212 protein-coding genes, 11 tRNA genes, 2 other RNA genes and 1 riboswitch (1 of these 226 only partly in view) are annotated in these 228,324 nt (G+C 64.3%); of the genes, 83 read left to right on the top strand and 142 right to left on the bottom strand.

Going from position 1 to position 228,324, the window contains the following annotated elements:
- Positions 1–89 precede the first annotated feature (89 nt).
- From ABIE56_RS06145 to gndA, 3 genes are all read right to left on the bottom strand, one after another.
- Positions 90–3,233 carry an efflux RND transporter permease subunit gene (locus tag ABIE56_RS06145; protein ID WP_429242952.1) on the bottom strand — a complete coding sequence of 1,048 codons (3,144 nt, stop codon included), beginning with the start codon at positions 3,231–3,233 and terminating at the stop codon, positions 90–92.
- A gap of 184 nt (positions 3,234–3,417) precedes the next feature.
- Complete coding sequence (gene gspD / locus ABIE56_RS06150) at positions 3,418–5,766, bottom strand: type II secretion system secretin GspD (protein WP_429242953.1); 2,349 nt, start codon at positions 5,764–5,766, stop codon at positions 3,418–3,420.
- A gap of 185 nt (positions 5,767–5,951) precedes the next feature.
- Positions 5,952–7,367 carry an NADP-dependent phosphogluconate dehydrogenase gene (gene gndA, locus ABIE56_RS06155; RefSeq protein ID WP_429242954.1) on the bottom strand — a complete coding sequence of 472 codons (1,416 nt, stop codon included), beginning with the start codon at positions 7,365–7,367 and terminating at the stop codon, positions 5,952–5,954.
- A gap of 204 nt (positions 7,368–7,571) precedes the next feature.
- On the opposite strand from gndA, the gene ABIE56_RS06160 reads away from it, so the two are divergent.
- The 4 genes from ABIE56_RS06160 to ykgO all read left to right on the top strand — a co-directional run bounded on the left by ABIE56_RS06160 (position 7,572) and on the right by ykgO (position 10,458).
- A complete protein-coding gene (locus tag ABIE56_RS06160) occupies positions 7,572–8,291 on the top strand; it encodes a CoA transferase subunit A (RefSeq protein WP_429242955.1) in 720 nt (239 codons plus the stop codon).
- 10 nt (positions 8,292–8,301) lie between these two features.
- Positions 8,302–8,937, top strand: a complete 636-nt coding sequence (locus tag ABIE56_RS06165) for a 3-oxoacid CoA-transferase subunit B (protein ID WP_429242956.1) — start codon at positions 8,302–8,304, stop codon at positions 8,935–8,937.
- 391 nt (positions 8,938–9,328) lie between these two features.
- On the top strand, positions 9,329–10,243 hold the full coding sequence (locus ABIE56_RS06170; protein WP_429242957.1) for a LysR substrate-binding domain-containing protein: 915 nt from the start codon (positions 9,329–9,331) through the stop codon (positions 10,241–10,243).
- Positions 10,244–10,332: 89 nt separating this feature from the next.
- Positions 10,333–10,458, top strand: coding sequence for a type B 50S ribosomal protein L36 (gene ykgO / locus ABIE56_RS06175; RefSeq protein WP_029213509.1), 126 nt, complete (start codon positions 10,333–10,335; stop codon positions 10,456–10,458).
- A 78-nt stretch (positions 10,459–10,536) separates the two neighbouring features.
- Here ykgO and ABIE56_RS06180 read toward each other — a convergent pair whose 3' ends face one another.
- The 6 genes from ABIE56_RS06180 to ABIE56_RS06205 all read right to left on the bottom strand — a co-directional run bounded on the left by ABIE56_RS06180 (position 10,537) and on the right by ABIE56_RS06205 (position 15,426).
- Positions 10,537–12,327 carry a tetratricopeptide repeat-containing diguanylate cyclase gene (locus tag ABIE56_RS06180; RefSeq protein ID WP_429242958.1) on the bottom strand — a complete coding sequence of 597 codons (1,791 nt, stop codon included), beginning with the start codon at positions 12,325–12,327 and terminating at the stop codon, positions 10,537–10,539.
- Positions 12,328–12,332: 5 nt separating this feature from the next.
- Positions 12,333–12,629 carry a hypothetical protein gene (locus ABIE56_RS06185; RefSeq protein WP_429242959.1) on the bottom strand — a complete coding sequence of 99 codons (297 nt, stop codon included), beginning with the start codon at positions 12,627–12,629 and terminating at the stop codon, positions 12,333–12,335.
- A 173-nt stretch (positions 12,630–12,802) separates the two neighbouring features.
- Positions 12,803–13,294, bottom strand: a complete 492-nt coding sequence (locus ABIE56_RS06190; protein ID WP_429242960.1) for an Ohr family peroxiredoxin — start codon at positions 13,292–13,294, stop codon at positions 12,803–12,805.
- A 13-nt stretch (positions 13,295–13,307) separates the two neighbouring features.
- Positions 13,308–14,075 (bottom strand): SDR family oxidoreductase, encoded by a 768-nt coding sequence (locus tag ABIE56_RS06195; RefSeq protein ID WP_429242961.1) that lies wholly within the window; start codon positions 14,073–14,075, stop codon positions 13,308–13,310.
- A gap of 77 nt (positions 14,076–14,152) precedes the next feature.
- Positions 14,153–15,160: a LysR substrate-binding domain-containing protein gene (locus tag ABIE56_RS06200; protein WP_429242962.1), complete on the bottom strand. Its 1,008-nt coding sequence runs from the start codon at positions 15,158–15,160 to the stop codon at positions 14,153–14,155.
- Positions 15,157–15,426, bottom strand: coding sequence for a sigma factor-like helix-turn-helix DNA-binding protein (locus tag ABIE56_RS06205; RefSeq protein ID WP_429242963.1), 270 nt, complete (start codon positions 15,424–15,426; stop codon positions 15,157–15,159). The genes ABIE56_RS06200 and ABIE56_RS06205 overlap by 4 nt, the downstream gene beginning before the upstream one ends.
- A gap of 164 nt (positions 15,427–15,590) precedes the next feature.
- Here ABIE56_RS06205 and ABIE56_RS06210 point away from each other — a divergent pair, with 164 nt between their 5' ends.
- From ABIE56_RS06210 to ABIE56_RS06250, 9 genes are all read left to right on the top strand, one after another.
- Positions 15,591–16,073 carry a carboxymuconolactone decarboxylase family protein gene (locus ABIE56_RS06210; RefSeq protein WP_429242964.1) on the top strand — a complete coding sequence of 161 codons (483 nt, stop codon included), beginning with the start codon at positions 15,591–15,593 and terminating at the stop codon, positions 16,071–16,073.
- 27 nt (positions 16,074–16,100) lie between these two features.
- Positions 16,101–16,532 (top strand): cupin domain-containing protein, encoded by a 432-nt coding sequence (locus ABIE56_RS06215; protein WP_429242965.1) that lies wholly within the window; start codon positions 16,101–16,103, stop codon positions 16,530–16,532.
- 86 nt (positions 16,533–16,618) lie between these two features.
- Positions 16,619–17,509, top strand: coding sequence for an RNA polymerase sigma-70 factor (locus ABIE56_RS06220; RefSeq protein ID WP_429242966.1), 891 nt, complete (start codon positions 16,619–16,621; stop codon positions 17,507–17,509).
- Positions 17,510–17,695: 186 nt separating this feature from the next.
- Positions 17,696–18,451, top strand: coding sequence for a PAS domain S-box protein (locus ABIE56_RS06225; protein ID WP_429242967.1), 756 nt, complete (start codon positions 17,696–17,698; stop codon positions 18,449–18,451).
- On the top strand, positions 18,448–18,885 hold the full coding sequence (locus ABIE56_RS06230; protein ID WP_429242968.1) for a hypothetical protein: 438 nt from the start codon (positions 18,448–18,450) through the stop codon (positions 18,883–18,885). The genes ABIE56_RS06225 and ABIE56_RS06230 overlap by 4 nt, the downstream gene beginning before the upstream one ends.
- Before the next feature lie 63 nt (positions 18,886–18,948).
- Positions 18,949–19,392, top strand: coding sequence for a hypothetical protein (locus ABIE56_RS06235; protein ID WP_429242969.1), 444 nt, complete (start codon positions 18,949–18,951; stop codon positions 19,390–19,392).
- On the top strand, positions 19,389–19,952 hold the full coding sequence (locus ABIE56_RS06240) for a GTP-binding protein (RefSeq protein WP_429242970.1): 564 nt from the start codon (positions 19,389–19,391) through the stop codon (positions 19,950–19,952). The genes ABIE56_RS06235 and ABIE56_RS06240 overlap by 4 nt, the downstream gene beginning before the upstream one ends.
- Positions 19,949–20,368 carry a roadblock/LC7 domain-containing protein gene (locus ABIE56_RS06245; protein ID WP_429242971.1) on the top strand — a complete coding sequence of 140 codons (420 nt, stop codon included), beginning with the start codon at positions 19,949–19,951 and terminating at the stop codon, positions 20,366–20,368. Before ABIE56_RS06240 ends, ABIE56_RS06245 begins: the two co-directional genes overlap by 4 nt.
- Before the next feature lie 51 nt (positions 20,369–20,419).
- Entirely contained in the window at positions 20,420–20,785 is a 366-nt protein-coding gene (locus ABIE56_RS06250) for a hypothetical protein (protein WP_429242972.1), read from the top strand.
- A gap of 107 nt (positions 20,786–20,892) precedes the next feature.
- On the opposite strand, the gene greA is transcribed toward ABIE56_RS06250, so the two are convergent.
- The 3 genes from greA to carA are packed head-to-tail and all read right to left on the bottom strand — an operon-like array spanning position 20,893 to position 25,790.
- Positions 20,893–21,375 carry a transcription elongation factor GreA gene (gene greA, locus ABIE56_RS06255; protein WP_429242973.1) on the bottom strand — a complete coding sequence of 161 codons (483 nt, stop codon included), beginning with the start codon at positions 21,373–21,375 and terminating at the stop codon, positions 20,893–20,895.
- Complete coding sequence (gene carB, locus ABIE56_RS06260; RefSeq protein WP_429242974.1) at positions 21,372–24,599, bottom strand: carbamoyl-phosphate synthase large subunit; 3,228 nt, start codon at positions 24,597–24,599, stop codon at positions 21,372–21,374. Before carB ends, greA begins: the two co-directional genes overlap by 4 nt.
- Positions 24,600–24,650: 51 nt before the next feature.
- Positions 24,651–25,790, bottom strand: coding sequence for a glutamine-hydrolyzing carbamoyl-phosphate synthase small subunit (carA, locus tag ABIE56_RS06265; protein WP_429242975.1), 1,140 nt, complete (start codon positions 25,788–25,790; stop codon positions 24,651–24,653).
- Between the two features lie 219 nt (positions 25,791–26,009).
- Here carA and ABIE56_RS06270 point away from each other — a divergent pair, with 219 nt between their 5' ends.
- On the top strand, positions 26,010–26,693 hold the full coding sequence (locus ABIE56_RS06270; RefSeq protein ID WP_429242976.1) for a 2OG-Fe(II) oxygenase: 684 nt from the start codon (positions 26,010–26,012) through the stop codon (positions 26,691–26,693).
- A gap of 98 nt (positions 26,694–26,791) precedes the next feature.
- On the opposite strand, the gene ABIE56_RS06275 is transcribed toward ABIE56_RS06270, so the two are convergent.
- The 6 genes from ABIE56_RS06275 to hrcA form a co-directional block, all read right to left on the bottom strand.
- On the bottom strand, positions 26,792–27,799 hold the full coding sequence (locus ABIE56_RS06275) for a sodium:calcium antiporter (protein ID WP_429242977.1): 1,008 nt from the start codon (positions 27,797–27,799) through the stop codon (positions 26,792–26,794).
- A 5-nt stretch (positions 27,800–27,804) separates the two neighbouring features.
- Positions 27,805–28,017: riboswitch (yybP-ykoY riboswitch) on the bottom strand.
- A gap of 33 nt (positions 28,018–28,050) precedes the next feature.
- The gene (gene dapB, locus ABIE56_RS06280) at positions 28,051–28,845 is read right to left on the bottom strand and encodes a 4-hydroxy-tetrahydrodipicolinate reductase (RefSeq protein ID WP_429242978.1); all 795 of its coding nucleotides are present in this window, start codon (positions 28,843–28,845) and stop codon (positions 28,051–28,053) included.
- Positions 28,842–29,969, bottom strand: a complete 1,128-nt coding sequence (gene dnaJ, locus ABIE56_RS06285; RefSeq protein WP_429242979.1) for a molecular chaperone DnaJ — start codon at positions 29,967–29,969, stop codon at positions 28,842–28,844. Before dnaJ ends, dapB begins: the two co-directional genes overlap by 4 nt.
- Positions 29,970–30,098: 129 nt before the next feature.
- Positions 30,099–32,024 carry a molecular chaperone DnaK gene (gene dnaK / locus ABIE56_RS06290; protein ID WP_429242980.1) on the bottom strand — a complete coding sequence of 642 codons (1,926 nt, stop codon included), beginning with the start codon at positions 32,022–32,024 and terminating at the stop codon, positions 30,099–30,101.
- Positions 32,025–32,154: 130 nt separating this feature from the next.
- On the bottom strand, positions 32,155–32,682 hold the full coding sequence (gene grpE, locus ABIE56_RS06295; protein ID WP_429242981.1) for a nucleotide exchange factor GrpE: 528 nt from the start codon (positions 32,680–32,682) through the stop codon (positions 32,155–32,157).
- Between the two features lie 82 nt (positions 32,683–32,764).
- Positions 32,765–33,823: a heat-inducible transcriptional repressor HrcA gene (gene hrcA, locus ABIE56_RS06300; RefSeq protein WP_429242982.1), complete on the bottom strand. Its 1,059-nt coding sequence runs from the start codon at positions 33,821–33,823 to the stop codon at positions 32,765–32,767.
- Between the two features lie 133 nt (positions 33,824–33,956).
- On the opposite strand from hrcA, the gene recN reads away from it, so the two are divergent.
- The gene (gene recN / locus ABIE56_RS06305; RefSeq protein WP_429242983.1) at positions 33,957–35,627 is read left to right on the top strand and encodes a DNA repair protein RecN; all 1,671 of its coding nucleotides are present in this window, start codon (positions 33,957–33,959) and stop codon (positions 35,625–35,627) included.
- A gap of 60 nt (positions 35,628–35,687) precedes the next feature.
- On the opposite strand, the gene ABIE56_RS06310 is transcribed toward recN, so the two are convergent.
- A complete protein-coding gene (locus ABIE56_RS06310) occupies positions 35,688–36,317 on the bottom strand; it encodes a response regulator (protein WP_429242984.1) in 630 nt (209 codons plus the stop codon).
- A gap of 90 nt (positions 36,318–36,407) precedes the next feature.
- Between ABIE56_RS06310 and ABIE56_RS06315 the strand changes: the two genes are divergently transcribed.
- A complete protein-coding gene (locus ABIE56_RS06315; protein WP_429242985.1) occupies positions 36,408–38,027 on the top strand; it encodes an MASE1 domain-containing sensor histidine kinase in 1,620 nt (539 codons plus the stop codon).
- Between the two features lie 273 nt (positions 38,028–38,300).
- On the opposite strand, the gene fur is transcribed toward ABIE56_RS06315, so the two are convergent.
- On the bottom strand, positions 38,301–38,717 hold the full coding sequence (fur, locus tag ABIE56_RS06320; protein WP_429242986.1) for a ferric iron uptake transcriptional regulator: 417 nt from the start codon (positions 38,715–38,717) through the stop codon (positions 38,301–38,303).
- Positions 38,718–38,792: 75 nt separating this feature from the next.
- Here fur and ABIE56_RS06325 point away from each other — a divergent pair, with 75 nt between their 5' ends.
- On the top strand, positions 38,793–39,263 hold the full coding sequence (locus ABIE56_RS06325) for an outer membrane protein assembly factor BamE (RefSeq protein WP_429242987.1): 471 nt from the start codon (positions 38,793–38,795) through the stop codon (positions 39,261–39,263).
- Between the two features lie 86 nt (positions 39,264–39,349).
- Here ABIE56_RS06325 and ABIE56_RS06330 read toward each other — a convergent pair whose 3' ends face one another.
- Together ABIE56_RS06330 and ABIE56_RS06335 are read right to left on the bottom strand one after the other, a co-directional pair.
- Positions 39,350–39,622, bottom strand: coding sequence for an RnfH family protein (locus ABIE56_RS06330; RefSeq protein WP_429242988.1), 273 nt, complete (start codon positions 39,620–39,622; stop codon positions 39,350–39,352).
- Positions 39,615–40,043 carry a type II toxin-antitoxin system RatA family toxin gene (locus ABIE56_RS06335; protein WP_429242989.1) on the bottom strand — a complete coding sequence of 143 codons (429 nt, stop codon included), beginning with the start codon at positions 40,041–40,043 and terminating at the stop codon, positions 39,615–39,617. The genes ABIE56_RS06330 and ABIE56_RS06335 overlap by 8 nt, the downstream gene beginning before the upstream one ends.
- Positions 40,044–40,124: 81 nt before the next feature.
- Between ABIE56_RS06335 and smpB the strand changes: the two genes are divergently transcribed.
- A complete protein-coding gene (gene smpB, locus ABIE56_RS06340; protein WP_247427668.1) occupies positions 40,125–40,625 on the top strand; it encodes an SsrA-binding protein SmpB in 501 nt (166 codons plus the stop codon).
- A gap of 96 nt (positions 40,626–40,721) precedes the next feature.
- Positions 40,722–41,114: a transfer-messenger RNA gene (ssrA, locus tag ABIE56_RS06345) on the top strand.
- 44 nt (positions 41,115–41,158) lie between these two features.
- Here the strand turns inward: ssrA and ABIE56_RS06350 are convergent.
- Positions 41,159–44,128, bottom strand: a complete 2,970-nt coding sequence (locus ABIE56_RS06350; RefSeq protein ID WP_429242990.1) for a sensor histidine kinase — start codon at positions 44,126–44,128, stop codon at positions 41,159–41,161.
- Positions 44,129–44,293: 165 nt separating this feature from the next.
- Positions 44,294–45,241: an alpha/beta hydrolase gene (locus ABIE56_RS06355; protein WP_429242991.1), complete on the bottom strand. Its 948-nt coding sequence runs from the start codon at positions 45,239–45,241 to the stop codon at positions 44,294–44,296.
- Positions 45,242–45,430: 189 nt separating this feature from the next.
- On the opposite strand from ABIE56_RS06355, the gene ABIE56_RS06360 reads away from it, so the two are divergent.
- From ABIE56_RS06360 to ABIE56_RS06370, 3 genes are read left to right on the top strand one after another with little or no spacing between them, the layout of a single operon-like run.
- Complete coding sequence (locus ABIE56_RS06360) at positions 45,431–46,150, top strand: helix-turn-helix transcriptional regulator (protein ID WP_429242992.1); 720 nt, start codon at positions 45,431–45,433, stop codon at positions 46,148–46,150.
- Between the two features lie 41 nt (positions 46,151–46,191).
- On the top strand, positions 46,192–46,683 hold the full coding sequence (locus ABIE56_RS06365) for a helix-turn-helix transcriptional regulator (protein WP_429242993.1): 492 nt from the start codon (positions 46,192–46,194) through the stop codon (positions 46,681–46,683).
- A 27-nt stretch (positions 46,684–46,710) separates the two neighbouring features.
- Positions 46,711–47,343: a response regulator transcription factor gene (locus tag ABIE56_RS06370; protein WP_429242994.1), complete on the top strand. Its 633-nt coding sequence runs from the start codon at positions 46,711–46,713 to the stop codon at positions 47,341–47,343.
- Positions 47,344–47,346: 3 nt separating this feature from the next.
- Here ABIE56_RS06370 and ABIE56_RS06375 read toward each other — a convergent pair whose 3' ends face one another.
- Positions 47,347–48,135 carry an SDR family oxidoreductase gene (locus tag ABIE56_RS06375; protein ID WP_429242995.1) on the bottom strand — a complete coding sequence of 263 codons (789 nt, stop codon included), beginning with the start codon at positions 48,133–48,135 and terminating at the stop codon, positions 47,347–47,349.
- Positions 48,136–48,370: 235 nt separating this feature from the next.
- On the opposite strand from ABIE56_RS06375, the gene ABIE56_RS06380 reads away from it, so the two are divergent.
- Positions 48,371–49,141 (top strand): alpha/beta fold hydrolase, encoded by a 771-nt coding sequence (locus tag ABIE56_RS06380; RefSeq protein ID WP_429242996.1) that lies wholly within the window; start codon positions 48,371–48,373, stop codon positions 49,139–49,141.
- A gap of 91 nt (positions 49,142–49,232) precedes the next feature.
- Here the strand turns inward: ABIE56_RS06380 and ABIE56_RS06385 are convergent, their stop codons facing one another.
- The 3 genes from ABIE56_RS06385 to ABIE56_RS06395 form a co-directional block, all read right to left on the bottom strand.
- The gene (locus tag ABIE56_RS06385) at positions 49,233–51,212 is read right to left on the bottom strand and encodes a carboxy terminal-processing peptidase (protein WP_429242997.1); all 1,980 of its coding nucleotides are present in this window, start codon (positions 51,210–51,212) and stop codon (positions 49,233–49,235) included.
- A gap of 261 nt (positions 51,213–51,473) precedes the next feature.
- Positions 51,474–52,676 carry a glycoside hydrolase family 27 protein gene (locus ABIE56_RS06390; RefSeq protein ID WP_429242998.1) on the bottom strand — a complete coding sequence of 401 codons (1,203 nt, stop codon included), beginning with the start codon at positions 52,674–52,676 and terminating at the stop codon, positions 51,474–51,476.
- A 42-nt stretch (positions 52,677–52,718) separates the two neighbouring features.
- Positions 52,719–55,631, bottom strand: coding sequence for a TonB-dependent receptor (locus ABIE56_RS06395; RefSeq protein ID WP_429242999.1), 2,913 nt, complete (start codon positions 55,629–55,631; stop codon positions 52,719–52,721).
- Positions 55,632–55,970: 339 nt separating this feature from the next.
- Here ABIE56_RS06395 and ABIE56_RS06400 point away from each other — a divergent pair, with 339 nt between their 5' ends.
- Together ABIE56_RS06400 and ABIE56_RS06405 are read left to right on the top strand one after the other, a co-directional pair.
- Positions 55,971–58,379, top strand: a complete 2,409-nt coding sequence (locus ABIE56_RS06400) for a glycosyl hydrolase family 95 catalytic domain-containing protein (RefSeq protein ID WP_429243186.1) — start codon at positions 55,971–55,973, stop codon at positions 58,377–58,379.
- 104 nt (positions 58,380–58,483) lie between these two features.
- Entirely contained in the window at positions 58,484–59,263 is a 780-nt protein-coding gene (locus tag ABIE56_RS06405; protein ID WP_429243000.1) for a hypothetical protein, read from the top strand.
- 10 nt (positions 59,264–59,273) lie between these two features.
- Here the strand turns inward: ABIE56_RS06405 and ABIE56_RS06410 are convergent, their stop codons facing one another.
- The 4 genes from ABIE56_RS06410 to ABIE56_RS06425 all read right to left on the bottom strand — a co-directional run bounded on the left by ABIE56_RS06410 (position 59,274) and on the right by ABIE56_RS06425 (position 62,241).
- Positions 59,274–60,851: an asparagine synthase-related protein gene (locus tag ABIE56_RS06410; RefSeq protein ID WP_429243001.1), complete on the bottom strand. Its 1,578-nt coding sequence runs from the start codon at positions 60,849–60,851 to the stop codon at positions 59,274–59,276.
- Between the two features lie 81 nt (positions 60,852–60,932).
- Entirely contained in the window at positions 60,933–61,097 is a 165-nt protein-coding gene (locus tag ABIE56_RS06415; protein WP_429243002.1) for a hypothetical protein, read from the bottom strand.
- 184 nt (positions 61,098–61,281) lie between these two features.
- Positions 61,282–61,632, bottom strand: coding sequence for a hypothetical protein (locus ABIE56_RS06420; protein WP_429243003.1), 351 nt, complete (start codon positions 61,630–61,632; stop codon positions 61,282–61,284).
- A gap of 234 nt (positions 61,633–61,866) precedes the next feature.
- Positions 61,867–62,241 (bottom strand): nuclear transport factor 2 family protein, encoded by a 375-nt coding sequence (locus ABIE56_RS06425; protein WP_429243004.1) that lies wholly within the window; start codon positions 62,239–62,241, stop codon positions 61,867–61,869.
- 210 nt (positions 62,242–62,451) lie between these two features.
- Between ABIE56_RS06425 and kdsA the strand changes: the two genes are divergently transcribed.
- Positions 62,452–63,297: a 3-deoxy-8-phosphooctulonate synthase gene (gene kdsA, locus ABIE56_RS06430; protein WP_429243005.1), complete on the top strand. Its 846-nt coding sequence runs from the start codon at positions 62,452–62,454 to the stop codon at positions 63,295–63,297.
- Positions 63,298–63,410: 113 nt separating this feature from the next.
- On the opposite strand, the gene ABIE56_RS06435 is transcribed toward kdsA, so the two are convergent.
- Together ABIE56_RS06435 and ABIE56_RS06440 are read right to left on the bottom strand one after the other, a co-directional pair.
- Entirely contained in the window at positions 63,411–63,875 is a 465-nt protein-coding gene (locus ABIE56_RS06435; RefSeq protein WP_429243006.1) for a hypothetical protein, read from the bottom strand.
- 120 nt (positions 63,876–63,995) lie between these two features.
- Positions 63,996–64,958: a quinone oxidoreductase family protein gene (locus ABIE56_RS06440; protein WP_429243007.1), complete on the bottom strand. Its 963-nt coding sequence runs from the start codon at positions 64,956–64,958 to the stop codon at positions 63,996–63,998.
- Positions 64,959–65,099: 141 nt separating this feature from the next.
- On the opposite strand from ABIE56_RS06440, the gene ABIE56_RS06445 reads away from it, so the two are divergent.
- The 4 genes from ABIE56_RS06445 (at position 65,100) to ABIE56_RS06460 (ending at position 70,111) form a co-directional block, all read left to right on the top strand.
- Positions 65,100–65,867: a MipA/OmpV family protein gene (locus ABIE56_RS06445; RefSeq protein ID WP_429243008.1), complete on the top strand. Its 768-nt coding sequence runs from the start codon at positions 65,100–65,102 to the stop codon at positions 65,865–65,867.
- A 179-nt stretch (positions 65,868–66,046) separates the two neighbouring features.
- Positions 66,047–66,646: a hypothetical protein gene (locus ABIE56_RS06450; protein ID WP_429243009.1), complete on the top strand. Its 600-nt coding sequence runs from the start codon at positions 66,047–66,049 to the stop codon at positions 66,644–66,646.
- A 71-nt stretch (positions 66,647–66,717) separates the two neighbouring features.
- Complete coding sequence (locus tag ABIE56_RS06455; RefSeq protein WP_429243010.1) at positions 66,718–67,122, top strand: hypothetical protein; 405 nt, start codon at positions 66,718–66,720, stop codon at positions 67,120–67,122.
- Positions 67,123–67,258: 136 nt separating this feature from the next.
- Positions 67,259–70,111 carry a glycoside hydrolase family 35 protein gene (locus ABIE56_RS06460; protein WP_429243011.1) on the top strand — a complete coding sequence of 951 codons (2,853 nt, stop codon included), beginning with the start codon at positions 67,259–67,261 and terminating at the stop codon, positions 70,109–70,111.
- A gap of 9 nt (positions 70,112–70,120) precedes the next feature.
- Here ABIE56_RS06460 and ABIE56_RS06465 read toward each other — a convergent pair whose 3' ends face one another.
- On the bottom strand, positions 70,121–71,227 hold the full coding sequence (locus tag ABIE56_RS06465) for an FUSC family protein (protein WP_429243012.1): 1,107 nt from the start codon (positions 71,225–71,227) through the stop codon (positions 70,121–70,123).
- A 223-nt stretch (positions 71,228–71,450) separates the two neighbouring features.
- Here ABIE56_RS06465 and ABIE56_RS06470 point away from each other — a divergent pair, with 223 nt between their 5' ends.
- Entirely contained in the window at positions 71,451–71,633 is a 183-nt protein-coding gene (locus ABIE56_RS06470; protein ID WP_429243013.1) for a hypothetical protein, read from the top strand.
- Here the strand turns inward: ABIE56_RS06470 and ABIE56_RS06475 are convergent.
- Positions 71,630–72,286 (bottom strand): hypothetical protein, encoded by a 657-nt coding sequence (locus ABIE56_RS06475; RefSeq protein ID WP_429243014.1) that lies wholly within the window; start codon positions 72,284–72,286, stop codon positions 71,630–71,632. The two genes, ABIE56_RS06470 and ABIE56_RS06475, sit on opposite strands and share 4 nt — an antisense overlap.
- Positions 72,287–72,493: 207 nt before the next feature.
- Between ABIE56_RS06475 and ABIE56_RS06480 the strand changes: the two genes are divergently transcribed.
- The gene (locus ABIE56_RS06480) at positions 72,494–72,853 is read left to right on the top strand and encodes a hypothetical protein (RefSeq protein ID WP_429243015.1); all 360 of its coding nucleotides are present in this window, start codon (positions 72,494–72,496) and stop codon (positions 72,851–72,853) included.
- Positions 72,854–72,857: 4 nt separating this feature from the next.
- Here ABIE56_RS06480 and ABIE56_RS06485 read toward each other — a convergent pair whose 3' ends face one another.
- Positions 72,858–74,456, bottom strand: coding sequence for a Na+/H+ antiporter (locus tag ABIE56_RS06485; protein WP_429243016.1), 1,599 nt, complete (start codon positions 74,454–74,456; stop codon positions 72,858–72,860).
- Positions 74,457–74,507: 51 nt separating this feature from the next.
- Between ABIE56_RS06485 and ABIE56_RS06490 the strand changes: the two genes are divergently transcribed.
- Positions 74,508–74,966, top strand: coding sequence for a heme-degrading domain-containing protein (locus tag ABIE56_RS06490; protein ID WP_429243017.1), 459 nt, complete (start codon positions 74,508–74,510; stop codon positions 74,964–74,966).
- A gap of 48 nt (positions 74,967–75,014) precedes the next feature.
- On the opposite strand, the gene ABIE56_RS06495 is transcribed toward ABIE56_RS06490, so the two are convergent.
- Positions 75,015–75,710, bottom strand: a complete 696-nt coding sequence (locus ABIE56_RS06495; RefSeq protein ID WP_429243018.1) for a hypothetical protein — start codon at positions 75,708–75,710, stop codon at positions 75,015–75,017.
- Positions 75,711–75,820: 110 nt separating this feature from the next.
- Between ABIE56_RS06495 and ABIE56_RS06500 the strand changes: the two genes are divergently transcribed.
- The gene (locus ABIE56_RS06500; RefSeq protein WP_429243019.1) at positions 75,821–76,039 is read left to right on the top strand and encodes a hypothetical protein; all 219 of its coding nucleotides are present in this window, start codon (positions 75,821–75,823) and stop codon (positions 76,037–76,039) included.
- A gap of 81 nt (positions 76,040–76,120) precedes the next feature.
- Positions 76,121–78,106: a CocE/NonD family hydrolase gene (locus ABIE56_RS06505; protein ID WP_429243020.1), complete on the top strand. Its 1,986-nt coding sequence runs from the start codon at positions 76,121–76,123 to the stop codon at positions 78,104–78,106.
- Positions 78,107–78,272: 166 nt separating this feature from the next.
- On the opposite strand, the gene ABIE56_RS06510 is transcribed toward ABIE56_RS06505, so the two are convergent.
- Together ABIE56_RS06510 and ABIE56_RS06515 are read right to left on the bottom strand one after the other, a co-directional pair.
- Positions 78,273–79,040 carry a LytR/AlgR family response regulator transcription factor gene (locus ABIE56_RS06510; protein ID WP_429243021.1) on the bottom strand — a complete coding sequence of 256 codons (768 nt, stop codon included), beginning with the start codon at positions 79,038–79,040 and terminating at the stop codon, positions 78,273–78,275.
- On the bottom strand, positions 79,033–80,280 hold the full coding sequence (locus tag ABIE56_RS06515; RefSeq protein WP_429243022.1) for a sensor histidine kinase: 1,248 nt from the start codon (positions 80,278–80,280) through the stop codon (positions 79,033–79,035). The genes ABIE56_RS06510 and ABIE56_RS06515 overlap by 8 nt, the downstream gene beginning before the upstream one ends.
- Positions 80,281–80,496: 216 nt before the next feature.
- Here ABIE56_RS06515 and ABIE56_RS06520 point away from each other — a divergent pair, with 216 nt between their 5' ends.
- Positions 80,497–80,829, top strand: coding sequence for a hypothetical protein (locus ABIE56_RS06520; protein ID WP_429243023.1), 333 nt, complete (start codon positions 80,497–80,499; stop codon positions 80,827–80,829).
- Positions 80,830–80,845: 16 nt separating this feature from the next.
- Here the strand turns inward: ABIE56_RS06520 and ABIE56_RS06525 are convergent, their stop codons facing one another.
- The 3 genes from ABIE56_RS06525 to ABIE56_RS06535 form a co-directional block, all read right to left on the bottom strand.
- A complete protein-coding gene (locus tag ABIE56_RS06525) occupies positions 80,846–81,790 on the bottom strand; it encodes an LD-carboxypeptidase (protein WP_429243024.1) in 945 nt (314 codons plus the stop codon).
- A 299-nt stretch (positions 81,791–82,089) separates the two neighbouring features.
- Entirely contained in the window at positions 82,090–83,064 is a 975-nt protein-coding gene (locus ABIE56_RS06530) for a helix-turn-helix domain-containing protein (protein WP_429243025.1), read from the bottom strand.
- A 233-nt stretch (positions 83,065–83,297) separates the two neighbouring features.
- Complete coding sequence (locus tag ABIE56_RS06535; RefSeq protein ID WP_429243026.1) at positions 83,298–84,689, bottom strand: Hsp70 family protein; 1,392 nt, start codon at positions 84,687–84,689, stop codon at positions 83,298–83,300.
- Positions 84,690–84,812: 123 nt separating this feature from the next.
- On the opposite strand from ABIE56_RS06535, the gene ABIE56_RS06540 reads away from it, so the two are divergent.
- Positions 84,813–86,543 (top strand): M28 family metallopeptidase, encoded by a 1,731-nt coding sequence (locus ABIE56_RS06540; protein WP_429243027.1) that lies wholly within the window; start codon positions 84,813–84,815, stop codon positions 86,541–86,543.
- A gap of 85 nt (positions 86,544–86,628) precedes the next feature.
- On the opposite strand, the gene ABIE56_RS06545 is transcribed toward ABIE56_RS06540, so the two are convergent.
- Entirely contained in the window at positions 86,629–88,068 is a 1,440-nt protein-coding gene (locus ABIE56_RS06545) for a porin (protein ID WP_429243028.1), read from the bottom strand.
- A 309-nt stretch (positions 88,069–88,377) separates the two neighbouring features.
- On the opposite strand from ABIE56_RS06545, the gene ABIE56_RS06550 reads away from it, so the two are divergent.
- The 8 genes from ABIE56_RS06550 to ABIE56_RS06585 all read left to right on the top strand — a co-directional run bounded on the left by ABIE56_RS06550 (position 88,378) and on the right by ABIE56_RS06585 (position 98,655).
- On the top strand, positions 88,378–90,645 hold the full coding sequence (locus ABIE56_RS06550; RefSeq protein WP_429243029.1) for a TonB-dependent receptor: 2,268 nt from the start codon (positions 88,378–88,380) through the stop codon (positions 90,643–90,645).
- Between the two features lie 356 nt (positions 90,646–91,001).
- Positions 91,002–91,196: a hypothetical protein gene (locus ABIE56_RS06555; RefSeq protein ID WP_429243030.1), complete on the top strand. Its 195-nt coding sequence runs from the start codon at positions 91,002–91,004 to the stop codon at positions 91,194–91,196.
- A 42-nt stretch (positions 91,197–91,238) separates the two neighbouring features.
- The gene (locus tag ABIE56_RS06560; RefSeq protein ID WP_429243031.1) at positions 91,239–91,574 is read left to right on the top strand and encodes a hypothetical protein; all 336 of its coding nucleotides are present in this window, start codon (positions 91,239–91,241) and stop codon (positions 91,572–91,574) included.
- A gap of 5 nt (positions 91,575–91,579) precedes the next feature.
- The gene (locus tag ABIE56_RS06565) at positions 91,580–91,954 is read left to right on the top strand and encodes a GntR family transcriptional regulator (RefSeq protein WP_429243032.1); all 375 of its coding nucleotides are present in this window, start codon (positions 91,580–91,582) and stop codon (positions 91,952–91,954) included.
- Positions 91,951–92,808 carry an ABC transporter ATP-binding protein gene (locus ABIE56_RS06570; RefSeq protein ID WP_247427761.1) on the top strand — a complete coding sequence of 286 codons (858 nt, stop codon included), beginning with the start codon at positions 91,951–91,953 and terminating at the stop codon, positions 92,806–92,808. The genes ABIE56_RS06565 and ABIE56_RS06570 overlap by 4 nt, the downstream gene beginning before the upstream one ends.
- The gene (locus ABIE56_RS06575; protein WP_429243033.1) at positions 92,805–93,773 is read left to right on the top strand and encodes a hypothetical protein; all 969 of its coding nucleotides are present in this window, start codon (positions 92,805–92,807) and stop codon (positions 93,771–93,773) included. The genes ABIE56_RS06570 and ABIE56_RS06575 overlap by 4 nt, the downstream gene beginning before the upstream one ends.
- A 64-nt stretch (positions 93,774–93,837) precedes the next feature.
- Positions 93,838–95,019, top strand: a complete 1,182-nt coding sequence (locus tag ABIE56_RS06580; protein ID WP_429243034.1) for a serine hydrolase domain-containing protein — start codon at positions 93,838–93,840, stop codon at positions 95,017–95,019.
- A gap of 117 nt (positions 95,020–95,136) precedes the next feature.
- Positions 95,137–98,655, top strand: a complete 3,519-nt coding sequence (locus ABIE56_RS06585; protein WP_429243035.1) for a patatin-like phospholipase family protein — start codon at positions 95,137–95,139, stop codon at positions 98,653–98,655.
- Positions 98,656–98,666: 11 nt separating this feature from the next.
- On the opposite strand, the gene ABIE56_RS06590 is transcribed toward ABIE56_RS06585, so the two are convergent.
- The gene (locus ABIE56_RS06590; protein ID WP_429243036.1) at positions 98,667–100,067 is read right to left on the bottom strand and encodes a class II fumarate hydratase; all 1,401 of its coding nucleotides are present in this window, start codon (positions 100,065–100,067) and stop codon (positions 98,667–98,669) included.
- Between the two features lie 210 nt (positions 100,068–100,277).
- Here ABIE56_RS06590 and purB point away from each other — a divergent pair, with 210 nt between their 5' ends.
- The 10 genes from purB (at position 100,278) to pilH (ending at position 112,660) form a co-directional block, all read left to right on the top strand.
- Complete coding sequence (purB, locus tag ABIE56_RS06595; protein ID WP_429243037.1) at positions 100,278–101,645, top strand: adenylosuccinate lyase; 1,368 nt, start codon at positions 100,278–100,280, stop codon at positions 101,643–101,645.
- A gap of 72 nt (positions 101,646–101,717) precedes the next feature.
- Positions 101,718–102,695 carry a hypothetical protein gene (locus ABIE56_RS06600; RefSeq protein ID WP_429243038.1) on the top strand — a complete coding sequence of 326 codons (978 nt, stop codon included), beginning with the start codon at positions 101,718–101,720 and terminating at the stop codon, positions 102,693–102,695.
- Between the two features lie 156 nt (positions 102,696–102,851).
- Positions 102,852–104,054 carry a JmjC domain-containing protein gene (locus ABIE56_RS06605; RefSeq protein WP_429243039.1) on the top strand — a complete coding sequence of 401 codons (1,203 nt, stop codon included), beginning with the start codon at positions 102,852–102,854 and terminating at the stop codon, positions 104,052–104,054.
- Positions 104,055–104,077: 23 nt separating this feature from the next.
- Positions 104,078–104,545, top strand: coding sequence for a hypothetical protein (locus ABIE56_RS06610; RefSeq protein WP_429243040.1), 468 nt, complete (start codon positions 104,078–104,080; stop codon positions 104,543–104,545).
- A 132-nt stretch (positions 104,546–104,677) separates the two neighbouring features.
- Positions 104,678–107,530, top strand: a complete 2,853-nt coding sequence (locus ABIE56_RS06615) for a 2-oxoglutarate dehydrogenase E1 component (protein ID WP_429243041.1) — start codon at positions 104,678–104,680, stop codon at positions 107,528–107,530.
- Between the two features lie 7 nt (positions 107,531–107,537).
- Positions 107,538–108,755: a 2-oxoglutarate dehydrogenase complex dihydrolipoyllysine-residue succinyltransferase gene (gene odhB / locus ABIE56_RS06620; protein ID WP_429243042.1), complete on the top strand. Its 1,218-nt coding sequence runs from the start codon at positions 107,538–107,540 to the stop codon at positions 108,753–108,755.
- A gap of 128 nt (positions 108,756–108,883) precedes the next feature.
- A complete protein-coding gene (lpdA, locus tag ABIE56_RS06625) occupies positions 108,884–110,311 on the top strand; it encodes a dihydrolipoyl dehydrogenase (protein WP_429243043.1) in 1,428 nt (475 codons plus the stop codon).
- 224 nt (positions 110,312–110,535) lie between these two features.
- Positions 110,536–111,126, top strand: a complete 591-nt coding sequence (locus tag ABIE56_RS06630; RefSeq protein WP_429243044.1) for a TIGR00730 family Rossman fold protein — start codon at positions 110,536–110,538, stop codon at positions 111,124–111,126.
- Positions 111,123–112,115, top strand: coding sequence for an acryloyl-CoA reductase (locus ABIE56_RS06635; protein ID WP_429243045.1), 993 nt, complete (start codon positions 111,123–111,125; stop codon positions 112,113–112,115). The genes ABIE56_RS06630 and ABIE56_RS06635 overlap by 4 nt, the downstream gene beginning before the upstream one ends.
- A gap of 179 nt (positions 112,116–112,294) precedes the next feature.
- A complete protein-coding gene (gene pilH / locus ABIE56_RS06640) occupies positions 112,295–112,660 on the top strand; it encodes a twitching motility response regulator PilH (protein ID WP_247427790.1) in 366 nt (121 codons plus the stop codon).
- Positions 112,661–112,819: 159 nt separating this feature from the next.
- On the opposite strand, the gene ABIE56_RS06645 is transcribed toward pilH, so the two are convergent.
- Together ABIE56_RS06645 and ABIE56_RS06650 are read right to left on the bottom strand one after the other, a co-directional pair.
- Positions 112,820–113,734 (bottom strand): DnaJ C-terminal domain-containing protein, encoded by a 915-nt coding sequence (locus tag ABIE56_RS06645; RefSeq protein ID WP_429243046.1) that lies wholly within the window; start codon positions 113,732–113,734, stop codon positions 112,820–112,822.
- Positions 113,735–113,827: 93 nt separating this feature from the next.
- Complete coding sequence (locus tag ABIE56_RS06650) at positions 113,828–114,280, bottom strand: Hsp20/alpha crystallin family protein (protein ID WP_429243047.1); 453 nt, start codon at positions 114,278–114,280, stop codon at positions 113,828–113,830.
- 202 nt (positions 114,281–114,482) lie between these two features.
- Between ABIE56_RS06650 and ABIE56_RS06655 the strand changes: the two genes are divergently transcribed.
- Positions 114,483–114,962, top strand: a complete 480-nt coding sequence (locus ABIE56_RS06655) for a peroxiredoxin (protein ID WP_429243048.1) — start codon at positions 114,483–114,485, stop codon at positions 114,960–114,962.
- On the opposite strand, the gene ABIE56_RS06660 is transcribed toward ABIE56_RS06655, so the two are convergent.
- Complete coding sequence (locus ABIE56_RS06660) at positions 114,959–115,834, bottom strand: LysR substrate-binding domain-containing protein (protein WP_429243049.1); 876 nt, start codon at positions 115,832–115,834, stop codon at positions 114,959–114,961. The two genes, ABIE56_RS06655 and ABIE56_RS06660, sit on opposite strands and share 4 nt — an antisense overlap.
- A 99-nt stretch (positions 115,835–115,933) precedes the next feature.
- Between ABIE56_RS06660 and ABIE56_RS06665 the strand changes: the two genes are divergently transcribed.
- Positions 115,934–116,443, top strand: coding sequence for a DUF4865 family protein (locus tag ABIE56_RS06665; protein WP_429243050.1), 510 nt, complete (start codon positions 115,934–115,936; stop codon positions 116,441–116,443).
- A 174-nt stretch (positions 116,444–116,617) separates the two neighbouring features.
- On the opposite strand, the gene gyrA is transcribed toward ABIE56_RS06665, so the two are convergent.
- From gyrA to rimP, 12 genes are all read right to left on the bottom strand, one after another.
- A complete protein-coding gene (gene gyrA, locus ABIE56_RS06670; RefSeq protein WP_429243051.1) occupies positions 116,618–119,272 on the bottom strand; it encodes a DNA gyrase subunit A in 2,655 nt (884 codons plus the stop codon).
- 160 nt (positions 119,273–119,432) lie between these two features.
- Positions 119,433–120,446 carry an S-methyl-5-thioribose-1-phosphate isomerase gene (gene mtnA / locus ABIE56_RS06675; RefSeq protein WP_429243052.1) on the bottom strand — a complete coding sequence of 338 codons (1,014 nt, stop codon included), beginning with the start codon at positions 120,444–120,446 and terminating at the stop codon, positions 119,433–119,435.
- Between the two features lie 124 nt (positions 120,447–120,570).
- The gene (locus ABIE56_RS06680) at positions 120,571–121,638 is read right to left on the bottom strand and encodes a class III poly(R)-hydroxyalkanoic acid synthase subunit PhaC (RefSeq protein WP_429243053.1); all 1,068 of its coding nucleotides are present in this window, start codon (positions 121,636–121,638) and stop codon (positions 120,571–120,573) included.
- A complete protein-coding gene (locus ABIE56_RS06685; protein ID WP_429243054.1) occupies positions 121,635–122,609 on the bottom strand; it encodes a poly(R)-hydroxyalkanoic acid synthase subunit PhaE in 975 nt (324 codons plus the stop codon). The genes ABIE56_RS06680 and ABIE56_RS06685 overlap by 4 nt, the downstream gene beginning before the upstream one ends.
- A 42-nt stretch (positions 122,610–122,651) precedes the next feature.
- A complete protein-coding gene (locus ABIE56_RS06690; protein ID WP_429243055.1) occupies positions 122,652–125,024 on the bottom strand; it encodes a glycoside hydrolase family 3 N-terminal domain-containing protein in 2,373 nt (790 codons plus the stop codon).
- Positions 125,025–125,174: 150 nt separating this feature from the next.
- The gene (gene pnp / locus ABIE56_RS06695; protein WP_429243056.1) at positions 125,175–127,280 is read right to left on the bottom strand and encodes a polyribonucleotide nucleotidyltransferase; all 2,106 of its coding nucleotides are present in this window, start codon (positions 127,278–127,280) and stop codon (positions 125,175–125,177) included.
- A gap of 30 nt (positions 127,281–127,310) precedes the next feature.
- Positions 127,311–127,580 (bottom strand): 30S ribosomal protein S15, encoded by a 270-nt coding sequence (gene rpsO / locus ABIE56_RS06700; RefSeq protein WP_139983545.1) that lies wholly within the window; start codon positions 127,578–127,580, stop codon positions 127,311–127,313.
- Positions 127,581–127,723: 143 nt separating this feature from the next.
- Complete coding sequence (gene truB, locus ABIE56_RS06705; protein WP_429243057.1) at positions 127,724–128,641, bottom strand: tRNA pseudouridine(55) synthase TruB; 918 nt, start codon at positions 128,639–128,641, stop codon at positions 127,724–127,726.
- A 112-nt stretch (positions 128,642–128,753) separates the two neighbouring features.
- Positions 128,754–129,125, bottom strand: coding sequence for a 30S ribosome-binding factor RbfA (rbfA, locus tag ABIE56_RS06710; RefSeq protein ID WP_429243058.1), 372 nt, complete (start codon positions 129,123–129,125; stop codon positions 128,754–128,756).
- A 60-nt stretch (positions 129,126–129,185) separates the two neighbouring features.
- A complete protein-coding gene (gene infB, locus ABIE56_RS06715) occupies positions 129,186–132,125 on the bottom strand; it encodes a translation initiation factor IF-2 (RefSeq protein WP_429243059.1) in 2,940 nt (979 codons plus the stop codon).
- A 130-nt stretch (positions 132,126–132,255) separates the two neighbouring features.
- Positions 132,256–133,764, bottom strand: coding sequence for a transcription termination factor NusA (gene nusA, locus ABIE56_RS06720; RefSeq protein ID WP_429243060.1), 1,509 nt, complete (start codon positions 133,762–133,764; stop codon positions 132,256–132,258).
- Between the two features lie 44 nt (positions 133,765–133,808).
- Positions 133,809–134,348 carry a ribosome maturation factor RimP gene (gene rimP, locus ABIE56_RS06725; RefSeq protein ID WP_429243187.1) on the bottom strand — a complete coding sequence of 180 codons (540 nt, stop codon included), beginning with the start codon at positions 134,346–134,348 and terminating at the stop codon, positions 133,809–133,811.
- A 381-nt stretch (positions 134,349–134,729) separates the two neighbouring features.
- Between rimP and ABIE56_RS06730 the strand changes: the two genes are divergently transcribed.
- Complete coding sequence (locus tag ABIE56_RS06730) at positions 134,730–135,938, top strand: GGDEF domain-containing protein (protein ID WP_429243061.1); 1,209 nt, start codon at positions 134,730–134,732, stop codon at positions 135,936–135,938.
- A gap of 16 nt (positions 135,939–135,954) precedes the next feature.
- Here the strand turns inward: ABIE56_RS06730 and ABIE56_RS06735 are convergent, their stop codons facing one another.
- The 6 genes from ABIE56_RS06735 to ABIE56_RS06760 form a co-directional block, all read right to left on the bottom strand.
- Positions 135,955–136,731, bottom strand: coding sequence for a prolyl oligopeptidase family serine peptidase (locus ABIE56_RS06735; protein ID WP_429243062.1), 777 nt, complete (start codon positions 136,729–136,731; stop codon positions 135,955–135,957).
- Positions 136,732–136,763: 32 nt separating this feature from the next.
- Positions 136,764–137,183 (bottom strand): GFA family protein, encoded by a 420-nt coding sequence (locus ABIE56_RS06740; protein ID WP_429243063.1) that lies wholly within the window; start codon positions 137,181–137,183, stop codon positions 136,764–136,766.
- A 52-nt stretch (positions 137,184–137,235) separates the two neighbouring features.
- The gene (locus tag ABIE56_RS06745) at positions 137,236–138,399 is read right to left on the bottom strand and encodes an AAA family ATPase (protein ID WP_429243064.1); all 1,164 of its coding nucleotides are present in this window, start codon (positions 138,397–138,399) and stop codon (positions 137,236–137,238) included.
- A gap of 89 nt (positions 138,400–138,488) precedes the next feature.
- Positions 138,489–139,481 carry a GlxA family transcriptional regulator gene (locus ABIE56_RS06750; RefSeq protein WP_429243065.1) on the bottom strand — a complete coding sequence of 331 codons (993 nt, stop codon included), beginning with the start codon at positions 139,479–139,481 and terminating at the stop codon, positions 138,489–138,491.
- Complete coding sequence (locus ABIE56_RS06755) at positions 139,481–140,041, bottom strand: isochorismatase family protein (protein WP_429243066.1); 561 nt, start codon at positions 140,039–140,041, stop codon at positions 139,481–139,483. Before ABIE56_RS06755 ends, ABIE56_RS06750 begins: the two co-directional genes overlap by 1 nt.
- A gap of 155 nt (positions 140,042–140,196) precedes the next feature.
- Positions 140,197–142,701, bottom strand: a complete 2,505-nt coding sequence (locus tag ABIE56_RS06760) for a protease pro-enzyme activation domain-containing protein (RefSeq protein ID WP_429243067.1) — start codon at positions 142,699–142,701, stop codon at positions 140,197–140,199.
- Between the two features lie 328 nt (positions 142,702–143,029).
- Here ABIE56_RS06760 and ABIE56_RS06765 point away from each other — a divergent pair, with 328 nt between their 5' ends.
- Both ABIE56_RS06765 and ABIE56_RS06770 read left to right on the top strand, forming a co-directional pair.
- The gene (locus ABIE56_RS06765; RefSeq protein ID WP_429243068.1) at positions 143,030–143,239 is read left to right on the top strand and encodes a serine hydrolase; all 210 of its coding nucleotides are present in this window, start codon (positions 143,030–143,032) and stop codon (positions 143,237–143,239) included.
- A 66-nt stretch (positions 143,240–143,305) separates the two neighbouring features.
- Positions 143,306–144,181: an AraC family transcriptional regulator gene (locus tag ABIE56_RS06770; protein WP_429243069.1), complete on the top strand. Its 876-nt coding sequence runs from the start codon at positions 143,306–143,308 to the stop codon at positions 144,179–144,181.
- On the opposite strand, the gene ABIE56_RS06775 is transcribed toward ABIE56_RS06770, so the two are convergent.
- The 33 genes from ABIE56_RS06775 to ABIE56_RS06935 form a co-directional block, all read right to left on the bottom strand.
- On the bottom strand, positions 144,103–145,023 hold the full coding sequence (locus ABIE56_RS06775; protein WP_429243070.1) for an AraC family transcriptional regulator: 921 nt from the start codon (positions 145,021–145,023) through the stop codon (positions 144,103–144,105). The two genes, ABIE56_RS06770 and ABIE56_RS06775, sit on opposite strands and share 79 nt — an antisense overlap.
- Before the next feature lie 98 nt (positions 145,024–145,121).
- Positions 145,122–146,360, bottom strand: a complete 1,239-nt coding sequence (locus ABIE56_RS06780; protein WP_429243071.1) for a hypothetical protein — start codon at positions 146,358–146,360, stop codon at positions 145,122–145,124.
- Positions 146,361–146,436: 76 nt separating this feature from the next.
- The gene (locus ABIE56_RS06785) at positions 146,437–147,960 is read right to left on the bottom strand and encodes a transglutaminase-like domain-containing protein (protein ID WP_429243072.1); all 1,524 of its coding nucleotides are present in this window, start codon (positions 147,958–147,960) and stop codon (positions 146,437–146,439) included.
- A gap of 103 nt (positions 147,961–148,063) precedes the next feature.
- Entirely contained in the window at positions 148,064–149,590 is a 1,527-nt protein-coding gene (locus ABIE56_RS06790; RefSeq protein ID WP_429243073.1) for a transglutaminase domain-containing protein, read from the bottom strand.
- A gap of 80 nt (positions 149,591–149,670) precedes the next feature.
- Entirely contained in the window at positions 149,671–150,075 is a 405-nt protein-coding gene (locus ABIE56_RS06795; protein ID WP_429243074.1) for a hypothetical protein, read from the bottom strand.
- 131 nt (positions 150,076–150,206) lie between these two features.
- Positions 150,207–150,283 (bottom strand) — tRNA-Met (locus ABIE56_RS06800).
- Between the two features lie 89 nt (positions 150,284–150,372).
- Entirely contained in the window at positions 150,373–151,833 is a 1,461-nt protein-coding gene (gene nuoN / locus ABIE56_RS06805) for an NADH-quinone oxidoreductase subunit NuoN (protein WP_429243075.1), read from the bottom strand.
- A gap of 14 nt (positions 151,834–151,847) precedes the next feature.
- Positions 151,848–153,359 (bottom strand): NADH-quinone oxidoreductase subunit M, encoded by a 1,512-nt coding sequence (locus ABIE56_RS06810; RefSeq protein ID WP_429243076.1) that lies wholly within the window; start codon positions 153,357–153,359, stop codon positions 151,848–151,850.
- A 14-nt stretch (positions 153,360–153,373) separates the two neighbouring features.
- Positions 153,374–155,437: an NADH-quinone oxidoreductase subunit L gene (gene nuoL, locus ABIE56_RS06815; protein WP_429243077.1), complete on the bottom strand. Its 2,064-nt coding sequence runs from the start codon at positions 155,435–155,437 to the stop codon at positions 153,374–153,376.
- Between the two features lie 4 nt (positions 155,438–155,441).
- Positions 155,442–155,747, bottom strand: coding sequence for an NADH-quinone oxidoreductase subunit NuoK (gene nuoK / locus ABIE56_RS06820; protein ID WP_247327437.1), 306 nt, complete (start codon positions 155,745–155,747; stop codon positions 155,442–155,444).
- Complete coding sequence (locus tag ABIE56_RS06825) at positions 155,744–156,406, bottom strand: NADH-quinone oxidoreductase subunit J (RefSeq protein WP_429243078.1); 663 nt, start codon at positions 156,404–156,406, stop codon at positions 155,744–155,746. Before ABIE56_RS06825 ends, nuoK begins: the two co-directional genes overlap by 4 nt.
- 17 nt (positions 156,407–156,423) lie before the next feature.
- Positions 156,424–156,915 (bottom strand): NADH-quinone oxidoreductase subunit NuoI, encoded by a 492-nt coding sequence (gene nuoI / locus ABIE56_RS06830; protein ID WP_139983578.1) that lies wholly within the window; start codon positions 156,913–156,915, stop codon positions 156,424–156,426.
- Positions 156,916–156,921: 6 nt separating this feature from the next.
- Positions 156,922–157,944: an NADH-quinone oxidoreductase subunit NuoH gene (gene nuoH, locus ABIE56_RS06835; protein ID WP_139983580.1), complete on the bottom strand. Its 1,023-nt coding sequence runs from the start codon at positions 157,942–157,944 to the stop codon at positions 156,922–156,924.
- A 3-nt stretch (positions 157,945–157,947) separates the two neighbouring features.
- Positions 157,948–160,263: an NADH-quinone oxidoreductase subunit NuoG gene (nuoG, locus tag ABIE56_RS06840; RefSeq protein ID WP_429243079.1), complete on the bottom strand. Its 2,316-nt coding sequence runs from the start codon at positions 160,261–160,263 to the stop codon at positions 157,948–157,950.
- A complete protein-coding gene (gene nuoF, locus ABIE56_RS06845; protein WP_429243080.1) occupies positions 160,260–161,603 on the bottom strand; it encodes an NADH-quinone oxidoreductase subunit NuoF in 1,344 nt (447 codons plus the stop codon). The genes nuoG and nuoF overlap by 4 nt, the downstream gene beginning before the upstream one ends.
- 10 nt (positions 161,604–161,613) lie before the next feature.
- Complete coding sequence (gene nuoE / locus ABIE56_RS06850) at positions 161,614–162,141, bottom strand: NADH-quinone oxidoreductase subunit NuoE (RefSeq protein ID WP_429243081.1); 528 nt, start codon at positions 162,139–162,141, stop codon at positions 161,614–161,616.
- Positions 162,142–162,162: 21 nt separating this feature from the next.
- Entirely contained in the window at positions 162,163–163,392 is a 1,230-nt protein-coding gene (locus ABIE56_RS06855; protein ID WP_429243188.1) for an NADH-quinone oxidoreductase subunit D, read from the bottom strand.
- A 27-nt stretch (positions 163,393–163,419) separates the two neighbouring features.
- Positions 163,420–164,148: an NADH-quinone oxidoreductase subunit C gene (locus ABIE56_RS06860; protein WP_429243082.1), complete on the bottom strand. Its 729-nt coding sequence runs from the start codon at positions 164,146–164,148 to the stop codon at positions 163,420–163,422.
- Between the two features lie 13 nt (positions 164,149–164,161).
- A complete protein-coding gene (locus tag ABIE56_RS06865; RefSeq protein WP_139983592.1) occupies positions 164,162–164,716 on the bottom strand; it encodes a NuoB/complex I 20 kDa subunit family protein in 555 nt (184 codons plus the stop codon).
- The gene (locus ABIE56_RS06870) at positions 164,707–165,063 is read right to left on the bottom strand and encodes an NADH-quinone oxidoreductase subunit A (RefSeq protein ID WP_429243083.1); all 357 of its coding nucleotides are present in this window, start codon (positions 165,061–165,063) and stop codon (positions 164,707–164,709) included. Before ABIE56_RS06870 ends, ABIE56_RS06865 begins: the two co-directional genes overlap by 10 nt.
- A 270-nt stretch (positions 165,064–165,333) precedes the next feature.
- On the bottom strand, positions 165,334–165,693 hold the full coding sequence (locus tag ABIE56_RS06875; RefSeq protein ID WP_247427884.1) for a PilZ domain-containing protein: 360 nt from the start codon (positions 165,691–165,693) through the stop codon (positions 165,334–165,336).
- A gap of 37 nt (positions 165,694–165,730) precedes the next feature.
- Positions 165,731–166,693 carry a PIG-L deacetylase family protein gene (locus ABIE56_RS06880; RefSeq protein WP_429243084.1) on the bottom strand — a complete coding sequence of 321 codons (963 nt, stop codon included), beginning with the start codon at positions 166,691–166,693 and terminating at the stop codon, positions 165,731–165,733.
- A gap of 57 nt (positions 166,694–166,750) precedes the next feature.
- A complete protein-coding gene (holB, locus tag ABIE56_RS06885; RefSeq protein WP_429243085.1) occupies positions 166,751–167,686 on the bottom strand; it encodes a DNA polymerase III subunit delta' in 936 nt (311 codons plus the stop codon).
- Positions 167,683–168,327, bottom strand: coding sequence for a dTMP kinase (tmk, locus tag ABIE56_RS06890; protein WP_429243086.1), 645 nt, complete (start codon positions 168,325–168,327; stop codon positions 167,683–167,685). Before tmk ends, holB begins: the two co-directional genes overlap by 4 nt.
- Positions 168,324–169,352, bottom strand: a complete 1,029-nt coding sequence (gene mltG / locus ABIE56_RS06895) for an endolytic transglycosylase MltG (protein WP_429243087.1) — start codon at positions 169,350–169,352, stop codon at positions 168,324–168,326. The genes tmk and mltG overlap by 4 nt, the downstream gene beginning before the upstream one ends.
- Positions 169,349–170,185, bottom strand: a complete 837-nt coding sequence (gene pabC, locus ABIE56_RS06900; protein ID WP_429243088.1) for an aminodeoxychorismate lyase — start codon at positions 170,183–170,185, stop codon at positions 169,349–169,351. The genes mltG and pabC overlap by 4 nt, the downstream gene beginning before the upstream one ends.
- Positions 170,182–171,528: an aminodeoxychorismate synthase component I gene (locus tag ABIE56_RS06905; RefSeq protein WP_429243089.1), complete on the bottom strand. Its 1,347-nt coding sequence runs from the start codon at positions 171,526–171,528 to the stop codon at positions 170,182–170,184. Before ABIE56_RS06905 ends, pabC begins: the two co-directional genes overlap by 4 nt.
- Positions 171,529–171,535: 7 nt before the next feature.
- A complete protein-coding gene (gene fabF / locus ABIE56_RS06910) occupies positions 171,536–172,825 on the bottom strand; it encodes a beta-ketoacyl-ACP synthase II (RefSeq protein WP_429243090.1) in 1,290 nt (429 codons plus the stop codon).
- Positions 172,826–172,974: 149 nt separating this feature from the next.
- Complete coding sequence (acpP, locus tag ABIE56_RS06915; protein WP_429243091.1) at positions 172,975–173,214, bottom strand: acyl carrier protein; 240 nt, start codon at positions 173,212–173,214, stop codon at positions 172,975–172,977.
- A 164-nt stretch (positions 173,215–173,378) separates the two neighbouring features.
- Entirely contained in the window at positions 173,379–174,122 is a 744-nt protein-coding gene (gene fabG, locus ABIE56_RS06920) for a 3-oxoacyl-ACP reductase FabG (protein WP_429243092.1), read from the bottom strand.
- 30 nt (positions 174,123–174,152) lie between these two features.
- Positions 174,153–175,094 (bottom strand): ACP S-malonyltransferase, encoded by a 942-nt coding sequence (gene fabD / locus ABIE56_RS06925; RefSeq protein WP_429243093.1) that lies wholly within the window; start codon positions 175,092–175,094, stop codon positions 174,153–174,155.
- Between the two features lie 154 nt (positions 175,095–175,248).
- A complete protein-coding gene (gene rpmF / locus ABIE56_RS06930) occupies positions 175,249–175,443 on the bottom strand; it encodes a 50S ribosomal protein L32 (protein ID WP_139983614.1) in 195 nt (64 codons plus the stop codon).
- Positions 175,444–175,461: 18 nt separating this feature from the next.
- A complete protein-coding gene (locus tag ABIE56_RS06935; RefSeq protein ID WP_429243094.1) occupies positions 175,462–175,983 on the bottom strand; it encodes a YceD family protein in 522 nt (173 codons plus the stop codon).
- Positions 175,984–176,139: 156 nt separating this feature from the next.
- On the opposite strand from ABIE56_RS06935, the gene ABIE56_RS06940 reads away from it, so the two are divergent.
- The gene (locus ABIE56_RS06940) at positions 176,140–176,586 is read left to right on the top strand and encodes a hypothetical protein (protein ID WP_429243095.1); all 447 of its coding nucleotides are present in this window, start codon (positions 176,140–176,142) and stop codon (positions 176,584–176,586) included.
- 3 nt (positions 176,587–176,589) lie between these two features.
- Positions 176,590–177,171: a Maf family protein gene (locus tag ABIE56_RS06945; protein WP_429243096.1), complete on the top strand. Its 582-nt coding sequence runs from the start codon at positions 176,590–176,592 to the stop codon at positions 177,169–177,171.
- Here the strand turns inward: ABIE56_RS06945 and ABIE56_RS06950 are convergent.
- The gene (locus ABIE56_RS06950) at positions 177,168–178,649 is read right to left on the bottom strand and encodes a glycosyltransferase family 39 protein (protein ID WP_429243097.1); all 1,482 of its coding nucleotides are present in this window, start codon (positions 178,647–178,649) and stop codon (positions 177,168–177,170) included. The genes ABIE56_RS06945 and ABIE56_RS06950 overlap by 4 nt on opposite strands.
- A 140-nt stretch (positions 178,650–178,789) precedes the next feature.
- Here ABIE56_RS06950 and ABIE56_RS06955 point away from each other — a divergent pair, with 140 nt between their 5' ends.
- The 4 genes from ABIE56_RS06955 to ABIE56_RS06970 are packed head-to-tail and all read left to right on the top strand — an operon-like array spanning position 178,790 to position 183,329.
- The gene (locus tag ABIE56_RS06955; RefSeq protein WP_429243098.1) at positions 178,790–179,731 is read left to right on the top strand and encodes an AAA family ATPase; all 942 of its coding nucleotides are present in this window, start codon (positions 178,790–178,792) and stop codon (positions 179,729–179,731) included.
- On the top strand, positions 179,731–180,687 hold the full coding sequence (locus tag ABIE56_RS06960) for a DUF58 domain-containing protein (RefSeq protein ID WP_429243099.1): 957 nt from the start codon (positions 179,731–179,733) through the stop codon (positions 180,685–180,687). The genes ABIE56_RS06955 and ABIE56_RS06960 overlap by 1 nt, the downstream gene beginning before the upstream one ends.
- A complete protein-coding gene (locus ABIE56_RS06965) occupies positions 180,684–182,681 on the top strand; it encodes a transglutaminase TgpA family protein (RefSeq protein WP_429243100.1) in 1,998 nt (665 codons plus the stop codon). The genes ABIE56_RS06960 and ABIE56_RS06965 overlap by 4 nt, the downstream gene beginning before the upstream one ends.
- A gap of 42 nt (positions 182,682–182,723) precedes the next feature.
- Complete coding sequence (locus ABIE56_RS06970) at positions 182,724–183,329, top strand: Slp family lipoprotein (protein ID WP_429243101.1); 606 nt, start codon at positions 182,724–182,726, stop codon at positions 183,327–183,329.
- 56 nt (positions 183,330–183,385) lie between these two features.
- Here the strand turns inward: ABIE56_RS06970 and ABIE56_RS06975 are convergent, their stop codons facing one another.
- The 8 genes from ABIE56_RS06975 to ABIE56_RS07010 form a co-directional block, all read right to left on the bottom strand.
- A complete protein-coding gene (locus ABIE56_RS06975) occupies positions 183,386–183,730 on the bottom strand; it encodes a histidine triad nucleotide-binding protein (protein ID WP_429243102.1) in 345 nt (114 codons plus the stop codon).
- A 19-nt stretch (positions 183,731–183,749) separates the two neighbouring features.
- Positions 183,750–184,352 (bottom strand): recombination mediator RecR, encoded by a 603-nt coding sequence (recR, locus tag ABIE56_RS06980; RefSeq protein WP_429243103.1) that lies wholly within the window; start codon positions 184,350–184,352, stop codon positions 183,750–183,752.
- 17 nt (positions 184,353–184,369) lie between these two features.
- Positions 184,370–184,693: a YbaB/EbfC family nucleoid-associated protein gene (locus ABIE56_RS06985; protein WP_247427932.1), complete on the bottom strand. Its 324-nt coding sequence runs from the start codon at positions 184,691–184,693 to the stop codon at positions 184,370–184,372.
- Positions 184,690–186,348, bottom strand: a complete 1,659-nt coding sequence (dnaX, locus tag ABIE56_RS06990; RefSeq protein WP_429243104.1) for a DNA polymerase III subunit gamma/tau — start codon at positions 186,346–186,348, stop codon at positions 184,690–184,692. The genes ABIE56_RS06985 and dnaX overlap by 4 nt, the downstream gene beginning before the upstream one ends.
- Before the next feature lie 77 nt (positions 186,349–186,425).
- Positions 186,426–186,522: signal recognition particle sRNA small type (gene ffs / locus ABIE56_RS06995), an RNA gene on the bottom strand.
- 24 nt (positions 186,523–186,546) lie between these two features.
- Positions 186,547–186,637, bottom strand: a tRNA-Ser gene (locus ABIE56_RS07000).
- 113 nt (positions 186,638–186,750) lie between these two features.
- Positions 186,751–187,509, bottom strand: a complete 759-nt coding sequence (locus tag ABIE56_RS07005) for an MBL fold metallo-hydrolase (RefSeq protein WP_429243105.1) — start codon at positions 187,507–187,509, stop codon at positions 186,751–186,753.
- Positions 187,506–188,231: a 3-deoxy-D-manno-octulosonic acid kinase gene (locus tag ABIE56_RS07010; protein WP_429243106.1), complete on the bottom strand. Its 726-nt coding sequence runs from the start codon at positions 188,229–188,231 to the stop codon at positions 187,506–187,508. The genes ABIE56_RS07005 and ABIE56_RS07010 overlap by 4 nt, the downstream gene beginning before the upstream one ends.
- Before the next feature lie 45 nt (positions 188,232–188,276).
- Between ABIE56_RS07010 and ABIE56_RS07015 the strand changes: the two genes are divergently transcribed.
- Complete coding sequence (locus ABIE56_RS07015; RefSeq protein WP_429243107.1) at positions 188,277–189,353, top strand: glycosyltransferase family 9 protein; 1,077 nt, start codon at positions 188,277–188,279, stop codon at positions 189,351–189,353.
- On the opposite strand, the gene ABIE56_RS07020 is transcribed toward ABIE56_RS07015, so the two are convergent.
- Together ABIE56_RS07020 and ABIE56_RS07025 are read right to left on the bottom strand one after the other, a co-directional pair.
- On the bottom strand, positions 189,354–189,761 hold the full coding sequence (locus tag ABIE56_RS07020; protein ID WP_429243108.1) for a DUF6165 family protein: 408 nt from the start codon (positions 189,759–189,761) through the stop codon (positions 189,354–189,356).
- Positions 189,762–189,846: 85 nt separating this feature from the next.
- On the bottom strand, positions 189,847–191,154 hold the full coding sequence (locus ABIE56_RS07025) for an Nramp family divalent metal transporter (protein ID WP_429243109.1): 1,308 nt from the start codon (positions 191,152–191,154) through the stop codon (positions 189,847–189,849).
- A gap of 126 nt (positions 191,155–191,280) precedes the next feature.
- On the opposite strand from ABIE56_RS07025, the gene ABIE56_RS07030 reads away from it, so the two are divergent.
- Positions 191,281–191,688 carry a hypothetical protein gene (locus ABIE56_RS07030; RefSeq protein ID WP_429243110.1) on the top strand — a complete coding sequence of 136 codons (408 nt, stop codon included), beginning with the start codon at positions 191,281–191,283 and terminating at the stop codon, positions 191,686–191,688.
- A gap of 1 nt (position 191,689) precedes the next feature.
- Here ABIE56_RS07030 and ABIE56_RS07035 read toward each other — a convergent pair whose 3' ends face one another.
- The gene (locus tag ABIE56_RS07035) at positions 191,690–192,355 is read right to left on the bottom strand and encodes a class I SAM-dependent methyltransferase (protein ID WP_429243111.1); all 666 of its coding nucleotides are present in this window, start codon (positions 192,353–192,355) and stop codon (positions 191,690–191,692) included.
- 180 nt (positions 192,356–192,535) lie between these two features.
- On the opposite strand from ABIE56_RS07035, the gene ABIE56_RS07040 reads away from it, so the two are divergent.
- The 5 genes from ABIE56_RS07040 to ABIE56_RS07060 all read left to right on the top strand — a co-directional run bounded on the left by ABIE56_RS07040 (position 192,536) and on the right by ABIE56_RS07060 (position 195,507).
- Entirely contained in the window at positions 192,536–192,778 is a 243-nt protein-coding gene (locus ABIE56_RS07040) for a hypothetical protein (RefSeq protein WP_247427956.1), read from the top strand.
- Positions 192,779–192,923: 145 nt separating this feature from the next.
- On the top strand, positions 192,924–193,622 hold the full coding sequence (locus tag ABIE56_RS07045; protein ID WP_429243112.1) for a hypothetical protein: 699 nt from the start codon (positions 192,924–192,926) through the stop codon (positions 193,620–193,622).
- Positions 193,623–193,726: 104 nt separating this feature from the next.
- On the top strand, positions 193,727–194,407 hold the full coding sequence (locus tag ABIE56_RS07050; protein ID WP_429243113.1) for an MgtC/SapB family protein: 681 nt from the start codon (positions 193,727–193,729) through the stop codon (positions 194,405–194,407).
- Positions 194,408–194,427: 20 nt separating this feature from the next.
- A complete protein-coding gene (locus ABIE56_RS07055) occupies positions 194,428–194,946 on the top strand; it encodes a GNAT family N-acetyltransferase (RefSeq protein ID WP_429243114.1) in 519 nt (172 codons plus the stop codon).
- Between the two features lie 201 nt (positions 194,947–195,147).
- Positions 195,148–195,507 carry a hypothetical protein gene (locus ABIE56_RS07060; RefSeq protein WP_429243115.1) on the top strand — a complete coding sequence of 120 codons (360 nt, stop codon included), beginning with the start codon at positions 195,148–195,150 and terminating at the stop codon, positions 195,505–195,507.
- A 194-nt stretch (positions 195,508–195,701) separates the two neighbouring features.
- Here ABIE56_RS07060 and ABIE56_RS07065 read toward each other — a convergent pair.
- Positions 195,702–195,791: transfer RNA gene (locus tag ABIE56_RS07065), tRNA-Ser, on the bottom strand.
- 145 nt (positions 195,792–195,936) lie between these two features.
- On the opposite strand from ABIE56_RS07065, the gene ABIE56_RS07070 reads away from it, so the two are divergent.
- Positions 195,937–196,644, top strand: a complete 708-nt coding sequence (locus ABIE56_RS07070) for a PP2C family protein-serine/threonine phosphatase (protein ID WP_429243116.1) — start codon at positions 195,937–195,939, stop codon at positions 196,642–196,644.
- 106 nt (positions 196,645–196,750) lie between these two features.
- On the opposite strand, the gene dnaQ is transcribed toward ABIE56_RS07070, so the two are convergent.
- The 3 genes from dnaQ to ABIE56_RS07085 are packed head-to-tail and all read right to left on the bottom strand — an operon-like array spanning position 196,751 to position 198,431.
- Entirely contained in the window at positions 196,751–197,476 is a 726-nt protein-coding gene (dnaQ, locus tag ABIE56_RS07075; RefSeq protein ID WP_429243117.1) for a DNA polymerase III subunit epsilon, read from the bottom strand.
- Entirely contained in the window at positions 197,473–197,928 is a 456-nt protein-coding gene (gene rnhA / locus ABIE56_RS07080) for a ribonuclease HI (protein WP_429243118.1), read from the bottom strand. Before rnhA ends, dnaQ begins: the two co-directional genes overlap by 4 nt.
- Before the next feature lie 8 nt (positions 197,929–197,936).
- Positions 197,937–198,431 carry a methyltransferase domain-containing protein gene (locus ABIE56_RS07085; protein WP_429243119.1) on the bottom strand — a complete coding sequence of 165 codons (495 nt, stop codon included), beginning with the start codon at positions 198,429–198,431 and terminating at the stop codon, positions 197,937–197,939.
- 366 nt (positions 198,432–198,797) lie between these two features.
- Here ABIE56_RS07085 and gloB point away from each other — a divergent pair, with 366 nt between their 5' ends.
- Together gloB and ABIE56_RS07095 are read left to right on the top strand one after the other, a co-directional pair.
- Positions 198,798–199,565, top strand: coding sequence for a hydroxyacylglutathione hydrolase (gloB, locus tag ABIE56_RS07090; protein WP_429243120.1), 768 nt, complete (start codon positions 198,798–198,800; stop codon positions 199,563–199,565).
- The gene (locus ABIE56_RS07095; protein ID WP_429243121.1) at positions 199,562–200,836 is read left to right on the top strand and encodes a LysM peptidoglycan-binding domain-containing protein; all 1,275 of its coding nucleotides are present in this window, start codon (positions 199,562–199,564) and stop codon (positions 200,834–200,836) included. The genes gloB and ABIE56_RS07095 overlap by 4 nt, the downstream gene beginning before the upstream one ends.
- Positions 200,837–200,923: 87 nt before the next feature.
- Here ABIE56_RS07095 and fabV read toward each other — a convergent pair whose 3' ends face one another.
- From fabV to soxR, 10 genes are all read right to left on the bottom strand, one after another.
- A complete protein-coding gene (gene fabV, locus ABIE56_RS07100) occupies positions 200,924–202,147 on the bottom strand; it encodes an enoyl-ACP reductase FabV (protein WP_429243122.1) in 1,224 nt (407 codons plus the stop codon).
- 125 nt (positions 202,148–202,272) lie between these two features.
- Positions 202,273–204,183 (bottom strand): SurA N-terminal domain-containing protein, encoded by a 1,911-nt coding sequence (locus ABIE56_RS07105; RefSeq protein ID WP_429243123.1) that lies wholly within the window; start codon positions 204,181–204,183, stop codon positions 202,273–202,275.
- 86 nt (positions 204,184–204,269) lie between these two features.
- Positions 204,270–204,346, bottom strand: a tRNA-Asp gene (locus ABIE56_RS07110).
- Positions 204,347–204,355: 9 nt separating this feature from the next.
- Positions 204,356–204,430 (bottom strand) — tRNA-Val (locus ABIE56_RS07115).
- 17 nt (positions 204,431–204,447) lie between these two features.
- Positions 204,448–204,720 (bottom strand): HU family DNA-binding protein, encoded by a 273-nt coding sequence (locus ABIE56_RS07120; RefSeq protein WP_036112061.1) that lies wholly within the window; start codon positions 204,718–204,720, stop codon positions 204,448–204,450.
- Positions 204,721–205,052: 332 nt separating this feature from the next.
- Positions 205,053–207,563 carry an endopeptidase La gene (gene lon / locus ABIE56_RS07125; protein WP_429243124.1) on the bottom strand — a complete coding sequence of 837 codons (2,511 nt, stop codon included), beginning with the start codon at positions 207,561–207,563 and terminating at the stop codon, positions 205,053–205,055.
- A 172-nt stretch (positions 207,564–207,735) separates the two neighbouring features.
- Positions 207,736–209,025: an ATP-dependent Clp protease ATP-binding subunit ClpX gene (gene clpX / locus ABIE56_RS07130; RefSeq protein ID WP_429243125.1), complete on the bottom strand. Its 1,290-nt coding sequence runs from the start codon at positions 209,023–209,025 to the stop codon at positions 207,736–207,738.
- A 103-nt stretch (positions 209,026–209,128) separates the two neighbouring features.
- Positions 209,129–209,755 (bottom strand): ATP-dependent Clp endopeptidase proteolytic subunit ClpP, encoded by a 627-nt coding sequence (gene clpP / locus ABIE56_RS07135; protein ID WP_425492858.1) that lies wholly within the window; start codon positions 209,753–209,755, stop codon positions 209,129–209,131.
- Between the two features lie 55 nt (positions 209,756–209,810).
- Positions 209,811–211,103, bottom strand: coding sequence for a trigger factor (gene tig / locus ABIE56_RS07140; protein ID WP_429243126.1), 1,293 nt, complete (start codon positions 211,101–211,103; stop codon positions 209,811–209,813).
- A 174-nt stretch (positions 211,104–211,277) separates the two neighbouring features.
- Complete coding sequence (soxR, locus tag ABIE56_RS07145) at positions 211,278–211,712, bottom strand: redox-sensitive transcriptional activator SoxR (RefSeq protein ID WP_429243127.1); 435 nt, start codon at positions 211,710–211,712, stop codon at positions 211,278–211,280.
- Between the two features lie 91 nt (positions 211,713–211,803).
- On the opposite strand from soxR, the gene ABIE56_RS07150 reads away from it, so the two are divergent.
- The 3 genes from ABIE56_RS07150 to ABIE56_RS07160 all read left to right on the top strand — a co-directional run bounded on the left by ABIE56_RS07150 (position 211,804) and on the right by ABIE56_RS07160 (position 213,927).
- Positions 211,804–213,195: an MFS transporter gene (locus tag ABIE56_RS07150; protein ID WP_429243128.1), complete on the top strand. Its 1,392-nt coding sequence runs from the start codon at positions 211,804–211,806 to the stop codon at positions 213,193–213,195.
- 115 nt (positions 213,196–213,310) lie between these two features.
- Positions 213,311–213,529, top strand: a complete 219-nt coding sequence (locus ABIE56_RS07155) for a hypothetical protein (protein ID WP_429243129.1) — start codon at positions 213,311–213,313, stop codon at positions 213,527–213,529.
- A gap of 107 nt (positions 213,530–213,636) precedes the next feature.
- Positions 213,637–213,927: a hypothetical protein gene (locus ABIE56_RS07160; protein ID WP_429243130.1), complete on the top strand. Its 291-nt coding sequence runs from the start codon at positions 213,637–213,639 to the stop codon at positions 213,925–213,927.
- A 243-nt stretch (positions 213,928–214,170) separates the two neighbouring features.
- Here the strand turns inward: ABIE56_RS07160 and ABIE56_RS07165 are convergent, their stop codons facing one another.
- The 10 genes from ABIE56_RS07165 to rlmE form a co-directional block, all read right to left on the bottom strand.
- A complete protein-coding gene (locus ABIE56_RS07165; protein ID WP_429243131.1) occupies positions 214,171–214,335 on the bottom strand; it encodes a hypothetical protein in 165 nt (54 codons plus the stop codon).
- Between the two features lie 194 nt (positions 214,336–214,529).
- Positions 214,530–214,614: transfer RNA gene (locus ABIE56_RS07170), tRNA-Leu, on the bottom strand.
- 116 nt (positions 214,615–214,730) lie between these two features.
- A complete protein-coding gene (locus ABIE56_RS07175; protein WP_429243132.1) occupies positions 214,731–216,380 on the bottom strand; it encodes a phosphoethanolamine transferase in 1,650 nt (549 codons plus the stop codon).
- Positions 216,381–216,472: 92 nt separating this feature from the next.
- Positions 216,473–216,548, bottom strand: a tRNA-Lys gene (locus ABIE56_RS07180).
- 30 nt (positions 216,549–216,578) lie between these two features.
- Positions 216,579–216,655 (bottom strand) — tRNA-His (locus ABIE56_RS07185).
- 13 nt (positions 216,656–216,668) lie between these two features.
- Positions 216,669–216,745 (bottom strand) — tRNA-Arg (locus ABIE56_RS07190).
- 24 nt (positions 216,746–216,769) lie between these two features.
- A tRNA-Pro gene (locus ABIE56_RS07195) sits at positions 216,770–216,846 on the bottom strand.
- 136 nt (positions 216,847–216,982) lie between these two features.
- A tRNA-Arg gene (locus ABIE56_RS07200) sits at positions 216,983–217,059 on the bottom strand.
- Between the two features lie 226 nt (positions 217,060–217,285).
- Positions 217,286–219,220, bottom strand: coding sequence for an ATP-dependent zinc metalloprotease FtsH (gene ftsH / locus ABIE56_RS07205; protein ID WP_429243133.1), 1,935 nt, complete (start codon positions 219,218–219,220; stop codon positions 217,286–217,288).
- The gene (rlmE, locus tag ABIE56_RS07210; protein WP_429243134.1) at positions 219,217–219,867 is read right to left on the bottom strand and encodes a 23S rRNA (uridine(2552)-2'-O)-methyltransferase RlmE; all 651 of its coding nucleotides are present in this window, start codon (positions 219,865–219,867) and stop codon (positions 219,217–219,219) included. Before rlmE ends, ftsH begins: the two co-directional genes overlap by 4 nt.
- A gap of 88 nt (positions 219,868–219,955) precedes the next feature.
- Between rlmE and yhbY the strand changes: the two genes are divergently transcribed.
- From yhbY to panE, 3 genes are read left to right on the top strand one after another with little or no spacing between them, the layout of a single operon-like run.
- The gene (gene yhbY / locus ABIE56_RS07215; RefSeq protein ID WP_247428011.1) at positions 219,956–220,252 is read left to right on the top strand and encodes a ribosome assembly RNA-binding protein YhbY; all 297 of its coding nucleotides are present in this window, start codon (positions 219,956–219,958) and stop codon (positions 220,250–220,252) included.
- Positions 220,253–220,258: 6 nt separating this feature from the next.
- Positions 220,259–220,639 (top strand): Mth938-like domain-containing protein, encoded by a 381-nt coding sequence (locus ABIE56_RS07220; RefSeq protein WP_429243135.1) that lies wholly within the window; start codon positions 220,259–220,261, stop codon positions 220,637–220,639.
- A 5-nt stretch (positions 220,640–220,644) separates the two neighbouring features.
- A complete protein-coding gene (gene panE, locus ABIE56_RS07225) occupies positions 220,645–221,580 on the top strand; it encodes a 2-dehydropantoate 2-reductase (RefSeq protein ID WP_429243136.1) in 936 nt (311 codons plus the stop codon).
- Positions 221,581–221,670: 90 nt separating this feature from the next.
- Here panE and ABIE56_RS07230 read toward each other — a convergent pair whose 3' ends face one another.
- The 4 genes from ABIE56_RS07230 to surE are packed head-to-tail and all read right to left on the bottom strand — an operon-like array spanning position 221,671 to position 224,837.
- Positions 221,671–222,708 carry a peptidoglycan DD-metalloendopeptidase family protein gene (locus ABIE56_RS07230; protein WP_429243137.1) on the bottom strand — a complete coding sequence of 346 codons (1,038 nt, stop codon included), beginning with the start codon at positions 222,706–222,708 and terminating at the stop codon, positions 221,671–221,673.
- A gap of 23 nt (positions 222,709–222,731) precedes the next feature.
- Positions 222,732–223,340 carry a YqaA family protein gene (locus tag ABIE56_RS07235; protein ID WP_429243138.1) on the bottom strand — a complete coding sequence of 203 codons (609 nt, stop codon included), beginning with the start codon at positions 223,338–223,340 and terminating at the stop codon, positions 222,732–222,734.
- Positions 223,341–223,369: 29 nt separating this feature from the next.
- Positions 223,370–224,005, bottom strand: a complete 636-nt coding sequence (locus tag ABIE56_RS07240; protein WP_429243189.1) for a protein-L-isoaspartate(D-aspartate) O-methyltransferase — start codon at positions 224,003–224,005, stop codon at positions 223,370–223,372.
- A 49-nt stretch (positions 224,006–224,054) separates the two neighbouring features.
- On the bottom strand, positions 224,055–224,837 hold the full coding sequence (gene surE / locus ABIE56_RS07245; RefSeq protein WP_429243139.1) for a 5'/3'-nucleotidase SurE: 783 nt from the start codon (positions 224,835–224,837) through the stop codon (positions 224,055–224,057).
- 116 nt (positions 224,838–224,953) lie between these two features.
- Between surE and ABIE56_RS07250 the strand changes: the two genes are divergently transcribed.
- On the top strand, positions 224,954–225,496 hold the full coding sequence (locus ABIE56_RS07250) for a Smr/MutS family protein (protein WP_429243140.1): 543 nt from the start codon (positions 224,954–224,956) through the stop codon (positions 225,494–225,496).
- A gap of 112 nt (positions 225,497–225,608) precedes the next feature.
- On the opposite strand, the gene truD is transcribed toward ABIE56_RS07250, so the two are convergent.
- The 3 genes in view from truD to ispF are tightly spaced (at most 12 nt apart) and all read right to left on the bottom strand, a layout consistent with a single transcriptional unit that may run on beyond the window.
- Entirely contained in the window at positions 225,609–226,625 is a 1,017-nt protein-coding gene (gene truD / locus ABIE56_RS07255) for a tRNA pseudouridine(13) synthase TruD (protein WP_429243141.1), read from the bottom strand.
- Between the two features lie 12 nt (positions 226,626–226,637).
- Positions 226,638–228,065 carry a magnesium transporter gene (gene mgtE / locus ABIE56_RS07260; RefSeq protein WP_429243142.1) on the bottom strand — a complete coding sequence of 476 codons (1,428 nt, stop codon included), beginning with the start codon at positions 228,063–228,065 and terminating at the stop codon, positions 226,638–226,640.
- On the bottom strand, positions 228,062–228,324 hold the 3' portion of the coding sequence (gene ispF, locus ABIE56_RS07265) for a 2-C-methyl-D-erythritol 2,4-cyclodiphosphate synthase (RefSeq protein ID WP_429243143.1). Its footprint extends 214 nt past the window's final position; 263 of the gene's 477 nt are visible here — the last part of the coding sequence; the start codon falls outside the window, past its right edge; the stop codon is at positions 228,062–228,064. The genes mgtE and ispF overlap by 4 nt, the downstream gene beginning before the upstream one ends.

The following is a 228,324-nucleotide window of genomic DNA, read 5'->3' on the forward strand; positions in this document are numbered from 1 at the left end:
CGGGGGCCAAATTCCAAATAAATTTCAACGTTTGTTTTTCTTCCCCCGGGGGGGGGGGGGGGGGCGCGCCCCCCCCCCCCCCCCCGCTCCTACAGGGAAGCAGACGCCGAATGCTGCCGCTTCCTCAGCCTGCGTTCCTGACGAACCGCCCTCTTCTCCCGTCGATCATGCTGCCAAAGGTAAATGGCCGGCGTACTCAGCAACGTAAGCAACTGCGACACCAGCAACCCGCCCAGGATGGCGATGCCCAACGGCACGCGCATTTCGGAGCCCACGCCAAAGCCGATCGCCAACGGCAGCGCGGCGCCCATGGCGGCGAGCGTGGTCATGGTGATGGGCCTGAACCGCACCAGCGCGGCCTCCCGGATCGCATCGATCGGCGACATACCCCGCTCGCGCTCAGCCACCAAGGCGAAGTCCACCATCATGATGGCGTTCTTCTTCACGATGCCGATAAGCATCAGCACGGCGATGACCGACATGAGGGTTAGCGGCGTCTGCGTGACGAACATCGCCAGGTACGCACCCATACCCGCAGCCGGCAAGGTGGAAAGAATGGTCAACGGGTGGATGAGGCTCTCGTAGAGGATGCCCAGCAGCACGTACATGATGACGATCACAGCGACGAGCATCAGGACCGCGCCCACCACGGCCTCGATCAGCTTCTGGTTGGAGCCGGAGTAGTCGTTCTGCACGCCGGGCGGTAGCCGGCTGTGATCGACCAGATTATCGACGATGCGCAGGCCCTCTACCTGGCTCACCCCGGGCGCGAGGTTGTAGCTGATCGTTGATGATTCCAGTTGGTTGTAATGGCTGATGCCCGTGGGCGTGATCGATGAAGCGATCCTCGCCACGGCGGACAGCGGCAGCATGGTCCCCCGGTCGCTACGAAGGTACGTGTTCAACAGCGTGCCTGGTTGCAGCGAGGTTGCCCCGGATGCTGTCAATACGACCTTATAGGTATTGGTATCCGAATAGATGTTCGCGATCTGGCGCTGGCCGAACGCGCTGTACAGCGCCTCGTCCACGGCGGCCATGCTCACGCCAAGCCGCGCCGCCGTATCGCGATCGACCGTGATGGCCTGCTCATGGCCGATGGCATCGAAGCTGGTACCCACATCGCGCAGCTGCGGCACGACACGCAGGCGCCGGGCCAGGGCCAGGGTCGTGTCCTGCAGGCTGAGGCCGGAGGAACTGGTGAGCTGCAACTGATACTGGGCGCCGCCAGAGCGCGCATCACCGCTGCCCCCGAAGAACTGCACGGGCGACATGACGACCGTGGCATCTGAGAGGTTCTCGTAGCGCTCCGCAAGCCGCCTGATCACCGCCCCCACGGACGCACGGCGCTCGCCGGGGGGCTTCAGGTCGAGGTAGAGCGAAGCGGTGCTTCCCACCGCCCCGCCTTGCCCGCTCCCGCCACCGAGGATGGCCGTGACATCGGCGACATCCGGGTCCGCCAGCGCCGTTTCGGCCACGGCGCGCGTACGCTCTGCCAGGCGCTCCGGCGATATGTTGGCGTCGGCGCGAATTGTCGCCTGCAGCATGCCGAGGTCTTCATCGGGCATGACGCCGCCACCGGCTGTTTTGGCTACGGCCACGGCAAGGGCGACCGTAAGGACGATCAGCAGTACCGGTTGCCAACGCATGATCTGACGATGGCGCATGGCCCAGCCCAGCATGCGCTCGTAGTGCTGCAGCACACGCTCGTCCCAGCGCTCCATGGCACTCGCCCAGCGCGGAGCGACGCCAGGTGCCTGATGCTGCAGGTAACGCCCGCACAGCGCGGGCGTTATGGTGAGCGACACGACCGCGCTAACGACGATCGCCACCACGAGGGTGACCGAAAACTCGTGGACCAGCGAGACGAACATGTTGTTGCCGAACACCATGGGCGCGAACACGGCGATCAGCGAAAGCGTGATCGACACCACGGTGAAGCCGATCTCCCGCGTTCCCAGCAGCGCTGCCTCCAGGGGGGGCATACCACGTTCCATATGCCGCACGATATTCTCGATCACGACAATCGCATCGTCGACAACGAAGCCGATAGCGAGCACGAGCGCCACCAGCGACAGGGTGTTGAGCGAGTACCCCAGCACCCACATCGCCACGAACGCGCCAGCGAGCGATAGCGGAACGCTGGCCATGGCGATCAAGGTGGGCCCTGGCCGGCGCAGGAACAGCAGCATCACCCCGGCAACCATCAGCACACTGATGCCAAGCGTTACTTCGACTTCGTGCAAGGCGGTCTTGGTCGATTGGGTCAGGTCGAAGATGGGCGTGATGCGTGCATCCGCCGGCAACAGCCCACGGAGTTCAGGCAGGCGCGCACGAATGGCCTCGGCGGTTGCCACGGCATTGGCTTCAGCGCGTTTGCTCACCTGAAGCACGACACTACGCTGGCCGTTGAACCAGGCCTGTTGGTAGATGTCCTCCTGCCCGCTGCTGATGGACGCCACGTCGGCCAGTCGCACGGGCGTGCCGTTGCGTACCGCGACGATCAGCTGGGCGAACGCGGCCGGGTCACGCAGTGAATCATTCGCCAGCACAGTCATCTGTGAGGTCTTCGAGCCGATCGTGCCCAAGGCTGACGTCACGCTGGCCGCGATAAGTGCGTTGCTCACATCGTTCGCGGTGATGCCCTTGGCGGCAAGCGCCAACGTATCCAGCTCCACGCGCACCGCATGGGGCGAACCGCCGGAGACACTCACATTAGCGACCCCATCGATCTGTGCAATGGCGGGCTTCGCCAGGCTATCGGCAAGGTCGAACAGACGATCTGGCGGCACGCTGTCGGAACTGAGCGTAATCAGCAACACGGGGAGCTGTGACGTATCGAACTTGAAATACTGCGGTGGCGCGGGCATGCCCGGCGGAAGATCATTCGCGGCACTGTTGATGGCCATCTGCACGTCGCGCGCGGCCGCATCGGTATCCGTGCCGAATTCGAACAGTAGCTGCACCTGCGCCGAGCCCTGGTCGGCGATACCTGCCATCTGCTTGATACCCGGGATACGTCCCAGGTGGCGCTCGAGCGGCGCCATGACCGTATTGGCCATGGTATCGGCATTGGCACCCGGCACCTGCGCGAACACCACGACCGCCGGGAATTCGACGGAAGGCAATGCCGCCACACCAAGCTGCAGATACGCCCATAACCCCGCGAGCACGAGGCCTATACCGAGCAACGATGCGCCAGCGGGGCGCCTGATCAACGGGCCAAAAACATTCATCGCTTCCCTGACGCACCCTGCAGTCCAGCCGTGCCAGACCTTATTACGATGCGATGACGGGGAAGCGTGCCATTGGTTGGCTGACCAATGGCACGGTGCCAATGGCCTTGTGCAGGAGCGCGCTGGCGCGCGGTGGGTGCTTGCGGGAAGACCCCATCGCGCGCAAGCGCGCTCCTACAAGAGCTTATTTCAGCGGGACGGTGATGGTGGGTTCGCTATTGCCCAGACGTGCGGTACCGGGCGCAGCCACGCCCGGCGAGCCGGGGCGGTATGGACGCAGCGATTCAAACTTCTGCTGGTACTCGTCGGTGACCTGTTTGGCTTCGTCGCCGTTGGTGATCACCTTCGGCGTGATCAGCACGATCAGCTCCGTGCGGTTCTTGCCGCGGGTGGTGCTGCCGAAAAGGCGCCCGAAGATGGGGATGCGGTTGAGGCCAGGTACGCCGGTATCGGTGGTGTTATCGATCTGGCGAATCAGACCGCCCAGGAGCACCGTCTGGCCGCTCTGCACGGCCACCTGCGTCGCCACCTCACGCTGCTGGATCGGGAAGTTGCCCGTCGTCGCATCCTTCTGCCCTGGCGCGCTCACCACCTGGTTGATGTTCATGTACACCAGGCCGCCCGGATTCACGCGCGGACGCACGTTGAGGATCACGCCGGTGTCCTTGTACTCCACCTGACCGATCGTATTGTCGGTATTGGCGTTGGTGTTGATGTAGGTCTGCTGGATCGGAATCTGGTCGCCGACCTGGATGTGCGCCTTCTGGTTGTTCAACACCACCAGCGACGGCGCCGAGAGCGTCTTCGTATTGCCGTTCTGTTCCATCGCATGCAGGGCGACAGCCAGGTTGTTATTCACGAAGGAGTAGAAGAAGGAATCGGTGGCAGGCGTGTAGACATTGCCGGCGTTGCCGATCGCCCACTGCTGCTTGTTTCCTGGCTGGCCTACCGAACCGTTGGTGCCGCCGACCAGGCCTTCCAGGTACCACTGCACGCCGAACTGGAAATCACCGGTGAGGTTCACTTCCAGGATGCGCGTTTCGATCTGCACCTGCAGCGGCACGGCATCGAGGCGCTTGATCGCCTGTTCGATCTCCGCCCACTGCGAGGGACGGCAGCGGATCATCAGCTGGTTGTTGGTATCGACACTCGTGATGCGCACGCCGTCGTCGGTGGTGATGCCACCGCTGTGCTGGCGGCGGCCGGAGGAATCGTCATCGCCAAAACCGCTACCGGACGACCCGCTACCGAAGGACGAGCCCGTGCCCGTGCCACTGGTGCCGCTGCTCGAAAGGCCGTTGTTGCTGGTGTTGAGGTAACCGGAATTCGTCGACGACGAGCTGTTACCGAACGAGCCCGTGGTGCTGCCCAGGCCAGAACCGCCCCGGTTGCCAAGATCGCTGTCACCACTGCTGCCAAGCGTGCCGGAGCTAAGCCCCGGGCCCACGCGGCCGCCGCGATCGCCGCCGCTGCCGCCGGAATCGCCACCGTAGATATCAGAAAGGTAATCGGCCAGGTCCGAGGCCTGCACGTTACGCACGTCGTACACGAACAGCTGCGGCTCATTGCCGCCACCGCGATCGATGCGATCGATCCAGCTCTTCACCTCTTCGAGGTACGTGGCGTTGGGGCTGATCACCACCAGCGAGTTGGTACGCTCGATAGGAATGAAGCGGAGCATGCCGGCCATGGGCGTGTTGCCCTTGTCGCCGAAGATCGAATCGAGCTTGGGCGTCAGGTCCTTCACTTCCGCGCGCTGCAGGCTGAACACGCCCACGGACATGCCGCGCAGCCAGTCCACGTCGAATGTCTTTACCGTGCGCGAGTAGTTATCGAGCTCGGTGGCCGTACCGGCCATGACGATGACGTTACGCGTCGGGTCCGCGAGCAACGTCGCATCGGCGCGCGCGAACGGCTTGATCAGCTTCTGCATCTCGGTCGCCGAGATGAAGTGCAGCGGGAACAGGCGCGCCTGCAGGCCGCCCGGCGGCGCCGTCGCGCCAATGCTCGGCACCACGTTGCCGGGCACGGCATCCTTGGACGGCATGACCACATAACGGCCATTGGTGCGGACCAGCGCATTACCGGTCCACGACAGCAAGGTTTCAAGAATAGGCAGCGCCTGTTCGGCAGTCACCGGCTGCGAGGTGGAGAACGAAACATTGCCCTGCACGCCCGGGACGATCGAATAGTTCTCGTGCAGCAGGTCGCCCAGGATGGCTTTCACCACCGACTCGACCGGCTGGTTTTCGAAATTGAAGGTAACCGTGCCCTGCCCCTCGGCGACGGGCTTCGGCTCGGCCAGGCCGACCGGCTTGACGAACTCGCCCGTACCCGTGGTGATCTGGGCGGGGGCAACCACGGCACTCTGCGGGCCCACCGGCGCCACGATGGTCGGCCGCGGGGCTGGCTTCTCGGTTCCCGCCAGGGCTTCTCGCTGCAGTGCGCCATCGTCTTTGGGTTGCGGTAGCGAGGTGCATCCGGCAAGCGCTACCGCCAGCGCCGTAACGCTGATCACGGGCTTTTTGAACATGGAACAACGTACTCCCTCGTTGGACTCAGTGGCCGTTACCCCTCGGGCGGCCGCCTCGTTAGAGGCCCAACTCTATAGGGAGGTTCCCTTCCAGCGCTAGCGTGTCATTGCAAAACTCGACTGGCGCACATTAACGACGCGCCGGAACGGGGCCCGGCGCGCCATGCGGGGCGATCCCTGCCCGTTCAGCCCGTGGCCCACTCCGCGTGGAAACTGCCTTTTTCGTCAATCCGCTCGAACGTGTGGGCACCAAAGAAATCGCGCTGCGCCTGAATGAGATTCGCGGGAAGTACATCGGCGCGGTAGCTATCGTAATAAGCGATGGCGGCGGAGAACCCCGGCACGGGTACGCCCACCCGTACCGCCTCGGCCACGACCTCGCGCAAGGCACCCTGGTAGCCCTGGACGATATCGCGGAAATACGGGTCGAGCAGGAGGTTCTTCAGCTTCGGATCGTGCTGGTACGCATCGGTGATCTTCTGCAGGAAACGCGCGCGGATAATGCAGCCAGCGCGGAAGATCTTGGCAATCTCACCGTAATGCAGGTCCCAGTGGTTCTCTTCCGATGCCGCGCGCAGCTGGGCGAAGCCCTGGGCATAGGAAATGAGCTTGCTCATATACAGCGCCTTGCGCACGGCCTCGATAAAGGCCTTGCGGTCGCCACTGAACTTGCCGGACTCGGGCCCCTTCAGCTGCTTGCTGGCTTCCACACGCTCGTCCTTCATGGAAGACAACACGCGGGCGAACACGGATTCGGTGATGAGGGTAAGCGGCACGCCCAGGTCGAGCGCACTCTGGCTGGTCCACTTGCCCGTACCCTTCTGCGCGGCGCGGTCCAGGATCACATCCACCAGCATCTTGCCGGTCTTTTCATCCTTGCGACGGAAAATCTTCGCAGTGATGTCGATCAGGAAGCTATCGAGTTCGCCCTTGTTCCATTCATCGTAGACATCGGCCAGTTCCTCGTTGGAAAGGCCGACCACGTGCTTGAGGACGGCGTAGCTCTCGGCGATGAGCTGCATATCGCCGTATTCGATGCCGTTGTGCACCATCTTGACGTAATGGCCCGCGCCATCGGGACCGATATAGGTCACGCAGGGTTCGCCATCAGGAGCTTTCGCCGCGATCTCAGTGAGAATCGGGGCCACCAGGTCGTAGGCATCACGTGGGCCGCCGGGCATGATCGAGGGGCCTTTCAGGGCACCTTCTTCGCCACCGGAAACCCCGGTACCAATGAAATGCAGGCCATCCTTCGCCAACTCCTCGCCGCGGCGCACGGTGTCCTTGTAATAGGTATTACCGCCATCGATCACGATATCGCCCTTGTCCAGCAGCGGGCGCAGCTCCTCGATCACGGCATCGGTGCCCTTGCCGGCCTGCACCATCAACAGGATCCGACGCGGCTTCTCCAGCGAATCGACGAACGCCTGCAGGGTATCGGTGGGAATGAGCTTCTTGCCTTTGCTCTCTTCCATCACCTCATCGGTTCGGGATTTGGTGCGGTTGTAAATGGATACCGCGTGACCGCGGCTTTCGATATTCCAGGCCAGGTTGCGGCCCATCACGGCCATGCCAATCACGCCAATCTTCTGCTTGCTCACGGGTTACTCCGACGAAGCCAACGGAAAGGGTTGAGGATACGTGCGGCGATGCCATCGCGATTGGCGAAATTCGCGCGGGATTCGCCGCATTGCAGCATCACTTCCCCCCAGCATGCCTAGGAAAACGGCGACGGAACGTGATGGCGGTCGGCTATCATGGCCGGCGAACCGGCGGCTGGCCCGCCATGAAGGAAACAGGTACGCATGAACCAGGTGACGTCGCACAAGCGCGACAAGCGTGTGGCCAATGCCCACGAGGCGCTGAAGGGTCTGGTGGCCGATGGGCAGATCATCGCCGTTGGCGGTTTCGGCCTTTGTGGCATCCCCGAGCTGCTGATCGAAGCCCTGCGGGATTCGGGCGTGAAGCAGCTCACTGCCGTGTCCAACAACGCCGGTATCGATGGCGTGGGCCTGGGCCTGCTGCTGGCCACCCGGCAGATCCGCAAGATGGTCTCGTCCTACGTGGGCGAGAACAAGGAATTCGAACGCCAGTTCCTGGCCGGCGAGCTCGAGGTGGAATTCACCCCGCAGGGCACCCTGGCGGAGAAGCTGCGCGCCGGCGGCGCTGGCATTCCGGCCTTCTTCACCCGTACGGGCTACGGCACCCAGGTGGCCGAAGGCAAGGAAACCCGCGAGTTCGATGGCCAGATGTACGTCATGGAGCGCTCCATCGTGGCCGACGTGGCCCTGGTGAAGGCGTGGAAGGCTGACCCGTCGGGCAACCTGGTCTTCCGCAAGACCGCGCGCAACTTCAACCCGATGGTCGCCACCGCCGGCAAGGTCTGCGTGGCCGAAGTGGAGATCATGGTGGAGGTGGGTGAGCTGGATCCCGACCAGATCCACACGCCGGGCATTTATGTTGATCGCATCGTGCACAACCCCGCGCCGTCCAAGCGCATTGAACAGCGCACCGTGCGCGCCTGAGGAGAACACCATGGCCTGGACCCGTGAACAGATGGCGCAGCGCGCCGCCAAGGAACTCTCCGACGGCGATTACGTGAACCTCGGCATTGGCTTGCCCACGCTGGTGGCCAACCACCTGCCCGATGGCGTGGATGTGTGGCTGCAATCCGAAAACGGCCTGCTCGGCATCGGCCCCTTCCCCACCGAGGATGAAGTGGACGCCGACCTGATCAACGCCGGTAAGCAGACCGTAACGGCGCGCCAGGGCGCGGCGTTTTTCTCCAGCGCGGATTCGTTCGCGATGATCCGCGGCGGCCATATCGATATCTCCATCCTTGGCGCCATGCAGGTTACCTGCGAGGGCGACATCGCCAACTGGATGGTGCCCGGCAAGATGGTGAAGGGCATGGGCGGCGCGATGGACCTGGTGGCCGGCGTGAAGCGCGTCGTGGTCGTCATGGAGCACACGGCCAAAGATGGCGGCCACAAGATCCTGAAAGAATGCACCCTGCCGCTCACCGGCAAGGGCGTGGTCGATCGCATCATTACCGAACTGGGCGTATTCGACGTTACGCCGGGCGGGCTGGAGCTGATTGAACTGGCGCCGGATGTGGATGTGGCAACGCTGCGCGACGCCACGGGCTGCGAATTCACCTCGAAGGTCTGAAGCGTCGCGCGCAAGCGCGCTCCTACAGGGTGGTGGCGCGCCACACGCCGCCGAGCGGCGGTGCAACACACGCCGCCGAGTGACGGCGCGCCGCATGGCGCCGTGGACTTGTAGGAGCGCGCTTGCGCGCGATACGGTCTTGCGGCAACGCAAAAGAAAAGCCCCGGACCTTGCGGACCGGGGCTTTGAGAAGAAAGTCGCTCCGCAGAGGGCGCCTCAGTGTGGGCCTCGGGGGGGAGGTAGGCCAAAACACCGGGTATAGCGCCAGTACGGAGCGAGGGCCACTACCGACCCAGGGGGAGGGGTTGGTGGTAGGGCGAGACAAATAATAGATTTCCTAGGAAATGTTCGCCAATATATCTTTCAGCGATCACTTATATGAAATACGACTATGTTTGACCTGCGCCAGCTGCGCTACTTCGTCGAAGTGGCGGAAACCCTGAGTTTCACCCAGGCCGCGCAGCGCCTGCACATTTCGCAACCACCTCTTTCCCAGCAAATACAGGCACTTGAGGCTGATCTTGGCGTGCGCCTGCTGGACCGTAACCGGCGCCGCGTGGCACTGACCGAGCCTGGCCGCATCTTCCTTATCGAAGCGAAGGCCATCCTCGCCCGTGCGGAAAGCGCCCGCACGGTGGTCGCCGAGGCGGCCGCCGGATTCACCGGCAACCTCCGGCTGGCCTATGCGCTCTCCATTTCTTTCCACCGGGCCCTGCCCGAGACACTGATCCGATTCTCCCACGCCGCCGCCGGCGTGAGCCTGCACCTGGTGGAGATGCCGACCAACGCCCAGTATGACGCCCTGCTCAGCGGCCAGATCGACGTGGGCCTGCTCCGCGCCCCGCCCGAGGGCGTGGCCAATGCGCGCCAGTTGAAGATGGAAGTGATCGACCAGGAACCGCTGGTGCTCGCCCTGCCCGCGGGCCACCGCCTGGCCAAGCAGCCCACGGTGACCATGGCCGACCTGGCGGGCGAGCGCTTCGTGGCGCCGCCCCGGGCGTACGCCGCCACACTGATCGATCGCCTCAACATGCTTGCCGGCAAGGCCAATTTCCGCCCGAACATCTACCAGGAGGCCCAGCAGATCCCTTCGCTACTGCCGCTGGTGGCCGCAGGGATGGGCGTGGCACTGGTGCCAGCATCGTTGCGTGCCGTCACCCTGGATAAGGTCGCCTTCGTGACGATTGACGACCCGGAGGCGTGGATGTTGCTCGCGGTGGGCTGGAGGGCCGACAATACGTCGCCCGTGCTGGAGATCTTCCTGCGCACGGTGCGCGAGGCCCGGGCGAAGCTGGGCCTTGGCTGAAACGCGAGTTGATTCCGGCGCTTGCGTTAAGCCGAGGGGATGGTTACAATCCCGTTTTTCCCGTATCTCATTTGTATCAGGAGCTGGCCGTGAAGGTGCTTTCTTCTTTGAAGTCCGCGAAGTCGCGTCACCGTGACTGCAAAGTCGTTCGCCGTCGCGGCAAGGTGTTCGTGATCTGCAAGTCGAACCCGCGTTTCAAGGCCCGTCAGCGCTAATTTCAGCCGCGATGGGTTCTACTTAAAAGGCCGCGCAAGCGGCCTTTTTTGTTGCCCAACGCCCGGAGAATGAGCCCGTTAGCCGGACGCAGCGACCGGATACGGGGAATCCGGGATATCCCCGCTATCGCCCATGAACACGCAATTGCGGCCCGAGCGCTTGGCGCGGTACAGCGCGCCATCCGCCACCACCAGCAGGCGGTGAAGCTCAAACCCACACTGCAACGTCGACGCCACGCCAAAGCTCGCCGTCACCAGCAACTCCGGCCGCGACGGCGTCGCCGATGTGGCCGAGATCGACAAACGCAGCTGCTCCGCACGCGCCCGCGCCTGCGCCGGGCTGCAGTCCGGCAACAACACCGCAAACTCCTCGCCACCCAGCCGGCCAAACACATCGCACGCATGCAGCGCACGGCGGCACACATCCACCGCACGCTTCAGCACCTCATCGCCCACTGAGTGGCCCCAGGTGTCGTTTACATTCTTGAAGTGATCCAGATCGAACAGGATCAGGCAGGCCCCGCGATCCGAACGTGCGCCATACGCCAGCACCCGTTCCGACTGCTCCACGAAATGCTCGCGGTTGCAGATGCCGGTCAGGCCATCGCGGCGCGCCATGCGCATGAAGCGCAATTGAGAGCGGCGCAGGCGCAACACCAGCGCCACGATGCCGACCAGGCACAGGCCGAGCACGAAGATGTACAGGCGCCCGGTTTCGACTTCTTTCTTATCCAGCGCGTTCGACAGTCGCAGGATCTCGTTCTTCTTGTTCAGCGCATCCACTTCCGCCTTGCGCGCCACCACCTGCTGGTCGACGATCTGGAAGGCGAGACTACGTGCACTGATGTCATCGAGATAAGCCTTGTCGGCGGCCATGTACTGCTCGTGGTAATTCAAAGCCGACTGGGCGTTGCCCTGGCGTTGTTCCACTTCGTACAGCACTTTGAAGCCCGTGCGCTTGGGATCGGTGAACTCATCGCGCACCGAACCGGCCACGGCGGAAAGCGCGTAACGGCGCGCGCTCGCCACGTCATCCATGGCCAGGTAAGCGCTGGCCAGCGTTGCATCGAACTCGGCAAGCAGGGTGGCGTAGCTGGTATCGCGCAGGTCGTCGCGATGGGGCTCCAGCAGCTCGATGGCAGTGCGCGGCTGGCCATGCCGCAGGTAGAACGAGCCAATATCCGCACGCATGGTGTCGGCGAACACGGTATCACCGGCCTTGTCGCACGACTCGATGGCGCGCTGGTACTCCGGATCGATGGATGCCAACCGCCCTGCTTCGCTACGGGCGCGCAGCAGGTGCTGCATGCCCTTGCACTCGGTTTCGCCCGCGGGCGGGTCATCCACCATTTGTTTCGCGTACGCTTCGGCCGCGTCGAACTGGCCCGCCGAGCTCAGCAGCTGGGATGCTTCGCCCAACGCGGCAAAGCGTGCCCGGCCATCGCGAATGGAGGGCAGCAGCTCCTGCATCTGGTTGAGGCGGCGGAACGCATCCTCGTACCGATGGGACACGCCCAAGAGGTTGATCAGCGTGGCCAGCGCCCGCACGCGCAACACCGCGTCGGGCGATGTATCGGCCACGCTCTCGAGCAGCCCCCGCGCTTTCTCGAAATCGCCTACCCAGGTGGCACGCCACCCTTCCAGGAAGGCCAGCTTAGCGGCGGAGGCACCATCCAGCTGCGCACGCATGGGCGCGACATCCTGCAGCAAATGGTTGAATCCATCGAAATCGGCATGTTTAACCTGGTCCGCGCGCTCAAGCATCTCGGCGGCCTGCGCGGGCGTCTTCGCGGCCTCCGCATGCGCGACAGCCATGCCGGCCAAGGGCACGGCCAGCAGGAACAAAGCATGGCGGGTCCAGCGTGTCACGGGCATCAATGTCCCTTCCGTGGCGGCGCATCAGGCGCCTTCTTCTTCAACGGGTCGTTGCCGTCCTCGTCATCGCCGTCATCCTCATCCGGCGCCTCCTCATCACCATCCGGGCCAGGCATCTGGGTGGCAATGAACTTCGCACCACCGAACAACGCGCGCAAGGTCTCCGCATCGCCGCCGGCCAGGGCCTCGCGCGTTGCTTCGTCGTCAATCCCCAGCGCCGTGAGCAGCGCTTCGCGATCGGCCGCGGGGCCACATCGCAGCGCCGCGTCCTGCCCGACGCGGGCGAGAAAGTCCATGACGTTTCCCATCGCACCTGTCCGTTGGGCTGGAGGCCTTGCCCCCGGCCCGCTTGGCTCGCCTCCCCTCGAGGCAAATCATGGCGCGATCATACCGCCACGGGCGGCGGTGCAGTAGTAGGCCACCCGGCCGGGCCCAAAGGGTCGAGACCAACATCACACCAGCGCGGTGGTCAGGGCTCGAGCGCCACCGTGCAATCGATGCCCTGGCGGGCCATCTTGGCGTACGGGCAGAGGCGCTCGGTGTAGCGCACCAGCTCCTCGGCCAACGCGCGGGCCACCCCGGGCAGGCGGATGCGCACATCAGCCACCAGGGTAAATTGCCCATCCACCGGATCGCGCCCGAACGTCACCCTGGCCTTCACGGCCGCATCGGGAATGGCGATCGCCGAACGCTCAGCAAGCAAGGTGAGTGCCCCGTGGAAGCACGCTGCGAAGCCGGCGGCAAACAGCTGCTCGGGGTTCGTGCCGCCGCCGGGTCCGCCCAGGGCTTGCGGGAGGCGTAACGCAATATCCAGTTCGCCATCGGAAGAACGCGCCACGCCCGACGCCCTGGCATGCGCGGCACTGCCACCGGTCACCGTGACGTCGGCCGTGTAGAGCGGCTGGAAGGCCTCGCCGTGGTAGCGATCCAGGAACGATACGTGCGGCGCCTTGGGCTCCATGGCGGGGTAGCCTTCAGGCTGCCGCGTGGGGACCGGATGCCTGGCTGGCCAGCCAGGCATCGAGGCTGATCTTGCCCAGGTGCGCACCCGGGCCCGGCAGTAGCGACTCCCAGCCAATCAGGCCGCCAAAGTACGGCGCAGCGGGGTCGCCGTGCACCTGCCGTGCGTCGCCCTTGGCACGCAGGTAGCGGCGCACCAGCTCATCCATCGGGAAGGCCTCGGGACCGGCGACCTCGGTGACGCCGTTCGCGGGGCTGGCCATGGCCGCATCGGCGACCGCGGCAGCGACCTCTTCGGCAGCGATGGGCTGGATGCCGCCGGTCGATACGGCGATGCTCGGGCCCTGCCCTGCCTCGTTGGCGATGCCGCCGGTGAACTCAAGGAATTGCGTGGCGCGAACGATGCTGTACAGCACGCCGGATTCGCGAATGATCCCCTCCTGCGCCTCCTTGGCGGCGAAGTACGCATTACCCGGTTTGCGATCGGTACCCACGATGGACAGCGCGACGTGGTGCTTCACACCCGCCCGACGCTCGGCCGCGGCGATGTTGCGCCCCGCCGTGCTGAAGAAATGCATGACATCATCCGCCGCGAACGATGGCGAGTTCGCCACATCCACCACGGTATCGACACCCGCCATGGCGGAATCCAGCCCTTCGCCCGTGAGCGTATTCACGCCGGTAGACGGCGCGGCGGCTATCGCCTCATGCCCGTGTTCGCGCAGGCGGGCGACCACCTTGCTGCCGATCAGGCCGGTACCGCCAATAACGAGGATCTTCATGGTCGTCTCCGAACTTAAAAGCTGTTGGGGCAAAGGCTAGGCCGGCGCCCGGGGTGCGGGTAGCCCCACGCGCGACCTCACCGTGTTGCCGCGGACTCACCAATACGGTTGTCGTCACCGCAGTCAAAATCCAGCGCACGGATGGCGGCGATCATGTAGTCGACGAAGACGCGGATCCGCGAGGGCATCTGCTGGCGGCTGAGGTAGCACACGTAGTGGCCGCGGTCCTCAGGCGCATGTTGCGGAAGACACGCCACGAGGCGACCCGACTTCAGGTGATCGCACACCTGATAGCCGGCCAGTTGGGCCAGGCCCTCCCCATCCAGCGCCGCCTGCAACACCAGGTCCGCATCGTTAAAGGACAGCATGGAGGCTGGGCGCACCTTCTTGTCCCGGCCATCCACGCGGAACTCCCAATCGAATGTGCGGCCATTCGCCAGTCGATAGCCCAGGCACTCGTGCGAGGCGATGTCATCCAGCGAACGTGGCGCAGGGTTTCGCGCCAGGTACCCCGGTGATGCGCAAAGAAACATACGCATGGGCACGATCTGCCGGGCGATCACCTGGCTATCCTCCATGCGGCCGTTGCGGAACGCGACATCCACATGATCGGTAATGAAATCGGCCGGGCGGTCATCCAGCAGCAACTCGACAGCGACATCGGGGTACGCGGCACGGAAGCCGTGAAGCAACGGCGCGACCACCTTGCGGCCGAAGCCCACCGCGGCGCTGATACGCAGCCGGCCGCGCGGTGGCCCCTCGCGCAGTTCGCGCATGTCCTCCAATGCCTGGGCAATCCGCTCAACGCCTGGCTGGCAGTTCTCGAAGAACAGCGAGCCTTCCGGCGTGAGCGATGTACTGCGCGTGGTGCGAGAAAACAGCCGCGCACCGACCTGTTGTTCGAGCTTCTGCACACTGCGGCTCACCGCGCTGCGACCGATGCCCAGGCGATCGGCGGCGCGCGCGAAGCTGCCTTCGTTCACCACGGCAATAAAGGCGATCACGCCGGCGTAACTGGCGGAGAAGCTCGACGTGAGTGCGTCGGCACCGACGCGGGCGGCTTGCGGAAAAGGCGTGACGTTCATGGGGTGTCTCCGTGGGCGCTGGCGTGCAGGGCACGCAGGCGCGATCGGGCATCGTCGATCAATTGGCGGCAGCTGGCGCCGTCACGACCGAGCAAGGTGGCAACTTCATCCATGGGTTTGCCGAGCACCTCGCTCAGCAGGAAGGCCAGCCGCGGCAGCGCCGGCAGCTGCTGCAGGGCGGCCTGGAACTCGTCCCACACGCGGTCGCAGCTCTCCCTGGTGTGCGGCTCGGCGATGCGCGGCGGGGCCATGTTTTGAGTGTCCATGCCTAACAGACGGCGCAGCCACCCGCGCTGTGACAGGGGCATTGGTGCGTTCCACGCAACACCGTGCGGACGGCGCCGTGGCTACCGCATCCCCGGTACGGCGCCTAGCTTGTAGGCATCCCGGATCCCCGGGCTTCCCTTCCCTACCGCGTGAGGTTCCACCGATGAGCAAGCGTCTTGATTACCAGCTGCAATCGCCCGAGTTCACGAAGAAGCTGGTCGAGCTTTCGATTGCACAACGCAAGGACAGCAGCATCGAGCCTGGCCTGAAGCACATGCTCGACCTGCGCGCTTCGCAGCTGAACGGCTGTGGCTTCTGCGTCGATATGCATGTCAAGGAAGCTATTGCCGGCGGCGAGCGCCAGCTGCGCTTGCACCACGTGGCGATCTGGCGTGAATCCGACCAGTTCACCCCGCGTGAGCGCGCGGCGCTGGCGTACACGGAAGCCCTGACCGAGCTGAAGCCGGAAGGTATTACGGACGAGCTTTACAAGACCGTACGCGAGCAGTTCTCCGAGAAGGAACTGTCGGACCTGACCTTCGCGATCATGACGATCAACGCGTGGAACCGGGTCAACGTGGCCTTCCACACGGTGCCCGGCTCACTGGACAAGGCTTATGGCCTCGACAAGGTCGCCGTCGGCTGATCGCCCAAACCACCAGAGGACGTGTCCATGAAAGCCATCTACACGATTGCCACGCTGGGTTTACTGGCGGCCTGTGGCGCCGCGCATGCCCACGGTGACGAGCACGCCGCGACCACGGTGCAGCCCAGGGTCACCCTGCTGAGCAACCACGACATGCCGGATGTGCCGGGCAAGGAAATCACCACGATCACGGTCGATTACCCGCCGGGGGTCGTCGAGCATGTGCACCACCACGATGCCAATGCCATTGTGTACGTGCTCGAAGGCAACATTATCGAAGGCGTACAGGGCCAGCCCGAGCAACACCTGAAGGCGGGCGACACCTTCTACGAAGGCCCGAACGACACCCACACCATCGGCCGCAATGCCAGCCAGACCGAGCCGGCCCGGTTCGTGGTCTTCATCGTCCACGACAAGGGCAAGCCGATCGTGCTGCCCGGCGCGAAAGACGGCCACTAGCCATTACGGTAAAAAACCGCAGGAACTTGCTGGACGGGGCATCGGGGGCGTGTCACAACTCGTGGGCCTGATCCGTCTGGAGAGACATGAGCGCCGCTACCGCCACCTTTACCGCCCTGCGCCCCCGGCTGCACGGCATTGCCTATCGCATGCTCGGCTCCGTGCCCGAAGCCGAGGATGTGGTGCAGGACGTGTGGCTGCGCTGGCACGGGGCGGATGCGGAGCGCATCGAGAACGCCGAGGCGTGGCTGGTGGCCGCCACCACCCGTCGCGCCATCGACCAACTCCGCGCGGCGCGCACGCGGCGCGAGCACTACGTGGGCATCTGGCTGCCCGAACCGGTGCTCACCGACGACAGCGCCACGCCCGAGGACCTGCAGGAGTTGGCCAGCGACGTGTCGGTGGCGTTCCTGGCCCTGCTGGAGCGCCTGGCGCCCGAAGCCCGCGCCGCGTTCCTGCTGCGCGAGGTATTCGACGAGGACTACCCCGAGATCGCCCATGTGTTGGGCAAAAGCGAAGCGGCCTGCCGCCAGTTGGTACACCGGGCCAAGGAGCAACTGCGCGATGAGCGGCCACGGTTCGAGGTAAACCGAGCATTGCACGCCCATCTTGTACAGCGCTTTGCCGGCGCGATGGCCAGTGGCGACTTCCGCTCCATGCGCGAGATCCTGGCGCCGGATGCCGTACTGATGGGCGACGGCGGCGGCTACGTGTCCAGCTTCCCCAAGCCGATGGAAGGCGGCGCGCGCATCGCGCAGTTGTTGTATGCGCCCAGTATCCGCAACGATCGCGACATGCGCGTGGAGGTCGCCAGCGTGAACGGCGAACTTGCCGTACTGCGCTACTTCGCAGGCGCCCTGGAGTCGGTGCAGACCTTCGCGACCGAAGATGGCCGCATCACGGCCATCCACGTGCAACGCAACCCGGAGAAACTGGCGCGGTTCGTGACCGGCCAAGCCGGATTCCGCCCCCTGTAGGAGCGCGCTCGCGCGCGACCCGGCGGCACCGCAAGCACCCATCCCGCGCAAGCCCCCGCCCATGTGGCCAAATCCCTGCGCTTCTGCCGAAAACATGCTCTGTGTCACATTTTTAGGCTACCATCTGCCGAAATTGCCTAAATCGTTCTAAATAGCGATCTTGCCCTCGCAGGGGATGGAGCAGGTATGGAATACCTCGATGCGGAGAACGCCCTTCTCCGTGAAGGATTGCGCGCGAGCCGCATCGGCCTCTGCATCGTGGATGCGCAGGGCCGCGTCGTTCAGACCGCCGGCGATTTCGCCGAGCGCATAGGCACCACCGACCGTGACCTGCTGGGTAGCAGCCTTCGCCTGCACTTGCCGAGCACCCTGCTGCTGCCTGGCCTGGCGGGCCTGCTGAACCCCGACAGTGGTGACATAGGTAGCGAAGGCCACCTGCGCGGCCAGGGCGGCGCGGACAAGATCCTACTGTTCCAGGCGCGCACCACCACGCTCGATGGCGCACGCTTCCGCATCATCACCGTGGTGGACCTGGATAACTTCGGCGCCACCCGCGGCCGCATGGGCGACCTGCAGGATACGTTGCAGGCCATTGCTGCGGGCGTGGTGCTGGTGGATGCACAGGCACCCGACCTGCCGATCACCTACGTTAACCGCCGTTTCGAGCAACTCACTGGTTACAGCGCCCGCGAGTGCGTTGGCCGCAACTGCCGGTTCCTGCAGGGCCCGGAAACGGACCCAGCTGCCGTCGAAGCGCTGCGCCGGGCCATATCGCTACGCCAGGCGACGCAGGTCGTGGTACGCAACTACCGCAAACATGGTGAGGCGTTCGATAACGAGCTATTCCTCTCGCCCATCTTCGACGTGGACGGCAACCTGCGCTGGCTGCTTGGCGTGGCGCGCGAGCGCCGCGAGCGCTCGCTTTCGCAGGCGGCCGCATGACGTCTGCGGCGGGGCGCCTTTCCGTGGCGTTCGCGCCCATGCCACTGGAGGATGCGTTGCTACTGCGCGCGGCCCTGCGCGCCGCGGGAGTGCGCTGGCGCACGGTGCCTGTGGAGCGCTGCGATGTGCTGCTGGGCACGGACCCGGCCGCCTTGCCACGCACGCCCAGCGATAAGGTGATTCGCATTGTCGCTGGGCCGCGCCGCGCGAGCGCGCCCGATATCCGTTTCCTCGATCGCTGGCCGCATACGGGCCAGCTCGCCGATACGATCGCGCAGGGCCAGCGGGCGGCGAACAGCCCGTTTGGCGACGTTGCGCGGGCCGCCGTCGAAACATCGCCCACCTCGGTCGATGCGTGGCTGGCACACGCAACCCATGCCGGCGCGACCGGCCAGCGCCTGCAGATCGATGGCACCGCCGGCCCGATCGCATAGATCGATGCCACGGCGAACGCGGGCTGGGTAGCCCCCGCGGTTGCGGCCGCCCTGCCCGCCGCCATGAGCGATGCAGCGCTGAGCGCACGCGCCACCGCGGGCGAGGTTCCGGCCGACGCCCTGCGCTGCTCCATGGCGCACGTGCTGTGGGCGATCGCACTGGGGCGCCCGTGGGCCGTCGATGAACTGAACCTCGAACGCCACCGCCGACTCCGCCTGAAACGCTGGCCAGACTTTGGTTCGCTCGAACGCCGCGATACGTTCCTGCGGGTTGCGTCGCAACTCATCCGCGAGCCGACCTCGCTGGATCACCTGCTGGCCGCGCACCCGGCCCGGCAGGCCGATGTGCTGGCCCTGCTCGCCGGCTGCCGCCTGTGCGGCTGGCTGGATGTGACCGAAACATTCGACAAGGACGCGCCAACCCGTCGCGACGCGCCCGCACGGGGGCCGCTGCATGCGGCCATGGGCAAGCTGCGCCGCGCGCTTGGCATGGGGAGCCACGGGTGAACCAACGCGACTACAAGATCGTTTTCCTTGGACCGATGGGTGCCGGCAAGACCACCGCCATCTCAGCGATCAGCACACGGCCGCCGGTGGCGACCGAAGTGCGCAACACCGACCTTGCCGCCCATGGCAAGGCCTCAACCACGGTGGCGCTCGATTACGGCGAAGTGGCGCTCGACGACGGCGGCACGCTGCGGCTTTACGGCGTACCCGGCCAGTCGCGCTTCTCCTTCATGTGGCCCATGGTCGGCAAAGGCGCGCTGGGCGCGGTACTGCTCGTGGATGCGACGCGCGCCGACTGCCTTAGTGGTATCGATCCGTTCCTTGATGCGTTCGACGGCCTGTTCCGGGCGTCCCGCGCCGTGGTCGGCGTTGGCCGCACCGATGAACCAGGTTCGCGCCAGGCCGATGACGTGACGGCGCACCTCGCTGCGCGCGGCCTCGCCGCACCGGTGTTCTCGGTAGATGTGCGCCAACGCGATGACGTGAACCTGCTCCTGGATGTGTTGTTCGTACAGATTGAAGCGCAAGCCGACACGCTGCGCATGGAGGCCGCCCCATGACCGTGCTCAACGAACCCGCCCGCCCGCTCTCACGCACGCAGCGCTACGTGCTTGAGCAGTTCCTACAAGCGTTGGTCGATCGCCTGAACGGTGCCGAAGGCGCGATCCTGGCGACCGCCGATGGTTTCCCGGCCGCCTTCTCGGGCGTGCTCGACGAGGGGATGCAGAGGCGCCTGGCCGCCGTGATCAGTTCACTGAGCGCACTGGGCGAAGCCGCCGGCGACCAGGTGGCTGCCGGGCCGCTCAACGTGGTGAGCCTGCAATACGAGGCACGCCAGATCCAGCTGATCGCCATGCGCGGGGAGCGCAACGATTATGTGCTGGCCGTACTTGCCCGCCCGGACCTGCTGCTGGGCAACAGCCTTTGGGCACTGCGCGAATGCGCGGCCCAGATCATCGCCGCGCTCAAACCCTGAGCACGCGGCCGCTCCACACCACGCTACGCACTTCAAACAAGGGGAACCACCATGGCTACGCTCAACGAATCGCTCGATAACCTGATGACCACCGATGGCGCGATCTGCGCCGCGCTGGTGGATGCAAACAGCGGCATGTGCCTGGGCACCGCCGGCAACGCCGCCTCGTTCGACCTGGATATTGCCGCCGCGGGAAACACCGAGGTGGTGCGCTCGAAGCTGAAGACGATGTCGGCGCTGGGCATCAAGGAATCCATCGAGGATATCCTGATCACGCTGGGCAGCCAGTACCACATCATCAACCCGGTGACCCAGCACAGCGGCCTGTTCTTCTACGTGGTGCTCGATCGCGCCAAGTCGAACCTGGCGCTGGCGCGCCGTCGTACGGCGGATGTGTCGACTGCGCTGGCGATCTGACATACCCCGCCTGTAGGAGCGCGCTTGCGCGCGATGGGTGCTTGCGGCAAGACCTTTCGCGCGCAAGCGCTCCTACAACTAAAAAAGGGCCCCGCGGGGCCCTTTTTTTACTTGTAACGAACGCCTTTTATCTCGTACGTCTTCGTGCCGTTAGGGGCGACGAAATCGAACTCATCGCCTTCGTTCTTGCCGATCAGCGCACGCGCGATCGGAGAGCTCACGGCAATCAGGTTCTTCTTGATGTCCGCCTCCAGGTCACCCACGATCTGGTAGGTCACTTCCGCCTCGGAATCCAGATCGACCAGATCGACGATGGCACCGAACACGATGCGCGGCGCAACGGCCAGGCGCTCGGTATCGATGATCTCGGAGTTCGACAGCGCCGCCTCGAGCTCGTTGATGCGACCTTCGTTGAAGCCGTGCATTTCGCGCGCGGCGTGGTACTCCGCGTTTTCCTTCAGGTCGCCATGCGCCCGGGCCTCGGCCACGGCCGCGACGATCTCCGGGCGCTTCACGCGCTTCAGGTACTCCAGCTCATCGCGCAGGCGATCGGCGCCCACCGCAGTCATGGGAGGACGGGTTGCGCTCATGCCTTCAGCTCCTTGTGCAGATCCTGCAGGCTGTTGACTTCCGGCTCCGCATGGAAATCAAGCGAGTGCACCAGGGCACGCGCGCCTGCAACAGTCGTGGAATACGTGACGCGCTGCTGCAGCGCTTCGCGGCGGATCGAGAACGAATCGGAAATGGCCTGCTTGCCTTCCGTGGTGTTGACGATATAGACCACTTCGCCGTTCTTGATCAGATCGACGATGTGCGGGCGGCCTTCGAGCACCTTGTTGATGCGCTCGGCGGCGACGCCGTTATCCTGCAGGAACTTCGCGGTACCCGAGGTAGCCACCACGGTGTAACCGCGCTGGGCTACTTCCCGGGCGATCGGCAGCAGGCGGTCCTTATCGGCATCGCGCACCGACATGAACACCTTGCCCTTCGGCGGCGCCTTGATGCCGGCGGCCTCGTGACCACGCGCGAACGCGGCGCCGAACGTACGGCCCACGCCCATCACTTCGCCGGTGGACTTCATCTCGGGGCCGAGGATCGGATCCACGTTCTGGAACTTCAGGAACGGGAAGATCGCTTCCTTGACCGCGTAGTACGACGGGATGATTTCCTTCGTGGTGCCCTGCTTTTCCAAGGAGATGCCGGCCATGGCGCGCGCGGCGATCTTGGCCAGCGACATGCCGGTGGCCTTGCACACGAACGGTACGGTGCGCGAGGCGCGCGGGTTCACTTCCAGGATGAAAACGTCATCGCCCTGGATGGCGAACTGCGTATTCATCAGGCCGACGACCTTCAATTCACGGGCCATCACCTTCACCTGGCGGCGCATTTCATCCTGCACCTCCTGGGTCAGCGAATACGGCGGCAGCGAGCACGACGAATCGCCCGAGTGCACGCCGGCTTCCTCGATGTGCTCCATGATGCCGCCGATAAGGACGTTGCCCTCGGCATCGGCCACGATATCCACGTCCACCTCGACGGCGTGGTCGAGGAAGCGATCAAGCAGCACCGGCGATTCGTTCGACACCTGCACGGCCTCGCGCATGTAGCGCGTGAGATCCGCGTCGGCGTAGACGATTTCCATGGCGCGGCCTCCGAGCACGTAGCTCGGGCGCACCACCAGCGGGTAGCCGATCTCGCGGGCCAGGGCCAGCGCTTCGTCGGCGTTGCGCGCGGTGCGGTTCGGCGGCTGCTTCAGTTCCAGCTTTTGGATCATCTTCTGGAAGCGCTCGCGATCTTCCGCCAGGTCGATCGAATCGGCGCTGGTGCCGATGACCGGCACGCCAGCCGCTTCAAGCGCACGCGCCAGCTTCAGCGGGGTCTGGCCGCCGTACTGCACGATCACGCCCTTGGGCTTTTCCAGGTCCACGATTTCGAGCACGTCTTCCAGCGTCAGCGGCTCGAAGTACAGGCGATCGGAGGTGTCGTAATCGGTGGAGACGGTTTCCGGGTTGCAGTTGACCATGATGGTTTCGAAACCATCCTCGCGCAGGGCGAGCGCGGCGTGCACGCAGCAGTAGTCGAACTCAATACCCTGGCCAATGCGGTTCGGGCCACCGCCCAGGACAATGATCTTGTCCTTGTTGGTCGGGTTGGCTTCGCACTCTTCCTCGTACGTGCTGTACATGTACGCGGTGGTGGTGGCGAACTCGGCCGCGCAGCTATCCACGCGCTTGTACACCGGGCGCACGCCCAGGGTGCGGCGCAGGTGACGCAGTGCGTTTTCGTCGGTGCCGACCAGCTCGGCCAGGCGTGCATCGGCAAAGCCCATGCGCTTGAGCTCACGCATGCGCGGCTCATCCAGTGCGGTAAGGCCCTGGCGCTGCACTTCGCCTTCGGTGATCACGATGTCTTCGAACGCGGCGAGGAACCACGGATCGATGCGGGTCAGGTCGTGCACTTCTTCCAGCGACAGGCCGGCGCGGAACGCATCGGCCACGTGGAACACGCGATCGGGGCGCGGTTCGCGCAGCTCGCGCTTGAGCGTCTGGAAGCCGTCTTCGCTACCGATATCCAGGCCGGTCGGGTTCAGGCCGGTCTTGCCGATCTCGAGGCCACGCAGGGCCTTCTGCATCGATTCGTGGAACGTACGGCCCATGGCCATCACCTCGCCCACCGACTTCATCTGGGTGGTGAGGCGGGCATCGGCGGCCGGGAACTTCTCGAACGCGAAGCGCGGGATCTTGGTGACGACGTAATCGATGCTCGGCTCGAACGACGCCGGGGTGAGGCCACCGGTGATGTCGTTCTTGAGTTCATCGAGCGTGTAGCCCACGGCGAGCTTGGCCGCGACCTTGGCGATCGGGAAGCCGGTGGCCTTGGAGGCCAGCGCCGACGAACGCGACACGCGCGGGTTCATTTCGATAACGACCACGCGGCCATCTTCGGCGTTGATACCGAACTGCACGTTGGAGCCGCCCGTATCCACGCCGATCTTGCGCAGCACGGCGATGGAGGCGTTGCGCAGGCGCTGGTATTCCTTGTCGGTCAGCGTCTGGGCCGGGGCCACGGTGATCGAATCACCGGTGTGCACGCCCATCGGGTCGAAGTTTTCGATCGAGCACACGATGATGCAGTTATCCGCGGTGTCGCGGACCACTTCCATCTCGAATTCCTTCCAGCCCAGCACCGATTCTTCCACCAGCACTTCGTGCGTGGGCGAAAGCTCGAGGCCGCGGCCGACGATCTCGACGAACTCTTCCTTGTTGTAGGCGATACCGCCGCCCGAACCACCCAGCGTGAAGCTCGGGCGGATGATGGTCGGGAAGCCCACCGTCTGCTGGATTTCCAGCGCCTGCTCCATGGAGCGGGCCACGGCGGCCTTGGGGCATTCCAGGCCGATATCGGCCATGGCCTTGCGGAACAGGTCGCGATCCTCCGCCATGCGGATGGCATCGCGCGATGCACCGATCAGCTCGACGCCGTAGCGCTCGAGCACGCCGTTATCGGCCAGGTCGAGGGCGCAGTTCAGGCCGGTCTGGCCGCCCATCGTGGGCAGCACCGCATCCGGGCGCTCCTTGGCGATGATGCGCTCGACGGTCTGCCAGTTGATCGGCTCGATGTACACGGCATCGGCCGTATCCGGATCGGTCATGATCGTCGCCGGGTTCGAATTGACCAGGACGACGCGGTACCCCTCTTCCTTCAGGGCCTTGCAGGCCTGGGCGCCGGAGTAATCGAACTCACAGGCCTGGCCGATGACGATCGGGCCGGCGCCGATGATGAGGATGGTCTTTAGGTCGGTGCGCTTTGGCATGGTTTTTCTCGCGAATCGAAGGCTGGATGGAAGGTGTGGGCGCGCGGCGTGTTACGCCTGCTTCGCCTTGTGCGCTTCCATCGCGGCAATGAACGTATCGAACAGGTAGCCGACGTCTTCCGGGCCCGGGCTCGCCTCAGGGTGACCCTGGAAGCAGAACGCCGGACGATCGGTCAGGGCGAAGCCCTGCAGCGAGCCGTCGAACAGCGAGGTATGAGTGACACGCACGTTGGCCGGCAGCGTCGCCGGATCCACGGCAAACCCGTGGTTCTGCGAGCTGATCAGCACACGGCCGGTGTCGTGGTCCTTCACCGGGTGGTTCGCGCCGTGGTGGCCGAACTTCATCTTCAGCGTCTTCGCGCCGATGGCCAGCGCCATGATCTGGTGGCCCAGGCAGATGCCGAACACCGGGATCTTCGTGTCGAGGATGGTCTTGGTCGACTCGATCGCGTAATCACAGGCGGCCGGATCACCCGGGCCGTTGGCGAGGAAGATGCCATCCGGGTTCATCGCGAGCACATCGGCCGCGGGCGTCTGCGCCGGCACCACGGTGATATCCACGCCACGGCCGGCGAGCAGGCGCAGGATGTTCTGCTTCACGCCGTAGTCGTAGGCCACCACGCGGAACTTCTTCGGCGCGTTGTAGAACGCCTGCTTGTCGAGGTCGTAAACGCCCTCGTTCCACTGGTAGGTCTTGGTCGTGCTGACCACCTTGGCCAGATCCATGCCGTTAAGGCCCGGGAAGGCCTTCGCCTTCGCCACGGCAGCTTCCACATCGATGGCGTCACCCGCCACGATGCAGCCGTTCAGGGCGCCCTTCTCACGCAGGATGCGCGTAAGGCGGCGGGTATCGATGCCGGCGATGGCCACGACCTTGTGGCGCTCGAGGTAATGGGGCAGCGGTTCCTGGCTGCGCCAGTTGCTGGCCAGGCGCGGTACATCGCGCACGATAAGGCCGGCCGCGTGGACGCGGTCAGCTTCGACGTCGACGTCGTTGGTGCCGGTGTTGCCGATGTGCGGGTACGTCAGGGTGACGATCTGCTGGTTGTACGACGGGTCGGTCAGGATTTCCTGATAACCGGTCATGGCGGTGTTGAACACCACCTCACCAACGGTTTCGCCGCGGGCACCGACCGCGTGGCCGTGAAAAACGCTGCCGTCTTCGAGAGCAAGCAGAGCAGGAGTACGCATGGGATGGCCGCCTTCGGGTGCAGCAAAGCCCGCAAGCCTGCTTTTATAGCGGCTCGTGGGCCTTGGGGATGGGAACGTTTGGGCGGGTAAGAATTGTAGGCGTGAAGAGGCCTTCTGTCCACCGGCTTAGACTGGATGTTTACGTAGGATTACGTGCCGGATCACGCTTCTGGCACGATACAATTGACCTTAGTGGTACCTGACCGAGAATTACCTGCCATGTTGCTCGACCCTGCCCGCCTGGATCGTCCCGATACTGACATCCGGCACGAGCCATTCTCGTTCATGATCGCCCATGGGCAGTTGCCCGATGAAGCCCGCGGCGAGCTCGACCGCGACTTCCCCCAGTACTCCAGTGCCGGCTTCTTCCCGTACGACGCCGCGGATTGCGGCCCGTCGGTGAACGAGCTGGTGGGCCAGATGACCTCACGGGCCTTCTCCGCGGCCATTGGCCGGCACCTGGGCATCGAGGGGCTCGAGACCTACCCCACCCTGGTCACCCTGTGCCGGCACCTGAACCGCCGCCACGGCACCATCCACACCGACAGCAAATCGAAGATCGCCACCGCACTGATCTACCTGAACCCGATGTGGCCCGATACCAGCGATGGCTGCCTGCGCTTCCTGGCGTCCATCGACAATATCGACGACACCGTAGCCCCGGAACTCAAGCCGCTGTACGGCGAGTTCGCCGTGTTCCGCCGCGCCGAGAATTCCTTTCACGGCCACCTGCCCTACGAGGGCGAGCGCCGGGTCATCCAGGTGGCTTGGCTCACCTCGGAAGAGGAAAAGGCCCGCAAGACCAAGCGCGGCAAGTTCTCGCGGGCGTTCAAGAAGATCTTCGGCAAGCTCGACCGCAAGGTTGGCGCCGACCGCGACCGCAGCGCCTCGCACCGGGATTAACCGGCCCGACGGGGCCATCGCGCGCAAGCGCGCTCCTACACGAGACCTGCGCAGGTTCCCGCAGGAGCGCGCTTGCGCGCGATGGGATAGCCGACCGCTCACCCCCTGCCGAAATACCAGGCGACAAACAGCGCAAATACGCCATAGAGCGCCCCGATCGGCATGAGCCAGCGCGCCTCGACGGCACCGCGACGGAACATGGCCCACAGGGCGATCACCGCCACCATGGTGATGACGCCAGCCACGATCAGCGGCGTATCGAACAGCCACGGGGTGGCGAATAGCGCCAGCGAGCTGGGAATGGTGGCCTGGATCATCATCGCCCCGGAGATATTGGCCAGCGCGAGGCGCTCCTTACCCTGGCGCACCCAGATCAGCGCGTTCACGGTTTCAGGCAGCTCCGTCGCCACGGGGCTGAGCACCAGCGCCACCAGATGCGGCGACAGATGGAAGAACTCGCCAAAGGCTTCCAGCTGCCAGACGAAGACGCGCGAGGCGATCGCGATCACGACCAAGGCCAGGCCGGTCTGCAGCAGCACCCACCTCATGGCCGGGTCGGCATCACGGGGGCGGAACGAAAGAGGCTCGAGCTCTTCCTCCTCGGGCGCCGAGCTGTCGTCGCCGATCTCACGCCATACGTACAGGCCGTAGGCCAGCAGGAACAGGACGCCCAGCCACGGCTTCCAGGCGAAGGCGATGAGGCCAAGGCCTACCTTCACGATAAAGATGGCCAGGAACCAGGACTGGTCGCGGGCGAGGCGCTGGTGGTCGACCCGAACCCGGCTATCGCCGCGATTCAGTCGCTTACGGCCGGCATATAAAGCGAAACCTACGACCGCGTAAGCGATGGTGGCCAGCACCAGCGGGCCGCCCAGGGCGGCACCCACGCCGATATCTTTGGCCTCGGGGGTTTTTCCGAACATCACGGCGACAAAGGTCACCGCGCTCTCTGGCAGTGCCGTGCCGAACGCCGCCAGCACCGTGCCGGTGGCGGTGGCACCCAGGTTGAGCTTGCGCCCGAACCATTCGACGCCGTTGACGAAGTATTCGCAGGTGAAATAAATGGCCCCGGCGGATACCAGGAACAGAAAGGTGGTCAGCAGCATGGATTAGCAACAGGCCGGGCGAGCGCACGAAAACCGATGGCACAACGACACCGCTCGCCCGGCCGGGTGAGCATGTCGATGGCCAAAGGTCTCGCCGGGCCGGCAGCGTGCTCTCCACACGCTACTGCCGTTCGCGCCATGGGGTCTTGCGACCACCAAGTCTGTTGACGCGAACTCCTCAGGGGGAACGAGGATGGCTACTCCCCAATGACATCGGCGCGGATGTTAACACGGTTTCGAGAACCGCGCGGTCAGACCTTGGCGGCGATGACGTCTTCAATGGCCCAGGTGCCAGGCGCACGGCCGGCGATCCAGGCGCCCGCTTCCAGGGCGCCGCGGGCGAAGATGCTGCGATCGGTGGCACGGTGGCCCAGCTCGATGCGCTCGCCCTGCCCCATGATCAGGGCCTGGTGCTCGCCGACGATATCGCCACCGCGAACCACGGCAAAGCCAATGGTGCCCAGTTCGCGGGCGCCGGGACGCCCCTCGCGGGCGTACACCGCCACATCCTCGAGCTTTACATCGCGGCCGGCCGCCGCCGCGTGGCCCAGCGCCAGCGCCGTACCCGACGGCGCATCTTCCTTGCGGTTGTGGTGGGCCTCGACAATATCGATGTCCCAACCCGGAAGGGCGGCCGAGGCCTCCCGCAGAAGACGCGTAAGCACGGCCACACCGAGACTGAAGTTGGCGGCGCGCAGTACGGCGATACGCTCGGCGGCATGGGCGAGCCGATGCTCCATCGCGGCATCGAGCCCGGTGGTGCCCGTCACCAGCGCGGCACCGGTGGCCTCGCACACATCCAGCGCGGCGGCGAGCCCTTCGGGACCGCTGAAGTCGATGACGACATCCACGCCACTGGGCTCATCCCAGCCGGTGAAGCGCAGCGCCGAGACATCGCCATAGGCGGCCTTGCCCAGCCGTGCCGATTGCGCCGAAACCACCGCGCGAACGAGCTCAAAACGTTCGTCATCGCGCACGAGGTTGAGCAGCGCGAGACCCATGCGGCCAGAGGCGCCGCTGATGGCAAGACGAACGGGGCGGGTCATGAGGTGACCCTGGACCAGAAGTCCTTCACGCCATCCATGAAGCTGTTGGAGCGCGGCGTGTGCTTGGCAGCGTCTTCGCCCACGAACGTCGCTTCCAGCTGCTGCAGGATCTCGCGCTGTTCCTTGGTCAGGCGTACCGGCGTTTCGACCACCACGGTGCAGATGAGGTCGCCCGTGCGGCCACCACGAACCGATTTGACGCCACGACCGCGCAGGCGGATCTGCTGGCCCGTCTGCGTTTCCGGCGGAACGTTTACCGCGACTTCGCCATCCAGCGTCGGCACCATGAGCTCGGTACCGAGTACCGCCTGGGCGAAACGGATGGGCATCTCGCAGTGGAGATCCGAACCATCGCGCTGGAAGATCTTGTGCTCGCGCACGCGCACTTCGACGTACAGGTCACCCGCAGGCGAGCCCGCCGGGCCGGCTTCACCCTGGCCCGTGAGGCGAATGCGGTCGCCATTGTCGACGCCTGCGGGGATCTGCACCGACAGCGTGCGCTCTTCCTCGAGGCGACCCTCGCCGTGGCACTTCTTGCAGGGCTTGTCGATCTTCTGGCCCGAGCCGTGGCACGTGGGGCATGCCTGCTGGATGGAGAAGATGCCGTTCTGCATGCGCACGCGGCCGTGGCCAGCGCAGGTGGAACAGGTGGAAACCTTGCCGTCTTCCGAACCGGTGCCGTTGCAGTGGTGGCAATTGACCTGGGTGGGGATCTCGATTTTCTTCTCGACGCCGAATACGGCTTCTTCGAGATCGAGCTCCATGATGTAGCGCAGGTCGGCACCACGGCGTGCGCGCTGGCGACCACCGCCGCCACCGCCGAAGATGTCGCCAAAAATATCGCCGAAGATATCGCCGACGTCGCCGAAACCGGCGCCGCCACGACCGAAGCCACCGCCCTCGAAGGCGGCGTGACCGTACTGATCGTACGCCGAGCGCTTTTGCGCATCAGAGAGTACGTCGTAGGCCTCTTTGGCTTCCTTGAATTTGTCGATCGCCTCCGGATCATCCGGATTGCGGTCAGGGTGGTACTTCATCGCGACGCGACGAAAAGTCTTTTTCAGATCGCCTTCGGTGACGGTACGTTCCACACCGAGGATTTCGTAGTAGTCGCGCTTGCTCATGTGCCGCTTTGCTTTCCCTTGGACGGACAAACGCGCCGAAGGCTTTCGCCCCGGCGCGGTCGCGTCATTGATACGTCTGACAAGTGGCGCGGAAAACTATCCGCGCCACTGATCCCACCACGAGGACGATTACTTCTTGTCGTCCTTGACTTCGGTGAACTCGGCGTCGACCACGTCATCGGGCTGGGCCGAACCGCCGCCCGGAGCCGACTGCTGCGCGGTATCCGACGCGCCACCCGACTGGGCGGCGGCGTACAGGGACTGCGCGACCTGCTCGAGGTTGGCGATCTTCGACTCGATGGCCGACTTGTCATCGCTATCCTTGGCCTTCTCCAGTTCGGACACCGCGCCATCGATGCTGGCGAGCTGCTCGGCCGGGATCTTGCCGCCGTGCTCCTTCAGCTGCGAGCGGGTCTGGTGGACCAGCTGATCAGCCTTGTTACGGACCTGGACCAGGTCGTGGAACTTCTTGTCTTCTTCGCGATTGGCCTCGGCATCGGCCACCATGCGCTGGATCTCGTCCTCGGACAGGCCCGAGCCTGCCTTGATCTCGATCTTCTGTTCCTTGCCGGTGTCCTTGTCCTTGGCCGACACGTGCAGGATGCCGTTGGCATCGATATCGAAGGTGACTTCGATCTGCGGGGTGCCGCGCGGTGCCGAACGGATGCCGGACAGATCGAACTTGCCCAGCGACTTGTTGGCGTTGGCGCGCTCACGCTCGCCCTGCAGCACGTGCACGGTCACCGCGGTCTGGTTGTCGTCGGCGGTGGAGAAGGTCTGCGAGGCCTTGGTCGGTACCGTGGTGTTCTTCTCGATGAGCTTGGTCATGACGCCGCCCATCGTTTCGATACCCAGCGAAAGCGGGGTGACGTCGAGCAGCAGCACGTCCTTCACGGTACCGCCCAGCACGCCACCCTGGATGGCAGCGCCAACGGCGACGGCCTCATCCGGGTTCACGTCCTTGCGTGCTTCCTTGCCGAAGAAGTCCTTCACGGCTTCCTGGACCTTGGGCATGCGGGTCTGGCCACCGACGAGGATGACCTCGTTGATATCCGAAACGCGCAGGCCGGCATCGTTCAGCGCGGTGCGGCACGGCTCGATGGTGCCCTTGACCAGGTCTTCCACCAGCGACTCGAGCTTGGCGCGGGTCAGCTTGATGTTCAGGTGCTTCGGGCCCGAGGCATCAGCCGTGACGTACGGCAGGTTCACGTCGGTCTGGTGGGCCGACGAGAGTTCGATCTTGGCGCGCTCAGCGGCATCCTTAAGACGCTGCAGGGCGAGCTGATCCTGGCGCAGGTCAATGCCCTGCTCCTTCTTGAACTCTTCCACGAGGTAATCGATGACGCGGTTATCGAAATCTTCGCCGCCGAGGAAGGTGTTGCCGTTGGTGGCGAGCACTTCGAACTGCTTCTCGCCATCGACGTTGGCGATTTCGATGATCGACACGTCGAACGTGCCGCCGCCCAGATCGTACACGGCGATCTTGCGGTCGGCCGTGCCGGTCTTGTCCAGGCCGTAGGCCAGGGCAGCCGCGGTCGGCTCGTTGATGATGCGCTTGACGTCAAGGCCGGCGATCTTGCCTGCATCCTTGGTGGCCTGGCGCTGGCTGTCGTTGAAGTACGCCGGCACGGTGATGACCGCTTCGGTGACCGACTCACCCAGGAAATCCTCGGCGGTCTTCTTCATCTTCATCAGCACCTTCGAGGAGATTTCCTGCGGCGCCATCTTCTTGCCATCGGCGGTCTGCACCCAGGCGTCGCCGTTATCGTGCGCGACGATGCCGTAGGGGACCAGCTTGATGTCCTTCTGCACTTCCGCGTCCGTGAACTTGCGGCCGATAAGGCGCTTCACGGCGTAGAAGGTGTTCTTGGCGTTGGTGACGGCCTGGCGCTTGGCCGGCGCACCAACGAGTACTTCGTTGTCCTTGGTGAACGCGACGATGGACGGCGTGGTGCGGTCGCCCTCAGAGTTCTCGATGACGCGCGCCGTGGTGCCCTCCATCACAGCAACGCAGCTGTTGGTGGTACCGAGGTCGATGCCGATGATCTTGGCCATAAAAGTTGCTCCGAATTTCAATGCGGCCCCCGCGGCCGCGACTGGTTTGGAAATGGGGGACGTGCCCCATCGATTCAATACGTGGTGAGACTCCCCGGCGGGCCGGAAACGGCGCCGCGCGGGGCTTTGTTCAGTTGTCCTTGACGACCGCGACCAGCGCCGGGCGCAGCAGGCGGTCGTTCAGCACAAAGCCCTTCTGGACCACGGCCACCACGGTGTTCGGCGCGTGCTCGGCCGAATCGACCGCGCTGATCGCCTGGTGGTGTTCCGGGTTGAACGGCTGGTGCAACGGATCGACCAGGACCAGGCCGTTCGACGAGGTGACCTTTTCCAGCTGCTTCAGGGTCAGCTCAAGGCCCTCGCGGAGGGTCTTCGCATCGGCGTTTTCATTGGCGAGGCCCAGGGCCACGCTGTCGTACACCGGCAGCAGGTCGCCCAGCAGCTTCTCGTTGGCGAAACGGCGCGCCTGCTCCAGGTCGCGCTGCAGGCGGCGGCGCTGGTTTTCGATCTCCGCCCGCTCGCGCAGCACGGTCTCGCGCGCGCTGGCCAGTTCGGCCTCGACAACCGCCAGCTTGGCGGCCAGGGCGTCGAAATCGGCGTTGACGCTGTTATCGCCGTCCTGCGCCGGATCCGTCGCGTGGGGATCGTGGTTCTGCATGTTTACTCCAAATGTAAGCCTACGGCCCCCGTGAAGGGGCCGGACATTCGCGGGGATTACTAAACCCGCCTCCCGTGGCGGTTTATGAGGTCGCCACGGCGCGATTCAAGGCATCGCTGAGCAATCCGGCGGTGGCTTGTACCACCGGGATCACCCGCTCATATGCCATACGCGTCGGTCCAATAACTCCGATCGCGCCGAGCATGCGCCCGCTGGTTCCGTAGGTGGCCGTCACGATGCTGCAGCCATCCAGGGCCGAAAAGCCCGATTCCTCGCCGATAAACAACCGCACGCCAGGCGCCTTGACGCAATTTTCCATCAACTGCAGCAGCTCACGCTTTTGCTGGAAGGCATCAAACAGGTCGCGCAGGCGGTCGATATCGGCCAGCTCGGAATAACCCATCAGGTTGGTCTGGCCGCTCACCAGCACATCGTCGGTATCTTCATCGCCGAACGAGGCCGTGGCCAGTTCCACCGCGCTGGCCAGCAGGCGGTTGAGCTCGCCCCCGGCTTCACGCAGTTCCGCGGCCAGGTGGGCGCGGATATCCGCCAGCCGGAACCCGGCGAAATGGGCATTAAGATAGTTAGCGGCCTGCTCCAGCTCCCGGCCATCGATAGGCCGGGAAAGCTGCACCACGCGGTTTTGCACCTGGTTATCCGAGAACACCAGGATCACCAGAACCCGGGCATCAGGCAGGTTCACGAAATCGATATGGCGCAAGGGGAAATCGCCCTGGCGCGGCACGGTGACCACCCCCGCGAAGTGGGTCATGGCCGAAAGCAGGTGGGAAACGTTGCCCAGCAGGTCGCGCGTGGTCGTCTGGTGGCCCGGCAGGCCGCCCTGCAGGCGAGCCATGTCATCGCGCGGCAGCGGCTTCAGCTCCAGCAGGCTATCGACGAACAGGCGCAGGCCACGCGGTGTAGGGATACGCCCCGCCGAGGTGTGGGGCGAAGCGACGAGCCCGGCTTCTTCCAGGTCCGCCATGATGTTGCGGATGGTGGCCGGGCTGACTTCCAGGCCAGAGGACTTCGCCAGGGTGCGTGAGCCGACGGGCTCGCCGTCGGACAGGTACTGGGAAATCAGGGTACGCAACAGCCGCCGCGCGCGAGCATCGATATCTTGGCCAGAGAACGGGTTCATGCGCGTGGTGGGCTAAAGGGTCCGGTAACAGGCGCTATCAATAAGGTCTGCGCGGCTGGCTTGCAAGTCTCGGTTCCTGCGACACGCCTGCCGCTACAATCGGCGTGATTCCATTTCACCCCTTTCGGTGCCCATGCTCACCTCGCTCTACGTCCGCCAGTTTGCCGTCGTTGAAGAAGCCGAAGTGGCCTTTGGCCCCGGGCTTACCGTGGTCAGTGGCGAGACCGGCGCCGGCAAGTCCCTCCTCGTGGACGCCCTGATGCTGCTGGCAGGCGCCCGTGCCGATAGCGGCATGGTGCGCGCCGGCAGCGACCGCGCCGAGCTGGCCGCCGAGTTCGACCTGGCTGGCCTGCCCGAAGCCCTGGGCTGGCTGCGCCAGGAGGAGCTGGACGATGGCGAGACCTGCCAGCTGCGCCGCGTGATCCGCACCGAGGGCAGTTCCAAGGGCTGGATCAACGGCCGCCCGGCCAGCCTGGCGCAGATGTCCGCGCTGGCTGCGCTCATCGTCGAGATCCATGGCCAGCACGAGCACCAGGCTTTGCTCTCGCGCCAGCACCAGATGGCCCTGCTGGATGCCTTCGCCGGCAACGAGGAGGCCCAGGCCCGGGTGCGCGAGCTGGCGAAGGCCTGGCGCGATGCGGTGACCAGGATCCGCACGCTCTCGGGCGGCGACGATCGCGAGCACCAGATCGAACTGCTCGCCCACGAGCTGGAAGAGCTGGACCGCTGGGCCCTGGCCCCTTCCGCGCTGGATGAGCTGGAAGCCCAGCACCGCCGCCTGGCGAATGCCGGCCGCCTGGCCGAAGGCGCCAACGGTGTGGTGGAACTGCTCGATGGTGAAAGCGAGTTCGCCATTGGCCGTGCCCTGCTCCGCGCCCACGCCGAGCTTTCCCGCCTGGCCGAACTGGATGCCACGCTGGCCCCCACGCTGGAGCTGCTCGATAGCGCGCAAATCCAGGTCGGCGAAGCCGTGGATGGCCTGAGCCGTTACGCCCAGGATGTGGAGCTGGACCCCGAACGCCTGGCCGAAGTGGATACCCACCTCACCCATCTGCATGACCTGTCGCGCCGCTATCGCCTGCCGATCGAGGAGCTGACAGCCAAGGCCGAAGAACTGCGCGAGCGCCTTGCCGAGTTGGAAGGTGCCGGCGACGCACTCGAGCGCCTCGCCCGCGAGCGCGACCGCCTGCGCGCCGACTACGACAGCGCGGCCGCTGCGCTATCCAGGGCGCGTACGGAGGCGGCCACTCGGCTGGGTTCATCGGTCGCCGCGTTGATGGGCGAGCTCGGCATGTCCGGCGGCCGCCTTGAAGTGGCGCTGGAGCCAGCCGAAGGCGACGACCCGGATCCGCAGGGCCGCGAGCGATGCGAGCTACTGGTGAGTGCGAACCCCGGCCAGCCGCCGCGCCCGCTGCGCAAGGTGGCTTCCGGTGGCGAACTGGCCCGTATCAGCCTGGCGATCGAAGTGGCCACGCTGGGCAACGACAACATCGGCTGCATGATCTTCGACGAAGTGGATACCGGCATCGGTGGCGCAGTGGCCGAGGTGGTCGGCCAGAAGCTGCGTGCGCTCGGCGAGCGCGTGCAGGTGCTGTGCGTCACCCACCTGCCCCAGGTGGCCGCACAGGGCCATAGCCACCTGCAGGTGGCCAAGGAAAGCGATGGCGAATCCACCCGCACGCGTATCCGCGCACTGGATGCCAGCGGACGGCGCGAGGAAATCTCGCGCATGCTCGGCGGCGTGGAAATCACGAAGGAAACCCGGGCACACGCGAAGAAAATGCTCGATCGCGCACAGGGCTAAAAAGACGCCGGATCGCGTGTAGGAGCGCGCTTGAGCGCTCCTACCGTTTCAGGGCACGGCTCAGGTACGGATCAGCCCGCGCTCCTGCGCCATCCGGTACAGATCCAGTTCGGAACCCGCATTGAGCTTGTTCATCACCGCGGCGCGGTGGATGTAGATCGTCTTCTGGCCGATACCCAGCTCGGCCGCCACCTGTTTGGGTGCACGGCCTGCCGCCAGCAACAGGAACACCTCGCGCTCGCGAGCCGTCAGGCGGCTGAAGGGGTCCAGATCCTGGGTGGAGCGGCTGGAACGGCGCTCGCGCAGATCCGAGCTAAGGTACTGGTCACCCGCAAGCACGGCACGCACGGCAGCCACCAGCTCTTCCGGCGCCACGCCCTTGGTCACATAACCCCGTGCGCCCCGGCGCATGGCCTCAGAAACGTACGGCTCGCCATCGTGCATGCTCAGCACGACGATGCGCATGTTCGGCTCGATACTGCCCAAGTGCTCGATGAGCGGCAGGCCGCTGCCATCGGGCAACGATAGATCGACCGCAACCAGGTCGGGGCGATGCTGGGTGACCGCATCGACCGCTTCATCGGCGTTTTTGGCTTCGGCGACCACATCCAGGTCGGGTTCCAGCTGGATCAGCCGCTTGAAACCTTCACGGACGATGGCGTGGTCATCTACAAGGACGATTCTTGGCATGGGGCAGAATGTAACAGTACTCGCCCGAATGTGCGCATATGCCTGCATTCCGCGTCAGGACGCCACATCGGCCGTGTAACATTCACGCTCATGCGCCTTCGCACCCTCTCCCGCTTCGCCGGCCCCATCATCGCCATCGCCTATGCACTTGCCTGGGTGATGCTGTGGCCGACCGAGCAGCCGTACTGGGTGCTCCCGTTCGGCCTGCGCTTTGGCGCCCTGCTGCTTACCCGCTCACGCGATTGGTTCTGGATCCTGGGCGCGGAGATCGCGGCCAGCGCGTTCTGCGAATGGCGCAGCGGCCTGCCGATCGGCGGTGCCGGCTTCGTGCTGGGCGATACACCCGAGCCGCTGATGGTGGCCGCCTGCCTGTGGCTGCTCCGCCGCGCCCACCTGCACGCCAGCCTGAATACCCCCGAGGACGTGGCGCGCCTGCTGCTATCCGCCATGGTGACCGCCACCGTGGCCACGGCGGGCAACGCGGCCATGATGGCCTCGCTGCACCCCGCCGCACCGGTCGAGATGCTGGGGACGACCTTCGGCAGCGACCTGCTCGGCAATTACCTGGGCGTGCTGCTGGTGGTGCCGGTGATGGTGCTGGTGTTCCGCGAGCGGCCGACGCAAACCGCGCTGGCCGAACTCTTATTAGATGGCCTGCTGGTGATGTTGCCCTCGCTGGCCATCCTGGTGACCCTGGCCGAGTACTCGCCGCAGCCGCAGTTCGCCCGCGTGCTCTCGCTGGCCCCGGTGCTGTTCTTCGCCTTCCGCCACGGCTGGCGAGGTGCGGGCCTGGCCATGCTGATCACCAGCGTGGGGCTGAATGTGACCGAGGACATGATCGGCCGCGGCGCGCCGACGGCGGCTGCCCATCTGTTCCTTGCCGTGGCCGGCACCGGCACGCTCATGCTGGGTGCCGCCACCGATGCCCTCCGCCGCAGCAGCGAGCGCGTGGCCCAGCAGAACACCCACCTGGCCGCGGCCAATCAGCGCCTGGACCAGCTGGCCCGCCAGTTGCGCGATGCCGCCCGCGGCAACCTGCAGGCCGAAGAGAGCCTGCGCCGACACATGGCCTCGGAGTTGCACGATGAGCTGGGCCAGAACCTCACCGCCATCCAGACCCACCTGAAACTGGCCCAGAACCGGCTGGGCAACGCGGGCATGGACGATATCGGCAGCGCGATCAACGGCATTCTGGGCCATATGCGCCGGGCCCTGCATAAGATGCTGGATAGCCTGCGCCCCTCGGTGCTGGATGAGTTCGGCCTGCTGCGTGCTCTCGATGAAGGCCCCATTCGCGACATGCTGACGGCCGCCGGCATCCACTACGTCACCGACCTGCGCGGCGAGCCCCGGTTGCTGGATGATGACACCCTGACCGCCATCTACCGTGTGGTGCAGGAGAGCGCCACCAACGTGGTGCGCCATTCCGGTGCAAAAGAAATGCGCCTGCGCCTGCGCATCGGCCTGCGCGATAGCGGGCCGGTCGCGGTGCTGGACATCCGTGACGACGGCCATGGCCTGCCCTCCACCCCGCGCCCGGTGCGCACCGACGGCGGCGGGCGCGGCCTGCAGGGCATGAGTGACCGAATTACGGCACTTGGGGGCGTTTTCCGCATCGTCCCGGAGCCGGTCGGACTTCACCTTCGCGTGTTGCTTCGCAGCACAAGTATCGGAACTAGCATAGGAAATTTTCCAATAGCCGGTTCGTGAACGCTTCGTTACGATTCTTCCATCGATGTGGGGGAGCCGCCGTCGAGAGACGGTGAGCCCGAGTCGATCGTGGGGACGATCGGCTCGAAGAGGCGACAGGATGTCAGCCTCGCCGGCGTCGGGTAGCGAACCGGGATTTGCGAGCAACTCGCGGTCCACGAACTGCCCGGCAATGGATCAGCCGCCGGTGGACAGGAGTCCACCGGCGGCGTTTTTATTTGCGGACACAAAAAAAGCCCCTCGTCGAGGGGCTTTTTCTTTGCAACCAGCAGCTTAGCGAGGTTTCTTCTTGGGCCTCACATAAAGCACCAGGCTGTGCTCCTCAATGATGTAACCGTGCCGGTCAGCAATTTCATGCTGCAGGCGCTCGATCTCATCGCTGGTGAACTCGATGACCTTTCCACTGTCAATGTCGATCATGTGGTCATGGTGCTTGCCGCGGTCCAGCTCGTAGACGGCCTGGCCGCCTTCGAAGTTGTGCTTCATCACGATGCCAGCCTGCTCGAACTGGGTCAGCACCCGGTACACCGTGGCAAGCCCGATGTCCTCCTGGTGCGCTAGCAGGCGCTTGTAGATGTCTTCGGCCGTGAGGTGGCGCTCGTCCGCCTCTTCGAAGACCTGCAGGATCCGCATGCGCGGATGGGTGACTTTAAGGCCCGCTTTGCGGAGCTCTTGGGTTTCCTGGTCCATCTCAGACCTCTTCTCGCGGTGCCGTCAGGCGCTTAGTGTATCATCGCTCGCTTCACGATCTGGACGTTACTACGCATGCAAAAGCTGCTCATCCGCACGCTGGGTATGGCTCTCCTGGCAACTGCCTCCGCCGGCTGTAGCCTTGTCTATACCCCCGACGTGCAGCAGGGCAACCTGCTCGACAAGAAAAACGTCGACCAGCTGCAGCCCGGCATGACGAAGCGCCAGGTCCTGGTCCTCCTGGGCACCCCGTCGGTCATCTCCCCGTTCGATAACGACCGCTGGGACTACGTCTCCACGTTCTCGCACCGTGGCAAGCCGATGACCACCCGCACCCTCACCCTCACCTTTAATAACGACACGCTGGTGAAGACCGAGGGCGACTTCTTCAAGCAGGATGCCCAGCAGCTGCTGGAAGACTCCAAGAAGTACAAGTCCAACCCGATCGACGACGCCAAGGGTGACAAGAACACCAGCGCCAACGACAAGAAGGACGATGGCGGCATCTTCGGCGGCGGCTCCTCGAGCGACGACGACAAGAAGTAAGCCAGACCCGGCCGGGGCCCACCACCCCGGCCGCACCCCTGCCGGAGCGCGCTTGCGCGCGATCCGGCCCGCGAAAACGCCCGAGGCTACCGCGCCGCCCGCCGCCTGCGCGCCTCCATCGGATCCAGGGTCAGGGCCCGATAAATCTCCACCCGATCCCCCTGCCCCAACACGTGCCCCGACGCCACCTTCTTTCCGAAGATGCCCAGGCGGCTTTGGTCAGGACGAACCCCGGGCGGTAGCTGAGGCAACGCCAGCGTCACGGCCTCCCAGGCGGTCGCACCCTCCGGCACGGCAAGCCGCACCACCGCCTGCCCCTCCGGCCCGGCGTAAGCTACTTCCACACCAAGGTCAGCCATACTGGCGGCGCGCCTCGTCGCAGAAGTCGTCCACCATCTTGTTCGCGAGCTGCTGGAAACCCATCTTCAACACGGTGCCGCCGATGCCGGCGTAGTCGAAATCGAGCTCCAGGGCGATCTTGCAGCCCACGTCACCCAGGGCCTGGAAGGTGAAAACACCATCCAGCGAGCGGAACGGGCCTTCCACGAACTTCATGGTGAGCTTGTTCGGGCGCTCCATGGTGTTCCGGGTGGTGAAGTTCTGCTTCATCCCGGCGAACTTCAGATCCAGCCGGGCCACCAGCACGCTCTCGTCCTTCTCGATGATCGTGGCGGTGTCACACCACCCGAAGCGCTTTGGGTATGCTTCAACGTCATTGACCAGGTCGAACATCTGCGCGGGCGTGAACGGCACGATCGCACTGCGGCGGATTTCAATCACTGGATAGACCTCGTCTTGTTTTGCCGGCTCACGGACCCGCCGGCCTCGTATCAGGGACCGATTCGGAAGATTTTAGCGGACATGGCAAAAGCGAAGGCAAAGGACACGGAAAAAGAAGGCGGCGGCACCATCGCGCTGAACAAGCGCGCGCGCCACGAATACCACATTGACCAGCGGTTCGAATGCGGCATGGCGCTGCAGGGCTGGGAACTGAAATCGCTGCGCGCCGGCCGTATCAACTTCGGCGAGGGCTGCTACGCCATCATCCAGGATGGCGAGGTGTTCCTCGTGGGCGCCCAGATCCCGCCCCTGATCAGTGCCAGCACCCACGTGGTGGCCAACGACCGGCGCACCCGCAAGCTGCTGCTGCATCGTGAGGAAATCGACCGCCTGATCGGCGCCGTCGAGCGCAAGGGCTATACCCTGGTCCCCACCGCCCTGTACTGGAAGAACAACAAGGTAAAGTGCGAAATCGGCCTGGCCAAGGGCAAGCAGGAGCACGACAAGCGCAACACCGACAAGGAACGCGAGTGGGCGATCGACAAGCAGCGGGTGATGCGCTCGCACAACCGCCTGGGCTAAGTCAGGCAATGCCTACGCCCTCGATCGGCAAACGCCCATTGTGGGTACCCCACCCCGCCCATATACTGTGACATGTAGGTTCACCACGTTTTCCCTGGGGATGTTTTGGTTTCGACGGGGGTAGTGCGATCTACTGGTGCATGCCGAGGGGGCAGCTTTCCTCGTTAAACCAGCCGCAAAACATATAGTTGCCAATGACAACTACTACGGTGACAACTCGGTGGCTCTCGCCGCCTAAGCTGTCCGGCCCCTAAAAAAGGCCAAACCCCCGAACCGGTCTTGTGCTCATGCTCGCCGGTGTAGGGTCACTATCATGGGACCGCCGAAAGCCTCTCCGCCTGTGGGGCTGACGCTAGATTAATCAGGTATGTCCGCCGGTGCGCTTAGCACGCCGTGCTGTCGGTGGACGAGACTTAACGGTGAGCTAAGCATGTAGATCTGGGGATTAAACGCCTTCGGACGCGGGTTCGACTCCCGCCATCTCCACCACTTCAGCAGCGGGCCAATGCTCACGCATTGGCCCGTTTTGCTTTTCAGGGGATCGGGCCGCTCCGCCGGGCGCCACGCCCGACCAGCAACGTAACAGCCGCCCCGTCACCTACCCGGCTCTCCACCAGCAACCTCGCCCGCATCCGCGTGGCGCGCTCGCGCATCCCCTGTATCCCAAAGTGCCGCCCCGCAGCGCATACGCCTGTCGACGACACGGTAAAGCCACGCCCATTGTCCCGGATGACGATACGCACGCTACGCCGTCGAATACGCAGCGCACAGCTCACCACGCTCGCACCCGCATGCTGGAACGCGTTGAGCAACGCCTCGCTGGCTATCGCGACAATATCGCTGGCAAGCTCCGGGCGGCCGAAGATCTGATCCATTTCAACCAGCGGCTCGAAACGCACGCCGTAGGTTTGCTCCAGATCGCGCCCGATGAGCAGCACCGCCTCGCAGATGCGGCCATGCGCGATGGATGTGGTCCGCAGGTTGAACAGTGCGCCACGACTTTCCCCTACGGCCTGGCGCGCCACCTCCACGGCGCGACCCAGCCGTGTACGAAGCACGTGGCCCTCAGGCAATTCCACGGTCGCCGTGCCCACCATCATCATGAGGCCCTGCACCGACTGCAGCAGCGTGTCGTGCAGTTCCCTCGCGATGCGCTCACGCTCGGCACTGGCACTCTCAAGTTGCAGGCGCAGCACGCGCTGGGCACGTTGATGGCGGGCGCGCACGATCCACGCGACAGCAGCGGCCATTACCGCGGCGCAGAGAAGCCGGAACCAGAGGGTTTGGTACCACGCTGGTGGAATGGCAATGACCACCGAAGACGAACGGACACTCGCCATGCCCGCATCGTCGATGGCCATTACCTCGAACGTGTAGCGACCGGGCGCGAGGTTTGTATACGTCGCCTCGCGGCGCGATCCCGCTGCGACCCAGCTATCGTCGACACCAGACAGCCGGTAACGGAACGCCACGCGCCCGGGCGCCGCGAGGTTCGTTGCCGCATAAGCGATCGAGATGCGCGTGGTGCCCGTGGGCAGAGCGATCTCCTGGCCTGTGTGAAGGTGATCGCCCGCGCTCACGGATCGCACCTCCACGACGGGCGCGAAGGCTTCCGATGCTAACGCGGCTGGGTCCACCACGCCGACACCCGTGTTACCCGACAGCCACACGCGCCCCACCGCATCGACGGCCAGCGCATTCATGGTCGACGAGGCGGGAACACCTGGCACGCCATCCGTGATGTCCAGGCGGCGAACGAACGGTGGCGGCCCACGGCCTGCAAAAGCCTCGTCGAGCGCCTGGCGGGCGATGACGTAGACACCCGCGTGGGAGTAGATCCACACCTTGTCACCAACGAGCCGTATGCCTGCTACGTCGAGCAGGGGATCATCCCCGAGCCGGTGCAGCACCTGGCGGGTGGCCCCCATGAAACGCGCCACGCCATCGCTACCGCCGACATAGGTCCATGCGTCCACGGGAAGAATGACGCGCACCCTGCCGATGCCGGGAATGACGTGCCGCTCACAAAGGCCCGAACGGTCAATCAGGACGACATCGCTATCGATGCCGCCGACCCAGGCCTGCCCGACGGCTGCCTTGGCAAGAATCGATGGGCGGAATGACGGGTTCCATGTGCAGGTGTTGTGTCGCCACGCCCCGTCCTGAAGGTGATCCACGCCCTTGGCCCAGAACATCACCCACACGCCGCCCGCGCCATCGTCCAGTATGTGGCTCCATTCCTGTGCCCCATAGGCCGGCACCGGATAGCGGATTCGCGTACCGTCGCGATCGAACCAGATATCGCCTGGCGTGCGCACCCAAAGGCCTTGCGGAAACGATGGACTGAACGCGTAGATGGGGTCGGAGAATTCCGCCACTGTGCCGAGTGCAGTTGGATCGATGCGCAGCACGTCTTTGGAGGTCGCTATCCATGGCGTATGGTCGGCCGCCATCTGCACTGGCACATCGCCACGCTCTTCGCGTGGAATCTGGGTCATCTGGTGAATAGGCCGCTCACGCACCTTGTCGAGGCCAAAGCTGCTGCCGGCCCACACCGCTCCGTCGCGGTCCACGAACACGGGCACCATATGATCGGCCGTGAACCCGTCGCGGGCATCGAAACTCGCGCTCACTTCACTGCGACGCAGCGTGTGGCCATCGGCCAGTACCTGCGGGCGCGCAAGGACCACGAGCGACTCCTGTACACGATCCGTCCCCCACAACCGCCCTTCCCGGTCAAACGCCATGCGGTCGAATGCGAGCATGCCCGGAGCCGCTTTGGGTAACACGGGATCGCCAACGGGATGGCTCGCGCTTACCCCAGGCAACGCGCGCACGCCAGCGTCCAGATCTGAAAGCCATAAGGTCCCATCCGGCGCACGGGCCAACTGCGCCCGCGGCGTGACCGGCACGTTCGTTGCCTCAAAGCGGGGGTGGCCTGGTCGCAGGAACATCAGATGCGACATGCCGGTAACCCACAGCACGCCATCAGGATCAACGAGCAATGCCGTGGCGTGGGGGCCGTCGAATCCTTCGGCCGCCCCCACGACGTGCCAGCGCCGCCCATCGAACACCATAAGGCCCTTGCGCCCGGCAGCCCACACGCGGCCATCGCGGGTAAACGCAAAGCTGGTGATCCACCCGCCCCCGGCCGGGTTGCCAAAACCCTCAAGCACACCTGCATGGATGCGAGCGACACCATCCTCGAACTGCCCCATCCAGATGTCGCCGCTGGGAGCTACGGCCAATGCCGTGACGTTAAATGCAGGAAGCTGCCGGCCATCACGGGTCTTCAGGGGCTCGAACTGCGCGCCGTCAAAGCGAACGACGCCGTATCCCGTGCCTAGCAACAGGAACCCATCGTTATCCTGCGCGAGGGACCATACGTCCGTTGGCGCGCTCCGCTCAGAAGGCCAGCTGATGTGGCCGAAATCCTCTTTTACGGCTGCTGCGGGCAACGCCATGGGGCTGCTGGTGGCACCGAGCACGAGCCCAAAAATCAAAGCGCCGTGCCTCAGCCAGGGCCGCCGGGTTGCCGTCGCACGATGTGCCGACGCACGTCGCCTTGCCCCCATCGACCATCCCGCCATTCGTTTGATCCCCACCATGCGCACCATGCCAACCACAGAATAGCTGGGCAGCGCACGGGTTACTTGTTGCCAGGCGGATCATTGAATGGCGTAGAGGAAGCGGAGCACCGGATTGACGGCTGCCCAGGGCACGGTGTTATGCGTTTCGCCCTCGAACACATGGAATTCGAACGCTCCCTTGCGCGCGGCGAACGCCGGTGCGGCCATACCCGCCAGATCGCGCGCATTACCAACCATGTGCGCGTAGCGAACCTCCGCGGCCAGGGCAGTCTGGTCAACCTTCCATTGCCGCATCCCTGGCGATAGCTCTTCTTCGCGGCCGCCCACGGCCACGAAAAAGCGGGGTGGGTTTGAGCGAGTGGAAAGCTGCCTGGCAAGCGCAGGGAATTGCGCCAACGTCGCGCGGCCGCTACGCCACAGCGATGGGCTGATCGCGACATAGTTCTGGAACATGCCAGGGTGATTGATCATCGCCCTGACAACAAACAGCCCCCCGAGCGACCACCCTACGAGTGATTGCCGCGCAGGATCGATGGCCACCAATGCGGCAACGCGCGGCTTTATCTCGATTTCAATGACGCGAAGGAATGCCTCCGCGCCGCCAAACCTCGGATTGGGCCCAAGATCGACGGCGATCGCCTTTTCGTGATCGGTCAGGTCCATGTCGGTGAAGTCGAAGGTTCTGTCAGCACCAGGATTGCCTTCGCCGTTCTCGATGCCCACCACCACCGCGCGCTCGATGTCGCCCGCCTGCGCCTCGTTTCTCGCCGCTCCCGCGAACGTGCCGAACAACACGTTGCCGTCGAGCACATAGACGACGGGAAAGCCGTTGACCGGCGCAGGGCCATCCGGGACGAACACCTTGACCCGGTACGCTTCACCGCTCTCCTTCGCCGCCACGTCGAAGCTCCGGGCCAGCGGGACGGACGCAGGCACCGTCACCGGCGGAACTACCGCAGCAGCGCATGCCAAAGCGGGAAGCAAGACAAGCCCGCACGCCAGGCCCCTGAACCAGTTGAGCTTCATCTTCCAGACCCGTTAAAAAAAGCACGATATGTGCAGGATGATGGTGAACGAAGCACGGTTCTTGTGCCTACCTGCCTTGGGGGGTAATTGCGCTCCCCCATCCGGGGGAGCGGGCGCATCCCGCACCCTAGGATAGCGACGCGCGGCATGCGCCCTTATCGTTCCTTCACGACTGAAGGAGGTCACGCCATGCACCTCGTCGCCGGCATTTCCGCAAGCCCAGCCGCATCACCAGGCGATAAGCCCGGCATAGGACACCTCACACCCATGGACGCGGGCTGGCTGCTCGGACTCGTGTTCGAGGTGAACGACAAACGCCTGATCGCGAACCACCTGGTCGCCGCGCATGAGGCATCCCCTTCAGGGAAGGAACTTGCGGCCCGCATCCGGGCTGTAGGCGAACAACTCAAGGCAGATGCCGCACCCGGCTCAGTGACGGCCGCGCATGTGCTCGATGCGACGATGGCTCTGGAGGCGTTCGTACACCAGGCCGGCGCGCCACGTGACAACGAGCTCTCGGAACGGCAGCTGCATATCGCTTTCCATCTCCTGGGGGACGACCTGGAGAAGACCATCTATGTCGGCGACGTGGCCGCCGCATGCGGCACCTCGGAAGGCCATTTCCGGCGCGCCTTTCGCCTTTGCACCGGCGTCTCCCCCCAACAGTGGCGGCAGGAGCGACGCATCCGCTATTGCCGCAGGCAGCTCGCCGAGAGCGACGAGCCGCTCGCTAACATCGCGCGACGCGCCGGGTTCGCTGCGCAAAGTCACTTCAGCCGTGTCTTCAGCCAGCTGACCGGCATGAGCCCAAGCGAATGGCGGCGCATCGTGCGTCCATTCGCTCTCACGCGGAACGTGCCCACGCTGGCTGCAGCTAACCTGAGCCGAACGCCAAAGGCTTGCGCCTGATGCACGCGCCCGCCGTGGGTGACCCACCATCGTGCATATCGATGCCCGGCGACGCCCTGCTCGACGAGCTAGGCGGCATCCTGGCGGGTTGCATTCGCCTTCCACGCATCGATATGACCATCATCGCAGCGATGGTGAACGCCATCCTCGCCCGTTTGACGGAGCTCGGGTACGCGCAAGAAATCGCGAGCCGGCCCGGGTTCGCACTTCAGCCGTGGCAGGAAGCCCTCGCCACCCGCCTGCTCGGCGATTCGGGGCCCTGCATCCCCATCCCCACGATCGCGGCCACCTGCGGAACGACCGTAAGCAACTTCTGCCGCGCGTTTCGCGCAAAGTTCGGTCGCACGCCCCAGGAGTGGCGTGTGGATGCAAGACTTGAACGCGCAAAGACCCTTATGCTGGGCACAACGCTATCGCTTACCCATATTGCGCTTGAGTGCGGGTTTGCGGAACAGAGCCACTTCAACCACACATTCCTTCGAAGGGTCGGCTTCAGCCCTGGCGCATGGCGACGACAGGAAGGTGGCGGTTAGCGAACCCACGCTATCCATCGGAAAACCATGTCACAACCCGAAAGCCCCATCCGAGTCCTTATTGTCGACGACCACCCGCTCATGCGGGAAGGTATCCGGACGGCGATCAATGCAAGCGCCGACATGACCGTGGTGGGCGAGGCGCCAGACGGCGAAGCAGCCCTGGAGCAATACCGCAGTCTGCAACCCGACATCACCCTCATGGACCTGCAGATGCCAACCGTGGCCGGCGTTGAATCCATCGAGCTCATCCGCCAGGAATTCCCCGGCGCGCGCATATTGGTGCTATCCACCTACAAAACCGATGTGCAGGCGATCCGCGCGTTGCGGGCTGGCGCCAGGGGCTACATCCTCAAGGACGCCGTCCCAACCGAGCTGACCGGTGCCATTCGCGCGGTGCATGCGGGCCGCCGGCATATCACCCAGGAGGTCGCGGCGGCCATCGCCATCCACCTGGCTGAAGACACGCTCACCGAGCGGGAAATCGCGGTACTCAAGATTGTCGCCCAGGGAAACTCCAACGGTGAAGTTGCCCGCAAGCTCTCCGTGAGCGTCGAAACCATCAAGCAACACATGAAGAATATCGCGGCGAAGCTCGGCACCAGCGATCGCGCCCATGCAGTCGCCATCGCCATCAAACGCGGCATTATCACGGTTTGACCTTTAGAACGACTGCGCAAGCAGGAACGTGTTGAACTTCTCGATGTAGGCGTGCTCCCGACGCCCCGGATTGTTCCGGCATGCGCTCCCTTCCGTAGCAACCGATTCCAGGGCATCGGTCGCCAGGTCGGCCATGGTCTGCGCGATGAAGGCCTCCAGGGGCATGGCCAGTGCGTGATCGGTCGCGCCAACGAAGCCCGTGGCCACCCATGGGGGAATAATTTCCTGCACGGTCACACGGGTATCCTTGAGGGCAAAGCGCTGGGATAGCACGTACGAGTGCAGTGCTGCCTTGGTGGCCGAAAACACGGAATACAGCGCAACCGGCGTAAACCCGGCGAAGGACGTCACATAGACAAGATGGGCCCGGGGCTGCCTGCGAAGGTGGGCCATCAGGGCCGAGGTTAACCGGATGGGCCCAAGGAAGTTGGTCTCGACCTCGGCCGTCATGCTTGCCTCGTCGATCAGGCTGCCGGGGTCGTCCCCCGATACGATGCCAGCGTTATTGATAAGCACGTTGAGTGAAGGATGGTCACGCACGACCACGGCTACGGCGCGTTTGACGGATTCGGGGTCTGTCACATCCAGCTCGATCGCCGCCATGCCGGGGTGCGACGCCACCATGGCCGCCAGGGCGCCGGCCCTTCGCCCCGCGACAATGACCGTGTTGCCAAGACGATGGAACGCCGACGCGAGGCTGGCACCGATGCCACTGCCACCCCCGGTGATCAGAACCGTGTTGCCGGTCAGGTCCATCCCGTCGCTCTTGCTGCCCCACAGGGGTGTCCTCACCACCATCCCCTTCCCCGCCGAACGCTGCTTGTGCGTTTCGCAATGCGATGACTATTTCATTGCTGGAGACGCGGGCGACAGGCACTCCACGCACGCTAACGGGGCCGCCAGAACCGGATTGCGCACGCAGTGAAAAAGGTGACAAGCGCTACGGCTGTTGCGCCTGCAAGCTCTTCGCTTCCACGCCCTGCTTGCGCAGGACGTGCCATGCAAGAAGACACCTAAAGGACACCACATGATTCGCACGATCTTCAGCACGGTGCTTGCCACCGCTGCCGGCTTCTCCGGTGCCGCCATGGCCGCCGAACGCCCCACCATCGTTCTCGTGCACGGGGCCTTTGCCGACGCCAGCGGATGGAACGGTGTGACCGCCAAACTCCACAGAGATGGCTACCACGTCATCGCCGCAGCCAACCCACTGCGCAGCGTGAAGTCCGATGCGGCATCGGTGACCAACCTGCTCAAGAGCATCAAAGGGCCCGTCGTTCTCGTCGGCCATTCGTATGGCGGCGCGGTGATCTCCGAGGCGGCGGAAGGCCAGCCCAACGTCGCCAGCCTTGTCTACGTCGCCGCGTTCTCGCCCGACGAAGGCGAAAGCGCCGCCGCCCTGACCGCCAAGTTTCCCGGCAGCACGGTAGGCCCGACGTTGGCGCCGCAGGTACCGCTGGCCGATGGTGGCAACGACCTTTACATCGACCAGGCGAAGTTCCCCGTGCAGTTCGCGGCGGATGTGCCGAACAACGAAGCGACGTTCATGGCCGTTAACCAGCGTCCGATCAAGGATGCCGCCTTCGGCGAACCGGCGTCCGCCCCGGCGTGGAAGCACATTCCTTCCTGGCACATCTATGGCGATGCCGACAAGATGATTCCGCCCAAAACCCTTGCCTACATGGCCGAACGCGCGAAGGCGAAGAAGACTGTGGTCGTTCCCGGTGGCTCACATGCGGTGATGATCAGTCACCCCGCCGAAGTGGCCGCGATCATCGAAGCCGCCGCAGGCAAGTAACAGCTCACTGACAACCATGTGCGCTGGGTTGCCCGGCGCGCATGCGTGGCTCGTGGCGCGGTGGCGGTGTCGAACGATTCGCGTGTCGGCATCAGGAAAACGCCTCGCCATCTGCCACGGACCGCAGAAGCACTGCTTCATCCTCGGCCATCGCCGCTGCCTCGTGGAGGAACGGGTCGTCGTGCCGCCCAGCCTTTGTACGGGCCGGCCCCACAGGCCGCTCAAGCGGCGTCAAGCCATCATCCGCGGTGACCGTATCGTCATCGCGCTGCCCAGGATGGGCCAGCGCGCGTTCGCGGCGGTGCAGCGCCTCCATGTCGCGCATGTCCGCCTCACGGGCCGCCTTTCGCTCAACCAGGTTCAACGACACCGTCGACCGGTCCGCCATCTTTCGGCAGGCGGTAAGGCGCTCGACGGCGACCTCCCATGCCGCGTCCTTGCCAACGCGCAGGTCGTGCTCCTTTTGCAGCGTCGCTTCGATATTGGCCAGGCGCGGGGCCTTGCGGAACTCAGCAGGCGGCACGGACGATGACGGAAGCGCATTCCGGTAGGTGGATTCACCGAATTCCGTTTCAGCATAGGTCTGCGGGAAAGCGATATCAGGGCGAACGCCCGAAAGCTGCGTGGTGGCCCCGTTGATACGATAGAACTGCGCGATCGTCATCTTGAGTTCGCCCAGGCCCTCGGCGTGTGCCACATCGTCGAGATCAACGAGCGTCTGCACTGTGCCCTTGCCGAAGGTACGCTCGCCAACGACGACCGCGCGGCCGCGGTCCTGCAGGTCCGCCGCCAGAATCTCCGAAGCGGACGCAGAGGCCCGGTTAACCATCACGACCAGTGGTCCGCTCCATAGCGCGGGTCCATCCGCCTTTTGCACGTCGATACGGCCCTTGGCATCCTTCACCTGGACCACAGGGCCTGCGCCGCAAAACAGCCCGCCGAGCGCCACCGCTTCGCCCAGTGAGCCGCCGCCGTTGTCACGCAGGTCTAGCACGATTCCATCGACCTTCTGATCGCGAAATACTTTGATGTGGTCAGCGACGTCCTTGCTGACACTACGATAGTTGCCGCCGTTGCGCTTCGCTTCAAAGTCTTCGTAAAACGATGGCACCGACAGCACGCCGATACGATGCGGCGCGGCGCCGGCGCCGATGTCAATGACGCTCGCCTGGACCGCCTGGTCCTCGATGCTGACGTGCTTGCGAACGAGCGAGACAAGGTGGCCCGCAGCATCGCCCCTTCCTTCGTCGGGAAGCACCTCGATACGCACCGTCGAACCGCTCTTGCCGCGAATGAGGGTCACCACGTCATCGGTGCGCCAGCCGGTCACATCGACCATGGGCCCGGACGTGCCTTGCCCCACGGCCGTAATCCTATCCCCCACATTCAACCGGCCCGACGACACCGCCGGGCCACCCGGGACCAGTTCGGTCACCTGGGTGTATTCGTCGTGCTCGCGCAGGTACGCACCGATGCCTTCGAGCGACAGCGACATCTCCGTGTTGAACTGGCGGGCGGTGGCCGGTCCGAAGTAATCGGTATGTGGGTCCATCGCCTGCGCGTATGCCTCCAGCAGCCACTGGAAGGCATCGTCGGAGGTGGTTTTCCGTGCACGGGCCGCCATGGTCTCGTACCGGTGGCGCAGCGTCGATCGGATGGCGTCATCCGCTCGACCGGCGAGCTTCAGTCGCAGCCAGTCGTCTTTCACCCGAATCGCCCACAGCGCATGCAGCTCTGTCAAAGAACGCGGCCGCGGCGCACTTTTTCGATCAACCGGAAATGTTTCGTGGGTCGAAAAGTCGGGAGGCGTGCCAAGCGCGGCAACGTCGAAATCCGCCTCCTCCACCAACCGGTTGAGGTACTCGTTCACCGGCGACATGAGCGGAGCGATGTCCCCATCCGCCAGGCGTTCGCCTATGACATTCCGAACGGTAGACAGGCGCTTGACGTCCGCCGCCGTGAAGATCGACCGCTGCGGATCAAGGCTTTCAATGAGCCCGTCGAAGACCTGACCAGAAAGCGCCCCATCAAGCACCCGCGGGTTCAGGTGGTAGCGGCCCAGGAGCGTCATCACCACCTGTCCCGCCTTTTTCTGGGAACTGGCCGGTGTGAGCGCGATCACCCCGCTGACGGGCGCGGCCCATGCCGCAGAAAGCGGCAGGCAGAGGCACAGGAGGACGAACAGGGGGCGGCGGGAGGGCATGGCAGGCGGCACCAGGGAGGCGACCGATGAGGCTATCGCTGCCATGCGGGTGCTTCTATCCCCCAAATGGGGAGGCTGGGCACGATGGCATCGTCCAGGCCGCATCGCCCGGACGATGCCACGCCACCATTACTGACTAATGCGATACATCACGGTCGCGTGCGGCGCGAGACTCACCTTGATCGCCCCATCCCCCTTGGCATCCGTATGTGCCCAAAGATCCCGCACGGTATGGCTACCACCGGCCTTCAACCCGATCTCGGCAGGCGCCACGGTCACGTCCTTGGCGGCATCGCCCTCATTGAACACCGCCACGGCCTTCCCGCCGTCCTTGAGCGGCTTGACGATCACGTGGATGCCATCGGCGTCGCGCACCTGGTGGCCCTGAACGCCCAGCGGATCCTGGTCGATCGCGATCACATCCTTGTTCAGCAGGATCTGCAATGCATCCGGCTTGATCGTGCGCAGGTCGGTACCGATAAGCAGCGGCGAGGCCATGATTGACCACAGGCTGAAGTGGCTGCGGTATTCCACATCGGTCATGCCGCCATTGCCCACTTCGAGCATGTCCGGATCGTTCCAGTGGCCGAGGCTCGCATACTTATCGAGCACCACGTTTTCCTTGAAGATCTTCAGCATCGAAGCATAGGTATCCGTGATATCGCCCGTGGTACGCCACGAACCGGCATTGACCGGCGCCTTGCTGGCCCACAGCCACGGCTTGTTCTCGCCCCACTCACACATGCTGAAGAAGATCGGCCGGCCGCTGCTGCGAAGGGCATTGGCCATGTCGGTGTAACGCTTTTTCGCGTCGATCTTCTGGTTATTGCAGTTGTCGTATTTCAGGTAATCGACGTGCCACGAGGCGATCGTCTTCGCATCGTCCTTCTCATGCCCCAGACCACCGGGGAAGCCGCGATCTTCCTGCAGCGGCTCGCAGGTGGACGTACCTGCACTGGAATACACGCCGAACTTCAGGCCACGCTGGTGGATGTAATCGGCAAGCGCCGCGATGCCGCTCGGGAAGCGCTTCGGGTTGGGCGTCAGGTGCCCGTCCTTGTCACGCTGCCAGTTGGCCCAGCAATCATCCACGTTCACGTAGCGGTAGCCGGCATCCTTCAGCCCCAGGCTGATGAACTTGTCGGCGATACCACGGATCATGGCTTCATCGAACTCGGCGCGGCAATGCGTGGAGTTCCAGTTATTGAAACCCATTTGCGGCAGCAGATCCGCGGTCTCGGCCGCCTGCACGGGCGCGGTGGCAATGCCCGCCGCGCAGATAAGCGTGCCGACGATGGCACCCCGAAGGATGGTTGCCAGGTTATCCCGCATCGCTATACCTCGTGTTGGTCGAAAGAACATTCAGGGCCGCCATCAGAACGTGCCCCGCAGGCCCACCGTGTAAATCGTGCCATCCGCTTCGGCGTACAGGAACCGATTGCGGTAGACCGAGTAGTCGTACAGGTGCTCGTGAGTCAGGTTGGTGCCGGAAACAAAGGCCGACAGGTGCTTGTTGATCGCATAGCTCGCGCTCAGGTCCACCTGGCCGTACGCGCTACGCGTGGCCGGCTGGGCGCCGCCGCCGTACGAAATGCTCTCCAGGTACTTGCCGCGCCAGTTGTACGCGGCGCGCACCTGGATCGGCCCCTTCTCGTAATACAGGCTGGCGTTGGCCGAATCACCAATGCCGGGAACGGCGAACTTGCCCGAGGTGGAGATAAGACCCGGGCTCAGGTTGGTGCTGCTCTTCACATGCGTGTAGTTCAGCGCCATGCCAAGGCCATCAAACGGATCGGGCAGGACGTTCTTGAACTGATAGTTGAAGGTCACCTCTTCGCCATAGATGTTCGACGAGTTCAGGTTGACCGGCTGGGTGAGCGACCAGGTCAGCGGCTGCCCGCTGTTCTGCTCGGTCAGGAACTGCACCGGCGAGCTCACCAGCGTGCTGAAGTCGCTGACCTTCTTGTAGAAACCTTCCACCGCGATATAGCTGGCGTCATTGATGTACCACTCCAGGCCCATATCGTAGTTCCGCGAGGAATACGGCTGGAGCTGCGGGTTACCACGCGAGATGGTCAGCGAGTTCGGGCGCACGCCATAGCTCGTGTTGTAGTACAGGTTGCTGAGCTGCGGCGGCGTCAGGGTCTTGGAGAGCGATAAGCGATAGACCAGGTTATCCAGCAGGTTCAACTTGAAGTTCAACGACGGCAGCCACTTGTGATAACCACCCTTCGCCGACTGCGGAGCTAGCGGGCCATACGTTACCTGGGCATTGCTCGTGTCGTTGGGGTCCACGTAGTACGTGACCGGCGGCTGGTTCACCGCCGTGGAAGTCGAGACGATATTGAGATACCGGACGCCCACGTCGACCGCCCAGGGCATGTTCCACATGGTGTCTTCGAAAACCGCCTTGGCGAAGAACGCCTTCTGGTTCTCGCCCACGTTGTTGTAGCTACCGGGGTTGGGCGCGGCATCCAGGGTGCCGCCGTTCGCGGCAAGGCCGGCAAGCAAGGCGTTGCGCTTGTCGTCCGGAAGCTGGTTATAAGCTGCCGGTGACGCCAGCCACGCAAGGTAGGCGCGCGGGTCGTACTGAATCCACTCCGAGGGCGCACCCGGCGATGACACGCCATGGATCTTCGACGGCGCATCGTAGACGTAGGCGCCGACAGCATCCGGCGGAACGTTGAGCGAATAGCCACAGTAGGCGTTGCAGAGGATGCCGTTGGGCGTGCCCCAGCTGTCTGACTTCACCCACTGCTTGGTGTACTGCACACCCGCTTCCAGCCGCGTAAGCACCTGGTCGTGGAAGGCCTTATCCAGCTTGAGCTCGTAGTTGTTGACCTTGTTGGTCACGTTGTTGCCCGAACCCGCATTACAGCAGTGCGCCGCAAGGTTGGACATGTCGGTGGTCGACAGGATGTTGGAGTAGCTCGGTGGCTCGCTGTTACCACCGTTGGTCCAGGTGGGGTTCGTGCCAAAGTTCTTCGCACCGATCACCAGGAAGTAGCCGTTCGGGCTCTCCTTGTTCCATGCCTTGGAGCTGGAGACATCCAGGCTCAGCTTGGTGTCCTGGTCGATATCGAAACCGAGGTTCAGGCCGTTCTGGTAGCTCTTTTCGTAGCTGGGTGCGTACGACATGACGTAATCGTTCGCCATGACGTTCGGGCCCGAGCCCTTGCGGACGAAATTGAGCACCGTGTTGTTCGGGTCGACGGTCAACGACTGGATATCGCCGGTGTTGCCGTATTCGCCGAACTCATGCTCAAGGCCATCCACCTTGTAGCTGGAGAACAGGGTATCGAACTGCACGGTGAGCTGGTCGATCGGCTTCCAGTCGATCGCACCGCTAACGCCCTTGCGGGTGCGCGTTTCATCCAGCACGTTGGTGGCCAGGGTTTCCGGCACCGCGACGTTGGTGTACGTCGGCGTCGTCTGGTTCGGGTCAACCTTGATGTCCTGGCCGGCATACCACGAGCTGGCCTGGGTATTGAGCTGGGTGTCCTTGCGCTTGTAGTACTGCGCCGAGGCCATCCAGCCGAAGGTGTGGTCGGCGTTGGTCCAGCCGAACAGGCCCGAGGCCTTCGGCGTGGTCTTGCCCTTCCAGTCGCCGGTCAGGTTGCTGTTAACGCCTGCACCGCTCCACGCCCCGTGGTAGCCGCTGAAGTCCAGCGGACGCGCGGTCTGGATATCCACCACGCCGCCGATGTCCACTTCGGTAATGTCGGCCGACGAGGTTTTGTTGACCTGGGCGACGCTGATGATTTCCGACGGGAGCACATCGAAGTTGAAGGCGCGCGAGCCGGAGGCCGTGGCCATGGGCCGGCCATTGATGGTGACGGCCACGAACTCGGGGCCGAAGCCGCGAACGGCGATCTGGCTGGACTCACCGCCACTGCGGTTTACCGACACACCGGGGACGCGCTGAAGAGCGTCAGCCACGTTCGCGTCAGGGAACTTGCCCGCCTCTTCGGCGGAGATGGAATCGACGACGTTGACCGAATCCTGCTTGATCGCCTGCGCACGCTGCAGGGCGGCCAGCTGGCCGGTGACGGCCACGCCGCCCAGATCGGTGATCTTCTTTTCGTCACTGCCGTCGGCAGCGGCTGGCTTAGCCGGCTTGGCCGGTTTCGCGGGCGGCGTCGCCGCTTGCGCCCCGGCTGGGGTGGCGTCCGGCGCTGCCGCCGGTGCCGTCTGCGCGAAACCCGGTGCGCCGTAGCCTGCGATCCAGGCCATACCCGTTACCACGAGCGAGCGCCGCACGGCGACCGCCAATTTCGTTAGCTGCATGGTTACCCTCCCCGACCTTGTGAAAAACCCCGATGAGCAATCACGGTCTGCTGCCCGATGCTTGCCGGCACCGCTCCCTAAGACGGCACCACGAAGCCTCGTTTTTTCCCCGTCACCCCAAACGCCAGACAGAGCCCCCAGCAGCTACCGCTCATTTGTAGTACTTATTGATCGTTGCCCAAATTCGGCGTCCTCAACAAGCTGCGCCGCAGCATGACAAGCCCAGCAACGGCGGATTAGATTGATTTGTCTTACAAATCAATTCTTCGGAGCCTGGCCACGCCAATGACGAGCGACGCAGATGGGGGGCTGCGCGGGGACGAATCGCGCACCGAACGCATGGGCAGGCGCCAGTTCCTGAAAATGTCGGGAACCATGGCAGCCATGCTTCCGTGGCTCACCCTTCCCCGCTTCGCGGAAGGTGGGCCCGTGAAACGCCCAGCCGGACCCATGCAGTCGGCCGACGCGAAACACATGCTCTGGTACCGCACGCCAGCCCCGGAGTCGAACCTGCTACGTGAAGGCCTGCCCGTAGGCAATGGCCGCCTCGGTGCCCTGGTCGGCGGAGAGCCAGCCACAACTTGCCTGTACCTCACCGACGCCTCGATGTGGCTGGGAAAGCGCGATGTCGCGCTGGGTGATGACGGCCAGTTCGACTACACCACGGCGTTCTTCGGCAGCCTGGTGATGCTGGCTAAGCTCTACCTGTCGGTCGACGGGCATGACATGGCCCATGTCACCGACTACCGGCGCGAGCTTGACCTGGACCAGGGCTACTTGCGCATCGCGTACCGCAAGGGCGGCGTTACTTACGCATGGGACATCTTTGCCAGTCATCCCGACGACGTGATCGCCATCCATCTTTCGCAGGGCGGTGGCGGCTCGTACAGCGGTTCTATCGCGTTACATGGCATGCACGGGGATACCCCGCATGCCGAGCTTGTGCGCGGGACGCTAACCGCCGCGACGAGCCATTTCCAGGGCACCCTGGACAACGGCCTGAGATATGCCGCCAGCGCCATGGCATTTGCGCCGTCAGGGACGGTGAGCGCCCACGCGGACGGCATCCGTTTTGCGAATTGCAGCACACTTTCGATCATCATTTGCGGCGGCACGAACTACACGCCGGACCTGGCTCGCGAGTTCATGGATGCGTCGATCGATCCGCTGGTGCTTGCCACCCGGAAGACCATGGCGGCCGCCTTGCAGACGCCGGCTGTGCTGCTGCATACGCACGTTGCCGACTATCGCGCGCTATTCGACACCCTGCGTGTCAACCTGGGATCCTCGACGGGCAGCCAGCGCGCCATGGACACCTGGACACGCCTCCAGGCCCGGGCGGCGGCCGGATCCGCCGCAGACCCGGAACTCGAGGCGACCTACCTGCAATATGGCCGGTATCTGACGATTGCCGGCTCCCGAACCAGCCTGCCGACCGGGTTGCAAGGCCTCTGGCTCGATAGCAACGAATCGCCGTGGATGGCCGATTACCACAACGACATCAACATCCAGATGAACTACTGGCTGCCCGATCGGGCAGGCCTTCCCGGTTGCTTCGATCCCTTTACCGAATACTGCGTGAGCCAGGTCGGCGCCTGGGCCGCCGCCACACGCGAGCACTTCAACGATCCGCGCAATAGCTACCGCAACAGCTCGGGCAAGCTCGCCGGCTGGACCGTAGGGATCTCCACCAATATCTACGGCGGGGGTGGCTGGCGCTGGCACCCCGCGGGTAACGCGTGGCTTTGCAATAACCTGTGGCAGCATTACCAGTACAACCTTGACCGGACGTATCTGACGCGCATCTATCCATTGCTGAAGGGCGCCTGCGAGTTCTGGGAGGCTCGCCTGCTGACGGCAAGCGTAAAAGACCCTGCGACCGGGCTCACGCGCGACGTTCTGATTGATGATGCGGACTGGTCGCCCGAACACGGGCCAACTGATGCCAAAGGCAACACCTACTCACAGGAGTGGGTCTGGGACCTGTTCGAGAACTACCGCCAGGCCGCCTCACTTACCGGCGAAGATGCCGGTTATGCTGAGACCATCGCGCAGCTTCAGAGGCGGCTGTATCTCCCCCAGGTCAGTACCAAGACTGGCTGGCTGGAGGAATGGATGACCCCGGATGATCTGGGGGAACACCAACACCGGCACCTCTCGCCACTGGTCGGCTTCTTCCCCGGCGACAGGATACGCACGGACGGCAGCTCACCAGCGCTGATCGAGGGCGTCACCCGCCTGCTCGAGGCCCGCGGCACGGGCGGCTATGGCTGGGCCGGCGCCTGGCGCGCGATGTGCTGGGCGCGCCTTGGCCAGGCCGAAAAGGCGTATCAACTCGTTCTCAACAACCTGTCGCCGTCAAAGAACCGAAGCAACGGCACCGCGCAAAACCTGTTCGACATGTACCAACTCGATGCCGGGCACGATGCGTTTCAGATCGACGCCAACTTCGGCACGCCTACGGCCATGCTGGAGATGGTGCTGACTTCGCGCCCTGGCCTGATCACCCTCTTGCCTGCACTGCCCGGGGCATGGGCGGCTTCGGGATCGGTCACCGGCATCGGTGCGCGCGGTGGCTTTCGTGTCGATGTGTCCTGGAAACAAGGCAGCCTCACGTCGGTGACCGTGCGAAGCGTCGGCGGAGAAATGACGCGCGTGAAACACGGTGGATGGGAAAGGGAGATATCGCTCAAACCGGGCGGCTCGGTAACGCTTTCACCAGACGCCAATTCGTCGGCACGCGGTTGAGCGCAGCACGTTGTAGGCAAACGACTACACGAACGCGCGGGCAACGCTGTTGATCGTTGGCTTTACCATCTCGGTTCCTGTCAAACCCACCACCGAGCATCGAGATGGCTGCCCGACTTCGCGATCCGAACATCCAAGACCCGCTCCGCGCGACATTACCTGGACTTGCCTCGTCTGGCGAGCGCACCGATGATGCGCGCATCGAATCACGGGTTGCTCACTTGGAAAACGAGTTTCACCACATCCGCAGAGATTTCAGTGCCGTCCACGCCGACGTCTCAGAAATCAAGCTTCGCGTTACGTCACTTGAATGCACCGTCGTAAAGATTGATACGAAGATCGATGGCATGGCGGCTCGGCTTGACGCCAGGATTGGTGGCGTCGAGGCGCGTTTCGGCGCCAGAACGGACGGGATCGAGGCAAAGTTTGACGCCAGATTCGATGCCCTCGACATCAAAATCGATGTCCTAAACGAAAAGGTCGATACAAAGATCGATGCCCTCAACGAGAAAATCGATACAAAGGTAGATGCCCTCAACGAGAAAATCGATACAAAGATCGATGCCATCAACGAAACAATTGATACCAATATCGATGCCCTCAACAAGAAAATCGATACAAAGATCGATGCCATCAACGAAAAAATTGATACCAATATCGATGCCCTCAACAACAAAATGGACGGCACGTTCGGCGCTCTGATGGCGCGTTTTGACACAATGACTCAATCGATTGAGCGCTTTCCAACCAAACTGCAACTTGCGCTCTGGGCCGCTGGCGGCATGTCGGCACTTCTGGCGATGGCCGCCGCTCTTATCGCGCTGCTTCTAAGAATGAGTGGCTACCCGTTCGCGGCCAAGGCCGTCGAATCGGTCCTGGGCTGAAGGGCGCCAATCACGCGCTTGCTTGCCGCGCGCATCGCTCCAGCCAGAGGAATGAGGCGAATGCGGATGTCGCCGGGTGTGATCGGGTCGTCTCGATGATCCTCAATAGCGCGATCACTGCGCCACGATCCACCAGGCCAAGGTCCGCCAGTGCGCACTCTCGCAACTGCGCGACGAGTTCCCCTGCGTGTTGCGCCACCAACGCTGGCAACACATGGGCAAAGGTCTCCTTCAGATACCCCTTGGGAAATACATCCGCGCCAAGGTGGTGCTCAAGATAGCGCCGCATGACTTCACGCCCTTCGCGGCTGCTCCGCGGCAGCCGGTGGCAGAAGTGTGCTAATCGCGGATCACTCAAAGGATGAACCGGCCACTGGCCGTGTTTCAGCAGATCGGGGGCCCTGCACGCATTGGCCAGCAGCGATGTCACTGGCACCGGGCTGACAGGCGCATCAAACATGGGCCGGCTACGCGCCGCTGCGAGGGCCCGAGGCGTCAACAGGCCCTCGGCATAACTCCGTGCGTCGCGACCCCATAGGGGGCCCTTCGCAGTCTCCTCCGAAATCTCATTGAGATAGGCGGGGAACAGCTCATCCCCACCCACCCCAGTGAACAGAGTATGGCGTCCCCTGTCACGAGCCGAGGCCCATAGCGCCGAGCACGCCTCCAGATAGAACTCGCGGCAAAATCCGTAAGGTTCGCTTGGTATGCCGAGGTCCAAACCGGGAGGAAAGGCCGTGATGTCGACGGTATGGTCGGTGAGACCGAGCCGTTCCGTGATGAGCTGTCGGCGCCGTACCTGCGGCGCCCGCACCTCGCCGTCGAGCAGGATGCCCTTGCTATCGAGGTTCCCATGTCGTCGGGCAAGCGCCACTGCGACCGTCGCTGAATCCATGCCGCCACTGAGTTCGAGCGAAGCAAGCCCTTCCAGCCACGGCCGCAGCGACACGGCGCGATCAAGCGCCTCCGCAAAGCGGGGCAAGGTGTCCTCACCATCGTCTGTGGCGGGATGGCCGTCCGCTAGCGCTTCGGGATACCGAAACCGCACGCGGCCCGGCTCCACGTGCAATGACGAGCGCTCCGTCAGTAGTACCACACCGGTGTAGAGCTGCCTTGCCGCGTAGGTGGTCTGCAGGGCCAATTGGTGGCTCGCGACCTCCATATCGATCATCGCGGATCGCCCGGTGAAGTCCGCCGAATCCCACGACGCGGTCACCGTGTCATCCACTACTGCGCAGTACACCGGCGCCGAACCCAGCATCCCCGCACGCAGGCGAAGTCGATGCCCCGCCTGGGCCACCTCGACCATGACATAGTCGAGCGGCCAGAGCAGACATTGCTGGTGCAGGGATTGATAGGTTTCGACATCCGGCGCATCGATGACATGGATGCGCGCGTCGGTCGCACGGCCTGAATCGACCTGGCGCTCCCTGACAACCATGAACCAACGGCCCGGAACACGGACCAGCACCGTCTCAAGCATCGGATGTTCGTGGGGATCGAGATGGCTCGCCCCGATCGTCAGGACACCACCGCTCCATGTGGGATCGAACGACAGATCAGCCAGCGCAATCTCAGCCTTAATCACCAGCAAACTCCCTCAACGAAAAAGCCGCCCCGATACGAGGCGGCTTCGCTTTCACATAGCGGAACGGGACAATGCCGGAACTCAGCCCCAGTCGCCGCCGCTATGCGTGGAACCAATGCGGCCGATGTCACCCACATCGTCGATCTTCGGTGCCCACTTCATGGAAGTGGATGCAGGCTGCATCGGGCCCTCCATCTGGATACCAAACGGATTGACGTCATGCATCGGCTGGTCGCGCTTTTCCATAGGAACGCTCCGAAGTAGGTTGGCCGCACTACGCGGCTCATCGACCGTAGCATAGGGTTCGCAAATTGCGATCAGCGAGCAGTATGCAATTACGGAAACGGATACGGGCGAATGACCAGCCAGCCGCTCGTGTAACCAAAAGGCCCCGGCATGAATATGCCAGGGCTTGTGCCGCTCATGACGGTCAATGTTTCTGCTTGTAGATGTGCCCGCTGTTGCGATTTTCAGAATGGTTCAGATTCTTCTGCTCAGCCTTGGTCAAATGGCCATTGTGCTTCGCCTCATCGACGCTTTCCCGACGGGCGATATTCGCATCGTGCGTCTCATCGCGCGCGGCTTGCTTCTGGGTCATCGTGCCGTTGGCCACACCGTTGTTGATGCGGTTCTGCTGATTATCCAGCCGGTTATTGACCTCGTTAACGCGCGGGTGGCCTGGCACGTCGGCCTGCGGCGCCGCCTGGGCCATGGCGTGGCTGGAGACGGTCACGGCACCGACGGCCAGGGCGAACATCGCTACCTTCGATACTACGTTCATGGACATGGTTTTCCTTTGGTAGACAAACATGCGGAGTGGAATCTGCTACCCAGCCTCGACGGCAAGGTTGGCAAGCACGCACCGAGCGGTGTCCGTCCCAGTGGATCCATCGTCCCTCCCGTCGCATTGATGGGCCCTGCGCTATGCAGGACCGTATAACGACCTAGGAAACGCCGTGTTGACCGCGCATTTTGTAAAGATTGTGTTCCGTTCAGCTTGGCGGCCCGGACACACTCAGTGCGGCACTTGCTTCAGTTGCGATGGCCCGACGATATCGAAGCGGGTGACCAAGCCATCTCGCACCCGGAACGCATGATGGATGACTTCATCGAGCAGGACCTCACCCTCAAGGTCGCGGACAACCTGATGAACTTCCACCACGGTTGCACCATCCGCCGCACGCTCGATCGCTAATGGCGTTACGGCGGGATCGATCACCGACCACTGGTAGGTCCAGTATTCGCGGACCGCTTCACGACCGTGCACATGCGTCCCTTCCATGCCATTGGCCCATGCGACGTCATCGGCCATGGCGGCCAATACAGCATCGATATCGCGGCGGTTGAAGCCGTCGTAAAGGCTACGAATCAGTTGCTCATCATTCGACATGGGGCAATCCCTGGTTAATGGCGCTCGCCGGCATAGTGACGGCATCTCCCAGGATAGTCAGCCGATTTGGCTTCGGCGGCAAGCGCAGCATCCAGCGAATCCCTCCGACGCCACTCAAGCCACGCCAGGGCGCGAAGCGCAACCCTGCCCCGTACGCCCACCCAATGGCGGTACCATTGGGGTCTGTCTCACCCCTCTTCCGGAGCCCTCATGAACGTTTCCATCGCCCCCGGCGTAGAAGTCGGTAACCGCCTTCCCTTCGTGCTCTTTGGCGGCATTAACGTACTGGAGGACCTGGATTCCACCCTGCACGCGGCCGCTCATTATGTGGACGTGACCCGCAAGCTGGGCATCCCCTATGTGTTCAAGGCCAGCTTCGACAAGGCCAACCGCTCGTCCATCCATTCCTACCGTGGGGTAGGCCTTGAGGAAGGCATGCGGATTTTCGAGCGGGTCAAGAACGAGTTTGGCATCCCTGTCATCACAGACGTGCATGAGATCTTCCAGGCGCCGATCGTCGCCGAGGTGGTCGATGTCCTGCAGATCCCGGCCTTCCTCGCCCGCCAGACCGATCTGGTGGTGGCCATCGCGAAGACGGGCCGTGCCGTGAACATCAAGAAGCCGCAGTTCATGAGCCCCACCCAGATGAAGCATGTCACCAGCAAGATCAAGGAAGCGGGGAACGAGCGGATCATCCTCTGCGAGCGCGGCGCACAGTTTGGCTATGACAACCTTGTGGTCGATATGCTCGGGTTCCGCGAAATGGTCGAATCAACTGGCGGCTATCCGGCCATTTTCGACGTGACCCACAGCCTGCAGCGCCGTGATGCCGGTAGCGAGGCCAGCGGCGGACGCCGCCGCCAGGTCGTGGAACTGGCCAGAGCCGGCATGGCGGTAGGCATCGGCGGCCTGTTCCTTGAAGCCCACGCTGATCCGGACCATGCGCGTTGTGATGGCCCGAGCGCCCTGCCGCTGACGGCGCTTGAACCGTTCCTGGCGCAGATCAAAGCCATTGATGATCTTGTGAAAGGCTTTGCGCCTCTCGATATTCGCTAAGCACAATCTCGTCGATTGAACATGAAGGCCCGGACGATCAGTCGTCCGGGCCCCTGTGTTTTCGAGGGCCCGCCCTCGGTATGACCAGGACTCCGCTTACCGACGACTGCCCGCTAGGCGACCCAACGAACATGATCACCCAGGGCAGCCCAGAGTGCCCCTATGGCAACGGCGCCCCAACTCCCAAGCTTTACCATTCCCCAGATCCGGTGTTCCCACTTCGCTAGCCGCCTGACTTCCAATGCCAGTTCATTGACGGTACCAACGAGTGCCTTGATAGCGGCCTCGATACCATCGAAACGCTTATCAACGGCATCGAATCGTCTGTCGACAGCCTCGAATCGCCTGTCGACGTCATCGAAGCGCTTATCGATTGCTTCGAAGCGCTTATCGATCGCCTCAAAGCGTTTGTCGACCGCCTCGAACCGTCTGTCATGAGAATCAAAGCGCCTATCGTGCCGCGCCAGAGTGCTCATAATCTCGATGTGTGCGTGGTGGTAGCCCACACGACCTGGCGAATGGATCGGTTTACAAGTGCGATCCTGCACACACCCTCGTTTCGTTGCGCGATAACTCATGTCTAACCTCCTTGACCAGCGAAAGCATGTCAAAGGTTAGCGTCTGGCCAAGACTCACGTATGTAGGCAAAAGCTCAAATTGCTTAAGCCGTTTCTGGCAAGCGTGTAGGCGCCCCTGCGTCAGGCACCGTCAATCACCATCACGATCTTGCCGATAGCCTGGCGACTTTCGAGGAATCGATGCGCATCGGCACCTTCGGGAAGCGGATAGGTTGCCGCGATCTTCGGTCGCAATACGCCGCTTCGAATCTGTTCGAATAGCGCAGCGGCACGCTCTCGCCGCACACTGGCGCTCGTGAGAACGTTCCACAGGTCGCCGCCGGTGAGTGTCAACGATCGATCCATCAACAACCGCGGATCAACGAAGTCCGGGTCGCCCGCAGCCATGCCGTAGAACACCACCGTGCCACCTGTTCGTGTCGCTGCGAGACTGTCACCCAGCGTGCGGCCGACCGAGTCGTAAACGACATGGACGCCTTCGCCCTCCGTGGCTTCCAGCACGCTCGCCACGAGATCGTCATAGCCGAGCACGACGTCAGCACCCGCATCGCGTGCGGCCTTGCGCTTTTCATCCGACGAGGCGACGCCCAAAACCCGCACCCCTTTCGCGCGCAGCATCTGCACCAACAACAGCCCCACACCGCCAGCAGCGGCGTGAACTAATGCGGCCTGCCCATTCCTCGGCTGAGAACTGTCCGTCACGAGATACTGCGCGGTGAGACCCTGAAGCAAAAAAGCCGCAGCCATCTCGTACGACACATCGCCGGGCAACGGAATCAGCTTATCCGCATCAACCGCCACCAACTCGGCGTTAGCGAAGGGCATATCCGCAAAGCCGACGCGCGCGCCCTTCGGAAAAGGCCCGCCCTCCGAGACGATCTCGCCCGCACCTTCGTAACCGAGTATCCACGGCGCACCACCCGCCAGGTGGTACGTGCCATTGCGGCGATACACATCCGCGAAATTGAGCCCCACGGCCCGGATGCGGACCATGACCTGGTTTGGCCCAACGGCCGGATCGGCAATTTCATCCCAATGAAGTACGTCGGCACCGCCGAACTCACGAAAAAGAAGGGCCTTCATGGCAACACCTGGGAGCGCAAAAAACAGGCACCCATAATATCCCACCCGCCCCCTACCCCATTCCGTGACCTGCCGGGGCAATGTTTACGCAATGTTGCCTAAGCCACCATCGCGCCTTTCGCATTAAAGGCAGCCTGGCAAATGGCAAAGAAATTCATGTTCTGCGGCGCGTCCCTATTGGCACTGGCCGCCGCCCCGTCTGCGTACGCCCAGGACCAGAGCCAGGCTGGCAAGCTCAGTATCGGCCTCGGCGTCGCGTGGAGCCCCAGCCCCTACCGCTCCTACGATAACAAGGCGTGGCCGCTGCCCATGGCCAGCTACGAGGGCCAGCGTTTCTTCCTGCGCGGCCCGAGCTTCGGCGCCCGCCTGTGGAATTCATCATCAAGTGAGCTGGCCGTGGCGCTCTCGCCTATTGGGATCCGCTTCCGCAGCAAGGACACCAGCAACCCGCAGCTACGCCAGCTCAACGATCGTGACCTTTCCGCGCAGCTTGGCTTGCAGTGGCAAACCCGGGGCACCTGGGGCCGGTTGGCCGTGGCCGCGCAACGCGAAGTCACAGGCCACGGCGGCGGCCATATCTTCGATGCCAACTACTCGTACCCCATGCCGTTCGGCAATGCGGTAGTACTTACACCCATGGTGGGTGTGGCCTATTCCAGTGGCGCCCTCAACGATTACTACTACGGCGTGAGCAGGAAGGAAGCCGTGCGCAGTGGCCTGCCCGCCTACCGGGCCGGCTCCGCGACGGCCCCTTACCTTGGCGCCTCGGCCCTGGTCAGGCTCGGCAAGAAATGGTCGGCCATCGGCACCTTCCGCTACACCGATCTGCCGGACGAAATCAGCAACAGCCCCATGGTTCATGGCAGCACAACGATCGGCTACTCGGCGGCGCTTCTGTATACGTTCTAGGGGCGCGAATCGCACCCGCGCGAACGTCTCCCTGCCGTGCCAGATGACCGTGCGGGTGTCATCCATTAAGCGGCAGCGCGGGGCAGCGATTACTTGCGATGTAATTGCTGCCCCGCGGACGCGAGCGAATACTGGCTTCCCCTGAGCACCACCACGGGCCACGCGCCCCGGAGAAAGCCATGAACAGCAAGTTCAGCGAGTTCGTATTCAGCGCGCACGATGGTTTCAACGAGCCGGCCATGCGTGAGGCGTTTTCGCACGCCGTACCGATCAAGACCATCGTCATCTACTGCCTGGATCCGCGCGTCACGGAGATCCCCGCCGCGGTCGCGCGTTTCCTCGGTGACGAGACCTACCCGGGTGAAGTGCTCACCGACGAAAGCGGTTCGCGTATCGGTTCGACCACCACACTGGCCACGGTAGCGGTCGCTGCCGGCCGTGCCGTCGACGCCGTGCGCTCGGTTTCGGTACTGCAGCACCTGTTCGGCATTGAGACCATCGTGGTCGTCCACCATTCCAACTGTGGCGCTACCTCGTACAGCGCAGAGGGTATGGTCGAGGCGTTCCGGCACGAACACGGCGCCGATATCTCGCACGCCTATGACCACGAGAGCATGTGCATCACGGATTTTGAGGACTCGCTTAGCTACGACGTAACGCTGCTCCGCAAGAGCCCGGGTGTACCGCAGAGTGCTTCGATCCTGGGGCTGTTCTACAACACGGATACGGGCGAGTTAACGGAAGTGGTTCGCGACGAGGGAACTTACGGGGGCAAATGATTCGACAGCCGCGCCGGATGCCTTCTATCGGCCTACAATGGGGGGCGTCGAACCGCCCCCTGGAGGCCGCCATGACGCTCGCCATTCGCCCCCTTCTCGTCCTGGCCATCGTCACCTGCGTTGCCACTCCGGCTTACGCCTACAAAGACGACCCCGCCGCCGAACTCGCCAAGCTCACCAACGGCCGTATCGCCGGCAACCCGCAGCGCTGCATCGACCTGCCACAGGTGTACAACACCCAGGTGATCGACAAGACCACCATCGCCTATCGCATCGGCTCCACCTACTACGTCAACAAGCTCCGATCCGGCGCCGAGGCACTGAACTCAAATGACGTGATGGTCACCAAGACCTTCGGTTCGCAGCTATGCGAGATGGATACCGTGGACATGGTGGATCGCTACGGCGGCGGTCGCCGCGGTTTTGCCATCCTGGGTCCGTTCATTCCGTACAAGTTGCCGCCTAAGGACCACTGAGTGAACCGCCCCGTGGCTTTGCGGAAGCCCCTGTAACACCCGCGCCACACTTCCACACATTTGCAAATATCCCCAACTTGCCCCAACCTTGCGCCAGCGGTCCTGGCCGCCCGACCATGAACGATGGGAGATGGGGATGTTGCGTTCCAAAGGGCCGCAAGGCCGTCGTGTGGCCTGCTGGGCCAGCCTTGCCATGCTGCTCCCCGCGGCGGTGAACGCGGAGGCGCCCGCAGCAGGGCCCGCGCACACGGTCACCTTCGATCGCCACTCCCTGATCATTGACGGCAAGCCCACCTATCTCTGGTCGGGCTCCTTCCACTACTGGCGGCTGCCCAGCCCGGAATCGTGGAACGACGTACTGCAGAAAATGAAGGCCGCCGGCTTCAACGCCGTGGAAATCTACTTCGACTGGGGTTACCACTCGACCAAGCGCGGCGTGTATGACTTCACCGGCATCCGCGACGTGGATCGCCTGCTCGACATGGCACGCGATGTCGGCATCTACGTCATCGCTCGCCCCGGCCCCTACATCAACGCCGAGACCGATGCCGGTGGCTTTCCGGGCTGGCTCGTCACCACCGCTGGAAAACCCCGTACGACGGCGCCCGAGTACACGGCCGCTTACCGTGAATGGATGACCCAGATCGACCGGATCCTCGCGCGCCATCAGGTCACCGACGGACGCGGCACCGTGCTGCTTTACCAGGTCGAGAACGAGTTCTACAACGACTCCGACGATGGCAGGGCCTACCTGCAGGCATTGGAAGACAAGGCCCGCGCCGATGGCATTACCGTGCCACTGTTTGGCAACCACAACACCAATTTCTTCGAGGGCGTGGGCAAGCTCGATATGCCGGGATACGACTCGTATCCCATGGATTTTGATTGCACCCGGCCCGAACGGTGGAACGCCGTTTACGATTTCGCCAGCGAGCGCAGGGGCCTGAAGAACGCACCATTGTTCTTCCCCGAGTACCAGGGCGGCGCATTCGATGTGTGGGGCGGCCCGGGGTACGAAGCCTGCCGCAAGCTGACGGGCCCGGCGTTCGAGCGGGTGTTCTACGAGGCCACCATGGCCTCGGGTTCTACCATGCAGAACTTCTACATGACCTACGGCGGCATCAACTGGGGCTGGCTCTCCTCCCCGGGCGTGTACACGTCGTACGATTACGGTGCCGCGATCACCGCCAGCCGGCAGCTCACGCCCAAGTACGATCAGCAGAAGCTCATCGGCTACATGACCCGTGCTGCGGCGCCGCTCGCGCGTACCGATGCGGTAGGCACATCGGTGCCGGAAAACCCACGGCTACGCGTGACCGCCCGCGTAAATCCGGACAACGGCACACGCTTCTACATCCTGCGCCACGCCGATGCCTCCGATACGACCGACGATGCCACACACCTGAAGGTCGCGTTGGGCAACCGTGGTGAGACGACCATTCCGCAGGCGCCGGGCACGACGATCCATATCAACGGCAGGGATTCGAAGGTGTTGCTGGCGAACTTCAGGTTCGGCCAGCAGGACCTGGCGTATTCCACCTCGGAGTTGCTGACCCAGTTGCACGAAGGCAAGCGTGATGTCGCCGTTCTGTACGGGCGAACGGGCGAGGATGGTGAAACCGTCCTCCGCTACAGGGATCGACCCGATGTCCGGATGATCGAAGGCAAGATCGACACGCATTGGGATGCCGCCAGTCACACCCTTCGCCTCAACTACCGTCACGAAGGGCTTTCGCGCGTAGAGATCCGCCAGGGCGACGCCTCCCTGCTACTCCTGCTCGGCGATAACGCGGCAGCGATCCGCTTCTGGCAGCTGGATACCAACGACGGTCCCGTGCTGCTGCGCGGCCCCTACCTCGCCCGGGCGGCCGAGCATCGGAATGACACGCTTGCACTGACCGGCGATACCGACCACGCCGGCGATATCGAAGTCTTTACAGCCGCGGGCACGCGCACCGTCACCTGGAACGGCAAACCCGTTGGCACGACCGCCACGGCATCCGGCAGCTTGCTCGGCCATCTGGATGGCCCTGCGCCGGTGACGCTGCCTGCCTTGAACGACTGGCACATCGCCGATGGCGCCCCCGAGATCGCCGCGCGCTTCGACGACCGCGCCTGGCAAGCCACCGATCGCACGAGCACGCCAAATGACTACTGGGATCACAAGCTCCCCATCCTCGATAGCGACGATTACGGCTTTCACCATGGCCACGTGTGGTATCGCGGCCACTTCACGGCGACCGGCAAGGAAAACGCGATCCAACTCTCCGCGAATCTCGGCGTGCACCTGGGCAACCACGGCATCTTTACCGCCTGGATTAACGGCCATTTCCTCGGCAACAACCCAAGCGGTTCCCAGCAGTTCCCGATTGACCCCAGGTGGCTGAAGAAGGGTGGCGATAACGTCGTCTCCGTGCTGGTGGAAAACACCGGGCACCTGCAGGAGGAACACAACGGCGCGTTCCGCGAACCACGCGGGCTTCTATCGGCACGGCTTGAGGGTTCGGACGCGGCCATTCACTGGAAGATCCAGGGCAACGTCGGCGGCGAAGACCTGCCCGATACGATGCGTGGTCCGTTCAACATCGGCGGCCTGTACGGCGAACGCAACGGCTGGCACCTACCCGGGTTCAACGACAGCGGCTGGGCAAAGGCCACGCTGCCCCGAGCCACCGACAAGCCCGGCATGGACTGGTACCGCACGAGCTTCAAACTGGATATCCCCGATGGCCAGGACGTACCCCTCGCGATACGCATCCACGATGCTGCGCCCCACCATTACCGCGCCATCATCTTCATCAACGGCTGGCAGATCGGCCGCTACATCAGCGATGTCGGCCCGCAGACCGATTTCGAACTACCACCCGGCCTGCTCAACAAGCATGGCGAGAACACGATAGCCATCGCATCGTGGAGCACGGCGCAGGATGGCGGCCTGGGCGAGGTCTCGCTCGTCATGCAGGGGAACTACACCACAGGCCTCAAATAGGAGAGCGCCTTACGCTCGCTCGCCGACAGTTCGCAATGCCACGTCCATCAGCCCGTTGGCGACGAGGACAACGGCGCAGCCCGCGAGCGTCGCAATGAGCCGGTCTACCAGGAAGGCCGGCTCGATGGTGGCCCCGGCATCCATGGCAAGCAGGATGAGTGGCGTGGCAAGCACACAGTACGCCGCGTAATTTCCCGGCCGTACGAGCGGCGCCGCCGCCCCGAGCAAACAGACCAGCACGGCACTGGCCACGTGGCCTGGCGCACACCACATGATCGTGCCGGCCATCGCCACGCCCAGGAGTGTGCCGATGGCGCGCTGGGTGATGTGCACAGGAAAATGCTCGAGCGCACGCGGTGTCAGCAGCACGATACTGAGCACCATCCAGTCGAAATGATGTTGCGGCCAGAGATCCCTTAGCAGGCATGCAGCAGCGAGACCAAACGCCAGGCGCAGCGCATATTGCCAGCCCTGCAAGGTATGCAGCATCCGCCGCAGGTGCGAGCGCCGCTGGCGATGCGTCGGCTCCGGCTTCGTCGCCGCTGCCGTCACCAGGGCATCGGCGCGCGGACGACGTAGATGGGCCACCGCCCGCAACACCACGCGCCATGCGGCTCCCACGCCGAAAAGCAACGCCGCGCCCCGGCCATGCGCACCATGAGCACCGACCAGGCCCATATTCAACACGAGGAACACGATGAAGCGGATGCCGGCAACGGCAGCGGGGCGGCTGTAATTCACAAGCGTGGCCGCTGGAACGGCCAGCGCCACCATCAGCACATCGGCGAACGGCACCCTGGCCACGGCGCTTGCGGCAGCGATCGCCAGGACGACCGGCACCAACGATGCAGCAAGCCCGCCGTGATGCCCGGCGCTGCGCTCGCCCTGCTCACCCGCAAGCAACATGGCCCCAAGGCCGACGACGTATCCCATCGCCGGGCGGCCAGCCCAGGTACCCACGACAACCGGGACGGCCATGGCCAACAGCGACAAGGCGATGCGTCCCGCGTTGAATCGCGCCTCCGGCGACCAGCTGAAGACCTCCGCAAAGTGACTGGAGGGCCGGATGCCCAGTGTCATGCCCCAGGCCTGCCCCGACCAGAACGCCCTCTGCATCGAATGTCCGTCATGAATGGATTCCTGAATAGATTCATCAAATCAATGTCATTTCAAATCAACCATATAGGGGTTGTTAACACCCCATCTTGCATAGATTTTGAATAGATTCTCCGCATCCAGCGTGACGCGAACAAGCATGTCGCCGGCCATGACATCTCCGCGACCCCGTGTTCACCGTAACCGATCGACAGTAGACATCGGCAGCAACGGGAGGCCCTGGATGAACCACGACCGCCACGACATCAACCACCCCGACCACAAGGCGCCAGCCAAGCCCGAGACCCCTACGGAGAAGAAAGAGCGCAAGGCGCACGAGAGCGAGAACCAGGACCAGGCACTGGAAGAGACCTTTCCGGCCAGCGATCCGGTATCGCCGTTCGTGCCAGCGAAAGCGCCGGATTAACCGTCCTTCGAGGGCACGCTAGCCAGCGCAGGCACGAGCGTCGACTCGACGTGCACGTCGCGGTGCACGAACAGGAGCGCGCGAACGTCAACGTGCGCTTTCATGCTGGTCGCGACGAACGCCGAGGCCGGCGTGGGAGCGAACTCGTAATCGAAGTCGATGATCTTCACATGTGCGAAAAAAGTACCCAGCGGCTTCTGCAGGCGTAGCGCCAGATGGGCGACGTAGGGATGCCCTTCCGCATCCATCTTGAGCTCGGCCGTGCCGTCATAGCTCTCCTGATCGTCGCCGTCCGCGGTGACGTGTGCCTTGCCGGTCCCCATCGAGCCCTTCGGCACGGTGCGCGTCGTAAAGGTATAGACAATGCGCCCGGCATCTCCGTTCGCGCGCCGGGCATCCGTGCCAATCACCGACTTAAGCACCGCATAAGAAGGGAGCGCCTTGGACGGCTCCTTGCGCGGATCAATCACTTCCGTCTCCGTCTCGGGCTCATCCCCGCCCTTGATCTGCGAGGTCGTTCGCACCACGCCATTCACGTCGGTCAGCGGCACTGCGGGGCGGGCCAGCGCTTCGGTCAGCAACGCATCGTTCGCCGAGGCGGCAGACGCCACCCCAAGAGCAGCGAGGCCCGCACAACGAATCCATAGCGACATGGCAGCTCCTCCCCAGCGGCTTGACGACCCCGCAGACACTATCCCCGGGCCCGCCGGCGCTCATGCCCCAGAGGTCACCCGGTGCCATCAGTCATGGGCCGCACGAAACCCATTCCGCCAACCCGCGCACAAAGCCCACGACCCACCCATTTTCCCGATAGACCGCCCCGGCGGCGCCGCGTATGCTCCGGCCCCAAGGGGGAGTCCATGGACGAAAAAAAGAAGAACATCCTGCACGTCAGGCCGCCGAACTTTACTTCGGGCGTGGCCACGGGCATCGCTATCACCGGGCCAACCGATGATGGCTTCGTCCATCTGCATTTCTTCCGGGAAACCCAGCGCATTACGCACGATGACGTGCCGTCGCGTTCGCCAGCCCCGAACGAGGTGGAGTTCGCGTGGGGCCGTGCCGAGCCGCATATCCACCCGCAACGCGAAGAGCTCGCGGTGGTGTCGGTGCCGATGGCGCGCCTTCCGTTGATGGCGCAGGCACTGGGCCGTGCCGCCCAGTTCGTCGAATCTCTGGCCGAACAGCCGCCAGTGCGCGGCCCGAACAAGGTGGCCTAGGCCACTACTCGCCTGGGCCCTTGCGGTCGTTCTCGGCGGCCACCTGCTGGAAATCGAGATCACGCTCCAGATAGTGCAGGAGCTCATCGTGGATGTGCCCCGCACGGTGCAGGCGCAGCAGTTCCACACGCCCGGCAGCGATGGCGGCCAGCACCACGTCGTAGTGCGCTTCGCGATCATCCGTGATGGAGCGCCGCTCCTCGACGACGCGCCGCGCGATATCAGCGCGGTACGTGTACTGCTCCAGCAGCCGGGGATGGATCAATGTCCCGCTGGCGTCGTAGGCATGTGCCTTCACCGCCTCCAGCTGTGCCGCATCCACATGCAGGTAGGCCTGCATCTCGTTGAGGTGGTTGCCCTCGACATGAATGTTGCGATCCAGCCCAAGCCAGCGAATCACCGGCCCGATCGTGCCGCCTTGCACCACCACCGTTACCAGGATGGTGGCAAACGCGGCGGCAAGGGTCAGGTCGCGGCCCGGCATGTTCTCGGGCAGGGAAAGCGCGATAGCAAGGGTCACCACGCCACGCATACCCGCCCAGCCGAGCAGGAAGGTCGATTTGGGTGACGGCGGCGACGGCTGCTTGCCGAGCGCGCGGAGGACCGGCACGCGCAGGTAATCGGTGGCGTATACCCACACGAAGCGCGACACGATAACAGCGGCCAGCACGCCCAGAATAGGCACGCTCAGCTGGTCCAGCGTGTTGCCGATACCACCCAGGCGCTCGATCACACCGCGCAGCGAGAAGCCGATGAGGATGAACACCAGCGCCTCGAGGATGAAGATCATCACGGCCCAGAACGACCCGCCGCGAACGCGCGCATTGGCCGAGAACACCTCGTGCTGGAACCAGCCGAAGATGATGCCGGTCGTGACCACCGCCATGACACCTGAAACATGGAACGCTTCGCCGCCGATGTAGGCCGCCCACGGCGAGAGGCAAGAGGCCGTCACGGCCAGGAACACATCATCGATGCGGCGCAGGACCAGCACGACGAGCGCGCCCACGGCGGCACCAATGGCAATGCCGCCCAGCGCCAGCCCCGCAAAGCTCATCAGTGCACCGCTGGCACTGAACGCCCCGGTCAGCGCGGCAGCCACCGCGAAACGGAACAGCACAAGGCCCGTGGCATCGTTGAGCAGGCTTTCGCCTTCCAGCAGCACCATCAGCCGGCGCGGCAAACGCACCTTGCCCAGCACGGCCTTCGCCGCGACAGCATCCGGCGGCGACACCACCGCCCCCAACGCGAAGCACGCAGCCCACGGCAATGAAGGCACGATCCAGTGCACGGTGGCGCCCACCACCAGGGTGGTGAACACCACGGCACCCACGGCCAGCCACAAGATGCCGCCGAGGTACCGCCGGAAATCGGACCACACCGTGTAGTACGCCCCGTCCATCAGCAGCGGGGGCAGGAACACGATAAGCACGAGCTCCGGATCGAAGCTGACGGCCGGCACCCCCGGCAGGAAAGCGATGCCCGCACCGCCGGCCAGCAGGGCCGCAGCGGTTGGCAGCCGCAGCTTCCTGGCGATGAGCTCGAGCGCCACGATGGCCACGAGAAGGATGAGGACGAACTCGAAGGTCGTGGTCGATGACATAGCGGGAATTCTGTAGGCGATGCCCCGAGCATACCGTCATACAATCGCCGCATGATTGAACATACGCCCGATTCCCTCGCCGCCGAAGAACTGGCCCTGCAGTTCGATCGCTTCACGCTGGAGATGGCGTGGGCAATCGGCGATGCCCTGCGTACCGCGGCGCTCGAGCGCGGTGCCGCGGTGGCCCTCGATATCAGCCTGCGCGATCGCCCCTTGTTCCATACGGCCCTGCCGGGCACCGACATTGCGCACGCGAACTGGATCCGGCGCAAGCGGAATACCGTGCTGGCGCTTGGCACGAGCACCCTGGCCGTGGGCATGAAGCTCGCCAAGGCGGGGCAGACGCTTGAGGAACGCTATGGCCTGGCGCCCGCGGAGCACGCCAGTGATGGCGGAGGGTATCCGTTGCGGTTACGTGGCCTGGGGGTGATTGGGGCGATTACGGCGTCGGGATTGCCGTCGGTGGAGGATCATCGGCTGGTGACTGGGGTGATTGCCCGGTTTGTTTGAGGCCTGTGGCGTCTCCGCTCTGTTGGCTTTTTGCGCGCGAGCGCGCTCTTACAGGGTTGCGGCAACGTTGAGGTCGGCAGTGGTGAGGTGGCAGCCGTTTGCATCCAGTGGGCGGGCATGCGGCGGGACGCCGGTCATGCGGATACGCAGGCCCTCGGCGTCGGGGCGCTGACGTAATTCGGGGAACCAGTGACGGTGCTGGTCGACGACGATCAGCAGGCCGTCGTGGCTGCCCATGGGCGCGAATACGTCGGTGATGTCACCAAAGGGAAGGATACCGAAGCGCACGACAAGGTTACGCACGAGCGCTGGCACGTCATCCGTCGGCAGGCCCACCTCGCTGACACATGCGATTTCACTGCCGTGAAACGCGCCCGATGCCGCCCCACCCATGGCCAGGGGTTTGCGCGCGATCAATTCGAACACCGCATCATGCGGGCCTGCGAAATACACCGACTCAGAGTCCCACGGCGCGCCGATGTGGAACCGGCCTTCGCCCAGTGGGTCGCGTAACAACAATGCGCGCCCGGCAATCCACTCGCACGCCGCGGCGAAGCGCGCGTGGGGCACGTTGAAGGCCAGGTGCACGGCACCCTCGGAAATGCGCGTCGCGGGAACGACCGCGATATCGGTCCAGCCCGCATGCACGGTGTGGCCCGTGGCCCGCAGTTGCAGCACATCCCGGAAAAAGGCCACGCAGGCCGCGACATCGCTGGAGGGCAATTCGATATGGGTGAGGCGCATTCGGCAAGTCCGCAACGAGGGAGAGGCCGCATTGAACAACCTCAACTAAAGTTCAGGTCAAGCAGATCCGTACACGACTTGCGGACACATAGGCGCGATAACCTTGGGTCATGAGCCATAAGGATGACCTGCAAGCCATGCTCAACCGCCTCGACAGCGAGGTGGCCACGGGCTTGCGCGACAATCCCGACCCGGATGCGTTCTGGCCGACCTTCGCCACCCAGTCGAACATCGTGCTGGAAGCGGCGGACCCGGAGCACTTCGACTGGGTGAGTTCGGAGATTTCGGCCATGCTCGCGCGCTACGGTATTCCGGTGCCGGAAGCCTGACCCTGCCGGAAGTCACGATTTACCTGCCATGGTGCCTTTGCCAGACTCGGGCGATCGTCCCGAGCCACAAGGCCCATGCCCATGCGATCCACGCGCCCTGCCCTCCACTTCGCCAGGACCGCCTTGTCGGTTGCCCTTGGCGCCACCGCCCTCGCCATGCTGGCGGCGCCCGTCGCCGCCCAGGCTGTCCTTACGCCTGAGCAGAAGGCGGCGATCGCCAAACGCAATGACACCGAGCAGAAGCTGGAAGACATCGCCGTCATCGACCGCAAGGTGATGGTGAAGATGCGCGACGGCAAGCGCATGGCCGCGGACGTATACCGACCGAAGAACGCGACGGGCAAGGTACCGACGATCTTCGTGCGCACGCCGTACAACTTCAATTTCTGGGATGTGAAGCTGGGCGCGCCGCGCGACATGACCCGCCAGCTCGAAGCGGTGAAGCGCGGCTACGCGTACATCGACATGAACGAGCGCGGCCATTATTTCTCCGAAGGCAACTACGAGATCCTCGGCGCGCCGCTCTCCGATGGCGTGGATGCGGTGAACTGGATCACCGCGCAGCCCTGGTCGAACGGCAAGGTGGGCACCACGGGCTGCTCGTCCACCGCGGAATGGCAGATGGCCGTGGTGGCGCAGAACACCAAGGGCCTGGCCACGTTCAACGTGCAGGGATTCGGCGCCGGCGTGGGCCGCGTCGGCCCCTACTTCGAGCAGGGCAACTGGTACCGCGGTGGCGCGCTGCAGATGCTGTTCATTGCGTGGCTCACCAAGGAGCAGAACCAGGTCCGCCCTTCTTTCCCCGCAGGAACATCGCAGGCTGATCTCATCGCCGCGTCCAAACTCTTCGACCTAGATTCCCAGCCGCCGGAAATCGACTGGGATAAGGCCTTCTGGACGCTTCCCGAAAAAGACATCATGAAAAACGCCGGCGGCCCCAAGGGCATCTTCGCCGATGCGATGGATGTACCGACCGGCGGCAATATGGTCGCGCGCACGCCGAACAGCCCGGCCTGGTACAAGGGTGGCCTGTGGCACGACAACATGAAAATCAACAAGCCGGGCCTGTGGTTCATGAGCTGGTTCGATGTATCGGTCTCGCCGAACCTGGCCGCGTATAACCACGTACGTGCCACCGCGCCGAAGGACGTGGCCGACCAGCAGTACGCTGTGATCTCGCCGTCGCTGCATTGCGGCTACTCGCGCGCCACCGAGCACACCATGATCGGCGACCTGGATGTGGGCGATGCCCGTTTCGACGTAGATAGCCTGGTCTACGGCTGGTTCGACAAGTGGCTCAAGGGCGTGGATAGCCCGGTGATCGATAAGCAAGCCAAGGTCATGTATTACGTGATGGGCGAGAACAAGTGGCACAACACGCAGACCTGGCCGCCGGTCGGTGCCGTGACCCGCGACCTGTACTTCACCAGCGGCGGCAAGGCCAATACGCTGTACGGCGATGGCAAACTGATGGCGGATGCTGGCGGCACGGACCACCCGGATACGTTCCTGTACGACCCCATGAACCCGGTCACGACGTTCGGCGGCGGCGGCTGCTGCCAGGGTAACGCGGTGAAGTTCGGCTCGTTCGACCAGAACACGCAGCTCGCCCGCAATGACATCCTCGTGTACGACTCCGAGCCGTTCAAGGAAGGCACCGAAGTCTCCGGCCCCATCACGGTCACCTTGTATGTATCGTCGGACGCGAAGGACACCGATTTCACCTTCAAGGTGATGGATGTCTACCCCGACGGGCGTGCCTTCAACCTTACCGAGAATATCCAGCGCATGCGCTACCGCGAGGGCTACGACAAGCCGCCGGTGTGGATGAAGGATGGCGAGGTGTACAAGGTGACGTTCCAGCCGATCGACACCAGTAACTTCTTCTTCCCGGGCCACAAGCTGCGCGTGGCTGTGTCGAGCAGCAACTTCCCGCGTTTCGACCGTAACCTCAACACGGGCGGCAACAATTACGACGAAGCCAAAGGCGTCATCGCGCACAACGCAGTGCACCACGATGCGGAGCACCCGTCGAAGATCACTTTCACGGTGGTTCCCCGCCAGTAACCCTTAACGTTAGCCGGCCCCGGGGCAGCCCCCGGGACCGGCGCCGCTACACACGCCGACCGGCTCGTCGCGACGACGAAGCCACCATCCTGCGGATGCAGGTAGCCGAACAGGCTACTGAAACAATAAAGAATCGCTAGCAACAGACTCATGACGGGCTCCTTCGTCACATGGCGCGGAAAATGGCCATGAACGGCTGGCTCACGGTGAGGGTTTCGGGGCGGCCACGAAGATGCAGGCAGCCCCTTCCCCCGTCATCGCGCTCAACCGAGGCGACCTGGCGGAGGTTTACAATGGTTGAGCGGTGGACCTGCCGGAACGTGCGCGGATCCAGGTGCTCGAGTAGCTCCCTGATGGGCTTGCTCAGCAGTGCATCGCCATCGGCGGTGGCGACCAGCGTGTACTTGTTGTCGGCGCGAAAATAGATCACATCCTCGACCATGATCAGCCGCGTGGCCCGGCCGGTGCTTGCCGTAATCCAGGTAAGCGGTACATCCGGCGTAGCATCGAACTGGTCGCGCATATCCTTCGCCAGACGCCCTGCCCGGCTGGCGTGTTTCTCCGCATCGGCCAGCCGGCCGCGCAGGCGCTCCACCGTTTGCGCCAGCCGTTCCGCGCTCACCGGTTTCAGCAGGTAATCCACGGCACCCCGTTCGAATGCATCCACGGCGTACTGGTCGTACGCCGTGATGAAGACGACGAGCGTGCGTGGGCTGGCATCGGCCGCGGCTGCCGCCACTTCCATGCCGGTAAGGCCAGGCATGCGGATATCGAGGAAGGCGATATCCGGCTGGTGCTCGACTACCGCTTCAAGCGCTTCGCCACCATCCTCGGCCACGGCTACCACCTGCAGGTCTAGCCAGGCTTTGGCCAACTCCCGCTGTAATGCTGCCGCGAGCAGCTTTTCATCTTCGGCGATGATGCACTTAGGCATGCGCCGGCTCCGCGATCGGTAGCGTGATGGTAGCGGCCACACCACTGGGGAAGTTGTTGCCGATGGTGAAAGTCGCCGCGTTGCCGTAGGTGAGGCGCAGGCGTTCACGCAGGTTTTTCAGGCCGATGCCGGTGCCGGTGCTATCGGTACGCAGCCCCAGGCCATCATCGGCCACCGTGAGCGACAGGCCGGTGGCATCGCATGCAGCGCGAATCCACACGCCACCGCCACCGGGCTTGGGCTCGAGGCCGTGCTTGATGGCGTTTTCCACAAGGGTCTGCAGCATCATGGACGGCATGGCATAGGCCTGGCAGTTCACCGGGACATCCACGTGTACCGCAAGGCGCTCGCCCATGCGCAAGCGCATGATTTCAAGCCACGCCGTGCTCCGCTCCAGTTCCTGGCCCACGGTAGAAAGTGAACCATCCGTGCGCGGCAGCGAGCGGCGCAGGTAATCGATAAGGTGCCCCAGCATCTTGTCCGCCCGCGCCGGATCGGTGCGCACCAGTTCCTGGGCGCTGGCCAACGTGTTGTAGAGAAAGTGCGGCTCCACCTGCGCCTGCAGCAAGGAAAGCTGCGCGGCAGTGAGCTCCTTTTCCATGGCGGTCTGGCGGGTGTCGGCGCGCTCGCGGTTGCGACGCTCGGTGATCCGCTGGGTCAGCGCACGCACCAGGGTCTCGGCCTGCTCCAGCGATACGCCGCCATCGGGGTTGAACCAGTCGCTCCATGCCCCGCTATCCGGCTCACACACGAAAAGCACGGTGCACGCGCCTTCGCCGGGCACAACGGATGCACTGATGCGCGTATTCCGTTCAAAGGGATCGCGTGGGCGACGCTTGCGCAATGGCACCGGCTGCGCCGGCGGCTCGGCAATCGAGTGGCGGATGATGCCACGCACCTGCAGGCCACCGCGCGCCGCGCTCACATCCTGGATATCGGGCAAGGCGCGCACCACCTGCTCGACCAGGTCGAGGGTCTCATCGGCGCCGTAAGGCACCTCCACGCGCCGGCGCTGGCGGTTGGCGACCGTTTCCGGATCAATACGGCCAGCGATGGTACGCACGCGATAGAGGTGGCTCACGCCCCGCCCGAGCGCCAGCAGTAACCCCGCGAACCAGATGAGGGTGAAGATCGTCGGGAAATCGTGGCTGATGTCCATCGCCTGCCAGCACACCAGCATGACGCACAGCGCGGCGATCCATGCGGCGATAAGGCGGGCGAGGAAACGGATGCTGGCCATGCGCGGCACTCCCTTGAAGATGGCGGCGAGCATACGACGGCGCACCTGCCCCGGCATGGCTTATCCGACGAAACGCCACGAGGGCCGACGAAACAGGCGCTTGCGTGGCCCCCTGGGGGTGGCGCGGCGCAGCATGACCTGAGCCGGCGCATGGTCCATGCTCGGGAAACGGCTCGAAGCGGTGGGGACCGCGAGCCTCGACCAAGGGGTTAATGCATGGCTTTGCTGCTCATCGTTTTCGCTGTCGTCGTTCTTGCCATCTATCTCGGCATCCAGCTCCTGCCGAAGAACCATCCTTCCAACTGGCTACTGGGCATCGTGGGTGGTGCCTGCCTGGTCCTGGCCTGGTACGCCATTTTCCGGCCCATGCTCATCGCTTCCGGCGGCGATCCATCGCTCGCCACGCTCGGCCTCACGGCCGCCGGCATCGTTTCGTGCACGCTGGGCGTGGTTTGCCTCGGCGTGTGCGTGTGGCGCGATCCGGCACGCTTCTGGATGCTGTCCATCGTGTTCATCGGCGTTATCGGCGCCACCCAGGTTACGGCCTGAGCGGAAGGCAGCCGGCTCAAGGGCCGGCGGTCGCTACCAGGTGCCGGTAATCGCGCGCGGATAGCACGGCCTGGCCGTTGCGCACTTCGAGCACGCCCTTTGCACCAAACGGCAAGGTCCACTTATCGGGGCCGTGCCCAAACGCGAGCCCGCGCAGCATCGGCAGCCCACAGGCCTGGCTGAACCGCTCCAGCGCGTGGTCGATATCGTAGCCATTGTCGTACTCACTGACGCGCTGACCGCCAAGGCCACCCAGCAGGATGGCCTGCTGGTTCTTCAGTACGCCACCGTGCAGTAGCTCGTAGAGCATGCGCTCAATGCGGTAGGCCTGCTCGCCGGTCTCCTCGATGTAGAGGATGCCGCCCCCCACCACCGGCATGTACGGCGTGCCCACCAGGCTACAAAGAGCGGAGAGGTTGCCGCCCCACAGGGTGCCTTCCAGTCGCAGCGGTGGGCTGCCTTCACAACACGACCAACCCACGTCCATGGCAGGGCCTTCCAGCGCGCGCCAGAACTCGCGCCAGGTCGTCTCGCGCAGGTAGCCGCCGCCGAAGTCCTGGACGAGCATGGGGCCGTGCAGGCTGCCCACGCCGCAGCGGGCGAGCATGGCGCACTGGATCACGGTGAAATCGCCATGCCCCACCAGCACGCAACGCCCATCGGCGAAGCGAGCCTTCAGGCCCTCATAATCGAGGCGATCGAGCAGCGCGATGGCACCGTAGCCACCGCAGATCGCCATGGCGACATCGGGCAGTGGGTGATCGGGATCGGCCAGGCGGTTGATGTCGTCGGCCCGCTCGGCGTCACTGCCAGCAAAGCGCAGGGCCACCCGATCCACCACGTTGCCGCCGTGCACCGTGTGCCCGGCGGCTTGTAGTCGTTCGATGGCGCGCTGGCAGGCGGCACGATCCTCGGCGTAACCAGACGGAGCTAAAAGGCGGATATCAAGTCGTTTCGGCATGTGATGCAAGCTTGGACTTGCCATACCAATACCGCTACGCCCGGAGAAAGGCAACCGGAAGTTGGCTGCACCGCGATTCACGGCCGGCCCGCCCATCACAGGCCCCGGCGCCCAAAAGAAAAACGCGCCGCTCGCGCGGCGCGTAAAAACGAGGAGACATCTTGACGTTTCACGGTTCCAGCCCTTCCCCTGTCGTGCGCATCCCGGCACTCGAGGGTTATTAGAAAGGCACTGGCCCCGGTGAGCTGTTCAATTGTGGCAGGCCGCTACGCCGAAACGGCATGAGGGCGCTACCGCCTTCAGATGTCGTCGATCTCCTCCATCGCCAGATCATCGGGCACGCTGCGGGTGAGCGTCTCACGCGGCTGCTCGCCGAACACGCTGCGATATTTCTCAGCAAACCGCGAGAGATCCCACATGCCACAGCTCAGTGCCACGGATTTGACCGAGCGGCGCCCCGCCTCGGCGGTGACAAGGCTGCGGTGCGCCGTGCACAGGCGCAGCATGGCCAGGTACCGGTTCGGCGGGATGCCCAGCAGGTCGTCAAAGGCATAACGCAAGCCACGTTCGCTGGCACCCGCCGCCTGGCACAGCTCCTGCGAATAAATATCTCGTCGCAGGTTGGCACGCATGAAGCGTTCTGCTCGGCGCATGACCTGGTAGTGCGCACGACGCCCACGCGAGGCGACCGGGCGATCTTCCGATGAGGACGACAGCGCGACGCGAATGTGTTCGTCGAGCAGATCCTCGATAGGCGCGAAGCCATCATCCTCGCCATCGCGTACCCGATCACGGATCTGTCGCCACGCACGCTTGAGCGGCTCGGACGTCACGGCAAACAGGCGAAGGCGCTGCGCGGCCATGTCGACATCGGCGTGATCCGATGCCATGAAGCGCGAGCGGAAACGCGCATAAGGCGCGACCACCAGCGTGAAACGCGCACCACGCTCGAACATAAAGTCGGTCGGCGTGCCACGCAGCAGCGTCACGGCCATCTCCGACTCGATGCCAACGCCCTGGCACCAGCTGCGCTCACCTGCTTCATGCATGTAGATGAGCATGCAAGCGTCGTCAGGGACCGTGAGCGAACCACGGACGTCAAAATCGAGATGAGCGGTGAAATACGACACACCGTCATGGGTTCGGGACGCGACGGCGGCGCGCGGTCGCGCGGGGCTCAGCGTCAACAGATCGACCTCGCATACGCCCATGGCGGCGCCTAACGTGACGAGGTCGAAATCCTCCAGTCCTTGCACGTCGATGGGGCGCGTCATGCCTGCCCCTCCTGCATCCTGTGGTTGATGTGAGCGGCACCCCTCATGCCGCCGCCTACGGTAGATCCACTCCACTGTCCCATACGCACCCCCGCGTTGATCCAGGCAGGCCCGACGCCTGCACGTTACTCCTTGGGCACAGTGGCCACCCTACGAAAAGGATGACCCCCTGGCGCTATAACTAACTGTGTATGCGAGAAAATGCCAGCAGTTTGTGAATGTGCCGAATTAGCTTAGGGGTCGCTGGAAACATTTGATGAATCTGGCAAAAGCGCCGCTTGTGCGAGCCCAGAAACGACGCCCAGGGACGGATCGCCATGCACCACGGGGATCCCGGGGAAGCTGGCAGCGACCCTGTCGCGCACCTGCGGCGAGCGCGACGTACCGCCGGTGAGGAAGATGCTGGCCGGGGCATCCGCAATATCCCCATGGGCTTCCGCAAGAAGTCGCGCCATGCGGTCAAGGAAATCCTCGGAGGCCGCGTGGAAGTCGCCACTCTCCGCGTGAATAGCGAGGCCCGACTCGATGAAATCGAGCTCGGCGGTCACGCGATCCGCACTGGAAAGCTCGATTTTCATGCGCTCGGCCTGCTGGTTCAGGCGCGTGGTCGCTCCCGTCCCCTGCAACGCACGCAAGCGCGATGCGAACGGCTCATCCACGCGGCGGTAATCCTGCTTACGGAATTCGCGCTGCTTGGGCAGGTTGTGCACGCTGGCCGCCTCCACGAAGTGGTGCACGGGCACGCCCGACACATCCTTGCCAAAGAACGGCATGAGGCTGTGCAGGCTCATGCCCACATCCAGGTCGGTACCGCCGCGAGGGAGACCCCAGCTGCGGTGCATGACAGGCAGTTCGCCGGCGCCCAATTCGGCATAGGCGACATCGGTGGTACCGCCGCCGATATCGACAATGAGCGCGCGCTGCCGATCCGCGAGCGAAAGGTGGTAGTGCATGGCGGCTGCGGCCGGCTCCTCCAGGAACGAGACCGCATCAAAACCGGCAATACCTGCCGCCTCACGAAGGATGCCCAGCGCCTGCTCACCACCCGCCGGCCCCATGGAGCTACGGAATTCCACCGGGCGGCCAATCACCGCTTCACGCACCGGCGTACCAAACTGGCGCGTGGCGGTGAGGCGCACGTGTTCCAGGATGTGCGCGGCGATGCTCACGATCGTCTTGCGTACGCGGGGGTCCAGCTTGTAACCAAACATCGACTTGGGCGACTCGATCAGGTTACCCGTACCCTCTTCCAGGTACGCCTCCACCGCTGCCTCGCCAAACAACGCATCCTGGAAGCTCGCCACGGCGGACGAGGCCGCCTCGCGCACGCGCTCCTCCATCCACTGCCGGCGCACCACGCGGATCGCATCGCGGCGCACGTCACCCTCGGATCGCGGGGAGCGGCCGGTGCGGCGTTCGTCGGCACGGGTGGCGCGCATGATCGTGTCCACCTGCGCCTCCAGCGCCGGGGTCAGCACGAAGTCGTCGAAGTCGGGCACCACCTCCGGAAAGAAGACGGCGGTGCGGAACTGGCGCTCCTCGCCAAACCGGACAAGCTGCAGCTGGCCATCCACGACGGCCGCTGCGGCGGAGTAGCTGGTTCCGAAGTCGATGCCGATACGCATGGAGTGGCCTTTCCGAACGGGGAAAACCGTCCATTATGACCTGCCCGCGTATCAGGCGACAGCGGGACGGTTGCGGCTACACTCGGGTTCCGAGCCACGAACGCCATAGGGAATCCCCGACCGATGCGCCGAATCGCCCTCGCCTGCCTGTCCGCCCTGGCCCTGGCCGCCTGCGGGAACCACGACCAGGACAAGAACGCCCCGGCGGCCGCTTCCACGGCCCCCGCCCGGCCAAGCACGGCGCCGCCGCCGCCCTTGCCCGCCGTTGCCAATGAGAAGCACGACTTCACCCCTGAAATTACGGCGGGTGATTTCGCGGCCCACCTGCGGGTCATCTCCTCGGATGAGTACGATGGCCGCAAGCCCGGCACCCTGGGTGAGCGCCTGACGACGAACTACATCATCGAGCAGTTCAAACGCATGGGCCTGGCGCCCGGCAACAAGGGCGAATGGGTACAGACGGTGCCGGCGGTATCCACCGAACTTACCGGGCAGGGCAGCTTGAAGCTCGATGTCGCCGAAGGCGGCGGCACGGAGTCGTTTGCGTTCGGCAACGACATGGTCGTGGGCACCTTGCAGGCCAAGGCCGATGTGTCGCTGAAGGACTCGGACATCGTGTTCGTCGGCTACGGCGTGAACGCGCCGGAATCGCAGTGGAATGATTTCGACGGCGTGGATGTGAAGGGCAAAACCCTCATCGTCCTGGTCAACGACCCGGGCTGGAGCGCCAACGATCCCAGGCTGTTCAAGGGTCGCGAGATGACCTACTACGGGCGCTGGACCTACAAGTACGAGGAAGCCGCCCGCCAGGGCGCGGCCGCGGTGTTCATCGTGCACCAGACGGAGCCGGCGGCGTACGGCTGGAACGTGGTGCGCAGCGGCTGGACCACGCCGCGCCTTGACCTGCCCGAAAGCGAAGACCCTGCGCCGCGGCTGCCCGTCGCTGGCTGGCTCACGCATGAATCCGCCCAGCGCCTGTTCGCCAAGGCCGGCAAGAACTTCGACGACCTCGCCAAACAAGCCGATGTGCGTGGCTTCAAGGCCGTGCCGCTCGACGCCAAGGCCAATATCGACCTGCACAGCAATATCACCCATTCGCTGAGCAACAACGTGATCGGCATGGTGAAAGGCACGGAAAAGCCCGACGAGGCCGTCGTGTACACCGCGCACTGGGATCACCTGGGCCACGACCCCAACCTGAAGGGCCACCCGATCTACAACGGCGCGATCGACAACGGCACAGGTATTGCCGCCTTGCTGGAAATCGCGGGCAAGTTCGCGCAGGAAAAGCCGAAGCGATCGGTCGTGTTCGCCGCGGTGACCATGGAGGAATCGGGCCTGCTGGGCTCGAAATACTACGTGGCGCACCCGCCGTTCCCGCTCAACAAGACGGTGGCGGATATCAACATGGATGCGCTCGCGATCACGGGGCCGACCAGGGACATGAAAGTCACCGGCCTCGGCCAGGGCACGCTGGAGGACACGCTGGCGGAGGCACTGAAGGCCGATGGGCGCGTGGTGAGCGGCGACGATACGCCCGAGAAAGGTGGCTACTTCCGCTCCGATCACTTCAACTTCGCCAAGGCCGGCGTTCCGGCACTGGCCTCTGGCGGCGGGATCGACATGGTGACCGGCGGCAAGGCCGCGGGCCGCGCTGCCGCCGAGGATTACAACAAGAACCGCTACCACCAGCCCACCGACGTGTACGACCTGCGCTGGGATTTCACCGGCGTCATGCAGAACGTGATGGCGTACTACAAGGTGGGCGACAAGCTGGCCAACAGCGACGAATGGCCCACATGGAAGGATGGCAGCGAGTTCAAGGCAATCCGCGAAAAATCCCTAAAAAAATAATGTAGGAGCGCGCTTGCGCGCGATGGGTGCTTGATGCGATCCGTCATCGCGCGCGAGCGCGCTCCTACAAAAAGCAGGCCGCCGCTCAGTAATTCACCTGCAGCTGCACGCGCACCAGCTTCCCATCGATCCGCTTGTACGGCGCCGCACTCACATCCGTCCGGCGCATGTTGGCGAACGCCACCGCAAGTTCGATCGCGCTGCTCGGCTGCCACTCCACGCCGGCCTCCAGCTCATCCACTTCCATCTTCGGCGCGTTCGTATCGAACTTGGCCGCGCCACGGTAGGTCTGCCACTTCGCGTAAGGGATCATCGAGCCGAACCCGCCATCGAACTTGTACATGAGCTGCGCATAGCCGCCACGTAGCGCCTTGGTGCGGATGATCCGGCGGGCGACATCGAGTTCCGGGCCCTTGCCCACGGTCCACTCCGCCTGGAAGCCGAACGGCTGCGGGTAATACACGACATGCGCCGCGACGCGGCGATCGGTGGAACCTTCCTCCGGCGCATCCACGCGCGGGGTGAAGGTTGCCCCGTTGATCGTCGCCGAACCCGTGCTGACGACGTAGCGCCCCGTGTAGGCATCCGCACCGACCTCAAGGTACTGGCCGTTTGCAAACTTGAACGGGTACGAGAAGTGCACGACGGTGTGGAGTTGGTCATTACGATCCGGACGGTTCGCACCCTGCCCGTTGTAAACGCCGATACCGAACATGCCGTAATCGCCCGAGCCCTTCAGGCCTGACTTCTGCAGGTAGCTGAAGCGCTCCTTGGCGACGGCCGGCGACCAGTAGGCGAACACGCCCAGGTCGCGCTCGTCGCGTACCGCGGAGTTGAGCGCATCGGCGCGATCCAGCGCGATACGGTTCTGGCTGGACTGCAGGTCTTCCCAGCCATAAGGCACCTTCGACTGGCCGGCGCGGATGCGCCAGGTCTTTTCCTTATCCAGCCACAGGTCGGCATACGCATCGCGCAGCTGGGCGAAATTGGTGGTGCTGGAGCCGGTTGGCGTGCTGGCCAGGTCGGGCTGTATGTAGATCGACATCTTGTCGGTCACGTCGCCGCTGATCACGACGCGGGCACGGCGGATGCCAAAGCCCTGGTCGCGGCCAATGAAACGATCGCCCGGGGACTTCAGGTCCTTGGCGCCATCATCCAGGCCTTGGTTGTAGCGCATCTGGACGTAGCCGCGGATGGCGAGCTTCTCGTACCAGGCCTTGGGCGCGGACGACGCCGGTTTACCCGAGACCACCGTCGTTGCCACCGGGCTCCCAGGGTTAGCCGAGCTCGTCGCCGCCGAGGGCGCGGCCGCCACGCTGGCAGCAGGCGTCTGCGCCATGGGTGCCGCCGTTTCGTCCGCGGCCTGCACGAACTTGCCGAGGCGCTGCCGGCCCGGCCCGGGCTCCGCAAAGATCTGCCGGGTGGCGGTATCCACGTACAGCTCGATCGCAGCCTGTGGCGCTCCCTCGGCGGCCGCGGTGCCGCACATCGTCCAGAAGGCGGCGGCCAGGGGGATTCTTCTCATGTGAAGCTGCTCCGAATGGTTTGAGAAAATACTCAAACGTCGGCGATACCGACGTCATCTGTCGGCATCGTGTTCGCAGGCCGAACCGGGCGGCACGTTACGCAGGCCCTGTTGCACTTCCATGACATCGCAAGAAACTACAAATGATTTGCCGCGTTACGCAAAAGCAACACTTCCGTCATGACCGTGTCACGGGGATAATTTGCGAAGCTCGGACCTCGCCAGGGGATTTGGCACCGTACGAACGGTTCGTACGTTGGCGAGGTTCGGTTTCCATCCCAGTACCCCCACCAGGCGGAAAACCTAACCATGTCCCATGCCAGCACGCGCCGCATGCCGCGTCGTCTCGCCATTGCCCTGAGCATCGCCACCGTCCTTTCGGCCGGCTCCGCGTTCGCCCAGGACAGTGCCCAGGCGCCTTCTCCCGCGAACAAAACCAAAACGGCGACACTCGAAACCGTCACCGTTACCGCTGAAAAGCGTACGGAAGACCTGCAGAAGGTGCCTATCTCCATGACCGTCGTGACGGCGGAGAAGCTGGAATCCTTCGGCCAGGCCGGCGACGGCGTGCTGCAGCTCGCCTCGCGCGCGCCCAGCGTGTACGCCGAAACCTCGTACGGCCGCGAATTCCCGCGCTTCTACATCCGCGGCCTCGGCAACAGCGACTTCGATCTCAACGCGTCGCAGCCGGTCTCGATGGTGTACGACGATATCGTGCAGGAAAACCCGATCCTGAAGGGCTTCCCGCTATTCGATCTTGAGCAGGTGGAAGTGCTGCGCGGCCCGCAGGGCACGCTGTTCGGCCGTAACTCGCCGGCCGGCGTGATCAAGTTCGAATCGCGCAAGCCCACGCAGGAAACCGAGGGTTATGCGCGCGTGTCGTACGGCTCGTACGGCACCGCCAACGCCGAAGCGGCACTTGGCGGCAAACTTTCCAGCAGCTGGTCGGGCCGCGTCTCCGCACTCGCGCAGCACCGCGACGGCTGGATCGATAACGACTACAAGGGCAAGAAGGACGACCTGGGCGGCTACAACGATCGCGCCGTGCGCCTGCAGGCCCTGTACAAGGCCACGGAAGATTTCGACGCGCTGATCAACGTGCACGCCCGCTGGCTCGATGGCAGCGCCATGGTCAACCGCGCGGACTCGATCACGCTGGGCGGCAACCAGTTCGTGCCGGGTTTCGATCGTGATTCGGTCTCGCAGGATGGCAACAACAAGCAGCACCTGTTCACCTGGGGCAGCAACCTGCACCTGAACTGGCACTTCGGCGACCTCAACTTCACGTCCATCACGGGCCTGGAGCGCGCCACCACGTACAGCCTGGGCGACGTCGACGGCGGCTACGATGCCTCCGAGACGCCGGCCAAGCCAAGCTATACCGACCGCACCACCCCGTTCTACTCCGAGACCGCCGACGCGCTGCCGAAGGATCGCCAGATCACCCAGGAATTCCGCCTGTCGAACGATACGTCGGAGCGCCTGAAGTGGCAGGTGGGTACCTACTACTTCGATGAAGACATCGCGATCACCAACTTCTCGTACGACACGCTGAACAACCACGTGCTCAACGGCTGGGTGGACCAGAGCCAGCGCACGAAGGCTTACGCCCTGTTCGGCTCGGCCGATTACAACGTCACCGACACGTTCGACGTGCGTGCCGGTGCACGCTGGTCGCACGATAAGCGTGATTTCAAGGCGGAACGCTTCCTTGGCTTCACCGGCCCGGTGGGCCCGCTCACGTCCGATCCGACCGACTCGCGCTGGAGCGGCGACCTGACGGGCACGTGGCAGCTTTCGAAGAACTCGAACGTATACGGCCGCATCGCCAACGGTTTCCGCGCGCCCAGCGTGCAGGGCCGCATCAACTTCGCCAACAGCATCTCCACGGCGAAGCCGGAGACGATCACGTCGTATGAGATCGGCTACAAGTCGACCTCGGATGACAACAAGATCCGTTTCAACGCGGATGTGTACAAGTACAACATGCACAACCAGCAGCTCACCGCGGTGGGTGGTGCGACCAACGTCACGCAGCTGATCAATGCGAAGAAGACGGAAGGCTACGGCGCCGAGTTCGATCTCGAAGCGTACCTGACCCCGAACTTCTACATGACGGCTGGCGGCAGCTATAACCACACCGAGCTGAAGGACCGCGACCTGGCCGTGGCACCTTGCGGTGGTGGCTGCACGGTGATCGATCCGCTGAACGCCTCGGGCAACGCACTGATCAACGGCAACCCGCTGCCGAACGCGCCGAAGTGGATTGGCACCTGGACGGCGCGCTACGGCATCCCGTACGGCGAGAGCGGCGAGTTCTTCGTGTACACGGACTGGAACTACCGCAGCGAAGTGAATTTCTTCCTGTACGACTCGGAAGAGTTCAAGAGCAAGCCGTTCCTGGAAGGCGGCCTGCGCGTGGGCTACAACTGGGACTTCGGCAAGCGTGAGGTGGCGCTGTATGGCCGCAACATCACGAACAAGAAGGTGATCACGGGCGGTATCGATTTCAACAACCGCACCGCGTTCGTGAACGACCCACGCATCATCGGCGTTGAGTTCCGCGCGGAGCTGTAATCCAGCTCAATGAGTCACCCCGAAAAGGCCGCGAGCGATCGCGGCCTTTTCTGTTGCGGGCTCGCCTGCAGCCTCGCACTGTTGAACCGATTCAGTAGCGCGAAGCCGAAGGCGAGCCACCAGACAGGCAATGTTCCGGCAACCTCGCGCGCCGCTAAATCACCACCCCTTGCAACCTTTTCACGCATGCGTGCATCCGATGACGTGCCCGGCTAGCTACCGCACTAGCGCACCCCTCAGCCCGGCATAGGCCATAAGTCATATGGAAATCCACGAGATTTTCCTTGACCCCTCGAAATCTGGTGTTATAGTTCACTACAACACCGGTCACCCAGACCACTACTGGAGAGAGCACCATGAAAACCGCAACCAACAACCTGAACGTCGTTGCCCTGGCCGCCTCTGTCGCCATCGCCGTCGCCGCCCTGGCTGGCTTCCACAGCACCTCCGTCGCCGTCGCACCGCTCACTGAGATCAACGGCGCCCACGTCACCAACCTGGCCCCGGTCGTCGTCTACGCCGACACCAATAACAGCCTGGCTTCCCTGTAACCCACGCACTACGCAGCACGTCATCGGAGTTGGAGTAATCCCATGAAAGCGCCGAACCTCATCGCACTGACCGCTTCTATCCTGATCGCCGGCACCAGCGTGTTCGCCCTGCGCTCCTTCGATGACCGCGCTGCCGACATGGTCGCCGCACCACGCTTCGTCAACGGCGTGCGCGTGGTTGACCTCCCCGCCCTCGAGGTGCGGCCCACCGACGCCGATGTGCGCGAAGCCGCCCTCCTGAGCGAGGCCACCCTGGATTCAGCTGCTGCCGCACTTCGGCGTAGCGCGGAAGACCGCGCCGCCGCCCTGATCAGCGCGCAACTCGCCATGCCCTACTATTCGTTTGGCAATGCACTGAGCCACACGGCGAAGGAATAACGTACATGTCCATCACCTGGAACGACAGCGTCCCGATTTACCGCCAACTCCGCGAACGCGTGGTGGCGATGATCCTGGACGGCGCCTTGAATGAAGGCGACCCGCTGCCGTCGGTGCGCCAGGTCGCGGGAGATTTTCAGATCAACCCGCTGACGGTTTCCAAGGCGTACCAGGAGCTGGTCGACGAACAACTGGTTGAGAAACGGAGGGGTCTTGGCATGTTCGTGATCGATGGAGCGCGCGATGCGCTGCTCAAAAGTGAAAGGGAGCGCTTTTTGCGCGAAGAGTGGCCGGCCTTGTTCGCCCGCCTGCAGCGCATGGGCCTCGACCTGAAAACCCTTATGCGTGAAGCCCCGGGCTCCACGGAGGACCTGTCATGACCGCGGTCGTCACCGCCAATGGCCTGACCAAGCGCTTCAAGAATTCCGTGGCGCTGGATGGCGCCACCTTCCAGATCGAATCCGGCCGCATCGTGGGCCTGATCGGCCCCAACGGTGCCGGCAAGACCACCGCACTGAAAGCGATCCTGGGCCTCACCACCTTTGATGGCCACCTGAGCGTACTGGGCCTGGACCCGCGCAAGGATCGCGACAAGCTGATGGAACAGGTGTGCTTCATCGCCGATGTGGCGGTGCTGCCCCGCTGGCTTAAGGTGCGCGATGCGGTGGATTTCGTCGCCAACACCCACCCCCGCTTCGACCGCGCCAAGTGCGACGCCTTCCTGGCCCGCACCAAGCTGCAGCCGCAGCAGAAGGTGAAGCAGCTTTCCAAGGGCATGATCGTGCAGCTGCACCTGGCGCTGGTGATGTCGATCGACGCCAAGTTGCTGGTGCTGGATGAGCCGACGCTGGGCCTGGATATCCTCTACCGCAAGCAGTTCTACCAGAGCCTGCTTGAAGATTACTTCGACGAGGAAAAGACCATCCTGGTCACCACGCACCAGGTCGAAGAGATCGAGCACATCCTCACCGACCTGATGTTCATCCGCGACGGCAAGATCGTGCTGGATACGGACATGGATAGCCTGGGCGAGCGCTTCTCCGAAGTACTCGTCAGCGCGGAACTTGCCGCGGCGGCCCGCCAGCTCAACCCGCTGGATGAGCGCCAGGTGTTCGGCAAGAGCATTTTCCTCTTCGACAACGTCAGCCGCCCGCAGCTTGAAAGCCTGGGCGAGGTGCGGCGCCCGTCGATCGGCGACCTGTTCGTCGCCACCATGAAGGGTACCTACGCATGAAAAGCTTCTACTGGCTGGTGAAGCGCGAGTTCTGGGAACACAAGGGCGGCTTCGTCACCGCACCCATCGTGGCCGGCATCATCGCGCTGGTGCTCAACCTCATGCTCCTGATCACGACCGAAGTGCTCGGCCGGCGCTGGGCAGGCGTGGGCAAGGGCGATAGCTTCCACACCAATTTCGACGGCGCGTTCAACGGCGATAACCTGGTGCAGGCAGGTGCGGTACTGGATATGACGCTGTACGGCGTCACCTTCCTCATCCTGGGCGTCATGGCCATCGTGGTGTTCTTCTACTGCCTGGGCGCCCTGTACGATGACCGCCGCGACCGCAGCATCCTGTTCTGGAAGTCGCTGCCGCTGTCGGATACGAACACCGTCCTGTCAAAGGCCGCGAGTGCGGTAGTGGTTGCCCCGGCAATCGCCGTGGTCACCGGCGTCATCTCCGGCCTGCTCCTGATGGTCGTGGTCGCCATCTTCGCCACGTTCCACGGCGTGCCGGCCTGGCGCCTGCTGATGGAAGCCCATCCGTTCCGCGTGGTCTTCACCCTGCTGCTCCTGCTGCCGCTGTACGCGATCTGGGCCCTGCCCACTCTGGGCTGGCTGATGCTCTGCTCCGCCTGGGCCCGCAGCAAGCCGTTCCTCTGGGCCATTGCCCTCCCGATTGCTGCTGGCATCGTGGTGAGCTGGTTCGGCCTGATGGGCCTGTTCAACCGCGGCAGTGGCTGGTTCTGGGCGAACGTGGTGGGCCGCCTGCTGGGCAGCCTGGTGCCGGGTGGCTGGGTCGGCCAGAACAACGAACTGATCATCATGCACGGCCATGACGATCCGGCCTCGGTGCTGCAGAGCCTGGACCTGGCGTACCACTACAGCGCCCTGGCCAATCCCTCCACCTGGATCGGTGCGATAGCAGGTGTGGCGATGATCGCCGGTGCGATATGGTTCCGCCGCTGGCGCGACGATTCCTGATCGAACCTTGATCGAACCCAACGCGACGGCCTCTTCGGAGGCCGTCGCTACAAGGAGAGGTGTGATGCTGCGTTCGATGCTGCTTGCGGCCGCGATGGCCACCGCCTTCCCCGCCATGGCTGCCGATGATCCGGTGCCAGGCCTCATGAAAGCCGCCGACGTACCAGGCCTTGCGATAGCCGTTATCCGTAACGGGAAAGTGGTTTCGGTGAAAGCGTACGGCTACCGGGACGCCGGGAAGAAGCTGCCGCTCACCACCGATACGGTGATGTACGCGGCCTCGCTGACCAAGGCCGCCTTCACCTATGCGCTCATGGGCCTGGTCGACGACAAGCGACTCGATCTGAACGCAAGCATCGCCAGCGACCTGCCGAAGCCGCTGCCCGACTACGAGAAGTACGCGGACCTGGCCGGCGACGAACGCTGGAAGAGACTGACACCCGCCCTGCTGCTGAGCCACCGCTCCGGCTTTCCCAACTTCCGCTTCTGGCCGCCGGGCAAGGATTTCGACGACAAGGCGCCGCTGAAGTTCTACCAGGAGCCCGGCACGAAATACGGGTACTCCGGCGAAGGCATCAACCTGCTCCAGTTCGTGATCGAGAACGGCAAGGGCATCGATGTGGCGACGCTGATGCAGGACCGCCTGTTCAAGCCGTTCGGCATGACCCGCACCAGCATGAGCTGGCGTGATGACTTTGCCGATAACAACACCATCGGTTACGACATGGATGGCAAGGCCATCCCGCACAAGCAGCGCGGCTCGGCGCGTGCCGCCGGCTCGATGGATACCACGATCCACGACTACGCGAATCTCGTGGCCGCCATGGTCCGCGGTGATGGCCTTTCCAAAACCACCTACGCGACCTGGCTGAAACCCGTGGTTCGCATCCATTCCGTGCAGCAGTTCCCGACCATGGGCGCGCCGGATAGCAACGACAACGATTCGATTTCGCTGGGCTACGCCATGGGCGTGGGGACGTTCGATACACCGCGCGGCCCAGCTTTCTTTAAGGGCGGCCACGATGACGGCACCAACAATGTCTTCGTGTGCCTTGAACGATCGAAGGATTGCGTGCTGATCATGAGCAACTCCTCGCACGCGGAGTCGATCTTTCCTGCCTTGATCAGCGCCACCCTCGGGAAGACCTGCTTTCCGTGGTACTGGGAGGGGTACATCCCGTATGACCAGCCGGGGTTGAAGGGGCAGCCCGTCGTGCCGAACGCGCATCCGGCCTGCCCTCGCTGAGGGCGCGCCTACAACGTTTGGCCAGTTGCGGCGCCCTCGCCACCCCCGTAAAACCGAGCCTTCGCGACCGGAAGCCGCGAAAGGGGGAATCGGGGATCATCGGCGGGGAGAACCACCATGACCGATCCATCGGGGGATGTCGCGCAGCCAACGGTCGCGCAGCACGAGCAAGACGCGCTAGCCGAACGACGCCGCAAGGCGAACGTCGTACAAAACGATCCCTTCGTGGGACTCGCGCTTTCAGGTGGCGGCATCCGTAGTGCGACCTTCTGCCTCGGCGTGCTTCGGTCGCTGGCGCGCAACGGGCTGCTCCACCGCTTTGATTACCTCTCGACCGTCTCCGGCGGAGGCTACGCCGGCTCCGCGCTCGGCAGGCTCTTCAACGCGTCAGCCACGGGCAATGCAGCCGCTGTTGAAGCCGGCGTCGCGCGTGACGACACCTCGTTCCTCTGGTGGTTGCGCAACAACGGCCGATTCCTCGCGCCAGCCGGCACCAAGGACCTGGTGCAGGCCTGGAGCAGCCATTTGCGTGGATTCCTCGCGACGCAGATGGAGATCGCGGTACTGACTCTACTGCTCGCCTGCATTGTCACGCTGCCGCACTTGGCATACGTGACTTGCGCAGCTCCCGACACCGTGGCGCCTTTCGCTTCCAGCATCTGGTGGTGGCTGCTGCCGATTCCCGCGGCGATCGCTGCCATCGCTTGCTATGGCTACTGGTTCCTGGGCCGGACAAGTATCGCCGGCGTACTGACGGCGCTGATCGCGGCCGTCGTAGCGGCCACCCTGGCGTGGCGCGCGTGGAACGGACTTCACGATGTGGAGCAGTACATGTGGTTCAGCGCCGCGCTACTGCTCGCCCCCGCCCCGATCGCGTGGGTCGCGACGCGAATCAGCGGCGCGCTGCGCCCCGCCGACGCGAATCGCGTGCGCTATACAACGGCGTTCGCCTGGTGCCTGAAGCTGCTGGCACTGGTGGCCGTACTTGGCGCGCTTGATATGGCCAGCTGGTACGTGCACGACAAGTTCTCTCCCAGTGCCCAGGTGAATACCGGCTGGCGGCTGGCCACGACCGCTGGCGTCGCCACGGCGGTATTCGCCGTCGTGCGCGCCCTGGCTCCGGCGGCGGGTTCAATGGGAAAGTCAGGCACCAGGCTACCTTGGCTGTTGCTGGCACAGCTGCTTGGACTGGTCATGCTGGCGGTGCTCGCCGTGTTTTGGACCACCGTGTTTCAGTTCCTCGTGTTCCCTGCCGATCAGCGCGGCCTGGACTGGCTACCCAGCGCATGGTCGCGATGGGTCGCCGCGCTCGCCGTGGCGCTGCTGTACCTGGGCTTCAACGGGCGTGCGCTCAGCCAACTCAATCAATCGTCGCTGCATCTGTTCTATCGTTCGCGCCTGGCACGCACTTATGTCGCGGTGGGCAACGGCCCCGTGCCGGGCTCGGCTGGCCCCACGCGGTTCCCTGCGGACGTGCTTACAACAAATACCCGGCCGATCACCGAGGGCATCGCCAAGGTCACCGAGCTGATGCCTGGTGACGACGTGGCGCTTCCCGTCTACACACCGCACCGCTTCGGTGGTCCCATCCACCTCATCAACTGTTGTATCAACCAGACCGTGGATGACCGCACAGGCACGTACAACGCCGACCGCAAGGGCGTATGCGTGACCGTGAGCGCACTGGGCGTGGAGACCGGCACGCACGGGCCGGAGGCATCCGCCGCAGGCACGCTTGCCGGAACGACACTCGCCGAATGGATCGCGATTTCAGGTGCCGCCGTAAGTTCGGGCATGGGCTCCAATACGCGCCCTGGTGTGGCAGCCCTCCTGTTTCTCAGCGGCCTGCGCCTTGGTTATTGGCAGCGCAACCTCGATAACCCCAACCCGCCACCGCGACGCCACCGGCTGGTGCCCAAATACACCGCCATGCTGCGTGAAATGCTTGCCCGCTTCCCCGGCCTGCGCAGCCCCTACTGGTACCTCACCGATGGCGGCCACTTCGATAACACGGGGGTCTACCCCCTGTTGAAGCGGGAGCTGCCACTCATCGTGCTGGTGGATTGCGGTGCCGATCCGGACTACCAGTTCGCCGATGTCGAGAATCTGGTTCGCAAAGCGCGTATCGATTACGACGCGGGCATCGCCTTCGTGGACCCAACGCAACTGGCGGCCATACCTGGCACACCCGCGTTCGGCACGCCCGATTCGATTTCCGCCGATCCGGGCGCCGCGCATCTGCTCCTTGCTCGCATCTGCTATGCGAGTGGCGCCCGCGGCACATTGCTGATCATCAAGCCGAGGCTTCAGGAGAGCATGTCGCTCGATATCGCAGGCTATGCCGATCGCGACCCCACCTTTCCGCAGCAAAGCACCGCACAACAGTTCTTCAGCGAATCGCAGTGGGAGAGTTACTGCCAGTTGGGCCGTACACTGGGCGATGCCGTGTCGGCCAACGTCCTGACGAGCGCCGCAACGTGGGCGTGGGCGACACCAGTGATCGGCACGCAATCGACGGGCCTCTCCCCCACGCCAGCGCCAGAGCCTCGCCAGCGCGCCGCGCGTGTGGCGACCACCGTAGGCACCTCGATCGGCGTCGGCGCACTGCTTACCGCGCTGGTCGCCGGTTGGCAGACACTGGACGATGAGCGTCAGCAGCAGGCCGCACTGCGCACGGCGGCGATCGCGCAGACGACAAAGGTCAGCGGCGAGGTGTATGACATCGGCGATACGCTGGCGAAGGGTGGCGCATTCGACAGCAAGCTGCGCAAGAGCATCGACACCCTGGTGGCCGATTTATCCGCGCTATCCATGAGCGATGATCTGCGCAATCGTGTCGGCACATTGGTGGACCCCTTGTCGCAGGCATGCAAGCGCACCGTGGATAGCCGCGATGCCGACACCTGCGGCGATTCACTGATGTCTCTCAACAACCAGTTGGATCCACCCGATAGTGCGTGGACGCTCGCGATGAGCAGCTACGACCGCTGGCGCGACCAACACGCACAGGCCGCACCACCGCCGATGTCGAGTTCCCCAGGCAACGTCACCGCCGTGACCGAACCAGAAACGGGCAGCGCAGCACCACCATCCATGGCAGCGCCTGAGGCCATGCCGGCGCCAGCGCAAACCGTCATCGTGGCAACGGGGTCGCACGATACGTACGCCGAGGCGGCTCCACCCCCACCACCGCCTCCGCCGCCCCAGGCAGCGCCCCCGCCGCCGCCGTCAGCGGAAACCACTCAGCCCGTCGACAGTACGGCACTCGCCAGCCGGGTGACTGATCAATGCGCCGCATCCGGCCAGCCCTTTACCCTGTATACGCAGGTGTACGACGAAAACACCCGCATCCTTGCGAGCACAGCCCTTGCGAAGGTACGTGCCATGGGCGTCGTCGTGCCGGGCATCGAGAATGTCAGCGCGACGGCGGCAAGCAAGGGCCGCGCGGCACCGTACGAGTGGAGGACGGCCACGGTTCTCTATCCGCCGGAAGGTGCCGCTTGCGCCACGGCCCTGGTGGCATGGGCCAACGCCGCCGTGCCGGCTCTGAAGAACGTGCCGGCACGCGCGGTACCCATGCGCGCCGGCGTCGGCAGGCCTAGCGTGCTGGAGTTGTGGCTGCCGCGAAGCCGCTGATGGGGCGGCGCTTAGCCTCCGCCACCACCGCCCCCATGGATCCCGCCCTTGGTCAGCGCGGCGGGATCCAGCAACTTCGACAGCTCCGCCTTTGACAGGCCAGTGGTCTCCAGCGCCACCTCCATGATCGGCCGCTTCTCCTTGTAGGCCTGCTTGGCAGTGGCTGCGCCCTTCTCATACCCGATCACCGGGTTGAGCGCGGTAACGAGGATCGGGTTCTTGTCGAGCGCTTCGCGAACGTGCTCTTCGTTGACCTTGAAGCCGGCGATCGCCTTATCCGCCAGCAGCGTGGTGACGTTGGCGAGGATCTCGATCGACTGCAGCAGGTTGTAGGCGATGACCGGCAGCATGACGTTGAGTTGGAAGTTGCCCGACTGGCCAGCGATGGCGATGGTGGCGTCGTTGCCGATCACCTGCGCGGCGACCATGGCGGCGGCCTCCGGAATCACCGGGTTGACCTTGCCCGGCATGATCGACGAGCCCGGCTGCAGTGCCGGCAGTTCGATTTCGCCGAGGCCGGCGAGCGGGCCGGAGTTCATCCAGCGCAGGTCATTGGCGATCTTCATCACCGCCACGGCGAGCGCGCGGAGCTGGCCGGAGAGTTCAACCGGCGCATCCTGCGCGGCCATGCCAGAGAAGTAGTTATCCGAGGATTCGAACTTCACGCCGGTGAGCTTGCCCAGCTCGGTGGCGACGGCCGGACCGAACTTCGGATCGGCGTTGATGCCGGTGCCGACGGCGCTACCGCCCTGCGGCAGGCGGCGAGTGCGCTTGAGCGTGTCCCCAATGCGTTCCTCGGCATCGCGGATCTGCGCGGACCAGCCGGAGAGTTCCTGCCCAAAGGTGATCGGCATCGCATCCATCAGGTGGGTGCGGCCGGTTTTCACCACCTTCTTCAGTTCCTTGGCGCGGACATCGATCGTCTTGCGCAGGTGCTTCAGGGCGGGCAGCAGCTTTTCGCTGGTCGCGAGGGTGGCACTGACCAGGATCGCCGTGGGGATCACATCGTTGGAGCTCTGGCCCGCGTTGACGTGGTCGTTAGGGTGCACCTTGGCGCCTGCGGCCTCGGCGAGGTGGGCAATCACCTCATTGGCATTCATGTTGGAGCTGGTGCCCGAGCCGGTCTGGAACACGTCGATCGGGAAGTGCTCATCGACCTCGCCCGCGGCGACCTTGTCGGCGGCGGCACGAATGGCCTTGGCGGTGGCCTTGTCGAGCTGGCCGAGCTTGACGTTGGCCTCGGCGGCCGCGGCCTTGACCAGGCCCAGGGCCCGGATGAACTCACGCGGCATGCTGAGGCCGGAGACCGGGAAGTTATCCACGGCCCGCTGGGTCTGGGCCCCGTAGAGGGCTTTGGCGGGCACCTTCAACTCGCCCATGCTGTCGCGTTCGGTACGAAAACGGGTCGTCATTGCGGGGGATCCAGGTTGTAGGGAACCTGCTAACGATAGACCTATTGGGTTTTAGGCGTCACCGCTTCGTCAGCCTATCGCGCGCAAGCGCGCCCCTACATGGGCTCTGCGCGGACCCTGTAGGAGCGCGCTTTCGCGCGATCCGGCCGCAGGGCGGCCGCCCGGGTATAATCGGCGGCTGCCCCGTTTCTCGCTTCCAGGACCCCACCCATGTCCCACGCCACGCTGACCGCCCTTTCGCCGCTGGATGGCCGCTACGCCTCCAAGTCGGGTTCGCTGCGCCCCATCTTCAGCGAGTTCGGCCTGATGCACCGCCGCGTCCACGTGGAGATCCACTGGCTGCTGGCCCTGGCCCGCCACCCGGGCATCGTGGAGCTGCCGGCGTTCCCGGCCGATTCGGTGGCCCGCCTGGAAGCCATCGCCAACGACTTCTCGGTCGATGACGGCGAGCGGATCAAGGCGATCGAAGCCACGACGAACCACGACGTGAAGGCCGTCGAGTACTTCATCAAGGAAAAGATCGGCAACGATCCGGCCCTGGCCCAGGCCAAGGAGTTCGTGCACTTTGCCTGCACCAGCGAAGACATCAACAACCTGGCCTACTCGCTGATGCTGCGCGATGCACGCGAAACCGTGCTGCTGCCGTCGCTCGACCAGGTGATCGCCAAGCTGCGCGGCATGTCGCACGAGTTCGCCGGCCTGTCGCTGCTCTCGCGCACGCACGGCCAGACCGCCTCGCCCAGCACCATGGGCAAGGAACTCGCCAACGTGGTCGCGCGCCTGGAGCGCCAGCGCAAGCAGCTGGTTGCCATCGAGATCCCGGGCAAGATCAACGGTGCCGTCGGCAACTACAACGCGCACGTCATCTCCTACCCGGCGGTCGACTGGCCGGTGCTGGCCTCGGGCTTCGTCGAAGGCCTCGGCCTCACGTTCAACCCGTACACCACGCAGATCGAACCGCACGACGGCATCGCCGAGTTCGCCGATGTGCTGCGCCGTATCAACATCATCCTGATCGACCTGGCCCGTGATATCTGGGGCTACATCTCGCTGGGCTATTTCCGCCAGGCGCTGAAGGCGGGCGAAGTCGGCTCCTCGACCATGCCGCACAAGGTCAACCCGATCGATTTTGAGAACGCGGAAGGCAACTTCGGGCTCGCCAATGCCCTGCTCGGCCATTTCGCCGAGAAGCTGCCGATCAGCCGCTGGCAGCGTGACCTCACCGATTCCACCGTGCTGCGCGCCCTGGGCACCGCTTTCGGCCATTCGCTGGTCGCGCTGGAATCGCTGATGAAGGGCCTGGGCAAGCTCAACGTCAACGCCGAGCGCATCGCCGCCGACCTCGATAACAGCTGGGAAGTGCTGGCCGAAGCCGTGCAGACCGTCATGCGCCGTTACGGCCTGCCGGAACCGTACGAGCAGCTCAAGGCCCTCACCCGCGGCCAGGGCATTACGAAGGACTCTATGCGCACATTCATCGATGGCCTCGACCTGCCGGCCGACGCCAAGAAGGCGCTGGCCGAGCTCACCCCGGCCACGTACATCGGCCTGGCCGACACGCTCGCCAAGGCGATCTGACGCCGCGCAATACACGCCCGACCAGGGAAGGTTCGCCCCGCTTCCGGGGTTTCATTACAGGGGACACATCACATGCGTGCCATGCATTTTGCGCTTGCCTTTTTCCTGCCGGTGGCGGCCCACGCCACCACCGTGCAGGAGCTGGCCGCCAGCCAGCTTGACCGACTCGGCGCGGCCTGCCCGGATCCAGGGAAGGTCAGCTTCGTCACGAACGCCCTGACCGAACTGAAGGCCGCGACCCACCCCGAGGATTGGCGCATCCTCTTCGCTTTCGAACAGGCAGAGCATGCGGAGTTCGTGCACTCGCCACCGTGCGAAGCCGCGTTGCGGCAGAACACCGTGGATGGCACGGCATTTTTCCTGGAAACCCAACCTGCCGACTCGCGGTGGCTCGATATCGCGCGACAGAAGGAAGCGTCTGCGCTGCTTGATCTGGCAATGACCGGTAATGCGGCGGAAAAGGCACCCCGCCTGGCGAAAGCGGCCGCCCTGCTCCAGACCAACATGGACCAGGAACCGAGCAGAGGGAAGAAAGAGGACATCGCGAAAAGCATGTCGTATTACTTCTCGTCGCACGCATATCTCAACGCGGCGAAGCTGGCCACCCATCCGGACGATGTGGCGTCAATGAACGCCGCCGCGCTGTCGATCGCGCGCGCTGGCATGGCCAACGCCACTGATCCCTCCGAGATCGTCGAGCCTTACGGTATCGCACTGGGTGAAACCGCGCGGCATGCGCCCCAGGACAGCCCCGAGCGGCGTGAGGCTCTCGAAGAGAGCATCAAGGCCTTCTCCACGGTCAGTAGCAAGGACCCCCTCGCCGCTTACAACATCGCCGTGGATCACATTCTCCTGGGCGATCTCGCTGCCGCGAAGGCAGACATCCAGGCCATGGCCGATGGCAAGCGCATCGACGACCAGGTCTGCATCGGCATCATGACCGACCCCGATCTTGCCCCGCTGCGTGATGCGAATCGCGACTGGACCGTGCAACTGGTGCGCGCCCAGTGCAAACCGACCCTGGAACGTCTGAGCCACCGTCCCCTCTGACCAACGACACCCCTTGTAGGAGCGCACTCGCGCGCGATCTGCCGGCAGGCGGCCGGACCGACGCAAGCGCATCGCGCGCGAGCGCGCTCCTACAGGTCATGGAGATGCGGCGTTTGGGTCGCACGCAGCGAGCGCGGGGCGATTACAATCCCGCCCATGGCCATCAAGACCCCCACCCAAAAGCCCCTCCCCATCGAAGTCCGCGGCAGCGCCTCGCAGCCGCTGGGCATGAGCGCCACGCAATTCCTGCGCGATTACTGGCAGAAGCGTCCGCTACTTATCCGCAATGCCTTCCCTGATTTCGAGCCGCCGATCGAGCCCAACGACCTTGCCGGCCTGGCCTGCGAGGAAGGCGTACTGTCCCGCCTGATCATCCACGATGAAAAGCGCGACAAGTGGACGGTGAAAACCGGCCCGCTCACGGAGGCCGAATTCGGCAAAACCCCCAAGCGTGACTGGACCCTGCTGGTCCAGGACGTCGACAAGTGGGACGCCGATGTGGCTGGCCTGCTCGATACCTTCGCCTTCCTGCCCAGCTGGCGGGTGGACGACATCATGATTTCGTACGCCGAGGACGGCGGCGGCGTGGGTGCCCATGTCGACCAGTACGACGTGTTCCTGCTACAGGGCCTGGGCCAGCGCCACTGGGCGATCAGTACCGACCCGGATGCCCCGCTGGATTTCCGCGATGACGTGGAGCTCAAGCAACTGAAGACCTTCGAGCCCACCAACGAGTGGCTGCTGGACCCGGGTGACATGCTGTACCTGCCGCCGGGCGTGCCGCACGACGGCGTGGCGCTGGGCGATTGCATGACCATCTCGGTGGGCATGCGTGCCCCCTCGCAGGCCGAACTCACCGGCGACCTGGCCGATTTCCTGGCCGAGCGCATGCCGGAAGAACTGCGCTACACCGACCCCGACCTGACCCCGGCCAAGCGTGCGGGCGAGATCGATTCGGCCGCGCTGAACCGGCTGCGCCAGGCGCTGCCGTTCGCCGCCGCGCTGGATCGTGACCTGCTGGCCGACTGGTTCGGCCGCTTCATCACCCGCTACCGCAGTGCGCAGGAAGGCGCCCCACCGCCGAAGGCGACCACGGCGGCCGCGCTGGACAAGGCCATCGAGGCCGGCTCGACCTTCGTCCGCCACCCGTTCGCCCGGCTGGCCTGGGTGCGTGGCAAGAAGGACGCCACGCTCTATGTCAGCGGCACCGCCTATGAATGCCCCACCGATCTGGCGGACACCCTCTCCGCCCAACGCGAGCTGACGTTCGATAAGGCCCCCGCAGCCGCCGGCAAGGCGGTACTGCTCGCCCTGGTCAACGATGGCCACCTCGGCATCCGCAAGGGTCGCCGCCGGTGACGGGCCCGGCGGATAGGGCACTCGTGGCGCAGGACCGCGCTGGTCTGGACGCCGCCCATGTCCGCCTTCTCTCGGCTGCCCGCTACCGGGCGTCGATCTACCTGCCGGTCATGGATGCCGGCGTGCTGGAAAGCGACCCCGTGATGACTGAGCTGAGAAGGCTCGCTACCAGTGGCCGCCAGGCCCGCGTGCGCATCCTTACCCATGATGCCAACCGGGCCCATCGCGAAGGCCACCGCCTGGTGGCCCTCGCCCAACGCCTGCCCACGGCGGTAAGCATCCGCGTGCCCACCGACGAGACCCACCTGCGCTACGGCTCGGCCTTCACCACCGACGAGACCAGTGCGTTTCTGTTCAGGCCCGTGGCCCTGCGCTTCGATGCCGAGGGATCCCTCGATGCCCCCGGTGAAACCGGCCGTTTGACCGCGTATTTCGATGAGGTTTGGGAGCGGGCGGAGCCGGCCTGGGAAATCAGACCATTGGGTATTTGATATCTCAGACATACGGCAAAAAGCTTGGCGCGGCGCAATGTCACGGGGCTATACTTAACGAATTCTTTGCCGCGGGCGAGTAATCCCCAACACCCGCGACAGCCCGCCCTTTCCGTGTGTGCCGGTGGTGACGTGAGCGCAAATCTGATTCGCGAGTTTTCCGAAACTTCCCAACTCGCCGGCGGTAACGCCGATTACGTAGAGCAAATCTACGAAGCCTGGCTTTCCGATTCGGGCAGTGTCCCGGCGGAATGGGATGCGTATTTCAAATCGTTCAAGGGCCGCGAGGCCGGTGATGTCGCCCATTCCGGCGCCATCGCCCGCATCGAAGCCGCGCAGAAACAGCGCCGCGGCAACGGCGCCGTCACTGTCGCCGCCCCGGCCGACAACGCCTACGCCCAGAAACAGGCCGGCGTGCTCCGCCTGCTCACGGCCTACCGCTCGCGTGGCCACCTGGCCGCCAAGCTCGATCCCCTCGGCCTGACCGCCCCCGATGTCGACGCGCCGGATCTCGGCCTCGCCTTCCACGGCCTGTCCGATGCCGACCTCAACACCGAATTCGATTGCGGCACGTTCGCCGGTGGCGGCCAGCGCATGGCGCTGCGCGACCTGTGGGCGAAGCTCAAGGCGATCTACACCGGCACCGTCGGCGCCGAGTTCATGTACATCTCCGACTACGACCAGCGCAGCTGGATCTACTCGCGCATGGAAAAGGCCGCCGGCAACCCGGGCCTGGAAAAGGGCGAGAAGGTGCGCGTGCTCGAAGCGCTGACCGCGGCTGAAGGCCTGGAGCGCTACCTGCACACCAAATACGTCGGCCAGAAGCGCTTCTCGCTGGAAGGCGGCGACAGCCTCATCCCCATGGTGGATGACGTGGTCCGCGCCGCCGGCGACAACGGCGTCAAGGAAGTCATCATCGGCATGGCCCACCGCGGCCGCCTGAACGTGCTGGTCAACATCCTGGGCAAGGCCCCGTCGCAGCTGTTCAACGAGTTCGAAGGCAAGTTCGAACACGACGACAGCCCGATCCACACCGGCGACGTGAAGTACCACCTGGGCTTCTCGGCCGATGTCAAAACCCCGAAGGGTGGCGTGCACGTCGCGCTGGCCTTCAACCCGTCGCATCTGGAAATCGTGAACCCCGTGGTCGCCGGCTCCGTGCATGCCCGCCAGGGCCGCCGCCGCGATACCGCGCTGGAGAAGTCGCTCGCGCTGCTGATTCACGGCGACGCCGCCTTCGCGGGCCAGGGCGTCAACATGGAACTCATGCAGATGTCGCAGGCCCGTGGCTTCGCCATCGGCGGCACGCTGCACATGGTGGTGAACAACCAGGTGGGCTTCACCACGTCCAAGCGTGAAGACTCCCGTTCCACCCTGTACTGCACCGACCTGGCCAAGATGGTCAACGCGCCGGTGTTCCACGTGAATGGCGACGATCCGGAAGCCGTTATCCAGGTCACCCGCCTGGCGTACGAGTTCCGCAAGCAGTTCAAGAAGGACGTGGTGATCGACCTCGTTTGCTACCGTCGCCACGGCCACAACGAGGCCGATGAGCCGGCGGCGACGCAGCCGCTCATGTACCAGATCATTCGCAAGCGCCCGACCACGCGCGACCTGTACGCGCAGTCGCTGGTGAAGGGCGGCACCATCGGTGCCGACGACGGCCAGAAGATGCTCGACGATTACCGCGGCCGCCTCGAGAAGGGCGCCTCGCTGATCTCGATCGACGCGAACCCGACCCGCGACATCCCGGTCGACTGGACCCGCTTCGTGGGCAAGTCGCTGTCGATGGACGTGAACACCGGCGTCTCCCGCGAGGTGATGAGCAAGGTGCTCGACACCATCCTCACCCTCCCGTCGGATGTCACCCTGCACGCCCGCGTCGCCAAGATCTACGACGACCGCCGCAAGATGGCCTCGGGCGAACTCCCGGGTGACTGGGGCTTTGCCGAGAACCTTGCCTACGGCACGCTCATCGCCGAAGGCAACGACCTGCGCATCGTGGGCCAGGATGCCGGCCGCGGCACGTTCTTCCACCGCCACGCCGTACTGCACGACCAGAACAGCGACAACACCTACATGCCGCTGGCCAAGGTGCGCGAAGACGCCCGCGTCGACGTGATCGATTCGCTGCTCTCCGAAGAAGCCGTCATGGCCTTCGAGTACGGCGAAGCCACCACCTCGCCGGATCAGCTCACCATCTGGGAAGGCCAGTTCGGCGATTTCGCCAACGGCGCCCAGGTCGTGATCGACCAGTTCATCAGCTCGGGTGAAGCGAAGTGGGACCGCCTGTGCGGCCTCACCCTGCTCCTCCCGCACGGCCAGGAAGGCGCCGGCCCGGAGCACTCCTCCGCCCGCCTCGAGCGCTTCCTGCAGCTGTGCGCGCTGGACAACATGCAGGTCTGCGTGCCGACCACGCCGGCCCAGGCGTTCCACATGATCCGCCGCCAGCAGGTGCGCCCGGTGCGCAAGCCGCTGATCGTCATGACGCCGAAGTCCCTGCTGCGCCACAAGCTGGCCGTGTCCTCGCTGGACGAGTTGGCCAACGGCAAGTTCCAGCTGGTGATCGGCGAGCACCGCGACCTGCAGGCCAAGAAGGTCAAGCGCGTCGTGCTGTGCTCGGGCAAGGTCTATTACGACATGCTCGAAGAGGCCGACAAGAAGGGCATCACCGATGTCGCCATCGTGCGCGTCGAGCAGCTGTACCCGTTCCCGCGTCCGGAAGTGTCGATCGAACTGGAGAAGTATCCTTCCGCCAAGGAAGTGGTCTGGTGCCAGGAAGAGCCGATGAACCAGGGTGCGTGGTTCCAGATCCGTCACCACCTGCAGGCCTGCATCGGGTCGAAGCAGAGCCTGTCCTACGCGGGACGCTCGCGCTCGCCGTCGCCGGCCCCGGGCCATCTCAATACCTACCTCGCCGAACAGGCGGCCCTCGTCGAGCAAGCGCTCGTCGCGCCCGTCGGCACCGATCACGCAGCGGAGTAAGGCAAGCATGTCCATCGAAGTCAAAGTCCCGGTCCTGCCCGAGTCGGTCTCCGACGCGCTCATCGCCACCTGGCACAAGAAGGCCGGTGATGCGGTCAAGCGCGACGAAAACCTGCTGGACCTCGAAACCGACAAGGTCGTGCTGGAAGTCCCGTCGCCGGTCGACGGTGTGCTGAAGGAGATCAAGTTCGAGGAAGGCGCCACCGTCACCTCCAGCCAGGTCATCGCCGTGATCGAGGAAGGCGCTGCCGCTGCAGCCCCCGCCCCGGCCGCCGCTGCCCCGGCCGCTGCCGCCGCTGAAGCCCCCAAGGCTGAGAAGACCGACGCGCCGAAGGGCGTGGACGAGCTCTCGCCGGCCGGCCGCCGCGTGGCCGTGGAAGACAACATCGATCCGTCCAAGGTGGCTGGCACCGGCCGCGATGGCCGCGTGACCAAGGAAGACCTGGTCAACGCCAGCAAGGGCGGCAGCGCCCCTGCCCCGGCCGCCGCCGCTGCGGCCCCGGCTGCCAAGCCCACGCCGGGTTCGCGTCCGGAAGAGCGCGTGCCGATGACCCGCATCCGCACCCGCATCGCCGAGCGCCTGATGCAGTCGAAGAACTCGATCGCGATGCTCACCTCGTTCAACGAAGTGAACCTCGCCGAGGTGGTGAAGCTGCGCAAGGCCCTGGGCGAACAGTTCGAAAAGGCCAACGGCGTGAAGCTGGGCTTCATGAGCTTCTTCGTGAAGGCCGCCACCGAAGCGCTGAAGCGCTACCCGGTGATCAACGCCTCGGTCGATGGTTCGGACATCATCTACCACGGCTACCAGGACATCTCGATCGCCGTCTCCACCGACAAGGGCCTCGTGACCCCGGTGCTGCGCGACGTGCAGGACATGTCGTTCGCCGATGTCGAGAAGGGCATCATCGGTTACGCCAAGAAGGCACGTGACGGCAAGCTGGGCCTGGATGACCTCCAGGGCGGCACCTTCACCATCACCAACGGCGGCACCTTCGGCTCGCTGCTCTCCACCCCCATCGTGAACCCGCCGCAGAGCGCCATCCTGGGCATGCACACGATCAAGGAGCGCCCGATCGTCGAGAACGGCCAGGTCATCGCCGCACCGATGATGTACATCGCCCTCTCCTACGACCATCGCATCATCGATGGCAAGGACGCGGTGCTGTTCCTGGTCGATATCAAGAACCAGCTGGAAAACCCGCAGCGGATGCTGCTCGGCCTCTAAGCGTTAGATAAAAGCAGTCGGATAGACGCCAGATGTGAAGGCGGGAGTCGCGAGGCTCCCGTTTTCATGTTCCGACCCCATATTGGGTGGTAGCCAAACTACCGCCAGCATCATCCGGAGCAAGAGCTATGAGCGACAAGTTCGACGTCATCGTTATCGGTGCCGGCCCCGCGGGCTATGTGGCCGCGATCCGCGCCGCGCAGCTGGGCCTGAAGACCGCCGTGGTCGACGCCTTCGTCGGCAAGGACGGCAAGGCCGCCCTGGGTGGCACCTGCCTCAACGTCGGTTGCATCCCGTCGAAGGCGCTGCTGGATTCGTCCAAGCAGTTCCACAACCTGACGCACAACTTCAAGGATCACGGCATCACTGTCGATAATCCGAAGATCGATATCGACACGTTCATCGGCCGCAAGGACAAGATCGTCAAGCAGTTCACCGGCGGCGTGACGATGCTGTTCAAGGCGAACAAGATCACCTCGTTCTTCGGCAAGGGCAAGCTGCTGAAGGGCAACGAAGTCGAAGTGACCGGCAACGACGGCACGGTGTCCACGATCTCGGCCACCAACGTCATCCTGGCTTCGGGCTCCGTGCCCATCGAGCTGCCGTTTGCCAAGTTCGATGGCAAGCACATCATCGATAACGCGGGCGCGCTCGACCTGACCGCCGTGCCGAAGCGCATGGGCGTGATCGGCGCCGGCGTGATCGGCCTGGAGCTGGGCAGCGTGTGGAAGCGCCTCGGCGCCGAAGTGACCGTGCTCGAAGCCCTGCCGAAGTTCCTGCAGGTCGCCGACCAGGACATCGCCAAGATGGCCGCACGCGAGTTCGCCAAGCAGGGCCTGGATATCAAGGTCAACGCGAAGGTCACCTCGGCCGAAGTGAAGGGCGATGAAGTCCATGTCGGCTACACCGACAAGGACGGCGCCGCGCAGTCGCTCGTGGTCGACAAGCTGCTGGTGGCCGTGGGCCGCCGCGCGTACACCGCCGGCCTGCTGGCTGACGACACTGGCGTGAAGCTGGACGAGCGCGGCCGCATCGTCGTGGACGAGCACAACCACACCGGCGTCGACGGCGTGTGGGCTATTGGTGACGCCGTGCGCGGCCCGATGCTCGCGCACAAGGGCTCCGAGGAAGGCGTGATGGTGGCCGAGCTCATCGCCGGCAAGCCGGGCCACGTCAACCTGGATACCGTGCCGTGGGTCATCTACACCGAGCCGGAAATCGCCTGGGTCGGCAAGACCGAAGAGCAGCTGAAGGAAGAAGGCATCCCCTATAAGACGGGCGCCTTCCCGTTTGCTGCCAACGGTCGCGCCGTGGCCATGAACGAAGGCATCGGCCAGGTGAAGATGATCGCCCACGCCGAAACCGATCGTATCCTCGGCGTGCACATGGTGGGCCCGGTCGTCTCCGAGCTGATCCACGAGTGCGTCGTGGCGATGGAGTTCAAGGGTTCCTCGGAAGACCTGGCCCGCATCGTCCACGCCCACCCGGCGCTGTCGGAAGTGGTGCACGAAGCGGCTCTCTCGGTCGACAAGCGCGCCATCCACAAGGGCAACTAAGCCTGAGTGAACAAAGCCCGCCCTTGCGAGTAGCATGGGCGGGCTTTTTCGTTTCCGGGCCCCGACAGTGCTGTGTCTTTGCCGGACGCGGGAATGCGGTGTCTCTGCCGGCGCCCCCTTGGGATGCGGTGTCTTTGTAGGAGCGCGCTTGCGCGCGATTGGCCTTGCCGCGAGCACCCATCGCGCGCAAGCGCGCTCCTACAAGTACATCGGAGATCAAAACCATGCGCGACATCAAGGCCCTCTGCGTTTACTGCGGCTCCAGCAGCGGCTCGCGGCCCGAATACACCGAAGCGGCAAAAGCCTTCGGCGCCCGCCTGGCGAAGGAAAATATCGCCCTGGTCTACGGCGGTGGCAAGGTCGGCCTGATGGGCACGGTCGCCGATGCCGTGGTGGCCGGCGGCGGCCGCGTCATCGGCGTGATCCCGCGCCAGCTCGTGGAGAAGGAAGTGGCCCACACGGGGCTGTCCGAACTGCATGTGGTCGAGACCATGCACGAGCGCAAGACCCGCATGTACGAACTCTCCGATGCCTTCGTCGCCCTGCCCGGCGGCTTCGGCACCATGGATGAGATGTTCGAAATGCTTACCTGGGCCCAGCTTGGCCTGCACACCTACCCGTGCGCCTTCCTCGATGTGCTGGGCTTCTACAAGGGCCTGGCTGCCAGCATGGACCACATGGTGGCCGAAGGTTTCGTCAAGAAGGTACAGCGCGAGCAGGTATGGTTCGGCGACAGCATCGACGCCGTGTTCGACTGGATGAAAACCTACGAATCCACGTACACGCCCAAGTGGATCACCAAGGAATCGGTATGACCACCATGCAGGCTTTCCGAATCCACAACGACGATAACGGCTACCGCGGCGCCATCGAAACGATGGATACCGATGCCCTCTCCCCTGGCGAGGTGCTGGTCAAGGCCGAATGGTCGTCGGTGAACTACAAGGATGCCCTGGCCGGCACCGGCAAGGGCAAGATCCTCCGCCAGTACCCGCTCAACGGCGGCATCGATGTCGCGGGCACGGTCGTGGCGTCAACCGACCCGGCCTTCCGCGAGGGCGACAAGGTACTGGCCACCGGTAGCGGCCTCTCGGAGACGCGCGATGGCGGCTATGGCGAGTACGTAAAACTACCCGCCGCCCTCACTATCCCGCTGCCCGCCTCGCTCAGCACGCGTGAAGCCATGATCCTCGGCACGGCGGGATTCACCGCCGCCCTCGCCCTGCTGCGCATGCTGGATAACCGGCAGCGCCCGGAGATGGGCCCCATCGCGATCACTGGCGCCACGGGCGGCGTGGGCATGCTGGGTGTCGATATTTTCACGCGCGCCGGTTTTCAGGTGCATGCGGTGAGCGGCAAGCCGGATCACTTCGGGTTCCTGAAACAGATCGGCGCCACCGAATGCATCGATCGCCACCAGTTGGCCTTCAGCGGCAAGCCCATGGATTCGGCCAGATACGGCGGCATGCTCGATAACGTGGGCGGCACCATGCTCGCGGGCTTCCTGCCCCTGATCGCGCCCTACGGCAATGCGGCTATCTGCGGCCTCGCAGGAAGCCCCGAGCTGCCGACCACCGTCATGCCCTTCATCATCCGCGGCGTGAGCGTGCTGGGCGTGGCCTCGGCCGGCACCGCCCGCGATATCCGCGGCGAGGTATGGGAGCGCCTGGCCGGCGACTGGAAACCACGCCACCTGGACGCGATCTGCACGAAGGAAGTGGCACTTCAGGACGTGGCCAGCGTGTTTGACACCATGCTTTCGGGCGGCTCGTTCGGCCGGACCGTGGTCCGTATTGGCGGCTAAGCGCCTGCCAAAGCAGGTTTAGTGCGTTTCACCATTGATACAAGCCTCACGGCCAGTAGAATGGGCCCTCGCCAAAGGCGCAACACGCGACGGTTTATCGTCGCTGAAGTATCGCGGCGGCCCGCTGGAAGGGGCTCGCTTCAAGAGAAAACAATCGGGCATCGCCCGGGGGAAAGTAAATGGCTCGTATCCTGATCGTCGACGATTCGCCGTCGCAGCTCCTGGGCATCAAGCGCATCGTCGAAAAGCTGGGCCATGAGGCACTGACCGCCGAAGACGGCGCCGCCGGCGTCGAAGCCGCCAAGCGCGAGCTGCCCGACCTGATCCTGATGGACGTGGTCATGCCGAACCTCAACGGGTTCCAGGCCACCCGCACGATCAGCAAGGAAGAGACCACCAAGCACATCCCCATCATCCTGGTGACCACCAAGGACCAGGACACCGACAAGGTGTGGGGCCTTCGCCAGGGCGCGAAAGATTACGTGGTAAAGCCGATCAAGGAAGAGGAGCTGGTCAAGGCGCTGAAGACGCACCTGCCGGCCTGATCAGGCGGGGTGATACACCCCAACAAATAACCTGTAGGAGCGGGGGGGGGGGGGGGGGGGGGGGGGGCGGGCGCGCCCCCCCCCCCCCCCCCCCCCCCCCCCCCCCCCCCCCCCGCTCCTACACGTGCATCGCGCCGCCAGGCGCGTCGATGTCCCGCATTAACGCCGCGGGTCGAAATCCTTGAACGCGTCCTTGAACTCCGCATAGGCGGCTTGTTCTTCGTGCGTTTCCGGCACGGGCACGCGGATTTCCAGTACCACGATCTGGTCGCCCGGCTCACTGCCCGGCAGGCCGCGGCCCTTCAGGCGCAGCTTGCGGCCCGACTGGGTGCCCGCGGGCACGCGCAGATCCACCGCCCCACCCAGCGTCGGCACCGCCACCGTGGCGCCCAGCGCCGCTTCCCACGGCGAGATCGCCAGGGTATGCGTGACGGTGCGGCCTTCCAGGCGGAACCGCGCGTCGTCGCGGATATTGATCTCCAGCAGCAGGTCGCCCGACGGGCCGCCGCCACTGCCCGGGTGGCCCTGCCCGCCCAGGCGGATCGTCTGGCCACTGGCGATGCCGGCCGGAATCTTCACCTCGAGCACGCGCTCGCCACCCGACTGATCGTTCAGGACCACACGGGTTTTGCCACCGTTGTAGGCGGTCTGCAGGTCGGTATCGATCTTGGCGTTGATATCGCGGCCACGGCGGGCCTGGGTCTGCTGCGAACGGCGGCCACCGCCGCCCCCGAACAGGCTTTCGAAGAAATCACTGAAATCGCCACGGCCGGCACCGCCGCCCATGTCGCCGAAATCGAAACCACCACCGCCCTGGCCCCAGCCCGGCGGCGGCCGGAACTGCTCGCCCTGGCGGTAACCACCAGCGCGGAACTGGTCGTACTGGCGGCGCTTCTCGGGGTCCTTCAGGGCCTCATTGGCCTCGTTAACGGCCTTGAATTTCTCTTCCGCACCCGCTTCCTTGTTCTTGTCGGGGTGGTACTTGCGCGCCAGCTTGCGATACGCCGCCTTGATCTCGGCGTCGGTCGCTTCGGGTTTCACCCCGAGAATCTCGTAATAATCCTTGAACTCCACAGGCTCTCCCGCCGGGCTTGTGTCGAAATATGAAATGGAAAAGGCCTGCGGTGGGCCACCCCACCGCAGGCCATACGCCAAGCTTAGACCGAATTAGCCCGCGGCGTTGATCGCAATGCGGCGCGGCGCACTTTCAGCCTTCTTCGGAATGGCGATTTCAAGCACGCCATTCGCCCCCGAAGCCGTGATTCCCTCGGCATCGGCGCTTTCCGGGAGGGTGAAGCTGCGCTTGAAGGCGCCAGCGACCCGCTCCACGCGAGCGTATTTGCCTTCGGTTTCGCTGCTGTAGGCCTTCCGCTCGCCCTTGATCGACAGGACGTTCTTGTCCATCTGGATCTCGATGCTATCCAGGGCCACGCCCGGAACATCGGCGAGGATCAGGAACCGACCGGCCTCTTCACGAATGTCGACGCGCGGCGCCCAGGCATTCTCGGTGGCGGCGACCGGCGCGGCGATCTCGCTACCGAAGAAGTGATCGAACACATGGCGCAGTTCATTGCCCAGGACCGGCGCACGGCGAAACGCAACATGACGAAGCTGGTTCATCTGTTTGACTCCAATGATGTTTTTCGGCCCCGTGGCCGTCTGGAATGAAAGATATGAGCGCCCAGCCGCGATTCAAGGGGCCTATCGAGCCGGTTTGTGTAGGAGCGCGCTCGCGCGCGATCCGCGCTTGCGACACACCCCATCGCGCGCAAGCGCGCTCCTACATTTACACTTGGGAAATCCCCCCAACGAGGCAGGCCCCATGACTATCGCCGTCGGCGACCGCATCCCTGAATCCACCGTCACGTACTTCGAGGACGGCATCCAGACCGCCTCCACCCTGGACCTGATGGGCACCGGTAAGGTGGTGCTGTTCGCAGTACCGGGCGCGTTCACGCCCACCTGTTCGAACAAGCACCTTCCGGGCTACATCCAGCACATCGAGGATTTCAACGAGCGCGGCGTTAAGGTGTTCTGCGTTTCCGTGAATGACGCCTTCGTCATGGATGCCTGGGGCAAGGAACGCGGTATTCCGAAGGATCTGCACCTGCTGGCCGACGGCAATGCGGCGTTCACCAAGGCACTCGGCCTCGAACTGGACGGCACCAAGAACGGCATGGGCATCCGCGCCAAGCGCTTTGCCATGTACCTGGAAGACGGCGTGGTGAAGGTGCTTAACATCGAGGCACCGGGCGAGTTCCGCGTCTCCTCGGCGGAAGCAATGCTGGAAGCGATCAGCTAAGCGCCATTTGTGGCGTCATCGCCGGGCGGCACGATGCCGTTCCTCAGCAGCCCCGCCAGCGCATCCGCGGCGGGGTTTGCGCGCTCGGCGCGCACCATGAAAAGCGAGGCTTCGCCAAGCGCCGGCAAGCCTTCTCCCACCTCGATGCGGCGCAGCTCCGCGGGTACGTGGATAGCTGGCCGGGCCACCCAGCCAAGGCCTGCACGAGCGGCAGCCCACAGCGCCGACACGCTACGCGCGGTCACCGCGATCCGCCATGGGATGTGCGCGGCATCCAGCGCGGCGATCATGCGCCGGCGAAACACGCATGGCGCTTCCAGCGTGAGCAAGGGCAACGGCCCCGCACCGCCTGGCCCAGCGACCCCTTCCGCGGCAAACCAGTACACGGCAAACGCCCCGAGCAGGCTGCCACCCAGCCCTCCATCACTCTCGAAAGCCAACGCCAGGTCGATGCCGCCCTCGCGCACCCCCTCTACCAGCGGCCCGCTCTGGTCGACGCTCAGCTCAAGGCTGGTGCCTGGGTGCGCCGCTGCGAAGGCCGCCAGGGTCGAGGGCAGCCACGCCTCGGCGAAATCGTGCGGTACGCCAAGGTGCACACGCCCTTCCAACTGTTCGCCCCGCACGGCGCCGACCGCATCGGCATTCAGTTCAAGCATGTGCCGTGCGTAGCCGAGCAGGCGCTCGCCGGCCTGGGTGAGCTCCTGCTTGCGGCCCACGCGCTGGAAGATGGCCGTGCCCAGTCGATCCTCGAGCGCCCGCAACTGCAGGCTCACGGCTGACGGCGAGAGATGCAGCTTTTCGGCGGCGCGCCCGAAGCCACCGAGGTCAACGGCGGTTACGAGGGTACGCAGCGTGGCGAGGTCGAGGATCATGCTTAAGCGCGGCTCACGCGTGGGTTTGGAAACCATCGCTTTTATAGCACCCGCCACGGCCCGACCATGAGCACATCCCGTCAATGCAGGGCTACGCTCATGCTCGCGATGCAGTACAGCTTTGATCTCGCGCCCTCGGTCGATCCGGATTCGGTGCGCGCCCGGGCCCGGGATATCGGGCCGTCGTTCGAAGGCCTGCCGGGCCTGCGGATGAAGGCCTTTCTTGTTGCGTCCGCGCCCGCCACCTACGCGCCGATCTATGTGTGGGAAGACGACACCTCCATGCGCACATTCCTCGAATCCGCAGCGTTTGAGCGCGTCGTGGGAAAGTACGGAAAGCCTACGTTTCGAGTGATGTCACCTGTCCTCATCGCCCATGCCGCGACGTCAGAACCGATTCGGTTTGTGACGCAGGAACGTAGCGCGCTCCCCCTTCCCGCGGTGTTTCGCGGAAACGGGGGTACCGTGCGCGGCGACGCGAGCATGTTGGTTGGCGCCGATCTGAGCCGTTGGGAATCCGTGCGCACGGTGTTCTGGCGTGATCCGCCGCCGGAGCGGGAGGGCCAGGTCGTGTTTGACGTGGCGTATTTGATTGGGGGGCTGCCATGAGCATGCTCTTGACCAGGCCGAAGGTGCCTACCGTGGCGAGTTCCCCGCTTCGTTGGCTATCGCGCGCGAGCGCGCTCCTACACCAACTGTGGATCGCATCCTCCAGCGTGCCGCACCCCACGCGCCGCCGCTGATCGCGCGCAAAAAAAACCCGCCTTTCGGCGGGTTCTTTTGTTACTCGCTTTCGCCATCCACCGGGCCGGATTCGACCGGCGGCAGGTCGGCGGCGGCTTCGCCGGCCGGCGAATCGCCGTTGGGCGCCTCACCATTCGGGATGTCACCCTCGCCTTCCACCTCGGTCTCTTCCTCGGCTTCCAGGCGGACGATACCGATGAGGGTCTCGTCCTTCGGCAGCTTGATCAGCGTCACGCCCTGCGTGTTGCGGCCGACCTGGGCCACTTCCGAGACGCGGGTGCGCACCAGGGTGCCCTGATCGGAGATCAGCATGAGCTGCTGGGTCTCGGTGACCTGCGTGGCGGCAACCAGGTTGCCGTTACGCTCGGAGCACTGGATGCCGATAACGCCCTGCGTACCACGCCCCTTCTTCGGGAAGTCCTCAAGCACGGTGCGCTTGCCGAAGCCACGCGCGGTGGCGGTGAGGATATCGCCATCACCGTGCGCCACGATCAACGACACGACCGTCGCATCATCGGCGAGCAGCATGCCGCGCACGCCGGTGGCCGTACGGCCCATCGAGCGCACCTTGTTTTCGTCGAAGCGCACGACCTTGCCGTTCGAAGCGAACAACAGCACGTCGCTTTCGCCGTTGGTCATGGCCACATCGACCAGCGCATCGCCCTCATCGAGGTTGATCGCGGCCTTGCCCTTCTGCAGCTGGAACGCGAACTCGGTGAGCGGCGTCTTCTTCACGGTGCCCTTGCGGGTGGCAAAGAACACGAAGCAGTTCGGGTCGTACTCGCGGATCGGCAGGACAGCCTGGACCTTCTCACCCTCACCCAGCGGCAGCAGGTTCACGATCGGCTTGCCACGGGCGCCCGGGCCCGCTTCCGGCATCTGGTACACCTTCAGCCAGTACACGCGGCCGGTGCTGGTGAACGTGAGCAGCGTGTCGTGGGTGTTCACCACCCACAGCTGCTGCACCACATCCTCGTCCTTCAGTGCGGACGCGGAACGGCCCTTGCCGCCACGCTTCTGCGCGCGGTACAGGCTGGCCGCCTGGCGCTTGATGTAGCCGGTGTGCGAGAGCGTGACGACCACGTCTTCCGGCGCGATCAGGTCGAGGACGTTCAGGTCTTCCTGAGAATGCTGGATCTCGGTGCGGCGGTTGTCGCCGTAATCCGTACGGATCTGCTCCAGTTCACCACGGATGACTTCGAGCAGGCGCGTCGGGTTTTCCAGGATCTCGATGAGGCCACGGATGGTCTCAAGGATTTCGCGGTACTCGTCGCTCAGCTTTTCCTGTTCCAGCCCGGTCAGGCGGTGCAGGCGCATCTGCAGGATTTCGGTGGCCTGTGCTTCGGACAGCTGGTAGCCGTCATCACGCAGGCCATCGCGCGGATCCATGTCTTCCGGACGCGAGGCTTCGGCACCCGAGGCGGAAAGCAGCGCCTTGACCAGACCCGGCTCCCAGCGGCGCGCGACCATGCGCTCGCGCGCTTCGGCCGACGACGACGAGGTACGGATCAGCTCGATCATCTCATCGATGTTGGCGAGCGCGACCGTAAGGCCTTCGAGGATGTGGGCACGCGAGCGCGCCTTGCGCAGTTCGAAAATGGTGCGGCGGGTGACGACTTCGCGGCGGTGGCGGATGAACGCTTCAAGGATCTCCTTGAGGTTCAGCAGCTTCGGCTGGCCATCGAGCAGCGCGACCATGTTGATACCGAAGGTGACCTGCAGCTGGGTCTGCTGGAACAGGTTGTTCAGCACCACATCGGCCATGGCATCGCGGCGGATCTCGATGACCACGCGCATGCCGTCCTTATCGGACTCGTCGCGCAGCTCGCTGATGCCCTCGAGCTTCTTTTCCTTCACCAGCTCGGCGATCTTTTCGATCAGGCGCGCCTTGTTCACCTGGTACGGCAGCTCGTGGACCAGGATGGTCTCGCGGCCGTTGGACTCTGTTTCGATCTCGGTGCGCGCGCGCACCAGGATACGGCCACGGCCCGTGCGGTACGCCTCGACGATGCCTGACGAGCCGTTGATGATGCCCGCCGTCGGGAAATCCGGACCAGGGATATGGGTCATCAGATCATCGACGCCCAGCGAGGGCTCTTCGATGAGCGCCAGCGTGGCGTTGATGACCTCGGTCATGTTGTGCGGCGGGATATTGGTGGCCATGCCCACCGCGATGCCCGCCGAACCGTTGACGAGCAGGTTCGGCACGCGGGTCGGCAGGACCAGCGGCTCGCTTTCGCTTTCGTCGTAGTTCGGCCCGAAATCGACGGTTTCCTTGTCGATATCGGCGAGCAGCTCATGGGTGAGCTTGGCCATGCGCACTTCGGTGTATCGCATGGCGGCAGCGTTGTCGCCATCCACCGAACCGAAGTTACCCTGGCCATCGACCAGCATGTAGCGCAGCGAGAACGGCTGCGCCAGGCGGACGATGGCATCGTAAACCGAGGCATCGCCGTGCGGATGGTATTTACCGATCACGTCACCGACGACGCGGGCGGACTTCTTGTAGGCCTTGTTCCACGAGTTGCCGAGCTCGTTCATGGCGAACAGCACGCGTCGATGAACCGGCTTGAGGCCGTCGCGCACATCGGGCAGTGCACGCCCGACAATGACGCTCATCGCGTAGTCGAGATAGCTTTGGCGCATCTCGTCTTCGATGTTGACGCGGATGACTTCTTTGGCGAGTTCTGCCATCAATCGGCTTCCTGGGTGTCCGTATGAGTGCCCCCGCCGACCGTGGAGTTTGCCCTTGGGGCACCACAGTCGGCTCAACCCGTCGATGATAACACAACGGGTGTCGAAATGACAGCTAAAAAAGCTGTAAATTCAATGGGTTACATGGGTGTTTTGGCGGTCACGGAAACATGATCCGCATCTGCTCTTCGTCGGGCTTCAGGATGACGCCGCGCTCGGTCACGATGGCGTCGATCAGCTCGGCCGGGGTGACATCGAAAACGGGGTTCCAGGCCTCGGCACCCTCGATGACGGTGCGGGTACCGCTGACCGAAAGCAGCTCGGTGGCATCGCGCAGTTCGATCTCGATATCGTCGCCACTGGCGGTGGCCATATCGACCGTGGTGGACGGCGCGACGACCATGAACTTCACGCCGTGATGGCGCGCGGCGATCGCAAGCTGGTACGTGCCGATCTTGTTGGCGGTATCGCCGTTGGCGGCAATGCGATCGGCGCCGACGATCACCCACTTCACCTTGCCGTCCTTCATGAGGTGCGACGCGGCGGAATCGGCGATGAGCTTGGCGGGGATGCCATCGCGGACGAGCTCCCACATGGTGAGGCGCGCACCCTGCTGCCAGGGGCGGGTCTCACCGGCGAACACCTGCTCGATGCGCCCCGCCTCCACGCCCGCGCGGATCACGCCCAGTGCCGTGCCGTAGCCTGCGGTCGCGAGCGAGCCCGTGTTGCAATGGGTCATGACCTGCGAACCCGGCTCGATCAGCGCGGCGCCCAGCTCGCCCATGTGGCGGTTCGCGGCGAGATCTTCATCCTGGATAGCCTGCGCCTCGGCCTCCAGCGCAGCCGCATCGGCACCTGCATCGACCCGCGACTTCATGCGATCGAGCGCCCACATCAGGTTCACCGCTGTGGGCCGCGCCGCGCGCAGCGTGGCCATGGCCGTGGGCAAGTCTTCACCCTTCTGCGCTGCCAGCACCACACCCCATGCCGCCGCGATACCAATAGCCGGTGCGCCGCGCACGGCAAGGTCACGAATGGCCCGCGTGACATCACCGGAGTCCGCGCAATCGAACCAGAGTTCCTCGGCCGGCAGGCGGCGCTGGTCGAGCAGGTGGAGCCGGTCGCCGAGCCACTGGACGGCGCGAATGGTGTCGTGGGAGGTGTGCGTGTTCATCGGCGGATTATCGCACGGCGAAGGTCAACCAGCCGCTGTAGGAGCGCGCTTGCGCGCGATGGGCCTTGCCCCGGTTCAGGCCCTGTCGCAAGCGCCATCGCGCGCAAGCGCGCTCCTGCAAGGGCTAGCGCTTGGCGAGCCACTCGTGGATGGCCGGGGGCACGAGCTTCTGCGCACGACCTGATACGTAAATGCCGATGTGGCCACCCGGGAACGGGAGCGCGGTGTAGTCCTTGCTGCCCACGGCATCTTTCAACGGAATGGAAGCTGCGGGTGGTACGAGGTGATCCTGCTCGGCGTAGATATTCAGCACAGGCTGGGTAATCGTACCCAGATCGATCGTCCGATCACCGATCGTGGCCTGGCCCTTGATCAGCAGGTTCTGCTGGAAGAAATCGCGGGCGAACTGGCGGAACGTTTCGCCGGCCTGGTCGGGTGAATCGAAGATCCACTTTTCCATGCGCAGGAAGTTTTCCACTTCCCTGGGGTTATCGAGGATATCCACCATCGCCACGTACTTCTGCTGATTGAGCCGCAACGGCTTCAGCGTGAGGTAGGCGAAGTTCATCAGGTCGGCCGGAATGTTGCCGATCGTATCGACGAACAGATCGATATCCACGTTACGCGCCCAATGCGAGAGCATGTTGTCGGGCGTGTGGAAATCCACCGGCGTGACCATGGTGACCAGGTTCTTGACCTTGTCGCCGTGCAACGCGGCGTAGCACAGCGAAAACACGCCGCCCTGGCAGATGCCCAGCAGGTTGATGGCATCGAGCTGGTGGCGCTGGCGGATCACATCGACGCAGCGATCAAGGTAACCGTCGATGTAATCCTCGAGGGTGAGCCAGCGATCGGCGCCATCGGGATAGCCCCAGTCGATGAGGTACAGATCCTCGCCCTGCTCAAGCAGGTTGCGCACCATGGAGCGGTCTTCCTGCAGGTCGACCATCCACGGGGTGTTGACCAGCGCATAGCAGATCAGCAGCGGGACTTTTGCCGTCGGTTTCCTGGTGCCCTTGAAGTGCCACAGGGTGAGCTTGTCTTCGGTGTATACCGCCTCGCGCGGCGTGGTACCCAGCTCGATGGGGCCGACATTTTTCAGCGTTTCCATGCCGGCTTCCACCTTGCGGCGGAACGCTTCGACTTCCTCGCGGGCGCGCTCGGGGTCGATGTGGAAAGGGGTGGCGCTCATCGGGTACGGGCCTTGGGCGTGGCCTTTTTGGCGGTAGCCTTCTTTGCGGTAGTCTTTTTGGCGCCGGGTTTCGATGTTGCACGCAGGGCGGTGACTTCGGCGCGCAGCGCTTCCACTTCGGCTTTCAGGCCCTGCATATGGCGCAGTTCGCGGCGCACGGCCTGCAGGCGTTCACCGAGGCTATCGACCTCGCGACGGGTCGGCAGGCCGGCTTGGATGGCGATGCGCTCAACCTGCCGCTGCTGGAGCACCTTGAGCTGCATCTGCGCGTTGACCAGCGCGGCGTACACCTCGCGAAACTCGTCCGACATGGCCGCTTCGGCGTAGCTCTCTTCGGAGAAGTTTACCCAGCGGTCGTACACGGCACGCAGGCTATCGGCATCGGCCGGCATGCCCTGGGCGCGCAGGGTTTCGCCAGCGCGATCCTGCACCCGCTGCAATAGCGACTGGTAGCGGGCGTACTGCTGGGCGTAATCGATCCACGCGCGCAACAGGGCCTGCTGCTCTTCCTGCTGTTCACGATTGAGGCCGAGGCCCGGCATCGACAAGGCCTCACGCGCGACGCGCGCCCATTCATCGAAGCCATCCGTGCCCGGCTGGGCGCCTGGTGGCGGCCCGTAGCCGAACGGCGGCATGCCGGGGCCCCCGCCCGGATAGCCAAAGGGTGGCATGCCAGCGCCAGCCGCTGCGCCTGCACCGGGCGCCCCGTAAGGCGGCATGCCCACGCCTGGCGCCTGCTGCCCGAACGGCGGCGTGCCGTGCATGAAGGGCGACGCTGGAGGCTCGCCCGAGGTGAATGCCCGCATCCAGTCGCCAAAGCCACCCAGGCCGGCGAACAGGCGGCCCACGATATCGGCCGAGGGCGCCTCGGCGTGCTCGGCCTTCGGGTCGAACTGCCTGGCCCAGGCCTCGACGCCCTGGCGGACGAAGGCCTGGTACTGGTCGATGAAGTCGGTCGGTTTATCTGCCATGGGCCTATGGTACGGCACCGGGCAACCGGCCGCGCCCTGCCGTCAGGGCGTGATCGTGAACGAAGCCTGCTGGTCCGCGGTGGAACTACCACCCACCCACACGGTGTATTGCGTCGGCTCGACCACCTGCTGGCTGTGGGCATTCCAGAACGAGAGCTCCGGGAAGCCAAGCTGGAACGTCACGCGCTTTGACTCGCCCGGCTGCAATGCGACGCGCTGAAAGCCCTGCAGGCTACGCACGGGCTGCTCGACGCTGGCACCGAGATTGCGCACGTAAAGCTGCACCACTTCCGTGCCGGCCCGCTGGCCGGTGTTCTTTACCGTCGCGGTAACGGAAACGAGGCGGGTGGCGCCGGCATGGTTTGCTTCCGCCACAGGTATTTTCGCCCGGGAGACCTGGACATCGCTGTAGCCGAAAGCCGTGTACGAAAGGCCATGGCCGAACGGATACAGCGCATCGTTGGCGACATCGATGTAGCGCGAGATGAATGCCGTATCGTGGCCGGGCGGCTTCGTAAGGTCCGCATCGCCCGGCGGACGCCCCGTCGGAAACTGGTTGTAGTACAGCGGCTCCTGGCCGACGGCGCGGGGGAAGCTCATGGTGAGCTTGCCGCTGGGTGCCACATCGCCGAACAGAACGTTGGCCACGGCATTGCCGGCTTCGGTACCCGGGAACCATACGGCCATGATCGCAGGGACGTGCTTATCCGCCCAGTCGAGGACGAGCGGGCGCCCGGAGAAGACGAGCAGCACCACCGGCTTGCCGGTTGCAACGACGCGTTCGAGCAACGCCTGCTGGTTACCGGGCAGGTCCAGGTGTGCGCGCGAACCTGCTTCGCCACTCATGCGCGACGATTCGCCGAGCGCCATCACCACGACGTCGGCCTGCGCCGCAGCCTTCAGCGCTTCATCAAAGCCGGATTCCGACTCGGTTTCCACATCCGTGCCGTGCGCGTAAAGCAGTTCGCCACCCTGCGCCTTCATCCGCGCAGCCAGCCCACGACGCAGCGTCACCACATCCGGCACGTGCTGCGCGCCACCCCAGGCACCTTGCATCTCGCTGGCATCGTCAGCCAGCGGGCCGATCAACGCGAGTTTCTTTACGCCAGGCGAGAGCGGCAGCACAGCCGGCTCGGCCTGGCCGCCATTCTTCAACAGGACAAAGGATTCTTCGGCTGCGCGACGCACGAGCGGCCGGTGCGCATCCACGGCCGCCGTCACCTCGGAGCTCGCGGAGTACGGGCGTTCGAAGAGGCCCAGCGCGAACTTCACCCGAAGAACGCGACGCACCGCCTCATCCACGGTGGCGATCGAAAGCTTGCCTTCTTTCAGCAACGCCGGGACCTGGGTGTCGTAGTAGTGGCTCATCATGTCCACTTCCACGCCAGCCAACAGTGCCTTCTGCGTCGCGGTGGCGGCATCCAGCGCGATGCCATGGTGGGTCAGCTCCATGACCGCCGTGAAGTCGCTCACGACGAAGCCATCGAAGCCCCATTCCTTCCGCAGGATATCCGTCATGAGGTATGAGTTCGCCGTGGCGGGCACGCCGTTGAGCGCGTTGAACGAACTCATCATGGTCGCGGCACCCTGTTCCACCGCCGCCTTGTACGGCGGCAGGTACACCTGGCGCAGGCGCACATCGGACATATCGGTGGTGTTGTATTCGCGCCCGGCTTCCGCCGCGCCATAGGCAGCAAAATGCTTCACGGAAGCGGCCACGCTATCCGCTGCCGCGAGATCCTTGCCCTGGTAGCCGCGGATGTAAGCCCGCGCGATCGCCGCGCCCAGATAGGGATCCTCGCCCGCACCCTCGGTTGAGCGACCCCAGCGTGCATCGCGCGAGATATCGACCATGGGTGAGTAGAACCACTTCACGCCTGCTGTCGTAGCCTCCTGCGCGGACATGTGCGACAGATCCTGCACGAGCTGCGGATCCCACGTGGCGGAAAGGCCCAGCGGCACGGGGTAGATCGTGCGATAGCCGTGGATGATGTCAGCGCCGAACAGGAGCGGAATGCCAAGACGGCTCTTCAGCGCAGCTTCCTGGAATACTTTCGTTCGTGCGGCGCCAGTTACATTGAGCATGGAGCCGAGCTCACCCTTGCGCGCCAGCGCGAGCGCATCGACATGTGCCTGGGTTTCCGGATTCAGTGCGATGGCAGTGTCGCCTGCCTTCGTGTCCGCGCCGCCACTGGCACCGTATTGCACGAGCTGGCCGATCTTTTCTGCCAGGGTCATGCGTGCCAGCAGCTCGTTGACGCGCTTCTCGATCGCGGGCGACACCAGCTCCGGGTTCGACGGCTGGACGGCGGGCAAGGTCGGCGCGACCACGTCCGCCGAACCGGCAGCGGCTGAGAACGCAAGGGCAACAGAACCGGCAAGCACCAGTGGGCGCAGGCGAAGGGGAACGCTCATGACATCTCCAAAAAACGCGCCCGTGGGGACGGGCATCGGATCCGAGACTGCCAGTGAAACGTTTACATCGCTAGGTGACGGGCGGCATATACGCCCATAAAAAAACCGGCCCCTTGCGGGACCGGTTTTTTAGTCACTGCGTGCGATGAATCAGCCCGCGGCGTTTTCTTCTTCGGTCACGGCCTTCATCGAAAGGCGGATACGGCCCTGCTTGTCGACTTCCAGGACCTTCACCTTGACGATGTCGCCTTCCTTCAGCTTGTCGGAGACCTTCTCGACGCGCTCGCTGGAGATCTGCGAGACGTGCACGAGGCCGTCCTTGCCCGGCATGATGGTGACGAATGCGCCGAAGTCCATCAGCTTAGCGACCTTGCCTTCGTAGATACGGCCCGGCTCAACGTCCGAAACGATCTGTTCGATGCGCTTGCGCGCAGCTTCGGCGGCTTCACGGTTGACCGAGGCGATCACGACGTTACCGTCGTCCGTGATGTCGATGGTGGTACCGGTCTCTTCGGTGATCGAGCGGATGGTGGCGCCGCCCTTGCCGATGACTTCGCGGATCTTGTCCGGGTGGATCTTGATCGTGAGCAGGCGCGGGGCGAACTCGCTCATTTCCGAGCGAGCTTCCGTGATGCACTTGGCCATTTCGCCGAGGATGTGCAGGCGGCCACGCTTGGCCTGGGCCAGTGCCGTACGCATGATCTCTTCGGTGATGCCGTCGACCTTGATGTCCATCTGCAGCGCGGAGACGCCATCGGCGGTACCGGCCACCTTGAAGTCCATGTCGCCGAGGTGGTCTTCGTCACCCAGGATGTCGGAGAGCACGACGAAGTCGTTGCCTTCCTTCACCAGGCCCATGGCGATACCCGCCACCGGCGCCTTGAGCGGCACGCCAGCGTCCATCATGGCCAGCGAGGAGCCGCAGACCGAAGCCATGGACGAGGAACCGTTCGACTCGGTGATTTCCGACACGACGCGAACGACGTACGGGAACTCTTCGATGGTCGGCTTGACGGCCTGCACACCACGCTTGGCGAGGCGGCCGTGGCCGACTTCGCGACGCTTCGGGCTGCCCACGCGACCGGTTTCGCCCACCGAGAACGGAGGGAAGTTGTAGTGGAACAGGAACGTGTCCTTCCACTCGCCTTCCGGCGCATCGATGATCTGCGAGTCACGGGTGGTGCCGAGCGTGGCAACGACCAGCGCCTGGGTTTCACCGCGGGTGAACAGCGCCGAGCCGTGCGTGCGCGGCAGGACGCCGACGCGGACGGTGATCGGGCGGACGTCATCGAGCTGACGGCCGTCGATGCGGACCTTCGTGCTGAGCACGCCGTCGCGCAGGGTGCGGTACTCGACTTCGCCAAACGCGGCGCCGATGTCGCCATCGGTCCAGCCGTTGGCTTCGGCATCGGCAGCGATGGCCGTCTTCACGTCGCTCTTCAGCGCGCTGATGACGTCACGGCGAGCCAGCTTGTCGCGGATCTGGAAAGCTTCGGCGAAACGGTTGCCGACGGCGGCCTTGACCGCGTCATACAGCGCCGTCTTGGCAGCCGGGGCTTCCCACTTGAACGCCTTCGCGCCGGCTTCGGCAACGAACGCGTTGATCGTGTCGATCGCGACCTGCATCTGCTGGTGGCCGAACACGACCGAACCGAGCATCACGTCTTCGCTGAGCAGCTTGGCTTCCGACTCGACCATCATCACGGCGCTGGAGGTACCGGCCACGACGAGGTCGAGGTCCGAGGTCTTCAGCTGCGAAGCGGTCGGGTTGAGGATGTACTGGCCGTTGGCGTAGCCGACGCGCGCCGCACCGATCGGGCCCTTGAAGGGCACGCCGGCGAGCGACATGGCAGCCGAGGCACCGATCAGCGCCGGGATATCACCGTCGACTTCCGGGTTCAGCGAGACGACCTGGGCAATGACCTGGATCTCGTTGCGGAACTCTTCCGGGAACAGCGGACGAAGCGGGCGATCGATGAGGCGCGAAGTCAGCGTCTCCTTCTCGGTCGGACGGCCTTCGCGCTTGAAGAAGCCACCCGGAATGCGACCCGCGGAGTAGAACTTCTCCATGTAGTCGACCGTGAGGGGGAAGAAGTCCTGGCCTTCGCGGGCCTTCGGGGCAGCGACAACGGTCACCAGGACGACAGTGCCGCCCATGCTGACCATGACCGCACCGGACGCCTGGCGGGCGATTTCGCCCGTCTCCAGCGTGACTTCGTGACTACCGTACTGGAATGACTTGGTTACTTTCGCCACTTCGTTGTCTCCTCGTCCTGTTCCGGTGATTTAGCGGCGCAGGCCGAGGCGTTCGATAAGGGTCTGGTAGCGAGCGAGGTCGCTCTTCTTGAGGTAGGCCAGCAGCGTCTTGCGCTTGTTGACCATCTTCAGCAGACCGCGACGCGAGTGGTGGTCCTGCTTGTGCGCCTGGAAGTGATCCTGCAGCGCGGTGATGTTCGCGGACAGCAGCGCGACCTGAACTTCGGTCGAGCCGGTGTCGTTATCCTTGCGACCGTAGTCCTTGATGATCTGGCTGGTCTGTTCGACGGTGAGCGACATGTGTATCGATTCCTTAAAAAAGCGGATGCGAGACTTGCGCAACCTCAACGGCCACCGATGAAGTTGCGCAAGCCTCGCTTTGATGAAAGCTATTAAACGAGCACGTAATTGTAACGTCCTGCGCGTAGCGGCAACAAGCCCGGTCAGGGCGGCGGCAGGTTGAAGCCCCTGAGAACCTTCAGGATGCCGTCTTCGGCGATGTCTCCCAGTGCCATGAGGCGGCCATCAGCCCCCCAAACGCCGCAACGGCCGGGAACTGCCGCGGCGCCCAGCGGCACCGGCTGACCAAAGCCGAGCACGCGGGTCTGCTCGGGATCGAGTTCCACCCGGGGAATATGAGCGAGCCCGGCATCGACAGGCAGCAGGCAAGCCTCGAGCGGGTCGGGGCCCGTTTCGGCCGCTTCCCTCAGCTCATCCAGCGTGACCATGGCCGGCGCCATGAACGGCTCCACCCAAAGCCGGCGCAACCCGGTGAGGTGGGCGCCGCAGCCAAGGTTGGCGCCCAGGTCCACGGCCAGGCTGCGGACATAGGTGCCCGAGCCGCATTCGACATGCAGGCGAAGCGTATCCCCTGCCCGCTCGATCACCTCCAGCCGGTAGACGTCGACCTCGCGCGATGGCACGTCGACGACCTCGCCGCGGCGGGCACGGACATAAAGCGGTACGCCATCCTGCTTGATCGCGGAGTACGCCGGGGGCACCTGGGTGATCCGGCCACGCAAGGGCGCCAGCGCGGATTCGACCAGGGCATCGTCCAACGCCGGCACCGGCAGCGTGTCGACGATCTCACCCTCGAGATCGGCCGTGGTGGTCGTGGCGCCCAGCTTCACCTCGGCCTCGTACGCCTTGCGCGAACCAAGCAGCCAGCCCGCGATCTTGGTGGCTTCACCAAAGCAAAGCGGCAGCAAGCCGGTGGCCAGCGGGTCGAGGCTACCTGTGTGGCCACCCTTGGCGGCGCCCACGAGGCGCCGCGCCGTCTGTAGCGCCTGGTTGGAGCTCAGGCCCAGCGGCTTGTCGAGCAGGAGGATGCCGTGGATGTCACGGAAGGAACGACGATTCATAGATGAATAAGTAGGCGCAGGAGCGTGCTTGCACGCGATCGATGACGCGGCAGAGGTTGACCCTTGCTGCACCACCCATCGCGCGCAAGCGCGCTCCTACAGGGCATGCGGTTTATTCGTTTGGCTCTTCAGCCGGCGGAACCGGGTTTTCGCGCAGCAGCGTTTCGATACGCTCGGCGCGGTCGACCGACTCGTCGTACTTGAAGCGCAGCTCGGGTACGCGGCGCAGGCGCATGGTCTTGGAAAGCTCGCGGCGGAATTCCTTCGCCAGCTCTTTGAGGGCCTTTACCGCCTCGGCCGACTTTTCCGGCATCAGCGCGGTGACCCACACCGTGGCCACATCGAGATCCTTGGTGGTCTCCACATCGGAAACGCTGACTGACGGCAGGGCATGTTCACGCACGGCGGCATGCACCAGCAGGCCGATTTCGCGGCGCAGCTCGGCGGAGACGCGGTCGGTACGTTTGAAATCACGGGACGGCATATCCGCCTCCTATAAACGAGAAAAGCCTCCCCGGCGAACCGGGGAGGCAGGACCTTCCTGTTACAGCGTGCGGGCGACTTCGATGCGCTCGAAGCACTCGATCTGGTCGCCGACCTTCACGTCGTTGTACTGCTTCACCGCGATACCGCACTCGGTGCCGTTGCGGACTTCGTCCACCAGCTCCTTGAAGCGGCGCAGCGATTCCAGTTCGCCCTGGAACACCACGACGTTGTCGCGCAGGACGCGGATCGGCTTGGAACGCTTGACGATGCCTTCGATGACCATGCAACCGGCCACCGCGCCGAACTTCGACGAACGGAACACATCGCGGACCTGGGCCACGCCGATGATCTCTTCGCGCACTTCCATGCCGAGGAGGCCGGACGCCGCCTGCTTCACCTGGTCGATCACGTCGTAAATGATCGAGAAGTAACGGACATCGAGGCCCGCGGTATCGATCACCTTGCGCGCCGAGGCATCGGCACGGACGTTGAAGCCGATGACCAGCGCCTTGGAGGCAGCGGCCAACTGGGCTTCGGACTCGGTGATGCCGCCCACGCCGGAAGCGATGACGTTCACCTTGACCCGCTCGTTGCCGATCTGGGTCAGCGAATCGCGCAGTGCTTCGACCGAACCCTGCACATCGGCCTTCACCAGGATGTTCAGGGTCTGCTGGCCTTCACCCTGGCTCATCTGAGCCATGATGTCTTCCAGACGGTTCGACTTGGTCACCAGGCGGGTTTCGCGACGCTTCTGCTGACGCTCGGCGGCCACCTGGCGAGCCAGGCGCTCATCCGCGACGCAGACGAAGTCGTCACCCGATTCCGGCACGCCGGAAAGGCCCAGCACCTGCACGGGGATGGACGGGCCGGCTTCGTTGACCTGCTTGCCGGTTTCGTCGATCAGCGCGCGCATGCGGCCGTATTCGACGCCGCAGACCACGAAATCGCCCTTCTTCAACGTGCCCTGCTGGACCAGCACGGTAGCCACCGGGCCGCGGCCGCGGTCCAGGCTGGATTCGATCACGACACCCGAGGCAAGGCCATCGGCCACAGCCTTGAGTTCCATGACTTCGGCCTGGATCGAGATCGCATCGAGCAGGTCATCGATACCCATGCCCGTCTTCGCGGACACCGGCACGAACGGCGTATCGCCACCCCACTCTTCCGGGATGACCTCGAGGTTGCCGAGGCCTTGCTTGACGTGGTCCACGTTGGTGTCGGACTTGTCCATCTTGGTCAGCGCGACGATCAGCGGCACCTTGGCGGCACGCGCGTGCTTAACGGCTTCCACCGTCTGCGGCATGACGCCGTCATCGCCGGCCACGACCAGCACCACGATATCCGTGGACTGCGCACCGCGGGCACGCATGGCGGTGAACGCCGCATGGCCCGGGGTATCGAGGAACGTGATGACGCCACGGCTGGTTTCGACGTGGTACGCGCCAATGTGCTGGGTGATGCCACCGGCCTCGCCCGAAGCGACCTTGGTGCGGCGGATGTAATCCAGCAGCGAGGTCTTGCCGTGGTCGACGTGGCCCATGATGGTGACAACCGGCGGACGCGTGACCTTGTCGCCCTCGAGCTCCGCCGCGCTGGTGTGCGAGGCAAGCGCCGCTTCGGCGTCGTTATCGGTAACACGAACCGGATTGTGGCCGAGTTCTTCGATGACCAGCGATGCGGTATCGAAATCGATGGTCTGGTTGATGGTCGCCATGACGCCCATCTTGAACAGCGCCTTCACGACTTCGGCGCCCTTCACGGCCATCTTCTGCGCGAGGTCGGCGATGATGTTGTTATCACCCACCACCACGTCGCGAACGACAGCCGCCGTCGGGCGGGTGAAGCCGTGCGGACCGCTGGATGCCGCGGAGCCACGCTGCGGCTCGGAACGGCCACCCTTGCCCGGCTTGCCACGACCACCCTTACCGCTGGAACGGCGGGCGCGGTCGGCATCGGACAGGTGCATTTCGCCGGCGGCGAAACGCTTGCCACCCGCTTCGCGATCGCCACCGCGACCGCTGCCCGCACCTGCACCGCCACCACCGTGCTTCGGACGCGCGTTACCGCGCGTATCGTTGGCTGCGGCGACAGCGCCAGGCGCCGGGCGAGCGCCCGCGCCTGCCGGTGAGGCCGGGCGGGCAGCAGGCGCAGCCGGACGGGCCGCAACTGGCGCAGGAGCCGGCGCGGGGGCCGGTGCCGGCGGCGGCGTCGGCTTGGAAACAATGCGCTCACGCTTACGCGGCTCGTGGATGCGCGGCAGGATCATGCCGAGCGAGCGCGTATCGAGCTTGGCCGTCTGGTGGCCGGGCTGGTCGTCGCCCGCGGCAGCCGGCGTGGCGTCCGTGGGCGCCGGAGCGGCGGCCGTTGCCTCGGCGGCAGCGACCGGCGGTTCAACAGCCGACGCGGCGGCGACACGCGACGCTTCCTCGGCGCGCGCACGCTCGGCGGCAGCCGCGGCTTCCGCCTGGCGGCGCGCCTCGATGGCGGCCTCTTCCTGGCGACGCGCTTCGGCTTCCGCTTCACGGCGCTCGGCTTCAGCCTGGGCGCGCAGCTCAGCTTCCTCGCGGCGCTGGGCTTCTTCGTGCTCACGCTGGGCCTGCGATTCGGCCAGCTTTTGAGCCGCCTCGTCGCGCTCGTTATCCACCGGTGCCTCATCGGCGATGGCGCTGCGCTTCACGTAGGTGCGCTTGGCGCGCACTTCCACGTTCACCGTCTTCGCCGGGCCAGCCCCGCGGCCGGAGCCGCCGCTGACCTTCAGCTCACCGACGGTTCGGCGCTTCAGGGTGATCTGGCGCGGCGCGCTGTCGTCCGCTTCGGGAGCGGGTTCGTTCTTGCCGTGCGTACGGCGCAGGAAGCCGAGCAGCTTCACCTTTTCAGTGCTGCTGATGACCTGCTCCGCGTTGGAGAAATTCATTCCGGCCTCGCCAAGCTGCGAAAGCAGCTTGTCGACCGGCATACCCAGTACCTGGGCGAGTTGTTTAATCGTGACGTCCGACATCGTTCATTATTCTCCGCCGTTCCCGCGCGTTACCCGTGCCATTGATGCGATCTCAGGCTGCCTCCGTCCCTGGCGGGAAGCCTCGTGGCTTCCCTCGGGGCGCCCCTCCGGGGCGCTTCCGGTGCCGCGCTTAGCCGCCCTTCTCCAGTCGGGCGATCATCGGAGCGCGCGCAGCCATGATCAGCTGCTTGGCGCGATCCTCGGTCATACCTTCAATATCGATGAGCTCGTCGACGGCCAGGTCGCCCAGGTCATCCAGCGTCCGCACGTTGCGCTCGACGAGCGCATAGGCGGTGGCCTCATCCATGCCTTCCAGGTCGAGCAGGTCCTGGTCCGGCCCTTCAACGTTTTCTTCGACGGCCAGCGCTTCGGTAAGCAGCGCATCGCGGGCGCGGGCGCGGAGCTCTTCGACGATGTCTTCGTCAAAGCCTTCGACGGCGAGCAGTTCGGCGCTGGGCACGTAGGCGATTTCCTCGATGGAGGAGAAGCCTTCCGCGACCAGGATGCCGGCGATTTCTTCGTCGACCTCGAGCTTGTCCTGGAACAGCGCCAGGGCGGCGGCCTGCTCGGCCTCGCTCTTGGCAGTGACCTGGTCCTGGGTCATGACATTGAGCTGCCAGCCGGTGAGCTTGCTGGCAAGGCGCACGTTCTGGCCACCGCGGCCGATAGCCTGGGACAGCTTGTCCTCGGCGACCGCGATATCCATGGAGTGCTTTTCCTCATCCATGATGATGGACTGCACTTCGGCCGGCGCCATGGCGTTGATGACGTACTGCGCCTGGTTGTCGTGCCACAGGATGATATCGACGCGCTCGCCATTGAGCTCATTCGAAACGGCCTGGACGCGCGAACCGCGCATGCCGATGCACGCGCCGATGGGATCGGTGCGCGTATCGTGGGCCACCACGGCGATCTTGGCGCGGTCGCCCGGATCGCGGGCGCAGCCCTTGATCTCGACCAGGCCCTGGCCGACTTCGGGCACCTCGAGCTTGAACAGCTCCATCATGAATTCCGGTGCGCTGCGCGAAACGAACAGCTGCGGACCGCGGATTTCCGACTTCACTTCGTACAGGTAGCCACGGACGCGATCGCCCACGCGGTGCGATTCGCGCGGAATCGTCTTGTCGCGCGGGATGAAGGCCTCGGCGTTGCTGCCCAGGTCGAGGTAGACATTGCCGCGCTCGACGCGCTTGACGATGCCGGTGACGAGTTCGCCCACCCGATCGACGAAGGCATCGACCACCTGCTGGCGCTCGGCCTCGCGGACGCGCTGCACGATGACCTGCTTGGCAGCCTGCGCGGCGATACGGCCGAACTCGGCGTTCTCGATCTGGTGCTCGACCCAGCCACCCACTTCGGGCGTTTCATCCTCGCCCGCTTCATCCTCGGCATCCATCATGCGGATCTGGTAAGACGGATCTTCCATCTCGCCATCGTCAGCGATGATTTCCCAGCGACGGAACGTCTCGTAATCACCCGTGTCGCGGTCGATCTCGACGCGGATATCCGGGTCCTCTTCGGGGTAGCGCTTCTTGGCGGCCGAGGCGAGCGCCGCTTCCATGGCTTCAAAAATGACTTCGCGCGGCACGCCCTTTTCGTTGGCGACCGCGTCGACTACCAGCAAAAGTTCTTTGCTCATTGCCGCTACTCCCATGAGGATGCCCCGCGGCATCCCGTCGTCGTTTATTTGGATTTCTTCTTTGCGCCCGGAGCCGGCTTCGGCTGTGGTGCATAGCCGAGGGCCACCCAATCAGGCACCACGCGGGCGCTTTCAACGTCCGCGTGCTCGAATTCGAACTTGCCGGCCTCGCCTTCCAGGACAATGTGCTCGCCGTTTACTTCAACGACGTTGCCCTTGAGCCGGCGGCGGCCCTCGATCGGGGCCTTCAGCAGCACCTTCACTTCCTGGCCGATCAGGCGCGCGAACTGCGCGGCGCTGAAAATCGGCCGGTCGATGCCGGGCGAGGAGACCTCAAGTACATAGTTGCCGGGGATCGGATCTTCAACATCCAGCCAGGCCGAGAACTCGCGGCTGGCCGATTCGCAATCGTCCACGGTGACTTCCGGCGATTCGCGGCCTTCGCGCAGCTCTTCCGGTACATCCAGATAGACGCGCAAGGTGCTCTGCCCGCCACCGGCAGGGGAAAATTCGATGCCCAGGACCTCGAGGCCGAGGTCGGCAACAATCTCCGAAAAGCGTTGTGTTAGTGCGTTGGTGTCCACGTTACCTACGGTTTTCTGGTCGCCAGAAACAAAAAAAGGCCCCGAACGGCCCATTCCTTTCGTCGCCGATGTATCCCGACACTTTCCTCCACAGCGCCTGCGAGAAGCCTTGATGGCGCTCACGAGTGTCGCGGGACGCGCTCCCTGCGCCCAACAAAAAAGCCTCACGAGGAGGCTTTCTTGTAAAAAGAAAGGTCCTGAAGCGACGGCGGCCAGCGACACACGATCGATGGTTAACGGCGCTTAAGATTCAGCAATTCTAGCGCAAATCGACGGCTTCGCGCAAGTTCACCCCCACCCGTGAAACGGATGTAACGCCGCGCCACCCCGCGCGTTATTGGCCCTAGAATGAGCCATGGCCGATCGGGGGAATTCGGACGGATGGATGGGGTAACCGGGCTGGACGTCCACACGCTAGGCATTATCGGCCTGGCCGTGGGCATTGCCATTGCGCTGAGTTTCTCGCTGATGAGCCTTGTGCTCCGCGGCATGGCGGCGCTGCACGTGTGGGCCGCGGCTTTCTGGCTGCTCACCTTTGCCGGCCTGGCCCAGGGATACGACGAGAACGGTAGTTTTCTTTCAGCCATTATCGGTAGCGTACTGATTGCGCTGGCAAATGCGGCCATGCTGATCGGCATAGCCATGCACCTTGGGCACCCCTTGCGATGGCGCGGGCCGGCCCTGGTCATTGTCCTGTTTCTGTTGATCCAGGTCGGTTTCATGGTGTGGCCGCCCAGCCAGCCACTGGAAAGCGCCGTATTCGGCCTGAAAAGCATCTTCTGGGATGGCTGGATGGTGTTCTTCCTGCTGCGGGCACCGCGCGAGCTCAAGGCCGGCAGCCTGTTTACCGCCCTGGTCTTCGTGATCGATGCCCTGTTCTACGTCGCTCGCGGGCTCGTCTCGCTCCACCCTGAGATGGAATCCCCCGAACTGGCGTCGCTCCTGACGACCTCCAACTACCTGTTCGGGATCCTCTGTACGTTCCTGTTGAGCACCGGCTTCACCCTGATGCTCTCCCAGCGGCTGGTCCACGACCTGCGGGTGGCCGCCAACGTGGATGGGCTTACCGGCCTGCTTAACCGTACCGCCCTGCTCAAGGCCGCCGCGCCCGTGCTCCAGGCCAACCGCGAGCACACCCACGCGGTGCTGTTGTTCGACCTGGACCATTTCAAGGCGATCAACGATCGCTGGGGCCACGCCGGCGGCGATGCCGTGCTCCAGCACTTCACCCGCACCCTGCGTGAGGGCGGCATCCCCGCTCGCGCCCTGCTTTCGCGCTACGGCGGCGAGGAGTTCCTGCTGCTTGCCCCCTGCACCAGCGCGAACGTGGCCGTGACCCTGGCCGAGTCGCTGCGGGCGCTGGTCGAGCGCTCGCCCGCGCATTACGCGGGTGAACCGATCATGTTCACCACGAGCGTGGGCGTCGCCACCGGCACCGGCACCCACATCCAGCGCCTGATCGACACGGCGGACGCCGCGCTCTATCAGGCCAAGCGCACCGGCCGCGACCGGGTAGAGGCCATGGTTTCCGATCCGTCGGCAGGTGACCGCGTCAACGAGGCTACTTCCGCCGCCAGCGCGCTGACCTGACGTTCAAGCCGAGCGCCTAACGACGCCCGGGGTGGTAGAAAGCCCACAAGCCTGGCGTGGCATAGGCCTTCTGCCATGCGCCGTGGCCCACGCCCGGGTATTCCGTGTAGCGCACGGGCGAGCCGGTGGATTTGAGCGCGGCGTACATGCCCCGGGACTGTTCCGGGGAGACGGCCGTATCGTCAGCACCGTGGAATATCTGGATCGGTGTCCCTCGCACCCTGCGCGCGACCCAGGTGAAAACAGCCTCAGCCCCATCCTGGACCGGGGCACCCCAAATGCCGCTGCTCAGCGCGCCGTCCCAGGTCGACGAAACGCCGCCACACACGATGACCACGCTCGCGAATTCGCCAGGGTGTTCGGCCGCCAGTTTCCACGCGCCGTAACCGCCATCAGATAGACCGGTGAGGTAGACCTGCTTCGGGTCAGCGTGAAACTCGGTGACCGATAACCGCAGGATGGCCAGGGCCGCTGCCGATACGGTGTTGTTGTTCCAGCTCGCGCCACTGCGCGCCTGGGGCATGACGACGACCGCGGGGAAATCCGGGTGCTCGAGCAACCAGGGCGGCAGCCCCTGGCTCAGCTGCTTTTGATTGTCGTCGCCCCGTTCGCCACTGCCGTGCAGGAACAGAACGATCGGCGGATGGGTGGACGCATCGAGCCCAGCCGGTACGAACACCTGGTACCGGTAATCCACACCCTCCACTTTCGCGGCGCGTTCTTCAAAATGGCCGGAGGCGGCCGATGCGGATGTCGTGGCAATAACAAGCAGCAGTCCGGTCAATCGCTTCATAGGTCACGTCCTTGAGGGGGGGCGAGATGTCATCACATGCCCACGAAAGCGACGTTGCCGATCCAGTTCTTCGTCCGGCGCGCCAGTCGTGCGTCCTCAGCCTCGCCATCGAAATCCACGGACACCGGATCCGACAGTGCGCCACCGTTGTCGAACGTACGCGTATTGACCACGGCATAGAGGCGGCCGTCAATTTCGCTCGTGCACACGGGCACCACACCACAGCTGGCGCACACTTGGAAATCGGCGGTCTGCGTACCGAAACGGTGTCGGGAGACGCGGGAGCCATCGACGATGTGGACGTGCAATGCCGCCTGTGGATTCGCGGTCCACGTCGCGCCGTGCTTCTGGCAGAACGTACAACCACAAGCCCGCTGTGCAACCGGAACACCCTCCGGCCAATCCAGGTCAAACGCGATGTTGCCGCAGTGGCAGGCGCCATGGATCCGCATCGAACACTCCTTCTCGGGCTACGCGCCATGGTAGCGCGCCACGCGCCGATGTTTAGCGTTCTTCCAGCCAATGCCACGGCGGCTCATCGAGCATGCCCTGCCCTTCGATTTTCGTCTGGCTCAACGTTTTCTCAAGATGGACGGGCTGACAGGCATCCGACCCTTCCAGGGTCGCGATAAGCCGCGAGGCATGCGATACCACCCACACCTGGCTACGTGTGGCCGCATTCAGTATCAGGCGGCCCAACGCGGGCAACAGATCGGGGTGCAGGCTGGTCTCCGGCTCGTTAAGCACCATGAGCGGTGGCGGCCGAGGCGTATGCAGGGCCGCGATCCACAGCAGGTAACGCAACGTGCCATCGGAAAGCTCTGCCGACGAAAGCGGGCGCAGTAGCCCTGGTTGGTGGAAGCGAAGACTGAGCCGCGCGCCTTCAGACACCACCGACACGTGCGCACCCGGGAACGCATCGTCAACCGCAGCATCCAGCGCGCGCGTATCACCGATTTCCCGAATCGTCTGCCACGCCGCGGCGAGATCCCGGCCATCGTGACTCAACACGGGCGTGCGCGTGGCCAGTTGCGGTGCGCGCGCAGGCGCATCGGCGTCGGAGCGGAAATGGTCGTAGAAGCGCCACGCACGGATCGTTTCGCGCAGGGCGAGCACTTCGGGGGCACGTTCAGGATCGGCGATCTGGGTGAACATGGACTCGAAGGGCGCGAGGTGCTGCGCCACTACACGCCACGCCTTCCCATCGCGCGAGCGCACGGAAGGACCCTTGCGTATCACCAGCTTGCCAGCGTCGCGCAGGAACGGGCCGCTGAAGATAACCTCTGACTTGATCGCGGGATCGAAGTCGAACATCGACATGGAGGGCTCCGGGTAGCCAAGATCGATGGCATACCCAAACTCATCGGCGGCGAAGCCTAACTTCAACGCGATGGCGTTCTCGCGCATGGTGCCCTGCACGGGCTCACTCCCTGCCAGCATGCCTTTCGAGAATTTCTCAGGCCCCGCCCACAAGGTCGAGCCCAGGCCACCCTCGCGCGAAAGTGCCCCGACCACACCCCCCTGCGCCGTTTCAGCCAACAGGCGAAGCGCCCGGTACAGGCTGGATTTGCCACTGCCGTTCGCACCGGTCACCAGGTTGACCGAGCCCATGGGCATGACGAGCGAACGCAGCGAGCGATAATTGGCGACAGCGAGCGTGGTGAGCATGTTGATCCTTCAACGTGGACGAGCGCACAGCATACGCCCGCAAAATCTCCTCGATTGAGACGGTCCGACCCAACCCGACACGATGCTCCTTAACGCCGCCCGGCTTCGCCGCGGAACTGACTGGGCGGGAGCGGGTGGCTGCGTGACCACGCCCGACGCAACTGCCGGGATGAAGCGAAACCCGAACGCTCGGCCACGGCCTCCATGTCGAGCCTGGACTCAGCCAGCAGCTCGCGCGCCAGCGCCAGGCGCATGCGGCTCACGTATTCGCTGACGCTCATGCCTGCGTGCTCGTTGAACAGGCGGGAAAGATGGCGCGGACTTGCCGCGGCGACCTGCGCCAACATGTCCACCGACCAGGCCCGCGCCGGATCCGACGCCACCGCATCCTGCGCCCGGTGGATGACCGGATGCATATGGTTGCGTCCTTCCAGCCAAGGGGAAAGCTGCGGATCGCCACCAGCGCGGCGCAGGTACACGACGAGGTAGCGCGCGACGGCCACGGCAATAGCCGGGCCCACCTGTTCCGAGACGACATGCAACATCAGGTCGATACCCGAGGTAATCCCGGCACTGCTCAGGCGTTCGCCATCCTCGACATAAAGCCTGTTCTCGCGAACCTTTGCGCCGGGTACGGCGTGCGCGAGCTTTTCGGTATCCGCATGATGCGTCGTGCATTCGAAGCCATCGAGCAGGCCGGCACGACCGACCAACATCGCGCCGGAACAGATCGACATCACACGAATACCCGGGCGCACGACCTTCGCCAGCCAGTCCACGATGGACAGTTCCGCGGCGGCATCATCGGCCGGCGTAGCCCTGGGCTCCCCCATCGGAATATCCGCATGCCCCGGGACCACCACCATCGCGCCCCCGGGCACCCGTGACGGGAATACCCCTATGCCATCGAGACCCAGGCCGATGGAGCTGCCCACCTTGCGGCGAGGTCCGACGAAGGTCACCTCGAAGCGTACATCGGCCTGAAGGAGGTTGGCCTTGCGCAGGACCTCCACGGGGCCCGCCAGGTCCAGCAGGAGAACCCGGGGCGGCACCACGACGTACACGGGCAAGACGGTGCTCATCAGGCGACCTTGCCCAACCCGGCACCCAGCGCCTCTTCCACGGTAGCGATGCGGGCGAACCGATCGGCAAGCACCAGCTCGGTACGCGCGCGGATTTCCGCCGCACTCCATTCGCGGCCAGTGGCATCGGTCATCGGGAAGGTCAGCGTCGCCTCGCCCACGTAGTCCACCGTGTAGCCTAAATCGGATGCGTGGCGGGTGGTGGTCTCGCAGCACTGCTCGGTGCGGATGCCCGAGATAATGATGCGCCGGATTCCATGCTCGGTGAGCCATACGTCCAGCCCCGACCCGACCAGCGCACTGTGGCGGCGCTTGCGGAAGGTAACGGCCGGGGCGATGCGCAGGGGCGCCAGGGTCGTAACGAAGCCCGACGCCTCGGAGAACACGCCCTCCTCTTCCACATGGAAGATCCGAACCACGGGAATACCCCGCGACTGCGCGCCATCGATCAATGCCTGCTGGCGCTCGATGAATGCCGCGACATCGTCCTCGCGGAAATACGGGCGATGGCGGAACGATTCCTGGACATCGATGACGAGGAGAGCGGTATCGGAGGGCATGGTGGTGTACCAGCGGTGGCTTCAGTGGAAGCCAGTTTGCGCCGCCTGCCGTCAGCGGGACAGCCCCTTTGCGGACCGGGACCGGACTATTCACGCCATCACGAAAACGCCCGCCCGGGTGACCGGGCGGGCGATTGAGCGTTACGCGTTTACGGTTAGTTGGTCCAGGTAGCCTTCAACGTCACGCCCGAGAACGCGGCATAACCATTGAGCATCACGTAGTACGTACCGGTCTGCGGCGAGGTCACCGAGCAGGTCTCGGTGTTGCCCGTTACATAGGGGCGGCAGTCATAGCTCGACGTCGTCGGGGCCGAGCCGAACTTCACATACAGATCCGCATCGCCCGAACCACCCGAGATCGCGATCTTCAGGTTTTTGGCACCCGAGGGGATCGCTACCGTGTAGTTGAGCTTGGCGTTCTTCGCCGCCGAAAGGCCGGTCACCGCCACGCCGTTCTGCAGCACGTTGCCACCGCCACCGCCGGATGAGGTCACCGTTACCGACGACGTCTTCGTGTTGGTGGCGCCGGCGTTATCGGTCACCGTTTCGCTCACGCTATAGGTACCCGCCGCCGTGTACGTATGGCTCGGGCTTGCAGCGGTCGACGTGGCGCCATCGCCAAACGTCCACGCATGCGAGGCAATGCTGCCGTCGCTATCCGTCGAGCTATCGGTGAACGTCGCCGTGAGCCCACTGGTGGCCACGCTGAAATTGGCCACCGGCGGTACATTGGTGGTGCCACCACCACCGCTCACCCAGTTCGCCTGGGCGTAGGTGTTGAGCTTGCCGATATCGAAGCTGCCAAAGCCCGTGGCCTCATCGAAACCGGTGGCGGCCGTGTAGCCGTGGCTCTGGTAACCGTTGTTGCCCGAGGTGACGTCGTGCAGCAGCGACGTCTGGGTCGGGAACGCGGCATAGAACTTCGATGCCGGGAAGCCGATGGCGTTGTTCGCTGCTGATTCGATCCTGGCAAACGCGCCAACGAACAACGGCGAGGCGAGCGACGTGCCGCCCACCTGCTCCGTGGATCCATTGACGACGATCAACGCACCAGACGACGACGCGGCATCAAACGAAAGATCCGGGCCAACGCGCTTGGTGCTGCTGGAAACCGACGACTGCCACGACGGCGCGGCTTCGTACAGGCTGGTGCCACCGCCCGTGGCCCACAGGCGCTGGTTGTTGTCACCCTGGCTGGGGGCGATGGCCGAAAGGCCCTCGTTCCACACGGTTTCACCCGACCAGGTTGTGCCGCTGGTGGAGAGCTGGGTACCACCCACCTGGATGACGTACGGCGAACTGGCCGGTTCGCTGACCGAGTAGTGGGTCAGGTCGATCTTCACCGTGCCGGCGGAGTTAGCCACATAGCCCGGCGAACCCGAGGTCGGATCCGTCGACCACTGGTACACGCCAGCGTCGCCCGAGGCGATGGAGAAGATCTGACCCTGCGCGACAGCCTGCTGGAAAATCGCATCATCCGCGGCCTGCGTACCCGATTCCTCGGCAGCCGTTTCGTCTTCGCCGAGTGATACGTTGATCAGCTTGGCGATGTTATCGGTGACGGCCTTGTTGTACGTAGCCGTGATACCTGCGTCGGTGATTCCCGACGAGCTGGAGTTGCCGTTGGCCGAGGTATAGAAGATCAGCTGCTTCACGCCACCCGCGATGCCGACGATGTCCTGGCTATCCAGCGACCATTCACCGTTGGAATCCGGATCGTTCGCAAACGTGCCGCTACCGACCTTGGTAATGGTGCTATTGACCGTGGCGAGCCCTGCGCTGGCGGTAAAGCTGTTGAGATCGGTGACGGTCTGGGTGATCGAACCCCAGGTAATGATGCCCACGGCGGTGTTCGTCGCGGCTGGCACGCTGCTGCCGCCATAAATCGCAGCGAAGTCCTGCGGATGATGTGCCGCGACGGCGGCGGCGGCCTGCGTGCTCGAGGCGGGGCCTGGTACGGTTACGCGCTCGGGGTGGTACACGTGGTGCAGCGTGTGCTTCACGCTGACGTTCTGCAGGCCCAGCACGGCGTTGACGGATTCACCCAGCGCTGCCGGAACAAGGGCCGGCGCATCGTTGGCGAAGAACTCGCGACCGCCGGATTCAAATCGCTTGATCGACGTGTGGAAGCCGGTGGTTGCTGCGCTGGCGTTACCGTCGGCCTCGATCAGCAGGTTGTTCGGCGCCACCTGGATGTTGGTGAAGCCAGACTGCTGCAAGTGCGCGACGACGGCCTGCACCTGCGCTTCAGTCGGCCCGAACTGGGCCTTGAACTGGTCTGGCGAAAGGAACTTGCCATACGCTGCGTTGCCCGGGGTGGTCACGTTGCGCAGGAAAGCCTGCAACTGGTCCGGGTTACGCAACTTCATGCCGATCACGACGTGCAACGGGTGGTCGGCGGCGAGCGCCGTCACCGCCGTTCCTTCGATGGACGGCTGGCCGGTCATGTTGAGCTTGTAACCCGCCGATACCGCCGTCGTCGCAGCGGTGGCAGCCGTGCTGGCCGTGGAGATTTGTGAGGTCGCAGCAGGCAGCAGTGCCGCCTTGGTATTCGTCGTAACCCACGCATCCTCCGCGTGGCTCCCCAGGGATGTCATCGCGAGGGTGATCGCGACCGTCAATGCCGTCTTCCGTGTGACGCGAAAAGCATCGATCTTCATTGCGTTGTGTTCCTTCGTTTGCCCGTAGGAATGCCGCACACATTGCGTGGCGGCGTTGTCACTGCAGGCGCTGGTGCGCAGGAAATTGCGAGCCCCTGGCCGTCGCGCCGTCTTCCCCCTGTCCATCGAGCAGGCGGCCATGGATCTTTCGCGAACCTTTCCGCTCGGGCGCGTTGGTTTACAGTCCGGCGCGACCTGTGACGCCGAGCGTGTAGGTTCAGTGAAGGCGGCGACGTTCTTACGGGAGGCGAGATCCGTGCATCCTGACGGTTTCGCAAGTAATTGCATGACCAAGGGCACGTGACGCATCCACCACGGAACGGTTGCCGTGGGCTACAACTGGCGGATCGACAAGGCGCCGGACGGCGTGCGCCGCCTAAGCCATACAGGCGGCACCTTCGGCATGTCCACCTATGTGGCGTTGTACCCCGACCAGGGCCTCGGCGTGGTGATGTTCGCCAACCGTTCGGGTAACGCGCAGGGTGGCATGGCGGAGCTCACGGAGGCGGTTCGGGCCGCCGCCAGCCACGCCCACTGAGCCACTCCTGCGCCTACGATGAGGTCGTTGCACGTCAAAAAGCGCAAGACCGGGACCGCGGCCGCGATGGCTTCGATGCACGCTGGCCGCACCCTCTCGCTGGAGCCCACCATGACTACCTCGCCGGAAAACCGTTGGAACGAACGCCTGGCCGCCGCGGCCCTGCTGATTGGCACCCGGCTGGACTCACCGCCCAGCCTTGATGAACTCGCCGCCGCGGCCTGTATCTCGCCCTTTCACTTCCACCGGGCCTGGCGTGCGCTCACCGGGGAAACCGTGGGCGAAACCATCGCGCGCCTGAGGATCGAAGCCTCGCAGCACCACCTGCGAGTTGCGGGCGCCACCGTCACGACCACCGCGATGGACACCGGGTTCGCCACGCCGCAAGCCTTTGCCCGCGCCTTTCGCCGACAAACGGGGGTTAGCCCAAGTGCCTACATCGCAGGCGTTGCCGTTGAGAATCGCCCCCTGCCCGATACCGAGGTACGCGTGGTGCTTCGCGAGCCACTGGATGTGGTGGCACTGCGGCGCAACGGAAACGACTACGTTGCCGTGGCCGAGGCATACGGGCGCCTGTTCGCCTGGGCCGGTGCGGCCGACCTCATGGGGCGGTTCGAGGGCATCTACGGCATAGCACTCGATGATGTGGAGAGCGTCGACCATGCACGTTTCGACGCGTGCGTCGCGCTGGGGCCGGTGGAACCGCCCGCAGAATTCACACGGGTCGTGCTTCCTGGCGGCCCCTACCTCACGTTCACCTATCGCGGCGACTACGCGGGCATACCTTCGGCTGAAGCACGGCTCATGGCCAGCGCGCTTCTCGATTTCGATGCGCAACTCGCCGATGCACCGATGCTGCACCGCTACCTCAATGATCCGGACGAAACACCCGTGGAGGAGCTGCTCACCGAACTGCTGCTGCCACTGGCCAGCGGCAGGTAGATATCAGTGATCGCCGCGTGCTCGGGCACATCGGGGAAGAAAGCGACGCGCTGGAAGAACAACGGCGCGTCGCGCGGGGTCTCTCCACTTGCGCTCAGCCACTGGCCGTAGAGAAACCGCACACTGTCGACCAGCTGCGCATCGGAACCCGCGTGACGCAGCACGGCGCACCGGCCGCCAGCGATGCGTGCGGCGACCACGCCCGCGTCGTTGGGGGCCACGTCGGTACACGTACAGCAGATGTCCATCCTGTACGTTTCAGGGGGTGTTTCGTCAGGATCGTTGTAAACGAGGTTCCATGTGGCGGCTTTCGCCGGCGGCAGCGTATTGGCACGACGCCAGGCGATAAAGCGGCGAATGGTTTCGCCGATCCGCTCCGGCGGCCCGACATGCGCAAGGCATGCCACCGGGGTTTCCGGGAAGTCCACGATCCGTACATCGGTCTGCGAGTGTGCCACGCGCATGTGAAACCTCCTTACTTCATCCAGGTCCTGCCAGGCACGCGCCCAGCGCGCCCAGTCGGGTTGCTCGCGAAATGCCGAAGGCGATTGCCCAAGGCGCTGACGGAATGCTCGGGAAAAGCCTTCAGCGCTCTCGTAGCCAGCATCGAGTGCCATGGCCATGACGGATACGTCGGGCCGGAAAGCTGCTTGCCACGCGGCACGTTTGAAGCGCGACAACTGCACGTAACGGTGCACCCCCATGCCTGTCACCGCGGCGAAGCCCCGGTGCAAGTGATACGGCGAATAGGCCGCTTGTGCAGCAAGGGTATCGAGCGAAAGATCCCCATCAAGGTGGTTGTCGATGTAACCAAGCAAGTGGCGGAAGCGTTCTTCGGTCATGGGTAGAGCGTACCCGCCAGCCTGGCGGTGCGCATGACCGATCTTGCGAAGAGCGGCACGGCGCAAACGGCTGGGCAACCTCGGCTAGCCGCTCCGCGTCAGCGCGAACGGCAGGCCGGAACATCCACCCAGCGCAACCCCAGCCAGCTCGGACGTACGACAAGCGCGCACTGGTTACCCACAACGAGGCGGCCAGGCGGCAGGGCGTAGAGCGGAAACCGGCTACGGAGGCCAAAGGTAAATGTGGATGTGCCTCCGAACTCGATAACGAGGCTCGCGGGCGTCGAACGGGACGCCGCTTCTTCGGTTACCGCGATGATCGTAGCCGCCTCCACGACCGATGGCCTGACGCGATCGAAGCGCATGTTCGCGTAAGCAAGCATACGGTCGGCCCAAAACGCCGTCAGCCCGAAGACCAGCGCTGAGAACGCGACAAATCGCACGCGATCCTTCCAGCCGAGGCCACGCCATGGTGGCATCCCCGCAAGAAGCACGATGATGCCAGCGACGTAGAGCGCCATGGTCCACAGGCCCGGATCGAGGATCTGCCAATCGAACATGCCGCGAAAGAAGAACACACCCGGCAACAGGCTAACGAGCAAGAACCCGATTCCCTTACCGGCCTCCTTGCCCGTCAGGCCAAAGAACCGTGTCCTTACTGAAAGGGTGATGGCTCCCACCAGGTTAAGCACGGACAGGAACCACACGATGGGTTGCCCGCGCATGAACATCGACAGCAGGCACAACGCGACACTGATACCTACCAGGGTGCGCTCCTGCCGATTCCACCGACTCCAGTTCTGCCAGCGCTCCTCGGGCGATGCGCCAAACGCGTCATCGCGCTCCACCGTTGATCGATGGGCCGTCTTCACGTACGCCTTGAACTCATCGCGTGACATGTTCGCGAACGGATTGGTTAAGGGTTGATCGCGCAAGCGCTCGACCCAGGTGCCACGCAGGCTCCGCACAAGGAAGCCGGGAATCGCCCTGTTTGGCGCATCCATGGAAAACAGGGTCAAGCGTCCTTCGATAAGGCCCTTGGTAGGCGTTGCCAACACGACCTGCTCGCGCCGCACCCGCCATGCCGACATGAAAAAGCGGCGTAGCTCGAGTTCGTCGCCGTCCAGGATGGCGACGGCTGTCAGGTTACGCACTGCCAAGAAAAGCGGCAGTGCGAAAGCAAGCATGAAGGCGACGGGTACCAACACCATCACCGTCCCGTCCCACACGATTGTCCGGGCAATTGCGAACACAAGCACGCCGAACACCAGCGCCCCGGCGCCATACCAAAGCAACGCGGGTACATGCGGCCTGGCAACGACACGCTCCGCGCTCATGGGCGCTTCGCGCCCGGGTCCTATCGCATCCATGCCCGCCCCCACCCGAAAGATTTTGCGATTGTACCCTACAAGGTTACCGGCGAGCTGGCGCCGTGGGCGTGGACATCGGTATCCGCGGTTCCGGCTCGAAGTTGCCGGGGCGACCCGCTTCCGGCGGCATGTTCATCAATTGCGCCGTTGGCGTGGCCTGCTCGATATGGATCGATCCCAGCGAGGCCATCGCCTCGAAGAAGTGCCACGGGGCGCCATCGCCCACACCTAATGCAATGTGCGTGGCATCGTAACGACCCTGTGCCGAATCGAAGCTCACCCACCGCCCATTGATCCAGGCTTGCGTCCAGGCGTGCGGAATGAAGACACGATTCGCGCCGGCAAAGCGATCGACATACACAAGCCCGGTGACCACCCGCGCGGGAATACCGAGCGAACGCGCAAACGCCGTCAACAATACGGCGTGCTCCGTGCAGTCACCCTTCTTGCTCTCAAGGGTATCCAGTGCCGAGGCGTAGCCAATGTCCATGCCCTTCGTGTCAATGGCATCGGTAAGATAGGCCCGCAGCCGGCGCATACGCGCCATATCCGACGATGCATCGCCCACGATGGCTTCGGCCGCCTGGTGTATGGCCGGCGCATCGGATTGCACCCAGGGATTTGCCTCGGTGTCTTCCTTCGCCGGACCGGGCTCATCGCCGTGTGGCAAGGGCCGGCCGACGTCCAGCTGATAAACACCTGCACTGATATCGCTAACGCGTTGCTCGTCGGTCTCGACGAAGGGATTGGGATGGTTTCCCTGGACTGAAATGCGATAGCGAATTGGGGCGGAACGAACGGCACTGGGAAGGATGCGTGGCGACGGCGACATGGCGCTACGTAGCACGTCGACGTCCTGATCAGGCGCGGAGGCGCACGCCTCATCGCATGTGGCCATTTCAATGCGGTACGCCAGCATGGGCGCCACCGACCGTCGGATCTCGCCGCGGTCATTTACCCAGATCTCGGTCCACTGCGAACCGCCCGAGCCAGTCAGTGCTTCGCGCAGGTGGTGCAGGCGCTCCTTGCCTCCAGGAAGATCAACCATGTCATCGCCCACCACCGACACATCGAGGTTCGCTACCTGCTGCTTCTCGGGCTGAAATGTGCGAAGGCTGTACGTCGTGCCCGGCGCGAAGCCCTGCTTGATGATCGCGAGCCGCTGTCCTTCCGGCAGCGTTGCGCCTTCGGGCCATTGCATCAGCGTTACTTTGGTCTGTCCCCCAACGGTGCTGGAAAGCTGGAACACCCCGGGCCCGTGCGGCTCGACATTCACTTGCGTGGCATCCGCGCCCTGCCCTGATGCCGTGGAGAAGGTTACGGGCACGCCATCCACGGTCTCGACGATGCGCGCATCACTATGCGTGATAAGCGGCGTCTTGAAACGCGCCATGCGCAGGTCGAGCGACTGCGTCGTCACCACGTTCCCCGCTTGCACGTCGCGCTGGATGTGCACCTTGCCAATCTTCTGACCATCAAGCATCACGGTCATCCACGTATCTGCTGCGTGGACGCAAACAGGGGCAAGCGCGATGCAGCCAAACGCGAGAACGTGCAAGAGACGCATGAGAATCCTTTCAGCGTTGGAGTACCCCATAAACCGCATGATGCCGGGCGGCGTCAAGGCGATTGTGCGTATATGACAATGAATTTAACTGGCGCCGGCAGCGTTAGCTCCCCGGTCTCGAACTCGGCACAAGGTCGCCAAGGGCGCGGCGCACATAATCCGGGCGCACCGTGGTGGGCAACGAGGTGGCGGTGCCCGTCGCCATGGATTCCGTCCGCTGCATGGTGATCGCACCCAAGGTCGATGTGGCGGCGAAGAATCGCCATGGGTCACCGTCCCCCACGGCCATCACAATGTGGGTGGTGTCGTACACGCCCTGCGCCGAATCGAAGCTTACCCAGAAGCCATCGAGCCATGCCTGCACCCACGCATGCGGTACGAACACATGGTCTGCGCCACCGAACCGATCGTTATAGACCAGGCCACTGACAATGCGCGTAGGAATGCCCAATGACCGCGCAAGCGCCGCAAGCAGTACCGCGTGCTCGGTGCAATCACCACGACGGCTCCGCAAGGTCTCCGTCGCGGCGCCATAATCCACATCCAGGCCAGTCCTGTTGATGTAGTAAGTGAGGTACGAGCGCAAGCGCCGCATACGCTGGCCATCCGCCTGTGCGTCGCCCACGATCTGCAACGCCATCGCGCGGATCTCGGGCGCATCGGACTGTACCCACGGGTTTGCGGCGGTATCTTCATCGGTAGGCGGCGGTTCGCCACCTGACCCGAATTGCGGCGGATAGCCGACGTCGACCTGGTAGGTACCCCCGCCAAGGTCTGTCACGCGCTGCTCATCGGTATTCACGAACGGCATGCCGTGTTCTCCGCGCACGGTGATCGCGTAACGCATGGGCGCGACACGTACCGCCACGGGAAGAGGTTGCGGCGCGCCGACCATCGCCGCGCTAAGGATATCTACCGCCTGATCAGGCGCATCGGCGCAAGCCTGATTGCAGGCCGCCATTTCGATGTGGAACGCGAGCAATGGAGAAATCGAACGACGAACGAGCCCCGCATCGTCGACCCATAGCTCGGTGGCCTGGGTGCCGTCGCTACCCGCCAGCACCTGCTTCAGGTGATGCAGGTGTTCCCGGCCCGCAGGGAGATCGACCCATTCATCACCGACGACCGTCACGGCCAGATCGGCCACCTGTTGCCTGGAAGGCTCGAAAACGCGCAAGGTGTACGCCGCACCGGGGCGGAAGCCATGGCCCACCGTCGCTAACCGCTGCCCCTCCGGCAGCAAGGCACCATCAGGCCATTGCAACAGGCTTACCTTCGATTGCGCATTGATGGTGCGATCGACCTGGAATACGCCGTCATCGCGCCGCTGTGCCGTGGACGCCGTGGCGCTGGTGCCCTGCCCACCGTTGGACGAGAACGCCAGGGGGCCACCTGCCGTCGACTCAACCGTGCTCACGTGCGTGTGAATGACCATCGGCGTTTTCAGCCGGCTCACCCGAAAATCGAGCGACTGCGTGGTGATGACCTGGGCGCCCTGACTATCGCGCGTCACATGCATCTGGCCGACCTTCTGGCCATCGAGCATGACACTCATCCACGTATCCTGGGCAAAGGCGCCCAGCGGCGCCAGGCCGAACCACCCCACCATCACTGCAACCGGGATACGCACGGGAATCCTTCCGTCGTTTGGATGCCCTATAAGGGGGCCACGGCGGTAGCGAGTCAAGCCCGCGCGAGCACACCCGGGCCTTACCGTATCCCGTCAAGCCCGGACACTAGCTGCACAAGTTCGCGCCATACCGAAGGCGCGACGGCGGTGACCACGCTGATAAGCAGCACCATTCCCCACAGCCGTTGCTTCCAGTCGAGCAGTTTCCTGACATCGGCCTCCATGGCCTTCGCGCCCTTCTTGAGGCCGCTCACGTCAGCCTTAAGCGCACCGACATCCACCTTCAGCACGGCCACATCGACCTTGAGCCCGCTGACATCGACCTTAAGGGCTGTGACGTCCGACTTGAGCTCGGCGATCGATGCCTCAACCGCCCCGAATTTCGCATCGAACTTGGCATCGAGCTTGGCCAGCGACGAGGTGATATCCAAAAGGATGTCGACGCTGATGTGCCCAGGGGCGGTGACGTTTGTGCAGACAACCACGGATTCAGCTCCCTCGAAGTGAGGGGCTACGGTAACCAATCATCAAGGAAACCGATGTCGGCCTCCCACGCCAATCCGTGTAGTCCAAAAGAAAAAAGGCGCTGACCGAAGTCAGCGCCTTTCAAAAATCCTGGTAGCGGGGGCAGGATTCGAACCTGCGACCTTCGGGTTATGAGCCCGACGAGCTGCCAGACTGCTCCACCCCGCATCAGAGAAAAAAAGTATAGCGACGTGGCCAGATTCTTGCAAGCCCTTTCTTTCAACTTTGTGAAAAAAAGAGCTTGCCCGAACACACCATCAGACGCCGAACGCCCTCTGGCACCACGCAAACAGCGGCGACCAAGCGAAGCCGAGCACCAGCAGCGCGATGGCGTTGACCGACAGCACCCAGCGCGAAGCGACGTCCGACGTTGCACGCACATCGGTACCTTCGTTCGGCTGGTCGAAGTACATAACCTTTACGACGCGCAGGTAGTAGTACAGGCCGATGATCGCGAACACCGCACCCGCAATAGCCAGCCACAGGTAGCCCGCATCCATGGCGGCCTTAAGCACCAGCAGCTTGCCGAAGAAGCCGAACAGCGGCGGCACGCCGGCCAGCGAGAACATCACCAGCAGCATCATGAAGGCGAACCACGGCGAACGCTGGTTCAGGCCCTTCAGGTCGTCGATCTCTTCGCACTCGAAGCCGGCGCGCGAGAGCACCAGGATCATGCCGAACGCGGCGGCGCTGGTGAGCGCGTAGCTGACGGCATAGAACATCGAGGCCGAGTAGCCTTCCGGACCGGCATTGACCAGGCCGACCAGCAGGTAACCCATGTGCGAGATGGTCGAATAGGCCAGCAAGCGCTTCAGGTTGGTCTGCACGATGGCGACGAGGTTACCGATCGCCAGCGACAGCACGGCCAGAACCGCCAGCATCAGCTGCCACTGCCCCGCAAGACCTGCGGTACCGCCAGCGATATCGCCCATGCCGGTCGACAGCAGGCGGTAAGCCATGCCGAACGCCGCCAACTTCTGCGCCGAACCGATGAAGATGGTCACGGCCGTCGGCGACCCCTGGTACACGTCCGGGATCCACATGTGGAACGGTGCGGCGCCCAGCTTGAAGCCGATGCCGACGATCAGGAACACCAGACCGAACAGCAGCAGCGTGTGCCACTCGTTACCGACGATGGCGGCGTGGATAGCGTGCAGGTCCAGGCTATGCGTGGCTCCGTACACCATGGACATGCCGTAGAGCAGCATGCCCGAGGCCAGCGCACCCAGCACGAAGTACTTGATGGCCGCTTCGGAGGACAGGCGCGAATCGCGGTTCAGCGCGACCAGCGCATACGACGACAGCGTCAGCAGCTCGAGGCCCAGGTACACGGTGACCAGGCTGCCAGCCGACACCAGGAACATGATGCCGACGGTAGCGAAGATGGTGAGCGTGTAGAACTCGCCGAACGGGATCGCCCGCTCCTTCAGGTACGGCTTGGCGTAGATGAAGATCACCGCGGTGATGAGCAGCGAGAAGACCTTCAGTACTTCCGAGACGCCGTCGCGGACGAACATGCCGCCAAACGCGGTGACGCTGCCATCCGGCTGGCCGCTCACGACCAGGTAGGCACCTACCAGCAGGACCAGTACGGAGAGCCAGTGGACGGCCCCCTTCTGGCCCGGCTTGAGGAACGCATCCAGCATAAGCAGGACGCACGCCGCGACCGTGAGGTAAGCCTCGGGGAGCAGGATAAGGATGTCATTGATACCAGGCATGGACTAATTCCCGCTCAGACTTTCGTAATGGCCAGCTGCTCGACCAGGCGAGCGACCGACGCATCCATGAGGTGGACCAGCGGCTCCGGCCAGATACCGAAGACCAATACGCCGGCGGCGAACGCGGAGAGCATGAAGATCTCGCGGCCGTTGACGTCGGTCAGTTCCTTCACGTGCGGGTTGGTGATATCGCCCCACAGCACGCGCTTCACCATCCACAGCGTGTAGGCAGCACCGATGATCAGCGTGAAGGCGGCGAACAGTGCGATCCACGGATTGGCGCTGAACGAGGCCAGGATGACCATGAACTCGCCGACGAAACCACTGGTGCCCGGCAGGCCACTATTGGCCATGGCGAACAGCACGTAGAACGGCGCAAAGATGGGCATGACGTTGATCACGCCGCCGTAATCCTTGATCTGGCGCGAGTGCAGGCGGTCGTACAGCACGCCAATACAGCTGAACATCGCGCCAGAGATGAAGCCGTGCGAGATCATCTGGACCATCGCACCCTGCATACCCAGGCGGGCGGCATCGGGGTTGTTGGCTTCACGCACCAGCATGAAGGCGATGAAGATACCCAGGGTCACGAAACCCATGTGCGCGATGGACGAGTACGCCACCAGCTTCTTCATGTCGCCCTGCACGAGGGCCACGTAACCGATGTAGCAGACCGCGATCAGCGACAGGACGATGATCAGCCAGGCGTAGTGCTCGGACGCATCCGGCACGATCGGCAGCGAGAAGCGCAGGAAGCCGTAGCCACCGATCTTCAGCATGACCGCCGCCAGCACCACCGAACCACCGGTAGGCGCTTCCACGTGGGCATCCGGCAGCCAGGTATGCACCGGCACCATCGGCACCTTGATGGCGAAGCCCAGCAGGAAGGCGAAGAACAGCCAGCTCTGCTCGGTGAGCGTGAGCGGCACCTTGGCCATATCGGCGATGGCGAAACTGCCACCGGTCTTGTGGTACAGGTAAATCAGGCCGATCAGCATGAAGATCGAGCCGAAGAACGTGTAAATGAAGAACTTCAGCGTGGCGTACACACGGCGCGGACCACCCCAGATACCGATGATGACGAACATCGGGATCAGCATGGCTTCGAAGAACACGTAGAACAGCAACGCGTCCGTCGCGCAGAACACGCCGATCATGCAGCCCTCGAGGACAAGCATGGCCGCCATGTACTGGTGTGGGCGATTCTGGATCACTTCCCAGGCGCCCACGATCACGAGGATCTGGACGAAGGTGGTGAGCACGATCAGGGCGACGGAAATACCGTCGACCGCCAGCGAGTAGTGAATGCCAAGCGACGGGATCCAGTTGAAGGATTCCGTGAGCTGCAAGGTGCCGGCAGCGGCATCATAGGCAGGCAGGAGGGCAAGGCTGGCGGCGAAGGTGGCAACCGCGACCAGCAGCGAGATCCAGCGGGCGAGGCCTGGGCGACCGGAGCCGGCCAGCAGCACCGGGATGGCGCCGACGACCGGGAGCCAGATCAGCAGGCTGAGCAAGTGATTCGACATAGAGCTCGTTTCCCTTATTGCCCGATCAGCCAGTACCCGCCCAGGAGCAGGATAAGGCCGAGGATCATGGCGAACGCGTAATGGAAGAGGAATCCGGACTGCAGGCGGCGTGCACCACCCGCGATGCGCTGCACGAGGCCAGCCGAGCCGTTGACGATCGCGCCATCGATGAGGCCCTGATCGCCTACCTTCGACAGGCCTTCGCCCAGCTTCACGCCGCCCTTCGCGAACACCGCGAAGTACAGTTCGTCGATCCAGTACTTATTGTTGAGCAGGTTGTACACCGGCTTCAGCGCGTTCTTCGCCTTGTCAGCGACGGACGGGTTGAACAGGTACACGTAGGTCGCGACGACGAAGCCGGCGAGCGCGATCCAGAACGGGGGCTGCATGAAGCCGTGCAGGCCAGCGGCCACCGCACCGTGGAACTCGTGCGCGAGTTCGCCAAGCACGTTGTTCTCTTCCTTCACCTGGATCGCCTTGCCGAACCAGCCATCGAACAGCATGGGCTTGACGGTGAACAGGCCAACCAGGATCGAAGGAATGGAGAGCAGCACCAGCGGCACCGTCACGACCCACGGCGACTCATGCGGTGCATGTTCGAGCACGCCAGGCGTACCGTGGCCGTGATCGTCGTCGTGGTGGGCGTCGTCATGGTGATCGGCGTGGGCATCATGGCCGTCGTGGCCGTGTGCCTTGTGCTCCACCGTAAAGCGCTCCTTGCCATGGAAGGTCATGTACAGGAGACGGAAGCTGTAGAGCGAGGTGACGAATACGCCGCCGAGCACGCAGAAGTACGCGTAGCTGGCACCCCAGCGGTGCGACTCACCTACGGCCTCGATGATGGCGTCCTTCGAGTAGAAACCCGAGAAGAACGGGGTGCCGGCCAGGGCCAGCGAACCAATCCACATCGTGATCCAGGTGATCGGCATGTACTTGCGCAGGCCACCCATGTAGCGCATGTCCTGCTCATGGTGCATGCCCATGATGACCGAACCGGCACCCAGGAACAGCAGGGCCTTGAAGAAGGCATGGGTCATCAGGTGGAACACGGCGCCGCTATAGGCGGAGACGCCCAGCGCGACCGTCATGTAGCCCAGCTGCGAAAGCGTGGAGTAAGCGATGACGCGCTTGATGTCGTTCTGCACGATGCCGATGAGGCCGGTGAAGAACGCGGTGGTGGAACCGATCACCAGGATGAACGAGAGCGCGGTCTCGGACAGCTCGAAGATCGGCGACATGCGGGCGACCATGAAGATGCCCGCGGTCACCATCGTTGCCGCATGGATCAGCGCCGAGATGGGGGTCGGGCCTTCCATCGAATCGGGCAGCCACACGTGCAGCGGGACCTGGGCCGACTTACCCATGGCGCCGATGAACAGGAAGATGCCGATGACGGTGGCCGCATCCCACGCATGGTTCTGGGTGATCTGCAGGGTCTTGCCGACCAGCTCAGGGGCATGGTCGAACGCGGTCTGGTAATCCAGCGTACCCAGGAAGTACAGGATCGCCGAGATACCGAGCAGGAAGCCGAAGTCACCCACGCGGTTGACCAGGAACGCCTTGAGGTTGGCGAAGATCGCTGTAGGGCGCTTGTACCAGAAGCCGATCAGCAGGTACGACACCAGGCCCACCGCTTCCCAGCCGAAGAACAGCTGCATGAAGTTGTTGCTCATGACGAGCATCAACATCGAGAAGGTGAACAGCGAGATGTAGCTGAAGAAGCGCTGGTAGCCCGGGTCTTCCGCCATGTAGCCGATGGTGTACAGATGCACCAGCAGCGACACGAAGGTGACCACCACCATCATCATGGCGGTAAGGCGATCGACCATGAAGCCGACCGAAGCGTGGAAACGACCGATTTCGAACCAGGTGTAGACATCCTGGTTGAAGTTATCCGCCCCGCCCCACACCAGCTGGTAGAGCACGTAGAACGAAAGGCCGCAGGCGATGGCGACGCCCAGGATGGTGGCGCTGTGCGCCCCTGCCCGGCCGATCACCTTGCCGAACAGGCCGGCCAGGATCGAACCCACCAGCGGCGCCAGTGCGATCGTTAGCAGGATTGAAAGCGAGAGACTCATCGGATCAACCCTTCATGCTGTCGATTTCGGCGACGTTGATCGTGCTGCGGTTACGGAACAGCAGGACCAGGATCGCCAGGCCGATGGCGGATTCCGCCGCAGCCACGGTGAGGATGAAGAACACGAACACCTGGCCCTGCACGTCGCCGAAGAAGCGCGAGAAGGCCACGAAGTTGGTGTTCACCGCGAGGAGCATGAGCTCGATCGCCATGAGCAGCACGATCACGTTCTTGCGGTTGATGAACAGGCCGGCGACGGCGATGCAGAACAGGATCGCGCCGAGCACGATGTAATGGGAAAGCGTGATCACTTGGCGTTCTCCTGCGACGGATCGGCAGCCGGGGGAGCCGGCGGCGGTACCACCGAAGCCACCTGGCTCGGGGCCATCTTCACCACGCGTACGCGCTCGGTGGCCTTGACGGCAACCTGCTGCGCGGCCGACTGGTGGCGCACGCCCAGGCGCTGGCGCAGGGTCAGGGCCACGGCGGCCACGACACCCACGGTCAGGATCAGCGCGGCGATTTCGAACGGCAGCAGGAAGTCGGTGTACAGGGCCTGGCCCAGCCACGCGACGTTCGAGTTACCCGCCGGATTCGGACCAAGCGTGTGGGCGTGCATGGCTTTCACGCCGATCATGGCCAGCATTTCGACCAGCATGACCACCGCGACGATGATGCCCACCGGCAGGTAGCGGATGAAGCCCTCGCGGACGACCTCCTGCTTGATGTCCAGCATCATGACCACGAACAGAAACAGCACCATCACCGCGCCGACGTAAACGACGACCAGGGCGATGGCGAGGAACTCCGCTTCGGCGAGGAGCCACACGCAGGCCATGCTGAAGAATGTCAGCACGAGTGACAGGACGGCATGCACCGAGTTGCGCACGGTGATGACCATCAGGCCGGCGAGGACAGCCACGCCTCCGAAGAGGTAGAAACAGATGAGTTGAAGCAGATCGGTATTCATCGTCGATTCCGTGGCCCTTAGCGGTAAGCCGCGTCCTGGGCGCGGGCGGCAGCGATGTCCTGCTCGAAGCGGTCACCAATGGCCAGCAGCTGGGCCTTGGTCACCACGTTCTCGCCGCGATGTTCCATGTGGTACTCGTGCACGTGCGTCTCGACGATCGAATCGACCGGGCAGCTCTCTTCGCAGAAGCCGCAGAAGATGCACTTGAACAGGTCGATGTCGTAGCGCGTGGTGCGGCGCTGGCCATCTTCCGGGCGCGGGGCCGAGTCGATGGTGATTGCCAGGGCCGGGCATACTGCCTCGCACAGCTTGCAGGCAATGCAGCGCTCTTCACCGTTGGCGTAACGGCGCAGGGCGTGCAGGCCGCGGAAGCGGTTCGACTTGGGGATGTGCTCGAACGGATAGCGCATCGTGTACTTCGGGCTGAACATGTAACGCATGGTCAGGCCCATGCCCTTGAACAGTTCGAGCAGCAGGAGGCTCTTGAAATAATGGGTTACGCGAGACATGGCGCTTTAGGCTCCCGTGCCGATGTGGACCCAGCCGAAATACTTCATGCAGCCGGCGACGAGGACCCAGACGATGGTGATGGGAATGAAGACCTTCCAGCCGAGACGCATGATCTGGTCGTAGCGGTAGCGCGGGAAGCTGGCGCGGAACCACAGGAACAGGAAGGCGAAGATGAAGACCTTCAGGAACAGCCAGAGGATGCTGGCGTGGCCGATGAAACCCCACGATTCGGGGAACGGCGATAGCCAGCCACCCACGAACAGGATCGAGGAGAGGAAGCTCACCAGGATCATGTTGGCGTATTCGGCCAGGAAGAACAGCGCGAACGGCGAGCCGGAGTACTCCACGTGGAAGCCGGCAACGATTTCCGATTCGCCTTCCGCCACGTCGAACGGAGCGCGATTGGTTTCCGCCACGCCCGAGACGAAGTAGATGACGAACACCGGCAGCAGCGGGATCCAGTACCAGCTCAGCGCGCCACCGGCCTGTGCATCGACGATGGCCGTGAGGTTCAGGCTACCGGTCAGCACCAGCACGCAGACGATGGACATGCCCATCGCCAGTTCGTACGAGATGACCTGCGCCGCGGCGCGCATGGCACCCAGCATGGCGTAACGCGAGTTGGAGGCCCAACCGGCAAGGATGATGCCGTACACGCCCATGGAGGTCATGGCCAGCAGGTAGAGCACGCCGGCGTTGACGTTGGCGAGCACCACGCCCGGGGCGAACGGCACCACCGCCCACGCGCACAGCGCAGGCACCAGGGCCAGCATCGGCGCCAGGTAGTAGAGGAACTTGTTCGCGTTGGTCGGCAGCACCACTTCTTTCAGGAGCAGCTTAACGACGTCGGCGAAGGCCTGCAGCAGGCCGGCGGGGCCGACCTTGTTGGGCCCCATGCGGACGTGCATCCAGCCCAGCACTTTGCGCTCCCACCAGACGTAAAGCGCGACGCCGATAACCAGCGGCAGCACGATCGCCAGGATGAACAGCACCGGCAGCAAGAGGTGGTCGAAGAGTTGATCGGCCATGGTTTACGCCTTGCTCAGGGTGATGGCGGCGCCGTACGGCGGCAGCATCGCGGTTTCGGGAAGCGCGGCATCGATCCACACGGCACCGGCAGGCACCGCGGTATCGACCACCACCGGAAGCACGCTGTCACCGATGCGGCCGTTGCCACCATCGGCCAGGCCGAGCTTGCCGGCATCATCCGCGTTGACGCGAATGGCCGCGGGGCGGTTCAGCGGGTGCGAGTTCAGTGCACCGGCGCGGCGCAACACGGCATCGCCGCGGTACACCGGCACCGTGGCGACACGCGAGAGCGTGATGCCCGAAGCGCGCTGGCCGAGCACCGCACGGACGTCCGTGGTGCGCTCGGTCATACCATCGCGCAGACCGGCCAGGTCGTCGAACTCGAAGCCTGCCACGCCGAGCGAACCGCCCAGCGCGCGCAGCACCTTCCAACCTTCGCGGGCTTCGCCCGGGGCCTTCGAGCCCGCGAGCACGGCCTGCGCGGTGCCTTCCGCGTTCACCAGCGTGCCTTCCAGCTCCGGCGTCAGCGCGATCGGCAGGATGACGTCGGCCGAGTCCTTCAGGGCATCGGAGGCATAGGCGGCAAAAGCGACCACGGTCTGCGCCGAGTGCATCGCCTGCTGGGCCTGTGCGCCATCGGCAAAGTCGTACGGCGGCTCTACGTTGTAAAGCACGTAACCCTTGCGCGGCTGCGCCAGCATGGCCCGCGCATCCAGGCCACCCGCCGTCGGCAGCACGCCGACGGTGGAAAGGCCCACGGCGTTGGCGCCTGCCGGGATTTCGTTGTACGCGGCACCCGCGGCCTGCGCGATGAAGCGCGCGATGGCACGCAGCCAGGAGGCTTCCGGGTGGTTCGCGGCAGCGTGGCCGAAGATCACCACGGCGCCTTCCACGGCGAACTCGGCGTAGGCGGCACGGTGGTCATCGGTGGTCGTCGCGGCATTCACCACGGCGGCGATCGATTCCGGCACGGCAGCGCCCGACTCAGCGGCGACCTTGGCGAACTGCAGCAGCTCGTTGACGAGTTCATGCGGCGCCGACACGGCTTCGCCGGCCAGCGCGAAGTTGAAGTTGAAGTGCGCCGGGTTCACCGCGAACACCTTGGCGCCCTTCTTGGCAGCCTGGCGAATGCGGTGGTTGAGCAGCGGCACTTCGTAACGCAGGTCCGAGCCGACCAGCAGCGCCGACTTCACCTTGTCGAGCGAGGCGATGGACGAAGCGAACGGCTTGGCAAACGCGTTATCGGCGAAATCGAGCTGGCGCAGGCGGTGATCGACATGGGCGCTGCCGAGGCCACGGGCCAGGCGGACGAGCAGCTCGCCCTCCTCGTTCGTGGTCGCCGGGTTCACCAGGATGCCGAGATCCGCACCGGAGACGCTCTTCAGCGCTTCGCGGGCCACCGACAGGGCGTCGTCCCACGTGGTGGTCGCCCACTGGCCGTTGCGCTTGACCATCGGCGCCTTGACGCGATCCGCCGCGTACAGGCCCTGGTGGCTGTAGCGGTCGCGATCGGACAACCAGCATTCGTTGATCGACTCGTTATCGCGCGGCACCGTGCGCAGCACTTCGCCGCGGCGCGTGTGCAGCCACAGGTTGGAGCCAAGCGCATCGTGGTAAGCGACCGACGGACGAGCCACCAGCTCCCAGGCGCGGGCCTGGAACTGGAACGGCTTGTTGGTCAGCGCACCCACCGGGCAAACGTCGATGATGTTGCCGGAGAGTTCGCTCTCGATCGTCTTGCCGATGTAGGTGCCGATCTCGAGGTTCTCACCGCGGCTCATGCCACCCAGCTCGTACGTGCCGGCGATCTCGCTGGTGAAGCGGACGCAGCGCGTGCACTGGATGCAGCGGGTCATTTCGGTGGCGATCAGCGGGCCGAGGTTTTCATCGGCCACCGTGCGCTTGCGCTCGACATAGCGGGACACCGAACGGCCGTAGCCGAGCGAGACGTCCTGCAGTTCGCACTCGCCGCCCTGGTCGCAGATCGGGCAATCGAGCGGATGGTTGATCAGCAGGAACTCCATCACGTTGCGCTGCGACTTGAGCGCCTTGTCCGAACGCGTGAAGACCTTCATGCCCTCGCCTACCGGCGTGGCGCATGCCGGTGCCGGCTTCGGCATCTTCTCGATTTCCACCAGGCACATGCGGCAGTTGGCGGCGATCGGGAGCTTGCGGTGGTAGCAGAAGCGCGGGATGGCGATGCCGACGGCATCAGCCGCCTGGATAATCATCGCTCCCTTGGCTATCTGCACCGGTACGCCATCGATCTCGATGTTGACGAGGTCCGGCGCGGCATTGGCTACGGGCTGCGCACTCATGCAGCGACTCCAGTGGTGGCCGTGCCTGCGGGGCCATCCACAATGGAACGGCCATGCTGCACGTAGTATTCGAATTCATGCCAGAAGTGGAACAGGAAGCCCTGCACCGGCCATGCGGCGGCTTCGCCGAAGGCGCAGATGGTGTGGCCTTCGATCTGGCCGGCGACGGCCTTCAGGCGGTGCAGGTCATCCTGCGTGCCCTTGCCTTCCACGATGCGCGACAGCACGCGGTGCATCCAGCCGGTGCCTTCGCGGCACGGGGTGCACTGGCCGCACGACTCGGCCATGTAGAAACGCGAGATGCGATGGCAGGCGCGGACCATGCAGGTCTTGTCGTCCATCACGATGACCGCACCCGAACCCAGGCCCGAACCCGCCTTCTGCAGCGAGTCGTAATCCATGGTGCATTCCATCATCTTGTCGGCCGGCAGCACCTTCATGGAGGAGCCGCCCGGAATGACCGCCTTGAGCTTGTTGCCCGTGCGGACGCCGCCCGCCATCTCCAGCAGTTCGGAGAACGGCGTGCCGAGCTTGATTTCGAAATTGCCCGGGTTGTTCACGTGGCCGGAGACCGAGAAGATCTTCGGGCCGCCGTTATTGGGCTTGCCGATGTTGAGGAACCACTCCGCGCCATTGCGCAGGATGGCCGGCACCGAGGCGTAGGTTTCGGTGTTGTTGATCGTGGTCGGGCGACCATACAGGCCAAAGCCGGCCGGGAACGGCGGCTTGAAGCGCGGCTGGCCCTTCTTGCCTTCCAACGATTCCATCAGCGCGGTTTCTTCGCCGCAAATGTAAGCACCGGCGCCGAGGGCGTTGTAGATGTCCACGTCGATACCGGAGCCATCGATGTTCTTGCCCAGCAGGCCAGCGGCGTACGCTTCCTTCAGGGCTTCTTCGATGTGCTCGAACGGCTCATGGTGGAACTCGCCGCGCAGGTAGTTGTAGGCAACGGTCGAACCCGTGCAGTAGCACGCGATCGCCAGGCCTTCCAGCACCGAATGCGGGTTGAAGCGCAGGATGTCGCGATCCTTGCAGGTGCCCGGCTCGGATTCATCCGAGTTGCACAGGATGTACTTCTGGCCCGGCGCATTGCGCGGCATGAACGACCACTTCAGGCCGGTGGGAAAGCCGGCGCCGCCGCGGCCGCGCAGCGAGCTCTTCTTGATCTCTTCGATGAGCGCCGCCGGATCCGGCTTTTCAGCCAGGATCTTGCGCCACGCCTTCCAGCCATCGACCTTCTCGTAGCTCTCGAGGGACCACGGCTTTTCGAAATGCAGGGTCGTGTAGACGACCTGGTGTTCCTTGGGTGCGGGTCCGACCGGACCAGTGGTGCTAGCCATTGCCCTTACCTCACTTAAGACCGTCGAGAATCGCGTCGACCGATTCGGTCGTCAGCTTCTCGTGGTAATGACCGTTGACGACCATCATCGGCGCGCCCGCGCAGGCGGCCAGGCATTCCTCTTCCTGCTTGAGGTAAATGCGGCCGTCGGCGGTGCTCTCGCCGGTCTTGATGCCCAGCTTCTTTTCGCAATGGCGCACAAGGCCTTCGGCCCCGTTCAGCCAGCACGAAATGTTGGTGCAGATGGCGACGTTGTTACGGCCGACGGGCGTGGTCTCGAACATCGAGTAGAAGCTCGCGACTTCGTACGCCCAGATCGGTGGCAGGTCGAGGTACTTGGCGACCGCGGTGATCAGCTCGTCGGTGAGGTAACCCTGGTTCTGTTCCTGGGCCGCCATCAGCGACTGGATGAGCGCCGAGCGCTTGCGGTCGGGCGGAAACTTGCCGACCCAGTGGTCGATATGTTCCCGGGTGTGATCGTTGAGCACGGCGATCGGATCGACGTCCTTCACCTGCTCGAAATGACCGGTGGCTTTCATGATTCAGTTCACTCCGTCGACTTAGCGGTCGACTTCGCCGAAGACGAGATCGTAGGTGCCGATCATCGCGACGACGTCGGCGAGCATGTGGCCACGCACGAACGCGTCCATCGAAGACAAGTGGGCGAAGCCCGGCGCGCGCAGGTGCACGCGGAACGGCTTGTTCGCACCATCGGACATGAGGTAGCAGCCGAACTCACCCTTCGGCGCTTCCACGGCGGCGTAGGTCTCGCCGGCCGGTACGCCATAGCCCTCGGTAAAGAGCTTGAAGTGGTGGATCAGGGCTTCCATGTCGTTCTTCATTTCGACACGGCTGGGCGGGGCGACCTTGAAGTTCTGCACCATCACCGGGCCCGGGTTGGCCTTCAGCCACTCCACGCACTGGCGGATGATGCGGTTCGACTGGCGCATTTCTTCCACGCGCACCAGGTAGCGGTCGTAGCAATCGCCATTGACGCCGACGGGGATATCGAAATCCATCTTGTCGTAGGCGGCGTACGGCTGCTTTTTGCGCAGGTCCCATTCGATACCGGAACCGCGCAGCATGGCGCCGGTCATGCCCCAGGCCTGGGCCTTCTCGGGGCTGACCACGCCGATGCCGACCGTACGCTGCTTCCAGATACGGTTGTTCGTCAGCAGCAGTTCGTATTCATCGACACGGGCCGGGAAATCGTTGGTGAACTCCGTGAGGTAGTCCAGCATCGAGCCTTCGCGCCACTGGTTCAGGCGCTTCAGGTCGCCGCCCTTGTGCCACGGCGATTCGCGGTACTGCGGCATCTGCTCCGGCAGGTCGCGGTACACGCCGCCCGGGCGGTAGTACGTGGCGTGCATGCGCGCGCCCGACACCGCCTCGTACACGTCCATGAGTTCTTCGCGCTCACGGAAGGCGTAGAGGAACACGGCCATGGCGCCAAGATCGAGCGCGTTCGAACCCACCCACATAAGGTGGTTCAGGATGCGGGTGATCTCGTCGAACATCGTGCGGATGTACTGCGCACGGATCGGGGCCTCGATACCGAGCAGGTTCTCGATGGCACGCACGTAGGCGTGCTCGTTGCACATCATCGAGACGTAATCCAGGCGATCCATGTAACCGATGGACTGGTTGAACGGCTTGGATTCGGCGAGCTTTTCGGTACCACGGTGCAGCAGGCCGATGTGCGGATCAGCACGGACGATGGTCTCGCCGTCCATTTCCAGCACCAGGCGCAGCACGCCGTGCGCAGCAGGATGCTGCGGGCCGAAGTTCATCGTGTAATTGCGAATTTCTTCCACGGCTTAATTCTCCCGCCAGCGGTCGGCGGCTTCCGCCCTGGCCTGATCGAGGTCGGCATCGTTGCGGATCGTGCGCGGCACAAGCACGCGCGGCTCGATCGAAACCGGTTCGTAGACAACACGCTTCTGCTCGGCGTCGTAGCGGACCTCGACGTTGCCGATGAGCGGGAAATCCTTGCGGAACGGATGGCCGACGAAACCGTAGTCGGTAAGGATGCGGCGAAGGTCGGGATGACCGTCGTAAATGATGCCGTACAGATCGAACGACTCGCGCTCGAACCAGTCGGCGCCCGGCCAGATGCCCGTCACGGACGGCACCACCGGGAAGTTGTCGTCTTCGCAGAACACGCGCAGGCGAATGCGCTGGTTGTGCTCGATCGAAAGCAGCTGGTACACGGAGGCGAAGCGGCGCGGCAGTTCAGCCGGGCGCGGACGCTCTGCCCACGTGAAGCGGCCAACCGCCTGGCCTTCCACACCGCGCGAGAAGCTTTCGCCTTGCGCCGTGTCGGTATCCCATTCGGTCTTGCCGTAGCTCAGGTAATCCACACCGCAGATATCGATGAAGACGGTGAAACGGAAACCGGCCTCGTCACGCAGCGCAGTGGCCACGGCGAGCAGGTCGCGCGGGGCGACCTCGGCGGTTACTTCGTTGCGTTCGACCTTCACCGTCAGCATGTCGCCGAAGCGCGCGGCGAGGCGTTCGACCAGCGAGGTCTCGTTATTAACGCTCATGTGCAGGCCCTGGTTAGCGCGCGATCGTGTGGGTGCGGCGGATCTTTTTCTGCAGCTGCAGGATGCCGTGGATCAGCGCTTCGGCCGTCGGCGGGCAGCCCGGCACGTAGATATCGACCGGCACGATGCGATCGCAGCCGCGCACGACCGAATACGAATAGTGGTAGTAGCCGCCGCCGTTGGCGCACGAACCCATGGAGATAACCCACTTCGGCTCCGGCATCTGGTCGTAGACCTTGCGCAGCGCGGGGGCCATCTTGTTCACCAGGGTGCCGGCCACGATCATCACATCGGACTGGCGCGGGCTGGGGCGGAACACGACGCCGAAGCGATCGAGATCGAGGCGGGCCGCGCCCGCGTGCATCATCTCCACCGCGCAACAGGCCAGGCCGAACGTCATCGGCCACATGGAGCCGGTGCGAGCCCAGTTCATCAGTGCATCGACGCTGGTCACGCCAAAGCCGCGCTGCGGCAGCGGCGCGTCACCGTTCGGGCGAATGATGTCGTCGACGAGGTTGAGCGGTTCCGGGTTATGCATCACCCGGTCGATGGTGGTCATCACTCCCATTCGAGCGCTCCCTTCTTCCAGACGTAACCAAAACCGACCACGAGCAGCGCCAGGAACAGGGCCATTTCAACCAGGGCGACGATGCCGATCTTGTCGAACACCACGGCCCACGGGAAAAGGAAGGCGATTTCGAGGTCGAAAATAATGAAGAGGATCGCGATGAGGTAATAACGCACATCGAACTTCATGCGTGCATCTTCGAAGGCTTCGAAGCCGCACTCATAAGGCGAGAGCTTTTCCGCATCGGGGCGCTTCGGGCCGGCGAGCATGCCGAGCACCATCAGGACGATGCCAAGGCCGACGGCCACGGCAATAAACAACAGGACGGGCCAATATTGGGCGAGCACGATGCTGCGTACCTCCGCGCCTCGCTGGGCGCATCAGTGACCGTCGACGGGGACGAGCGGTCCGGCTAGGGGCACCGAAGCTTTTTTCGAATCGATCCAATCGGACCGACCCGGTCGGACGCGCCAGGCGCGCCAACGACTCCGGAGATCCACAATCTCACGTTGGGGAACCGATCTATTGTACCAGTGCGTGCAGGTATGCCGACAAGTCTTAATGAAGGAAAAACGGGTCCATATTGGTGCAATGCCCCATTTTCCCCGCCTAGCCGGTTACATCGTCTGGGTGGGCCGCTCGGAGTTGAGGGTACCGGCCAGCAAAGCCTCGATACGCTGGCGGGCGGCCTCGCTCTCGGGGGATTCGTTGAACTGGATGCCCACGCCGGCCGTGCGGTTGCCCTGGGCACCGACAGGCGTGATCCAGACCACCTTGCCCGCGACCGAAAGACGCTCGTTATCGTCGATAAGCGTGACCAGCAGGGCCACCTCGTCGCCCAGGTTGTAGCGCTGGGCCGTGGGGGCGAACAGGCCGCCCGTCTTCAGGAACGGCATGTACGAGATGTACAGGGAATTCACGTCCTTGATCTTCAGCGACAGGATGCCCTGGCGCGGCGACGGGCTGGTGGCGTTCATGCAGGTGTTGGATTCCCTTGGATAGGGGCCATCCTAGCTAGCCCAGCGGCCGGGCCACAAGCCCGGCAGGTTCCGGGTCCTGGCAAACCCAGCCGTAGCGGTCGTAGATCCACGGTGTTGAGAGGTCGGCGGTCAGCTTGACGAAGGCCGGCCCGGGTACCGGGCGGAGGGCAAGCAACCAGTCATCGCCATCGCGATCCAGTGGTGCGCTGCGCCAGGTCCAATGGCGTGCACCCTGCCCGTCCGCCAACAGCACCCGCAACCGCGTACGCGCCCACGAACCAGGCCGCCATGGCAAGCGCAAGGTATCACCGCCCGGGGGTGCTGGCGGCCGGTCGAAGCGCTCCGGACGGGCGGCGATCCCCAGCATGCGCTCGCGGCTGAGGGCCATTTGCGTCGCGTGCTCGAGCACGGCTGACATCTTTACAGCCTGCCGCCCGGCGTCGATATCCGGGACGATCAGGTCCTGCGGGGCGCTCGCCTCGGTGCCGTGGACCATATAAGTGAGGACATCGGCCTGCGACCCGGCCGCGTGAAGCGCAAGGCGAGACAGCACATGGGCCGCGCCGTGGTCGGGGTGGCGATCGCCCAGGTCAGGGATGACCACCAGGGTCGGGCGCACCTGGTCGATCACGGCCCGCAACTGGCTAATGGATGCCTGGTGCGCCCGCCGCAACTGCGTGGTCACCTGCATATCGTGCCACCCCATGGCATGCAGGCGTTCCGGGTTCACGCCAAGCTGGCCCAGTGCGGCGACCACCTCGCGCCGCCGCCGCTCACCCCAACGCTTTCGCCCGGCCGCCCCGACGATCACGCGCTTCTCGAGCCACCGCTGTGGCCAGGGATTGTCATCCCCATCGGTAAGGAGCGCCACGTCCACGCTACCGCCTTGCGCCAGGCAGCGCTGGATCAGCATGCCGGCCGCCAGCGACTCGTCATCCGGGTGCGGCGCCACCACGAGGAGCCGGGTGGACGCGTCAATGACGGGGGCGTGGGGCACGGCGTTACCGGGGCGCGTTCGGGATTCGATTAGGGCGGATTCGGCGAAAAAGGCGCGTCAACGCCAGGCGGCGATGAGCTCGAGCAGGACCAGATCGGCCCGAAGCGGCCCGCGCAGGGCATCGCGCGCGCGATTGGCGCGCCCGTACCAGCCATCCAGTGATTCATCGTCCAACTGGCTCTCGAGAGGCGCGGCCGTGCCGGCGGCGCGCGCGCGCAACTCGTCGGTGGCCGCTTGTGCGGCAAACCAGACATAGCGTGCCGGATCGGCCGCCTGCCAGCGCTTCACCACCTCGAGGGGGTCGCCGCGCCCTGCCGCCAGGCTTTTCAGGTCATTCCTTACCTCGCCACGCTGCTTGAGGGCCCCATCGCTGGCCCACTCGCGAGCAAGGCCCGGGTTGCCCGCGGCGGCCTCAAGGGCGGGCGCGGCATCGGCAACGCCCTGCCCGCGCAACCATGCCAGCGCGACCTCGCGCGAGGGCACCAGGAAATCGATGCGCTGGCAGCGGCTGCGAATCGTAGCCGGCAGGCGTGCCGGCTCGTCGGCCACCAGGATAAGGATGGTGGAGGGTGTCGGCTCTTCCAGCGTCTTGAGCAGCGCGTTGGCAGCGGCCGCGTTCATCGCATCCGCCGGATCGATGGTCGCGACCTGCCAGCCGCCAAACTGGCTGGACATCGCCAGGCGCTGGGACAGGTCGCGAACCTGGTCCACGACGATCTCCGTACGCGTCGCACCATCCTTGCGCAGGCCGAGGCCCAGCGTGATCACATCGGGATGGGTGCCCGCCGCGACCAGCAGGCAGCTTCGGCACATTCCGCACGGGGCCCCCTCCACCGGCCGCTGGCAGAGCAGGCCCTTGACGAAGCGGGCGAGAAAGTCACGCTTGCCCAGGCCCGCCGGGCCTGCCAGCAGCAACGCATGCGGAAGCGCATCGCGCTCACGTCGCGCCTGCAGGCGGGCCCACGCATCGACGTGCCACGGCCGGTCGGTCATGCCGAAACCCTTGCAAGCAGTTCGGCCACGCCCGCCACGGCCTGGGCGAGCACCGCATCGGGCGCCGCGCTCGCATCCAGCACGCGGAAACGTGCCGGATCGCCAGCGGCGCGCGAGCGATATGCAGCGCGGATGCGCTCGAAGAACGCATCACCCTCCACCTCAATGCGATCCGCCTCGCCACGGCCAGCGGCACGTGCCCTACCCTCGCTCACCGGCAGGTCCAGCAACAAGGTGATATCCGGCCGCAGTCCCGCCGCCGCCCAACGCTCGAGTTCCGCGATGCGCTCGATGGGCTGGCCACGGCCAGCGCCCTGGTAGGCGTAACTGGCGTCGGTAAAGCGATCGCAAAGCACCCAGCGGCCCGCAGCGAGCGCCGGCTCGATCACTTGCCGCACAAGCTGCGCCCGCGAGGCAAACATGAGCAGCAGCTCGGCCTCGGCGCAAAGCTCGTTGTTGGCGGCATTCAATACAACGCCGCGCACCGCCTCACCCACATCGGTACCACCGGGCTCACGGGTGACGACCAGATCGATACCCTGGGCGCGCATATGCGCCTCGAGCCCGCGCAGCAGCGTGCTCTTGCCGGCACCTTCGCCGCCTTCCAGGGTGATAAGCCGTCCGCGTTGTCCGTGATTCACTGGCATCGTTTCAACTGGTAGCAGGCCACGGCCTTGTTGTGTTCTTCAAGGGTAGCCGAGAAAACATGGCTGCCATCGCCGCGGGCGACAAAGTACAGCTCCTTCCCCTCGGCGGGGTGCAGCGCCGCCTGGATCGCCGCGCGGCCCGGCAGGGCAATGGGCGTGGGCGGCAGGCCCGCGCGCGTGTACGTATTGTAGGGGGTGTCGGTGGTCAGGTCGCTTTTGTGGATGTTGCCTGCGTACGCGGCACCCATGCCATAGATCACCGTCGGATCCGTCTGGAGCAGGATGTGCTGCTCAAGGCGACGCACGAACACCCCGGCAATGCGCGGCCGCTCATCGGCCCTGCCTGTTTCCTTCTCCACGATGGAAGCAAGGATCAGCGCCTCGTAAGGACTGGCCAGCGGCAGGCCAGGCGCACGCGCCGGCCACGCGGCATCCAGCGTCTTCGTCATGGCCGTGTACGCGCGTTTGAGGATGCTGCCGTCGGTATCGCCTTTCACATAGGCGTAGGTCTCCGGCAGGAAACGCCCTTCAGGCTGCTCACCCTCGGCGCCTACCTGCTTCATGATCGCGGCATCGTCCACGCCCGCCGTATCGTGCGTGATCGTATCTACCGCCCCCAGCGCACGGCGCAGGTCAGCGAACGTCCAGCCATCCACGATGGTGAAATTGCGCTGCATGACCTTGCCCGCAGCCATGTCGCCGATGAGATCACGCGGGGTCATGCCAGGGCGCAATGCGAACTCGCCGGCGTGCAGCCGGCCCGACGCATGCATTTCCATGGAGAGCACCCGCCAGTAAAGCGGCGATGCCTTGGTGACGCCACGGTCACGCAGGTCGCGCACGATATCCTTGAACGACGAGCCACGCGCCACATCGATGCTCTGGCCGGTGGCCGGGATAGCGAGCGGCGTACGCGCGAAACGTGACCAGTCGAACCATAACCACGCACCGCCAGCGATCGCAGCGAGCAAAATCAGCAACAGAACCGCGCGCCAGAGGGCGACGCCACGCACTTTCATCGATCACTATCCTTGGCACGGTACGGTAAAGGCAGGCCCAGGGCCGCCCAATGCACCTGGAGGGCACGCGTGATGGGGCCAGGCTGCCATGTACGAGCCCCGAAGGCCCGGACAGGGAGAATGCCCCGAACGGCCGACGTGAGGAAGACCTCGTCAGCGTCGAGCAGTTGGGAAAGGCTGATGCGGGACACGCTGACGTGGTGACTCGCAAGGATTTCCGCGCGAGCCACGCCCGCCACGCCACAGCGATCGACCGGCGGCGTCACCAGTTCGCCACGCGCGACCGCGAAGAGATTCGCCGCCGTGGCGCAGACCAGTGTTCCGTCCATATCGCAAAGCAGGCCCTCGGCGACGGTGGGATCCGACCACTCCGCCCGTGCCAGCACCTGCTCAAGGCGATTGAGGTGCTTCAGGCCCGCCAGCGCAGGCTGGATGGCCAGCCGCGTATCGCAAAGGCGCACGGTGATACCGTCGCGCGAGGCCTCGGGCGCGAGGGCCAGCGGCGATGCTGCGACCACCAGGGTGGGTCGCGGCGCGGACGGCATGGCGTAACCCCGTTCGCCCACGCCACGGCTGTAGGTGATGCGCACGACGGCATCATCCAGGCCAGCGCAAAGGCGCATCAGTTCGGCGTGAACTGCTTCCGCATCGGGGCCAGGCATGCGTAGCCGCTCGCACCCCGCGGCAAGCCGTGCGGCATGCCGCGCCCAGAGCGGAGCGACGCCCCCGACGACACGCAGCGTTTCAAACAAGCCATCGCCGTAAGTGAAGCCCCTGTCTGCCGCGGAGATGACAGCGGCGTCACGGAAATCCACCGACAGACGGGTCGTCATGCCGCGCCAAAAATCCGCAACAGGCCGCGTGCCTTGGCGCGGGTTTCATCCAGCTCTTTTTCGGGCACCGAATCCGTCACGATGCCCGCGCCCGCGCGCAATGACACGTCCGCACCCTCGGCAAGCAAGGTACGGATAAGGATGTTCAGATCCATATCGCCACAATCGTCCACGTAGCCCAGCGCCCCGGTGTAGGCGCCCCGTGGCTCCTGCTCGATATCGCCGATGATCTGCATGCAGCGCACTTTCGGGCAACCGGTGATGGTGCCCCCGGGGAACGTGGCGGCCACTACCTGGCCAGGCGTGATGCCCTCGCGCGCGCGACCCCGCACATTCGAAACAATGTGGTGCACGTGGGCGTAGCTCTCCACCACCATGAGCTCATCGACCTTGACGCTGCCAGGTACGCAAACGCGCCCCAGGTCGTTGCGTTCGAGATCGATCAGCATGACGTGCTCGGCCCGCTCTTTCGGGTGAGTCGTGAGTTCGCGTATGCGTTCGGCATCATCGTCACCAGGCACGCGTGGCCTCGTGCCGGCGATGGGCCGCGTTTGCAGCACGCCATCGCGCGCCTCGACGAGCCGCTCGGGTGACGAGCTGACGATGGCCCAGCCGGGCTGCTGGATCAGACCCGCAAAGGGCGCCGGGTTTGCCGCGCGCAGCGCGTACATGAGCGCGGCAGCGGATGGCGCCTCGGCAAAATGGGCGCACCACCGGCGCGACAGGTTCACCTGAAACGTATCGCCGGCATGCAAGTGCTCGTGGATGCGGCGAACGCCATCGAGAAACCGCTGCGGCTCGTCTTCGTCGACACGCACGGGCCGCGCCAATGCAAGCGTGGGCAGCGGCTGGTCGAGATCGGCGGCGAGCGTTTCAAGCCAGTGCTCGGCACCCTCTTCCGCCACGAGAATCGTGCGCCCCTCCACGTGATCGACGATTGCCGCGGCTGGCGAACGTAGCGCGTGCGCCACGGGGGCAGCTCCCCGCGGTGCGGGCAACCGTAACGACGGCTCTACCTGTGCGGCGAGCTCGTAGGCCAGGTAAACGACCCATCCACCGTGGAACGGCAAGCCATCATCGACCCGCGCACGATGGCGTGCGGTCCACTCGCGATCGAACGCATCAAGGAACGAGCCAGCCAAGGTGCGCCCGAGGCCGTCACGCACGACCCCATGGCTGTCGAGCGAAAGCGAGGCATCGCCGCCTGCAAAGAGAATGTCGAAACGCGACTGGGCCGTGCCGGTGACGGCGGAGGCGAGCAGCGCGGGGTAACGCTCCGGATACAGCGCGGCCGGCGCGAGAAGATCGCGCCGGCCGGCAAGGGTTCGCGTGGTAAACGCCACGCGGTGATCAGACGCGACGGAAAGCGAGCGTACCGTTGGTGCCACCGAAACCGAACGAGTTGGAGACGGCGACGGTGAGGTCGGCCTTTTCCGCCTTGTTCGGCACGAGGTCCATGCCCAGCGCCGCCACTTCGGGATCGACATCCACGAGGTTCATGGTGGGCGGAATGATGCCGTCACGCAGCGCCATGATGGTGAAGATCGCTTCCACGCCACCGGCGGCACCGAGCAGGTGGCCCGTCACCGACTTGGTGGAGCTGACAGCGAACTTGCCCTTCTTCGTGGCGTGTTCACCGAACACGCTGCGAATGGCCTTGGCTTCGCCCAGGTCACCCACCGGCGTCGAGGTACCGTGCGCGTTCACGTACTGCACGTCTTCGGCCTTGAGGCCGGCATCGTGCAGCGCGTTGCGCATGGCCAGTTCGGCGCCATCGCCGCTCGGCGCGGTGATGTGGTACGCATCGCCACTCATGCCAAAGCCGATGATCTCGGCAAGGATGTTGGCGCCGCGCGCCTTGGCGAACTCGTATTCTTCGAGCATGAGCATGCCCGCGCCGTTGGACAGCAGGAAGCCATCGCGACCGGTATCCCACGGACGGCTGGCATGCGCCGGATCGTCATTGCGGGTGGACATGGCCTTGGCCGAGCAGAAGCCCGCCATGGCCGTCGGCGTGGTGGCGAACTCGGCGCCACCGGCCAGCATCGCATCGGCATCGCCGTACTGGATGAGGCGCATGGCCATGCCGATGTTGTGCGCGGCCGTGGTGCAAGCAGACACGAGGGCGATGTTCGGGCCCTTCATGCCGTGGTAAATGGAAAGGTTGCCCGCCACCATGTTGATGATGGAGCTCGGCACGAAGAACGGCGACACCTTGCGGGGGCCCTTCTCGGCGAGTTCGAGCGCGGTGGCCTCGATGGTGTGGAGGCCACCGATGCCCGCACCGGCGGCAACGCCGACGCGGCCAGCGTTCTCTTCAGTAATGACGAGACCCGACTGGCGGAATGCATGGGTACCCGCGACGATGCCGTAATGGATGAACGGATCCATGCGCTTGAAGTCTTTCGCAATGGAACGGCGATCATCTTCCGGCACATCGGTACCGGCGAAATAGGCTTCCACGGGATCGAAACCGCGCACCTCGCCCGCGATGCGGGTGGCGTATGCGCTTGCGTCGAAATCGGTGACCGGGCCAATGCCAGTGTTACCTTCGACGACGTTCTTCCAGGCGGTGGCGATATCGTTCCCGACCGGCGAGATGATCCCCATGCCGGTCACTACCACACGTCGCTTACTCATGCGTTTGTTCCTTCACTGTGTCCGCGCTAACCATACGCAGGCGCAGGTTACGAATTGCGGAAACGAAAACTGCGCCATAACGGCGCAGCTTCCATGTCGCTCGGAGATCGACGGGAGGCGACGCCTCCGATCGACGACCTGTCGTTGCATCAAGCCTTGCTATGGGCGTTGATGTAGTCGATGGCCTGCTGAACCGTCGTGATCTTCTCGGCATCTTCATCCGGAATTTCGGTCTCGAACTCTTCTTCGAGGGCCATCACGAGTTCGACAGTGTCCAGCGAATCAGCGCCGAGGTCGTCGACGAACGATGCGTTGTTGGTGACTTCATCTTCCTTGACGCCCAGCTGCTCGACGACGATCTTCTTGACGCGTTCTTCGATGGTGCTCATGTCGCTATAACCTCCCGAGGGAAAAAATCCGGCGCATTGTAGTGGCTAAGGTCCATACCCGCCAGCACGCACCGTGACGTGGATGGCGCCCCAGGCGGACCCGGGGCGCGAAAGGATGATTGTCTCTCAAAAACGGCCCGGTGGCGACTGCCCGGGCCTGCCGGTCAGGGCATGTACATACCGCCGTTGACGTGCAAGGTCTCGCCGGTGATGTACTTCGCGGCCGGCGAAGCCAGGAAGGCCACTGCTTCGGCAATATCCCGGCCTTCGCCCAGGTGGCCCAGGGCGATACCCGACAGGAGCGCCTCACGCTGCTCTTCAGGCAGCGCGCGGGTCATATCGGTGTCGATGAAGCCCGGGGCCACCACGTTGACCGTGATGCCCCGCGAGCCGATCTCGCGGGCCAGCGATTTCGAGAAGGCGATGATGCCTGCCTTGGCCGCGGCGTAATTGGCCTGGCCCGGGTTACCCGTCACACCCACGACCGAGGCGATGCTGATGATGCGGCCCTTGCGGGCCTTCATCATGCCGCGCATCACGGCCTTCGAGGTACGGAAGACCGAGGTCAGGTTCGTGTCCATGATGGCGCTCCAGTCATCCTCTTTCATGCGCATGAGGAGCTGGTCACGAGTAATGCCGGCGTTGTTCACAAGAATACTGATGGCGCCGGACGCCTTGCCAATCTCATCCACCAGGGCATCGATGGATTCCGGGCTGGTCACATTGAGCACGCGGCCGTGGCCGCCATGGGCAGCAAGCCGCTCACCGATGGCCGCCGCACCGCTTTCGCTGGTGGCCGTGCCGTAGACGGTAGCGCCCATCTCGGCCAGCAGGTCGGCGATGGCAGCGCCGATGCCGCGGCTGGCGCCGGTGACGAGGGCAATCTCACCCTTCAGGGTATGGGTCATGTCGTGGGTCCTGCTACAGGGGAATGGGGATCAGGCCTGGGCGGCGGCATCGAGCTCGGCGGGGGTACCGATAGCCTTGGCTTCGATCGACTTGTCGATGCGCTTGATGAGGCCGGCAAGCACCTTGCCCGGGCCACACTCCAGCGCCTGGGTCACGCCATGCGCGGCCAATGCCTGGACACACTCGGTCCAGCGCACCGGCAGGTAAAGCTGGCGCTGCAAAGCGCCACGGATGTCGTCGAGCGAGGCGTGGATGGTGGCGTCGGCGTTCTGCACCACCGGAATCGACGGCAGCTTCCATTCCAGCGAGGCCATGCGCTCGCCGAGCTTGTCGGCCGCCTCGCGCATGAGCATGGAATGCGACGGCACGGAAACGGCAAGCTTGACGGCCTTCTTCACACCGAGTTCGGCAAGGCGCGCCAGCGCGCGATCCACCGCCTCAGCATGGCCAGCGATAACCAACTGGCCGGGTGAGTTGAAGTTGGCGGGGGCCACGATCTGGCCCTGGGCCACTTCCTCGCACACCTGCGCGATCTGGGCGTCATCGCCGCCCAGGATGGCCGCCATGGCGCCCACACCCGCGGGGACGGCGGCCTGCATGAGGCGGCCACGCTCGGCGACGAGGCCGGCGGCATCCTTGAGCGATAGGGCGCCCGCGGCAACCAGGGCGCTGTACTCACCCAGGCTGTGGCCCGAGAGGTAGGCCGGCAGCTTGCCGCCCTGCTTCAGGTAGACGCGCCACACCGCGACACTGGCAGCAAGGAGCGCCGGCTGGGTGTTCTCGGTGCTGTTGAGCGTTTCTTCGGGACCGTTCTGGCTAATGTCCCACAGGTCGACGCCTGCGCCTTCGGAAGCTTCGTCGAAGGTCGCTTTCACTTCCGGGTGGGCGGCGGCCAGGTCGGCGAGCATGCCGATGGACTGGGAACCCTGGCCGGGGAAGACGATGGCAAGCGTGGCGCTGGTCGAGGTCATGCGGGGCGATTCCGGACGTTCAAACCGCGAATGGTGCCAGCAACCCATGGGCGAATGCACCATTCGCAAGGGTTTGGTGGCCCGGGGCGCACCCTGTAAACGCAAAACGGCGCCTCGCAGCGCCGTTTTGCTGAATCCTCACCGAGGGTGAGAATTAATCTTCGACTTCAACCGCACCGCGGGTGTCGATGACCTTCTTGCCACGGTAGAAGCCATCCTTCGTCACGTGGTGGCGCAGGTGCACTTCACCGCTGGTCGGGTCGGTCGACAGCTGCACGCCCTTCAGGGCGTCGTGCGAACGGCGCATGCCGCGGGTGGACGGGGTCTTGCGGCTCTTGGCAACGGCCATGGCGAATCTCCAGCGAAATTACTTGTTTATAAGTCCGCGGAGAGCCGCGAACGGGTTATCGGATGGGTCCTGCGAAGAAGGGGTTTCTTCTTCCTCAGGCCAGGTTACGTCTTCGGGCAACTCCGCGTCCGGGTTAACCGGAACAAGGGGCAGCGCCAACAGCAGTTCGTCCTCAATCGTGGCAAGCGGATCCAGTTTGCCGTCCTGCTCCAGCAGGAGCGGTTCGTAACCAGGCGGAAGCGACGCTTCCTCACGCTCTTCAACGATCAGTCCGAGACGGGCATCGACCTCCACCGGAAGCTGGAACGGCTCCAGGGAGCGCTGACAGATCAGCGTGGGCGATGCCTTTGCGCGGACGGCCACATAAGCGATACCCAGGTCGTCACGACCAAAGTCCAGTTCGTACTCGACCTCGCCCTCAGGTGAGGCAATCACATCCCCCAGGCGCTTGAACGCCGAGAGAGGAAGCTTTCCCTGAAACGAACGCCGCGCACGCACTTCGCGCCAAGCGTCCACGGACGATGGCAAAGTCACGGACATAATCGGGAAATGGTAGGCATGAACCCGCCTGAAGTCAACCGGTTAGCCAAGCGAAAAGGGCCGGCCCGACGATTTTGCGAAGCAGCCCGGATTTCGGGCAGACTCGCGGCGAGCGGCAAGTGTGCCGCAGCTCGCCCGACGGGGGGAAGAGGCCGCGTGTTTTCCTTTGCTTATTATGCACTTGCTGCGCTACTGATCATCGTGGCCGTGCTGTGCGCCTGGACCCTTGCCCACCACCGGCGCCGGCGCCGGCACAGTGCACTACAGGATCTGATGGACCAGGCCGATCGCCTTGAGACCGACCTGAAGGACTGCCGTGACCGCCTTCAGCGCGCCCACGCGGTCATGCAGTTCAGCCCGGACCAGCCCGCCGTGGGTGAGGTGGAAGCGCAGCAAGCCGTGGATTCGGGCCTGCGCGCACTGCTCCAGCAGCGCCTGTGGATACGTGACCGTGCACCGAGCGCCAGCCAGCGCGAGCTGGACCAGGCGGTGGACGCCCTGGTCCGGGCCCGCCACCAGCTTGAGCCGCGCCTCCAGGCCCTGGACGATGCCCAGACGGCCCTCGACACCGCCGTACGCGAACACTTTCAGCCGGATCGCTAAACCTTGGCCCAACCCCCTGTCATCCTCGCCTCCACGTCGGCCTACCGGGCTACCCTGCTCCGCCGGCTACTCGATAGCTTCAGCCAGGAGGCGCCCGGCACCGATGAGGCGCCGCTGGCGACCGAACGACCCGCCGACCGGGCCCTGCGCCTCGCCGAAGCGAAGGCAAGGGTTGTCGCGACCGCTCACCCAGGCAGCGTCGTCATCGGCTCGGACCAGGTAGCGGACCTAAACGGTACCGTGCTCGACAAACCAGGCACCGTCCACGCCGCGCACCGCCAGCTCGAGGCAAGCTCGGGCAACGAGGTTATCTTCCACACCGCGGTGTGCGTCATCGATGCCCACGGCAACGCACGCACACACATCGACGAGACCCGGGTCCGCTTCCGCACGCTGTCGCACGACGACATTGCACGCTACGTGGAACGCGAGCGCCCACTGGATTGCGCGGGCAGCTTCAAGTGCGAGGGTCTTGGCATCACCCTGTTCGAGCGCATAGCCAATGAGGACCCGACAGCCTTGGTAGGCCTGCCGCTCATCGCCACATCACGCCTTCTCCGCGCCGCGGGCATCGCTCTTCCCTAGCGCCCGCGGAGGGCTCCCGCGGCATACGCCTGGGTCCATACGATGCACTGGTCGGGCGGGACCGCAGGGCCCTGCGCGGATCGTGCGCGCGCCGCGTAAAACGCGAAGCGCCGCCGGCCATCGAATGCATCGACGCGACCAAGCGGCCGTTCGATATCCACCCGGGTGCAGATAGACCCAAGCCACTCGCGCGTTTCACGCTCGCGCAATGCGGTTTCATCCACCACCAGGACCAGCGGTGCCGGCGCCAGGTCCTGCAATGCCGCTTCATCCAGCGCCCACGCATGCAGTTGCGCGGCGCGGCCATGCTTCGCATTCAGCGGGCTATCCAGCGAATAGACAGACGCCTTCGCGCCTATTGCGAACCGCAGCTCGGCGGCGAGCATGAAATTATCCGCCACCAGCAAGGCCCCCTCCGGCTGCGGGGGGAGCGCAGCGGCCACATCGCGCCACCCGGTAAAGTTCGCTGGGAACGCTTTGGCATGGGCCAGCACGATCGCACCACGCGCCGATGCGGCAAGGCCAAGGTAAACGAACCCCACGAGAAGGCCAACGCCCGCCAGGCCCAGCGCGATACCCGCGAACCGACGCATCCATGCCGACGCGTGCGCCAGCAAAACGGGCAGCACGGCGCATAGAAGGAGGTAACCAGGCAACGGCCAATGCGCGCGAAATCGCACGTCGTCCGCGAACAGGCCGACGACGAAATAGACGATGACAAACGTTCCCGCCAGGGTAGCCAGGACATCGCACGGTGCGTCGTCACGCCGGCGCCAGGCCTGCCACAAGGCCCAAAGCAGCAACACGTAGAGCAGCGGCGTACACGCCAGCGCCTGCTCCAGCGGCTGCACCAGCGCGTCCGCATGAAATTGCCATGGGTTGCGATCCACCAGCTGGAAGGCGACCCCCGCGCCACGCGAGGCAATGTTGTAAATGATGATGGGCAGCAACCCCAAGGCTGCGACTGCCATGGCCACCCACCATCCTCCCTGGCACCACGCACGCCGCCCGCGCGGCACGGCCAGCATGAACACCAGGCCAGCCAGCATGGCCATGGCGGCGCGATAGTGGGTGCACCATGCGAGGGCGAGGCCCAGGCCTAGCAGACACCAGTCACGCTTGCGATTTGTCTCAAGCGCTGCCACCAATCCCTGCGCAGCCAGCAGGATGCTGAAGGTCAGCGGCACATCAGGCAGCGCCAGCACCCCCAGGCTCCCGCCCAACGGCAGCAACAACGCGAATACGGCGGCCTGCCACGGCGCCTGCGCGCTGCCGCCCCGCCGGGCGAGCGCGGCGACTTGCCACGGCACCAGCGCACCCAGCAAAAGGAACGGCAAGCGCATGGCGAGCAAGCCGTGCCCGAAAACGGCCTCGGAGCTGGCGATAAGCCACGCCGTGAGCGGCGGCAGGTCGCTATAGCCCCACGCCAGCCCAAGGCTCTCCTGCCAGTAGAACGCTTCGTCACCGAAGGGCGACAACGTGGACGCTATGACAACCTTACAGGCAAGGGACAGGACGAACAGAACGAAGAATATGCCTCGCCAGCGTCGCGCACGGGCGGCTAAACTCGACGGCTCATCCATCGAAATGGCCAGGCCGGGGGGCACACGCATCGATCATGTCTGCCATTACTCCACTCAATGATGAAATGCTGCGCCACCGGCTTGATGCCGCGCTGGCGCAGGTTAACGGCGTCCTGCTCGGCAAGCCGCGGCAGGTAAAGCTGGCCTTCGCCTGCCTCGTGGCCGGCGGCCACCTGCTCCTCGAAGACGTGCCCGGCGTCGGTAAAACCACGCTGGCACACGCACTCGCCGCCACATTCGACCTGGAATTCCAGCGCATCCAGTTCACCAGCGACCTGCTGCCCTCGGACATTATCGGGGTGAGCGTCTACGAGCGCGAGACGGGTGCGTTCCGCTTCCACCCCGGGCCTATCTTTACCAGCCTGCTCCTTGCTGACGAAATCAACCGCGCCACGCCGAAGACCCAGAGCGCGCTGCTGGAAGCGATGGCGGAAGGCCAGGCAACGGTGGATGGCACCACCCACGACCTGCCGAAACCGTTCTTCGTGGTAGCGACGCAGAATCCGCTGGATCTGGCTGGCACGTTCCCGCTGCCGGATTCCCAGCTCGATCGCTTTATGTTGCGCCTGTCGCTGGATTACCCCGACCCGGCGGCCGAGCGCGCGCTGCTGATTGGCGAGGACCGCCGCGACATGATGGCGACCCTGCGACCGCGCCTGGATGCCGAGGCCATCAGCCAGTTACGCGCGGCCGCGCAAGCGGTGAGGGCTACCGGCGCCTTGCTCGATTACCTCCAGGCACTGCTCGCCGCCAGCCGCAAGCACAACGACGTGCGCGTTGGCCTGTCGCCACGCGCCGGGCTGGCCATCCTCGCCGCATCGCGGGCGTGGGCCATGCTCAGTGGGCGTGACCACGTCATTCCCGAGGACGTGCAGACTGTGTTCATCCCGGCTGCAGCACACCGCCTTGTCCCGGGGCGCGGTAGCCACCGCGAAGCCATCGCGCGCGCCATCCTCGCCGAAACAGCGGTGCCGTGATGGAACGCGCCGCGCCGCGCGCGCTGGCGTGGGCCGAGCGGCGCCTACCGGCGCTGACCCGGCTGCGCCCACGCGAGGCGCTGCCCATCGTGCTGCATCGGCGACGGATCTATATCGTTCCCACGGGGTTCGGCCTGGGCTTCTCCGTGCTACTGGCCGTGATGCTGGTGGGCGCCCTGAACTACGCCAACAATGCGGCACTCATGCTCACCTGCCTGCTAGGGGCCGCCACCGCGGGAAGCATGCTCGTGGCGTTTCGCGTACTCAATGGCCTGGTCATTGGCACCCTGCGCGCCGGCACCGCACGCGCCAGTGAGCCGATCACGGTTTCGCTGGACCTCTGGGCCAACCATCGCGAGCGAAGTGCGGTACGCATGGATATCACGGGCCGCGAAATCGCCATCACGGTACCGGCCGGCGGCAGCGCCACGGTGGAGTTCGAACTGCACGCCGAACGTCGTGGCTGGCTCCCCTTGCCGCGTACCCGCATCCATACACAGTGGCCACTGGGCCTGTTCCGCGCGTGGAGCTGGATCCATCCCGATAGCACCGTACTGATCTACCCCATGCCCGAAGCCATGGGTCCCTCGCCGTTCGAACCCCAGGGCGATGCCGACCGCGGAAGGCCACGACTGGGCGACGAACTGGCCGCGCTGCGCGATTACCGGCCAGGCGATCCGCGCAGGCAGATTGCCTGGAAACTGAGCGCCCGCCACCACGGCCTGCTGGTGAAAGACATGGAGCAGCCCGCGCCCAAGGAGGACTGGCGCCTGGATTGGGATAGCGTGCGCGGCCTCGACGACGAGTCACGCATCGCCCGCCTCGCCCGCTGGATCGACGAGGCGCGCGATAGCGGAAGGCGCTGGAGCCTGCGACTGCCCGACGGTTACTTCGATGTCGCCCAGGGTGACGAGCATTACCACCGTTGCATGACCGCACTGGCGCTCAGGCCATGACCCGGTTTCGTGTTTCGCTCGGGCACACGCCGACCACGGAGCCACGCCTCGCCGAGCGGCCATTCAACCTGCTTTGCCTGAGCATGGCGTTCGTGCTTGCGACACATGCCACGCACCTGCCCTGGTGGTTCTCGCTTGCACTGGCGGCCACGCTGGCGTGGCGATGGTGGCATCGGCGCCATGGGGGGCGCCCGGTCTCGATGTGGATCAAGCTGCCGGTCGTGGGATTGCTCCTCGCGGTGGTGATAGCCACTTACGGGACGCTGTTCGGTCGTGAGCCGGGCAGCGCGTTCGCCGCCGGGCTGCTGGTGCTGAAAACCCTCGAAACCGAGCACCGCCGCGATGCACGCGTTGGTGTTGCATTTGGTGGCTTCGCACTGATGAGCGCGTTGCTCTTTAACCAGTCCATGGTGGCCACCGTGGTGGTGGCCCTGGGCCTCGTGCCGGCGCTGGGAACCTTGCGCGCCATCGAGGAAATCTCACCCCCCCGCGACCCGTGGCGCGCCGAACTGAAGCCGGCGCTACTCATGCTCGCGGCATCCATTCCCCTGGCCGCGTTCGCCTTCCTGTTCATACCCCGCCTGGAATCGCCGTTGTGGGGCGCAGCGAATGCTGGCAAGGCCGTGACCGGTCTTTCCAGCACCATGTCGCCCGGCGAGATGGGCGAACTGCTCGTCGACGACACCCCCGCCATGCGCGTCATGTTCGACGGACCCGTGCCCACCGGTGAGGGCCGCTATTTCCGTGCGTACACGATGCTCTATTTCGACGGGCGCCAGTGGAGCCAGGGCTTTATCAGCTACCCGCCGGTCGTGGGCGCCGCGACCGGCAACCTGCGCTTCAGCTATCACGTCACGATGGAGCCAACGCAACAGCGCATCCTGCCCATGCTGGATATGCCGATGGCAGCGCCGGCCGACGCGGCGCTGCAGTACGACCGTACCGTGCTCGCAAACCAGCGCGTGCAATCGAGCCGGACCTATGACGCCACGGCGTTCGTCAATGCCCAGGTGGATACGGACCTTAGCCCCGCGCTGCGCCGTGCAGCCCTCCAGTTACCACCCGGCGTTGGCCCTCAGGCGCGGGCCATGGCCGAAGCCTGGGCGACCCAGTACAACCACGATGCACAGGCGATCGCCAGCGCCGCGCTAGGCATGTTCCGCGAAGGTGGCTACCGATACACCCTTGCCCCCGCACCACTGGGCGCCGACCGTATTGACGATTTTCTGTTCGGCACGCGCGAGGGATTCTGCGAGTACTACGCCTCCAGCTTCACCTTCCTCATGCGCGCCGCTGGCGTGCCAGCGCGCGTGGTTACCGGCTATCAAGGAGGGTACTGGAATTCACTCGGCAACTACCTGCTGGTGCGCCGCGCGGATTCGCATGCCTGGACCGAACTATGGATCGCCGGCCGAGGATGGGTGCGCTTTGACCCCACCGGTGCCGTGCGGCCAGAGCGCGTGAGCCAGGGAGCGGCATCCGCAGCCGCCATCGGCAACGAGGGCACACCGTTTATCGATGCGGCCTGGCTGCACGCCATGCGCGACCGCTGGGACGTGGTCAACCAATGGTGGAACCAGGCCGTTAATGGATTCGATGCATTGCGCCAGCGCGGCATGCTGCAGCCGTTCGGCATCCGGCGCGCCGATGTAGGCGACCTCGCGGTGATCCTTGCCGTGGGCTGCTCCCTACTCGTCGCCGCCGCCCTGGGATGGGCCTTGTTCCAGCGACGTGAAGGTGACGCGTTGGATTCGTGGATGCGAAGGCTGCAACGCAAGCTTGCAAGGGCCGGCGTAACGCGCCGTACGGGCGAAGGCCCAAGGCATTTCATGGCAAGGGCTGCTCGCTCACTGCCTGCGCATCGAAATGCATTGGAAAGGTTGAGCGAGCTTTACTTAAGGTCACGTTACGCGCACGACGAACCGCCACCTGAACTGGTCAAACAGTTTCGGCAGGGGGTACGGGAATTCCGGGCGCGTGGCATGGTCAAATAGGTCCATGGCGGCGGCTGTGCCCGTCGCCCCGAGGAGAGTGACATGTCCATGTACAAACCGTTGGCCGTCGCCGCTGCCACCCTTGCGTTGGGCGCGTGCGCCACGGTGCCGCAGCCGCTGCAGGGCCAGTTCAACGATGTCACCACCGTTAACGCGCAGCAGGGCGGCGCGCCCGGTGCGAAGGTGCGCTGGGGTGGCGAGATCATCAAGACCGAACCGGGCCCGCAGCAGACCTGCTTCTTCGTGCTGTCGCAACCGCTGGATGACGAAGCCCGCCCGGCAGGTAGCAAGAACGAGAGCCAGGGCCGCTTTGTCGCGTGCCGCGATGGCTTCTACGATCCGGAAGTGTTTACCCGCGGCCGCGAGATCACGGTGACGGGTACGCTGCACGGCGCCGTTTCGCAGAAGGTGGGTGATTTTGACTACGCCTACCCGCGCATCGAGGCGGACGTGGTCTACCTGTGGCCGAAGCGCGTGCCGGTAAACCGCTACCCGCCAGGCTTCTACGACCCGTTCTGGGGTCCGGGCTGGGGTGGCTGGGGCCCGGGTTTCGGTCCGTACGGCTATGGCCCGTGGGGCGATCCGTACTGGTACCGTCCGCGTACGGTTATTGTGCGCCCGGCTCCACCGCCGCGCCCCCACAAGTAAGCGCCAAAGAAAAAGCCGGCTCACGCCGGCTTTTTCTTTGGGCAGCACCGGCGCTATCAGCCCGGCGGCCAATGCATTTGCCGGCCCGCCAGCAGGTGCACGTGGATGTGGAATACCGTCTGGCCACCGTGCGTATTGGTGTTGATAACCGTGCGGTAGCCGTCCTTTGCCAGCCCCTGCGCACGCGCATAAGCCGCGGCCGCCAGCAGCAGCTTTCCGAGCAGTTCGGCATCGCCCGGTACGGCGTCATCCAGCGTGGCGATGGCCCGCTTGGGAATGAAGAGCACATGCACCGGCGCCTGAGGGTTCAGATCACGAAACGCGAGCACATCGTCATCTTCATAGACGATGTCGGCAGGTATCTCGCGGCGGACGATTTTGGAGAAGATGGTGTCGGTCACTACAAACTCCTGGGTGCGATCAGCCGAGCGACTGCCGGCTTCCGAATGCGTGGGCCAGCGTGCCGCGATCGACAAACTCGAGCTCGCCGCCCAGCGGTACGCCGTGTGCAAGGCGCGTGGCGCGGATGCCTGCCGCCCTAGCCAGCTGGCCGATGTAATGTGCCGTGGCCTCACCTTCCACCGTGGGGTTGGTGGCGATGATCATTTCCTCGACGCCACCCTCGCCCAGCCGCTCGGTGAGCAAGGGCAAACCAAGCTCCTCCGGGCCCAGGCCATCCAGCGGCGATAGACGCCCCAGCAAGACGAAATAATGGCCACGGTACCCCGTGGCCTGCTCGATCGCGGCCAGGTCCGAAGGGGATTCCACCACGCAAAGCACGTGACTGTCACGACTGCTGCTGGCGCACAACGTGCACACCGGCGTTTCGCTGAAATTGCGGCAACGCGTGCAGTTGCCGACATCACGCATGGCCGATTCGAGCGCGGATGCCAGGCGTAGACCACCCTGCCGCTCGCGTTCGAGCAGATGAAAAGCCATGCGCTGCGCGCTCTTCGCTCCGACGCCCGGCAGGCAACGCAGGGCATCGACCAGTTCGCCCAGCAGGCGGGAACCGTTACTCATGGATGGGGACGGCCGCCTTAGAACGGCATCTTGAAGCCGGGCGGCAAGTTCAGGCCCGACGTGACGCCACCCAGGCGGGAACGGCTGACTTCCGCGATCTTGTTCACCGCATCGTTGATGGCGGCGGCGACGAGGTCTTCGGCCATTTCCGGATCATCGGCAAAGGTCTGGCGATCGATGTGCACGCTGCGAACTTCGTGCCCGCCGCTCATGGTCACAGTGACCAGCCCACCACCCGCACTGCCGGTGATTTCCGTTTTCGCCAGTTCTTCCTGCGCACGCTTCATCTCATCCTGCATGCGCTGGGCCTGCTGCATCAGCTGACCGATTTGACCTTTCATGTTCCTGGCTCCACGGGTTTGATCGATTGGGGAATAACACGCGCGCCAAAGTCGCGTTTGAGTGCCTGCACAAGGGGATCGGCATCCATGGATGCCTCGGCGTTGGCCTGCGCATCGCTTGCAGCCTGGGCGCGACGCTCGGCAGGCGTGCCGAGGTTGCCGCCTTCGGGAACGAAGCGGAAGCGCACCCGGCGCCCGAGGGCGCTGGATACCTTTTCTTCCATCTGGCTGGTAAGCGGCTCGACGGCCAGATGCATGTGCTGGGGCTGCAATGCCATGACCAGCGCGTCGCCCTCCATGCCGCGCAACGTGCAGTTCTGCGCCAGCTGCCCGATGGGGCCGCGCAGGTGGGCGCGCTCAATGAGGTCGTGCCAGTCAGGCAAACCGTTCGCATCCGTCGCGACGGGGCGCGGCGGTGCTGCGGGTGCCGGGGCCGCTGCGCGTGCGGGTGCCGGCGGTGCTGGCGCCGGCGGCGCGGGGCGTGAAGGGGCGGCGTGGGATGGCACCTGGCGCGGTGGTTGCGGTGCCGACGGCTGGACGGGTGCCTGGCGCGGCGCCGAAGGCGCATGCCCCCCCTCACCCGGGCGGAACGCATGCATGCGCAGCAATACCATCTCGAAGCCGATGCGCGCATCCGGTGCCATGGGCAGCTCGCGACGGCCGTTGGTGGCGATCTGGTAGTAAAGCTGGACGTCTTCCGGCGCGAGGCGCTCGGCCAGGCTGGCCAGCCCGGCATCGCCCTCCTCCGCGCGGTAACCGGGGACGAGCTGCAGCAATTGCACGCGGTGCAGGACCGTAGCGAGATCGTCGAGCACGCCACCGAAATCGGGGGAGAACGAGGCGATGCGATCGGCCTCCGCCATCAGCGCGGCGCCATCGCCCGCAGCCAGCGCCTCGAGCACACCCAGGACCTGGCCGCGCTCGACGCTGCCCAGCATGGCCCGGACATCACCCGCACGCAGCACACCACCGCCGTAGGCGATAGCCTGGTCCAGCAGGGACAGGCCATCGCGCAGCGAGCCATCCGCTCCGTGGGCAAGCTCGGCAATGGATTCTTCGTCGTACTCGATGGCTTCGGCGCCAAGGATGTGCTTCATCTGGCCCGAGATCTGCTCAGGCAGCAGGCGCTTCAGGTTGAACTTGAGGCAGCGCGACAGCACCGTCACCGGCAGCTTCTGCGGATCGGTGGTGGCGAGCAGGAACTTGACGTGCGGTGGCGGCTCTTCCAGCGTCTTCAGCAAGGCGTTGAAGGCGGGCTTGGAGAGCATGTGCACCTCGTCGACGAGGTAGACCTTGAAGCGGCCACGCGACGGTGCGTATTGTGCGTTTTCGATCACTTCGCGCACGTCATCCACGCCGGTATTGCTGGCGGCATCGATTTCGAGCAGGTCGACGAAGCGCCCCGCATCGACCGCCGTGCACACCGCGCATTCGCCGCACGGGTCGGCCGATTCACCGCGTTCGCAGTTAAGCGACTTGGCGAAGATGCGGGCAATGGTGGTCTTGCCCACGCCGCGCGTACCCGTGAACAGGTAGGCATGGTGCATGCGCCCGCTGTCGAGCGCATTGGTGAGCGCGCGAACCACGTGTTCCTGGCCCACGAGTTCGGCGAACTTCCGTGGGCGCCACTTGCGTGCGAGAACCTGATAGGACATGCGATCTACCTTGGGGCGACAGTCGATTGTGCCAAGGAGACGTGGCCGGCGAAAGCGCTGGTCCAGAAAGGCGATGACCCTGCCAGCCACACCCCGGCACCCGAATCATCCGCTACCGTTGCTTCCTTCCGGACCTGGCGGAGTTTACGGACTATCGTCGCGGGGGGACCGACAGGGCCACCATAAAAGACGTAGAACTGGCGGAGAGGGCGGGATTCGAACCCGCGATACGCTATTAACGTATACACACTTTCCAGGCGTGCTCCTTAAACCACTCGGACACCTCTCCGCACTGGTACTTCCCTCTTCCCGGTATCCGTCCCGGCAAAGAAGCGGAAGGATAACGGCATGCGCAGCCCCGCACAAGCGGTGGGCGCCGCCGGATGCCCTGTTTCGTGGTGCCTAGCCCGCCGTGAGCCGCACCGGCTCAGGCTCGGGGAGCGCCAGGCTTTCGCCGGGCCGCACCACGCGGTAACCCCGGCCCGCCAGCGTCTCGCCGTCGGCGACACTGCCGTAGTGGTAAAGGGCCATGCGGGCTCGCACCGCCTCGGGATATTCACGTTCGAGGTCATCCACGCCGGTATGCGACGGATTTCCCACCACGCCGCAATCGTGGGCCACGACTTCGCCGGCCACTGCGTGGATCGCCAGGGCCTCGGGGACGGGTCGCGTATCGCCCGTGAACACGAAACTGCCACGCACGGCCAGCCCGTACGAGGTGCCCTGTACGTGGTGCCGGGTGGGGAACACATCGAACCAGAGCCCCTCATGCCAGAAGCCGCGCGTGCAGGGCACCAGATGGAACGCCTCCCAATAATTCACCCCGCCCTCGGCCAGCGCACCCGGGTAATCGGCAACCCTGCCCTGCAGCCAGGGCAACAGCGCGGCATGGAGGAACACCTTGGTGCGCCCGCGCAGCGCCTCATCGAACCACAGCCGGAAAAACAGCCGCTCCATGCCAGCGACGTGGTCCATGTGGGTATGGGTGATGTACAGCGCAGGCGGCGGTGCACCGTAGGTCGCCACGTAGCGATCCAGCGTATCCGGCCCGCAATCGACCAGCAGCAGGGGCTGGCCATCGCGCTCGAGCACGACCGCCGATGAGCCCAGCTCCACCGCATGGGCGGCACCCGTACCAAGGAAACGAAGCTCGTAGCTCACGCACCGAAGCCCTCTTCGTAGGCCTGGACCAGGGCGGGCCAGAGCACTTCATCGAACATATCGCCACCCTCGCGCGCGCCGACCTTGACCAGCGAACGCTTTAAACGCGCCAGATTGCCCCGGCGCCAGCCAACGGCAGGACGGCGCAGGCGGCCGCGGTCGAAATCGATGAGGTAGAGGCCTTCCCCGTTGACCAGGATGTTGTGCGCATTGAGATCGGCGTGCCAGGCCCCTACGCGGTGAAACCTTGCGACCAGTTCACCGACACGCCGCGCCAGTGCTTCGTTGAACGCACCGTCGGCGACGCGCTCGGCAAGCGTCCGTGCATCGGGGATGCGCAGGGTGATCAGATCGGCCCGGTAGGCCAGGCCGTGACGCACATGCCGTGCCGCCAGGGGCGGCGGCACGGGCAGGCCGCGCCGGGCCAGCTCGGCCAGCAAGCGGAATTCGCGGCTGCTGCGGGTACGGGCATCGCCGGTGAAAAGGTAGCTATCGCCCAGCAGCGCTGCCACCATGCCGCCACGGCGGTAGTGGCGCAAAACGGCCTCGCCCGCCGGCGTATCGATAATGGCGACGCCGCCGCGGCCACCTGGCTGGGCACGCAACGCCCCACGGCTCGCCCATGCATCGGGCGAGAACCAGTCGGCGTCTACTTGAGCTGTGCGGGCCGCGTCGAACAGAATCGTGCCGCCCGCGGCCTCCGTTACTCGTTGGTCTGTCATCTGAAGGGCCGCCTGCCTGGCGGCCACCTATCCGGTAACCCGATCGTGTCCAGTCTAGCAAGCCGCCCCCTCCCGCCGGGAGACTCCAGCCTTTGCATCCTGCGGACATCCGCCATTGGCGACGTGACGCACGTCGTGCCGATCATCCGGACGCTGCAGGCTGCGGTACCGCAGACCCGCCTCACGTGGATCGTCGGCAAGCTGGAGCAGAAGCTGGTGGGCGACCTGCCTGGCGTCGAGTTCGTGACCTTCGACAAGGGCAAGGGCCGGGAAGGCATGCGGGCGGTACGTGATGCCCTGGCGGGGCGGCGCTTTAGCGCATTGCTGCATATGCAGGTGGCACTGCGATCAAACATGCTGAGCCTGGCGGTGAAGGCGGATCGCCGCATTGGCTATGACCGGGCGCGTTCGAAGGACTTGCACGGCCTGTTCGTCAACGAGCGTATTCCCGCCCGCACGGGCGAACACGTACTGGATGCGATGGCCAGCTTCATCGAGCCGCTGGGCCTGAAGCAGACCGACGTGCGCTGGGATATCCCGGTCGCCGATGAGGCCCACGCCTGGGCCGCCGAACAGCTGCCCGGCGATACGCCCACCTTGCTGGTGAGCCCTATGTCGAGCCACACGGTGCGCAACTGGCGGGTGGATCGCTACGCGGCGGTGATCGACCATGCGATGGCGCGCGGCATGCGCGTGGCATTGGTGGGCGGCCCTTCACCCGCAGAGCGCGAGCTGGCCGACCAGATTCTCGCCGCGGTGAAGGTCCCGCCGATGGATCTGACCGGCAAGGACACGCTGAAGCGATTCATGGCCCTGCTGGCCCGTACCAGCATGATCCTCACCCCGGATTCGGGCCCAATGCATATGGCGAACGCCGCTGGCACCAAAGTGCTGGGCCTGCACGCCGCCAGCAACCCGCACCGCTCAGGCCCCTACTCCGATCGCCGCTGGTGTGTGGATAAATACGACGCCGCCTCGCGCAAGTTCTTCGGCAAGCCGGCGTCGGAGATTCCGTGGGGCACCAAGATCGAAAAGGAAGGCGTGATGGATCTCGTGGCAGTGCCCGAGATGATCGATCGGCTCGAGGCGTGCGCCGCCTTCCTCAACCTGCCCCTTAGTTAATCAGAACGTCGGCTTGGCGCCGTAATCCTGGTACGACTTTTCTTCCACCAGCGTGGAGCCGAGCTTCAGGTTGATCTCACGCTTCACGGCGGCGCGCTCGTCATTCTCGAAATACACCGAGCGGGCAAGCTGGATGAAATCGTTATCGAACTCCTGCGCCTTTTCCTTGATACGGATGTCGTCCTCGATCTTCCACAGGCGCTGGTTCACGGCGAGCAGGCGGCCGGTTTCGTCTTTGATATCGGTTTGCGACGCGGCGTGATTGGCCCACGTGGTTTCGAGCAGCTCGAGCTCGTTGCGCACGTTGGCGAGCTTCGCCTCGTCCTTGATCTCCTGCAGCTTGATCTGGAGGATGGTGATCTTGTCGATCAGCTCGCCGTAGGATACCGGGGTCTCGATCAGGCTCATGGAAGGTCTCCGTCAGGTCAGGCGCGGGAGGTTAGCAGCTTTGGCCACGGGCCGGCTTAGCGGCCGCCAACGGGCAGCAGCACCCCTACAAGGTGATGAGGCCGAACGTATCGAGCAGCAGCACGATATTCAGCGCCAGCACGACCAGGGCGGCCAGCACGGCCAGCGCCACCACCGGCCGCGCGATACGAAAACGGCCCATGATCCGCTGCCGTGCCGAAAACCACACGAGCGCGACCATGGGGAACGGCAAGGCAATGCTCAACGCCACCTGGCTCAATACCAGAGCCCGGGTCGCGTCCACGCCTGCGGCCACCACGGCGAAGCTGGGCACCATGGTGATCAAGCGACGCAGCCAGAGCGGGATACGGAAATCCACGAAGCCCTGCATGATCATCTGCCCCGCCATCGTCCCGACCACGGAGCTGGAGAAGCCCGATGCGATGAGTGAAACCAGGAAAATGGTCGCCGCCGCACCGCCCAGCAGGGGCACCAGGGTCTGGTAGGCCGTTTCGATCCGGGCCACATCGGGGTGGCTTCCATGGAAAGCACTGGCCGCCATGATCACCATCGCGAGGTTGATCAGGCCAGCCACGGCCAAGGCGAGCACCACTTCCACGTTCGATAGCCGGATGATCCGCTGCCGTTCGGTATCGTTGGTGGGTTTGGCGCGACGCTCGGTGAGCCCCGAATGCAGGAACAGCGCGTGCGGCATCACGGTCGCGCCAATGATGCCGACGGCCAGCGCCACGGCCATCCCGTCCGGGAGGTCGGGCTTGAACACGTGCATGCCCACGGCGGCCCAGTCGACCGGGGCAATGAACACCTCGACCAAATAGCAAAGGCCCACGACCCCGACGAGTGCGCCTATGGTCAACTCAAGCCGGCGCGCGCCCCGCCCCTCCAGCAACAGCAGCACATACGTCACGATGCCCGTGACGACCATGCCGGCCAGCAAAGGCATGTGGAACAGCAGCGCGAGGCCAATCGCGCCGCCAAGGAATTCCGCCAGGTCGGTGGCCATGGCGGCCAGCTCGCTGACCACCCACATGACCCAGACCACCGGGCGTGGCAGATGCATCCGGCACAGCTGTGCGAGGTTATATCCCGTCACGATGCCGATGCGGGCCGACAGGCTCTGGAACAGCATGGCCACCAGGTTGGCGAGCAACACCACCCACAACAGCGCGTAGCCGTAGCGGGCGCCCGCCTGGATGTTGGTGGCGAAATTACCCGGGTCGATATAGGCGACCGAGACCACGATCGCCGGTCCCGCAAAGGGTGCCAGCGCAGCCAGGCCGCGACGGCGGCCCTTCAGCACGTCCTGCATCACCTGGGCATCGCGCGCCTGCCTGACTTCCTCTCTCACCCTGCCGCCTGCGTGCACGCACATTGCGTTCACATCCATTAGAGGCCCGGGTACGTGCATGGCGCGTGGAAAGGCGGCTGAACGGCCACTACGGGCTTCGCGAGGCTTCCACGCGGCTCGGCCTATATCTCGCGAGTGCCAGGAGCCGCCATGACCACCATCACCCGCCACATTCCCCGCATTTCAGGTTTCTCCGCCGCCCATCAGGATGACATCGGCCTTTGCGTGCTCGCCGAGCTGGATACCGCTCCCGGCGAACGCTGGCTGGCGCTGTTCGCGGCGCGGTGCGAGGAGGCTTTTTCGCGGCATACCTCGCCCGATATCCGCTGGGTCGAGGGGCGGATCTGGTTCCGCGTGCCCTCCGAGGAACTGGTGCTGGAATACGCCCGGCTTACCGTCGATGCTGTCAATGCCGCCGGGCGCGACGAGGCAGAGGAGCAGGCGCGTGAGGTGGAGCGCGCCCGGGTACTGGCGCAGAAGGCCCACGACCTGGACGCCCTGCTTAATGGCGTGAACGCTGCCCTCCCCGAATGGATGGAAGGGCAGCACACGGCCTGATTCAGGGCGAGGGGCCCTTGGCGCTGAAAAGCGCGACGCAGCCGATCGTGTCGACGCGCACATCGTTGAACCGGCTGGCCAGGGCCAGGCGCAGGTCATCGAGCGAATCCCGCGCGTTACCGAAAATACCCTTCTTGTTGTAGAAGCCCATGAGCTTGACCGCGGCGGGCGAACGCGGGACGCCCTGGGCCAGGATCGTCGCTCCGAATAACGTGCCGCCAGGTGCAAGCAGCGGGATGAGATGGTCGAACACGGCCGACTTCTGGCGGATATCGCCTGCCAGGCAGTGCAGCAGGTAGGTCACGCCGATTGAACCGTACGTTTCGCCGTGGCCATCGATAGGCCGAAGCACATCCACGACATGCGTGGTGGGCGAGTAGCGCCCCACCCGGCGGGCCGCGGCTTCGAGCGAATTCGAGTTGAGATCCATCAGGGCAAGCCGGGGCGCTGCGGGGAAGCGGCAGTGATCCATGTACCAACCCGTCCCTACCCCGACATCGAGGTGGGACTCGGCGACATGCTGGTTGTACAGATCGAGAATCCGGCGCGTCGGGCACCGCCAGATCAGCGGGTTCGACAGGCGGAGCACCAACGTGTCGTAGATCGCGAGCGTGGCAGGGGAATAAACAGACTGGCTGTCGTAGGTCTTGGACGACGTGGCTGACATGGTCGGTGGGGGACTTGAGTGGGCGTGGGGATCGCGAAGCGTCGCATGCCCACTCCCCTGCGCTCCACCCCGATTGCCGAAATTGTGCTTTGCGTCCCTTTCCGATGCCGAAATGACGGGCACCCTCAAGACCCACCGACCTCAGCCGATGCCTTCTGTATCGCCAAGGAACCCACCCCGATGCCGGTTCAGAACGCCCGTCACCAGAATCTTCGCAAGATCCTCGCCCAGCTTGAGCGCGAAGGCATCGAAGGCTATGCCGATCAGGCCGAGCATCTGGGCAACGTCACGCCAGGGAAACTCGCCGCCATGGACCAGGGTGCACCCATCGATGTGCTCTTCTCCGAGCATGTGGAATGGGTACTGCACCGCCGGCGCGGGTGGATGGATGAGTTGCATGAGGATGATCCGCTGGAGGCCTGACCTCGTCAGCGAATCGCACCGCGGGCAAGCCTTACAGGCTGCTGTAAAAAGCCTACTTCGATAAAGACCACGCCTACATACGAGCGAAAATCTGCGTGTTGAACTTCGTCGGTCGCCACCTCCTCGGCGACGACGGGAGAACAACATGAGAAAACGATTGAACGCGATTTTCGGCGCGGGTCTGTGTGCCATTGCACTGGTGGTATCGGCGGACCCCACGCCGACGCTGTCGGCTGAATTTCCGCGGATGATGGTGTATCGCGGCATGCCTGCGCCCGAAGGACCACTCGCAGTAGCGCTCCCCCATCTGCGCGAGTTCGCCGCGCACGGCTCGGGCGAAGCCGCTGCGAGCGCATACGCAGGCTTGAGCTATTGCCGGAATACGGCCCCCTTTGACGCCGAACATGCTGCGACCTACTGCGCCGGGATCTCAAAGAAAGATCTCGACGACGCGTTCGTCTGGCTCGATCTGGCCGCAGAGCTTGGTGACATGGCAGCGATGTATGGGTTCGTAACGGGATGGCGCGGCGAGTTCGAAGCAGATACCCGCCAAAATAATAGCGCCGCCAGACGCACCGTCATGGCCTCTCGCGCCGACCAGTATCTGGAACGGCTGATCGCCATGTGCCATCGCGACGCACTGGGCTTTCAGTACGACAAGCGTTCAAGAGAGGGCGCCGCCGACCTGGAGCAGTCGGAGCGCGGGTATTTGCTAAGCACCCTTTACGGTGAGCGTTGGCCCAGCCCTCGCTTTGCTCGTACACGTTTAAACGCAACTGACGCACGCGAAGCACGAGCGCGGGGCAAGACCTTCCTTCAGAACCACTGTCGCAGGGAGCGCTGATATGCAAAAGCTTTATTGCCTCGGCACTCTCGTCATTTGCGCTTCACCGGCTGGTCTGGTCACCCTAAACGCGCCCTACACTCCGTCGGATCTAGGGTTACGGGGTGATCAGGCCACTAGACATCGCACTTAGACTTGCCGTCGCGGCAATTCTGAGTGGCATCATCGGCATCAATCGCGGCCGGCTGGAATGGACCGCCGGCCTGCGAACCCACATGCTCGTTGGCGTCGGTGCGGCGCTCGCCATTATCGTTTCGACGTTCGGCTTCGGCGATGTGCTGAATAACGACCACGTCGTATTGGATCCTTCGCGGATCGCCGCGCAAGTTATCAGCGGCATCGGCTTTCTTGGCGCAGGCACTATTCTTTTCGTCGAGCGCGATCAGATTGTTCGAGGGCTGACGACCGCGGCAAGTCTATGGGCTGTTGCCTCTGTCGGCCTCGCGGCAGGCGCGGGTTTGTTTTGGGGTGCCACGATCGCCACCGGCTTGATCTGGATCATCCTCGCCATGCTGAAGCCACTCGAACGCAAATTGACGGGGCGCGCCTCGCGCCGGCCGCGCGTCATCGTCACTCTCAGCGGCATGAACGCGCTGACTGCGTGCGAGACGGTTCTTGCCGAACAGCACCTGCCCTTCACCAAGACCGTATTGCGGCGCCAGCCCGATGGTGACGACCGGGTAACCATTTTATTCGCCAAGCCGGTACGGCGGGAGCAACTGGCGACGCTCGCCGACGCCATGCGCGGCGTGGAAGGTATCAAAGCGGTAAGCTACCAGGGGTAACCGCCAGGACCCGCTTTGCCATGCGCACTACGGAACGGCTGGTGCTTCGCCCGGCCCATATCGACGATCTGCAATCGCTGTTCCTGATCTACAGCGACCCTGCCACGAACACGTTTAATCCCGCTGGCCCGCTCACGACGCACGAAGCGGCGCGTGCCGTGCTGAAGCGCTGGATGCAAACGTGGAACACCGAAGGGTTCGGCCAATGGGCGATCGCTACGGCGGAGCAGCCCGATCGCATCATCGGCTTTGGCGGCCTAAACCGCTACATGTATGGAGATATCGACAGGGTAAACCTGGGTTATCGGTTTGCTGTACCTGCATGGCGCAAAGGTTATGCCACGGAACTTGCACTCACCGCCCTGCGCTTTGGCTTCGATGAGCGCGCCTTCGATGAGATCTACGGCGTGGTTCGACCCACCCATGCAGCATCGATACGTGTGCTTGAGAAAGCGGGCATGCAACGCGTTGGAACGTTGCATGACGTACTGCGCGACGCGCCGAGCCTGGTGTATCGAGCACTCAAGTCTCAGCGGTAGGCTCGAGAACCCCGGCAAATCCAGCGTTGCCCATGCTCCGCGTGACGATTCTGGAAATCGTACGCGGAGAATCCCTACATCATCTGTTGGGCGGCGCCTTCGTCTCGCCATCAACCCTGCATAGCCGCGTCAATTATCATGGACCACGACCAGCACCTGGCAGACCGCCACCGGCTCAAGCGCAATCCAGCAGGGAAACGAATGAACTATATGCAGCAGGGAGTGTGGGAGGAAACTCGGCGAGATACCGAGCGCGGGCCCGCCATTCCTGATGGGTTGTTTCAGGATGGCAGCATGGAAGCTCGTGTCGCCAAGCTTGAAGCAGACGTCGACCATCTAAAGACCGACATGGCTGACACTCGTGCCCAAGTCAGGAACATAGCTAACAAGGTGGGCGGCATCGCCAACAAAGTTGATGTGATGGAAGAACGCACGAGGCATGTTGCGACCAAGGCATGGGTTCTGAGTGGCGTGGTCGTCGTACTCGTCACAATCATCGGGGCCTGCGGTTGGGCAGCCCAGCAGTACCTCGGACCGATATTGGCAAGACTGTCAGCCTGATCCGGAAATTACCGCCCGTCGCTGCGGCCCCTTGCGCTTCGTTCCCCGCGGGCGCTTGGAAGTTTCGCCTCGGGGACAGCCGCCGGCGCCCGGCCCCTAAGGCAGCGGCATGACGGGGCATCCTTCATGACTCACTTCAAAGGCGGCCGACAAAAACAAAAGCCCCGCATTGCTGCGAGGCTTTGTTCTGAAACTGGCGGAGAGGGTGGGATTCGAACCCACGGTACGCTTACACGTACGCCTGATTTCGAGTCAGGTACATTCGACCACTCTGCCACCTCTCCGAAAGGGTCGACGGAAGGCTGTGGGGCCTGCCGAGTCGGCAATGATAATGGGTCCGTCGCGCCGTGACAACAGGCTTTTGATGGGGCATGCTCGCGGGGCATATAGGGCAGTCTCACGCCCTCCCCCAGTCGCCCAAAGGCCCACATGATCGAGTTCGGACACGGCACGCACACGGGGCTTCGCCGTCTGCGCAATGAGGATACCTACTACGCCGATGCCGGCCTGGGCCTCTTCCTGGTCGTGGATGGCATGGGCGGGCACAAGCATGGCGAGGTCGCCTCGGCCATGGCCCGCGACGGCGTGGTGGCGCAGGTCACCGCCGGGCAGTCGCTGGTCGATGCGATCCAGCGGGTGAACGAGGCGCTGATCGCGCGGTCGGGCGGCCTTAAGGAATCGCGGCCCATGGGAACCACCATTGCGGCGATCCGCGTATCAGGCCGTGCCTACGAGGCGGCCTGGGTGGGCGATAGCCGGATCTACCGGTTTGCCGAGGGCAGCCTCGAGCGGCTGTCGCACGATCACTCGATCGTCGAGGCGTTGGTCGAGGCCGGCGAACTCACCGAGACGCAGGCCCGGAACCATCCGCAGCGGAGCGTGCTAACCCAGGCACTGGGCATTACCGCGCCGGATCAGCTGCACATTGGGCTTGCCCGCGGCGAGCTGACTCCAGGTGCCCGTTTGCTGCTTTGTACTGACGGGCTCACCGATGAGGTGACGGACGAGAAGATTGGCGAGATCGTGGCGCGTACGGATCTCGCAGCGCAGGAGTGTGTGGATCACCTGGTACTGGCGGCGCTGGGTGGGACGGGGCGGGATAATGTCACGGCCATTTTGGTGCGTGCGGCGGCGTGAATCGCGCGCAAGCGCGCTCCTACAGGAGCACGCTTTGTTCGCAGCCAAGGGCATCAACTGACGGTGTAGGAGCGCGCTTGCGCGCGATCCGCGGCACGCGGCCGATTCAATGAACCGTCGCGTCCGACTCAAGCTTGCGCCAGATGCTCTGGCCGCCCGCAGATTTATCCAGCGCATCCAGCCGCTGCGCATGCATCGATAGCTCATCATCCGTCGCGCGCAGCACGACCGGTCGGCGGTTGATCACGATATCGCCGAGCACGTTGGCGGCGGAGTTATCCGCACCGGCGTCGAACACGAAATCGAGGCCGACCTGGCCCGAAGTCATCGCGACATAGACATCCGCCAGCAGCTGCGCATCGAGCAGGCCGCCATGGAGATCGCGATGGGTGTTATCGACACCGAGGCGCTTACAGAGCGCATCCAGGCTATTGCGCTGCCCGGGGTACATCGTACGGGCCATCACCAGCGTATCGAGTACCGTGGCGTAGTCGGTAACCTTCCCGTACTCCGGGCCTAGTCGCGCCAGCTCGGCGTTGATGAAGCCCACGTCGAACGCCGCGTTGTGGATGATGAGTTCGGCGCCTTTGATATAGGCGAGGAACTCATCGACCTTCTCGCGAAAGAACGGCTTGTCGAGCAGGAACTCGTCCTGGATACCCGTGACCTCGCGCGCGCCTTCATCGATGGCACGCTCGGGGTTGAGGTACGTATGGAAATGGTTGCCGCTGGGGCGGCGGCCGATCAGCTCGACCGCACCGATTTCGATCAGGCGATGGCCCAGGTGGGCCTCAAGGCCGGTGGTTTCGGTATCGAGAACGATCTGCCTCATGCCACCTTCCCCTTCTCCTTGTAAATGATCGCCTGGTCACGAGCGGCCACATCCACACGCTCGTTCTCTTCGTGGCCGGCGTGGCCCTTCACCCATTCCCAGGTCACGGTATGGGGCTGGGTCGCCGCATCCAGGCGCACCCACAGGTCCTGGTTCTTCACTGGCTTCTTGTCGGCGGTGAGCCAGCCGTTGCGGCGCCACTTAGGCACCCATTCCTGCAGGCCCTGCATGACGTACTTCGAATCGGTCATGAGGTGCACCTTGCACGGGCGCGTCAGCGCCTCGAGCGCGGAGATGGCGCCCATGAGCTCCATTCGGTTGTTCGTCGTATCGGGCTCGCCGCCGGAAAGCATTTTCTCAATGCCCTTGGTGCGCAACAGGGCGGCCCAGCCGCCAGGGCCAGGGTTGCCCAGGCAGGCGCCGTCGGTAAAGGCTTCAACAAGATCGGTCATGGAACTCTTCAGCTGATGTGATCGCGGGCGTGGCGCCGTGCGCCGGACGCGAACGTGCCGGGCACCGGGGCGGGCACGACGGCCGCGCGGGGTCGCAAGGGTACCGCCGCGGGACGCTTTTTGCGCGCGACCAGCAGGTAACCGCCGCCGATAAGCGACTCACCGACAGTGGCGCCACCGGCGCGCGGCCAGGCGCTGCCCAGGCGGCGCGGCATGGAAAGCTCGAAATCGTCGCGCACCAGGCGCTGGCTCCACCACCAGGGCCAGGTAAGCCTTGGCCGGGCGCTATCGCTCTGCCGGGCCACCCAGGGCGACCACAAGCCGAGCGGATGAATACCGGTGATGGCGATCATCCCGCCCGGCTCAAGCACCCGTATGGCTTCATCCAGAAGGTTGTCCTGGCGCGCCGTGGTTTCGAGGGCATGGCGCAGCAGAACCACACCAAAGGCCTCGTCAATGAACGGCAAGGGCTCCAGGCCGCTCGCCAGGACGTCCCCCGCCAAGTGGGGCCCTCTGACGCGTACTGTCGCCCAATGCCCCAGCAGCGGGATCGCAGGCGGCTCTGCGCCGACGGCCGCCGTGAGGTGCAGCCCGTGGTCCCCAGTGCAGCGATTTAGCAGGGGCGCCAGCACGCGATTCTCGTCCGCAAGCAACTTGCGGAGGTGGGGCGTCGCATAGATGTCGGAGACGGGGCCAGGCATGTGTGATCAGTGTAGTGAGGTTGAACGACCGCCGCACGGGTTAACAACCGGCTAACGAGCGGGAAATACCCGGCTGATATAGTCCGGCCGCCCCCACCCGGCCACCCTGGTCGGACGGCGGCCAAACCCTGGGTGTTCGCGCCCTATCGACGTCACGGAGTCCGCCCGATGCATTGGGTTCCCGTCGCGGCCTTGAGCGACAACTACATCTGGCTGGTCGCCGATGACGAAGGCAACGCTTTCGTCGTGGATCCCGGTGAAGCCGCCCCTGTCGAAGCTGCGCTGAAAGCGCGCGGCTGGACCCTGCGCGCGATCCTGCTCACGCACCATCACAACGATCACATCGGTGGTGTGTTCGACCTGGTGCGCGACCACGACGTGGAAGTGATATCGCCGCTCGATACGCGCATTCCTTATAAGACGCAGATCGTGGGCGAAGGCGACACCGTCGTGCTCGATGCACCGCGGGCCACTTTTCAGGTGATGGAAGTCCCAGGGCACACCACCTCGCACATCGCCTACGCGGGCGAAGGCTTCCTGTTCTGTGGCGATACCCTTTTCAGCGTCGGCTGCGGCCGCCTTTTCGAAGGCACGCCGGAGCAGATGCTCGCCTCGCTAGACAAGTTCGCCCATTTGCCGCCGGAGACGCTGGTCTTCTGCGCGCACGAATACACCGCGTCCAATATCCGCTTCGCGCTCAGCATCGATCCGGATAACGCCCCCTTGCGCCGCCGTCGTGACGAGGTGGCGCGCCTGCGCGAGGACGGGCACCCCAGCGTGCCCAGCCGCCTCGCCGAAGAGCTCGCCACCAACCCCTTCCTGCGCGTGGACAGCGAGGCAATCGCCCGCTGGGCCGAGGCCCATGGCAAGGAACACGCCACGCGGGCGGAGCGCTTCGCCGCGCTGCGCCAGGCCAAGGACACCTTCACCGCATGAACGTATTGGCACGCCGGCTTCTGCCGACCCTTATTCCGCTTGTGCTCACCGCGTGCGCTGGCACCACGCCCCGCCCCATCGCCCCTCTCGCGCCGCCACCGGCACCCACCTCGGTGGATACGGTGCAGGATGTGAACATGTCGCCGAAGCTGGCGCGCCCTGCCCCGCCGGCCGACTTCTGGGGTGAGATGCGCGATAGCTTCGCCATGCCGGGCTGCGAGGCCGATCCCCAGGTGATGGCCTGGGCGCGTACCTATACGAAGTTGCCAAACCGCTTCGAGCAGCAGGTGAATGAAGTTCTGCCGCTCATTGTGTACGCGCACAAATCCGCCATGAAACACAGCGTCGCCGGTGAGTTCGCCCTGCTGCCCTGGGTGGAAAGCCAGTACCGCCATGTGCCAGGCGTGAAGAACCGCCCCGCCGGCATGTGGCAGATCATGCCGCAGACGGCACACACGCTCGGCCTGCGCGTCGATAAGAATTACGACGAGCGCCTGGACATCACCAAGTCGACCGAATCGGTCATGTCCATGATGCGTCGCTATTACGATGACCTGGGTGACTGGCGCCTGGTCGACGTGGCCTACAACGCCGGCGAATTCGGCCTGAAGAAAACCATCGACAAGCACGGCGGCCCGTCCGATGACGAGGGCCTGCCGGATGTGCCGATGAAGGCGAACACGAAGGAACACCTCGTCAAGCTGATGGCCATCGCGTGCATCGTGCGCGACCCCGGCCGCTTCAACGTGCAGCTACCCAAGCAGGATCGCGACGACGCGCTGCAGGTGGTGAAGGTCGATAGCCCCCAGTCGCTCGCCCAGGCGGCGAAGCAGTCGGGGCTCTCGATGAACGACCTGCGCGACTTCAACCCCGCGTTCCGCACGACCAAGGCCACTGTGACGTCGACCCTGCTGCTGCCGAAGACAGCGGCAGATCAGTACAACCTGGGCCCGGTCGATCCGGTCGCCGACGTGCCTGCCGCCAGCGATGATGACGAGGACATGGCTCCCACGAAGGCCGCCAGCAAGGCTACGAAGACCGCGAAGACAACCAAGGGCCTGAAGAGCGGCAAGGCGGTGGCGAAAGCGGTGCCTGCTTCCTCGAAGAAAGACGACGCCAAGCTGATCGTCTACAAAGTCAACAACGGCGAATCGCTGTGGACCATCGCGCGCCGCCATCAGGTGAGCGTCGAACAGCTCATGAAGTGGAATGATCTGGATACCGCGTCGGTGAAGCCCGGCCAGGTGCTGAAGCTCACCGCTTCCCGCTAACCGCAGATCTTGTGTAGGAGCGCGCTTGCGCGCGATAGGGTTACGACGAGCACCCATCGCGCGCAAGCGCACTCCTACACACGGCGATTACAGCTGGACGAGGTTCCACTGCACGTCGGGGCTGACGTCAGCGTCATAATCCACGCCTTTCACCTCAAAGCCGAACAGCTTGATGAAGTCGTGCTTGTAGCCGGCGTAGTCCGTGTCATCCCACAGGTTCGCCGTGGTGACCTTCGGCCAGAGGGCCTTGCACTCGGCCTGCACGTCGTCGCGCAGTTCCCAGTCGTCCAGGCGGATACGGCCTTCCGCGTCCGTCTCGGCGGGCTTGCCGTCCGTGCGGTACAGGCGATCGTGGAACAGACGGTTGATCTGCTCGATCGTGCCTTCGTGGATACCCTTAGCCTTCATGATCTTGAAGACCATGGACACGTACAGCGGGATCACCGGGATGGCCGAGCTGGCCTGGGTGACCACCGACTTGAGCACCCCTACATAGGAGCGAAGGTGCAGAGCATCGTGGCGCGCGGCCAACTCGTGCGCGGTACGCTCGAGATGCTCCTTGGCCAGGCCCAGGGTACCGCGGCGGTACATCGGCCACGTCGTCTCCGTACCGATGTAGCTGTAGGCGATGGTCGTGGCGTTATCCGCGAGCACGCCGGCTTCCGCCAGTGCATCGATCCACAGGGCCCAGTCCTCACCACCCATCACGGTGACGGTGTCCTGCTTCTCCTGCTCCGTCGCGGGCTCGACCGTGGCCTCGACCACTTCATTCTTGTTGGTGTCGACCGAGGAAGCCTTGAAGACCTCACCCACTGTCTTCAGCGCCGAGCGCACGACCGTGCCTGGCTCGCCCAGCTTGGACCCTTCCGGCAGCTTGCGCACCGGCGAGGCGAGCGAATAGACGACCAGGTCGACCTTGCCACCCATCTCGCTCTTGATGATCTCGATGGCTTTAGCGCGGGTCTCGTTGGCGAAGGCATCACCGTTGATGGATTTCGCAAACAGGCCTGCATCCGTGGCGAGTTTGTCGAATGCCGCAGCGTTGTACCAACCCGCCGTACCCGTCTTCGTTTCGCTCGATGGCTTCTCGAAAAACACACCCAGGGTAGCGGCGCCCTGGCCGAAAGCCGCGGTGATCCGCGAGGCCAGGCCGTAGCCGGTGGATGAACCGATCACCAGCACGTTCTTCGGGCCGGCGGCGAACGTGCCGCTGGCCTTGGTGATGGCGATCTGCTCTTCGACGTTCTTCGCGCAGCCGACCGGGTGGGCGGTGGTGCAGATGAAGCCACGAACCTTGGGTTGAATGATCACGGGTTGTCCCTTTGACGCGATAAGACGGCCATTCTAAAACGGGATGCGGTCCATGCGCTCACGCATGTTGCGAGGCAAAAAAAACCCCGCTTTCGCGGGGTCTTCGGGGTGTTCGGCGGAACGCGTTACATGCGATCGCTGGCGACCGTGACCTTGGCCCGGGCGCGCAGGGATTCGACGTATTCCATGGTCACGGCGCGCGCCATGGCGTCCATCATCTGGCCGCGCAGGGCATCGCGGGTGGCCTTCTCGACCTTGGCCGGGTCACCATCGGTGACCTTGTCCACGGCGACCACCGCATAATTGCCGTTATCGACGCGGACGGCCGACCAGACGGGCTTGCCCGCGACAGGGCGTGCGAGCGAAAACACCTCGCGCAGGATACCCGGCGGGACGTCCTTCACTTCACCCAGCTTGCTGCGGGTAAGGCCGGCTGCCGACTGCACCGGTGCCTTGGCCAGCGTGGCGACGTCGCCACCCTTGGCAAGCTGCGCCGCCAGGTCGTCTGCCTGCTTCTTCGCCAGGACATCCACGCGCTCGTCCAGGATCCGCTGGCGGATCGTGTCCTTCACGCTGGCGAGATCCTTGGGGGCCGCCGCATTGTGCTTGGAAAGGTGCATGACAATGGCATCGCCCTTGCCGACCTGTACCAGCGACGAGTTATTGCCCTGGTTCAGCACGTCATCGGCAAACGCGGCCTGGATGAACTTCGGATCCTGGGGGATGCCTTCGCCGCCAGCGTGGCCAAACAGCGGGCTCGTCTTGATCTCAAGGCCCAGCTCCTTCGCAGCCGGCTCAAGGGAGCCCGGGTTGCGTTCGGCAAGGTCGGCCAGCTGGCCGGCCTTCTCGTTGTACTGGCGCTCGCCTTCGGCCTTCGCCCAGTCGCCGGCCAACTGGCCACGCACTTCGGCAAACGGCTTGGCATCACCTTCACGGGCGTCGCGCAGCCAGATGATGTGATAGCCCTCATCCGGCGACAGGATCGGCTCCTTGCTCACTTCGCCCTTCTTCATGGCGAACAGGGCGGTATCGAAGGCGGGATTAGTCACGCCCTTCTCGAGCCAGCCGAGGTCACCACCGGTACGCTTGGAGCCCAGATCGTCCGAGTTCTCGGCGGCCAGCTTGGCAAAGTTTTCCGGCGTGGCTTCGGCGGCAATCTTCTTTGCCTTCTCCAGCGCGGCCTTCTGCTGATCCGGCGTGGCGTTCTTGGGCACGTTCACAAGGATGTGCGAAGCCATGCGCTGCTCGGGCTGCGCATAGCGCTGCTTGAACTTGTCGTAGTACTCGTGGAGCTGCGCGTCGGTGGGTTCCCCCACTTTCAGGTCGGACTGCTTCACTTCCAGGTACTGCACCGACACCTGCTCCGGCGTGGTGAAGTCGACGATGTGCGACTTGTAGTACGTGTCGATCTCGCTATCGGCCACGTTCGCGTCGGTGAGCGAGGGGCGCGGCAGATCCACATAATGGAGATCGCGCTGCTGGTCGTGCAGGCGGAAGAAGTTGTCGACGTCGGCATCGCTCACCAGCGTGGTCGCCGAAATAGCTTCCGGGAGCATCTGCGTGGCAAGGCTGGAGCGAATCTTGGCCTCGTACATGGCCGGGGTCATGCCCTGCGACGCAAGCACCGCACGATAGGTGCCGGGATCAAAGCGGCCATCCACCTGGAAGCCCTGGTCCGCACCAATCGTGTCACGCACCGACTCGTTGGAAACGGCGAGGCCAAGATCGGTGTTCGCCTTCTGCAGGAGCACCTGGTTGATCATGCCCTCCAGGATCTGCTGCTTGAGTTCGGGCTTTTCGAGATCGGCCACCGTGTACGGCGAATTGGGCGTACCCGCGATCTGCTGGCGCAGTTCCGTCAGACGGCCCTGCCAGTCTTCCTGCGTAATCTCGTGGTCATCCACCTTGGCCACATACGTATCGGTGTGCGAGACGAAGTACGACTCGATACCGAAGAAGGCGACCGCAAAGACGCAGATGCCAAGAACAATGGCAGCGGGCCAACCGTGGATCTTGTTACGCAGGGCTTGCAGCATGATGCAACTCGCACAGGTGGCACCGGCAAACCGTTGCCGGCGGTAGATAAAGCAAAGGCGCCACGCGGGCGCCTTTGCAGGACGAATGGCGGAGTGGACGGGACTCGAACCCGCGACCTCCGGCGTGACAGGCCAGCATTCTAACCGACTGAACTACCACTCCACTTCCGTTTGGTGGGTGCTGAGGGGATCGAACCCCCGACCAGCGCCGTGTAAAGGCGACGCTCTACCGCTGAGCTAAGCACCCGCTAACGGTAAGACCAATTAGTTTACGTGATCCTTGAGCGCCTTGCCAGCGGTGAAGGCCGGAACCTTCGATGCCGGGATCTTGATTTCTTCGTTCGTGCGCGGGTTACGGCCGGTGCGCGCAGCGCGGCTACGCAGCTTGAACGTGCCGAAGCCGACCAGGGCAACGTCTTCGCCCTTCTTCAGCGTGTCCTTCACCGCCTCGATAAGACCCTCGAGCGCCTTGCCCGCGTCAGCCTTCGACAGCTCGGCCTTCTCAGCGATGGCGGCGATGAGATCGGTTTTGTTCATTACGTGACTCCCTAAAGGTAATTCGGAACGCCGGACGGCGATCCCGGACGAAAATACGTCAGGTCAACGGACCTGCCATGGGCATGATCGGTGACCCCGCGATGCATGGCGCCCTTGCGGCGCGGGCGATGGCGGTGTGGCCTTTATACCAGCGCCCTCCCCCCGCCGCAACACGAGCAATACCAACGTTTTCAGCGCATATGCATGATTCGCGGAGGCTTGCGCTGGAACGAAAAAACGATTATTGCGACGATTAATGACAGGACAACGAAAATAAAAAGGGCGCACACACGTGCGCCCTTTTTTCCGTAGCAACGGAACGTTACGTCAAATCAATGCGTGAGTGACGGGGAATTCTTGCCCTTGCCACCCTTGCCCGATTTGCGCGTTACCTCAACCACCTTGCCGTCTTCAGCCGCCTTGACCGCCCCAAGCGGGCGCTCCAATGCGAGGTCGAGCACTTCATCGATCCACTTCACCGGATGGATTTGCAACGAGCTGGTGATGTTCTCCGGCAGGTCGACAAGATCCTTGCGGTTCTCCTCAGGGATGATCACGGTGGTGATACCGCCGCGATGGGCCGCGAGCAGCTTCTCCTTCAGACCACCGATGGGCAGCACACGGCCACGCAGCGTGATCTCACCCGTCATCGCGACCTCGGAGCGCACAGGCACCTTGGTTAGCGCGGAGACGAGCGCCGTGCACATGGCAATGCCCGCACTGGGGCCGTCCTTCGGCGTGGCGCCCTCGGGCACGTGAATGTGGATATCGAGCTTCTCGTGGAAGTCCGGCTCGATACCGAGGCCCGCGGCGCGCGCACGAACGACGCTGAGCGCTGCCTGGATCGATTCCTTCATCACATCGCCAAGCTGGCCGGTGTGGACCAGACGGCCCTTGCCAGGCACAACCGAGGCTTCAATGCTGAGCAGGTCGCCACCCACCTGGGTCCAGGCGAGGCCGGTAACCAGGCCCACCTCGTTCTGCTGCTCCGCGCGGCCGAAGTCGAACCGGCGCACGCCGAGGTAATGATCGAGGTTGTTGGCATCGACGCTCACCTTGCCCGGCGCCGCTACCTTGGTCTTTGCGCTCTTCGCGGACGACTTCGCTACCTTGGCCCTGGCGCTCTCGGGAACGGTCCCCAGGGCAAGCTCCTTCACCACCTTGCGGCAGATCTTGGAAATCTCGCGCTCCAGGTTACGCACACCGGATTCACGGGTGTAGTAACGCACGATATCGCGCACGGCTTCTTCGGCAATCGCCAGCTCATCGGCCTTCAGCCCATTCGCCTTCAGCTGCTTCGGCAGCAGGTACTTCTGCGCGATGTTGAGCTTTTCGTCCTCGGTGTAACCGGGGATCCGGATGACTTCCATGCGATCGAGCAGCGGCCCCGGGATATTCAGGGAGTTCGCCGTCGCCACCCACATCACCTCGGAAAGATCGAGATCGACCTCGAGGTAGTGGTCATTGAACGCGTGGTTCTGCTCAGGGTCGAGCACCTCGAGCAGCGCCGATGACGGATCGCCGCGGAAATCCATCGACATCTTGTCGATTTCATCGAGGACGAACAGCGGATTCTTCGTGCCGACCTTGTTGAGGTTCTGCACGATACGGCCCGGCATGGAACCGATGTAGGTGCGACGATGGCCGCGAATCTCGGCTTCATCGCGCACGCCGCCAAGGCTCATGCGGACGAACTTGCGGTTCGTCGCCTTCGCAATGGACTGGCCCAGCGACGTCTTGCCCACACCCGGCGGACCGACGAGGCAGAGGATCGGGCCCTTCATGGTGTTCACGCGCTGCTGCACCGCCAGATACTCGAGGATGCGCTCCTTGACCTTCTCGAGACCGAAGTGATCGGCGTCCAGCGTTTCCTGGGCGAGCGCGAGATCCTTGCGGACCTTGCTGCGCTTCTTCCACGGCACGCCAACCACCCAATCCAGGTAGTTACGTACCACGGTCGCCTCGGCGGACATGGGCGACATCTGCTTGAGCTTGTTGAACTCCTGGCGCGCCTTCGTGAGCACAGCCTTCGGCATGCCCGCGTTGTCGATCTTCTTCTGAAGCTCTTCGATCTCGTTGGCGCCCTCCTCACCCTCACCCAGTTCCTTCTGAATGGCCTTCATCTGCTCGTTGAGGTAGTACTCGCGCTGGCTCTTTTCCATCTGCGACTTGACGCGGCCGCGGATGCGCTTTTCCACCTGCTGCAGGTCCATCTCGCCATCGACAAGGCCGATGAGCAGCTCAAGGCGCTGGCCGACATCGGAGGTCTCGAGGACCTTCTGCTTATCCGCCATGCGCACCGAGAGGTGCGCGGCAATGGAATCCGCCAGGCGCGACGGGTCATCGATGCCCGACAGCGTCGCCAGGATTTCCGGCGGCAGCTTGCGGCTCTGCTTCACGAGCTGTTCGAACAGCGAGACGAGCGAGCGCGACACCACGTCGAGTTCGCGATCGCTACCGCTGTAGATCGGCTCGATGACGCGGGCACGGCCGCGCATCATGCCGCCTTCGTCTTCGAACGAATCGATCTGCACGCGCGACTGGCCCTCGACCAGAACCTTCACGGTGCCATCGGGGAGCTTCAGCAACTGCAGTACGCCCGCCAGCGTGCCGACCTGATGCAGGTCTTCCACGGCGGGATCGTCAATGTCGGGGCTCTTCTGGGCGACGAGCAGGATCTGTCGTTCGCCTTCCATCGCCTGTTCCAGCGCGCGCATGGATTTGTCGCGCCCAACGAAGAGCGGGATAACCATGTGCGGGTAGACGACGACATCGCGCAGGGGGAGGACCGGCAACAGGTCCAGCGCGGCTCCGCTCGTGGTTTGGCTGCGATTCTTCGCCATGTGTGTGGGATTTCCCTCAAAGAATGTGGGGTTCGCCCCGACACTGCGCCGGAGCCACCATGGTAGTCAAGTGGAGGTTCGCGAAGGGACCATCAAGGCCCAGGCCTACATACAAAAACGGCCCCGGCGCGCTAACGCGCCGGGGCCGCTCCGTTTACCTTGCGGCCTCGCTTCAGGCGGCGTCGCCACCCTCGCCGGCGACCCGCTGCTGCAGGTTACCGCGATAGATCAGGTACGGCTCAGCCTGGCCATCGATGACAGCATCATCGACCACGACCTTACTCACATGCTCAAGCGACGGAAGCTCGAACATGGTATCGAGCAGCACCTGCTCCAGGATGGTGCGAAGCCCACGCGCGCCGGTCTTGCGCTTGAGCGCGCGCTTGGCGATGGCGGATAGCGCCTCCGGACGGAACTCGAGCTCGGCGCCTTCCATATCGAACAGCTTGCGGAACTGCTTTGTGACGGCGTTCTTCGGCTCGGTAAGGATCTGCACCAGCGCGGCTTCATCCAGCTCATCGAGCGTGGCGACCACCGGCAGGCGGCCGACAAACTCAGGGATAAGACCGAAACGGACCAGATCCGCCGGTTCCACTTCGGAAAGCATCTTGCCGACGTTCTCAGTGCGCTCTTTCGAGCGGACTTCGGCGCCGAAGCCGATGCCCGTGGTCTCGGAACGCTGCTGGATCACCTTCTCCAGGCCGGCGAACGCGCCGCCGCAGATGAAGAGGATGTTGCGCGTGTCGACCTGCAGGAATTCCTGCTGCGGATGCTTGCGACCACCCTGCGGCGGCACCGAAGCGAGCGTGCCTTCGATGAGCTTCAGGAGGGCCTGCTGAACGCCTTCGCCGGACACATCGCGAGTGATCGACGGGTTTTCGCTCTTGCGCGAAATCTTGTCGATTTCATCGATGTAGACGATGCCGCTCTGTGCCTTTTCGACGTCGTAGTCGCACTTCTGCAGAAGCTTCTGAATGATGTTCTCGACATCTTCACCGACGTAACCGGCTTCGGTCAGCGTCGTGGCATCCGCGATGGTGAACGGCACGTTGAGCAGGCGGGCCAGGGTTTCGGCCAGCAGCGTCTTACCCGAACCGGTGGGACCGATCAGGAGGATGTTCGACTTGCCGAGTTCGACGTCGTCGTTCTTCTGGCGCGACTCCATGCGCTTGTAGTGGTTATAGACGGCAACGGACAGCGCCTTCTTGGCGCGCGTCTGGCCGACCACGTACTGGTCAAGCGCTTCCATGATTTCGCGCGGCTTCGGAAGCTGGGTACGGCCCGAGGCCGCCTTTTCTTCCAATTCCTCGCGGATGATGTCGTTGCACAGCTCAACGCATTCGTCGCAGATGAACACGCTGGGGCCGGCGATCAGCTTGCGCACTTCATGCTGGCTCTTGCCGCAGAAGGAGCAGTACAGAATCTTGCCGTCGTTGGAACGGCCTTGCCGCTCGTCGCTCATGCTTTGGGCCCTACTGAGGATCTAGATGCGCTTTGAGAATAGCACAGCACCCCGCCCCGGGAACCCGGGGCGAAGTGCTGGATTTCACAAGCGAAATAACCGATCAAGCCGACTTGACGGTGTCAACGGTGCGCTTATCGAGGACCGAGTCGATCAGGCCATAAGCCTGGGCTTCCGCGCCGCTCATGAAGCGGTCGCGCTCGGTATCACGGGCGATTTCCTCGACCGTCTTGCCGCTGTGGTTCGCCAGGATGGCATTGAGACGCTCACGCATCGTGAGAATTTCACGGGCGTGGATCTCAATATCGGTGGCCTGGCCGGAAATGCCGCCAGCCCAGGGCTGGTGGATCATGATCCGGGAGTGCGGCAGCGAGTAACGCTTGCCGGCCGCACCAGCCGCCAGCAACAGGGCGCCCATGGAGGCGGCCTGGCCGATGCACATGGTGCTGACATCCGGCTTCACGAACTGCATGGTGTCGTAGATCGCCATGCCCGCGGTGACGGAACCACCCGGGCTGTTGATGTACAGGTTGATGTCCTTGTCCGGGTTTTCCGATTCAAGGAACAGGAGCTGCGCGACGATCACGTTGGCCATGTAGTCATCTACCGGGCCAACAGCGAAGATCACGCGCTCCTTCAGGAGGCGCGAGTAAATGTCGTACGAACGCTCGCCGCGCGAGGTCTGTTCGACGACGATGGGCACCAGGTTGAGGTTCTGGATCGGAGCCATGGACATGGGGTCTCTCCTTCGTGTGGGGCCCGGTTGTTGCCAGTAGACCGGCACCTCAGGCGCCGATCGGTCGCATCACCTCGTCGAAGCTCAGTTCCTGGTCGGTGGACTTGGCGTTATCCGCCACCCACTCGGCCACCTGATCTTCCATTACGCGGTTCTGCAGTCCCTGCATCAGTTGGGGGTCACTGTTATACAGTTCAATGACCTTTTCCGGCTCTTCATAGGTGGAGGCGATCGCCGCCAGCATGTCACCCATGCGCTTGCGATCGAGGCGCAGCTCGTTCTTACGGGCGATTTCGCCCATGAGCAGGGCCGCGGCAACGCGCTTCTTCGCGAACGGCAGGGCCTGGGCCACCATCTCCGGCGACGGCTGCTGGCCGCGCGGCAGGTTACCGGCCGCCAGGCTCTGGGCCTCGGCGTTGGCCATCAGGTCGGGCACGTCCAGCTCCGGGAAGGCGCCGGCGAGCTTTTCAGCCACTTCGGACTTCAGGCGGGCCATGAGCGTGGCCTTGAGCTCACGCTCGAGGTTAGCGCGCACTTCCTTGCGGAAGGTCTCGACATCGCCATCGGCCACGCCGAACAGCTGGATGAATTCGGCATCCACGGCCGGCAGGTTCGGCTCCTGGACCTTAATGATCTTGAAGGTGACCTTGGCGGTCTTGCCGGCGAGTTCCGGGTTACGGAAATCTTCCGGGAAGGCCACGTCCTGGACCAGGTCGTCACCCGCGCTGCGGCCGGTCAGGGCTTCGTCGAGCGCCTTGAACAGCGTGCCCGAACCGATGACGCTACCCGCGCGCTCCAGGCCTTCGGCCGGGAAACGGTAATCGCCGGCTTCGGCCGAGTATTCGAACATGACGAAGTCGCCTTCCTTCGAGGCGCGCGACACGTCATCGAAGCTGCGACGCTGGGTGCGCAGGGTCTCGATCATCTTGTCGATGTCGGTGTCCTTCACTTCAGCCTTCGGGCGGGCGATTTCCAGCGCGGCCACGTCGATGGCCGGGAACTCCGGCATGATCTCGAAGGTAGCGGTGTAGGCGATCTCGCCATCGACGGCATTGCCCGTGGTATCGACCGACGGGTTGGCGATCGGCTGCAGCTTCTCCTGGTTCACGGCCTCACGCAGGGTGGTGCCGATGAGATCCGAGAGGGCCTCGCCACGGACCTGCGCGCCGAAGCGCTGCTTGATCACCGTGGTGGGCACCTTGCCGGGACGGAAGCCCTTCAGGCGGACCGTGCGGCCCATTTCCGCGATGCGCTCGGAGACCTGCGTCTCCAGACGCTCGGCCGGGAACTTCACCGTGAGCTTGCGCCCGAGCTTGCCGACATTCTCAACCGAAACCTGCATGACCTCTCCTGAAACCGCCGCTAACGCGGCGCGATGGCGGCATCCGCCGCCTTGACCAATACCTAAGGGATTCACTGCGAGCGCCCGGCCCCACCCCGGACCGACCGGCGCTGGCGAAAACCCCGCAAATGACTGCCCATTCTACGTTTTGCCGTCATACCGCCGCAACAGGCCTTACAGGCCCGTCCAGCGCCGTGGACCGCCCCCTTCCGAAGCCAGCGCATCGCCCGGGTTGGCGAGGGCGCAGGCCGACATGGAGAGGCAGCCGCAGCCGATGCAATCGCCCAGACGGTCTCGCAGGTTGGCGAGCTGGGAGATGCGTTCGTCCAGGTCCTGGCGCCACCGCTCGGACAGGCCTGCCCAGTCATCCCGGCTGGGCGTGCGGCCCTCGGGCAGGCTCGCCAGCGCCTGCCGCACGGCCTCCAGGGGGATTCCTACGCGCTGGGCGACCCGGATGACCGCGATCCGGCGCAGGACGTCGCTGGCATACCGGCGTTGGTTGCCGGCGGTGCGCAGGCTGTGGATCAGGCCCTTTCGTTCATAAAAATGCAGCGCCGATACGGCGACCCCGGCCCGGCGGGCCACCTCGCCCACGCTCAGTTCACGCATGGCTTGACCTCAACTTTGGTTCAGGTCCGATCCTGTTCCTTCCGGGCGCCGCACGCAAGCGTGCGACACTCCCGCTCCCCCAAGGATTGAAATGAACGTGGGCACGTCTGACCCCAAGCTCCTCGACGCCTCGGCCTCCCCCGCCGCCGAAGGCATCCTCGCTCCCCGCTACCGCGCCGCGACACTCGGCATGGTGGCGCTGATTTCCCTGATCGCTTTCGAGGCGCTGGCCGTCACGACGGCGATGCCTACCGTGGCTCGCGAACTGGATGGCCTGCGAATCTACGCACTCGCCTTTGGCGGCGTCCTCGCCACAAGCGTGATTGGCATGGTGATCTCGGGCCGCTGGAGCGACAGGCGCGGGCCAGGCCCGGCCATGTGGACCGGTCTGGCCGGCTTCGTCGCCGGCTTGCTGGTTGCGGGCTTCGCGCACGCCATGCCGATGCTGCTGATGGGCCGATTGGTTCAGGGCCTGGGAGCCGGCCTCCTGTCACCCGCGCTTTATGTGATCGTGGGCCGGCTCTACCCCGACCACCTCCGCCCGAAGGTCTTCGCCTCATTCTCGGCGGGCTGGGTCGTACCGGCACTGATCGGCCCGGCGGTCAGCGGCCTGATCGTCGAGCACATCGGCTGGCGCTGGGTGTTCCTCGGCGTCCCCCTGCTGGCCCTGCCGGCCGCCCTGGGTCTCCGTGGCGCACTGCGTAGCCTCGATCCGCCGGTCGCGCACAACGACGAACGCCCCGGCCGGATGCTGAACGCCATTGGCGCATCCATGGGTGCATGCGCCCTCTTCCTCGCGGGCCAGGAACACGGCTGGCGGGCAGTCGCCCTGCTCGTGCCGGCACTCGGTGCCCTCATCGGCTGCGGCCGTCAGCTGCTCCCGCCCGGGACCCTTCGGGCCGCACGCGGCCTGCCATCGGTGGTCGGCCTGCGCGGACTCGTCGCGTCTGCGTTCTTCGGTGCCGAAGCCTTCCTCCCGCTCGCCTTCTCGCGCCAGCATGGGCTGTCCCCAACGTGGTCCGGGCTCGCCATCAGCGTAGGCGCCGTCGGCTGGTTCTCCGGCTCGTGGTACCAGGGCCATCTGGCGAAGATCTCCCGCCAGGCGCTGCTCAACCGCGGGACGGGCTTGATGGCCATCGGCACGATCATCGCCGGGCTCGCGACATTCGCCGCGACGCCTGTGACGGTCGCCGTGCTCGGCTGGCTTACGACCGGCCTCGGCATCGGCATGGTCTACGGCACGGTATCCACGCTCGCGCTTTCAATGTCGGCGCCGCACGAACAGGGCACGAACGCCTCCGCGCTTCAGCTGTGCGAATCGCTCGCCGTGGCCGCGACACTCGCGATCGGCGGTTCGCTATTTGCGGCATTGCTCAATGTCTCGCAGACCATGGCGTTCGGCGCGAACTTTGCGATCACGGTGGCATTGGCGTGGCTGGCGAACGTCGTGGCGCGCAGGACGAATGCGCCGAACCAGGTGTAGCAAGGGAAAACCTTACGCTGATGCCAGGGCGACGCCCCCTATCCGCCATCACGCGCGCTACCTACCCTGCAGCAAGGCAAATTCCGCCTGCTACGCTGTGAGATGAACAAACATCATGGACAGGGCCATTGCATTGGACGAAGAACGAAAGCGCTGGTTCGAGGAATACAAGCGCACGTCGCTCGAGATGCGCAAGATGTACGCCGAGCTGGACAAGCTTGAGTACGAGAAGAACTGGTATCCGTTCTGGATCGGCGCGGGCCTCGTGACATCGATCCTCACGTCACTCGCAACCTTTGCGACCTTGCTGTTCACGATCGCCAGGAAGATCTAAGGGAAACCCTACGCTTCGCGTCGGGCGACGGCGACTGGAACGGGTCGGCGAACGTGCCTACCTTAAACGAAGGTAACTCGCGCCTGCAGGCATCAAGGCAAACATTCATGGACGGCAATCGAGCGATGGACAAGAACTTCGGAGACGATGACCGACAGAGGGCACGGCTGGAACGCAAAAAGCTCCGCGCCGAGCTCAAGAAGATCAGGTTCGAAGTCGAAAGGAAGATGACGGAGGATCTGGTACAAACACAGGCCATGACCTCGAGGCTCATTGCGGAGACACGAAAGTACACCGAGGAAACGCGACTATATCCGTGGCTCAGCTTCGGTGCGCTCCTTGTCGGCGGCATCAGCGCGATAGCCGGTCTGGTCACTGTCCTACTCAAGGCATCATGAGTTGACGCATCTGATGCCGCAATGTGTTGATCCAGTACGCCTTTGCGGACACCGGTTGGTGTCGCCCAATGATCCTTTCACTTGGGCCGCGTGCGTTGACAGCCCGTGTGCATCCATCCGCGACGCCACCTGAAAAACAAACGCCCCAACATTCAATAATGCCGGGGCGTTCGACTTTATGGTGCGAAAGGGGGGACTCGAACCCCCACGGATTACTCCGCCAGAACCTAAAACTAGTCAGACCTAGCACGGCAGGCCGTCGATCACCGACTGAATCAACCACTGCCCTTCGACTTCGCTGTCAACCGGCTTCGCGAAGATCACCCCGAGGTCGTCGTCAATGACCACGGCGAGCATCGGAAACATTGGACCGGGGGCTGGGTACACAACGCCGCGAGCGGTTGCCATTCGTCGTCCTCGTAGTCTCTAGGCGAGCTTATCAGCGGAGAAAGATCAGCAAGGTCGACGGCGCTGCGGCGCTCACTGCGATGCGCGGCACCTCGGTTGCGAGGGCTTGAGCGTTACGGGACAGTGATTGTTACGCCAGATGTATCTCTTACGATGGCGTAACGCCTAACTGATTGAATCTAGGGGAGTCCCTATGGTGCGAAAGGGGGGACTCGAACCCCCACGGGTTACCCCGCCAGAACCTAAATCTGGTGCGTCTACCAATTCCGCCACTCTCGCGTGCCGCGCCATTCTAGGGGGAGGCAGCCTGCGGGTCCATAACCGGCTGTTAGCAGCCGTTATTGGCCATTCTGCCTATGCCCGCCTTCCCTGCCCTGACCAGGCCTCAGGGCCAATTAGCCCTTGCAGCCCGCCAACAGATCCAGCTCCGGCTTATAAACCTCCGAACTCGTATCAAAGAAGCCCAGCAAGGTGTGAAACAGGTTGTCCTGACTGGCGGGCTGCGTGCGGCGCCGGGCCATGCAATCCAGGCGGACGCCGCTGTCGCGCACCCAGCCAGGCGAAAGCCACATCAGCATGGGAATGTGCTTCTGCTGGCTCGGGCCCGTGGCCCAGTCGGCGCCATGCAGGTACACATCGTTCTCGCCCAGCGATTCGCCGTGGTCGGACAGATACATCATGGCGCTATCGACCTCGGGGTCGGCCTTCAGCGTATCCACCACCCTGCCCAGGATGTGATCGGTGTACAGGATGGTGTTGTCGTAACTGGCCACGGTTTGCGCATAGGTGCAGGTCTGCACCTCGGCGGTATCGCAGCCCGGCTTGAACACGTTGAACTCGGCCGGATAGCGTTGGAAGTACGCCGGGCCATGACTGCCCTTGATGTGCAGCACGACCAGGGCCGGCGACCGCATCTTCGCGATGCGATCGGCAAGGTCCCCCAGCAACACCTCATCGAGGCAACCGCTGGCATCGCACAGCGTGGCGATCTTCGCGTCGGTCAGGTCGTCGTTCGGCACGCGCGCGCAGACATCCTTGCAGCCCTCGTCGTTGTCGCGCCAGTAGACGTCCACGCCCGCATGCTGAAGCACGTCCAGGGCGTTCCAGTGCGCCTTGGCGACGGGCTTGTCGAACTTCTCGCGGGTCATGTTGGAGAACATGCACGGTACCGAAACCGTGGTCGCCGTACCGCATGACCAGGCGTCGCTAAAATAAATCGCGTTGGCGCGCTTCATCTCGGGATTGGTGTCGCGACCGTAGCCCTGGAGCGACTGGTTCTCCGCACGCGCCGTCTCACCGACCACGAGCACCACCACGCGCTTACGCGCGGCCATGGCTGCGCCAGGTGCCAGCGTGGCGTCCGTGCCGATCGGCGTCACCGCCTTCTTCTTACGGAACACATCCTTCTGAAGGTAATGGAAGGTGCCGCTCAGCGCCGCGTACGGGTTGTACACGTCGTACATACCGCGGTGATTGCGCTCAAAGTAAACGTAGTTGCGGCCTGTCAGGAGCGGCGGCACGACCAACAGCGCAGCAGCAGCGAGAATCACCGCGCCGCGCCAGCCCAGGCCCCGCCATCCCGGCATGAAACGCACAGGAACCAGCAGCACCAGGACCGCGGGCAACACGCCAAACGCGAGAAACCATCCAACGAAGGCCCACGTGATGAGGGCAGCGGCCTCGGCACGCGTCGTTTCAAAGATGCTCTGAATAATCTCTTCGTTCAGATGCACACCGAAGGTCTCGGTGTAATACGCGCTTGCGGCGGAAACGAGGATCAGGATGGCGAGCAAGGCCTTGCCAACGCGCGGCCAGGTGACAAGCGCAAGGGTCAGTACAAGGTTGCCGACAAGACGACAACAAACGGCAACACTCAGGCCCCAGAATCCCGGTGTCCCGCGCGATGCCTCGAGCGCATGGGCCAGCTCCGACCAGAGGCCACGATTAAGCACCGCCAGGATGTACACGGCGACGATGGCGCCCAGCCCCCAGGCTGGCAGCGCCCACTTGGCGCGCCGCGCCCCCACGTTGTCTCGAATGATCATAGGTCGTGCCGGCCCCGGGGCCCTCTCGGCGCCATGGCGAAATCGGAACAAAGAAAAAGGCACTTAGATTTCTCTAAGTGCCTTATTCGAATTGGTGGGCCGTGTAAGATTCGAACTTACGACCAATTGATTAAGAGTCAACTGCTCTACCAACTGAGCTAACGGCCCGTAAAACTTAAATTGTGTGTTGCTAAAAAGTGGGGTGGACGATGGGATTCGAACCCACGACATCCGGAATCACAATCCGGTACTCTAACCAACTGAGCTACGCCCACCATAAACCTGAACTGGCGCGCCCGACAGGAATCGAACCTGCAACCGTCGGCTTAGAAGGCCGATGCTCTATCCGGTTGAGCTACAGGCGCAGGCACTGTACGTAGAGCACCAGTTGGTCGGGGCAGAGGGATTCGAACCCCCGACATCCAGCTCCCAAAGCTGGCGCTCTACCAGACTGAGCTATACCCCGAAACCTTAAACTACACCGATACCCTGGCGAAGCCTTCAGATGCTACGGGTCAAAGCCTAGCCCGTCAATCCGTATGAACACACCACACTTTCAACTACCGCCACCGAACCGCTTATGCTTCGATGGATTCAAAAAATGGTGCGCCCGGAGAGATTCGAACTCCCGACCACCAAGTTCGTAGCCTGGTACTCTATCCAACTGAGCTACGGGCGCACACTTAAAACCTTAGACCCGGTGGAGACCGCTGTGAAGCGTTACCGCCGTGCCGAGAAGCGGAATTATTCAGATATCCGGGGTGGGCGTCAACACTTTTTTGAAACTTTTTTTCTCGCAACAGTAACAGTCGAGCCGAATAGACGGCTAAATCGTTGTCGCAAAGGGATTTGAGCCTGATTGCCAATCACGAAAAAAAAGGGCGGCCAGTGGCCGCCCTTCCCTTTTACAACTGTGTCGCCGGCTTGCCGACCTTGTCCGGCGCCGAGCCAGCGTCACCACGCGGCGGCGGAGGCGGCGGCGTGGAACCCGGCTTCTGCCAGTCAGCCGGCGGCCCAGGCTCGCGACCATTCATGATGTCGTCGATCTGGCGCGCATCGATGGTTTCGTACTGCAGGAGTGCCTCGGCCATGACGTGCAGCTTGTCGATGTTGGTGGTGAGCAGCTCCTTGCTGCGCGCGTAAGCGCGATCAAGGATCGTGCGCACCACTTCATCGATCTTGCGTGCCGTCTCGTTAGAGACGCTCTTGTGCTGCGTTACAGAGCGACCGATGAAGACCTCGTCTTCCTCTTCGCCGTACATGACCGGGCCAAGCTCATCGGACAGGCCCCACTTGGTGGCCATGTTGCGGGCCATCTTGGTGGCGCGCTCGATATCGTTGGACGCGCCCGTGGTGATCTTGTCGACGCCGAAGATGATCTCTTCCGCCACTCGGCCGCCGTAAAGCGACGCCAGCTGCGACTCGATCGCGACCTTGTTCAGGCTGTAACGGTCGCCTTCCGGCAGGTACATGGTGACGCCCAGGGCGCGGCCACGCGGAATGATCGTGACCTTGTAGACCGGATCGTGCTCGGGCACCAGGCGGCCGATGATGGCGTGGCCGGCCTCGTGATACGCGGTGAGCTTCTTCTCTTCGTCGTTCATCGCCATGGAGCGACGCTCGGCACCCATGAGGATCTTGTCGCGCGCACGGTCCATGTGGCTCATGCGCACTTCGCGGGCGTTCTCGCGTGCCGCGAACAACGCCGCCTCGTTGACGAGGTTGGCGAGATCGGCACCGGAGAAGCCAGGCGTACCGCGGGCGATCGTCATCGGTTCGACGTCAGCGGCGGTGGGCACCTTGCGCATGTGCACCTTGAGGATCTGCTCGCGGCCCTTGACGTCCGGCAGGCCAACGACCACCTGGCGATCGAAGCGGCCCGGACGCAGCAGCGCCGGGTCCAGCACGTCGGGACGGTTGGTCGCGGCGATAACGATGATGCCCTCGGTCCCCTCGAAGCCATCCATCTCAACCAGCAGCTGGTTCAGCGTCTGCTCGCGCTCGTCGTGACCGCCGCCCATGCCGGCGCCACGATGGCGGCCAACGGCATCGATTTCATCGATGAAGATGATGCAGGGGGCGTGCTTCTTGGCCTGCTCGAACATGTCGCGGACACGGCTGGCGCCGACGCCGACGAACATCTCGACGAAGTCCGAGCCGGAGATGGAGAAGAACGGGACCTTGGCTTCGCCGGCAATCGCCTTGGCGAGCAGGGTCTTGCCGGTACCCGGGGGGCCGACCATGAGCACGCCGCGCGGGATCTTGCCGCCCAGCTTCTGGAATTTGCCCGGATCGCGGAGGAACTCGACCAACTCGCCCACTTCTTCCTTGGCCTCGTCGCAACCGGCCACATCGGTGAAGTTGACCTTGACCTGGTCCTCGCCCTGCAGCTTGGCGCGCGAGCGGCCAAAGCTCATGGCACCGCGGCCACCCGAGCCCGCCTGCATCTGGCGCATGAACCAGATGAGCACGGCAACAAAGATGATGATGGGCAGCCAGTTGAACAGCAGGCCGATCAGCGAGAAGCCGTTATCGGCTGGCTCCTGGCGAAGCTCGACGCCCTTGTCGCGCATCTGCTTGACCAGGTCGCTGGTCGAAAGGCCGACCACGGGCACGACGGTGCGGTAGCTGCCGCCATCCTTCAGCTTGCCTGTGATGGTGGGCGGGGCCGACGAGGTGATCGTGCCACTCGCGACGTTGCCGTTATCCACTTGCTGGGCGAACGCCGTGTAGGACATGTCCTGCGACGATCCGCTGTGCGGGTTGAAGGTCTGGAACACGGTTAGCAGGACCACCGCGATGATCAGCCACAGCAACAGGTTTTTAGCCATCTCATTCATGCGCGGTTCTCGCCAGGTTGCCGGGACGCGGATTTGAGGCCGGTCGCCAGCGCATAGACCTCTCGCGAACGCGCGCGGGAGGCCTTCGGTTTACGCATCGTCACGCGACTGAAGTCAGCGCGCAAGCTCTTTAGGTACTCATCGAAACCGGGCCCCTGGAACAGTTTCACCAGGAACGAACCGCCAGGCGTCAGCCAGTCGAGCGCGAACTGCCGGGCAAGGTCGCAAAGATCCATGGCTCGGATCTGGTCCGCCAGGGCCACACCGGACATATTGGGGGCCATGTCCGACAGGACAAGATCGACCTTTTGGCCGCCGAGCATGCTTTCCAGTTCGCGGAGCACGCTTTCTTCACGGAAATCGCCCTGCATGAAGTCCACGCCAGACAGGCCGACCATGGGCAGGATATCCAGCGCAATGACCTTGCCGGATTCGCCGAGGCGCTGGCGCGCCAGCTGCGACCATCCGCCCGGGGCCGCGCCCAGGTCGACAATGGTCATGCCGGGCTTGATCAGGCGATCTTTCTCAAGAACCTCTTCCAGCTTGAAAACGGCGCGCGAACGCATCCCCTCGGCCTGGGCCCGCTTGACGTAGGGGTCGTCGAAATGCTCCTTGAGCCAGCGGGAGCTGCTTTTACTGCGTGCCATTGGCCGGGGAATCCGCCAGTTAAAGAAGAGAGGGGGGCACGCATGATACCCTTTGGGGCATCTCCCCCGCGAATCGAACCTGAACGCAATGTCGCTCTCCCCTACGCAGCGCCGCTACCTCCGCAGCCTGGCGCACGACCTTTCCCCGGTAATCCTGCTTGGCAACAAGGGCGCCACCGACGCCGTGGCCAAGGAACTGGGCAATGCCCTGGACCAGCACGAGCTGGTGAAGGTGAAGCTGTCGGGGGGTGACAAGGAAGAGCGCCAGGCCCAGATCGCCTTCCTCACCGGCGAGACCCGTGCCGAGACCGTCCAGGAAATCGGCCACGTGGTGGTCCTGTTCCGCCGCAACGAACAGGATCCGAAGCTCGCCCTGCCCCGGTAAGCCCGTATGGACCTCACGCTCGACCGCCCTGGCGAATACCTTTTCGTGCGCCGGGTAAGCGCGGACACCATCACCGTGGTGGATCGCGAATTTCACGCCAGCCTCCTGCTCACGCCCGAGCGGGTGGTCGAGGACTGGGCCGTCACCGACGCGAAGCAGATGAGCCTCGCCGACGTTGAGGCGATCGCCGCCCTGAAGCCCGAGATCGTCATCGTGGGCACGGGGGAGCGGCAGGTGTTCCCGCCGGCCGAGGTCATGGCGGGGTTCCTTCGCCGCGGCATCGGTGTCGAAGCCATGACCAGCGGCTCCGCCGCCCGCACCTACAGCCTGCTATCCGGTGAAGGCCGCCGGGTACTGGTCGCCTTTATCCTGCCCAAGCAAGGCTAAAACCGATGCGCATCCTGGTCCTTGGCGCCGGCGGGACCGGCGGTTACTTCGGCGGGCGCCTGGCCCAGGCTGGCGTCGACGTGACCTTCCTGGTGCGGCCACCCCGTGCGGCGGTGTTGGATGAGAAAGGCCTCATCATTCGAAGCCCGTTCGGCGATGCCACTTTGAAGGTGAAGCACGTCACCACGGAAACCGTGGCAGACGCAGGCACCTTCGACCTGGTACTGCTCGCCTGCAAGGCCTACGACCTGCACTCGGCGATCGAATCGATCGACCCGGCCGTGGGTGAGAACACCGCCGTATTGCCTATCCTCAATGGCCTTGCCCATTACGCGACGCTCGACGCCCGTTTCGGGCCAGACAAGGTCATCGGCGGCATGTGCGTCATCAGCGCGGGCAAAGGCCCGGATGGCGAGGTGATCCACTACGGCAACGGCGCCTCGGTGACGTTCGGCGAACGGGATGGCAACGCCCATGGCAACCGCTGCGACGCGCTAGCCGCCGCCTTCGCCCAGGCGAAAGTCGACCACGTGCATTCCACCGATATCGCCCGCGACCTCTGGGCGAAGTTCACCTTTCTCACCGCGCTCGCCGGGAGCACCTGCCTGTTCCGGGCCAGCATCGGCGATATCGTCGGCACCGACGACGGCCGCCGCCTGGTGGAACAGCTGTATGACGAATGCCTTGCGGTAGCCCGCGCTTCCGGCCAGCCGGTGCCCGACCAGGCTCGGTCGATGGCCTGGAAGGTGTTGACCCAGGCGGGCTCGCCGCTCACGGCCTCGATGCTGCGCGACCTGGAATCGGGGCAGAAAATCGAGGGTGACCATATCGTGGGTGACATGCTGCGCCGGGCGCATACGCAGGGGATCAAGGCGCCGATGCTGGAGACGGCGTGGGCGCATTTGCAGGCGTTTGAAGCGCGGACGCTGCGCCTGGCTTGAGGCGTCGATCGCGCGCAAGCGCGCTCCTACAAGAGCTACGGTAGCAGTGATGCGGTAACGCCAGTAGGAGCGCGCTTGCGCGCGATGCTCTTATTTCGGCGGCAGGAACTGCAACGGATCGACCGGGTTGCCGTCGCGACGGATCTGGAACTGCAGCTCATCACGGGTAGCACCCGACGAGCCCATCTCAGCCACCGTCTGGCCAGCCTTCACTTTCTCGCCTTCCTTCACCAGGCGCTTGCGGTTGTGGCCGTACGCGGAGAGGAAGCTATCGCTGTGCTTGATGATGACCAGTTCGCCATAGCCCACCAGGCCGTTGCCGCTGTAGACCACGACGCCGTCGGCGGCGGCCCGCACGGGATCGCCGGATTTGCCGCCGATCTCGATGCCAGGAATGGCATCGCCTGAGGCGAAACGCTTGATCAGCGTGCCATCGGCCGGCCAGCGCCACGTGATACCGCCCGCATTGCGGGTGGCGCCGCTGGCGATGATCGGGGTCGAAGCGGGCGGATTCTCCACCGGGGGTGGCGGTGCTGACGGCGCGGCCGCGGCGGCGGCAGCCGCCGACGGTGACGGAACCACCGAGTCCGCTGGCTTGCCAGCCACCACCACCGGCGTGTTGGTCGTTGTCGCAGGCGCTGGCGCCGCGTCAGCCTCGGTCACGCTCTGGAAGCCAGGCTGGGGAGAGGGTGCAACGGGTGCCGGATTCGCAGTGTGCGGAGCCGGCGGAGTGGCATTCGCGGCCGGCGGAACGGCGGCCACCACCACGGGGGCGCCATGCACAGGCACCGCGGCGGGTGCCGCCCTGCCCTGATCCGGCGGCGACAGGCGCAGATCCTGGCCCGGCCAGATCGTGTAGGACGAATCGACGTTGTTCCACCGGGCAAGGTCACGGAAATCGACCTTGTTGCGGAACGCGATGCTGTAGAGCGTATCGCCCTTCACTACCCGGTAGCTGCCGCCGGGCGGAGGAGGCGTGGGGGTGGCTCCGTGCGGCGACGCCGGCGAGTAGCCCGCGGGCCGCGTGACCACCACGGAATGGCGGGTGGGATCGAGGTCGCTACAGCCGGCGGCGAGGAGAACCATGCCAGCGGCCGCGGCCAGTGCCAGCGGGCGAAGCGTGCGCATCGCGGCTTTCCTTTCTCGGGCGCTCATCGCAACAGGAACCACCAGGCAGCCAGGAGGATGATGGCTACGATAACAGCCCAGCCGATCCACTCGATGTGTTTACGGAGCATCTGCTCGGCCCGTTCACCAAACACGCGGACAAGCAGGGCCAGCAGCCACACGCGCTTGCCCCGCCCGATCAGCATGCAGAGCAAAAACGGCAGGATCGGCACCCCGACAATACCCGAGGCCCAGGTCACGAATTTCATCGGCACGACGGGCTGCAGCGCCGCCATGGCCAGCACGATATAAAGCCCCAGGGCGTGGGCCTGCATATCCTTGCGAAGGTTTGCCACGCCCTCTTCGATATGCGCGAGCAGATGCAGCGACTCGAGCAGCGGCTTCAGCGCCTCGTACGCAAAGTGGCCCAATGCATAGCCCACCAGCGAGCCCAGCAGCGAGAACAGCAGACTCCAGTTGGCGTAGCGGAAGGCCTTGCGCGGCTCCGCCAGCATCATCGGGGCCAGCATGACCTCGGGCATGATGGGGAAAATGAATGCCTCGGCGAAGGAAAGACCCGCCAGGTAGCGCACCGCGTGGCGGTGGCGTGCCCAGGTGATGGCGCGCTCGTAAAGTGATCCAAACAGCCGCATTCAGCGGGCTCCCTTGTGAATGAGGCGCATCAACCGATGCCGCCGAGAAGCGGAACGAAGCTCACTGGGCCGAGCTCCTCGCGGACCACGTCGCCCTGATCATCCTTGCGCAAGCGCACCAGCACCTGTTGGCTAGGGCTGCCTACGGGCGCCACCAGCACGCCGCCCGGCTTCAGCTGATCGAGCAACTGGTTGGGAATACGGTCGCCGGCGGCCGTAAGGATGATGCCATCGAAAGGCGCATCCGAAGGCCAGCCCAGCTTGCCGTCATCGTGGCGGGAACGCAGGTTTTCGATGCCCAGCTGGCGGAAGCGACGGCGGGCCTGGCGCAGGAGTTCCTCGATGCGCTCGACCGTATACACCGTGGGCACGATGCCAGCGAGCACCGCAGCCTGGTACCCGGAGCCTGTGCCAATTTCCAGCACTCGCTCAGGCACCCCATGCTCAATAAGTGCCTCGGTCATGCGCGCCACGATCCAGGGCTGGGAAATGGTCTGCCCGTGGCCGATGGGGAGCGCCGTATTCTCGTAAGCGCGGGAATGCAGCGCCTGGTCGATGAAGTGATGGCGGGGCAACTGCCGGATGACTTCCAGTACGCGCTCGTCACGAATACCTTCTTCCACCAGCTTCGCGGCTAGCCGGTCGCGCGCGCGTTGCGAAGTCATGCCCTCGCCACGCAGGGCCGAGGGAGGCAGGGCGTGCAGGTTCACCACGTTATGCCGCCTCCTCGTTATCCATGGACGCGGAGAGCGGCAACATCCAGCTGCTCACCTTCTCCAATGCCTGGAAACGCGTAAGGTCGGTGTGGATGGGCGTCACCGAGACGTATCCACGTGCGACGGCGTTGAAATCGGTGCCGGGGCCTTCGTCATCGATCTTGCCGGGCGGCCCGATCCACCACATGGCACGGCCGCGCGGATCCTCGCTGCGGATGGCGGGCGCCGAGCGGTGCCGCTTGCCCAGCCGCGTGACCTCGAATCCACGGATCTCTTCCCACGGCAAGTCGGGGACGTTCACGTTGAGGATCGTATCGGCAGGAAGCGGATCGATGACCAGCCGGCGGACCAGCATGAGCACCGCGCTGGCGGCCGATTCGAAATGATGCCCCGAGCCTTCCTTCGTGACCAGCGACACCGCAATGGCGGGCAAGCCAAGGAAACGCCCCTCCATGGCGGCGGACACCGTACCGGAGTAAATGACATCGTCGCCCAGGTTCGCGACGTTATTGATACCGGAGACGACGATGTCGGTCTCATGCTCCAGCAGACCCGACAGCGCAAGGTGCACGCAATCGGTCGGCGTGCCCGCTACGCGGTAACGGCCATCGTCAAGGCGGTGCACACGAATGGGTGCATCGAGGGTGAGCGAGTTACTCGCGCCGGAGCGGTCACGGTCAGGGGCGACCACTGTCACCGTACCGAACCCGGCAAGACGCTCGGCCAGCACCCGGATGCCCGGAGCCTCCACGCCGTCGTCGTTGCTAACCAGAACTTGCATGCTGATCCAGATCGAAAAACGGGGCTGGCGACCCTATATCAAACCTGGGCCGCGCGACTGCCCAAGTCTACCGGAGCGGGGCGCGGGATTCACCGGAACCGGCTAGGATGGAGTTCATGAAACGACGCAGTCCCTCGGTACACGACGACGATAGCCGCCTGTTCCGCGAGGCGATTGGCGACGTTCGGCCCGTGGTGGCGGCGGAAATCGCGCCCGAACGGCCACGCCCTGCCCCGGTCCCCTTCATGCGCGATGCGGATGAGGCGGCGGTTCCCGCCGATTCGATGCTGTTCGACTACGACCCCGCCGATCTCGAGGTGGGCGAAGAATTGTCGTATCTGCGCGACGGCTACCCGCCGAAGCTGTTGAAACAACTCAAGCGCGGCCAGTTCAGCATCCAGGCCGATGTGGACCTGCACCAGATGAACGCCGCGGCAGCTCAACTCACCATCACGGAGTTCCTGGCCGAATGCCACCGCGATGGCCTGCGCTGCGTGCGCATCATCCACGGCAAGGGCCTGCGCTCGAAGGCGGCCGGCCCGGTATTGAAAGGACTCACCGACAAATTGCTACGGCGGCGTGACGATGTGGTGGCTTTTGCCTCGGCGCGGCCGATGCAAGGTGGCACCGGCGCGGTGGTCGTGCTGCTCAAAGCCTGACGCAAACCCTTGTAGGAGCGCGCCCGCGCGCGATCCGGCGGTGCCGAGCGGCGTGGCGTCATTGCGTTGCAGGCTTATCGCGCGCAAGCGCGCTCCTACAGGGTGCGGCCGATTACGCGGTGGTGGCAATCTCGCGGATGACGGTCGTGGCATAGGCGCCCGCCGGTAGCGCGAAGCTCACTTCGAGTGCGCCATCGTCCAGCCAGCGCCAGGCGAAGTCAGCGGGCTTGAGACGCAGCGCGCGGCGCTCCTGGTCCATGCGCGCGCCGGCCAGGCCCTCGGCCAGGTCTGCATCGCGAGCCGCGACCGCCGTCTCCAGCGCGGCGACATCGGCACCTGCCGGCGTCTCCCCGCTACCCCAAAGGGGCCCGGTCGGGTGGATATCGAAGCGCGCGAGGCGCTCGGCAAGCGTGCCATTGAACGCTTCGGGGCCGAACCACGATCGCGAGCCATCGAGGCCCCAGATCTCGCCTTCCATCGCGGCATCCCAGGTACCGGCGGCAACCCGCGCCGCCAGCACGCCATTGAAGATGTGCGAGCGCGCGGCGGAGAGCAGGATGGAGCGTTTGTCGCGATCGACGCGGCGTCCCTTGAACATGCCACGCGCCTGCTCGACGTTGTTACCGCCCAGGCCAAAACGCTGTTCGCCAAAGTAATTGGGCACCCCACGTTCTGCGATGGCAGCAAGGCGCACTTCGGCTTCCGCACGATCACCTTCCACCTCACGCAACACCAGCACGAAGCGATTGCCACGCAATGCGCCGCGCTTGATCTTGCGCGAATGCCGGCCCAACGCCGTCAGGGTCACATCGGCATGCGGAAATGCACTCCAATCCGGATCGGCTTTGCCGGGCAGTTGCACCGTGAACACCTGGCGCGTCACCGCGTGCCGATCCTTCATGCCGGCGTAGCCCACGTTCATGGGCGAGGTGCCCGCGAACTTCGCCACTTCACGCGCCACCCAATCGGTATTGGCGCCGCGCTTTTCCACCAGCACGAACGCGTGTTCGCCCGCGCCATCCGGCGCGTAGCCAAGGATCTCTTCCACGAAGAAATCCTCTGGCTGGCTACGCAGGCGCGCGCGCAGCGGCGGCACGCCAAACGCGAAGGGTAGTTCGTTCTCGGTCATCGGGTAACGCCTTTACATCAGGAACAGGGTGGCCAGCCCAAGGAAGATGAAGAAGCCACCGCTGTCGGTCATGGCCGTGATCAGCACGCTGGAACCCAGCGCGGGATCGCGCCCCAGCTTGACCATCAACATAGGAATGCCCACGCCCATGAAGGCGGCAAGCAGCAGATTCAGGGTCATCGCGGCGGTCATGACCAGGCCCAGCGATGCGCTGTCGTACAGTAACCACGCGACGATACCGATCACGCCGCCCCAGACCAGGCCATTGATCAGCGCCACACCCAGTTCCTTGCGCCACAGGCGCGCGGCCTGGTTCACACCCACCTGCTCGAGCGCCATGGCGCGCACGATCATGGTGATGGTCTGGTTGCCGGAGTTGCCGCCGATACCGGCCACGATAGGCATGAGCGCAGCGAGCGCCACCAGCCGCTCGATCGAGTGCTCGAACAGGCCGATCACGCGTGACGCGATAAATGCGGTAACCAGGTTCGTCGCCAGCCACGCCCAACGATTGCGTACGGATTTCCATACGGAGGCGAAGATGTCTTCTTCTTCACGCAGGCCGCCGCGCGACAGTGCCTCGGCTTCCCCCTCCTCGCGGATGAAGTCGATCATGGCATCAACCGCGATACGGCCGATGAGGCGCATATGCGCATCGACGACGGGGGCGGTGACCAGGTCGTAGCGTTCGAACGCCTGGGCGACATCGTACGCGTCGTCTTCCGGCCCAAACGTGTTCACGTCCGGCGCCATGATTTCGCGCACCATCTTGTCCGGCGAATTGACCAGCAGCCAGTGCAGCGGAAGCACGCCGGTAAGCACGTGGTCGGCGTTGACGACGAACAGCTTGTCCGTCTGCGCTGGCAATTCCTCGAAGCGGCGCAGGTAACGCAGTACCACCTCGAGGCTGATGTCCTCGCGGATGGTGACCATGTCGAAATCCATCAACGCGCCGACCTGGTCGTCCTCGTAGGACATGGCCGCCTGCACGCGCTCGCGCTCCTGCGCATCGAGGCTGGCCATGAGTTCGGGCAGCACTTCGGTGGGCAGGTCATCGACCAGATCGGCCAGCTCATCCGCATCCAGCGGCTCGACGGCGGCGAGGATCTCGCTATCGTCCATGTCCGCGATGAGCGATTCGCGGACCGAATCGGAGACTTCGAGCAGGATCTCGCCATCGCGGTCGCTGCGTACGCGCTGCCATACGGCAAGACGCCCCTCGAGTGGCAGCGATTCCAGCACGTCGGCCAGGTCGGCCGGGTGCAACGCATCCAGGGTCGCCTGCAGCCCGGCATCGACGGCGGCCAGGGCTTCCGTATCGCCGGCCGGTGTCGCAGCCTCCAGGGCCACCAGCGCTTCACGCCGGCGCAGCAGATCATTGATCGCTTCGAGGCGATCCTGCAGGCGGGGCGTCGACGCGCGGGCGTCCAGTTCAGTCATGCGGGCTGTACCAGCACGCTCGCCAGCGCAGCGATACCTTCACGACGGCCGGTGAAGCCAAGGGTCTCCGTCGTCGTGGCTTTGATGCTGATGCGATCGATATCCACGCCGAGGTCCGCGGCGATGTTCACGCGCATGGCCTCCGCATGCGGGAGCACCGTCGGTGCCTCGCAGATCACCGTGACATCCGCGTTGCCGAGCACGTAACCCCGCGCCAGCAACAGCTCACGCACGGCGCGCACGAAGGTGCGGCTATCCG

This window comes from Luteibacter sp. 621, assembly GCF_050435445.1.
In the GTDB taxonomy this organism is placed as follows: Bacteria; Pseudomonadota; Gammaproteobacteria; order Xanthomonadales; family Rhodanobacteraceae; genus Luteibacter.

Bases quoted from the DNA above. Each gene is read 5' to 3' on its own strand.
- ABIE56_RS06145 (WP_429242952.1), bottom strand. From the start codon at position 3,233: ATGAATGTTTTTGGCCCGTTGATCAGGCGCCCCGCTGGCGCATCGTTG.
- gspD (WP_429242953.1), bottom strand. From the start codon at position 5,766: ATGTTCAAAAAGCCCGTGATCAGCGTTACGGCGCTGGCGGTAGCGCTT.
- ABIE56_RS06160 (WP_429242955.1), top strand. From the start codon at position 7,572: ATGAACCAGGTGACGTCGCACAAGCGCGACAAGCGTGTGGCCAATGCC.
- ABIE56_RS06165 (WP_429242956.1), top strand. From the start codon at position 8,302: ATGGCCTGGACCCGTGAACAGATGGCGCAGCGCGCCGCCAAGGAACTC.
- ABIE56_RS06170 (WP_429242957.1), top strand. From the start codon at position 9,329: ATGTTTGACCTGCGCCAGCTGCGCTACTTCGTCGAAGTGGCGGAAACC.
- ABIE56_RS06185 (WP_429242959.1), bottom strand. From the start codon at position 12,629: ATGGACTTTCTCGCCCGCGTCGGGCAGGACGCGGCGCTGCGATGTGGC.
- ABIE56_RS06190 (WP_429242960.1), bottom strand. From the start codon at position 13,294: ATGGAGCCCAAGGCGCCGCACGTATCGTTCCTGGATCGCTACCACGGC.
- ABIE56_RS06195 (WP_429242961.1), bottom strand. From the start codon at position 14,075: ATGAAGATCCTCGTTATTGGCGGTACCGGCCTGATCGGCAGCAAGGTG.
- ABIE56_RS06200 (WP_429242962.1), bottom strand. From the start codon at position 15,160: ATGAACGTCACGCCTTTTCCGCAAGCCGCCCGCGTCGGTGCCGACGCA.
- ABIE56_RS06205 (WP_429242963.1), bottom strand. From the start codon at position 15,426: ATGGACACTCAAAACATGGCCCCGCCGCGCATCGCCGAGCCGCACACC.
- ABIE56_RS06210 (WP_429242964.1), top strand. From the start codon at position 15,591: ATGAGCAAGCGTCTTGATTACCAGCTGCAATCGCCCGAGTTCACGAAG.
- ABIE56_RS06215 (WP_429242965.1), top strand. From the start codon at position 16,101: ATGAAAGCCATCTACACGATTGCCACGCTGGGTTTACTGGCGGCCTGT.
- ABIE56_RS06220 (WP_429242966.1), top strand. From the start codon at position 16,619: ATGAGCGCCGCTACCGCCACCTTTACCGCCCTGCGCCCCCGGCTGCAC.
- ABIE56_RS06225 (WP_429242967.1), top strand. From the start codon at position 17,696: ATGGAATACCTCGATGCGGAGAACGCCCTTCTCCGTGAAGGATTGCGC.
- ABIE56_RS06230 (WP_429242968.1), top strand. From the start codon at position 18,448: ATGACGTCTGCGGCGGGGCGCCTTTCCGTGGCGTTCGCGCCCATGCCA.
- ABIE56_RS06235 (WP_429242969.1), top strand. From the start codon at position 18,949: ATGAGCGATGCAGCGCTGAGCGCACGCGCCACCGCGGGCGAGGTTCCG.
- ABIE56_RS06245 (WP_429242971.1), top strand. From the start codon at position 19,949: ATGACCGTGCTCAACGAACCCGCCCGCCCGCTCTCACGCACGCAGCGC.
- ABIE56_RS06250 (WP_429242972.1), top strand. From the start codon at position 20,420: ATGGCTACGCTCAACGAATCGCTCGATAACCTGATGACCACCGATGGC.
- greA (WP_429242973.1), bottom strand. From the start codon at position 21,375: ATGAGCGCAACCCGTCCTCCCATGACTGCGGTGGGCGCCGATCGCCTG.
- carB (WP_429242974.1), bottom strand. From the start codon at position 24,599: ATGCCAAAGCGCACCGACCTAAAGACCATCCTCATCATCGGCGCCGGC.
- carA (WP_429242975.1), bottom strand. From the start codon at position 25,790: ATGCGTACTCCTGCTCTGCTTGCTCTCGAAGACGGCAGCGTTTTTCAC.
- ABIE56_RS06270 (WP_429242976.1), top strand. From the start codon at position 26,010: ATGTTGCTCGACCCTGCCCGCCTGGATCGTCCCGATACTGACATCCGG.
- ABIE56_RS06275 (WP_429242977.1), bottom strand. From the start codon at position 27,799: ATGCTGCTGACCACCTTTCTGTTCCTGGTATCCGCCGGGGCCATTTAT.
- dapB (WP_429242978.1), bottom strand. From the start codon at position 28,845: ATGACCCGCCCCGTTCGTCTTGCCATCAGCGGCGCCTCTGGCCGCATG.
- dnaJ (WP_429242979.1), bottom strand. From the start codon at position 29,969: ATGAGCAAGCGCGACTACTACGAAATCCTCGGTGTGGAACGTACCGTC.
- dnaK (WP_429242980.1), bottom strand. From the start codon at position 32,024: ATGGCCAAGATCATCGGCATCGACCTCGGTACCACCAACAGCTGCGTT.
- grpE (WP_429242981.1), bottom strand. From the start codon at position 32,682: ATGCAGAACCACGATCCCCACGCGACGGATCCGGCGCAGGACGGCGAT.
- hrcA (WP_429242982.1), bottom strand. From the start codon at position 33,823: ATGAACCCGTTCTCTGGCCAAGATATCGATGCTCGCGCGCGGCGGCTG.
- recN (WP_429242983.1), top strand. From the start codon at position 33,957: ATGCTCACCTCGCTCTACGTCCGCCAGTTTGCCGTCGTTGAAGAAGCC.
- ABIE56_RS06310 (WP_429242984.1), bottom strand. From the start codon at position 36,317: ATGCCAAGAATCGTCCTTGTAGATGACCACGCCATCGTCCGTGAAGGT.
- ABIE56_RS06315 (WP_429242985.1), top strand. From the start codon at position 36,408: ATGCGCCTTCGCACCCTCTCCCGCTTCGCCGGCCCCATCATCGCCATC.
- fur (WP_429242986.1), bottom strand. From the start codon at position 38,717: ATGGACCAGGAAACCCAAGAGCTCCGCAAAGCGGGCCTTAAAGTCACC.
- ABIE56_RS06325 (WP_429242987.1), top strand. From the start codon at position 38,793: ATGCAAAAGCTGCTCATCCGCACGCTGGGTATGGCTCTCCTGGCAACT.
- ABIE56_RS06330 (WP_429242988.1), bottom strand. From the start codon at position 39,622: ATGGCTGACCTTGGTGTGGAAGTAGCTTACGCCGGGCCGGAGGGGCAG.
- smpB (WP_247427668.1), top strand. From the start codon at position 40,125: ATGGCAAAAGCGAAGGCAAAGGACACGGAAAAAGAAGGCGGCGGCACC.
- ABIE56_RS06355 (WP_429242991.1), bottom strand. From the start codon at position 45,241: ATGAAGCTCAACTGGTTCAGGGGCCTGGCGTGCGGGCTTGTCTTGCTT.
- ABIE56_RS06360 (WP_429242992.1), top strand. From the start codon at position 45,431: ATGCACCTCGTCGCCGGCATTTCCGCAAGCCCAGCCGCATCACCAGGC.
- ABIE56_RS06365 (WP_429242993.1), top strand. From the start codon at position 46,192: ATGCCCGGCGACGCCCTGCTCGACGAGCTAGGCGGCATCCTGGCGGGT.
- ABIE56_RS06370 (WP_429242994.1), top strand. From the start codon at position 46,711: ATGTCACAACCCGAAAGCCCCATCCGAGTCCTTATTGTCGACGACCAC.
- ABIE56_RS06380 (WP_429242996.1), top strand. From the start codon at position 48,371: ATGATTCGCACGATCTTCAGCACGGTGCTTGCCACCGCTGCCGGCTTC.
- ABIE56_RS06385 (WP_429242997.1), bottom strand. From the start codon at position 51,212: ATGACGCTCCTGGGCCGCTACCACCTGAACCCGCGGGTGCTTGATGGG.
- ABIE56_RS06390 (WP_429242998.1), bottom strand. From the start codon at position 52,676: ATGCGGGATAACCTGGCAACCATCCTTCGGGGTGCCATCGTCGGCACG.
- ABIE56_RS06395 (WP_429242999.1), bottom strand. From the start codon at position 55,631: ATGCAGCTAACGAAATTGGCGGTCGCCGTGCGGCGCTCGCTCGTGGTA.
- ABIE56_RS06400 (WP_429243186.1), top strand. From the start codon at position 55,971: ATGGGCAGGCGCCAGTTCCTGAAAATGTCGGGAACCATGGCAGCCATG.
- ABIE56_RS06405 (WP_429243000.1), top strand. From the start codon at position 58,484: ATGGCTGCCCGACTTCGCGATCCGAACATCCAAGACCCGCTCCGCGCG.
- ABIE56_RS06415 (WP_429243002.1), bottom strand. From the start codon at position 61,097: ATGGAAAAGCGCGACCAGCCGATGCATGACGTCAATCCGTTTGGTATC.
- ABIE56_RS06420 (WP_429243003.1), bottom strand. From the start codon at position 61,632: ATGAACGTAGTATCGAAGGTAGCGATGTTCGCCCTGGCCGTCGGTGCC.
- ABIE56_RS06425 (WP_429243004.1), bottom strand. From the start codon at position 62,241: ATGTCGAATGATGAGCAACTGATTCGTAGCCTTTACGACGGCTTCAAC.
- kdsA (WP_429243005.1), top strand. From the start codon at position 62,452: ATGAACGTTTCCATCGCCCCCGGCGTAGAAGTCGGTAACCGCCTTCCC.
- ABIE56_RS06435 (WP_429243006.1), bottom strand. From the start codon at position 63,875: ATGAGTTATCGCGCAACGAAACGAGGGTGTGTGCAGGATCGCACTTGT.
- ABIE56_RS06440 (WP_429243007.1), bottom strand. From the start codon at position 64,958: ATGAAGGCCCTTCTTTTTCGTGAGTTCGGCGGTGCCGACGTACTTCAT.
- ABIE56_RS06445 (WP_429243008.1), top strand. From the start codon at position 65,100: ATGGCAAAGAAATTCATGTTCTGCGGCGCGTCCCTATTGGCACTGGCC.
- ABIE56_RS06450 (WP_429243009.1), top strand. From the start codon at position 66,047: ATGAACAGCAAGTTCAGCGAGTTCGTATTCAGCGCGCACGATGGTTTC.
- ABIE56_RS06455 (WP_429243010.1), top strand. From the start codon at position 66,718: ATGACGCTCGCCATTCGCCCCCTTCTCGTCCTGGCCATCGTCACCTGC.
- ABIE56_RS06460 (WP_429243011.1), top strand. From the start codon at position 67,259: ATGTTGCGTTCCAAAGGGCCGCAAGGCCGTCGTGTGGCCTGCTGGGCC.
- ABIE56_RS06465 (WP_429243012.1), bottom strand. From the start codon at position 71,227: ATGCAGAGGGCGTTCTGGTCGGGGCAGGCCTGGGGCATGACACTGGGC.
- ABIE56_RS06470 (WP_429243013.1), top strand. From the start codon at position 71,451: ATGAACCACGACCGCCACGACATCAACCACCCCGACCACAAGGCGCCA.
- ABIE56_RS06475 (WP_429243014.1), bottom strand. From the start codon at position 72,286: ATGTCGCTATGGATTCGTTGTGCGGGCCTCGCTGCTCTTGGGGTGGCG.
- ABIE56_RS06480 (WP_429243015.1), top strand. From the start codon at position 72,494: ATGGACGAAAAAAAGAAGAACATCCTGCACGTCAGGCCGCCGAACTTT.
- ABIE56_RS06485 (WP_429243016.1), bottom strand. From the start codon at position 74,456: ATGTCATCGACCACGACCTTCGAGTTCGTCCTCATCCTTCTCGTGGCC.
- ABIE56_RS06490 (WP_429243017.1), top strand. From the start codon at position 74,508: ATGATTGAACATACGCCCGATTCCCTCGCCGCCGAAGAACTGGCCCTG.
- ABIE56_RS06495 (WP_429243018.1), bottom strand. From the start codon at position 75,710: ATGCGCCTCACCCATATCGAATTGCCCTCCAGCGATGTCGCGGCCTGC.
- ABIE56_RS06500 (WP_429243019.1), top strand. From the start codon at position 75,821: ATGAGCCATAAGGATGACCTGCAAGCCATGCTCAACCGCCTCGACAGC.
- ABIE56_RS06505 (WP_429243020.1), top strand. From the start codon at position 76,121: ATGCGATCCACGCGCCCTGCCCTCCACTTCGCCAGGACCGCCTTGTCG.
- ABIE56_RS06510 (WP_429243021.1), bottom strand. From the start codon at position 79,040: ATGCCTAAGTGCATCATCGCCGAAGATGAAAAGCTGCTCGCGGCAGCA.
- ABIE56_RS06515 (WP_429243022.1), bottom strand. From the start codon at position 80,280: ATGGCCAGCATCCGTTTCCTCGCCCGCCTTATCGCCGCATGGATCGCC.
- ABIE56_RS06520 (WP_429243023.1), top strand. From the start codon at position 80,497: ATGGCTTTGCTGCTCATCGTTTTCGCTGTCGTCGTTCTTGCCATCTAT.
- ABIE56_RS06525 (WP_429243024.1), bottom strand. From the start codon at position 81,790: ATGCCGAAACGACTTGATATCCGCCTTTTAGCTCCGTCTGGTTACGCC.
- ABIE56_RS06530 (WP_429243025.1), bottom strand. From the start codon at position 83,064: ATGACGCGCCCCATCGACGTGCAAGGACTGGAGGATTTCGACCTCGTC.
- ABIE56_RS06535 (WP_429243026.1), bottom strand. From the start codon at position 84,689: ATGCGTATCGGCATCGACTTCGGAACCAGCTACTCCGCCGCAGCGGCC.
- ABIE56_RS06540 (WP_429243027.1), top strand. From the start codon at position 84,813: ATGCGCCGAATCGCCCTCGCCTGCCTGTCCGCCCTGGCCCTGGCCGCC.
- ABIE56_RS06545 (WP_429243028.1), bottom strand. From the start codon at position 88,068: ATGAGAAGAATCCCCCTGGCCGCCGCCTTCTGGACGATGTGCGGCACC.
- ABIE56_RS06550 (WP_429243029.1), top strand. From the start codon at position 88,378: ATGTCCCATGCCAGCACGCGCCGCATGCCGCGTCGTCTCGCCATTGCC.
- ABIE56_RS06555 (WP_429243030.1), top strand. From the start codon at position 91,002: ATGAAAACCGCAACCAACAACCTGAACGTCGTTGCCCTGGCCGCCTCT.
- ABIE56_RS06560 (WP_429243031.1), top strand. From the start codon at position 91,239: ATGAAAGCGCCGAACCTCATCGCACTGACCGCTTCTATCCTGATCGCC.
- ABIE56_RS06565 (WP_429243032.1), top strand. From the start codon at position 91,580: ATGTCCATCACCTGGAACGACAGCGTCCCGATTTACCGCCAACTCCGC.
- ABIE56_RS06570 (WP_247427761.1), top strand. From the start codon at position 91,951: ATGACCGCGGTCGTCACCGCCAATGGCCTGACCAAGCGCTTCAAGAAT.
- ABIE56_RS06575 (WP_429243033.1), top strand. From the start codon at position 92,805: ATGAAAAGCTTCTACTGGCTGGTGAAGCGCGAGTTCTGGGAACACAAG.
- ABIE56_RS06580 (WP_429243034.1), top strand. From the start codon at position 93,838: ATGCTGCGTTCGATGCTGCTTGCGGCCGCGATGGCCACCGCCTTCCCC.
- ABIE56_RS06585 (WP_429243035.1), top strand. From the start codon at position 95,137: ATGACCGATCCATCGGGGGATGTCGCGCAGCCAACGGTCGCGCAGCAC.
- ABIE56_RS06590 (WP_429243036.1), bottom strand. From the start codon at position 100,067: ATGACGACCCGTTTTCGTACCGAACGCGACAGCATGGGCGAGTTGAAG.
- purB (WP_429243037.1), top strand. From the start codon at position 100,278: ATGTCCCACGCCACGCTGACCGCCCTTTCGCCGCTGGATGGCCGCTAC.
- ABIE56_RS06600 (WP_429243038.1), top strand. From the start codon at position 101,718: ATGCGTGCCATGCATTTTGCGCTTGCCTTTTTCCTGCCGGTGGCGGCC.
- ABIE56_RS06605 (WP_429243039.1), top strand. From the start codon at position 102,852: ATGGCCATCAAGACCCCCACCCAAAAGCCCCTCCCCATCGAAGTCCGC.
- odhB (WP_429243042.1), top strand. From the start codon at position 107,538: ATGTCCATCGAAGTCAAAGTCCCGGTCCTGCCCGAGTCGGTCTCCGAC.
- lpdA (WP_429243043.1), top strand. From the start codon at position 108,884: ATGAGCGACAAGTTCGACGTCATCGTTATCGGTGCCGGCCCCGCGGGC.
- ABIE56_RS06630 (WP_429243044.1), top strand. From the start codon at position 110,536: ATGCGCGACATCAAGGCCCTCTGCGTTTACTGCGGCTCCAGCAGCGGC.
- ABIE56_RS06635 (WP_429243045.1), top strand. From the start codon at position 111,123: ATGACCACCATGCAGGCTTTCCGAATCCACAACGACGATAACGGCTAC.
- pilH (WP_247427790.1), top strand. From the start codon at position 112,295: ATGGCTCGTATCCTGATCGTCGACGATTCGCCGTCGCAGCTCCTGGGC.
- ABIE56_RS06650 (WP_429243047.1), bottom strand. From the start codon at position 114,280: ATGAACCAGCTTCGTCATGTTGCGTTTCGCCGTGCGCCGGTCCTGGGC.
- ABIE56_RS06655 (WP_429243048.1), top strand. From the start codon at position 114,483: ATGACTATCGCCGTCGGCGACCGCATCCCTGAATCCACCGTCACGTAC.
- ABIE56_RS06660 (WP_429243049.1), bottom strand. From the start codon at position 115,834: ATGATCCTCGACCTCGCCACGCTGCGTACCCTCGTAACCGCCGTTGAC.
- ABIE56_RS06665 (WP_429243050.1), top strand. From the start codon at position 115,934: ATGCTCGCGATGCAGTACAGCTTTGATCTCGCGCCCTCGGTCGATCCG.
- gyrA (WP_429243051.1), bottom strand. From the start codon at position 119,272: ATGGCAGAACTCGCCAAAGAAGTCATCCGCGTCAACATCGAAGACGAG.
- mtnA (WP_429243052.1), bottom strand. From the start codon at position 120,446: ATGAACACGCACACCTCCCACGACACCATTCGCGCCGTCCAGTGGCTC.
- ABIE56_RS06680 (WP_429243053.1), bottom strand. From the start codon at position 121,638: ATGAGCGCCACCCCTTTCCACATCGACCCCGAGCGCGCCCGCGAGGAA.
- ABIE56_RS06685 (WP_429243054.1), bottom strand. From the start codon at position 122,609: ATGGCAGATAAACCGACCGACTTCATCGACCAGTACCAGGCCTTCGTC.
- ABIE56_RS06690 (WP_429243055.1), bottom strand. From the start codon at position 125,024: ATGAGCGTTCCCCTTCGCCTGCGCCCACTGGTGCTTGCCGGTTCTGTT.
- rpsO (WP_139983545.1), bottom strand. From the start codon at position 127,580: ATGTCGCTCACCGTCGAACAGACCAGCCAGATCATCAAGGACTACGGT.
- truB (WP_429243057.1), bottom strand. From the start codon at position 128,641: ATGAATCGTCGTTCCTTCCGTGACATCCACGGCATCCTCCTGCTCGAC.
- rbfA (WP_429243058.1), bottom strand. From the start codon at position 129,125: ATGCCGTCCCGTGATTTCAAACGTACCGACCGCGTCTCCGCCGAGCTG.
- infB (WP_429243059.1), bottom strand. From the start codon at position 132,125: ATGTCGGACGTCACGATTAAACAACTCGCCCAGGTACTGGGTATGCCG.
- nusA (WP_429243060.1), bottom strand. From the start codon at position 133,764: ATGAGCAAAGAACTTTTGCTGGTAGTCGACGCGGTCGCCAACGAAAAG.
- ABIE56_RS06730 (WP_429243061.1), top strand. From the start codon at position 134,730: ATGGATGGGGTAACCGGGCTGGACGTCCACACGCTAGGCATTATCGGC.
- ABIE56_RS06735 (WP_429243062.1), bottom strand. From the start codon at position 136,731: ATGAAGCGATTGACCGGACTGCTGCTTGTTATTGCCACGACATCCGCA.
- ABIE56_RS06740 (WP_429243063.1), bottom strand. From the start codon at position 137,183: ATGCGGATCCATGGCGCCTGCCACTGCGGCAACATCGCGTTTGACCTG.
- ABIE56_RS06745 (WP_429243064.1), bottom strand. From the start codon at position 138,399: ATGCTCACCACGCTCGCTGTCGCCAATTATCGCTCGCTGCGTTCGCTC.
- ABIE56_RS06750 (WP_429243065.1), bottom strand. From the start codon at position 139,481: ATGAGCACCGTCTTGCCCGTGTACGTCGTGGTGCCGCCCCGGGTTCTC.
- ABIE56_RS06755 (WP_429243066.1), bottom strand. From the start codon at position 140,041: ATGCCCTCCGATACCGCTCTCCTCGTCATCGATGTCCAGGAATCGTTC.
- ABIE56_RS06760 (WP_429243067.1), bottom strand. From the start codon at position 142,701: ATGAAGATCGATGCTTTTCGCGTCACACGGAAGACGGCATTGACGGTC.
- ABIE56_RS06770 (WP_429243069.1), top strand. From the start codon at position 143,306: ATGGCTTCGATGCACGCTGGCCGCACCCTCTCGCTGGAGCCCACCATG.
- ABIE56_RS06775 (WP_429243070.1), bottom strand. From the start codon at position 145,023: ATGACCGAAGAACGCTTCCGCCACTTGCTTGGTTACATCGACAACCAC.
- ABIE56_RS06780 (WP_429243071.1), bottom strand. From the start codon at position 146,360: ATGAGCGCGGAGCGTGTCGTTGCCAGGCCGCATGTACCCGCGTTGCTT.
- ABIE56_RS06785 (WP_429243072.1), bottom strand. From the start codon at position 147,960: ATGCGTCTCTTGCACGTTCTCGCGTTTGGCTGCATCGCGCTTGCCCCT.
- nuoN (WP_429243075.1), bottom strand. From the start codon at position 151,833: ATGCCTGGTATCAATGACATCCTTATCCTGCTCCCCGAGGCTTACCTC.
- ABIE56_RS06810 (WP_429243076.1), bottom strand. From the start codon at position 153,359: ATGTCGAATCACTTGCTCAGCCTGCTGATCTGGCTCCCGGTCGTCGGC.
- nuoL (WP_429243077.1), bottom strand. From the start codon at position 155,437: ATGAGTCTCTCGCTTTCAATCCTGCTAACGATCGCACTGGCGCCGCTG.
- ABIE56_RS06825 (WP_429243078.1), bottom strand. From the start codon at position 156,406: ATGAATACCGATCTGCTTCAACTCATCTGTTTCTACCTCTTCGGAGGC.
- nuoI (WP_139983578.1), bottom strand. From the start codon at position 156,915: ATGTCTCGCGTAACCCATTATTTCAAGAGCCTCCTGCTGCTCGAACTG.
- nuoH (WP_139983580.1), bottom strand. From the start codon at position 157,944: ATGGCCGATCAACTCTTCGACCACCTCTTGCTGCCGGTGCTGTTCATC.
- nuoG (WP_429243079.1), bottom strand. From the start codon at position 160,263: ATGAGTGCGCAGCCCGTAGCCAATGCCGCGCCGGACCTCGTCAACATC.
- nuoF (WP_429243080.1), bottom strand. From the start codon at position 161,603: ATGGCTAGCACCACTGGTCCGGTCGGACCCGCACCCAAGGAACACCAG.
- nuoE (WP_429243081.1), bottom strand. From the start codon at position 162,141: ATGAAAGCCACCGGTCATTTCGAGCAGGTGAAGGACGTCGATCCGATC.
- ABIE56_RS06855 (WP_429243188.1), bottom strand. From the start codon at position 163,392: ATGAACTTCGGCCCGCAGCATCCTGCTGCGCACGGCGTGCTGCGCCTG.
- ABIE56_RS06860 (WP_429243082.1), bottom strand. From the start codon at position 164,148: ATGAGCGTTAATAACGAGACCTCGCTGGTCGAACGCCTCGCCGCGCGC.
- ABIE56_RS06865 (WP_139983592.1), bottom strand. From the start codon at position 164,716: ATGGGAGTGATGACCACCATCGACCGGGTGATGCATAACCCGGAACCG.
- ABIE56_RS06875 (WP_247427884.1), bottom strand. From the start codon at position 165,693: ATGAACGCCACCAGCCCGTCGCCGCGCCAGGGCATCCTGTCGCTGAAG.
- holB (WP_429243085.1), bottom strand. From the start codon at position 167,686: ATGACCGACCGGCCGTGGCACGTCGATGCGTGGGCCCGCCTGCAGGCG.
- mltG (WP_429243087.1), bottom strand. From the start codon at position 169,352: ATGAAAGTGCGTGGCGTCGCCCTCTGGCGCGCGGTTCTGTTGCTGATT.
- pabC (WP_429243088.1), bottom strand. From the start codon at position 170,185: ATGACGACCCGTCTGTCGGTGGATTTCCGTGACGCCGCTGTCATCTCC.
- fabF (WP_429243090.1), bottom strand. From the start codon at position 172,825: ATGAGTAAGCGACGTGTGGTAGTGACCGGCATGGGGATCATCTCGCCG.
- acpP (WP_429243091.1), bottom strand. From the start codon at position 173,214: ATGAGCACCATCGAAGAACGCGTCAAGAAGATCGTCGTCGAGCAGCTG.
- fabG (WP_429243092.1), bottom strand. From the start codon at position 174,122: ATGACCCATACCCTGAAGGGTGAGATTGCCCTCGTCACCGGCGCCAGC.
- fabD (WP_429243093.1), bottom strand. From the start codon at position 175,094: ATGACCTCGACCAGCGCCACGCTTGCCATCGTCTTCCCCGGCCAGGGT.
- rpmF (WP_139983614.1), bottom strand. From the start codon at position 175,443: ATGGCCGTTGCCAAGAGCCGCAAGACCCCGTCCACCCGCGGCATGCGC.
- ABIE56_RS06935 (WP_429243094.1), bottom strand. From the start codon at position 175,983: ATGTCCGTGACTTTGCCATCGTCCGTGGACGCTTGGCGCGAAGTGCGT.
- ABIE56_RS06955 (WP_429243098.1), top strand. From the start codon at position 178,790: ATGTCTGCCATTACTCCACTCAATGATGAAATGCTGCGCCACCGGCTT.
- ABIE56_RS06960 (WP_429243099.1), top strand. From the start codon at position 179,731: ATGGAACGCGCCGCGCCGCGCGCGCTGGCGTGGGCCGAGCGGCGCCTA.
- ABIE56_RS06965 (WP_429243100.1), top strand. From the start codon at position 180,684: ATGACCCGGTTTCGTGTTTCGCTCGGGCACACGCCGACCACGGAGCCA.
- ABIE56_RS06970 (WP_429243101.1), top strand. From the start codon at position 182,724: ATGTCCATGTACAAACCGTTGGCCGTCGCCGCTGCCACCCTTGCGTTG.
- recR (WP_429243103.1), bottom strand. From the start codon at position 184,352: ATGAGTAACGGTTCCCGCCTGCTGGGCGAACTGGTCGATGCCCTGCGT.
- ABIE56_RS06985 (WP_247427932.1), bottom strand. From the start codon at position 184,693: ATGAAAGGTCAAATCGGTCAGCTGATGCAGCAGGCCCAGCGCATGCAG.
- dnaX (WP_429243104.1), bottom strand. From the start codon at position 186,348: ATGTCCTATCAGGTTCTCGCACGCAAGTGGCGCCCACGGAAGTTCGCC.
- ABIE56_RS07010 (WP_429243106.1), bottom strand. From the start codon at position 188,231: ATGACAGACCAACGAGTAACGGAGGCCGCGGGCGGCACGATTCTGTTC.
- ABIE56_RS07020 (WP_429243108.1), bottom strand. From the start codon at position 189,761: ATGAGCCTGATCGAGACCCCGGTATCCTACGGCGAGCTGATCGACAAG.
- ABIE56_RS07025 (WP_429243109.1), bottom strand. From the start codon at position 191,154: ATGTGCGTGCACGCAGGCGGCAGGGTGAGAGAGGAAGTCAGGCAGGCG.
- ABIE56_RS07030 (WP_429243110.1), top strand. From the start codon at position 191,281: ATGACCACCATCACCCGCCACATTCCCCGCATTTCAGGTTTCTCCGCC.
- ABIE56_RS07035 (WP_429243111.1), bottom strand. From the start codon at position 192,355: ATGTCAGCCACGTCGTCCAAGACCTACGACAGCCAGTCTGTTTATTCC.
- ABIE56_RS07040 (WP_247427956.1), top strand. From the start codon at position 192,536: ATGCCGGTTCAGAACGCCCGTCACCAGAATCTTCGCAAGATCCTCGCC.
- ABIE56_RS07045 (WP_429243112.1), top strand. From the start codon at position 192,924: ATGAGAAAACGATTGAACGCGATTTTCGGCGCGGGTCTGTGTGCCATT.
- ABIE56_RS07055 (WP_429243114.1), top strand. From the start codon at position 194,428: ATGCGCACTACGGAACGGCTGGTGCTTCGCCCGGCCCATATCGACGAT.
- ABIE56_RS07060 (WP_429243115.1), top strand. From the start codon at position 195,148: ATGAACTATATGCAGCAGGGAGTGTGGGAGGAAACTCGGCGAGATACC.
- ABIE56_RS07070 (WP_429243116.1), top strand. From the start codon at position 195,937: ATGATCGAGTTCGGACACGGCACGCACACGGGGCTTCGCCGTCTGCGC.
- dnaQ (WP_429243117.1), bottom strand. From the start codon at position 197,476: ATGAGGCAGATCGTTCTCGATACCGAAACCACCGGCCTTGAGGCCCAC.
- rnhA (WP_429243118.1), bottom strand. From the start codon at position 197,928: ATGACCGATCTTGTTGAAGCCTTTACCGACGGCGCCTGCCTGGGCAAC.
- gloB (WP_429243120.1), top strand. From the start codon at position 198,798: ATGCATTGGGTTCCCGTCGCGGCCTTGAGCGACAACTACATCTGGCTG.
- ABIE56_RS07095 (WP_429243121.1), top strand. From the start codon at position 199,562: ATGAACGTATTGGCACGCCGGCTTCTGCCGACCCTTATTCCGCTTGTG.
- ABIE56_RS07105 (WP_429243123.1), bottom strand. From the start codon at position 204,183: ATGCTGCAAGCCCTGCGTAACAAGATCCACGGTTGGCCCGCTGCCATT.
- ABIE56_RS07120 (WP_036112061.1), bottom strand. From the start codon at position 204,720: ATGAACAAAACCGATCTCATCGCCGCCATCGCTGAGAAGGCCGAGCTG.
- lon (WP_429243124.1), bottom strand. From the start codon at position 207,563: ATGGCGAAGAATCGCAGCCAAACCACGAGCGGAGCCGCGCTGGACCTG.
- clpX (WP_429243125.1), bottom strand. From the start codon at position 209,025: ATGAGCGACGAGCGGCAAGGCCGTTCCAACGACGGCAAGATTCTGTAC.
- clpP (WP_425492858.1), bottom strand. From the start codon at position 209,755: ATGGCTCCGATCCAGAACCTCAACCTGGTGCCCATCGTCGTCGAACAG.
- tig (WP_429243126.1), bottom strand. From the start codon at position 211,103: ATGCAGGTTTCGGTTGAGAATGTCGGCAAGCTCGGGCGCAAGCTCACG.
- soxR (WP_429243127.1), bottom strand. From the start codon at position 211,712: ATGCGTGAACTGAGCGTGGGCGAGGTGGCCCGCCGGGCCGGGGTCGCC.
- ABIE56_RS07150 (WP_429243128.1), top strand. From the start codon at position 211,804: ATGAACGTGGGCACGTCTGACCCCAAGCTCCTCGACGCCTCGGCCTCC.
- ABIE56_RS07155 (WP_429243129.1), top strand. From the start codon at position 213,311: ATGGACAGGGCCATTGCATTGGACGAAGAACGAAAGCGCTGGTTCGAG.
- ABIE56_RS07160 (WP_429243130.1), top strand. From the start codon at position 213,637: ATGGACGGCAATCGAGCGATGGACAAGAACTTCGGAGACGATGACCGA.
- ABIE56_RS07165 (WP_429243131.1), bottom strand. From the start codon at position 214,335: ATGGCAACCGCTCGCGGCGTTGTGTACCCAGCCCCCGGTCCAATGTTT.
- ABIE56_RS07175 (WP_429243132.1), bottom strand. From the start codon at position 216,380: ATGATCATTCGAGACAACGTGGGGGCGCGGCGCGCCAAGTGGGCGCTG.
- ftsH (WP_429243133.1), bottom strand. From the start codon at position 219,220: ATGAATGAGATGGCTAAAAACCTGTTGCTGTGGCTGATCATCGCGGTG.
- rlmE (WP_429243134.1), bottom strand. From the start codon at position 219,867: ATGGCACGCAGTAAAAGCAGCTCCCGCTGGCTCAAGGAGCATTTCGAC.
- yhbY (WP_247428011.1), top strand. From the start codon at position 219,956: ATGTCGCTCTCCCCTACGCAGCGCCGCTACCTCCGCAGCCTGGCGCAC.
- ABIE56_RS07220 (WP_429243135.1), top strand. From the start codon at position 220,259: ATGGACCTCACGCTCGACCGCCCTGGCGAATACCTTTTCGTGCGCCGG.
- panE (WP_429243136.1), top strand. From the start codon at position 220,645: ATGCGCATCCTGGTCCTTGGCGCCGGCGGGACCGGCGGTTACTTCGGC.
- ABIE56_RS07230 (WP_429243137.1), bottom strand. From the start codon at position 222,708: ATGCGCACGCTTCGCCCGCTGGCACTGGCCGCGGCCGCTGGCATGGTT.
- ABIE56_RS07235 (WP_429243138.1), bottom strand. From the start codon at position 223,340: ATGCGGCTGTTTGGATCACTTTACGAGCGCGCCATCACCTGGGCACGC.
- ABIE56_RS07240 (WP_429243189.1), bottom strand. From the start codon at position 224,005: ATGACTTCGCAACGCGCGCGCGACCGGCTAGCCGCGAAGCTGGTGGAA.
- surE (WP_429243139.1), bottom strand. From the start codon at position 224,837: ATGCAAGTTCTGGTTAGCAACGACGACGGCGTGGAGGCTCCGGGCATC.
- ABIE56_RS07250 (WP_429243140.1), top strand. From the start codon at position 224,954: ATGAAACGACGCAGTCCCTCGGTACACGACGACGATAGCCGCCTGTTC.
- truD (WP_429243141.1), bottom strand. From the start codon at position 226,625: ATGACCGAGAACGAACTACCCTTCGCGTTTGGCGTGCCGCCGCTGCGC.
- mgtE (WP_429243142.1), bottom strand. From the start codon at position 228,065: ATGACTGAACTGGACGCCCGCGCGTCGACGCCCCGCCTGCAGGATCGC.